Here is a 222,555-nt window from a genome sequence, read left to right as displayed (position 1 = left end):
AGCCGCTCGCTCCCGCGCCGGCTGCGCGCCACCGCCTCCACCGCCAGCCGGGTCGACCGTACGAAGACCTGCTCCGCGACCGGCAGCGCGGCGGGTCCGCCGTACCGCTCGGTCTCGGGGACGTACTCCACCTCCTCGACCCGGCCGTCCCGCCCCTTCGCCAGGTCGCCCAGCGCCGCGCGCAGTTCGAGCGCCGGCCCCTCGTCGAGGCCCCGCACCCGGATCCGCAGGTGCGGGCCGCCCTCGCTGTAGCGGATGAAGAACCAGGCGGCGCCCGGCCGTCCGGCCACGAGACCGTCCAGCAGCGGGGCCACCTCCTCGACGAGGAACGCGTCGGTGTCCTCGGGACTGGTGGACAGGAAGCAGTGCAGGCCGAGCCACCCGGGCGCGGCTGCGGCAGGTCCTTCGGACAAAGCGGTTCCTCCGTTTACGGGAAGGGGTGCGGGTGGAGCGTGAGGTCCTCGTGGCGCAGCGGGGCGGCGACGCGCCCCAGCCGGTGCGGCACCTCCAGCAGGCGGGGCAGCCCCCTGGTCCGGCGGTTGACGTGCCCGAAGGTCATGGGCAGCGATCCGGGGACCACCGCCTTGACGCAGTGCAGTCCGAGACGGTCCCGGGCCCCGGCCTCGTCCTGGCCGACGACGACCACCTCCAGGCCGATGCCCGCCAGCCTGCGCACCGTCCGGTCGAGCAGCGCCCCGATGTCCTCCACCGGCGCGGGCGCGCCGGGCCACACCTCCCGCCAGTCGGTTCCGGCCCGCGCCGCTTCTTCGTCGGCGCACAGGAAGTCCAGCCGCGGGCGGGCCTCCGGGAGGCTGTACAGGGAGGTGTGGTCGTCCAGGCTCGTGACCAGTTCGGGATCGTCCAGCATGGGCCGCAGGCGCCGCGGATCGTACTGCTCCGGCTCGGCCAGCACCCGCTGCGGGGCGTTGAACACGTTGGTCACCACCTCCACGACGGCGGAGCGGACGGCGGCGCGCGGATCGTGGTGCGCACCCGCGGCCACGAACACCTGGGGTGCGCCGGAGCGTTCGTCCCGGTGGCGGGCGACGGCGATGACGGCGGGGACGCCGAGGTCGTTGGTGGCGTCCAGCAGGGTGAGCCGGTAGCCGGCCAGTGCGGTCCGGTCCGCGAGGTGCACCACCTGCGCGTCGTCGGAGGGCAGTGCGACACGGCGCAGGGGAGTGGCCGCGTACCAGGCCATCAGGAAGGCGTCCCGCTCGGCGATCTCGAACAGCCCGTAGAGCGCGGCCTCTTCGGGGCTGTTGCCCAGCCCGCAGCCGCTCGAACACTCGTAGACCACGCGCGGTCGCCCCGGGCTCGGATCCCAGTAGGCGACGTGCTCGGGGACGGCGGCCGGACGGTCGTGGGTGAGCGACCAGCCGTGCACCCAGTCGAGTTCGAGCTGCGGGGTATAGGGGACGGTGGAGGAGGCCGGGTGGCCGTGGTGGGCCGGGTCGGGCAGGCCCAGGCGCACCGGGTCCACGGCGCGCTCCGGCCCCAACTCGGCGTAGGGGGCCCGTAGTACGGTCCGCCGGCCGGTCGGGCTCATCCCGGCGAGGCGCTCCAGCCCCTCGAAGAGGGCCACGCGCTGGCTGCCGTCGTAGTCGGCGGCCCGGCCGTAGCCCCCGTCGCGCAGAGCCCGTCCGTAGGACACGTACGCGCTCGTCAGGCTGAACACCGAGTCCTCGGTGCGGACCAGCTGGTGGACGGGGCCGAAGCGGTCGTCGTACAGCTCCGCCCGCAATCCGGCCGTGTCCGTACGGGGGTTGGGGGCGCGCAGGACGGCGGGGTCCTCGACCGGCTGCGCGGCGGGTTCGGCCGGCCGGGCCGCCTCGGCGCTGTCCGGGGGCAGCGGCCGGCACACCGGGCAGCCGCCGACGGGCCGGAAGGCGTGCGTGGACCAGGTGGCGCGGCCGCTGTGCACGAGGTGCACGCTCGCCCCGGCGCCGGGGGCTGCGGCGGGCTGTGCGAGGAGGCCGGCGGCCAGTGCTGCCACCGCGTCCGCCAGGGCGGGGGAGGGCCGGCCGGCGAGCCGCAGTCCGGGGCTGTCCATCGGGACCCGGCCGCCGATCGCGGACAGCCGGCGGTACTCGGTACAGGACAGGCAGCCGACCGCGCCGGGCCGCAGGACGGGCCCCACGACGGTCAGCGCACCGTCCGAGCGGACCGGCACGAGTGCGCCGGGGTCGCTCAGTCCGTGCCGGGACCAGGCGGCGGCGAGGTCGAGGCTCCAGTCGTCGAGGACGAGGACGGCAGCGGCGCCGTCCGGGTTGTCGGCGCCCTCCGGCACGGTGGTGGCGTCCCGTACGGGAAGGCCGCGTGCGGCAAGGGCCTGTGCCAGTGGGGTCATCGTGTGCCTCCGTCGCCGTGTCCGGTCCGCAGGACGGCGAAGCCGCACCCGCGCAGGGCGGCCCACACCGCCCGGTCCGCGCCCGCCGCGGCCGGGCCCGGTTCCCACGGCCGGGTGTGCAGCCCGGAGGTGTTCCGGAGTGCGGTCTGCAGGGCCGGCTCGCGTGCGGCGACCGCGGCGAGCCACCCGGCCGTCCATCCCTCGTCCTCCCAGGGCGCCCGTGCCCTCCCGGCGGTGGCCAGCGGGGCCACCGCCCCGTCGGGCAGGAGGAGTTGCCGTCGCCCCGGCTCCTTCCCGGCCGACTGTGCCTCGGCCCGTACGCGGACCACCGCGGCCATCGCGGCGAAGGCCGCCGCGTCCGCCGCGGTCGCCTCCACCGCTCGGCCGAGCTCCTGAACCGGGGCTCCTGGTACGGGACTTCCCTGCACCAGGGCGTGGAACGCGGGGACGCCGGGGGCGATCGGGGCCACCGCCAGCTCGGCGCGGATGCCGAGCCGCCCGGTCAGTACGGACCACCAGTGGCGGGCCTGGGGGTGCTCCGCCCAGCCGGTGTCCGCCGCCGGGCCGACGGCGGCACGGGCCGCGGCCCGGCGCAGGGCGCGCCCGAGCGCGTGCCCGGGGTCGGCACCCACCACGATCCCGGTCCCGTTCGGCGCGAGCCGCAGCTCCGCGGCCCGGCAGAGGGCCTCCAGGCGGGCCAGGTCGGCCCGGGCGGCGCCGGCGAGCAGGGTCCCGCCCGGCACCGTACAGCGGACCAGCGGCACCGGGAGCTGCGGCAGGGATCCGGGATCCGGGGCGTCCAGTACGCCGGTCCGCTCGTCGCCGAGGTCGGCGACCCCGGCCAGCGCCTCGGCCAGGGTGGCCGGCGGCGCGGGGGCGGGGGGAAGGCCGGGGCCGAGCCAGGTGTGGTAGCCGGCCCGCAGCGGCCGTGCGTCGGCCACCAACGCCGCGGGCCGACCGCCCTCGCCCGCGGCGGCTGGATCGGGCAGCCCACCGAGGGCGCACACCAGCCGCTGTACGGCGGAGCCGGCCAGCAGCGAGCCCAGCGTATCCGCGCCGGTGCCCGGACCGGCCACTGCCGCTCCGGCCGACGGCCGGAGCCGCTCGCCGAGTGCCGCCGCGTCCGCGCGGGCCCGCTCGGGGGTGCCGACGGGGGTGACGAAGCCGCCGTCCTCGCGCATCACGGCGGCCACCGCCCGTATGCGTCCCGACGGGTCGGTACCGCTCAGGAGGACCCCTCCGGCGGGCCCGCCGTCGGAGGCCGGGGTGGAGGCCGGGGTGGAGGCCGGGGTGGAGGCCGGGGAGAAGGCCGTCACCCCGGCGTGCGCCAGGGCCCGTACGGCCGCCCGTGCCAGGGCACCTCCGGGCTCAGCCGCCGACACCTCCACCCGTACGGACGACAGCGCGCGGGAGACCTCGGCGGGCCGGGCCGCGATCGTGCGCAGCCAGCGGGCGGCCCCCTCGTCCGGGAGCACGGCGTTCTCCACCAGCAGGTCGTGCGCGTGGAGTTGGCCGATCAGCGTGCACAGCGCGGCGCGCAAGGGCGATCCGGCCGGCGCGCGGGAGGCCAGGGAGTCGGCGCCGTCCGTCAGCAGGGCCTCCTCCACCAGCCGCCACAGCTTCGGCAGGGCCGGACTGCCCTCCAGGCTGACGCTCGCGTTCCAGCCCCGCAGGTGCACGCCCGCCGTGAGCGGGGTGGCAGCGACGTCCGGCCGCAGCCGCCAGTGCCGCAGCCCGTCCAGGGCGTCGGGCGCCGGGGCCGTCATGACGTGCCTCCCACGCGGCCGCGGTAGGTCTCCACGACGAGCTCCACCGCCGGCCCGGGCCGCCCCGGAAGACCGCCCGGCGCCGGCAGCGCCTCCTCCAGCACCAGCCCGTCCGGATGGCGGTCCAGCCACTTGTGCAGGCAGCGCAGGTGCAGGGCGTTGCCGAGGTCCACGAACTGCGGTTTGGGCAGGGCGAGCCGGCGCATGAACTCCTCGCCCGCGCTCTCTCCTCCCGCGACGCCCACCGGATGCAGGAAGAGCCGGTCGGGGACACCGAGCAGGGCGCGCCAGCGTGCCGTCGTCGCCACCGGCACCTCGGCGTCGGCGGCCAGTTCGGCGCGCAGCGCCTCGACCGTGCCCGCGGCCAGCTGCCAGCGGCGGCGCCGCAGGACGACATGACGGTGGCGGAGCCGGGGGGTGCGGACGAGGGTGCCGCCGGGGACCTCGGTGACGTACCGGGGGACCAGGGCGGTGAAGTCCGCGACGCCGTGCGGCTGGTCGGCCAGGAGCGGGGCGATGCGGGGTGCGAGCATGTGCGGCGCCAGCAGTCCGGGGTAGAACACGTCCAGCAGCTCGCCGGTGGCCGCGAGCCGGACCCGGATCTGGTCGGTCTCCTCGTCGTGCACGAGCTCCACGGCGGACTCCGTCATCGAGGCGCCGTCGCCATCCGCGCCGAACTCGTCCGCAACCAGCAGCGGATGCAGATTGGCGTTGAACCCGCCGACCGGACGGATCTGTACGGGCCGGGCGCCCGCGCCGCCCGCCCTGCGGATCTCCCGCGTGACGGCCCGCGCCGCCTCCGGGTCGAGGGAGTCGAGGAACCGGCTGAGGAACCGGCCCCAGCCGCCGTACACGTGGTTGAGGCAGAGCAGCCCGTCACGGGCGTCGCGCTGGAGGAAGTACGCGTACGACAGCGGGCGTTCGGTCGCCCATGCGGGCAGCCGCTCGCCGAGCCCCCGGACCGCCTCCGGACGGAGGAGGACATCGGCGTCGGGCCCGTCTCCCGGAGCCACCAACTCGGCCCGCAGAGGGGCAAGTTCCTCGCCCGACCAGGTGATCGCCTCCTGCCAGGCCCGCGAGGCCTCCGTGCCGAACTCCCAGACGCGGTGGCACGTACCGCCGGGGCCGTAGCGTGCCACGAAGCGGTCGCGGACGATCCGGCGGACCGCGTGGCCGAGGTCGAACACCTCGGCCACGGCGGACAGTTCGCGCAGCGCCTCCTGGTCGGCGGCGTCGAGGTGGCCGTCCAGCGGAAGCGGCCGGCGGGCCACCACGTCCTCGGCCAGGACGGTGAGCGCGGCCGTGTCCTGCACGGCGGGCGCGCCCGCCGCGGCCAGCAGGTCCTGCCAGCGCGTACGCAGTACGGCCGCCAGTGCGACCCGCTCGCGGGGGTCGGAGGCGCCGAATTTGCCGGTGAGTTCGGCGATCTCCTCGATCCGGTCGGCGAGCGCGGCGTCCTCGGGCAGGGCGCCGGTTCCGCGCAGCCACCGGACCAGGCCGGCTTCCGGGTCGGGGTCCTGCGGGCCGACGGGTGGGACGGGTACGAGCAGTCCTGCGTCGGCGAGTTGGGCCAGATAGGTCAGGGCGGGGGAGCGGTCCTGCGGGGGAGCGAGCGCGGCGGCCAGTTCGTCGAGCGGGGCGGGGGTCGCGCAGAGTTCGGCGACGCGCAGCAAAGGGGCGGTGGCGGCGACGGTCACCTCGTCCTCGTCGGCGAGCAGGAACCGCCCGCCGGCGAAGGCGGTGCGCGACCGCACGAAGGTGGCCCGGCCGTCGGCGAGCCGCGCGGTGCTCGTCATCCGGTGGGGGAGCCGGGAGCGGCGGCGCGGGTCGGCGAGCAGGGCCGAGCAGAGCCCCTCCACCAGGGTCCGGTTGGTCTTCACGGTCACGCCGGTGAAGGCCGCGGCGACATCGCCCGCGCCCTCGCCCCAGGTGCTGTCCGCCGCCGTCGCGTGCGCGGCGGGCGGCGTCAGGGCTCCCCACCCGACGCCGGTGAACCAGGACAGCGGGCTGGTGCGCGTACTGGCCCGCAGCGCCTGCCGCAGGACTCCGGGCTCCTCCTTGCGCGCCTTGCGGTCGGCGGCCCCGGTCCCGGCCCGCTCGACCGCACGCAGCAGATCGGGGCTGGTGTAGGAGGCCGCCAGCGCGAAGCCGGGCTCGCGGCACAGCGCCGACAGGGCCGTGCGTTCTGCCGCCAGTGCGCCGGCCGTGCCCGCGGCGAGCTCGGCGAGCGCGGCGGACCTGCGCTCCCGCAGGTCCAGCCAGGAGCCGAGCTCCGGCACGCGGACGGGGAGGTCGCCGAGCCGGGCGAGGAGCGCGGGACGTGGTGCGCGCCCGTTGTGCAGGGCGCGGCGCAGCGGCAGCACCACCTCGCGGTGGAAGGCCGGGTCGTGGCCGGCCGCGCTCTCGTACAGGGCGTCGCCGAGGGCGGGCAGCAGGTCCGTCAGGGCGGCTTCCAGCTCGGTGATCCGGTCCAGTCCCCTGCGGAAGGCGGCGGCGGGTGCGGTCTCGGCGGGCAGGGTCAGCAGGGTCGAGCGCACGAGTGCGTAGGGGGCCGTTCGCACGGCGTGGAGGTACGAGGTCACAGCGATCCCGTCGAACTGGGCCGGGCCGGTGGGCGAAAAGTGGGTGCCGCTCCGGCACGCTGTGCGTGCACGTGCCGGAGCGGATGGAGCAATCCGGCGTCAGACCGCCTGCGGGAGGTGCCGCGGGATCACGCTGCAACCGCTACAGGCGTTGCAGGAGGAGGACGTCGGGTAGCCGAACTCGGCGTTGTTGAGTCCGGCCGTGTCGCGCATTGCGGTGACGGTGAGGTCTCCGAGATCCAGGTCCTGGATGTCGAAGCCGAGGCCAATGTCCGTAAATGCCATGTCATCTCCCTGGGTTGTGGGAAAGCGTGCGGCATATCGCCGTTGTTAAGGACTTACGCACGCACCGTATCTCCACATGTATGGAGTAGCGGTAGAGGATCTCTGGATCTGTCGCAAAACAACTTCCTTCTGCTTCAGGCCAGTTGGCGATTTCCGGGTGGATATGACACGCGGCTCCGGACCCTGCCCGCGGATCGCTTTCGGCTGGCGGATAAGGTTCCCTGCCGTTGCGAACAACCGTTTGGACAGGGGGACTGGATGAGCGCGGAACTGCGCGAGGCCGCGGACGAGTTGGCCGATTTGCTGTGGAAGGAGCACACCGTCTACCGGGACCGGTCGGGAGGCGTCGTCATCCGGGGTGAGCACGTCCAGCGCTGGATCAGCCTGTCCACCGGCGCGGGCCGGGACGAGGTCCTGCTGCGCGCCGGCCGGATACTCGACGGCGGGACGACCGCACCGGCCCGTTCGGAGGCGGTCGCCAGCCTGTCTGCCGGCAGGACCGAGCTCGCCGCGGTCTGCCGCCGTCTGCTGGCCGAAACGGCCCCCGGCCCCGGCCCCCGCCCCGCCACCACGCGGCGGCCGCGCACCCGGCGCACCCGCCACACGAGCCTGCGCTCCTGGCTGGTCGTCGCCTGCGTGGCGGCGGTCATCGGGCTCTACCTGGCGCGGATGTCGTAGGGGGCGCGGGGTTCCGGATCCCCCCTAGGGTGGGGGTGTGGTGAGGAACGAGGCTGCGGCCGTGAGCGGTGACCGGGTGCTGTACGGGTGCATGGGGCTGGGCGGGAGCTGGGCGCCCGGGCCGTACGGGCCCGCCGACATCGATGCCGCCGAGGCGGCGGTCGCCGCCGCGCTGGACAGCGGGATCACGGCCTTCGACCACGCCGACATCTACCGGCACGGGAAGGCCGAGGCCGTGTTCGGCGAGGTGCTCGCCCGGAGTCCGGGGCTGCGCGAGCGCATCACCCTCCAGACCAAGTGCGGGATCCGGCCGGCCGGCGAGGACGGTCCCGGCATGTACGACCTGCGCGGGGCGAGCATCGAACGGCGGGTGGAGGAGAGCCTGAAGCGGCTGCGGACCGACGTGCTCGACGTCCTGCTCCTGCACCGGCCCGACCCGCTCGCGGACCCGGACGACACCGCGTCGGCGCTGATGTCGCTGCACCGGCAGGGCCTGGTGCGGCACTTCGGCGTGTCCAACATGGGCGCCGCGCAGATCGCCCACCTCCAGTCCCGCCTCGACGTACCGCTGGTGGCGAACCAGCTGGAGATGAGCCTGCACAGCCGGGACTGGGTGGAGGCCGGGGTCCTGCTCAACACCCCCGCCTCCGCGGCGAACGGATTCCCGTTCGGGACGCTGGAGCACTGCCGTGACCACGGCATCCGGCTCCAGGCGTGGGGAGCGCTGGCGCGCGGCCGCTTCACCGGCGCCGAGCAGACACCCGCCGAACGGGCCACCGCCGCCCTGCTCGCCGATCTCGCCCGCCGCAAGGGCACCACCGCGGAGTCCGTCCTCCTGTGGTGGCTGCGCCGCCATCCGGCCGGGATCGCCCCGGTCATCGGCACGGCCCGCCCCGACCGCATCCGCGCCTGCCGGGACGCGGCGACCCGCGAACCCGACCTCACCCACGAGGAGTGGTACGAACTCTGGGTCACGGCCAGGGGAGTTCCGCTCCCCTGAACCGCGGCCCGCGGGGCCGCGCGCCGGCTCAGGCCGTGGCCCCGCCCGCGCCGGGCCGGACCCGCGGCGGACGCTGCGTCCCGGCGGCCCGGTAGGCCCTTCCGCGCGCGGGCGCAACCCGGGCGGGTCAAGATGGAGGGAGAGCCTGTCCGTCGCAGGGTCGTGGAGATCGCCATGAGCACACACAAGGTGGGGCCCGACACAACCGTTCTCGCCGACTGCCTGGAGGTGCCCGGGATCGGCTTCATCCCGGTGAACGCCTTCGTGCTGCACGCGGAACAGCCCGTCGTCGTCGACACCGGCCTCGGGCTGCCCGACCGGGACTTCCTGAACACCCTCGGTTCCGTCCTCGACCCCGAAGACGTGCGGTGGATCTGGCTGACCCACCCCGACCGCGACCACACGGGCGGCCTGTTCGAGCTGCTCGCGGCCGCACCCGAGGCCCGGCTCGTCACCACCTTCATGGGCGCCGGGATCATGTCGTGCGAGCGTCCGGTGCCCCTGGACCGCGTGTACTTCCTCAACCCCGGTCAGAGCCTGGACGTCGGCGACCGTACGCTGCACGCCTTCCGGCCTCCGCTCTTCGACAACCCCGCCACCGTCGCCCTCTACGACGACCGCTCCCACACCTGCTTCAGCTCCGACTGCTTCGGCGGCCCCCTGCCCACCGCCGAGGCCGCCACCGGCACCGACGTCGCCGGCGTACCGGCCGGGGACCTGCGCGCCGCCCAGCGGCTCTGGGCGAGCGTGGACAGCCCCTGGGTCCAGATGGTCGATCCGGACCGGTTCCTCACCTCCATCGAGCCGCTGCGCTCGATGGACCCGGAGACCATCCTCTGCACGCACCTGCCGCCGGCGACCGGTCTGACCACGCAGTTCCTCGACACCATCTCCGCCCTCCCGGGCATAGACCCCTTCGTCGGACCGGATCAGGCGGCGCTGGCGCAGTTGCTCGCCGGCTTCGAGCCTGGAGGAGCCGCGTAGCCTTCGAATTGAAGGAGACGGGTCGGTTACGCCCCACTGAACATCTGGTACGGTGCCCGCGCTTGGTGTTCATCCATCAATCCGTCTCCCCCTCGGGCGCCCCACGCCCCAGGGCGCTGCGAGGTGTCTCGTACGTGTACAGCACTCCGTTCTCCCCCGCCGAGGCCAGATCCGCCCGAGCCCGCATGGGCTTGACCGCGGACCAGGTGGCCCACGCCATGGCGGCCTGCGGAACCCCCGTCCACCCCGGTCTGGTCACGGCCTGGGAGGCCGGCTCCCACGTCCCCTCCGACCAACAGCTCTTCTCGCTCGCCAACGTCCTGTGGTGCGACGCCGCGACCCTGATGGGGGTCGAGCCGCGGACGCTCGCCGAACACCGCCTCGCCCGCCAGCTCACGGTGGAGCGGCTGGCGTACCGCATAGGCATGGACCCCGGCGAGTACCACGCGGCCGAGCTGGCGCAGCGCTGGCACGGCGACTCCCGCCAGACCAGGGCGCTGGTGGAGGCCCTCGGGCTGTCCTTGCGCAAGCTCATCGGAATCATGGGCCGGGTCGACGAACTGGCGGAACTCCTGCGCGCGGCCATCGACGGGCGCTGGAAGGCGTACGTCGAGCCCGTGGCGGAGATCGTCGTGGTGGACGCGACGAGCGTGGGCGACGCCCTGCAGACGATGCACGCGGAGTTCGCCGAGTTCGCGGAGCGCTACATGGGACACCTCGTCGCCCTCAACAACGACGCCCGGCTGAAGGAGGTCGCGGCCGAGCGCGCCGCCTACCTGCGCCGACTCGTCGACCACTTCTGGGAATTGATCGGCGAGGCGGGCGAGGCCTCGCCGTTCCCCGTCGGCGGCCACTGAACCGCCGCCCGCCACACCGCCGACACACGGGCACGACGACCGGGCCGGGAAGGGCATCGGCACCCCTTCCCGGCCCGCGCCGGCGCCCGGGCCCGCGGCCGCCGGTCGCAACGCCCGCCGCCGCGCCCGGTGTCAGTGAGCGGCGGCTCCCGCGTGCGGACCCGTCATTCCGTCGTCCTCGATGTCGTCCCAGTCGATCTCCATCGTGGAGCGGCTCGTGAACACGTTGAAGAGCAGGTTCAGCACGATCGCCGTCAGGGCTCCCAGCGTGATCCCGCTGTCGAGTACGGCCCGCATGTCGTCCGGCATCCGGTCGAAGAACGGCCCGACCGTGCTCGGCAGCAGCGCCGCGCCCAGACTGACCGCCAGGATCAGGGTGTTGCGCTCGTCGCGCAGATCGGCCTTGCCCAGGATCTGGATGCCGACCGCGGCGACGATGCCGAACATGGAGATCGCCGCGCCGCCCAGCACCGGATGCGGGATCGAGGCGACCAGGCTGCCGGCCTTCGGCAGCAGCCCCAGCAGGACCATGAACACGCCCGCCGCGACGACCACGTAGCGGCTCATCACCCTGGACATGCGCACGAGACCGATGTTCTCGGCGAACGCCACGTACGGGAACGAGTTGAGGACGCCGCCGAGGACCGTCGCCACGCCGTCGGCGCGCAGCGCGCGGGCCACGGTGTCGGCGTCCACCCGCTTCTCGGTGATCTCGCCGATCGCGTACACGTCCCCTGTGGTCTCCACCATGGTGATGAGGATGACGACGAGCATGGCGACGATCGGCAGCAGTTCGAAGCGCGGCATGCCGAAGTGGAACGGCGTGGTGACGCCGAACCAGTCGGTCTCGCCCACCGTCTCGAAGTGGGCGTCGCCGAACAGCCAGGCGACCGCCGTGCCGACGACGAGCCCGAGCAGGACGGCCAGGCTGCTCAGGAACGGCTTGCCGACGCGGGCGATGGCCAGGATGAAGAGCAGGGTGCCGCCCGCGTACGCGAGGTTCTTCGGGTCCCCGTACGCGGGCGTGCCGATGAGGTGGGCGCCGCCGGCCGCGTCCTGGAGCGCCACGGGGATGAGGGTGATGCCGATGATCGTGAGGATGGTGCCGATGACCACCGGCGGGAAGTACTTCACGAGCTTGCTGAAGAGCGGCGCGAAGACGAACGTGGCTATGCCCGCCGTGATCACCGCACCGTAGACCACGAGCAGGCCGGCGGTACCGCCGCCCGCGCCCAGGCCGATGGCGATCATGGGGGAGACCGCGGTGAACGTGACTCCCTGGACCAGCGGGAGCCGGGCGCCGATCTTCCAGACGCCGAGCGCCTGGATGATCGACGCCACGCCGCAGGTCAGGAGGTCCGCGTTGATGAGGTGGACGAGCTCTTGGGAGGAGAGGCCCAGCGCGTTGCCGAGCAGGACGGGCACGATGACCGCCGCCGCGTAGAACGCGAGCACGTGCTGGAAGCCGTAGAGGGCGAGCCTCGGGAGCGGGAGCACCTCGTCGACGGGGTGCGTCTGCTGCCGGGAGGACTGTCGGGAGATTCTTGCCATCTCTGCCTTGCCTTCGCGAGGTAGGTGAATGAGAGGACCGCCGCCCTCAAGCCCTGGATGGCAGGGCGAGGGCAGGCCGGCTCGTACGGAACCGACGTCGGGCGGTGTTGCCGACAGCACGTCGCTCTGCACTGAACGATTGCGTCCCGGATTGGCGGGACTTCCTTCGATCGAAGCGGCAGATCCCTGACGGAGCATGGGATCCGAAGGGGGCTCGACCGGAAGGCGCTCACCATAGCCAAAGGTGGTGTTTCCTCGCGAGTAACCCCCCGGCTACCCGGTGCTCCGGCCGCGTGCGTCCTTTCGGATGGGCTCGGCCCGCCCGGTGCGTGCATGCCGTCAAAACCGGTGAAACCGGTCTATTTCTTTGGATGGTGAAGCTCCCCGTCGTTCGCGGGGCCCTCGGCGCCCTGCTCCTGTGCGTTGCCGCCGCGCACCCTGCGCACTCCACCGAGTCCGACCCGTGGACCGAGCCGCCGTCCCCGTACGAGCGGATCATCCCGGCGCCCGCCTCGACCGCGCCCGGCGGCCCCGGCTACACCCTCGGTCCGCGCACGGTCATCCGTACGACGGCCGGCTCCGCCGAGGTCCGCGCCATCGGCGAACAGCTGGCCGCCCGCTGGCGCCGGGCCGCCCGCCTGCCACTGCCGGTGCGGGCGACCGACGCCGGAGCCGGCACCGACGGCATCCGGCTGCGGCTGGACCCGTACGGCGGCGGCTTCGGCGAGGAGGGCTACCGGCTCCAGTCCGACGAGGACGGCGTCCTCGTCACCGCCCACCGGCCCGCCGGCCTCTTCCGCGGCACCCAGACCCTCCGTCAGCTCCTGTCCGGGGGCGCGGCGCCGTGGACGGTGGCCGGCGGCACGGTCACCGACACGCCCCGCTTCGCCCACCGGGCCGCGGCCGTCGACATCGTCGCCCGCCCCTTCACCGCCGCCCGGCTCAAGCGGTACGTGGACCGGCTGGCCCTGTACAAGATCAACGTGCTGCGCCTGCGCCTCGCCGACGGACTCTGGACCGAGGCCGAGTACCGCGACCTCGTCCGCTACGCGGGCGGACGCTACATCGCGGTCCTCGCGGACCGGCACGCCGCGCCGGCGCCGGCGCCGCCACACGCTTGGGGCACCTGGGCGCTCCCGCGGATCGTCGCGATCGCCGAACTCGGCTGGTCACCGGCCGGGAGTCAGGACTCCGTGTCCTCAAGCCCTTCCAGGCTGTCCATGAACGAGCTGACGGAGAACACCGCACGACCGGGGCCCGCCGGACCGTAGCCGGGCGGGGACTTCAGCCCGAACTCCTCCAGCGTCGCCCGGTAGGCCTCCAGCAGACGGATGTGGTACTCGAGCGGCGCGCCCAGCGGGTTGGCCTTGCCCAGCGGGGTCGTCGGCTCCGGACACCAGGTGGTGAAGCGCGGCACGACCCCGTTCGACATGAAGAACCGCAGGCCCTCGGTGGTGGATTCGATCGCCTCACCGACCTTCGTGAACCCGAACGGCTCCGCCATCTCGATGCCCGCCACGAAGTTGGGGATCACGTTGCGCGGGCCGAAGACCTCGGCGGAGTCCAGGATCCGGCGGTGCCACTCGTCGCGCCCGACGTAGCGTTCCTTGCCCGGGCAGTGCAGCTGGAACAGCCGGCGGTCCCACACCTCGAAGTTGGGGTGGTAGATCCGGATGCCGTAGTCGTGGAAGCGCTGCACGGCGTCGCGCGGCAGCGCCTGCGCGACGACCTTGCCGGTCCAGCGGCCGGGGAAGCGCTCCTCGATGGCCTTCGCGTAGTGGCCGTAGAAATCGGCCTCGTCACGGCCGCCGACCTGTGAGGTGATCGATCCGCCCGTGAGGGTGTAGGCCCGGGAGGTGCCCGCGGTGTCGTACCGGTCGATGATCTCCAGGGCCTCCAGCACCTCCTCGACCGGCTTCACCCCGGTGTACGGGCGGCCGGCCGCCTTGTGCTGGCGCCAGTTGTGGTTGATGTCGCAGAACTGGCACTCCTCCTTGGCGCCGAAGTACTGGCACACCCGGAAGACCGTCAGGTAGATGAGGTAGCCCCACTGGATGGTCGGGGCGACCTCCATCACCGACTTGCCGTTGGAGAGCGTGTGCCGGTAGTACTCCGGCATCGGCGGCAGGCCGACGTCGGCGATCCGCGCGCCGTCCAGGTACAGGCCGAGCGAGCCGTCCTCGCCGCCCCGCACGACGTAGGGGGAGTCCGGGTTGACCCGTACGGACACGACCGTGCGGCGCAGCCCGTACGGGCCGCCGGTCAGCACGATCTCCTCGGGAGGCCGGTTGAGCGCGGCCGCGCCGAGCTCGGGCAGGGTGCGGTGGTCGAAGGAGAAGATGAAGTACGACTTGGGCTTCACGTCTCCGGAGGCCCCGTCGGCGGTGCCGCTGAGCGCGGATTCGTCGAAGGCCATGCCCCCGCGCAGGAGGTCCTCCTTGATCACGGCCTCCCGGGGCACGTGCGGGAAGCGCTCCATCAGGCCCTCGATCAGCGCGGTACGCCTCTGGTCGTCCACGTGTTGCTCCCATCCCGACTCGTCGAGCGGCTCACCGAACTCCGCGATCACAGCGGCTACATGGAGATCATCTCACCCGCGCCGGGGCCCCCGAGGACCAGGCCGCCCACCGGGCCGCGAGCCCCGCCGGGCCGCGGCCCCGGTGGGTCAGGCCGCCGCGGCCGGCTCCGCCTCGCGCGCGGCCCGGCGGCGCAGCGCGTCCTCGTCGGTCTCCGCGTCGTAGGAGATCAGCTTCGGCAGCAGCGCGGCCAGGACGGCCACCGAGGCCACGCAGGCCAGACCGCCGCTCCAGAACGCCGACCGGGTCCCCGTCCAGCCGGCCATCGTGCCCGCCCGGACCTGGCCCAGCTGCGGGCCCACGCTGTACGAGAGCACCTCGATGCCCGCGAGGCGCCCGCGCAGCTGCTCGGGGATGGTCTGGTTCCAGATCGTGCTGCGGCCCAGGCCGCTCAGCATGTCGCCGGCGCCCGCCACCGCGAGGCACAGCAGCACCAGCCAGATGTTCGACAGCCAGCCCGCGCCCGCGATGGCCAAACCCCACGCGGAGGCGCCGCACACCACCAGCAGCCCGTGCCGGCGTACGCGCGAGGTCCAGCCGCTCGTCAGCCCCAGCAGCATCGATCCGACCGCGCCCGCGGCGTACATCAGGCCGAGGGCCCACACGGCGTCGAGCTCGTCCGCGAGGAACGGGAAGATCGTGTTCGGGTAGGCGAAGAACATGGCCGCGAGGTCGACGGCGTAGGTGCCGAGCAGCACCGGACGGCTCCAGGCGAAGCGCGCCCCCTCCGCGATGCCGCGCAGCGACGGACGCTCGGCGTCCTTCGCGGGCGGGGCCGGCGCCAGGCGCAGGCACAGCAGCACCGATACGAGGAACCCCGCGACGGTGACGCAGTACGCGGCCGCGTAGCCGGCGAAGGCGACGACGAGGCCCGCCAGGGCCGGACCGGCGATCGCGCCGAACTGGTAGCGCAGCCCGTTGAGCGCGGCGGCGGCCGTCAGCTGCTCGTGCGGGACGATCCGCGCCAGCAGTGAGTCCATGGCCGGCCGCTGGAGGCCGGCCAGCGCCGCCACCCCGGCCGCCACCACGTACAGCGGCCACAGCAGCGGGCTCGGCAGCAGGGCGTTCACCAGCAGCACCAGGGCCAGGACCCCGAGCCCGGCCTCGGTCAGCAGGATCAGGCGCCGCCGGTCCACGGCGTCGGCGAGGGCGCCCCCGTACAGCCCGCAGACCACGAGCGGAACCAGCTCCACCGCACCCATCGCGCCGACCGCAAGCGGCGAGCCCGTCAGGTGCTTGATCTGCAGCGGCAGCGCGATCATCGCCATGAACGAACCGAAGAAGGTGACCGTTCCCTGGAAGAACAGCAGCCGGAAGTCGCGGCTGGATCGCCAGGGGGCGAGATCGGGCAGGACGGCGGACAGGCGGGAGGTACTCACGACGGGCCATCGTCCGTGCTCGGCCCCGCTCCGGGCAACGCATTTTCCCGCCGCACGGTGCGCGCAGGGGCTCCGGACCCGCCCGAGCCTGCGCGTACGGGCGAATACGCGCTCCGGGGCGTGCCATCGCCGGCCGGCCGTGGCAGCCATGGGTCATGCCGCCGGTGTCAGCGTTCCTCCGTACGGCCGCCTCCTACGCCTGGCGCCTGCTGGTCGTCGGCGCCGCCGTGTACGCGGTCTTCGCGGTGCTCGGCCGCTTCCACGAGATCGCGGTGGCGCTCTTCCTCGGCCTGGTCGTCACCGCCATGCTCGCGCGCCCCACCCGGATCCTGGCGCGCGTCGTCCCCAGGTCCCTGGCGGTCGCCGTCTCCCTGGTCGGCAGCGCGCTGCTGGTGCTGGGCGTCCTGGCGTTCGTCGGCGAGGCGGTGGCGGGGGAGAGCACGACCCTCGTACGGGAGTTCCGCGCGGGGCTGGACAGCATCGAGCAGTGGCTGGAGAAGCCGCCCTTCCGGATGAACCCGCGGGCGCTGGCCGACGTCCAGTCCCACATCGGCGCCTTCCTTTCGAGCCACCGCTCGACCCTGCTCAGTACGGCGCTCAGCGGGGCCGGGCACCTGGTGCAGGTGCTCGCCGTGCTCGTGCTCGCGGTCTTCTCCTCCGTCTTCTTCCTGCACGGCGGCGAACGCCAGTGGGCGTGGTTCTGCGCGCAGCTGCCCGAGGGGGCGCGCGACCGCGTGGCGGTCGCCGGGCGCGCGGCGTGGCGCACCTTCACCGGCTACACCCACGGCATCGTGATCGTCGCGGCGACGAACGCCGTGCTGGTGGGCCTGGCGCTCTACTTCCTCGGTGTCCCGCTGGCCGTGCCGCTCGCGCTGCTGGAGTTCTTCGCGGCCTTCGTGCCCCTCGTCGGATCGCCGGTGGCGCTCGCGGTCGCCGCGGTGGTGGCCCTCGCCGCGAAGGGGCCGCTGATCGCGGGGGTGGTGGTGGCGCTGATCGTGGTCATCGGCCAGATCGAGGGCCACCTGCTGCACCCGCTGGTGATGAGCCGGGCCGTCCGGCTGCACCCGCTGGTGGTCGCGATCTCGGTGGTGGCCGGAGCGATCGCCGCCGGGGTGGTCGGCGCCGTGGTCGCGGTCCCGCTGGTCTCGGTGACCTGGTCGGTGCGCCAGGCGCTGCGCGCCGCCCGCCACGGGGTCTCGTCCTGACCGGTGCCCGGGTCGTGCACAATCGCCGGATGAGCGATGAAGACCCGTATCTCTGGCTGGAAGACATCACCGGCGAGGCCGCCCTCGGCTGGGTCCGCGAGCGCAACGCCGAGACCGTGGCCGCGCTGGCCGGGGCCCCCGGGTTCAAGGTGCTGGAGACCGGGATCCGCGAGGTCCTGGACGACGACGGCCGGATCCCGTATGTCGTCCGCCGGGGCCGCCACCTCTACGACTTCTGGCAGGACGCCGACCACGTCCGCGGGCTGTGGCGGCGCACCACCCTGGAGGAGTACCGCAAGGACCGGCCCGCCTGGGAGCCGGTCCTGGACCTGGACGCGCTGGCCGGGGCCGAAGGCGAGAAGTGGGCCTGGGCGGGCAGCCGCGTCCTGGGCCCGGAATACCACCGGGCCCTCGTGCTGCTGTCGAGGGACGGGGCGGACGCCTGCGTGGTGCGCGAGTTCGACCTGGAGACCCGGGAGTTCGTCGCCGGCGGGTTCGAGGTCGAGGAGGCCAAGACCACGATCGGGTGGATCGACCGCGACCACGTCTGGGTCGGGACGGATTTCGGCCCCGGCTCGATGTCCGGGTCCGGCTACCCGCTCCAGGTACGCCGCTGGCGGCGCGGCACGCCCCTGGCCGAGGCGGAACTCGTCTACGAGGGCCGGTCCTCCGACATGTCGGCCTCCGGATGGCACGATGACACCCCCGGCTTCGAACGGGACTTCGTCCACCGGCAGATCGACTTCTGGAACCACGAGCTGTTCCTCCTCCCTGACGACGGCACCGCCGGTTCTCCGCTGAAGGTCGACGTACCGGACGACGCCGACGCCTCCGTCCACCGGGAATGGCTGCTCGTCGCCCCGAAGTCGCCGTGGCTGGGCCACGAGGCGGGCAGTCTGCTCGCCTTCGACTTCGACGCCTTCCGGGCGGGGGAGCGGGAGGCGGCGGTGCTGTTCACGCCGGACGAGCGCACCGCGCTCGCCGGCTGGAGCTGGACCCGCCACCACCTGATCCTCACCACCCATGCCGACGTCTCCTCCCGGATGGAGATCCTCACCCCGGGACCGGGCACCGGCGGCTGGCACCGCGCACCGCTGGCCGACGTGCCGCCGCTGTCCACCGCGTCCGTCACCTGCACCGACCCGGACGTGAGCGACGAGTACTTCGTGGACGTCTCCGGCTACCTCCAGCCGTCCACCCTCTACCGGGGCACGGCGGGCGGGGGCCCCGGCGAGAGCGTCAAGCAGGGCCGTGCGCTCTTCGACACCGCCGGTCTCTCCGTACGCCAGTACTTCGCGGTCTCGGCGGACGGCACGCGGGTCCCGTACTTCGTGGTCGGCCCCGAGGACCGGCCGGGGCCCGGGCCGACCCTGCTGTACGGGTACGGCGGCTTCGAGATCTCGATGGTCCCGTACTACAGCGCGGTCACCGGGCGGGCCTGGCTCGCGCGCGGCGGCACGTACGTCGTCGCGGGCATCCGCGGCGGGCACGAGTACGGGCCGGACTGGCACAAGGCGGCCCTCGGGGCGGACCGGGTCCGGGCGTTCGAGGACTTCGCCGCGGTCGCCCGCGACCTCACCGCCCGCGGCATCGCGACCCCCGCCCAGCTGGGCATCGAGGGCGGCAGCAACGGCGGCCTGCTCATGGGCGCGATGCTCACCCGCTATCCGGAGCTCTTCGGGGCCGTCGTCGCGCACGTGCCGCTGATGGACATGCTCCGCTTCCACCGGCTGCTCGCGGGCGCCAGCTGGACCGCCGAGTACGGAGACCCCGACAACCCGGCCGACCGCCCGCACCTGGAGGAGATCTCCCCCTACCACCGGGTCCGGGCCGAGGGGGACCCGTACCCTCCGACGCTCCTGCTGACCTCGACCCGGGACGACCGGGTCCACCCCGGCCATGCCCGCAAGATGGCCGCCCGGCTGCGCGAGCACGGCCATCCGGTGCTCTTCCACGAGCACATCGGCGGCGGCCACGCGGGCGCCACCGACCACGCCCAGACCGCCTTCAACGAGGCCCTGGTCCACACCTTCCTGTGGGAGCGGCTGACCCCGCGGCGGTGAACCCCGGTCCCCGCCGCGGCACCGGCCACGGCGGGGACCGCACGGCACGCCGCGACTACGCCCGGCGGAGCGCCTCGACCCGGGTCTCGATCGCGGTGATCAGGGCCTCGACCCGGGCCAGGAAGATCTGCTCCTCCGTGACCTCCGCCAAGCGGGCACTCAGACGGGTGATGTGGGGGAACCCCTCCGGGTCGACCATGCGGTACTCGCGGTTCCAGGAGGCCTCGTCCGCCTCCCGGACGTCCGGCGGGAACAGCAGGTAGGCGGCGCGCTGGCCGACGAAGGCGAGCAGCGAGTCGCCGACCATGCGGTAGTGCACGGCGGCCTCCGCCCCGTCGAGCCCCGCCTCCGTCACCGCGCCCAGGATGAGCTCGACGACCCGGAACTCGTTGGGCCTGCGGGTGGTGCGGCTGGCCATGGTCGAGCCGACCACCGGGTACTTCAGCGCGACGTCGAGGGAGCCCGCCGCGAGGGCGCGCAGCCGGTCCTTCCAGCCGAGGCCCTCGGGGATGCTGTCGAGCACCTCCCCGAGCGTGCGGTCGGCGACCGACAGCAGCAGCTCGTCCTTGTCACGGAAGTGCCGGTAGATCGCCGTGGGGTCGGCGCCCAGCTCCTCGCCGAGCCGGCGGACGGTGAAGGCGTCCTCGCTGCCGCGGGCCGCGATGCGCAGGCTCGCTTCGATGATCGCGTCGGGCGTGAGCTGGCTGCCCGCGCGCTTGGACCGGGCGGGAGTGGCGGATGGCTTCGGCATGGTGCGGCCAGTGTAGCGAGGGGCGACACGATGTGCGCAACACCGTTGACAACACCGTTGCGCTCCCGTTCACTCCTCCTCAACAACACGCCGGGCGGCACCGCCCGCCGAGCCGGAGGACGCGTCGATGCGGAAGAACACCAGTCAGCGGGCCGACACCGTTTTCGTGGGAGGGAAGGTCTTCACCGCCACCGGCCCGGCCCCCGTCGACGCGGCGGTCGCCATCGGGGGCGGCCGGATCCTCGCCGTCGACACCGAGGACGCGGTGCGCGCACTCGCCGACGCCGGCACCGAGGTGGTCGACCTCGCCGGCGGCCTCCTCCTCCCCGGCTTCCAGGACGCCCACGTCCACCCCGTGGTCGCCGGGGTCCAGATGCTCGGCTGCGACCTCAGCGAGCAGCACTCCCTCGACGGCTACCTGGCCGTGGTGGCCGAGTACGCCCGCCGGCACCCCGGGGACTCCTGGATCCGCGGGGGCGGCTGGTCGATGGACGTCTTCCCCGGCGGCACGCCCACCCGGGCCATGCTCGACCGGGTGGTCCCGGACCGGCCCGTCATGCTCGGCAACCGCGACGGCCACGGCGCCTGGGCCAACACCCTGGCCTTCCGCGTCGCCGGCGTCGACCGGGACACCCCCGACCCGGCGGACGGCCGTATCGAACGGGAACCCGACGGAACCCCCGCCGGCACCCTCCAGGAGGGCGCCGTGGAACTGGTGGCACGGCACGTGCCCCTCGCGACCCCTGACGAGGCGTACGCCGGGCTGCTCGCCGCCCAGGAGCACCTGCTCTCCCTCGGGGTGACCGCCTGGCAGGACGCCATGATCGGCGCCTTCCCCGGCAACCCCGACAACCTCGGCGTCTACGTGCGCGCCGCCCGCGAGGACGTCCTGCGCGTACGCGTCGTCGGGGCCCTGTGGTGGGACCGCGAACGCGGCCTGGAGCAGATACCCGAGCTGGAGGAACGCCGCCGCACCGGCAGGGTGGGCCGCTTCAACGCCACCAGCGTCAAGATCATGCAGGACGGCATCGCGGAGAACTTCACGGCCGGCCTCCTGGAGCCCTACCTCGACGGCTGCGGCTGCGCCACCGCGAACTCCGGGCTCAGCTTCGTCGATCCCGGACTGCTCACCGAAGCGGTGACCCGGCTCGACCGCTCCGGCTTCCAGATCCACTTCCACGCGCTGGGGGACCGTGCCGTACGGGAGGCGCTCGACGCCCTCGCCGCGGCCCGCGCGGCCAACGGCGCCAACGACAACCGCCACCACCTCGCCCACCTCCAGATCGTCCACCCCGACGACATCGGGCGCTTCGCGAGCCTGGGGGCGGCAGCCAACATCCAGGCCCTGTGGGCCGCCCACGAGCCGCAGATGGACGAGCTGACGATCCCCTTCCTGGGACCGGAACGAGCCGCCCTGCAGTACCCGTTCGGTGACCTGAGGCGGGCCGGAGCCCGGCTCGTCGCCGGCAGCGACTGGATGGTGAGCAGCCCCAACCCGCTCTGGGGCGTCCACGTCGCCGTCAACCGCGTCGTCCCCGACGAGGTGCCCGGTGAGGTGCCGGGCAAGCCCTTCTTCCCCGAGCAGGCCCTGACCCTGGCCGAGGCGCTCACCGCCTACACGGCGGGCAGCGCCTGGGCCAACCACCTCGACGACGTCACCGGCACCGTCGAGCCCGGCAAGTACGCGGACCTCGTCGTCCTCGACCGCGACCCCTTCGCGCACCCCGCCGAGGAGATCGCCCGGACCCGCGTGACCCGCACCTACATCGACGGCGAACCCGTCTACACCGCCGCGGGCTGAACGGCGGGGTCACCGACCGGGCCGCCACCGGCCGTCACCCCGCACCCACACCCGAACGCGCTCACCGCATCCCCGCACCACATCCCCGCACCCCCTCGCCCCGCTCACCTCAGGGAGCCAGCCGATGTCATCAGCCCGACCGGGATCCCCCCACCGCCGCAGCAGGACCAGGAACGCAGCGGCCGCCGGGCTCGCCGCGGCCGCGGCGCTCGTCACGAGCGCGTGCAGCGGCACCGCGCACCCGGCCAAGGACCAGACCGCCTCCTACCGGCTCACCGACCGGACCCCCGCCCCTGCCGGAAACCTGGACTCCTTCACCTGGTCCGTCTACGCGGAGCCGACCACCATCGACTACGCCTACTCGTTCGACTTCCCGCCGAACCAGATCCTCTCCAACGTCTGCGAGAGCCTGCTGCGGTGGAACCCCGATCTGACGACCTCGCCCAACCTCGCGGCCTCGTACACCAACCCCACGCCCACCACCTGGGTGTATCAGATCCGCCCCGGCGTCCGGTTCCACGACGGGACGGCGCTCACCGCGGACGACGTCGTCGCCTCGCTGCGCCGCAACCTCGACCCCGCGACGGCAAGCGTCTGGGCCAACCAGTACAAGAACGTGCGGTCCGTCGACCGGACCGGACCGATGGAAGTCACCGTCACCCTGGCCAAACCGGACTCCACCTTCAACAAGTACCTCGCCGCCGGCCCCGGCACCGTGGAATCCGCCGCCACCCTCGCCAAGGCCGGTAAGGACTACGGCAATCCGCAGACCGGGGTGAACTGCACCGGCCCGTTCTCCTTCGCGTCGTGGACCTCGGGCCAGTCGCTCACGCTCAAGCGGTTCGACGACTACTGGAACCCCGAACTGAAGGCCAAGTCGGGCCAGGTGCGGTTCGTCTTCCTCGCCGACGCCACGACCCGCGTCAACGCCTTCCAGAGCGGCGAGGTCGACGGCGGCTGGATGGTCCCGCCGAACGCCTACGCCCAACTGGGCGCGACCCAGGCCGGAACGCTGTACTTCGGCCGCAACACCACCGTCGCCGACGAGGTGGTGGGCAACCTCAAGGGCCCCCTCGGCGACGCCCGCGTCCGCCGGGCCCTGCTCATGGCCATCGACCGCAAGGGCATCGTCAAGGCCGGCGCCGGCGGGGTCGGCGAGGTCGCCGACTCGCTCGTCACCGACAACCTCTGGGCCGACGCGCCCGCGGCGACCCGCGAAGCGCTCCTGAAGGACCTGCCGAAGTACCCGTACGACCCGGCCAAGGCCAAGGCCCTCGCCGCCGAGGCCGGGGTCGACGGCCAGAAGATCGTGATCGCGACCAGCCCGCTCGACTCCCAGACGACCATCATCACGCAGGCCGTCGCCCAGGCCGCCACCGCCATCGGCCTCAAGCCGCAGATCGACTCCGTCTCCCCCGAGAAGTACACGACCCTCTTCACCGACCCGGCGGCACGCGAGGGCGTCGACCTGTTCCTGACCTTCTGGTACACCTCCATCACCGACCCGCTGGACATGTACGGCTCCCTGCAGACCGGCGCGTTCAGCAATTACGGCAACTGGTCCGACCCCGCCTTCGACCAGGCCGTCGACCGGGCCGTCGCGGCCCACGACCCCGACGGGCACGCCACGGCCAACGCCGAGGCCCAGCGGATCGCCCTGACCGAACTGCCCTGGCTGCCGCTGTACACCCAGCCAGTCAGCGTCTTCCTGGGCAAGCGGATCACCGGCGTCCAGCCGTCCATCGCCTACCTCTACCACCCGTGGGCCGCCGAGATCGGAGCGAAGGGATGACGCCGGCGGTGGCCCGTGCCGGACGGGTGGCCCGCCGCCTGGCCGGCATGGCGGCGACCCTGCTCACGACCTCCTTCCTCGTCTTCTCCTCGCTGTTCCTCGCACCCGGCGACCCCGCCGCCTTCCTCGTCAAGGGGCGCAGCCCCAGCCCGCGGGAACTCGCCGAGATGCGCCGCCAGTACGGCTTCGACGAGCCGTTCCTCGTCCGGTACTGGCACTGGCTCGAAGGCGTCCTGCACGGCGACCTCGGCCGCTCCCACCTCTTCCACCAGGACGTCTCCTCCGTCATCTGGTCGCGGCTGCCCTCGTCCCTGCTGCTGATCGGCGTATCCGCCCTGATGATCGCGGTGTTCGGGATCGGCGCCGGGATGCTCGGCGCGCTGCGCCGCGGAACCCGAACCGACCGCTCCCTGATGCTCCTGGTGACGGTGGGCGCCGCCGCACCCGCCTTCGTCGCCGCGCTCCTGCTCCGGTCGGTGTTCGGGGTGCGGCTCGGCTGGTTCCCGACCATCGGGAACGGCACCGGCCTCCTGGACCGGCTGCACCACGTGGTGCTGCCCGCCGCCGCCCTCTCCGTCACCTTCGTCGCGCTGGTCACCCGCGTGACCCGCTCCGCGATGCTCGACGAACTGCGCCGCGAGCACGTCGAGGTGGCCCTGAGCCGGGGAACGCCCCGGCGCACCGTCATCCGCCGCCACGTCCTGCGCAACGCGCTCGGGCCGATCGTGACGGTCTCCGCGCTCCTCGTCTCGGGAATGCTGGTCAGCACGGCGATCGTCGAGACCGCCTTCGGAATGTCCGGGGTGGGATCCCTGCTCGTCCAGTCGGTGGACCAGCTCGACTTCCAGGTCGTCCAGGCGATCGTCCTGCTCGTCGTGGCCGCGTTCGTCGTGGTCAACGCCCTCGTCGACCTCGTCCATCCACTGATCGATCCGCGCACCACGGCGGCGGGGAGCGCACGATGACCGCACCCGCCACCACCCCGGCGGGCCCCGTCCGCCGTCCCTTCACCCGGCTCCGGCGCCTCGGCGGCGGCCGGCTCCAGCGGGCCTGCCTGCTGCTCCTCGTCCTGTTCGTCCTCGTCGCACTCCTCGCCCCCTGGCTCACGCCGCAGGACCCCACCTTCGGGCACCTCGGCGACACCCTCCTGGGCCCCGGCGCCGCACACTGGCTGGGCACCGACCAGGGCGGCCACGACACCTTCTCCGCCCTGATCGCAGGCACCCGCACCAGCCTCGCCGGACCGCTCGCCGTCGTCCTGTCCTCCACCCTCATCGGCATCGCCGTCGGCCTGTTCACCGCCTGGCGGGGCGGCCGGCTCGATGCCCTGACCGGCCGGATCCTCGACGTCCTCTTCGCCTTCCCCGCGCTGCTGCTCGCGATCCTCGCCGTGGCCCTGTTCGGCAAGGGGATGACCGCCCCCGTCCTCGCCATGGCGATCGCCTACATGCCGTACACGGCACGCCTGGTGCGCGCCCTGGCCGTCCAGGAGAAGGCCCGCCCCTACGTGGCCGCCTACCGGGTGCAGGGCCACTCCGCCCTCTTCGTCACCGTCCGCAGGATCCTGCCCAACATCGCCCCCACGCTGCTCGCCCAGTCGACGGTGAACTTCGGATACGCGCTGCTCGACCTCGCCGCCCTCTCGTTCCTGGGGCTGGGCGTGCAGCCGCCGACCCCCGACTGGGGCGCCATGATCAACCAGGGGCAGGCCGCCGTGCTCCAGGGCCGCCCGCTGTCCGCCGTCGTGCCGGCCGTCGCCGTCGTCCTGGTCGTCGTCGCCTTCAACGTCGTCGGGGAAGACCTCGGCGACCGGCTCGCGGGAAGGGACCCCCGATGACACTGCTCGCCTACGAAGGCCTCACCGTCACCCTGCCCCACACGGCCCGCCCGATCCTCGACGGCATCGGCCTGACCGTCACGGCCGGGGAGACCGTCGCCCTGGTCGGGGAATCCGGATCCGGCAAGTCCGTCACCGCACGCGCCGCCCTCGGCCTCTTCCCGGCGGACGCCGAGGTCTCCGGCCGGGTCCGCGTGGACGGGACCGACGTGGTCGGAGCCGACCCCGCGGGACTGCGGGAGGTCCGGACGGCCAAGGCGGCGATGATCTACCAGGACCCCCGGGCCGCCATCAACCCCGTACGCCGCGTGGGGGACTTCCTCACCGAACCGCTGCGCCTGGTCCACGGCTGGTCCAGGGACCGGGCGAACGCCAGGGCGGTCGAGCTGCTCGGCGCGGCAGGCCTGCCCGATCCCGTCCGGCACATGAACCAGTACCCGCACGAGCTCTCCGGCGGCATGCTCCAGCGCGTCGTGATCGCCGCGGCCCTCACCGCCGAACCCCGCCTGCTGCTGTGCGACGAGCCGACCACCGCCCTCGACGTCAGCACCCAGGCGGAGATCCTGGCCGTCCTCGGCCGATTGCGGCGCGAACGCGGCCTCGGACTGCTCCTGATCACCCACGACATCGAGCTGGCGGCCGCCGTCGGCGACCGGATCCACGTGATGTACGCGGGCCGGATCGTCGAGACCGCACCCGTCGCCGAGCTGTTCGCCCACCCCCGGCACCCCTACACGGCCGGGCTGCTCGGTTCGTCCCCGCCGCTGGAGGGCCCCGTCGGACGGCTGACCCCGATCCCCGGCGCGCCGATGGGCCTCCTGGAAACGGCGCCGGGCTGCGCCTTCGCGCCCCGCTGCCGGTTCGCCGAGCCCGGCCGCTGCGACCAGTCCCCGCCACCGCTGCTCCGGCACGGACCGGCCGAGGTCGCCTGCCACCGGGCCGCCGAACTCGACGGCCGCATCGGGGCCGCCGCTTCCCCTGACCCCGCTTCCGTCCGGCCCGTGAAGGAGGGCAGGTGACCACCGACCTCCTGCGCGTGACCGGCCTGCGCAAGACCTACCGTACGGGCGGGACGCAGGTCGTCGCCGTCGACGACCTGTCCTTCACGCTGCCGGCGGGCGGCGCCCTCGGCATCGTCGGGGAATCCGGTTCCGGGAAGACCACCACGGCCCGCATGCTGATCGGGCTCGAACGCCCGGACGCCGGGGAGATCCTCGTACGGGGCCAGGCGCCGGCCGCCGGACCCGTACGCGGCCGAGCGGCCCGGCTGGCCCGGGCCAAGGCCGTCCAGATCGTCTTTCAGGACCCCTACCTCTCCCTGGACGCCCGCATCGGCATCGGCGCGACCATCGACGGCGTGCTGCGCCTGCACGGATGCCACGACCGCGCGGTGCGGGCCGACCGGGTCAGGGAACTGCTGGCCCAGGTCGGCCTCGGGGACCGCGAGGCCGCCGCGCTGCCCCGCCACCTCTCCGGCGGCCAGCGCCAACGCGCCGCGATCGCCCGGGCGCTGGCCGTCCGGCCCGACGTCCTCGTGCTCGACGAGGCGGTGTCCGCGCTGGACGTGTCCGTCCAGGCGCAGGTGCTCAACCTGCTGTCCGACATCCGGCGCGACACCGGGATCGGGTTGGTCTTCGTCAGCCACGACCTGGCGGTCGTGCGCTACGTCTGCGACGAGGCACTGGTCATGTACCGCGGGCGCACCATGGAGCACCGTCCCGTCGCCGAACTCCTCGCCGATCCGCGGCATCCCTACACCCGGCTGCTGCTCGCGTCCGTGCCGCGCCCGGGATGGGACCCGGACTCGATTGGACGGCGGCGGCGCGCGCTCGACCCGCTCACCTCGGGAGGAGGTTCCGCGATCCGCCCGAGTGGCTCATAATCAACCCCTTGTGTGGCGCGAAATGACCAGCGCGCCACGCGCAGCACCACACGGGGGATTCATGCAGAGCACACCATTGTCCACGGAGCTGTCCGCGCTCATGTCCGCCGTCCGGCGGAGCCGGATCGTCACCGTCACCGGACAGGGTGCCGAGGACCGGAGCCGGCTCGCCACCGCCGTGGCGTGCCGGCTGCGGTCCAACTTCGTCGCCGGCACCGCCCTGGTGACGCTGGAGCACAAGACGGGCGAAGCGGAGCTGACTGCGGCCCTCTGCGGCCTCTCGCCGGGCGGCACGGTCCCGCCCGCCCCGGAGCGGCCGGAGCTGCCCTGGATCACCGGCCAGGACCTGCTGCTCGTCATCGACGGCGGCCAGCACCTCACCGACCGGGCGGTGCGCAGCCTGCGCGACCTCCTCGCCCTCGAACCGGGCCTCCAGCTCCTGACCAGCAACAGCCGGGCCCTCGGGTTCGACGGCGAGCAGCTGTTCCCGCTCCCGCGCTGAGACCCCTGCTTCGCGCTCACAGCCGCAGCGAGGCCGCCACGGGCAGGTGGTCGCTGGCGGTGGCCGGCAGGGTCCACGCCGAGACCGGGGTGAGGCCGCGGACCAGGATCTGGTCGATGCGGGCGAAGGGGAGGCGTGCGGGCCAGCTGAAGCCGAAGCCCGCGCCCGCCGCTTCGTGGGCGGAGCGGAAGCCGTCCACCACCGGGGCGAGGGCCCGGTCGTCGGTGGTTCCGTTGAAGTCGCCGACCAGCAGGGTGCGGCCGGGCGGGGCCGTGTCGAGCGCGGTGGCCAGCCGGCCGACGGCTTCGTTCCGGTTGGCGGTGGTGAACCCTGACGGGCGTACCCGTACGGAGGGGAGGTGGGCCACGTAGACGGTGAGGGGGCCCTCGGGGGTCTCGGCGGTGGCGCGCAGCGCGACCCTCCACGAGGTCACCTGCACCCGGGCCGGGTCGCGCAGCGGGAACGTGCTCCACAGGCCGACTGTGCCTTCGACCACGTGGTACGGGTGGGTCTCGGCCAGCGTCTGCTCGTACTGGCGCACCGCGGGCTGGACGAGTTCCTCCAGGGCGATCAGCCCGGCGCCCGACGCGGCCAGGGCGCGGGCCGTGCCGACCGGGTCGGGATTCGCGTCGTCCACGTTGTGCGTGACGACGGTGAGGTCGGCCGTGCCGCCGGTGCCGCCGGTGCCGCCCGTGCCGCGGTCGAGGAGCGCGGGGGCGTACAGCGCGGTCCAGGTGAGCGCCGGGAGCAGGACGGCGATCAGGACGGGGCGCGACCGGCTCACGAGGCCGGCCAGGGCCGCCGGCAGGACCACCGCGCCGGTCCACGGCAGGAAGGTCTCGACCAGGCTGCCGAGGTTGCCGATGCGGTTGGGGATCCAGCGGTGCAGCAGCATCACGAGGACGGTGAGCACGCAGAGCGCGGCGACCGCCTGGCGGCCCCGCCTCCGGCCGGTACTGCGTTCGGCGCCCTGCGGGGGCGCCCCGGCACACACCCGCCCCCGGCGTCCGGAGGCGGGGCACGGGGCGCGGCGGCCGTCAGGGGTGGGGCCGGCCGGAGGGTTCGTCACGGTGCGACCACTTCACGGCGCGGGTCGGCTGCACCCGGCCCGCCGCGCGAGGCGGGCTCGGCACCCGCCCGCGGGCGCCCCTTGACGATCACGGTCATGACCTTCAGGACGCGCACCAAACCCTTCCAGTTCTCGCCCCCTGGGTTGAATCCAGCCTCGCCGGCGTTTGAGGCGCGGGGTTCGGGGCGGAGCCCCGAAGCCTTGCGCCGCACCGGCACGGCCGGCCCCGACCGGGTGAAAACCGGCCCTGCCGACACCCGGGCCCCGGCCCGCACGCGCACCGCCCCTAGGATGGCGCGGGCCGTCGATCCACACCACCACGAGCCCCCGGAAAGGGAGTTGAGGCATGAGGAAGCAGCATTTAAGGGTCCTGGTCGCGGTCGGGGTCCTGGCGCTGGGGTCGGCCGGCACGGGAACCGCCCAGGCGAGCTCCGCGTCCTCCCCGGGCTGCCCGGCGCAGATCTTCGCCACGAACAACACGGCGGTCATCACCGACCCGGCGGACCCGCGGCTGAAGACCCGCCTGACGCGTTTCGACCACGAGGTGCGCGACATCATCCGCACCCACGGCGCGAAGCCCGGTTCCTCGACCCTGCTGGACGGGGTCTTCTGGTCCGGCGAGCTGAAGCAGACCACCTACGAGCGCTCGCGCGAGTTCGACGTCAACCGGGTCGGCCCCGAGGGCCTGCGCCACATCGCCGACGTCGTCCGCAAGCAGTACCACCAGGAATCGGTGCTCACCTTCCGCTGCCTGCCGCGCAACTCGCCGGACACCGACGCCGTGGAGATCCAGGCCCGGGGCGTCAGCCCGACCCGCCTCCACGACGCCCTCGTCGCCGACCCCGAGGCCCGGGAACGCCTGGGCGGCGGCTCGGTCACCCTCGACGGCCGGCTCGTCCTCATCGCCCCGCTGGCCGACCTCCCCCTCGCCCGGAAGCTCACGGCGGCCCTCGGTGTCGACTGGAACACCGCCGAAGTGCGCTACGGGGACGAGGAGTTCGTGGGCTAGCGGTTCGCGCGGCGGCGGCGCAGCAGGACACCGACGGCCGCGCCGGCCAGGGCCGTCGCCGCCACGCCCGCCGTCGTCCACCAGACTGCGGGCCCCGGCCCGGGCTCCGCGGGGTCCGCGGAGGCTGCGGAGGAGGCTCCGGAGGTGGGTGCCGGTGCCTGGGTGGGCGCCTGGGACGGCGAGGACGACGGTGTGGCGGGTCGGGGATCCGGGGTGCCGGTGGCCGGCGCAGGGTCCACGACCGGTACGCCGACTTCGCGTTCGCCGTGCCCGAGCGAGGGGAAGCCCACGTCCACGGCGACCTTCCAGGTGCCGGGCGGCAGGGCCTCGGCCGTGGTCCAGCCGGCCGGTGCGGCGGCGGGGTCCCGCACCAGCCGCCAGGGCCCCAGCGTGCGGGCGCCGTCGCCGCTGACCGCGTTCACGGTGGCGGCGACCGCCTCTTCGACGGCGTCCCCGTCGTTCTCCCAGGTGACGTCGGCGGTGACGTGGCCCGCCCGCTGCCCGGTCACCACCACCTTCACGGTGTCGCCGTGGGCGTGCGCCGCGGCGGGGGACAGCAGGATCAGGCCGACTGCGGCCGACAGGGCCTGGACAGCGATTCGTATGCGCATCGTGGCGGTGCTCCGGGTGGGATGAGGGACCGGCGGACGGCCGTGTGACGCGGCCGTCCGCCGGAGGGGACTTCAGGGGCTGGACGAGGTCAGCCGGCCTTCTGAACGGTCCAGACCTGCGCCGGGCTGCCGTCCGCGCGCTGGAGGTCGAGCAGCCAGTTCCCGTAGTAGGGGCGGCTGCTGACGGTCAGGGCGAAGCCGCCGCTCGGGTCGGTGACCGTCACCGCGCTGCCGCGGGAAGTCAGCTTCCAGGCCTGTGCGCCGGCGCCGCCGCAGGGCTGCTGGGCGACCCACATGCCGGCGGCCGGGGCGCCGCCGGGCTGCAGGCACTTGCCGGAGACGGCGGAGCGGATGCGGACCAGCCCGTTGCCCGCGTCGTCGAAGAACCACTGCTGCTGGGCGTACCCGTTGGACCGGGCACCGACGAGCACGGTGCCGTCGGCGCTGCGCCCGCCCCAGACCTCGGCGGCCATGCCGGTGCTGCCGTTGCCGAGGAGGTAGCGGGTGCCGGGGGTGGTGGTCGCTCCGCCGCCCGTGCCCTTCGTACGGAAGGTGGCGGCCTTGCCGGGGCCGCTGTCCCGGCCGGCACCGTCACGGACGGAGACGGCGACCGTGTACGAGGTGTCGGGCCGGAGGTTGTAGACGCGCAGCACCGGGGACTGGACCCAGGCCAGGTGCTTGCCGTTCAGCAGGACCTGGTACCAGGCGGCGCCCTCGACCTTGGGCCAGCTCACGACGACGGAGTCCGACTGGATCTGACCTGCCGTCACGGCCGGTCCGCCGGTCGGCTTCTTGGTCGGCGTGGGCGTCGGCTTCTTGGTCGGCGTCGGACTCGGGTTCGGGTTCGGACCGGGGTCGGTGCCGCCCCCGCCCTTGTTCCGCATCAGGAACTGGTTGTCGGCGATGTTCCAGTGCGTGGCCAGGTAGCTGCCGGCCTTGGGGCTGGTGTTGAAGTAGTCGTCGTGGTTGCAGTCCAGGATGTTCTCGGACGCCTGGTTGGTGCAGACGTTGCGCATCTGCGGGTAGTACGGGGTGTCCGAGTAGCACATGACGTCCCACTCGTCGGTGCAGTGCGCGCCACGGCTGGTGTTCGGGGCGCTGTTGTTGACCGCGCCCAGGTTGTGGCCCAGTTCGTGCGCCGCCGTGTGACCGCCCCAGCAGCCGGAGTCCGTACGGCCGTAGGAGGGGCCGAAGTTGCTGAGGTTGGTCTGGCCGGGACGCTCGTCGCCGTTGAAGGTGCCGATGCCGCAGTAGACCTGGGTGTCCGCGAAGATCATGTACTTGCGGTCGCGGCGGTCGAGGCCCTTGCCGGCGAGCGCGGAGTTGGTCGCGCTGAACTCGGCCAGCGCGGAGTCCGGGAGCTCGATGTTGAGCACGGTCGGGGTGCAGTCGGCGGCCGTCACGTAGCGGATGTGGCGGACCCCGCCGGTCTCCTGGGCGCTCGTCGCGTAGATAAGGTCGGCATCGGCGGCCCACTTGCGGAACGAGGCCACGTACTCGGAGTAGCGGTCGCGGCCGGGCCCGTGGACGTACACGACCTGGACGCGGTTGCCGGTGCTGCCGTCGCCGTCGCACTGGACGGTCTGGCCCGCGGGGCCGGCGGCGACGGCCTGGCCGGCGGCCGAGGGCGCGGGTGCGGGGGCCTTGTCGGCGGTGCGGCCGGCGTCGGCGGCGGGCGCGTCCTGAGGACGCCCGCCGCCCTCGGCGGTCGCCGGGTCGTCGGCGGCGGCGCGGGCCGGATCGGCTGCCGGGGCCGACGCCTTGACGGCCGGTTCGATGTCCTTCGTGATGTCGACGCCCTTGGGCGGGGCGTCGGGGCCGTGGGTGCACTGTCCCGCGCCGGTGCGGTAGACGCCGGCGCACCGGTCGCCCTTCGGGGCGGGGGCCAGGCCGTCGTAGACCATGCCGCGCGCGCTCTCGTTGGCGGGCGCGCTCGCGAGGGGTTCGGGCTCCTGGTCCCGGGCGGGCGCGGCGGCCGGTGCGGCGGCCTCCGCGCCGGCTTCTACGGACACGGCCTGCGCGCCGTCGCCCAGGCCGGAGTAGGCGATGCCGGCGGCGATCACCGCCGCCGTGGCCATGGCGGCGGTGACGAGTATCAACCGCCGCGGTTTGCGGCGGTGTTCACGCCGTCTGCGTCGTCCTGTCATGGGCACCTCAAGTCGATGTCGGATGAGTGGGTGCGCGGAAGCCTGCCAGACGAATGCGGCGAAGAATTCGGACAAAGGGGAGCGCGGTTCGAGAAATCGTTCCGTTACCTGTCCGCCAAATCTGACGAACTCTCAACCATCAATAAAACAAGGCCAGTTACGCGCGTCACTCTTCATTGGTCCAGGCCTGGCGGAGGTAGTCGTTATCAAATCGAGATAAGGGTGGTATCTCTGTTGACGGGAATTCAGTCAGGGATTCATCTAATTACTACCTGTCGAATTCCCTCCGTCACGACCCGTGAGGGAGGCGCCGCCGGGCCCGGCCCGATAGGGTGCCGGCTCCGCCCGAACAGGAAGGGACCGCACGCCGTGACCGCCCCGTGGGACACCATCAGCGCCCTGGCCGACCGCTTCGACGCCGCCGACGCCGAGCAGGGACTCCATCCCGAGGAGAGCCACCTGCTCCAAGTGCTCAAGATCGGAGAGGAGTTCGGCGAGGCGGCCCAGGCCGTCATCGGGGCCAAGGGCACCAACCCCCGCAAGGGCCGCTCCCATTCCTGGGAGGACGTCCACGACGAGGTGTGCGACGTCATCATCACCGGCATGGTCGCCCTCGCCCGGATGCGTCCGGACGCGGCGGCCTACTTCGCCGGCCAGCTCCACCTGAAGGCGGGCAAGTTCCTGCCCCCACCGGCGGAGACCGGCAGCTGACCACCGCGCCCGTGCCTGACGCGGGCGGTCGCGGGGCTCAGGCGGAGAAGCCGGTGACCTTCTGCGGCGTCACCCGGACGATGAGCCGGAGCACCTCGTCCGACTCGGTCGGCGGGTCCTGGCCGAGGTACTTGTGCGAGAGCCGGCGCGGCAGCGACTTCTCCGGGTCCTCGACCAGTTCGACCGTGCCGCGGATGTCTATGGACCGGTACGGGTTCTCGGCGTCGTAGAGAGTGAGGCTGACCCGTGGGTCCCGGGTGAGGTTGCGCGCCTTCTGGCGCCCAGCCGTGGTGGAGAACAGCACCGTGTCTCCGTCCCGCGCGATCCAGACCACCGAGGTCTGTGGCGCGCCGTCCCGGTTCAGCGTCGCGACGACGGCGAAGTTCCTCCCGTCCAGCAGCTTGCGCGTCTCCTCGTCGAACGTCGCTGACACAGCTTCACCCTTCCGTCGGGCATGCATGAGTTGATCACTCGTGCAGAACGGATGCGAGGGCCGATTCCTTCCCGCCGCGACCGTACGCGCTCATCCGCCGTGTTCACCGCACGCCCTGCACATCCCCGCGCCGCACGCGCCTCCTTGTGTGACTGGAGCACGGGGACAAGAACGCGACGCCGTCCCGGCTCCGGGGCTCAGGCCTCGGCGGACCGTACCGGACGGCGGAGCAGGTAGAGGGCCGCCGATGTGACCAGCGCCGCCATGCAGGCGATGAACACCAGCCCCGCGCCCTCCAGTCCGAGCGGGCCCACCAGCACGCCCACCCCGATCACCGGCACCGAGATGCCCGCGTACGCCACCACGAACAGCGTCGAGATCACCGCAGCCCGCCGGTCCGCGGGGGAGGCCGCGGCCACCGCGGACAGCGCCCCGCGGAACGCCAGCCCCTGCCCGCCCCCGCCGACCAGCGCGCTCAGCACCACCAGTGGCAGCAGCTCCCACACCAGCGCCCCCGCGAGCAGTGCCAGCCCGGCGAACAGTCCGGCGCAGCCCAGCGGCAGCGAGCGCCCCACCCCGACCCGGCCCACCGCCAGCTGCCCGGCGGTCGAGGCGAAGAACGCCAGCGCGACGACCAGCCCGCTCACCGCGCGGTTGTGCACGTCCAGGGACTCCGCGAGGAACGCCGGGCTGACCGACGTGAACACCCCGAACAGCGCGAACCCCACGAACGAGGCGGTCGCCGCCGCCCCGAAGACCGGCCGCACCTGCGGCGGCAGCCCGGGCCGCTGAGGCCGTACGGTGCTCAGCGGCCGCCGCTCCCGCACCGTCTCCGGAAGCCGCACCAAGGCGGCGGCCGAGCCGGCCACCAGCGCGAGGTGGACGGCGAACGGCAGGTACAGCGGCCATGCGGCGTACTGCGCGAGGGTTCCGGCGAGCAGCGGACCGCAGCCCAGCCCGCCCATGTTCGCGGCCGTCGCCACGAACGTGGCCCGGGAAGCGCCGCCGCGCGGGGCCAGCTCCATCACGTACGCGGTGGCGGCCCCGGTGAACAGGCCGGCGGACAGCCCCGACAGCAGCCGCCCCGCGTACAGCCAGCCCAGCCCGGTGGCGCACAGGAAGCAGACGGCGCTCGCCGCCGCGAAACCCAGGCCCGCCAGCAGCACCGGCCGCCTGCCCACGGCGTCCGAGGCGTTGCCGGCCAGCAGCAGCACGCCGATGACCCCGAAGGCGTACACGGCGTACACCACGGTCACCATCAGCTCGTCGAAGCCGAACTTCTCCTGGTAGAGGCCGTAGAGGGGGGTCGGCAGCGTGGTGCCGGCCATGCACACGGCGAACACCGCCCCGCTGAGCAAACACTGGCGCCACCCCGGGCGATCACCGTCCATGCCGCCGACCGTATCCCCGCACAGCACCCCGGACCCGGCCCGACGTGCGCGGCGCGCCGCCGCCCCCGCCTGCGCGGGGGAGGAGTGCCTCCGCGAAACTGGCCCACGCGGGCGGCAGACCGTACGACCGCACCGCGATACCGGCAGGGGGCGCAATGGGTTTCTGGATGACGTTGTCGCGGCACGACGCGGCCGCGGTCGAGGAGCTGCTGCGTCATCCCGACGGAGCCCGGGCGGGCCGGAGCCGGCTGTGGGAGGCGTGGAACGAGGGGCTCGGCATCGCCGGAGACGAGGGCGGGCGCGCCCCCGGCGGGCCGCCCCGGCTGGAGTTCGTCGAGGAGAACGACGACATCCGCCGCAACTGGGACGGTCTGCACGTGCTGCTGACCGGCTGCCGGGAACACGACCAGGACGAACACCCCACGCCCTGCGGCCCGGCACCCGCTCGGGACGTGGTGATGGGCGGCCTGCCCCTCGTCGAGGAGGGCGCGCGCCTCGACAACCCCCGGCTGCTGATGCCCGCCGAGGTGCGCGCCGCCCACGACTTCCTGAGCACGGTGGACGTCCACGCCCTGATCCGGGAGCGCGCCGGGCTGGTCGAGGAGGCGGGCGTGTACTCCTTCCGCATGAGCGTCGGACAGCCCGACGGGAGCGTCAAGGTCATGAGCATGATCGAAGACGGTTCCCTCGCCGAGAGCCTGGAAGGCGTGCGGGGCTTCTACGCGCGCGCCGCGGCGGCCGGGAACGCCGTCGTCAAGGAGATCTCCTGACACCGGCGCCGCTGACGGCCGCTCAGCCTTCGAGCACGCCCGGGTCGATGCGCGCGAGCCGTTCCGGGTCGGTGAGGATGTCGAGCGCGGTGATCCTGCCGTCCCGGATGGTGAACGCCATGACCGAGACCAGCCGGCCCTCGGCCGACAGGGCGGCCACGCCGGGGGTGCCGTTGACCAGGACCGGCCGGCCGGCCTCCGCGAACCGGGCGAAGGCGATCGCCTGGGAGGCGACGTCGGCCGCGCCGCGCCGCAGGACGCCGGGAAGCAGCGTGCCGCCGTCGGAGCGCGCCACGATCTCCGGGTCGAGGAGGGCGACCAGGGCGTCGAAGTCCCCGCCGCGGGCGGCGGCCAGGAAAGCCTCGACGACCGTACGCATCAGGGCCGGATCGGCGTCGGGAGCGGGCGCCGCGCCCTGGACCCGGCGCCGGGCACGGCTGGCGAGCTGCCGGGTCGTGGCCGCCGTACGGCCGAGGACGGATGCGATCTCGTCGAAGGACACCGAGAACATGTCGTGCAGGACGAACGCGAGGCGCTCCGCGGGGGAGAGGGTCTCCAGGACCACCATCAGGGCGATGCCGACGGAGTCGGCGAGGAGGATCTCCTGCTCGGGATCGAGGCCGTCCGCCCTGCTGACGATCGGGTCGGGGAGGCGGACCTGCCCGTCCCGGTCGTGCAGGGGATCCTCGCGCCGCGTGGTGCGCGAGCGCAGCATGTCCAGGCAGACCCGGCCCACCACCGTGGTAAGCCAGCCGCCCAGGTTCCGCACCTCGTCCGCGTCCGAGCGGCCGAGCTTGAACCAGGCCTCCTGGACGGCGTCCTCCGCCTCGCTGAGCGATCCCAGCATCCGGTAGGCCACCGCCCGCAGATGGGGGCGGTGTTCCTCGAAGCGCCGCGCCAGAAGGTCCTTCTCGCTCACCTGTTACGCCCCCGTGTCCCGCTTCCCCGTCAGTACCGTTTCGGACCCTAACCGACGGGGGCAACGGTCGCGGCCCCGTTGCCCATGGTGATGATCGGTTACTGATAGTGTCCGTGCGTGCGCGAAGAAGACCGAACCGTTCCGCGTGTCTTGATCGTCGATGACCATCCCCTGTTCCGGGAGGGGTTGAAGGCCGCCCTGGAGAGCACCGAGGGCGCCGTCGTGGTGGCCGAGGCCGAGACGGGCGGCGAGGTCGCGGACGCCGTGGACCGGCACAGCCCGGACGTGGTCGTGATGGACCTCTCCCTTCCCGACGTCTCCGGCATCGAGGCCACCCGCCGCCTCGCCCTCTCCCACCCCGGCCTCCCGGTCCTCATGCTCACCATGTCCGACGACGACGGCAGCCTCCTCGCCGCGCTCCAGGCCGGCGCCCGCGGCTACGTCGTCAAGGGCGCCGGCTGCGACGAGGTCCTGCACGCACTGCGCACGGTCGCCGCGGGCGGCGCCGTCATCGGCTCGGACATCGCCGCCCGCCTCTCCGCCCTCCTCTCCGGCGGCCACCGGCGCGACGCCGAGCAGCTCTTCCCCTCCCTGACCTCCCGCGAGGTCGAGGTGCTGGAGCTGATCGCCCGCGGCCACGACAACCGGCGCATCGCCCGCGAACTCGTGCTGTCCGAGAAGACGGTCCGCAACCACATCACGCACGTCTTCGAGAAGCTCCAGGTCACCTCCCGCGCCGAAGCCGTGGCCAGAGCCCGGGACGTGGGCCTCGGTGCCCTGGACGACGAGGGCTGACCCGTCGCCCACACCGCGCAGGGGACACCAGCGAGCGCCGCCCCCCGCTCCGGGCCCGAGATGCTGCCCGCCTACGCCGTCTGCGTCCTCACCATGCTCTCCGGCATCACCTGGGCCGTGCTCACCCTCACCCACCTCGGCCATCCGGCCCTGCGCACCGTCAGCGTGCACATCGCCGCCAACACCGTCCTGCTCGGCCTCGGGATCGCCCTGGCCGGCATGGTCTTCGCCGCCCGCCGCACCGCGCGCGCCCTGGGCGGGCTCCTGCTCTGCTCCGGCTGCGCCCTGGCCCTGTCCCAGGTGGTGCCGCTGATCGCCGTCATGTCCGGAGCGGGCCCGCACGTCTTCACCGCGGCGATCGTCCTGGCGATGGTCGCCTACACCCTCATCGGCGTCATCATCTATCCCATGCCGTTGTGGCTGCCCACCGGCCGCTTCCCCCGCGGCTGGGGCCTGCCCTACGCGGTGGGCGCCGCCGTCATCAGCGCGGCCCAGCAGTTCCACACCTTCACGAACCCGGGCTACACCTACTACGGGCTCCCCACCCCCCTCGCGAGCGGCGGCTGGGCCCGCGTGGACGCCCTGCTGACCCCGTGGATGGACACGCCCGCCGCCACGTACGGGGTCCCGTTGACGCTCATCGGCATCGGCGTGCTCATCATGGCGGTCCGCTGGCCCCGCTCCCCGAACTCCGAGCGCCCCTACGCGATCCTGACCGTGCCCTACGGCGTCTGGATCGCCGTGCTCTGCATCTACACGTTCACCGACGCCTCCGAGGGCCTCAAGGTCATCTCCCTCTACCTCGCCGCCGCGGCCTGGCCCGCGACCGTCGGATACGTCCACGTCCGCGAACGCACCTGGGCCCTGGACCGCGCGGGACGCCGCATCCTGACCGCCTTCGTGCTCACCTTCGTCCTCTTCATGGCCTACGCGGGCGGCGCCTTCGCCCTCTCCTGGTTCGCGCCCGGCTCCCTCACCCCCGAGGCCGCCCTGATGGCCTGCTTCACGCTGCTCATCGGCGCCCTGCTGCGGCCCACCGCGCGCCGGGCCGCCCGTATGGTCGACCGCTACTACTACGGCGAACGCGCCCAGCCCTACCAGGCCGTGCGTGAACTCGCCGACCGGCTCAGCCACGCACTCGACCCCGGCGACATGCCCCGGCTGCTCTGCGACACGGTCGTGCACACCCTCAGGCTGCCGGGCGCCCGCCTCGTGCTGCGCACCCGGCACGGCGACCGCGAACTGGCCCGCCTGGGCACGCCCGGCAGCTCCGACGAGGCCTTCCCCCTGGTGTACCGCGACAACGACATCGGCCACCTGCACGTCCCCCCGCGCGAGGGCGAACTCGCCCTCGACCAGCAGGACCGCGAGGCCGTACGGATCCTCGCCGACCACAGCGCGCCGGCCATCGCCTCCCTCCAGCTCTACGAGGACCTCCAGACGAGCCGCGAACAGATCGTCCTGGCCCGCGAGGAGGAACGGCGCCGGCTGCGCCACGACCTGCACGACGGCCTCGGCCCGGCCCTGTCCGGCCTGCGCCTCCAGGTCGACGCGGCCCGAGCGGCCATGGCGCCCGGAAGCAGGGCCACCGCCTCGCTCGCCACCGTCTCCGAGGGGATCGGGCACGCCATCGACGAACTGCGCCACATCACCGGCGGCCTGGCGCCCCCCGCCCTCGACGGCGCCGACCTGCCCCGCGCACTGCGCCAGCTCGCCGAACACCTGGGTCGCACCGTGCACATCGGCGTCAGCCTCGAACCCGAACCGTTCCCCGGCCTCCCCGCGGCGGTGGAGGTCGCCCTCTACCGGATCACCGCGGAGGCCCTGAACAACGTGGTCCGCCACGCGCAGGCCGACCACGCCCACACCCTGGTGGTCCTGACGCCCGAGGCCGTGACCCTGGAGGTCCGCGACAACAGCGCCGGGATCCCCGAGGACGCCCGCGCCCGGGACACGGGCGTTCGTACGTTGATGGTCCGAGCCCGAACGGGCTCGGGAAACCCGCAAGGAAGAGGAACCCATCATGTACGCAAAGATCGCTCGCATCGCACCGGTGGCCGCCCTGGCCATCGCCGGACTGCTCGTGGCGGGCCCGGCCGCGACCGCGGCCCCGCAACAGGACACCGCCGCAGTGTCGGTGCAGCAGCACCGGCCCGCCGGCAAGCACGGCCCGTACTCCAGCGAGAGCTCCTGCAAGAGCGCGGGAAAGAAGGGCCAGTCGCAGGGACACGGGCGGCACTACTCCTGCACGTACGAACAGCACAAGTGGTGGCTCTACACCTCCTGACCGGAGACGGGCCGCTCCACCGCCGGGTTCGGGACCCACGTCCCGGACCCGGCTCTCCTCTGTCCGGATCCGGGCGATCGGCCGTTGCCCGAACCGGGTACCGGTCGTTTGGGTGACCGACGGGGCAGTCGGGGCGATCACCGGGACGCGAGGCGAGTGGTGGGATGCGGGTTGCACGCAGGACGGTTCTCCAGGCCGCATCGGCCGGCGCGATGACGGCATGGCTCGGCCACCCCGCGGCGGCGGCCGCCTCCCCCCGGCCCGGCGCCGCGGAGCCGGCATCCGGCCACCCGGTCAGGCTCCGCTTCACCCGGGCCACCAACGGCGCGGCCACCGTCACCGCCGACGGCAGCCGCATCGTCGCCGAGGTGCAGAACATCCTCTGGTCGCTGCCCCCGGACGGCTCGCCCGCCACCCCGCTCACCCCGCCCGACCTGGAGCCGGGCCGCCCGGTGTTCTCCCCGGACGGCAGCCTGGTCGCGATGAGCGCCTACCGGGGCGGGGCCTTCCACATCTGGCTGATGCGCGCCGACGGCACCGGGCTGCGCCGGCTCACCGACGGCCCCTTCGACCACCGCGCGCCCGCCTGGTCTCCCGACGGCCGCACCCTCGCCTTCTGTTCCGAACGCGGCGGCGATCCCGTGGCGGGCAGCCCGTACCGGATCTGGACCGTCGGCGTCACCGACGGCCGCCTCCGCCGCCTGACGGGCCTGCCGGGGCAGGCCGGTCCGGGTCAGGAGGCCGCCTGGGAGGACTTCGACCCGGTCTGGTCGGCCGACGGCTCCCGCGTGCTGTTCGTCCGCGGCACGCCCACGGGGGAGACCCTGACCGCCCGCACCCTCGCCTCCGTGGCCGCCGACGCGACAGGGCCCGTACGGACCGAACACACCGCCACCGACGGCAGCCTGCACTCCCCGGCGCTCTCCCCGGCCGGCCGCACCGCCTGGCTCTCCGCCGCCCCCGGCGCCCGCAAGGCCGAGATCTACAGCCTGTACGCCGACGGCCGCCCCGTCGCCCTCGCGGGGGACCTCGCGCCGGCGCCCCCGCGCTGGATCGACGACGAGCGCCTGCTGCTCACCCTCGACGGCCGCTTCCGGGTGATCCGCCCCCACCGGGACCCCGTCGGGTACGAGATCCCCCTCGACGCCACCCTCGAACTGCCCCGCCCCGCCCGCCGCGTCAAGGAGTACGCACTGGAGGCCGAGCGGAGCCGCCCCGTGCTCGGCCTGCACCTGCCCAGCCTGTCGCCCGACGGCCGCACCGTGGCCTTCGCCGCGCTGGGCGCCCTGTGGACCGTGCCCGTCACCGGAGGAGCGCCCCGCAAGGTCCTCCAGGCCCCCGACACCGTCTACGTCCAGGGGCCGGTGTGGACCCCGGACGGCCGGGCCCTGGTGTACACCGACGACCGCGACGGGCTCAACACCGTACGCCGCCGCGAACTCACCGGCGGCGCCGAGAGCGTGCTCTCCCCGAGCGGCCGCGTCTACGGGTCCCTCTCCCCGGACGGCACCCGGCTCGCCGCCCTCGACCTGGCCGGACGGCTCCACGTCCGCGACCTCGCCACCGGAGCGGACACCCCGCTGGTCGAGGCGCTGGGCGGCGGAGGTCTGCCCAGCCCGCCCAGCTGGTCGCCCGACGGCCGCCACCTCGCCCTCTGCGACCGCAACCGGCTCAGCCGGCGCTTCCGCGAGGGCCACAACCTCATCCGGATCGTCGACACCACCACCGGCTCCTCCCGGCTCCACGCCCTCGCCCCGCACGCCTCGCTCTCCGACCGCTACGCCTCCGGCCCCGTCTGGTCGCCCGACGGCCGCTTCCTGGCCTGCGTCGGCGAATCGGCCCTCTGGCTGCTGCCCGTCACCCCCGACGGCACCCCCGCGGGCCCCGCCCGCCTCCTCACCGAGGAGCCCGCCGACCACCCCTCCTGGTCCGGCGACTCGCGCACCCTGCTCTACCAGTCCTGCGCCCGGCTGCGGCTGCTCGCCCTCGACGCCGACGGAACGCCCGCGGGACCGCCCCGTACCGTTCCGCTCACGCTGACCTACCGCCGCCCCGCCCCCGTCGACACCGTCGTGCACGCCGGACTCCTCTGGGACGCCACCGGCTCCCCGCCCCGCGCCGACGTCGACGTCCTCATCCGCGGCGGCAGGATCACCGCCGTCGAGCCCCACCGGCCGGGCCGCCGCGCCGCGCGCACCGTGGACGCCTCCGCCGGGACGGTCCTGCCGGGCCTGTGGGACGCGCACGTCCACCCGTACCCGTACACCTACGGGGCCCGGCAGGGCGCGCTGCACCTGGCCTACGGCGTCACCACCGCCGTCTCCCTCGGCGGCTCCGCCTACGAACAGGCCCGGCTGCGCGAGGACATCCGGGCCGGCCTGCTCGCCGCACCCCGGCTGCTGGCGGGCGGCGAACTCCTCGACGGATCCCGGGTCGCCTACAGCATGGGACGCGCCCACCGCACCCGCGCCGGATTCGCCCGCTCACTGGCCCGGGCCGCCGCACTGGACTGGGACTTCGTCAAGACGTACGTCCGTGCACCGTACGCGTACATGGAGGACGCGGCCCGCTTCGCCCACGAACGGCTCGGAGTGCTGGCCGGATCCCACCTGTGCGCCCCCGGCATCCAGGCGGGCCAGGACCTGACCACCCATCTGGTGGCCACCGAGCGCGCCGAGTACGGTCACGGAGCGACCCCGGCCGGACACACCTACCAGGACACCGTCGAGGTGTACACGCACGGCGGTTTCGACCTCATCGCCACGCCCTTCGGCGCCCTGCCGCTGATCGGAGCCGATCCGGCGCTCGCCGAAGACGCCCGGGTCACCGCTCTGATGCCGCCCTGGGACGTGGCGGCCGTACGGGCCGCGGCCGCCCGGCCGCCGAGCGCCGAGCAGAGCGCGGCCCTGGAACGGGAGGTCGCCACCTACCGGGCCGTCCTCGCGGGCGGCGGCCGGGTGGCGCTCGGCACCGACGCGCCGCTCACCCCCGTCGGCCTGCACCTCCACCTGTCCCTGCGCGCCCTGCACCAGTACGGGTTCACCGCCGCCGAGGCGCTGACCACCGCCACCCGCACCCCTGCCCGCGTGTTCGGCGTCGCGGAGCACCTCGGCACGGTCGAGCCGGGCCGGATCGCTGACCTCACCCTCGTCGACGGGGATCCCTTCGCCGACTTCGCCGACCTGGTCCGCGTACGGGCCACCGTGCGCGGCGGCACCCTCCGGGAACGCGCCGCCCTGGAAGGAACCTTCGCCCATGCGGCCGCACCGGCGGCCGCGGCGCCCGACTGGCGGGCCGTGCTCCGCCAGATGCTGCGGGACGGCTGCTGCACCGGCACCGACCACCGGGGCGGCCCGGCCTGAACGGTGACGGTGACGGCGTACGGCTACCCCTGCGGCCGGCTGCGCGCCAGGCGGAACCCGACGTCGTCCACGCGGAAGGTGGGGTGGCTGCGCCGCCGCGCCGAGGCCCGGCAGCTCCAGTGCTCGTCGAACCAGCCGCCGCCGCGCAGCACCCGGTAACCGCCGTACACCTCGGCGTCGTAGACGTCCCAGCACCAGTCCCACACGTTGCCGAGCATGTCGTGTAGGCCCCACGGGTTGGGCAGCTTGGCGCCCACTTCGTGGACCGACTCCTGTGCGTTGTCGCGGTACCAGGCGATCTCGTCGAGCGGCCCGTAGTGCGGGCCGCTCGTACCGGCTCGGCAGGCATGCTCCCACTCGGCCTCGGTCGGCAGCCGGTACCCGTCGGCGGACCCGTCCCACTCCACGGCAGGCTCGTCGCCGTCGCCGTCGCCGTCGATGCGGTAGGCGGCCGTCAACCCCTCGCGCAGGGAAAGGGCGTTGCAGAACCGGACCGCGTCCCACCACGAGACGCCCTCGACCGGCAGCCGGTCCCCCTGGGCGGTACTCGGCCGCAAGCCGGTGACCCGCGCGTACAGTTCCTGCGTGACGGGGACCGCCGCGAGGTCGTAGGGGGCGAGCGCGACCTTCCAACTGCGCTGCGTCCGCCGGTCGGACAGCGTCACCCGTCCGGCCGGTACGGAAACCATCCTCATCGGGTCTCCACCGGGTACGGGGTCACGGGCAGGAGCTGCGGGCGCTTGGCGGTGCGGCCGTCGCCGGAGGAGCGGCCGCGGAGCCTGCGGCCGAGCCAGGGGCCGAGGAACGCGGCCGCCCAGCGCAGTTCGGCGCCGGCGGCCCGCACGCCCGACGGGGCCGGCGGCAGCGGGGGCAGCGGCCGGGTCCAGGCGTCGCTGCTGCCGGGCAGCCCCAGGGCGTGGGCGAGGGCGGCGGCGATCCGCTCGTGCCCCAGGGGACTGGCGTGCAGCCGGTCCGGGCTCCACAGCCGCGGATCGGTGGAGACGGCCGGCCGGCCGGTCTCGGCGACGGTGACCCCGTGCCGGTCGGCCGCGGCGCGGATGTGGTCGTTGAGATCGGACACGCGGGCACTGAGGGGCCGGGCCAGGGGCGCGATCTCGCCCACGTCGGGGAAGGTCACGGTCACCACGTGGCTCCCGGCCGCCGTGAGCGCGGCGAACATCTCCTCCAGCCGCCCGGCCGTCTCCGCGGCGTCGAACCGGGGCCGGAGCAGGTCGTTGACCCCGGCGACCACGGTGGCCAGGTCGGGGCGCAGGGCCAGCGCGGGCTCCAGCTGCTCGTCGAGGACCTGGGCGCTCACGCGGCCCCGTACCGCCAGATTCGCGTACAGCAGGCCGGGGTTGGCGGCCGCGAGGTGTTCGGCGAGCCGGTCGGCGAAGCCGCGCAGGCCCACGAGGTCGTCGCCGTCGCCCATTCCCTCCGTCTGGCTGTCGCCCAGGGCGACGTAGCGCAGGTATTCACCGTTCGACATGAGTGCTCTGCCTCTCTCTGAGGATCGCCGCGCTCCGCAGGCACCAGTCCCGGTGGCCCTGCTCGAAGGCCAGGCCGCGCAGACCCGTCAGGTAGCCCCCGATCCCTTCGCCCCGGAGCAGGTACTCCTCCTCGTCGGTCTCGCCGCGCATGTTCCGCAGCACCTTGCCGAGGAGTTCGATCTTTGCGTCGGCCGCGGCCGCCCGTTCTTCGAGCTGCTGGATCACGGGGCCGATGCCGATGCGGTCGGCCGTCTGGACTTTGACGAGGAGGTCGTCGCGGATGAACGTGGGTTTCGAGGGGGCCGCGGCGAACCGTTCCAGCTCGGCCCGGCCGGCCGCGGTGACCTGGAAGAGCCGCTTGTTGGGGCGGGTCTCCTGCACCACTTGCCGTCCCGCCACCAGGCCCTCCTTCTCCAGCTTGGCCAGCTCGGCGTACAGCTGCTGGGGCAGGGCGTGCCAGAAGTTGGCGACGCCGAGGTCGAACGACTTCGCCAACTCGTAGCCGCTGTACTCGCCGTCGAGCAGCGCAGCCAGCACGGCGTGTCTCAAGGCCATCGCAGCGGCCCCCTTCCCGTTCCTCGTCCGCGACTGCATCATACTCATGAAACTGACTAGTCATATTCTTGAGTATCAGGAGGGGTCATGGAGACTGCCGAACGCTTCCGCACCGCCGTGGAGAAGCGCGAACTCGGAGCACTGGAGGACCTGTTCACCGAGGACGTCCGCCTCTACAGCCCGGTGAAGTTCACGCCCTTCGAAGGCAAGCCGGCGGTGCTGGGACTCTTCGGCGTCCTGCTCCGCACGTTCGAGGACCTCCGCTACCTCGGCCGGCTCGAAGGCACGGCCGAGACCAGCGCGGACGGGACGGACGCGCCGTCGGTGATCCTGCCGTTCCGGGCCACGGTGAACGGGAAGCAGATCCACGGGATCGACCTGCTGCAGTTCGACGAGACCGGCCGCGTCAAGGAGTTCACCGTGATGGTCCGCCCCCAGTCCGCCGTGCACGCCCTGGGAGAGGCGGTCCTCGCCGGCCTGATCGCCGACGGCCTCGCCTGACGGGGATGTCAGTGGTCCGTGCCAGGATCACAGGCATGAACCTTCCTGTCCCTCTCCCGACGGATCCCGGCACGTCGGAGGCGTATGCGGACTGGGCGCGGGCGCACGAGCCGGGTGCGGAGAGCGCCGCGCTCGGCCTGCTCGCCGAAGCGCGCGACCGCATCTCCCGGGCGTACCCGAAGGCGGGCCGCGCCCTGGACGCGCTGGCGGGCCTCGCCCGCCCGCTGCCGCCGGCCCATCTGCCCTGGTACTGGGACACGGTGGCCCACCGGCTCCTCTCCTGGGACCTGCGGACGGCAGGCCGGGCGTACACCCTGGCCCGCACGGCCGAGCGGGAGCACGCGCTGCCCGTGGACCGGGCCTGGCGGCGGGGGAACGTACTGCTCCTCGCCGGCGCCGGGGCGCTGCCCGTCAAGGAGCTGAGCGGGCACCAGGCATGGCTCGCCGCCGAGCTGGAGCCCGCCGACGCGCACGAGGAGTACGTACGCGTCCTCACCGCGTGGGCGGGCTCGCCCGGGGAACTGCCCGCCGACCTGGCCCGCGGGTCCGCGCCTCGGCGCGCGCCGCCGGCCTCGGCCCGGCCGAGGAGGCCCGGGTGCTGGCCGGGGCGACCGCCGCGGCGCGCGGGAAGGCCGTACCGGACACCCTGCTCGACGCGGTCGCCGCGCTGCTGGCCGACCACCCGCAGGACGACGAGGTCAACGCCCGCCTGGTCGAGGTGTTCCCGGAGACGCGCAACGACGCCGCGGCCTGGCTGCGGCTCCTGCTGCGCTCCGGCGCGGCCGACGCGGTGGCGGCCGGGCGGATCACCCCGGAGGGCGGGATCGCCGCCTGGCTCGGGCGGTACACCCGCGCCTACTCCCACCGCCGGGTGCCCTACGGCGGGGTGATGCGCCAGCCGATGCCGCCGGAACTCTTCGACCTCGTCGCCCGGTTCGCCCCCCGGCTGCGCGCGGCGGGCACGCCGCTGCGCCTGCACGAGGACCGCTGGCGCTACCCGGGGCTGGACGCCGACCTCCTCGACCTCTGCCTGGCCGAAGGCCTGACCGTGACCGACCCGGGCGAGGCGGTACGGCTGAGCTTCCGGGGCGCGCAGTCACGGCGCGACCTCAAGGCCCTCGCGGCGGACCCGGTGTTCGGGCGGCGCCTGGAGGGCACCGTGCACGCCGGACTGCGCGGCGGCGGCACGGCGATCACCCGGCTCCCGGAGAACCCGGGCATCGCCGCCGAGGTGCACACCCGCATCGAGAGCCTCCTCGGCGCCCTGGCGGGCGGCGGGCTGGCCGCGGCGGACGAGGCCGTGGACGCCCTGCGCACCCTGCTGGACCTGCCCACGGCCACCGCCCTGGACGGCATCGACGAGGCACTGGCCGGCCTGGACCCGACCGGCTCCCTGACCCGGACCCTGCGGGCCGGGCTCCCGGAGGAACTGGGCTGGCCGGCCCTGGAGCGGGCCCTGGCGGACTTCGCCCCCGACGAGGTCGCGGGGGTGACCTGCACCTGGCCCGTCCTGACCCTGTACGGGCGGACCAAGGCCGTCGCCGTCGACCCGGGCGGCGTGCGCGCCGCGTACGCCTTCCGGCTGCCCGAGGACACCACCCACCACGTCGTCCACTTCGCGGGCGGACAGTTCCTGGTGAGCTGGACGACCGAGCCAGGGGACTCCTTCGGACGCCACGCCTTCTGGTCCGCCGACCCCGACGAGGTCTTCGAACCGCAGCAGAGGTTCGGCCTGCGTCCGTACGCCGGGAGCATCCAGGGCGGGCTCGGGTACCAGTTCGAGACGCCCGACGGCAGCGGCCGCCACGACGGGGACCGGGTGCTGCGCCCCGGCGACCGGGACGGCATCTTCCACCACGACTTCCAGATGAGCGACGGCGCCCGCATCTGGAGCTCCGAGGTCTTCGCATCGGGTGACCCCTGGGCACGCGTCGACCCCGTGACGGGGCGGCGCGGCACCGACGGCACCCTGCCCGACTTCCACCGGCTGGCCGAAGTCCCGCCCGGGATGGCCGTCTTCGGCGACCAGTCGACCCTGGCGGCCCTGCCCGCGGGCGCGCCCGCCTCACCCCTCGGCCAGGTCGGCGACCTCGTCGGCTGCCGGGTCCTCTACCGCACGCCGTACGCGGGCCCCTCGCCGACCGAGTTCCTGCTGGAGGGCATCGACGGCCGCCGCGCCCGCTACCGCAGCGAGCGCTGGGGCCGCCGCCCCTGGGGCATCGTCCGCATGCCGCAGGGCGGCGAGGAGGCCGTCCTCGCGGGAGAGGCGGCCATCCGCTGCCACGCCGCCGAGGACGGCTCGCTCCTGTGGGAGGCGCACGGCTTCCCCGGCGCCGACCGGGAGCGGGCCAGGCGGCGGTCCGGCCACGGCGTCGGCCCCGTGCCGCCGCCCGCGTACTGGCACTTCCTCAGTGCGCGCTGTGAGGCCTCCTCCAAGGCGCTGCGCGCGGTGGGGGAGGACACCGTCCGCGCGCTCCTCGACGCGGCCGGGCGGGCCGGCACGGCAGAGCAGGACGTCCGGGACGAAGTCGCCCGCCTGCTGCCCGAGGTGACCGAGCCGCGCGTGGCCGACGGGGTCGTACGGGCCGCGCTGCTCGCCGCCGATGTCCGGCGGCGCCGCGAGGAGCTCTCCCGGCGCGTGGGCATCATGCGTTCGGGACCGGTGGTGCGGATCGGCGCACCCGTCCCGGACTCCGTCCTGGCGCCCGCGCTGGGCGGGCTGCTGCCCGAGGTCCGCCCGTACGGGGCGTACGTGCCGGGCCCCCACCCCGCGACGCTGACGGCGATCGCGGCGGACGGCCGGTTCCTGCGGGGCGAGATCGACGACGAGACCAGGCGGCTGGCCCTGCCCGCGGCCCCCGCGCCGTGGGCCGCGCTGCTCGGCGGGATCGACGCGGTGGCCTGGCGGGCATCCGTCGGTAGCACCGCCGAGGAGGAACGAGCGGCGCTGGCAGCCCTGCTGGAGACCTGGAGCGCCCAGCCCTTCGCCGAACGGGGAGGCCGTTGGCGCACGGCGCCGGAGACCGGACGGGGCGCCCCGGCCCGGTCGGTGCGTCCCGCCGGCGACCCCGCCGCCGACGCCGACCCCGCGAGCTTCGTCATCGTCCGCGACGACGCCGTACGGCTGCCCCGGCTGCTGGAACTGCTGGAGCGGCACGGACCGCTCCCGCTGTCCGACGAGGCCGTGAACCGCTTCTCGGCGCGGACGGGCGTCCGGCGTCCGATCGCCGCCCTGGTGCTCGGCGGGCTGCCCCGGCGCCAGGACCACGACGAGCACCTCAAGGCCCTGCGCGCAGCCCCGTACAAGGCGAACAAGACCATGGCCCGGGAGTACGGCGACCTCTGCCACCGCCTCGGCGAGGCCGGGCGCCGCTCGGTGCTCGCCGCGGGCGTGCCCGAGGACCCGGCGGAGCTGTGGGAGCAGGGCGGCATGACCGCGGCGGCCGAACGGATGGCCGCTGCATGGGCGCGCCTCCTCGGCACCACGGACCACGTCGACGAGGAACTGGCCGCCGAGCTGGAGGCGGACCTGGGCCTGGGCGACGCCTGGGCCCGCGCCCTGGCCGGCGGACCGGCAGCGGCGGCGCGCCTCGTCCCGGCCGCCGGCAACGTCCTGGTCGGCGTCAGGAACGGCGGCCTCGCGGTCCACGGCGTCGAGCCCGACGGCAGCGCCGGCCGCCAGGTGTTCGTGCAGCATCCCGTGCACGCGGCCCCGGCGTCGATCGTGGCCTGGGCGCTGACGGAGCGTCCGGTCGGCGACCCGGCGGCGGCCGGCGCGGCCGCCCTCCACGCCGCCCTGCGGGCCCGGCTGGACGACCCGGGGACGCTGATCCCGCTCGGCTGGCACTACGAACTGGGCCGCGCCGTCCCCGATGACCCCGCCTTCACCCCGTACCAGGGCACGGTGCTGCCCTGCCCGGAACCGCTCTACCGCGAGGAAACCGTGCCGTCCACGGCCTACGACGACGGCCTGTTCGTGGTCTCCGTGCCCGGCCGCGACGTGTTCCTGAGGCCCGCCGCCCTCGCGGACCCCGACAGGGTGGACCGGGCCGAGCACCTGTGCGGGACCCTGGGCCTGCCCGGGCTGCTGGCGGCCGTCCGCCGGATCGCGGCGGTCCGCGGCGACGGTCCGGCCCGGATGCTCGCCCGCGCGGCCGGCACACCGGTTCCGCCGGGAGGGTACGAACTCAACCCGGCCCTCAGCGTCCCGGGTCTGGTGGCCGAGGTGGGCGAAGCCCTCGCGGTCGGCCCGGACGCGGCCGCCCTCTACCTGCAACTCCTCTCCCTGGCCCGCCCCACCGACCGCAACGTCCGCCGCTGGAACGGCTGGACGCCCGCCCGGCACAAGGCGGCCCAGGCGGAGCTGGTGGCGGCGGGCGCGGTGGAGACCGGCCGCCGGGCCAGGGCGGGGCGCACGGCCTTCGTCCCCGGCCCGTGGACGGAGCTCAAGGCCCCCCACCTCCCGCTCGAATCCGCCAAGCTCGCCACGCACCTGGCCGACGCGGCCGGAGCCTCGGAGCTCCGCGGGCCGTTCACCCGCCTCCTGCCCCCGGTCCCCGCCCACGAGCTCTTCGCCCGGGCCTGGACCGACACGCGGAGGCGGTGAGCCGCTCACGCACGCGGCCGGACCTCGACGTTCTCCAGGATGCCGATCGCGTCCGGGACGAGCACGGCCGCCGAGTAGTAGGCGGTGACGAGGTAGGAGATGATCGCCCGCTCGTCGATGCCCATGAACCGGACGTTGAGCCCCGGCTCCAACTCGTCCGGCAGACCCGTCTGGTACAGGCCGATCACGCCCTCGTTGTCCTCGCCCGTGCGCACCGCGAAGATCGAGGAGGTGTGCTGCTCGGTGATGGGGATCTTGCCGCAGGGCAGGATCGGGATCCCGCGCCAGGCGGGGACGGGGTGCCCGTCGACGTCCACGGTGGCGAGGGCGAGCCCGAGCTTGTTGCACTGCTTGCCGAAGGCGGCGATGGCCTTGGGGTGCGCGAAGATGTACTGGGTGCCGCGCCGCATGCTGATCAGGTCGTCGAAGTCGTCCGGGGTCGGCGGCCCGCAGTGGGTCTGGATGCGCTGGTCGTAGTCGGTGTTGTGGAGCAGCCCGAACTCCGGGTTGTTGACGAGCTCGTACTCCTGCCGCTCCCTCAGTTCCTGCACGGTGAGCCGCAATTGCTGCTCGGTCTGGTTCATCGGGTGGTTGTAGAGGTCGGCGACCCGGCTGTGCACGCGCAGCACGGTCTGGGCGACGCTCAGTTCGTACTCGCGCGGCTTGAGTTCGTAGTCGGCGAAGGCGCCCGGGAGGCGGGCCTCGCCGACGTGGCCGGCGCTGAGCTCGATGGCCTTCTCGCCGTGCCTGTTGGTCTTGAAGCCGTTGGAGGCGCCGTCCACGCCGGCCACGTGGGCGCGCAGGTGCTCGAACCGGTCCGCGACCGCCTTGTACGCGGCGTGGGGGAGGCTCAGCACCGTGACGGCGGTCGCGGCGCGGGCGCTGTAGTCCCACGTGGCGCCGTTCGACCCGGCGAGGGTGTGCCCGCCGAAGGTGTCCCCGTCGCCGAGCCGCCCGAGGACGTTCTCGTCGCCGTACTTGCCGGCCGCGACCTTCTCGACCTTGCCGTGCGCGATGAGGAAGACGTGATCGGCCTTCTTGCCCGCGTGCACGATCACCTGCCCGGGTTCGTACTCCTTCTGTACGAACTTCTCGGCGAGCGCACCCAGCGCGTGCGGGTCGTCGAACCCCCGCAGCAGGGGCAGTTCCGTGAGCTCGGCGGGGATGACCTGGACCTTGGAGCCGCTCTTGACGAAGCTCACGCGGCCGTCGCCGACGACGTACGACAGGCGGCGGTTGACGCGGTAGACGCCGCCGGGGGTGTGCGTCCACGGCAGCTTGCGAAGCAGCCAGCGGGAGCTGATGCCCTGCATCTGGGGTTCGGACTTGGTGGTGGTCGCCAGATTCCGCGCGGCCGCCGTGCTGAGGCTGTGCTGCGCTTGATCGCGTTCCGCCGCTTCGGTCGCGGCACCCGCTTCGGTCCCGATCGACATGGACTACCTCACTTTCGGAAAGCGGGCCACGAGCGGACCCTTCCTCACTCTCCGTGTCTAGGCCTAACGCAGCGTGGTCCCATTAGGCCGAAGGCGCTCCTGCGGTTGGACCGGATGGCCTAATCCCGCCCTCTCGGGTCGGCGTGTCGGTCGCGCAGCCCGGCACTAGGCGCCGATGCGCACCAGTGCGAGCGTGATGTTGTCGGGGCCGCCGGCCGCGATGGCCGCCTTCCACAGCTCGAAGGCCGCCCTGCCGTCGTCGTGGAGGCGCAGCAGCTCGTCGATGGCGTCGTCGGGCAGCGGGTCCGTCAGCCCGTCACTGCACACCAGGTAGCGGTCGCCCGTGGCCAGCGGGAAGGTCGCCACATGGGGGTGGACGGAGCTCAGCCCGCGGGTGCCGCCGAGGGTCTGCGTGACGAGCGAGGTGGTGCGCCGGGGCGGCACCGGCGGCGGGCTGTCGTCCACGCTCACCTGGCGGAGCCCGTCCCGGCCCGCGTCGAACACCTTGCTGTCGCCGATGTTGAAGGCCAACAGGGAGTCCTCCAGGACGACCGCGCCGGCGACCGTCGTCCCCATGCCGGTGAGCTCCGGGCGGCCGTCTGCCGCCGAATGCACCACACGGTTGCACAGGTCCAGGGCCTCGCCGAGGGCCTCCGCGTCATCCAGCGAAGGACCGGCCGCGGCGAGCTGGCGGACGACCAGCGCACTGGCCACCTCCCCGGCCGGCTGCCCGCCCAGCCCGTCGGCGACCGCCACGACCAGCGGTTTGCCGAGCCGGAACACCAGGGTCTGCGGGTTCTCGGTCACGGTCCCGCACAGGGTCCACGGTCCGACGACGAGGCTGTCCTCGTTCTGCTCGCGGACCAGTCCGACGTGGCTCAGGGCGGTCACGGCTATGTACGCCACCCCACCATTGTCGCGCCGCGGGCTCGGCATGCGACCCGCCGCCCGCCGGAGCACGCTGGGATGGGAACCGCCCCTCCCGACCGAGGGCGGCCCGACCGGCAGCCGGGCAGGAAGGGATGGGCAGCGATGTTCGCGAGGCTGAGCACCTACCAGGGGTCACCCGTTCCACCGGAGGGAGACCTGAGCCGCAATTCGGCGGAGATCGTCAAGCAGGTACAGGGGGTGCCCGGGTTCCTCGGCGTCTACTACTTCGTCGACCGCGCCACCGGCCGGGCCAAATCGCTGACCTTGTGGGACGACGAACAGTCCATGCTGGCGAGCGAGGAGCAGACCGCCCGGATCCGGGAGGAGGTCGCACAGCGGGAGGGGCAGCGCATCGTCTCGGTGGAACGCTTCGAGGTGGGGTTCAGCCACCTGGAGCCGTGATCCGGCGACCTCGTGATCCGCCGACCGGACGGGTCCGCGCGCCCGCACACCTAGGGGTTGTCCCGGATTTCCGCGCCCGGGCCGCTCGCCTACCGTGGCGAGCGATACCGAACTCGCTTGGCGCGGAGGCCCGATGAAGGCAGTGGTGCAGGACCGGTACGGCTCGCCGGACGTTCTGGAGATCCGGGAGGTCGACCGGCCGGTGCCCGCCGACGGCGAGGTGCTCGTACGGGTCCACGCCGCCTCGGTCAACGCCCGCGACTGGCACCTCATGCGCGGGGACCCGTACGTGGCACGCCTGGTGCTCGGCCTCGGCAGACCGAAGGAGAGGATCCGCGGCACGGACTTCGCGGGCCGCGTGGAGGCGGTGGGCCGGCTGGTGACGCGCTTCCGCCCCGGCGACGAGGTGTTCGGCGAGGCGGACGGCGCCTTCGCCGAGTACGTGTGCGCTCCGGAGGGGTCCGTGGAGCCGAAGCCGGCCGCCCTGACCTTCGAACAGGCGGCCGCGGTGCCGCTGGCCGGCAACACCGCCCTCATGGGCCTGCGCGACCTGGCGCACGTGGAGGCCGGGCAGCGCGTCCTGGTCAACGGCGCGTCAGGGGGCGTCGGCACCTTCGCCGTGCAGATCGCCAAGGCGCTCGGCGCCGAGGTGACCGGCGTGTGCAGCACGAGGAACGCGGACCTGGTCCGGGAGCTCGGCGCGGACCGGGTCGTCGACTACACCGGCGAGGACTTCGCGCGCAACGGGCACCGGTACGACGTCGTCTTCGACCTCGTCGGGAACCGCTCGCTGGCCGACTGCCGACGCGCCCTGACCCCCGCGGGAACGCTCGTGCTGTCCGGCGGCGGAACCTCCGGCGGCGGCAGCCTCTTCGGACCGATGGGCCTCATCATCCGGGGCCCGCTCCTGGCGCCCTTCGTCAGCCAGCGGCTGCTGGTCCTCACGGCGACACCGAAGCGGGAGAACCTGGCGACCCTGCGGGAGTTCGCCGAGACGGGGCAGGTCACCCCCGTCATCGACCGGACCTACCCGCTGGACGAAGCGCCCGAGGCCATCCGGTACGTCGAGGTGGAACACGCCCGCGCGAAGGTCGTCATCACCGTGTGACGCGGGCGGCTGCGACCCGGCGCGGCGGGCGGCCACCCTGGGCGCCGAGGCCGCGGGGCAGGCTGCTCCACAGGCCGATGCCGACGCCGATGCCGGGCCCGGCTACGGCTCGCGCCCGGCCAACAGCGCGTCGAGGAGCCCCGGGAAGGCCTCCTCGAACTCCTCGCGGCGCAGCGCGTTCATGCGCGAGGTGCCGACGTAGTACTGGCGGATGAGCCCGGCCTCGCGCAGCACGTGGAAGTGGTGGGTGGCGGTGGACTTGCTGACCGGCAGCTCGATCGTGCCGCAGCTGAGGTCCTCGCCGGCGGCGTAGAGCTCGCCGGCGATCCGCCGGCGCACGGGGTCCACCAAGGCTTCGAGCACCTGCTGGAGGCCGATCGTCCGCATGTCCGGGTGGGGCGGAACCCGGTCCCGGCGGTCCCGCCCGTCCCGTCCGTCCCGTCCCTCTCGCCGTGCTGCCGTCGTCGCCATTGATCCTCGACCTCCCGCTCCCATCGTACGGCGTCCATCAAAGTACGAGCAGTGTCAAAGTTTGACAGCTGACGTACTTTCGGATTGAGTGGCCGCGGCGGCGCGTGCTGCGCGTCGCCGTCACCGGATCGGAAGGGCGGGGCGCGATGGTGAGGACAGTGCGGTTCCATGAACTCGGCGGACCGGACGTACTGCGGCTGGACGAGGTGGAGGTCGGCGCACCGGGCCCCGACGAGCTGCTGATACGGGTGGACGCGATCGGCGTCAACCGCGCCGAGGCCCTCTTCCGCAGCGGCAACTACATCGAGCCGGTCAAGGAGTTCCCCTCCCGGCTCGGCGCCGAGGCCGCCGGTGTCGTCGAGGCCGTCGGCGCGCGGGTGACGGGATTCGAGGCCGGCCAGGAGGTCAGCGTCGTCCCCGGGTTCTCGATGAACGACTACGGCGTCTACGCCGAGCGCGCGATCGTCCCCGCCTCCGCTGTGCTGCGCCGTCCCGACGGCCTCGATGCGGTCGCCGGCGCGGCGGTCTGGATGCCGTACCTGACGGCCTACGGGGCCCTGGTGGAGGTCGGCGGAATGGGCGCCGGGGACACGGTGGTGCTGACCGCCGCCTCCAGCAGCGTGGGCCTGGCCGCCATTCAGGTCGCCCACCGCGTCGGAGCCGTGCCCATCGCCACCACCCGTACCCGCGCCAAGAGGGAGGCACTGCTCGACGCGGGGGCCGCCGAGGTGATCGTCACCGACGAGGGGCCCGTCGCGCCGCGCGTGCTCGCCCTGACGGGAGGGCGGGGCGCCGAATTCGTCTTCGACGCCGTCGCCGGCCCCGGCGTGGTCGACCTGGCCCGGGCGGTCGCCCCGGGCGGCACGCTCCTGGTGTACGGGGCGCTGAGCGGCGAGGTCACCCCCTACCCGGGGTTCGAACTCGGCATGCCCGCACTGAACATGCGCACCTACACCGCCCTGGAGACGACCACCGATCCGCGGCGGCTGCGCCGCGCGGAGGCGTTCGTCTCCTCCGGCCTGCGCACCGGCGCCTTCCGGCCCGTCGTGGACCGTGTCTTCGGCCTGGAGGAGATCGTCGAAGCGCACCGCTACATGGAGGCCGGCGCCCAAGTGGGCAAGATCGTCGTCGCCGTGGAGCACTGAGGCCCGCCGCCGTGGAACGCGCGGCCCGTGCGCCTCATATGCGGACGCCATCCCACTTCCCTCGCCTAGGCTGCCCCGAGACCGTGCGGCTGAAGGGGAAGTGGCGATGGGTGCGTACGTCCAGCTCGGTGCGGTGAAGACCTGGTACGGGGAGGAGGGCAGGGGCGAGCCGCTGGTGCTGATGCACGGCGGCCTGGTGGACGCCCGGTTCTTCGCGCCCAACATCGGGCCGCTGGCCGAGCACTTCCACGTCTACACCCCGGAGCGCCGCGGACACGGACACACCCCGGACGTGGCCGGGCCGATCACCTACCAGCTGATGGCGGACGACACGATCGCCTTCCTGGAGACCGTCGTCGGGGAACCGGCCGACCTGGTCGGGCACAGCGACGGGGCGGTCACCGCGATGCTGGTCGCGATGCGGCGGCCCGACCTGGTGAAGCGGCTCGTCATGATCAGCGGCGGCTTCAACAAGTCCGGTTCCGCCGAGCCGGAGGGGGCGGAGTGGGACGTGGAGGCGATCGCCCGGTTCCTCGGCCCGGCCTACGGCGAGGTCTCGCCGGACGGCGAGGAGCACTTCAAGGTCGTCGCCACGAAGATCGGCGAGATGGCGGCGAAGGAACCGGTGCTGGAGGCGGAGCAGCTGGCCGCCGTCACCGCCCGCACCCTGGCGGTGTTCGCCGACGACGACCTGATGAGCCTGGCACACGCGGTCGCGACCTTCGAGGCCCTGCCCCACGCCGAGCTGGCCGTCGTCCCCGGCACCTCCCACTTCCTCACCCAGGAGAAGCCGGACCTGGTCAACCACATCGTCCTGGACTTCCTCACCCGGGAACCGGTCCCCACGATCGCAGCCATCCGCCGCGCGTGATCGGTGCGGCCCGAAAAGGGCCGTCCACGGGGAATGGCCCGACCGACAGCGGGTAGGCGCAGAGCCCCGGAGGGGGTGCCACGGCCCCGGAGGGGGTGCCACCATGAATGCATCCACACCCTTGCTCTCCGCTGCGGGAGGCACACTGCTGGCCCCGTCCGCCCAGGTCACGGGCCTGCAGCGGCGCCTCGGAGCGGAGTGGCTGCGCTCCACCGACGAGACGGACCTCGATCCGGAGACCGTCCTCGCCCTCGCCGGCATGATCAACGTGCTGGCCGATCAGTTCGACGTCGACTGCGTCGCCTTCGTGCCCCAGAGCGAGGAGATCTGACCCCTCAGCCGGCGACGGTGTCGCCGTGACGGTGGGCCACCCTCCACTCGCCGTCCTCGCGTCGGTACACCTGGGTGGCCCGCAACGTGTACGTCCGCGGCTGTCCGTCGACGGAGGCGGACGTGTGCTCGAGGCCGGCCGTGTAGGCCATGTCGCCCGAGACGTCGTACGCCTGCAGTTCGAACGTGAACGACGTGCAGTCGGAGAAGCTCCTCCCGAGATCGGCGAAGAGCCGGTCGAGCTCCTCCTGGCCGTGGGCGTTGCGCCACGCCCCGAGCACGCTCACCGGCTCGTTGCGCGACCAGAGCGCCCGGCGGGGAGCGGCGTCGCCGTTGTGCAGCGCACGTTCCGCCTCGAACAGGGTGGTCCTGACCCACGCCAGGAAATCCTCACGGTCGCTCATGCCTTCAGCATGCACCGCGGCGGTCCGGGACGAGCCGATGTCCGCAGGCCGGGTCACCCCGTGTCAAGCCCCGACTTTCCGGGCCGTGACCCTCGCTCGGGCCGTGGGGCGCAATGGAGTCGTGAACGACAGCGCGGGGAGGCGAGCAGTCCCCTTGATCCACGGAAGGACCCTCATGACGATCACCCGGACCCGCCGGTTCCTCCTCCTCGTCACCGCGACCGCCTTCGCGGCCGTCGGCGGCTCCCTGTCCTCTTCCGTGTCCGCCGCCCCCAGCCCCCGGCCGCCGGGTGTCGGAGCCCGCGCCGACTCCGATGGTCCGCGGGTTCCCGGGCACGGTCCCGTCCTCGGATGTCCGGAGGGCGAGCCGGCCACTCCGCGGCCCCCGGAGGCGCCGCGGCCCCCCGCTATTCGATCATGACCGACGGGAGGTCGGCGGCCTCGGCGGCGGTGTAGGAGGAGGCGAAGGTGAACGCGCGCGGGGACGGCCCGTGCTCCCGCAGGTCCGCGAGCCGCTCCAGGGCCTCGTCGATGGTGGGCAGGTGGCCGACCGGAACCCACCAGAGCACCAAGTGCGCCTCGACGTGCAGTTCGAACCATTCGCGGCGCCGCCGCATCGCCTCCAGGTGCCCACTGCGGTAGGCGAAGTCCCACAGCGCTTCCCGGGTCTCCCACACCGAGAGGGTGACGATGACGCCCTCGCCCGCCGGCCGCAGGCCGGTGGCGTCGACCGCCCCCTCCTCGACGAGCCGCCACACGAAGCCGGGCGCGGCATCGGCGGCGGCGTTGACCGGATTGAGCAGCTCGACGAACGGCGCGATGCGCGGGTCGTCGAGCGGGTGGCGGAGCGTGGCGACGTTGAGCTGGGCGAGGTGCACGGCGGCATGCGTGGTTGCGGTCATGGCCTTATCCCAGCACGCCCCGCGTTTCTATGTCAATCATCATTGTTTTTAGAAGTCTCCACCACCACGCAGCACTCTCCCGGCCGGGCGTCCATGCGCGCGCGGACGGGACCGTCCACACCGAGCAGCCCCTCCAGGAGCGCGAGATTCATGCCGCAGACGAGCGGCGGGAAGCGTTCGGCGACGGCATGGAAGGGGCAGTTGCGCATACGGACGACGGGTGCTGCCGCCCCGGTCGTACCCATTGCGTCCTCGCCGGCCTCGACGCCTTCCAGGTGCGGTTCGTAGCCGCGGGCGGCCAGCATCTCCATGGCCTCTTCGAGCCCGCCGCACGGTTCCGCCGAGCCGCGCAGGGCCTCACCCCGGCGGCGCGCGGCCGCGCAGAGCCCTGCGTCCAGTCCGGCCTGCTCGGCGGCCTCCGCGAGCAGCTCGGCGGCGGTGCGGTAGTCGCGGGCGGGCAGCGACACGGACCGCTCCGCCCGCGACCGCGTGTACACCTTGGCGGGACGGCCCGCCCCCGGCCCCGAGCGTCCCGTCAGGCGGCGGCTGCCGCTCTCCAGCAGCCCGGCCTCGGTCAGTTTGTCCAGATGGTGCGCGGCGAGCGTGCGCGCCACCCCGGCCGCCTCGGCGGCCTCGTTGCGGCCGACCTCACGGCCCTGGGCCGCCACGTACTCGTACAGGCGGCGCCGGACCGGATCCTGCAATGCCGCGATCGCTTCGATGTCCTCCACATGGCCAGTCTAGGAACAACGCAGGTTGGAGATAGAAGGGGCGGGACCCGTCACCGGATCCGCGGGACGTCCTTGACGAACACGATGCCGTCGCTGCCCGCCAGGTGGGCCGGGTCGAACGGCGCGTAGCCGAACCAGGGGGACACGCGCGGTGCGGGCCGCGTGTCGCCGAGGGCGGTGGCCAGGCGCGGGGCGTCGATGAGGCTGTGGTCCTCCGGGAGCGCGTACAGGAGCCCCTCCAGGGTGTCCGGGGGCGGGGTGTCCACTCCCTGGTGCCGGATCGTGCCGAGGGCCGTGGCCACGAAGGCGTACTCCTCGCCGAGCTCGGCGGCGACCAGTGCACCGGCGCTCCACCACTCCAGCCGTTTTCCGTCCATCCGCATCGAGCTCTTCTCCCGCTGGAGATGGCCGTTGTGGGCGTGGACGAGTGCCGGGCCCCGAGCGGCCACGGCGAGGAGGTTGCGGGCCATCATCCCGTCCCGCACGCCCACGAGTCGGGCCAGGCGGCCCGGGGAGCCGTCGGCCATCCAGTGGTGGTAGCGCAGCAGGCCGGAGGCGGTGCGCCCGTACAGGCGGGCGCGGTCCAAGGCGTCCCAGGAGGTCGCCGTGACCAGGTGGGGCGTCTGTTCGTCGAGCAGCGCCGCCAGATCGTCGGCGAGCAGGCGCAGCCGGCCGGCGTCGGCCGACTGCCCCACGGACCGGGCCGGGTCCCTCATCGCGGCGGGATCGGTCCACCGGTCGTCGGCGCCGAGCAGGCGGTCGAGCGTCTGCGCCGTGCAGGGGAGCAGGTCCGCGTCCACCCGCTCGGCGAGGTAGTCGTGGAGGGCGGTGAGGGCCTGCCGGGGGCTCGCGGCTCCGGTGATCTCCAGCGGGCCGTCGAAACCGGCGAAGCGGAGCCGCTCGGACGGGGGCCGGCCTTCGTTGTGGGCGCGCATCCAGCGCACGAGCTCGCGGTTGGCCGCGGAGGCGCCCCACCCGTGGCTGAATCCGCGCTCCATGACCTCGTCGAGCGTGCCCTTGCCCCCGGTGACGTAGTCGTCCACCAGGAGGCCCGTCATGCAGTCGCTCTCGATCGCGATCGTCCCGTAGCCCTCCTGCTCGACGAGCTGCCGGAAGAGCTCGTTGCGCAGGTCGAGCAGCTCGTCCTCGCCGTGGGTGGGCTCGCCCAGGGCGAGCAGTCGCAGGCGGGCCGGGAGCAGCCGCATGACGGCGGCGGCTTCGACGGCGTGGGCGGTGTCCGTGATGTCGGTTGCCATGCCTTCAACGCTATCGTTGAACCTTCGGTTGAAACTTTTTCGCGATCCGGGCAGGAACATGGGGCGCAACCTTCAAGACGGTGTTCAGCTCAGGCCGGTCGACCTGGCACGCGGGCACGGCCTGTCCACGCAGGCCGTCAGGAACTACGAGGAGGCCGGCATCCTCCCGGCCGCCGGTCGCACGGCCCACGGCTACCGCACCTACACCCCGCTGCACGCACGGGCCCTGAACGCTTTCCTCGCCCTGGTGCCGGGCCACGGCCACCGGACGGCGACGTCGATCATGCGGGCCGTGAACCGGGGCGCGGCCGACGAGGCGTTCCGCCTCATCGACGAGAGCCACGCCCAGCTGCTCGACGACCGGCGGACGCTCCGGGCGGTGGAGGGCGCCCTGCGCGACCTGAGCGCCACCACGGCGTCCGGACCCGTCGGCGGCGCGGTGCCCGAAAGCGATGCGGCGCTCCCCGGGCCCGGCGGCACCTTCATCGGGCCGCTGGCCGGGCAGCTCGGGATCCGGCCCGCGACGCTGCGGAAATGGGAGCGCGCCGGGCTGGTGCGCCCGCGCCGCGACCCGCTGACCGGGTACCGCGTCTACGACGAGGCCGACGTACGGGACGCCCGGCTGGCCCACCAGCTCAGGCGGGGCGGCTACCTCCTGGAGCAGATCGCCCCGCTGATCGACCAGGTGCGGGCGGCCGGCGGGCTGGAGCCGCTGGAGGCCACACTGAGCGGCTGGCACGGGCGGCTGTCCGCCCGCGGGCGGGCGATGCTGACCGGGGCCGCCGAACTTGCGGCGTACCTCCGCGAGCGCGACCGAGCCGTCGGCGGCGCGAGGCCGTGATCGCGGGGTGTGACATGCCGCCTTCGGTGTAATGGCGGCATCGGGCTGCCGGTCCGCTGCACGCTGTGGCCGGGGAAGCCACGGCGTACGACCGCGCGGACCCCGGAGCGTCTGTCGGGAGAGCGCGGACGCCTGACCGAAGGGCGCGGATGACCGACCTCGCCGGCGCGCGGGCCTCACGGGCCGGGCGGGTCCGGGACATCGCGCGGACCGAAGGCCCCGCAGCGGCCCGCATCGTGGTCACCGTCGCCGTCGCCTGGCAGGTCGCGCTGTGGCTGGGAGCCGACCAGCCGCCGGTCTACGCGGCTGTCGTCCCGCTGGTGGCCCTGCGCGGCGATCCGATGACCGCGCTGGGCACATCGCTGCAGCGGGCCCTGGGCGTCGTGGCGGGCGTGGTGATCGGGATCGCCGTCCTGAACGTGTTCCGCCCCTCGACCGCCACGCTGGCGCTCGTCGTCGCCCTGGGCCTGGTCGTCGGGATGGTCCTGCGGGCCGGCGGCGCGCTGAACATCCAGGTCGCGGCGTCGTCGCTGCTGGTCTTCGCCAGCACCTCACCCGACGCATACGCGCTGCACCGCGTATGGGAGACCGCGGCGGGAGCGGCCGTGACGATCCTGCTCGCCCCGCTGCTGTGGCCGCCCGACCCCCGCCACCTCCTGGCGGCCGTCGCCGACGACTGCCGTGCGCGTCTGACCCGGACCCTCACCGGCACCGCGGCCGCCCTGGGCGCCGGCCCGGCCGCCGCCCGCGACAACCTCACCCTCGTGAACGCCCACGTGGAAGCGGTGCACGCGGGCGCCGCGCGGGCCCGCGAAGCCGAGCGTGCCATGCGGTTCAACCCGCTGCGCCGCCGGCACCGGGACGCCGTACGGGTCCAGGCCGAGCGCATCGCCGCCGCCGACCGGCTCACCGCACACGTGGCGTCCCTGGCGAGGGAAGTCGCGTTGTTCGCCGGCCGGGAGGACCTCGCCCCGGACCTCGCCAGGGCGGGGCAGCGACTGCCCGAACTGGCCGCACTCACCGCACGGGCCATCGAGGACACCCTGACGGGCAAGGATCCCCGGCCCGCCGTGGCCGCTGCCCGGGACTACCTGAACGCCTACGCCCGCGCGGACTCCCGCCCGCTCGCCGTGGCCCTGCGCCGGCCCTTCCACCAGGTCCTCAACGACCTCGACCAGCCGACGTAATCAGGCCGCCTTCCGCCCCAGCAGGGCCAGCAGCCGCTGCTGAGGCGTGTCCTGGGCGGAGGAGCTCAGCGCGGGCGCGTACATTCCGGTCGCCGCGAACCGCTCCGCCAAGGGGGCGACGGCCGCCAGGCACGCCTCGACGGCCTCACCGTCAAGGGTCGTTTCGAATCCCGCGGTCTGCGCGAGGTCCCAGGCGTGTACGAGCGGTTCGATGACGGCCGTGCCCAGCACCCACTCCGCCGTGACCTCGCCGTGGTGCGAGGCGACGCGGCGGTCCGGATCGGTGGCGCCCATCACCTCCAGCACGGACCGGTGGGCGGCGGTCCAGGCGGTGACCGGCGGCTGCCCGGCGACCGCCTCGGCCGGATCCCGGAGCGGCTCGCGCGGTCCCCGGCCGCAGAGCAGAGCGGTGATCTGCCGCTGGGCGTCGATGACGTGTCCCAGGACGTGCAGGCCCGTCCACCCCGGGCAGGGCGAGGGGCTGCTCCAGCCGTGTGCCGGCATCCGGTCCACGACGTCGTCGACGCCGGCGAGTACGCGCCGGTAGCGGGCGAAGGCCTGATGGGTCTGGTTCATGCCGTGTCCTCCTGGGGGCTCGCCGACAAGAGCGGCCGCAAGGCGTTCCACGCGGCCCGTGCCAGCGGTGTGGCCACGGCCGAGGTGCGGGGGCCTCCCGAACCGCCCACCAGCCGGGTGCGGGTGTACTCCTGGGCCGGTCCGATCCATACGGCGATCACGACGCCCAGCTCGGGCGCGCCGTCCCAGCCGCGGTCCTCCAGCCATCGGCCGACGGCTCCGAAGAACTCCCGGCTACAGGCCGCGATCCTCGGGGCATCGCGAGGCGTGCCCCAGTCCGGCGGAGCCACGAGGAAGGCGGCCAGCTCCGGGTGCGCTTCCACCCAGGCGAGGTGGCGACGCACGGCCCCCTCGATGCCGTCCTGAAGACCGGCCTCGGGGGTCAGTACGGCCAGCAGCCCGGCCTGGTGTTCCTCCAAGCCGTGCAGATAGACCGCCTCGGCGAGGTCCTGTTTGGTGCGGAAGTGGTGGAAGAAGCTGCCGTTGCTGACCCCCGCCCGTTCTCGGACCTGCTCCACCGTCGTGCGACGCACTCCGTTTTCGAGGAAGCAGCCGAGGGCCGAGGTCAGGATGCGCTGGTAGGTATCGGATCCCGACATGGCGCCAGAGTAGTGCTCTAGAGCAGCACTCCAACACAGAGATCGAGACAGGGCGCAAGTTGGCGGGAAAGCACCTGTCGTGACGGTGCGTCAACTACGGCGACGGATCCGGCCGGAGTCCGAACTGCGAGGGCAGCCACAACCGTTGGGCCGGGTCGCGGAGCGGGATCTCCTTCCGGAGGACCTCGGCGAGGTATCCGCTCGTGTCCCGCAGCCCGCGCGGGACGCCGCGGCCGCGTCCGACGATGCGCGTCGCACGCGCGAGGGAGTTCAGGGCGCGCGTCGACCCCATGGCAGGCGCCGACTCGACGAGGGCCGACAGCCACGCGTCCGCCTCGCGCCAGGCACCGGCCCGGGCGTGGACGGCCGCCAACTCCGCGGAGAAGAGCGAGCGGTAGGCGGGAGCGTCGCCCGCCTCCGTCGCCTCGCGCAGGCAGGACACCGCCCCCTCCAGATCCCCCAGGTCGGCCAGCGCCAGCCCCTGGTGGCCCACCAGTTCCGACTGGTCGAACCACCAGGTCCAGGCGGGGTCGCGCGCCGTGGCGGACCCGTCCCCGAGCAGCTCCCGGGCCCTGCTCATCGCCCGCGCTGCCGCCCGCTTCCGCCGGAGCTGGGCATGGGCGCGCGCCTCCCGTACGTGGAAGATCGCCGCCACCCGGTCCGGGAGATCCCTCCCGGCCAGCACGGCGGACGAGATGCGCAGCGCCTCGCCGGGCCGCCCCAGGTGCGCCTGCTGCATGCTCAGCACGGAGAGGACCAGCCACTCGATGGACCGCTGCTCCGGGGGAAGCCCGCGGGCCAGGGCCAGTGCCTGCCGGTTGAGTGCGTACGAGGCGCCGTGCAGCTCGGCGTCGAAGAGGATCCAGGCGGCGACCTCGAAGAGCTCCGCGAGCGCCTCCCGCGGCGCCGCCCCCGCCCCCGCAGGCGTCCGCAGCAGCCGCCGGGCGGCGCCCACCGCCCGCAGCGCCTCCGGAGCCGCACGGCGCGCGCCGGCCGTGCCGTCCACCCGGATGAGCTCCGCCACCATCGCGGCGACGTCCGGCGCGGGCCCGGCCCCGGTCCCGTCACCGGAGCGGTGGAACGGTAAGACGATCTCACTCATGACGTGATCATCTCGCGGGGCGCGCGCCCCTCCAAGAGAGTTCGGCGCTCCGCCGGCCGCGCCCGCGTGTCCCGGCGCGCCGTGCCGGGTTTCCGGTGGCCGGTGGTTCTAACCTCGGCGCATGGCTGAGATGTTCGATCACGCACCGAAGGTATGGACCGCGGCGCGCCTGCGCGAGGCCCTCGCGGACGTGCCCGACGAGACCCCGATCCACATCGGTGTCGCGGACGGCCCCGGGGACTTCGAGGGATACGGCGAATACGTCCTCGTGGACGCGGAGCCGGTGGAGATGGACGGCAACGAGGACCCGGCGGCGCCGGAGGTGCAGTTCACGCTGTTCGCCGACGCCCGGGCCGGCGCCTACCACCTCGACGTCGACTGACGACGCGCCCCCGCGCAACGTGGCAGGCTGGCCGTATGTGTGGTCGCTACGCATCCACCCGCAGCCCCGAGGACCTGTCCGGCCTGTTCCGGACGGCGCCCCCGGAGCCCGCGGACGCGCTGCCCCCGAGCTGGAACGTCGCCCCGACCGACGCGGTGTGGGCGGTACTGGAACGCGCGGACCGCGAGAGCGGGCTCCTGGAGCGTCGGCTGAGACCGCTGCGCTGGGGGCTGGTGCCGTCCTGGTCGAAGAGCCCGTCCGGCGGCGCGAAGATGATCAACGCGCGGGTGGAGACGGTGCACGAGAAACCCGCCTTCCGGCGCGCCTTCGCCAAACGCCGGTGCCTGCTCCCCGCCGACGGCTTCTACGAGTGGCAGTCCGTCCCCGCCACCGCCGGCGCCAAGGCGTACAAGCAGCCGTACTTCATCCGCCCCGAGGACGGCTCGGTGATGGCGATGGCCGGCCTGTACGAGTTCTGGCGCGACCCCGCGGTCGGCGCCGACGACGATCCGGCGGCCTGGTGGGCCACCTGCACGATCATCACCACCGAGGCCACCGACACCGCCGGCCGCATCCACCCCCGCATGCCCCTGGCCCTCGCCCCCGCCGACTACGAAGCCTGGCTCGACCCGGCCCACGAGGACCCGCACGAACTGCGCGCCCTCCTCGCGGCCCCCGCCGGAGGCCGCCTGGACGTCCGCGCCGTGTCCACCGCGGTCAACAACGTCCGCAACAACGGCCCCGAACTCCTGGCCGACGCCTAGGCCGTCTCTTCCGGATCTTGCTCCCCCAGCTACCGCTGGGAGGTGCCCCCAGACCCGCGCCGCCCGGCACCGACCTCGCCGCGTTGGAGAGGCACCCAAGTACGTCCAGTAATCGGGAGCCTCTCCGCCTTGCGATGCACGCCACCGGACGACGCGGGCTTAACCGGCAAGATCCGAAAGAGACGGCCCAGGCCCCGCGGCCGGGTAACGGCCGGGCGATGGTGTGCGGCATGATCGGGGGATGTCTGATCGCATCATTGCCGCCTGTGACGGAGCGGCCAAGGGGAATCCGGGGCCGGCCGCGTGGGCCTGGGTCATCGCTGACGGCGAGGGGCGCCCCGAGCGCTGGGAGGCCGGCCCGCTGGGGCGGGCCACCAACAACGTCGGGGAGCTGACCGCCCTCCAGCGGCTCCTGGAGGCGGTCGCCCCGGGTACCCCCGTCGAGGTGCGGATGGACTCCCAGTACGCGATGAAGGCCGTGACGCAGTGGCTGCCCGGCTGGAAGCGCAACGGGTGGAAGACGGCCTCGGGCCAGCCCGTCGCCAACCGGGAGCTCGTCGAGCGGATCGACGAGCTCCTCACCGAACGCGACGTCACGTTCCGGTACGTGCCGGCCCACCGCGAGGACGGCGACCACCTGAACGCGATCGCCGACCAGGCCGCCAGCGACGCCGCACTCACCCAGCAGGCCGCGGGCACGGCGCACGGCGACGAGGAGATGCCGCGCCCGGCCCCCGCCCGCAGCGCGCCCTCGCGGCAGAAGGCCGGCGCCGCGCGGAGCAAGGCGTCCGGCGGCGGCTCCCGGGCCATCAAGGCGAAGTTCCCCGGAACCTGCCCGTGCGGGAAGCCGTACGCGGCCGGTGACCCGATTACCAAGAACGGCAGCCGCTGGGGCCACGTGGAGTGCGCCGCCGCCGTACCCGCGGCCCCGCCCGCGTAGGCGACCGCCGCGGCCGCTGCCGCGCGCGGCCCGTCAGCCGGCGGGGAGCGTGGCCGTCGGCGTGTTCCAGCCGGAGATCCGCAGCCGCGGCGCGGCCCCGTGCAGGTCTCCGGTGCGGTAGGTGGCCGTCAGCGTCGCCTGCTCGCCCGGCCACAGGGTGATCTGGTTGTCGCTCCACCGGACGGGCAGGACGGGCATGTCCTGCGCCCCCACCAGGTGGACGTCGGTGAGCAGGGCCGGGGTGCTCCCGGTGCCCGTATTGCGTACCGTCACCGTCGTCGTGGACGTCCCGGGTGCTCCCGGGCCGTCCGCCGCCCCCGTCGTCGTGGTCGAGGCCGTCGCGGCGACGGTCGCCCGCCCCATCGAATCGAGCCCCTTGAGGTCGGCGTAGGCGGTGGTCGGCGTGTGGTACCAGTCGGTGCGCGCGTAATCGAGCACGTCGGGCTTGGTGGAGAGCCAGTAGACGTTGCGGCTCACCTCCCGCCCGGTGGCGTCGGTGAGCAGCAGCCGCACCAGGTGGGTGGTGGACAGGCCCGCGACCGACGCGGGCGCCGGGAGGGTGAGCGCGGTGGCGCTCGCGCCGCCGCCCGCCACGCTCAGGCCGGTCGCGGTGCGGTCGTACTTCTGCGTGCCGTCCGTGGTGAAGAGCGTGACCCGCACCGTCAGCCCCGAGGCCGCGGACGTCCGGTTGTTGACGACGCTCACCGTCCGGTCGTCGTACCCGTACTGGACGTGCAGCGGCTCGTTCGCCTTCTTCGCGCCGAAGTAGGCCCCGCCCTGGTCGAGGTACCGGTCCAGCAGCTGCCAGTGGAGCGAGGTCCAGCCGCTGTTGAACATCCAGTAGATGACGCCGGTCGACGGCGCGGACGCGTCCTTGGCGTGGCGCGCGTACGCCTCGAACTGTGCGCGCACGTTCTCGTACTGGGCGAGCTGCGCCTTGCGTACGTAGTCCTCGAGGCCGGTCGGGGGCCCGTACCGGCCCGCCAGCGCCGCGTCGTACAGCCTGAGCGTGGCGAAGGTGGCCGAAGGGGAGCGGTGGTACTGAGCGGCGGAGGGCTCCTTCCACAGGGTCTCCAGCTCGGCCGGGGACAGCATGCGGCGCAGCGTGTCGAGGGTCGGGACGTCCGGGCCCGCGCTGGTCTCGGAGTTGAAGCCGGTGGCGCCGCCCTCCCGCTTGTCGTGCCAGTAGCCGGGCGGGACCCAGTCGTACGGGCCGGTCATCCTCATGCCCGAACTCCCGCTGATCGGGGCGGAGTCGTCGGAGGCCGCGGGGACCACCGGGACCGTCCAGTCGGCGTCCTCGAGTGCCTCGACGTAGCCCTGCTCGATCTCCTCGTTCGGTGCGAAGTCGCTGCCGATCAGGAAGGAGATCACGCTGGGGTGGTGGCGCAGCCGGGCCGCTTCGGCGGCCATCGACGCCTTCGCGACCGGGAAGTCGGAGGCGTCCCAACCCTCCCCGGCCTCGCTGCCGTTGACCTCGCCTTCCCATTTGTCGCAGCACTCCCAGCCGGGGAGCGTCAGGATCCCGTAGCGGTCGGCGAGGTCGAAGAACTCGTCGGGCTCGATGTGCCCTTCCAGGCGCAGGGTGTTCAGGCCCAGGTCCAGGGCGTACTTCAGCCGGTCCTCCACATAGGTGCTGTCCCAGCGCAGGAACGCGTCGGGGGACCAGCCGCCGCCCTTGACCAGCAGCGGGCGGCCGTTGATCCGGTACTGGCGGGCGCCGTCGGCGTTGAGCGGGGCCTGGACGTCGCGGATGCCGAAGGTCGCGTGGGCGGTGTCGGAGGGCGTGCCGTCCACCGTCGCGGTCAGATCGAGCGCGTACAGCGGCTGCTCGCCCATGGCGGCCGGCCACCACACGCGGGGTGAGGCCAGCCGGAGGGCGGGATGGTCGGCGGGGGAGAAGACCACCGTCTTCGTCTCGTGCGGGGCCAGGGTGACGCTCCGGCTGACGGCGGCCGGGCCCGCGGTGCCGGCGAGCGTCGTCGTGACGGTGGCAGCGGAGTCGTTGCGGACCCGGGCCTTCACGGTCAGGTCGGCCGAGTCCATCGCCGGCATGGCCAGGCCGGTCACCACGTGCGCGTCGCGCAGGGCGACCGGCCCGCCGCGGCGCACCGTGACGTCCCGGACGATGCCCATGTTCTCGTCGGGTGGCGGCTGGATCCAGTCGAGCCAGCCCATGGTGAGGTGCGCGCGCGGATCGTTCGGCCGGATCCGGAAGGCGACCGTATTGGTACCCGCCTTGACGAGGCCGGTGAGGTCGAACTCGTGCCGGGTGTACGCGCCGGCGACCGCGCCGGCGCCCGCGACCTGGCGGCCGTTGACGAAGACGTCGGCGGCGGAGATGACCCCGCTGAAGTCCAGGTACGTACGGGCGGTCGTGTCCCCGAGGACGAAGTCCGACCGGAACCACCAGGGGACGGTGAAGTCCGCGGCCGGGATCAGCTTCTGCCGGGTGGAGTAGAAGGGATCCGGATGGACGCCCGCGGCGAGCAGCGCCGCGAGGACGGTGGAACGGGAGCCCGCCGGATACCAGCCGGCCGCGGCATAGCCGGGGGCGGTCACGGTGGCGGCCGGGTCGGTGACCTTCGCCGTCGACTGGATCGCGTAGCCGGACAGGGCCGTCACACTGCCCGGCCCGTCGGCGATGGCGGTCACCGCCGCCCGCGGCCCGTGGGCCGTCCGCGGGGCGGGAGCCGCGGGGGACGCGGCGGCGGCGAGGGAGAGGACCAGGCCGAGGAGGGCCAGGGCGGCGGTCCTGCGGTGGACGAGGGCGAGCCGGTGGAACACGCGGGCCTCCGCGGGTACGGGTCCGGGCCTCCGCGCGGGTGCGGAATCGGTCGTACGGGGACGAACCCGGTCGGAACGCAGCCGAGTCTCCCATGGCGGGGCCCGTACGCGACGGAGACTCCCTGGTGACACGGCCGCCGGCCACGCCGGCACACCCCCTCGGAGCGAGGCGCGCGGCCGCCGCTACCAGGTCCGCTCGTACTCGACCTGTGCGAGGGGGTTGCCGTCGCCGAAGTCGTGGGTGCGCGCGGCGCCGCACTCGGCGAAGCCGGACTTGGCGTAGAAGCTCCGGGACCGGGGGGTGTCGCGCAGCGTCCACAGGTGCGCCCCGGTGAATCCCCCGGTGCGCAGGCGGTGCAGCGTCCCGCTCATCAGCGCGGCCGCGACTCCGCTGCCCCAGCAGTCCGGGTGCGCGTAGAAGCTGTGGATCTCGGCGAGCCCCGGCCGGGCCGGGGACGGGCCGTAGAAGGTCAGTGCCGCGGGGCGGCCGTCGCGTACGGCGAGCAGGATCGTCTCCGGGCCGTCCGTGATCCGCGCGTGCCATCGGGTGCGCCGGTCCCGGACGCCCCGCGCCGCGAACTCCGGTGCGAAGAAGGGGGCGTAGGCCGCTTCCCAGGCCGCCGCGTGGATCTCACCGAGCGCGTCCCCGTCCCCCGGTTCGGCACGACGAATTTCGATCATCCGAGCACCCTACCGGGCCGGGAGACCGAGTCCATGGGCGGAAGCCACTGGCAGCCACCCGCTTCGGATGGCAGGCTCGTGTCCTCGTTTACGGCATCCGGTGGGGGGAATCGTGATGGAGCCGGGCACAGGCATGGGCCTGCGCGGACGCAGCGGCATCCTGTCCCTGGTCGACGCGTCCCTGAAGGAGTCACCCGCGGCCGAGAGGCCCCTGACGATGCTGCTCGGCCCGCCCGGCAGCGGCGCCAGCGAGGCGCACAGCGCACTCATGGAGCACTTCGGCCCCGACTACCCCTTCGCCTTCGTCAACTTCGCGGGAGCCCAGTCACTCCTGCCCCGCTACGCCCTCGGCCTGCTCGCGCGCCAGCTCGAACGCAAGCTGCCCCGCTACGGCCGCTCCCACTTCCCGCTGCTCAGCCTCGGCCTCCTCGCCTCCGACCAGGAGCTGAGGATGCGCAGCCTCGCCGAGGGCCGTCGCGCGGTGCAGCGGCAGCTCGACCGGTTCCAGGAGGAGAACGAGGCCCGGCACGGCGACTACCTGGCCGCCTTCTTCGAAGTCGGCATGGGTGCGGTCGGCATGCCGGAAGGCGCCTCCACCGCCGCCCTCGCCCTCTTCCAGGACGCCCTGCGCCGCGGCCGCCGCACCGTGCCCAACCTGCTCGGCGGCAGGTTCGGGAGCCGGCTCACCTCCGGGGCGCACTGGTACGGACGCCACCCCATGATCCGCAGCGGCGATCCCATGGAGGCGCTCGTCGAGCTCAACCTGTGGCGCCACGAGGGCGACGAGAACGAGCAGGAGCGGCTCGACCTCGTCCTCTTCTCGGCGTTCCTGGAAGACCTCAGGCGCAACACCGCCCGCAACTTCATGCCCCGCTCGTACCTGCTGCTCCTCGACAACTCCCACACCGAGTACGGCCGCCGCTTCCTGGACCTGCTGCTGCGCGTACGGCACGACAACACGGTCGTGGCCGGACTCGACAGCGACCCGCTCACCATCGTCGCCAGCTCCAACCGCTGGCTGCCCCGCTGGGGCGCCGCCACCGGCGACTCCTGGCCCTGGCAGCTGCGCGGCCCCGACCGGGCCTCCCTCTCCGACTGGAACACCCACCGGCCGACCCGCGACAGCGAGGACACCTGGTGGTACCCGTTACGCCTGCGCGACCTCAACCTGGACGAGGTGCGCATCCGCATAGAGCTCCAGCTCGGCGGCCACAGCGACCTGGCGCCGCTGACCCGCCTCACCCCCTTCGTGCACCGGCTGACCGGCGGACTGCCGCGCGCCGTCCACCAAGTGCTCGACGTACTGAGGCAGTCCGGGCCGCCACCGGACTCGGGCCCGCAGCAGGACCGCTGGCTGCGCTCCCTCCCGGACCGGCCGCTGCGCGACGGCGAGAGCAGCGCGACCCTCGCCGACACCGCCCTCGGCCACCTCCTGCGCGACTTCGACGAGAGCGAGCGCGCCGCCCTCGCCGAATGCGCCGCCGCCAGGGACTTCTCCGTCGGCACCCGCCTCCTCAGCCCCGGCGACGCACTGTTCGGGGAGATCCGCTCCCGCTGGCTGCTGTCCGGCCCGCTCACCGTCGTCCCCGTACTCCACCCGTGGCTGCGCCGGCTGCTGCTGTGGCGGCTGGCCCGGCGCCCCGACGCGTGGGACGCCGCGCACGAGCTCCTCGCCGAGTACTACCGGGGCGAGGGCAAACAGGTGCAGGAGATGTACCACCTGCTCGCCCTGGGGCGGACCGACGAGGTCACCGCGCACCTGACGTGGCGCTTCGGCGCCGTCCCGGCGCTGCAGTGGATCGCCGAGTTCGACGCGATCACCGCGGCCCCCAACCGCCTGCCGGCGGATGGTGGCCCGCTGGAACTCCTCGCCGGGCTCGGCCCGCGCAGACCCGACGCCGTGATGGGCGTCGAGGCCGTGATCCACACGCTGGTGACCACCCGCTGGGTGTGGAGCGATCCGCTCGCCGACCCCGCCATGCGACTCAACGACATGATCGCCGACGGCTTCACCCGGCTGTCACAACTGCGGAGGAACGACATCGTGGCCCTGTTCAACGAAGCCGAACGCTACCGCCACTGGCGCGATCCCCAGACCGCCGGAGGGGAGGGCTGAGCCCGTGGTCAGAGTCGAATGGCCGCTGCACGTCGTGCGCCGCGTCGCCCTCGCGACCGTGGCCGCCGTCGTGCTGGCGGCGGCCGCCTGGTTCGGAGTCGACTGGATCCAGGAGCGGCAGTCCCGATGTGCCGACGGAGTGGTCGAACAGGGCTCCCCCGACGAGTGCGTCGGCGTCACCGACGGCGCCTACTCCTTCGCCCCGCACCTCGACGCGGTCACGAAGAAGATCCACGAGGAGAACGAACGCGTCTTGGCCAACGCGGACAAGGAGCCCTACGTCAGCGTCGCGTACCTGACCTCCTTCACCCTGACCGCCGAGGACAGCAACTCGGCCGAGGGCATCCGGCACGAACTCCAGGGCGCCTACCTGGCCCAGTACCGGCACAATCGCGGCGACCTGTCCGCCACGCCCAAGATCCGGCTGCTGATCGCCAACGCGGGCAGCCAATCGGCACACTGGCAGCACACCGTCGACGAGCTGATCGCCCGCAAGGGCTCCCCGGACCGGCTGGTCGCGGTGGCCGGCCTCGGCCCCAGTACGGACGAGAACCTCGCCGCCATAAGGCGACTCTCCGAGAACGGCCTGGCCATGGTCGGCGCCACCATGACGGCCACGAACATCCAGGGCATCAACGGCTTCGTACGGGTCGCCCCCACGAACGTCGACGAGGCGTACGCGGCCGCCGGCTACCTCAAACGGCGGGGCGTCGGCACCGCGGTCGTCATCCAGGACGTGGCCAAGGGCAACCTGTACGCCTCCACCCTCGGCACGGCCTTCACCGAGGCCTTCCAGGAGGGCGAGAAGCACAAGCTGGTCGCGGAACGCATGACCTACGACTCCTCCGTCAGCAGTGCCTGGCAGAACGAACTGCGCTACATGCCCGGCCAGTTGTGTCTCCAGCGCCCGCAGATCGTCTACTTCGCGGGACGCGGCCGGCACCTCACCCACTTCCTGGACGCCCTGTCCAACCGCAGTTGTCCGGAGCAGAAGTTCACCGTCTTCGCCGGGGACGACACGACCAACCTGACCGCCGAACAGCTGGCCCACGCCGCCGAAACGGGTGTCGAGGTCCTCTACACCGGCCTCTCGCACCCGGACATGTACCGCGCGTCGCCGCAGGCGGTCTCCGCCCCGTCGGCGCGCAACTTCCAGCAGGGCGGGCTGCTCGACCAGTGGTTCCCGCACGACCCGCGCGACGACGGCGGGGCCCTGATGGGCCACGACGCCGTCCTGACCGCGGCCCACGGCATCCAGATGGCCGCCCGCTGGCAGGGGCAGGTCGTCGGCGACGCCGTGGCCCGGATGTTCCACCAGATGGACGGCAGTCAGCAGGTCGCCGGAGCCAGCGGCTTCATCTCCTTCCAGAACAACGGCAATCCCCGCAACAAGGCGGTTCCCATCCTCCGGCTCAACGTGAAGGGGATGGCCGAGTTCGTCGAGGTGTCGGCGGCGGAGGGCAAGCCGCCGGAGGCGCAGTAGCGGAAGCCGGCCGCCCTCGCCCCACGCGCCGGCGGCCGGCCCCGGCCAGGGAATGAATGGCCCGGCCACGCATCCGACCGGCAGAGTGCAGGCATGAACGACCCGCTCTCCGACGTCCCCGACCCCACCGGGGCCCGGGCGACGGACTGGACCACTCCGCCCGTCAGCACCCCCATCACCGCGGCCCTCCTGCGCGGCGCCCTCGACCTGGAGCGCACCGCGCACGGGCTGCTGCCGCACCGGCTGCCCGCCCGGGCGCGCGCCCAGTGCTCCGACGGGCAGCTGGCGATGGCGGAAGCCCAGCCCTCCGGCGTACGGCTGGCCTTCCGCACCCGTGCCACCACCGTCGAACTGGACGCCCTGCGCACCAAGATGGCCTACCGGGGCGCACCCGACCGCCCCGACGGCGTGTACGACCTGCTCCTCGACGGCCGGCCGGCCGGGCAGGGCAGCGTCACCGGCGGCAACGTCCTGATGGTGGACATGGCCACCGGCTCCGCGGAAACCCGCCCCGGCCCGGTCGGCACCGTCCGGTTCTCCGGCCTCCCCGACCGCGTCAAGGACGTCGAGATCTGGCTGCCGTACAACGAGATCACCCACCTGGTGGCCCTGCGCACCGACGCCCCCGTCGAACCCCTGCCGGACGGGGGCCGCAAGCGGTGGCTGCACCACGGCAGTTCGATCAGCCACGGCTCCAACGCCGCCGGCCCCAGCACCACCTGGCCCGCGCTGGCCGCAACGGCCGGCGGCGTGGAACTGACCAACCTGGGTCTGGGCGGCAGCGCCCTGCTCGACCCCTTCACCGCCCGCGCCCTGCGCGACAGGCCCGCGGACCTGATCAGCGTCAAGATCGGCATCAACCTCGTCAACACCGACCTGATGCGCCTGCGCGCCTTCGGCCCCGCGGTGCACGGCTTCCTCGACACCATCCGCGAGGGCCACCCGAGCACTCCGCTCCTGGTCGTCTCCCCGATCCTGTGCCCCATCCACGAGGACACCCCCGGCCCCAGCGCCCCCGACTTCGAGGGCCTCGGCGAGGGAAGGATCCGGTTCCGCGCCGCGGGCGACCCCGCGGAACGGGCCGCCGGAAAACTGACCCTGGGCGTCATCCGGGACGAGCTGGCCCGCATCGTCGGGCAGCGGGCCGCCGAGGACCCGAACCTGCACCACCTCGACGGCCGGGAGCTCTACGGCGAGGCGGACTTCGCCGCCCTGCCGCTGCCCGACGAGCTCCACCCGGACGCCGCCACGCACCGCCTCATGGGCGAACGCTTCGCCGCCCTGGCCTTCGGCCCCGGCGGCCCGTTCGCCGCCGGCACCGCCTGAAGCCACCCGTCGGGCCGCTCAGGAGACCGCGTACCACTGGCTGGCCCAGCCGGTGTTGATGGTGCTGGTGGACTGCTCGGCGAGGTTCACGGTGGCCGGCAGCGAGGTCTGCCCGGTCAGCAGGGTGCTGTAGCGCAGTTGCGGCGGCGCCAGACCGGCGTTCACCGAGATCCCGGCCCCCGTGGCCTTAAGGGTGAGGCCGTTGGTGGCCCAATTGCCGTTGAGCAGGAGGGCGATGAAGTACGTTCCGGGGGCGGCGGTGAACGGCTTGCCGAGCGGCAGCGGTTTGGCGATGGCGTCGGTCATCAGCTGCGGCGAGATGTCCGCGGTGGCCCCGACCAGGGTGCCGCGGGCGTCGTACACACCGAGGTAGCAGTTGGCGAGCTGGGCGTTCGGGTCGATGCCGGCCAGGCCCAGCCAGATGTTCGACCAGGTGATCTGTTCGCGCAGGACGATCCGTACGAGGGTGACCCGCCCGCCGACCCCGGCGGCGGACTGGGCGGTGACATGGCCCGCGTCGTTGGGGTCGCCGGTCCACGCCAGCAGGTTCTGGTCCTGCGGCCGGGGCCCCTCGAAACCGGATCCACCACCCTGCGCCGGCGCGGCCGGGGCGGCGGAACTCGCCGCCCCCCGCGGGCTGCCGCCCGGTGCGGAGCAGCCGGCCAGGACGAACAGCACCGCGAGCGCGGCTACGAGGCCGGTCGCGGCGGTGGTGGTGCGGGTGCGCATGGTCCCCCCATGAGGTGCGGATGTGCCGACGGGCCATGGTCACATGATCCGCGGCGCGCTCCGACACCGAGGGGAGGCAGCCGCCCCGGCGGCCGCCACCCCGGCACGGTCAGGCGCCGACGCAGGCCGCGAGGTGTTCGCCGGTGAGGGTGGTCCGGGCGGCGACGAGGTCGGCGGGGGTGCCCTCGAAGACGAGCCGGCCGCCGTCGTGGCCGGCGCCCGGGCCGAGGTCGATGATCCAGTCGGCGTGGGCCATCACCGCCGGGTGGTGCTCGATGACGATGACCGACTTGCCGGAGTCGACGAGCCGGTCGAGCAGGCCCAGCAGCTGCTCCACATCGGCGAGGTGGAGGCCGGTGGTCGGCTCGTCGAGGACGTAGACGCCGCCCTTGTCGGCCATGTGGGTGGCCAGCTTGAGCCGCTGCCGCTCGCCGCCGGACAGGGTGGTGAGCGGCTGGCCGAGGGTGAGGTAACCCAGCCCGACGTCGGAGAGGCGGTCGAGGATGCGGTGCGCGGCCGGGGTGCGGGCCTCGCCGGCGCCGAAGAACTCCTCGGCCTCGGTCACCGACATCGCGAGCACCTCGCTGATGTCCCGGCCGCCGAGGTGGTACTCCAGCACCGACGCCTGGTACCGCTTGCCCTCGCAGTCCTCGCAGGTGGTGGCGACCCCGGCCATCATCGCCAGGTCGGTGTAGATCACTCCGGCGCCGTTGCAAGTGGGGCAGGCGCCCTCGGAGTTGGCGCTGAACAGCGCCGGCTTCACCCCGTTGGCCTTGGCGAACGCCTTGCGGATCGGGTCGAGCAGCCCGGTGTACGTCGCCGGGTTGCTCCGCCTGGAGCCGCGGATCGGGCTCTGGTCGACCGACACCACGCCCTCGTCGGCCGGGATCGAGCCGTGGACGAGCGAGCTCTTTCCGGATCCGGCGACGCCGGTGACGACGGTCAGCACCCCGAGCGGGATGTCGACGTCGACGTCGCGCAGGTTGTGCGTGTTCGCGCCGCGGATCTCCAGCGTGCCGGTGGCGCTCCGCACCTTCTCCCGGAGCGAGGCCCGGTCGCCGAGGTGGCGTCCGGTGATGGTGTCGCCGGTCCGCAGCCCCTCGACGGTGCCCTCGAAGCACACGGTGCCGCCGGCCGCGCCTGCGCCGGGGCCGAGGTCGACCACGTGGTCGGCGATCGCGATCGTCTGCGGCTTGTGCTCCACGACCAGCACCGTGTTGCCCTTGTCGCGCAGCCGCAGCAGCAGTTCGTTCATCCGCTGGATGTCGTGGGGGTGCAGGCCCGTCGTGGGTTCGTCGAAGACGTACGTGGTGTCGGTGAGCGCGGAGCCGAGGTGGCGGATCATCTTGACGCGCTGGGCCTCACCGCCCGACAGCGTGCCGGCGGGCCGTTCCAGCGACAGGTAGCCCAGCCCGATCTCCACGAACGAGTCGAGGGTGTGCCGCAGCGTGGCGAGCAGGGGCGCCACCGACGGCTCGTCCAGGCCGCGGACCCACTCGGACAGGTCGCTGATCTGCATCGCGCAGGCGTCCGCGATGCTCATGCCGTTGATCTTCGAGGAGCGGGCGCCCTCGTTGAGGCGGGTGCCCCCGCACGCGGGGCAGGTGGTGAAGGTGACGGCCCGGTCCACGAACTCCCGGATGTGCGGCTGCATGCCCTCCCGGTCCTTGGCGAGCATCGACTTCTGGATCCGCGGCACCAGTCCCTCGTAGGTCATGTTGATGCCCGCGATCTTCATGCGTGTCGGCTCGCGGTGGAGGAAGTCCTGCAGCTCCTTCTTGGTGAACCTGCGGATCGGCTTGTCCGGGTCGAAGAGGCCCGACTCGCTGTACAGGCGGTGGTTCCAGCCGCCCGCCTTGTAGCCGGGGATGGTCATCGCGCCCTCGTTGAGCGACTTGGAGTCGTCGTAGAGCTGGGCGGGATCCAGGTCGGTGACCGCGCCGCGGCCCTCGCAGCGCGGACACATGCCGCCGGTGATGCTGAAGCTGCGACGTTCCTTCACGGTCTGTCCGCCGCGCTCGACGGTGACGGCCCCCGCGCCGCTGATCGAGGCGACGTTGAAGGAGTACGCCTTGGGCGAGCCGATGTGCGGTTTCCCGAGCCGGCTGAAGAGGATGCGCAGCATCGCGTTGGCGTCGGTGGCGGTGCCGACCGTGGAGCGGGGGTCGGCGCCCATCCGCTGCTGGTCGACGATGATCGCCGTCGTGAGCCCTTCGAGTACGTCGACCTCGGGCCGCGCCAGCGTCGGCATGAAGCCCTGGACGAACGCGCTGTAGGTCTCGTTGATCAGCCGCTGCGACTCCGCGGCGATCGTGTCGAACACCAGGGAGCTCTTGCCCGAGCCGGAGACGCCGGTGAACACCGTCAGGCGGCGCTTCGGGATCTCGATGCTGACGTCCTTGAGGTTGTTCACGCGGGCTCCGTGCACGCGGATCAGGGCGTGGCTGTCGGCTTCGTGCGGGGCGGGCGACTGGGTGTCCGTCCGGGTGGCCCTGGCCATCGTGTCTCCCTCTTGTCGCGCGGGGCCGCCCTCGCGGTCGCCGCCTTCGTCGCCTGGCTCGATCTAACCAGCTTTGGGCCGAACGGGCGCGCGTATCCGCGGCCCCGCACGAGCGCCGGGTCCGGATCCGCCGTCCGGCCGCAGGGCATCATGGCCGGGTGAACGTGTCACCGACCGCGGGCGGCGGAGCCGGCGCCCCCGGGTTCCTCGACGTCGCGCCCACGCCGCGGACCGCCGTCGTATGGCTCCCGCCGGCCGGGCTGTGGCCCCCCATCCAGAGCATCCGCGCCGAGCACGACCCCCAGATTCGCCGCTGGCCCCCGCACGTGAACCTGCTCTTCGGCTTCGTACCGGAGACCGACTTCACGGCGGCGGTCCCGCTGCTGGCCGCCGCGGCCGCCGGGATCGAGCCCTTCGCCGTGCGCCTGAGCGGCGTGCACAGCTTCCGGCACCGCGCGTACTCCACCGTGTGGCTGGACCCCGCCGCGGCCGGTCCCGGGCCGTGGACGGCGCTCCAGGCCGCCCTGGCGGAGCCGTTCCCCGGCTGTCGCGGCCGGTTCCCGCGCTTCACACCGCACCTGTCACTGGGGCGGACCCGCGATCCGAAGGGTCTGGCCGCGGAGTGCGCCGCGCGCCTGGGCAGCCTCTCGGCGCAGGTGCACGAGGTCGTCCTGCTCTCGCGCCGCGGTGACGAGCCCATGGAACCCCGCGTCACGATCGCCCTGGGCACGGGCGAAGTGGTTCGTCCTCTAAGGTGACCCCGCGGACGGCCCGTGCGCGAGGGGCGCCAAAGGCCATGGGGGCGGGGGTAGTTGGTGGAGTCTTTGCGGCACGGTGACCCGTCGGAGATCGGCGGGTACCGCCTGTTGGGGCGGCTCGGCGAGGGCGGAATGGGCGAGGTGTTCCTCGCCCGGACCCCTTCGGGCCGGCCCCTCGCCCTGAAGACCGTGCACCGGGACCTGAGTCTGGAGCCCGACTTCGCCGAACGGTTCGCCCGGGAGATACGCACCAACGACCGGGTGCGCAGCGCGTGGACGGTCTCGGTGGTGGACTTCAGCCCGCCGGGGGCGCTGCCGCAGTGGCTGGCGACGGAGTACATCGCCGCGCCCTCACTGGGCGACTGGGTGCGCCGCGACGGGCCGCTGCCTGCGCCGGCCGTGCGGTGCCTGGCCCGGGAGCTCTCGGCCGCGCTGGTCGCCGTACGGGCGGCAGGGGTGGTCCACCGCGACATCAAGCCGGCGAACGTACTGCTCGCTCCGGAGCGGCCCTTCCTCATCGACTTCGGCATCGCCCGCGCCGCGCGGGACCCGCGCCGTACCCGGACGGGCACGGTCATCGGCACGCCCGGCTACCTCGCACCGGAGCAGGCGACCGGCACCGTGGCCGGGGCCCCGGCAGACGTGTTCTCCCTGGCCGCGGTCCTCGTGTACGCGGCCACCGGGCGCAGCCCCTTCCTGGCGCACGGCGAGGAGCTGGAACTGCCGGCCCTCCTGTACCGGATCGTCCACGACGAGCCGCTCCTCGACGGCGTGCCGGAACCACTCCTTCCGCTCGTACGGGAGTGCCTTGCCAAGGACCCGGACCGGCGCCCGACCGCCGAGGAGGCGCTGGCGCGGCTCGGCGCCGCGGAGGAGGGGGAGTGGGCCGGGGCGGTGCCGCCGGAGCTGGTGGCGGACGCCGCCCGCCGCGAGGCGGAGCTCCGGGGACTCCTGGCCGCACCTCAGGTGCCTGCCCATCCGCCCACGCAGACCGGCGCTTCGCCCGTTCAGCGGCCGCCGGCCCCGCCCGCTCCCGCGGCGCCGCCGCTCCCGACTCCCGTGACCCCGCTGTCCCCCGCCGTTCCCTCCGGGCCCCGGAGCCGGTGGGCGGCGCGTGGGCCCCTGCTGACGGGCGCGGTCGGGGGCGCCGTCGTCCTCGCCGTGGCCGTCACGCTCGCCATCCGCCTCCCCTTGGGCGGCGACGGCCGGGCCGCCCCGTCCACCCCGACCCCGACGTCCTCCGCCCAGTCACCGTCCGCGGCCGCGCTCCCGGACCCGTGGGTCGGGACGTGGACCGGTGTCGGGCCCGGGACGCCGGACGCGGACGGCATCTCCCGGGCCAGGACCGGTGAGTTCGCCGTCACCGTCACCCTGCACGCCGGGGCCGTGGGGGAGCTCGTGGGCCGGCAGGCCAGCGACCTCAAGGAGGTTGCCACCGGACGCAACCTGGGGTGTACGGAAGCCCTCGAACTGCAGCAGGTCAGCCGCAACCGGGTGGTCTTCAAGGCCGTGACCGCCCACCCGACCGACCGCGAGGCCGTGCTCGACTGCCCCCAGGGCAACCTCTACGTGCTCATCATGGAGGAACCGGACCGGCTGACGCTGGAGTCGGAAGGAGCCCAGTCGGCCGGCGCTCCGGCAGCCCTGACCCGCAGCCGCTGAGGGCCACCCGGAAACCCGCCGGGAGACGTGCGTACGCCCGCCTACGGTCCGACCTCTCCCCCGTGGAAGCCGGAACCGTGGCGGCGCACGCGGCCGAACCCGCACCGGCCTCGCGGTGGCGAAGGCGGTGGCGACTCGGCGACACAACCAGGATCTTGCTCCAGTTACGCCGCCGATGTCAACAATAGTTAGCACCGTAGGGTTTGAGGTAGCGTCAGGAGGAGAAGCCCGTTCGCGGGCCGGCCGACTCCGTACCGACCGTCCGGATCTTGGTCCTGTTTGCCCTTGCCCGACCAAACCCGGGCTGGGAGAGTCTTCCCTGAGAGAATGACCAAGAGGGGGAGTTGACGCCACCCTGCCCGCATCCAGCGGCAGCGGCGGGCCACGGCGGGGAAGGTATCGATGAGCGGGGCAGCCGGGGATGAGTACGGGCAGCGGATCGCGGCACGGCTGAACTTCCTGTTCGACCGGATCTACCGCAGGGGCGGCAGTCCGCAGACCACCGAAGAGGTCAGCGCGGCCACCGGCGTGCCCCTCGACCACCTGGCCCGGCTCCGGTCCGGCGAGCCGGCCGAGGACGTCCCGGCCGATGCCGAGCTCTTCCGCGCCCGCCTGGAGCACCTCTTCGAGACGCGCACCACTGCCTCCGGCGACCCCTTCAAGAGGGACGACGTGGCCAAGGCGTGCGACAAGAGCCGCGTGTGGCTCTACAACGTGACCTCGGGGAAGAGCAAGCCGAGCTGGGAGTCGACCGTGCAGCTCGCCGCCGTGTTCGGCGTCGAGACCTCCTACTTCGCGGACACCCCGCTCCAGGCGCTCGCCAGGCACTTCGGTGTCGAGGCCGGCGCCGAGTTCTTCCTCGCGCCCGACGACTCCGACCTCGTACGGGACACGATGACCCACGTCGAGCTGCTGGCGATGCTGCGCGAGGCCGGGGGCATTCCGGCCCTGCTGGGCCGGATGGCCGGCCCGCTGCCGGGGACGCGGGACGGGGACGCGGCGCGCGGCTGAGGCGGATGCCTCCGCAGTGGCGGGCCAGGGGCCCGGCCGGTCAGTCCATGTGGCGGTCGGCCGAGCCGGCCCACCACTCGCCGAGCGCGAGCAGGTTGTCCGTGCCCGTCGCCTCGTAGAGCCGGTTCAGCAGGGTGGTGACCGTACGCTCGCTGATCTCCAGCCGGCGGGCGACCTCGGCGCGCCCCTTGCCGGAGCGCAGCATCCGGTACAACGCGCGCGTCTGCGGCGTGGTCACCGCCGCGCCGGCCGGCTCGGGACCCCTGCCGCCCTTCCACGGTTCGGACCGGGCCCAGAGCTGCTCGTACACGGCCACCATGATCGAGACCACCACCGGGTGGGTGATGCAGTAGGCCGAAGTCGTCGTCCCCTCCGGGTCCTTGGGGTCGCACACGACGACTGCCCGGCAGTCGACGATGATCATGCGGACGAAGTCAGGGACACGGGTGCGCACCTGCGCGCCCGCGGCCGACATGGCGCTCACCCACTTGCTCTCCGCTTCGCGCTGACGAGCGGAGCTGGGGTAGATCGTACGGAACTGCTTGCCCTGCCGGACGAGTTCCAGCTCGCGGGTCAGGGACTTCTCCAGGCTCCACGCGGGCCGGTCCTTGGGGTGCGCCGACCAGACGCTGGACTCGGTCCCCGAGATGAGGGTGGTCAGCATCCGGTTGGCATCGTCGATCGAGGCCAGTCGTTCGATGCCCTCCAGCGGGGCCAGTCCCGGCCTCCTCGGCAGCGCGGCGAACAGGTCCGGCACCCACGACAGGCGCTCCAAGTGCCGTCGCATGGCGTCGAGTTCCCGGATGGCGGCGTTGCGTTCCGCCTGCTGGACATCGGTGGGCTCGAACCGGCCGGGAACGTACAGGCTGGGGGTCACCAGCTCCAGCGCCAGCAGTTCCTCCAGCGCCGGACGGTCCTCCGCAGTGACCCGGGCCCCGTTCGTGACCCTCAGGTACACGTCCCGGGCCGCGGGGGACAGGGCGAGCGGGGGCAGGTCATTTTCTCCTGCTTCGTACAAGACCGACCCCCCTGACAGCTTCCAGTTGAGGAAGTGCGCCGATGGGAAGCCCTGATCTCCTTGATCTTCCCACGGGGGACCGTACAGGCTGCCAGGTGTGACCCTCCAGGCGCGGACCGGCCTCTTCCCGGCGCAAAACAGCCGCTGAGCTGCGAGGCTGTCCACCGGCCGGCCCTCCCTCCGCCGCGCCGGGCGCCCGCCGGGAGGCAGCGCGAGTCCGGTACCGACGAGAGAATCGAGAAGATCATGCGCAGCACCCGCAGGCCGTCACGAGCCGGCGTCGCCGCGACCGCCCTCGCCGGCGGGGTCCTCCTCTCCCTGGCCGTCCTCGGCGGCACGGCGGCCGCGGACACGCGGTGGGACACGGCTCCGGCGGACACGCGCTGGGACTCGGCCCCGGCGGACACGCGTGGGGACGCGACTGCGGCCACCCCTGCGCCGCTCGACACCCGCTGGGACTAATCTCAGTCCGTGGGTGGCCGGAAGCGAGCGCCCACAGCACCACAAGCAGCGCGGAGTACATCCGCAGGATGTCGGAGGGACGAGTCGTGGGGGGCAGTATTCGGGCGTCGCTCGGCCTCGCAGCACAGACGCTTCGGGAACAGCGCACACTGCGCAGGGAACGCAGGGACTTCCGCACCAGGCTCGGACTCCCCGCCCACCCGACCCAGCACGAAGTGGTCGACGCGGTCGGCCGCAGCCGGGGCCTGCCCATCCGCATCCTGTACCTGCCGCTGCGCCGCCCCCTCACCGGCGGACTCCTGCACACCCCCGAGGAGTTGATCCTCCTCGTCGACCGGGATTCGCCCAAGACGCTGCAGGCCGTCGTCATCGGCCACGAACTCGCACACATCTACCTCGGCCACGACCCGGAGGAGCACGGGCACGACCTCATGAACGACGAGATCCTCGCGCTCCTCGCGCCCGCACTGAACCCGGCGGTGAGCCGGATGATGCTGGGCCGGACGTACTTCGACGTTCCCGGCCCCGGCACCACGCACAGGCACCCCCGTGCCCATGCCCCGTCCGAAACCGAAACCGAAGCCGACGGCGCCGCCGCCGGTACGCACGCCCACGGCGCCCCGTCCGCGGAGCGCCAGGCCGAGATCCTGGGGCGGCTGATGGTCTCCATGATCGTCAACGCCGACGAGCCCGCCCACTCGGCCGAGGTCAATTCCGCACTCCGCCACAGGGGGACCGGTGTCTGAGGACGCGGCCGACATCGTCTACCTCATCGTCGTCGCCATCGCCGGCTGCACGACGACGGCCAAGATCATCGCCTGGCGCCGGGAGCGCTCCGGAGCGCTGCGGCTGATCGCCACCTGCTCGGCCGTGGGCGTGGGCGCCTTCCTCTTCGCCACACCCGTCGTGTACCGGGCCGTGGCCGCCGCCACCGGCTCCCCGAACCTCGCCGAGCTGCTCGTCTTCTTCTGCATCCTGGGCTTCTTCGCCCACACCCACGTCATGGCGATGCAGTGGCAGCCCGAGCGGATGCCCCCGTTCGCCGGGGTCAGCGCCCTCACCGTGCGCCTGTCGGTCTACGGCCTGCTCGCGCTGGTGATGTCGGCCGGGTTCCTGCTGTCCGCCACCGGGGACACCCCCCACCCCATGGACTTCAACATCGCGTACGGCCGGGACCCGGGGGCGCTCGTCATGCTCGCCGCCTTCCAGTCCGGCCTCGCCTACGCCTCACTGGCCACCGCAATCCGCTTCCGCCGCAGCGCCCTGCTCTCCGCACAGCGGGACCCGCGGCTGAGCCGCGCCCTGCACCACATCAGCATCGCCACCTGGTTCATCGCCGGGTACGTCGTCTGCGTCGCCCCCGCCACGCTCGCGGGCGCGCTCGGCTCCCACGCCCTCGACCCGCTGCACAGCCTCGGCCCCGTCTCGGGCACCATCGGGGCGTTCGTCATCAACTACGGGTTCTCGGGCGCGGCCGTCGCCGCCTGGCGGGCGGACCGGCGCGACTACATCGCCCTCGCACCGCTGTGGGAGCTGACGCGCCGCGCCGATCCGCGGATGGCGCTCGCCGAGCCCAACCGGCTCACCGCACTGGGCTTCTTCGACGTACGGGACTGGCACCTGCTGACCCGTATCGCCGACATCCTCACCGTCGTACAGAGCCTCGGCCCGTACTTCGACGCGGCGCCGGCCGACAGGATCCGGAAGGCGGCGGGCGCCGAGCGCTGGACGGAGCCGGAGGAACGGGCCGCGGCCGCGGCTGCGACCCTCCTCGACGCCATCGCCCGCAGGAACGCCGGCGTCGATCCGCCCGCCGCGCCCGCCCCGCTGCCCGGCGGCGGCCTGAGCGCCGCCGAGGAACGCGCCCACCTGGTCAAGGTCGCGGGCCGCCTCAAACACCCGGCCGTACGGGCCGCCGCGGGCGTGCCCGTAGGGGGTTAGGGGGCGACGGGGAGCCGGCGCTTGTGCTCGGTGAGGCGGTAGCGGCGCACGATCGTGTCGAAGGCCCGCCCGTCCACCGGCTTGCCCTCCAGGAAGTCGTCGATGTCGTCGTACGTGACCCCGAGCGCGTCCTCGTCGGCCTTGCCCGGGTCGAGGGTCTCCAGGTCGGCCGTCGGGGTCTTCCACACCAGCTCGGCGGGCGCGCCCAGCGCGTCCGCGACGGCGCGCACCCGGCGCTTGGTCAGGCCGGTCAGCGGGACCAGGTCGGCGGCGCCGTCGCCGAACTTGGTGAAGAAGCCGGAGACCGCCTCCGCGGCGTGGTCGGTGCCGACGACCAGGCCGTCGTGCGCGCCGGCGACCGCGTACTGGGCGATCATGCGCTGGCGGGCCTTGATGTTGCCGTGGACGAAGTCCTCGTGGTGGGCGTCGCGGAAGCTCACGCCGGCGGCCCGCGAGGCCTCGAGCGCGGCGTCGCTCGCGGGCTTGACGTCCACGGTCAGCACGTGGTCGGCCCGGATGAAGGCGAGCGCGAGCTGGGCGTCGTGCTCGTCGGCCTGGACCCCGTAGGGCAGCCGCATCGCGTAGAACCGCGCCTCGTGCCCGGCGGCCCGCGCCCGCTCGACGGCGAGCTGGCACAGCCGGCCGGTGGTGGTGGAGTCGACGCCGCCGCTGATGCCGAGCACGAGGGAGCGCAGACCGGTCGAGGTCAGCCGCTCGGCGAGGAAGGCCACCCGGCGCTCGATCTCCCGCTCGGCCTCGAAGGTCTCGGCGACCTCGAGTTCCCGGGCGATCTCCTGCTGCAGGGCGATGGACGCCGACTCGCTCACGTCTGCTCCTTGGTTCCGATTCACGATGTGCTGTGCCGCCCACCCTACCCAGAGCCTGCGGCGCGGCTCCGCGGCGGAGGCCCGGCGTGGACGGGCGCTGCTACTGACCGGCACGGTACGGACGGCTCAGGTCGGCGGCGGTGCTGCGCAGCAGGGTGAGGAAGGCGCCGACGGCGGGGGAGTGGCCCAGGCCCCGGGGCGTGCCCGCGTAGACCTTCCGGCAGGGGAGGTCCGCCCGGTCGACGCGGACGAGGGCGACGTCGGCCCGGACCGCGCCGGCCGCGAGCGCCGGCAGCACGGTGATGCCGAGGCCCGCGGCGACGAACCCCTGCTTGGCCGTCCAGTCGTTGACCCGGAAGGCCACCCGCGGCCGGAACCCGTCGGCCAGCGCGGGCGCCAACAGCGTCCGCTCCGGCCGGACATCGCCCTCGATCCACTCCTCGTCGGCCAGTTCCGCCAGCCGCACCCCGGCCCGCCCGGCGAACCGGTGCGCCCGCGGCAAGGCCACGTACATGGGCTCGTCCAGCAGGTGGTGCAGATCCGGACCGGGCAGCGCAACCCCGTCCGGAGTGCTCAGCACCGCCAGGTCGAGGCCGCCCTCCGCGAGCAGGGCGACGTGCTTGGCGGTGGGCCCCTCGGTGTGGACGACGGTGACGCCCGGATACCGCTCCCCGAACGCGGCCATCGCGCGCGGGACCAGCGTCACGTCGGCCGCGGCGAAGGCCCCGATCCGCAGCATGCCCCCGCCCAGGGAGCGCAGCGCGTCCAGCTCGGCACGGGCCGCGCGGAGCCGCCCCCGCATGCCCTCGGCGTGCGGCAGCAGCACCCGCCCGGCCTCCGTCAACCGCACCCCGCGCGGCAGCCGGTCGAACAGCGCGGCCCCCCATTCCTCCTCCAGGGCCTGGATCTGCCGGGACACGGCGGACTGCGTGTACCCCAGCCCCTGAGCGGCGGCGGTGAAGGACCCCTCGCGCGCGACGCGCAGGAAGACCTCGTACAACCCATGCGGTTCCGGCATGGTTCCCATGCTAGACATTCGCTTGTCGCATCAATGTGCCGGCCCTACGGTCGACCGCATGGACAAGATCGCATTCCTCGGCCTCGGCAGCATGGGCGCACCGATGGCCCACCGCCTGCTCGCCGCCGGACACCCGCTGACCGTCTGGAACCGTACGCAGCACAAGGCCGACTCCCTCGTCGCCGCCGGCGCCCGCCTCGCCGCCGGTCCCGCGGACGCCGTCCGCGATGCCGATGTCGTCATCACGATGCTCGCCGACCCGGCCGCCGCCCACGCCGTGGCCGAATCGGTCCTCCCGGCGCTGCGCCCGGGCACCCACTGGATCGACACCTCGACCGTGGGCCCCGACACGATCGGCGACCTGGCCGCCCGCCTCCCCGACGGGGTGACCCTCACCGACGCCCCGGTGATGGGCAGCGTGGACCGCGCCGCCGCCGGAGAACTGTGGATCCTGGCGGGCGGCCCCCTCCCCGCCCCGGTCCGTACGGTCCTCGGCCACCTCGGCGACATCACCGAATGCGGCGCCCCCGGCTCCGGCGCCGCCCTCAAACTGGTCCTCATCAACGCGGTGATCGGCGGGGTGGCCGTGGTCTCCGAGACCCTCAGACTCGGCCAGGCCCTCGGCCTGCCCGCGGACCTGGTCCGTACCGAACTGTCCAGGGGCCCCCTGGCGGGCGCGGTGGCCCGTACCTTCGCCGAGGCCTCCCACTTCCCGCTCGCCCTGGCGGCCAAGGACGTCGCCCTGGCCACCGCCCACACGGCCCTCCCACTCCTCGAGACCGTCCACGAGCTCCTCACCGCGGACCCCCGCCTGGCCGCCCGGGACCTCTCGCACCTCAGGCCCTGACCCTCCCAGGAAGTCCCTGCCCGCTCCCCGCACTTAAAGTGATGTGGATCAACTCATCGGTTGATCGGGGGATCGGGGGAGGCCGATGAACAGCGCGACCGAGGTGTTCCAGCCGTTGCAGGGGGACGATCCGTCCACCGTGGGGGGCTACCGCCTCGTGGCCCGGCTCGGCGCGGGCGGCATGGGCCGGGTCTACCTCTCGCACACGCAGGGCGGCCGCCCGGTGGCCATCAAGGTGGTACGGCCGGAACTGGCCGAAGACCCGGTGTTCAGGCGGCGGTTCCGCCGCGAAGTGGAGGCGGCCCGGCGGGTCCGGGGCGCGTACACCGCCGAGTTGATCGACGCCGAGGCGGAGGGCGTGCCGCCGTGGCTGGCCACCCTCTACGTGCCCGGCCCCTCGCTGACGGAGGCCGTCAACCGCCGCGGACCGCTGCCGGTGCCCGCCGTGCTGTGGCTGATGGCCGGGGTGGCCGAGGCCCTGCAGGCCATCCACGGTGCGGGCATCGTGCACCGCGACCTGAAGCCGTCGAACGTACTCCTGGCCGCCGACGGACCCCGTGTCATCGACTTCGGCATCTCGCTGGCCTCGGGCACCACCGCGCCCACCGCCACGGGCAGCGCCATCGGCACGCCCCAGTTCATGGCCCCCGAGCAGGCGCTGGCGGGCGAGACCACGGCCGCCACGGACGTCTTCGCGCTGGGCCAGACCGCGGCGTTCGCGGCACTGGGCGAGCCGCTGTACGGGGACGGCCCCTCGATGACCGTGCTGTTCCGGATCGTGCACTCCGACCCCGACCTGTCCCGGCTGCCGGAACCCCTGCGCCCGCTGATCGCCCGGTGCCTGGCCGCGGATCCGGAAGAACGGGCCACCCCGGCCGAGATCGTGACGTGGTGCCGGCAGCGGCTGGGCAAGGACGCCGACGCCGGCGGCGGCCCGGCCGTCTGGCGGGAGGTGACGGGCCCGGAGGTGGTCATCCCGGCTCCGGTCCCGCATCCGACCGCGGTGCACACGACGCCGACGCCGACGCCGATGGCGGTGCCGGCGCCGATGGACTGGCGCCCGCCGCAGCCTGAGGAGCCGGTCGGGCCGGAGGAACGCCGGGCACGCAAGCGGCGCATCGCGCTGGTTACGGCAGCGGCGGTGACGGCGGGGGCCGTGCTGCTGACGGGTCTGGTCTGGATCGGCAAGGGAGCGGCGAACAGGCTGCGCGAACTGGACGCGTCCCCGGCCCACCCCACCGGCTCGGCCGCGACGGCCCAGGGCAAACCCCTGGGGTCGGGGCCGGCCGGGGCGGAGAACGGCGGCAGGACGCCGGGAGCCTCCGGACCCGCGCCGAAAACACCCCAACCGTCCAAGCAGCCCAAGGCCTTCCCCTACCCCATGGTGCGCCTGGACGAGAAGAACTCGATCGGCATCAAGGAACCGGTCAATCGCACGGACCGTTCGGGGGACATCCGCCTGAACTGCAAGGTCCTCGGCTGCCAGCTGGAGAGCGACGAGAGCGCGATCACCCTGCTGTACGCCGATCCGGGCACCGGCTCCCTCGACACCTGCCGCCTCCTGACGGGTGAAGGCGCGGGCCACAAGCTCCCGTTGGCCGCGACGGCGGCCGGCAGCGAGATCTGCGTCAGGCATCCGTCGGGGGACATCGCCCTGCTCGTCATCCGCATCAAGTCGACCGTGCAGCTGGAGGGCGTGCCCGACTGGATCACCGCGGACATGACCGTCTGGCGGGAGTCCTGAGGAGCGGGCAGCCGGCTCAGGGCGACTCCTGGAGGTAGGCGGCGATCAGGGCGAGGTCGTTGGCGATGGCCACGACACCCGCGGGGTCCGCGGTCGGTGTGGCCGCGCCGGTGACGCCCGCGTAGAAGGTGTCGAAGCGGCCGCCGCCCTTGTCGAGGTAGCCGGCGATGGTGATGGCGCCGACGGACAGGGCGTCGTTGAGGAGGTCGCCTCCGACGGCCGCGCCGGTCTTGGCGAAGACCTTTCCGCGCGCCGGGCAGCTGCGGCAGTTCTCGGCCAGCAGACCGTCGACGCCGAGGATGGGCAGGGCCTCCCTGAACCGCTGCGCCTCGGGGGTGCGCTGCCAGTACGCCAGCATCTGCACCAGCGCCTGGGGTGTGGTGCGGTCGGCCGGGTTGCCGCCGCGGCCGTCCATGAGTTCCACCTGCCCGCGGTCGACGCCGGCCCGTTCCAGGAAGGCGGAGAGCACCGGGAAGCCGTCGGCGCACTGGTGGCTGCCGGTGCTGACGGCCAGCTGACAGATGGCCAGGTTGGCGCCCAGGTTGTGGCTGACCTTCAGGATCAGCTTCGCGTACTGCTCGTACGGAGGTGAGGTGTACGCGGCCACCCGCGGCCTGCCGTCGTAGTCGCGCGGCAGCCGGGCGACCGGGTTGGCGGAGGTGGCATCGGCGGTGACCGTCACCCCGGCGCGGCCGAGCGCCTCGATCAGCGCGGTCCGGCCGAACGCGGCAGGGTCCGTGACGGGCGAGGTCCGCAGCAGCGGCTTCGCGTCCGCGGCGATCGTCCCGGTGAGCCGGATCCGGGTCCCGCCGCCGGTGGCGGTGACCGTGATGTCCGTCGGCTTCCCGGCCGCGACGGTCTTGACCGTGGAGGTGACCTCGTACGGGGCGACCTTCGGCCGCCAGTCCAGGCGGGCGTCCGCGCCCGCCCGGTCGCCGGGCGTGGTCAGCAGGTCGATGAGGTTGTCGTTGACGATCAGAGGGGTGGGGACGGGGTCGAGTTCGGGGTCGGGGGCGAAGAGCCGGCCGTCGACGATCACGTCGCCTTCGACGCGGGTGATGCCGGAGTCGCGGACCTGGCGGGCGAGCCCGTCGATCCCGGCGAGGGGGTTCTCCAGGGTGAGGGTCGCGCCGGGGAAGTCGTCGGCGTAGGTGTGGTCGAGGTCGGTGTACGCGACCGTGCCGTCGGGGCGGGTACGGCCGCCCAGGGTGAGGTCGCCCTGGGCGACGAGATCGAGGTCCCCGGTGAGCGTGGACCCTCGGCGCTCCCCGACGGCGTAGACGGGTGTCACGGAGCGGTGGTCCGCGCCGAGGGTCTGCCAGGCGCCGGAGATGGCGAAGAGCTTCGCGGTGGAGCCCGGGATGAAGAACTGCCCGGGGAACAGGCTGTGCCGCACCTGTCCGCCGGCCGGTCCGGTCTGCAGGAGCCCCCACTGGGCATGGCGGTACTCCGGCTTCCGCATGATCTGCGTGATGCGCGGGTCGAGCCGGCCCGGATCCCCGACGCCGGTCGGCCACGGCGCCGGGGAGGGAGAGGGCGAGGGTGAAGGTGAGGGGGCCGCGCGGGCTCCGGTACCCGTGGCGAGTACGGCCAACAGCACGGCGGCGCAGCCGGCGGCGACCCGGCGCCGCAGCGTCGTGAAGCGGATCGGACGTTCCACAGCGCGCTCCGTTCGCCGCGGCTGTTCCTCCCGGGTCCCCGATACCTGTGAACAGGGTGGCACGGCACGCTGCGGCGCGCATGTCACCTCCGTACGCCCCCGGCCTAGAGCCGGTCGGCAGGGACGGCGATGGCGTCCGCGCGGAGCACCGCCGGCCGGGAGGCCACGGTGACCACGAGGGAGGCCACGGCGGCGGCGGCGATCGCCGTGCCGGGAGTGAGGTACTGGGCGGCGGCTCCGGCGAGCGCGGCTCCGAGTCCTTGCCAGGTCATCCGGCCGGCGGACTCGACGCCCTGGACCTGACCCCGCACCGGATCGGGTGTCAGGTCGAGCAGCTGCTCCTGCAAGGGCAGGGTGGCGGCGAACCCGGCACTGGCGATGAACACCGCGACGGCCGAGACCAGTACGGGCGGGTGCATCGCGAACAGCAGGAACGGGGCGGCGAGCAGCAGCCGAAGGGCGAAGGAGTGGCGGCGGCGTTGGCCAGCGGTCAGAAACCGGCCGACGGTCAGGTCCCCGAGCAGCATGCCGGCCGATCCGGCGGCCAGGAGGGTGCCGGCGTGGCCCGGGTCGTAGGAGATGAACAGGGCCTCGCAGCCGACGATCAGGCCGTTGGGGACCCACAGGTTCAGCAGCAGCGCCCGCCGGCCGGGGTGGGAGAACAGCGCGAGGTTCGTCGTCCAGGTCTGGCGCAGTCCGGGGCGGCGGGTGAGCCGGATCGAGCGTTCCCGGACGGTGGCCGCGACCGCGGCCAGCCCCAGTCCGGTGAGGACCGCCGCGACGAGGAAGACCCCTTGGGGGGTCAGGTACCGCTGCAGCAGGGCGCCGGTGGCGTAGCCGAGGATCGCCATGCCGCCCGAGGTGATGTTCATCAGCGAACGCGCCAGCGCGTACGTGGCCGCCGGTACGACCTCGGCGAGCAGTCCCATCCGCGTGCCGGTCCCCAGTGACTGGAAGAACCCCAGCACCAGCAGCAGCCCGAAGCGGGCCGCCAACGGCAGCCCCGGTAGGGCCTGCGCGGCGATACCGGCCAGCGCGACGCACTGCAGGGTGACGAGCGTCCGGCGTGGGCGCTCGCCGTCGGCGACCGACATCAGGGTCAGGGCGCCGAGCACCGTCGCGAACGTGGCGCCGTACATGCTCACGGCCGTCAGGAAGGGCGAGCGGGTCTGCTCGTTGACCAGGCTGCCGAGCGCGAAGCCCGACAGGGTCGTCGCGGCGACCGTCAACGTGAGGCCGGCGTACAGGCCGGCGAACTCGCGGTTGCGGAGCAGTGCGCGGTAGCCGGTGGGGGCGGGTGATGTGGTGGGTGCGTAGTCGTCGGAAGGCATGAAAAAAGCCTCCGGACGCTGGAAGTGTGCGCGCCGAAGGCCAACACCCGCATTCTAGCAGGCCCGGTGGGTCACAGAGGGACGGAACGTCGGTGCGGGGGAAGGGCGTCGTGGAGGAGCCGGCCGGCCAAGGCGCCGCCGAAGACGACCACGCCGACGCCGACCAGCCAGGACTGGATCACGAGGACCGTGCCGAACGGTCCGTAGGTGACGGCGCCGGATGCGATCAACGGCGAGAACACGAGCCGGGAGAAGAGCCTGAGGCCGAGCAGCCCGACCATGGTGGCCACCGCGCCGGGCAGCAGCGCGCTCCAGGCGACCCGGCCGGCGAGCAGCATCCGCTGGGACCACCAGAAGAACAGGGTGCCGCTCGCCACGGTGACCAGCCCGCGGGCGGGGGAGTCGCGCCACACCGGGGTGAGGGCGGACAGGAAGAGGAGCCCGATGAGCACGGCCAGCCACACGACGTGCCGCCACCTGGCCCACCAGCGGGCCGGGGGAAGATCCCAGATCTTCTCGTAGCCGGCCTGCACCACCGTGCCGAACGACACCCCGAAGACGGTGAGCACGGCGAGGCCGAACGCCGTCGTGGTGCGCCAGGCTTCACCGGGCAGGGCGAACAGTCGCTCGATCTCTGCTCTGGCGGCCGCCGAGACGCCGAGCCCGTCCCCCAGCCACTGCGCGAACCCGCGCCCGCTCGCCGGGTACGCCGCGGACACGACGATCAGCAGGGGTACCAGGGTGAGGAAGCCGAGCGCCGCGAATCCCAGCGAACGCTGCCACAGCGCGAGGGCGCTGACCTGCCCCCACCGCCGGCCGGCCCGGATCCGCCGCACGGCACGGCGCGCCCGCCCGAACGGAGACAGGGGGCTCGTGGCACCGGCCATGCTCTTCACGGTAGGACCGCGCCGCGGGAGAGGCCACTGTCCCGGAGGCGCACGGTCGGCGTACGACGTCACCGTCGGTAGCCGACCGTGCGCCCGGCGGAAAGCCGCGCCCGGTGCGGGGCTGTCAGCGATTGTCGTGGAGCTCCTGGTGCATCTGCGGCTGGTCGTCCTCGTTGTGGGTCAGCGCGAACCTCTGGACCTCGTTGTACCCCTTGGAGGCGATGCCCAGGATCTCCTTGTAGGGGTTGACGCCCACGGCCTTCTTGGCGGCGCCGCCCAGCAGACCGCCGGCCGCTCCGCTGACCACGCCGTGACCGGCCGACAGGGGCTCGGCGGCCGCGCCGAGGACGCTCTTGGGCAGGCCCGCCATGTCGGCGTACGTGTCGCCGAGGGCGTGGCGGACCATCGCGATGAAGGCGTCGTGGGCGCCCGGCGGGTAGAACTTCTTGTAGAAGTCGACGGCCTGCTTGGTCATGAAGACGCCGTCGTCGGTCTTCTTCCACTCCTTGTCCCGCTCCTGGTTCCACAGCGCCTCGACCTGGTCGGGGTCCTTGGGGAGGAGCCATTTGTCCGGGGTGCCGAGGTGGTGGTTGACGTAGTGCCAGGCGCACATGAACCCGTGCGCGTCGTCTTTGGACACGTCGACGCCCAGGCGTGCCATTGCCTGGAGGATCTGGGTGGAGAAGACGCAGGCGGCTCCGGTCGTGTACTTCTGCGAGACGGGCTCACCCCACTTGGCGTAGTCCCACTCGCCGCTCTTCTTGTGCAGCTGGCGTACGGAGGCGTGGACGAGGCGCACCTTGGTGACGTTCGCGGCGAGCGTGCCGTCGCGCATGGCGTTCTTGTTGCCCATGTCGAGGAAGAGGCGGGAGGACTGCGACAGGCGGCGGCCGGGCCCTTCGACGCCGCCGAGCCGTCCGGTCGAGCGGAGGGTGAAGGCTCCGGTCGGCGAGAGGTAGGTGCCGATGAGGCCGACGGTGCCCTGGAGCATGGACACCTCGCCGTGGTGGTGGGCGAAGAAGCCCTCGGCGGCCTTGACGTCAGCCTCCGACCAGTCCGGCGGTGCGGCTGCTGCCTCCTTGAGGAACTCGGCCAGCCGCGGCGGGAGTTGCGACAGGTCCTGGCCCGGCTTGAGGGTGCCGATCGTACGGAACAGGGCGTTGACGCCGTCGATCTCCTTGTTGTCGATCAAGCCGGACACGAGCTCGTCGGCCCTCGGGTCACCGACCTTGTTCGCCGCTTCCAGTTCCGCGGCGATCGTCGCTGTCGTCAGTCCCATGGAGGCTCCCATCAGGTTCGCGGGGGGTTCGCCACGGCAGGTGTGGGGTGCGCCGGGCAGGGAAAGCCTGGGGCAGCCCCCGCCGCGGCGGGAACCACCCGCGCCCAAGGGATCGTTTCCGCCTCACCTGAACAGCCGCCTGCCTGCTCAGGGTGCGGCTTGCTCAGGGTGCGGCTTGCTCAGGGCGTGGCTTGCTCAGGGCGTGGCGGCGCGGCCGAAGTCCCATGCTTCGATGTCGCGGTAGCGGATCGGGCCCGGCCCGCGGCCGAAGTTGCTGCCGACCAGGTGCAGGCGCTCGGCCCGCCAGCGGCGACCGGCGAAGGAGGTCAGACCGGTGGCGGCCTCCACCACGGAGGACTGGTCCTGCCGCCCGGACCGTGCCAGCGTCAGATGGGGACGCAGCGGCCGGCCCTCGAAGGGGACTCCGCACTCCTTGACCAGGGCGCGCACGTCGTCGGCGAGCCGGTGCAGACCGTCGAGGTCCCCGTCGATGCCGCTCCACAGCACCCGCTCGTCGAAGTGCCCGCCGCCGCGCAGCGCCAGTTCCACGGGCCGGCGCGTCGCCGCGAGGTCCGCGAGGGGCGCCTGCAGCAGCGGAACGGTCGCCACCGGGAGTTCTCCGAGGAACGCCAGGGTGATGTGCCAGTCCTCGATGCGGTTCCACCGCATGCGCGGGTACGCCTCGTAGGCGGGGTGCAGCTCCCGCGCCAGCTCGTCCTTCGCGTCGTCGGGCGGGGCGAGGGCGATGAACACCCGAACGGTCCTGGCCTGTATCTCTTCCTTCACAGGGACTTCCTACCGTGCTCGGGCGGTCCAGTCACTTTCCGTCCGGGCCGGGGATACCGGACCACGAGGAGCGCTTCGACGTCCCCGGCGGGCGCCTCGTACAGGTGCGGGACGTCGGCGGCCCAGGTGGCGTGCTCGCCGGGCCCGACGCTCAGGGCGGGGGAGTGGAGCGGGCCAACGCGTGCCGTACCGGCCAGGACGACGATGTGCTCCGTCGTCCCGGGCGTGTGTGCGGCGGACTCCTGCGCCGACCCCGCGCGGATGCGCACCCGGTAGGTTTCCGTGACCACCGAGGCGTCCTCGAACCGCTCGGTGAGGACCGCGTCGACCGCCGCTCCCGAGATCTCGGCCGGCAGTCCGGTGGTGTGCAGTGCCGTACTGAGCGGCACCTCCAGCGCGGTCGTCAGCGCGTAGAGCGTTTCCAGCGTGGGATTGCGGCGCCCGCTCTCCAGCTCGGAGAGGGTCCCCTTCCCGATCCGGGACCGGCGTGCCAGCTCCGACAGGGAAACGCCGCGCTCCGTCCGCAACGCCCTCACGCGGGCGCCCACTTGAGCGGCCAGATGTGCGGTTGCGGTACTTTCCATCGCTTCTCGGCCTTCGCTCGTTGATCCACGTCCCGGTTGCCCCTATCGTTCCATACACAGAACGTTCTGTATGCGGAACGTCAGTCGTGGTGTTGCCCGAAGGAGTCACATGTCGGAGCCCGAGAACCTCGCCTCGTCCCTGCCCGCCCGTAGCGTGCAGGTGGCCGGCGTCCTCGCCGAGGCCGGCGTCCCCGGCCAGGTGCGCGTGCTAGCCCGATCCGCCCGCACGGCCGCGGAGGCCGCGTCCGCCCTGGGGTGCGACGTCGGCGCCATCGCGAACAGCCTGGTGTTCGTCTCGGGGGACGAGGCCGTACTCGTCCTCACCAGCGGCGGGCACAAGGTCGACACCGCCGCGCTCGCCGCCCGGTGGGGGCGCCCCGAACTGCGGCGGGCCACCCCCGAGCAGGTCCGACAGGCCACCGGGCAGGTGATCGGAGGCGTCGCCCCCGTCGGACACCCCCGGCCGCTGCCCACCGTCGTCGACGAGGCGCTCACCGGCCACCCCCGCGTCTGGGCCGCCGCCGGCACCCCTCACACGGTGTTCCCGACCACCGCGGACGAACTCCTGCGCCTCACGGGCGGCCGTCTGCTCCCCGTGGGGCCGTAGGAGCCCCTGTCAGCGCGGCGAGCGGTGGGTTGGGGTGAGGGTGTCGTTGGTCAGCGCTTGATCTCGTGGTTGAAGGCGGCGCGCGCCCACAGGTAGCCGGCCAGGGCCAGGCCCGCGCACCAGGCGAGGGCGATCCAGCCGTCGTTGCCGATGGGGGTGCCGAGGAGCAGGCCGCGCAGGGTCTCGTTGATCGGGGTGAAGGGCTGGTACTCGGCGAACCACCGCAGCGCGGTCGGCATGGACTCCGGGGTGACGACCGCGCTGCCGAGGAAGGGCAGGAAGGTCAGCGGCATCGGGGCGTTCGACGCGGCCTCGACGGTCTTGGCGCCCAGGCCCATCGCGGCGGTCACCCAGCTCAGGCCGAAGGCCAGGAACAGGAGCAGGCCGAGGGCGGCGATCCATTCGACCGGCGAGGCGTCGGGGCGGAAGCCCACCGCGAAGGAGGCGCCGATGATCAGGACGAGGATGGCCGCGGCCTGGACGACGCTGCCGAACACGTGGCCGGTGAGGATGGATCCGCGTGAGATCGACATCGTACGGAAGCGCTTGACGATGCCTTCCGTCATGTCGGTGCAGACGGAGATGGCGGTCGTGATGGCGCCGGAGGTCACGGCCATCAGGATGATGCCGGGCACCACGTAGTTGGTGTAGTCGCCGCGGTCGGCGCCCGCCCCGATGCCGGTGCCGAGCGCGCCGCCGAAGACGTACACGAAGAGCAGCAGCATGACGATCGGCATCATGACGATCGTGACCGTCATCGACGGGTAGCGCAGCATGTGCTTGAGGTTGCGGCGCAGCATGGTCATCGAGTCGCGCAGCGCGTACGAGCGGCTCGGCTTGGCGGGCTTGGACGGGGTGAGGGTGGCGGTGCTCATCGGTTCGACTCCTTCTGGGTCGTCGCGGAGGGGGCGGGGGCGTTCTGCCGGCCGGTGAGGGTGAGGAAGACGTCGTCGAGGTCGGGGGTGTGCACGGTGAGCGACTCGGCCCGCACCTCGGTGCTGTCGAGGACGTCGAGGATGGCGCGGAAATTGGTGAGGGAGCCGTCGCTGGGGATCTGCAGGGTGAGTGACTCGTCGTCGCGGGTGGCGATGCCGAAGACCGCGGCCGCCGCGGCCAGTTGGACCTCGTCGGCGAACTGGAGACGGACGTGGCCGCCGGGGATCCTGCGCTTCAGCTCGTCGGCGGTGCCCTCGGCGACCAGCTTGCCGTGGTCCAGCACGGCGATGCGGTCGGCGAGTTGGTCCGCCTCTTCCAGGTACTGGGTGGTGAGGAAGATGGTCACGCCCTGATCGACCAGGTCCCGGATGAGTTCCCACATGACGCGGCGGCTGCGCGGGTCGAGGCCGGTGGTCGGCTCGTCGAGGAAGATGATCCGCGGCCGGCCGACCAGGGTCATCGCCAGGTCGAGCTTGCGGCGCATGCCGCCGGAGAAGGTGGCGACGTTCTTGCCGGCCGCCTCGGTCAGCTCGAACCGCTCCAGGAGCTCGGCGGCGCGGCGACGGCCCTCCCGCTTGCCCAGGTGGTGCAGGTCGGCCATGAGGAGCAGGTTCTCCTCGGCGGTGAGCAGTCCGTCGACGGCGGAGAACTGCCCGGTGACGCCGATCTGGTCACGCACCGCGTCGGCGGCGGTGGCCACGTCGTGGCCGGCGATGTGTGCCTCGCCCCCGTCGGCCGTGATCAGCGTGGAGAGGATCTCCACGGTGGTGGTCTTGCCGGCGCCGTTGGGGCCGAGCAGGGCGAAGATCGTGCCCGCGGGGATCCGCAGGTCGATCCCGTCGAGCACCACCTTGTCGCCGTACGACTTGCGCAGGCCGCTCGCGGAGATCGCGGTTGCTCGCGTGGTGGTGGACACCTGGGTCGCGGTGTTCATCGTGGGCGGGCCCTTCTCTTCGGGGAGTCCGGGGGAGGCGGCTAGGCCGGGTGCGGCCATGGCGGCAGAGTGGCGCGGATTTGGCGCTATGCACTTGTTCAGCGCGGCGCCGCTGTCGCCATGATGGCACATGAATGGCGCCACGAGAAAGGGTGTGGCGCCACTTCTTGCTGTCCGTGAACTGGTGCCCCGGTTGGCCTGCGCGGATCGGGTGCGCGCAATGGCGCCGACCTACCGGCTGGGATCGGTAGAGCGGCGCCATTGTGGCGTCAATGTGGAGGTGGCTCGTTCAGACCGAGCGTGCGCTCCCGCCGGAGTGCGGTGCGAACAGCCCGTGACGGTCGAGGTTTTCGCCTACTACGGTCCGCTTCCGGGTCGGGCCGGTCTCCGGGATGGCAGTGGCGCCGTTCGCGGCGGTGGGAACGCGGCATGTGCAAGCCGCTCGCCGGCCTCAGGGTTTTCGTCACATGCCGCGCGCGGAGGGCGGGCGGGGCGTCTCGAAGGTGCCTACGCAGCGCCCGATTTCGGGCCGGCGGCCGGCTCGGCCGTGCAGTCGTCCGCGGCGGGCCATCGTGGAAGGTGGGGGCCGCGCGGGTCCTCTCGGGGGCGGTGTGCGGCGGCTCAGGCGCGGCGGATCACGATGTCGCCGGCGCTGGTCCGGCCCCGCACCTCGACCGTCTCCTCGGACGGCCGGGGCCCGTCCGCCGCCCCGAGCTGATTGCGTACGCGCCCCGCGGTGGACCGTACGTCCAGCCACGCCGCGGTCCCCTCGGCGATCCCGATCTCAAGGCCCCCGGCCGAGGTTTCCAGGGTGATCCGCCCGCGTACCACCTCGGCGAGCCGAATGGCGCCGCTCGCGGACTTGGCCGTGACCGAGGAGTGCGCGTGCAGCACGCTGATGGGCCCGTTGGACGACCTCACGTCCAGCTCTCCGCGGATCTCCCCGAGCGCGGTCTCGCCGTTCAGGTTCTTGATGGTGGCGGCGCCGTCGGCCCGGCCGACCCGTACCCGCCCCGACCCGTGGATCTCGACCTCGCCCGTCGCGCGGTCCACGAGGACGTCGCCGTGCGTCGTCTTCAGCCTGACGGTCACGGCCTCTTCCACCCGGATGTCGCCGGTGGCCGTGGTCAGGCGGCAGTTCCCGAACCGTCCCTCGCCGATGAAGTCGCCGAGGCCCGTGCGGCCGGTCAGGTCCGAGCCGTCGGGCAGCTCGACGGTCACGTCGACCGAGCCGATCTTGCCGAACGGCGAGCGCTTCTTGGGGCCCTTGACCACGAGCTCCCCGCCCGTGCAGGTCACCTTGGTGTCCTCGGCGGCCTGCACGTCCTGCTTGTTGCCGGGGTCGCTCGGCGTCACCACGACCACGGTTTCGGTGCGCTTGCCCGCGATGATCCGGGTCTGGGCGAAGTCGAATTCAAGGGTGGCGGAGACGTGCTCGGGGGTGTCGAAAGTAGGCATGGCAGAGCCGTCCTTTGGGTGTTGTGTGTCGGCTGGCGTGAGTGGTGCGGGGCGGGTTACCGCACCCAGCCCGTGAATCCCTGCCCGGCCGATGGCGTCCGGCCCGTGAACCCCTGTCCCGCCCCCGTACCGCCGTCCGCCGTCGGTTCCAGGGCGGCGGCGACGGCCCGGACCAGCCAGGCGTTGACCGAGAGCCCCTCGCGGCTCGCGGCCTCCTCGACCCGGACCTTGAGCTGGGCGGGCGGGCGGAAGTTGATGCGCGAGGTGGCGCCGTCCTCGAAGTCCACCGGGGTCGGCGGTGCGGGCGGTGCGGGCGCCGGCGGCGGCGCCGGGACGCCTGCCGCCCCGAAGGGGTCCGAGGCCGGCGGTGCCGTGACCACGAACTCGGGATCGAGCCCGCGCAGCCGTACGTCGACCGAGCCCGGCGCCAGGTCGCGGGTGACCTCCTCCATGGCGTCGGACAGGGCGTTCAGCAGGGTGAGCCGGGCGGCCGACTCGAGCTGAGCGGTGAGCCGATCGGCCAGGGCGCGGGCTTCGTCGCCACCGGCTGCGGCGGCGACGCCGAGTTCGTGCCGGAGGTTGTCAACGTAGGGGGTGAGGTCCATAGCAGAATCTTGGCACCATCGTGGCGCCACAGCAAGTGTCATGGCGCCAAGACGGTGGCCCTCGGGCGGACCGCACGGCCGTCTCCAAGCCGCACCTGGGCCGGCGCACGGGCCTGGTCGCCGCGGCCTCGCCGCAGGTGCACCGTCACGGTGCCGACGCCCGAAAGGATCCCGCCGCGTTAAAGAAGCGTCAGGATTCGCTCCGACACGTGCACGAGTGATCAGCCTGCGTACGCTGGCTCAGCCGTCGATGCCGATGGCTGATTCTTTGCCGTACGACAGGAGCACCCCCACGATGGCCACCCCTGCCCGCTCCTCGCGCCTGCGCGCGTGGATGCTGGAAGGCCTGACCGCCCAGACGAGTTCGCCCGCCGCCAAGGAGGCGGCGGCCCAGCCCCACGGCAGGCCGTGGTGGCGGGTCATGTGCCTGACGGGTCTCGACTACTTCTCCACCCTCGGCTACCAGCCCGGCATCGCGGCGCTCGCGGCCGGTCTGCTGTCGCCGCTGGCGACCATCGTGCTCGTGCTGCTCACCCTGTTCGGCGCCCTGCCCGTCTACCGGCGGGTGGCCGAGGAGAGCCCGCACGGCGAAGGCTCCATCGCCATGCTGGAGCGGCTGCTCACCTTCTGGAAGGGGAAGCTGTTCGTCCTGACCCTGCTCGGGTTCGCGGCGACCGACTTCCTCATCACCATCACCCTCTCGGCCGCCGACGCGACCGCGCACCTGGTCGAGAACCCGCACCTCACCAGCACCCTCAACGGCCACCAGGTGCTCATCACCCTGATCATGATCGCCCTGCTCGGTGCGGTCTTCCTCAAGGGGTTCAGCGAGGCCATCGGCGTGGCTGTCGTCCTGGTGGCCACCTACCTCGGGCTGAACGTCGTGGTCGTGGCGGTGGGCCTGTGGAAGGTCATCGGCGAGCCGCACGTCATCACGGACTGGTCGCAGGCCCTCACCACCGAGCACGGCAACCCGTTCATGATGATCGCCATCGCCCTCGTCGTGTTCCCGAAGCTCGCGCTGGGCCTCTCCGGTTTCGAGACCGGCGTGGCGGTCATGCCGCACGTCCAGGGCGAGGCCGGGGACGGCGAGGACAAGCCCGCCGGCCGGATCCGCGGCGCCAAGAAGCTGCTGACGACCGCGGCCATCATCATGAGCGCCTTCCTGATCTGCTCGAGCTTCATCACCACCCTGCTCATCCCCGCCGACGATTTCAAGCCAGGCGGCGAGGCCAACGGGCGCGCCCTGGCCTACCTCGCACACGAGTACCTCGGCTCGGCCTTCGGCACCGTCTACGACGTCTCCACGATCCTCATCCTGTGGTTCGCCGGCTCCTCCGCCATGGCGGGTCTGCTCAACCTGATGCCCCGCTACCTGCCCCGCTACGGCATGGCCCCGCACTGGGCCCGGGCCCTGCGGCCGATGGTGATCGTCTTCACCCTGATCGCCTTCCTCGTGACGTGGATCTTCAACGCCGACGTGGACGCGCAGGGCGGCGCGTACGCCACCGGTGTCCTGGTCCTGATCACGTCGGCGGCGGTCGCCGTGACCATCGCCGCCCGCCGGGCAGGAGAGCGCGGCTGGACGATCGGCTTCGGCGTCATCTCGGCCGTCTTCATCTACACCACGGCCGTCAACGTCGTGGAGCGGCCGGACGGCGTCAAGATCGGCGCCTGCTTCATCGCCGGCATCATGGCGCTCTCCCTCCTCTCCCGCCTCGCCCGGGTCTTCGAACTGCGCGTCACGCACGTGGAGTTCGACGACATGGCGCAGCGGTTCATCCGCGACACCGCCAACCGCACGATCCGTTTCATCGCCAACGAACCCGACAACCGGGACGCCGACGAATACCGGCTGAAGAAGCAGCAGATCCGCGCCGACAACGACATCCCGTCCGAGGACGACGTGATGTTCGTCGAGGTCACCGTCCTGGACGCGTCGGAGTTCGAATCCGGCATGCGCGTACGCGGCGAGGTCCTGCACGGCCGCTACCGCGTCCTGACCCTGGAGAGCTCCAGCATCCCCAACGCGCTGGCCGCCTTCCTCCTCCACGTCAGGGACGAGACCGGCCAGCGCCCCCACATCTACTTCGAGTGGACCGAGGGCAACCCCATGGCCAACTTCCTCCGCTTCTTCCTCTTCGGCCAGGGCGAGGTCGCTCCGGTCACCCGCGAGGTCATCCGGGAGGCCGAACCGGACCGCGCCCGCCGCCCCCACGTCCACGCGGGCTGACCCCTCCGCATCAGGACGCCCATACGGGGAAGGTGCCGTGTGGGTACGGGGGGCCGAGGGCGGTGATGGTGATGGCGAGGCCGGTGTGGGCCGGGGTGCTGAGTTTCGGGCTGGTCAGCCTGCCGGTGGGCATCTACGCGGCCACCGACAGTCACACCATCCGTTTCCATCAGCTGCAGCGCGGCACGGCCGACCGCATCCGCAACAAACGCGTCAACGAGCGGACCGGCCGCGAGGTGGACCTGTCGGACATCGTGAAGGGCTTCGACACCGGCGAGGAATACGTCCTGGTGGAGCCCGCGGAACTCGACGAGATCGCCCCGGGCCGCTCCCGGACGATCGAGATAGCGGGCTTCGTCGACCTGGACGAGGTGGATCCGATCTTCTTCGACAAGACGTACTACCTCGCGCCCAGGGGCAAGGGCTTCGACAAGGTGTACAGCCTCCTCGAACAGGCTCTGGACCAGGCCGGAAAGGCCGGCATCGCCACGTTCGTGATGCGGCAGCACGAGTACCTCGTCGCCGTGAAGGCCGAGAACGGCCTGCTCACCTGCCACACCCTGCACTGGGCGGACGAGATCCGTGACCCGCGCGGGGAGATCGACTCCCTGCCGGGCAGGACGAAGGCGTCGGCGAACGAGCTGAAGATGGCCCGGCAGCTGATCGAGGCGCTGACCATGAAGTGGGACCCCGGGCGGTTCCACGACACCTTCCAGGAGAAGGTCGCCGCCCTCATCGAGGCCAAGAAGGCCGGCGAGAGCGTCGAGAAGGCCGAGCCGCCCGCTAAGGCCACCGGCGCCGTCGACCTCATGGACGCCCTGCGCGCCAGCGTGGAGCGGGCCCGCAGCCCCAAGGACACGAGGGAGAAGGCCGGCACGTCGGCCGGGCGGCCGGGGAAACCCGCCGCGAAGAAGCGCGCCGGCACGTCCAAGGGCGCGCCGCTGCGGTCGCTGACCAAGGCCGAGCTGTACCGGAAGGCAACGGCGGCCGGGGTTCCGGGCCGTTCCTCCATGACCCACGACGAACTTGCCGACGCGCTCGCCTCCGGCCGGCGCAGGTGAACGGAGGTGGTGGCGATGGACGCGAAAGGGAACGCCGCTCCGGTCGCGGCCGCGGGTCCGGAGGCCGGTCAGGGGTACGACGCGCGTCCCTATCTGCCGTCGCGCGGCGGTCTGCCCGCCCTGCGGCGGGCGGCGGCCGACTGCGAGGGGTGCCCGCTGTTCCGGGACGCCACCGGGACGGTCTTCGGCAAGGGCCCGGCCCACGCCCGGCTGATGCTCGTCGGCGAGCAGCCCGGCGACCAGGAGGACGTGCAGGGTGAGCCGTTCGTGGGCCCTGCGGGACGGCTGCTGCGCAAGGCCCTCGACGAGGCCGGGCTCGGCGACGAGGACCCGTACCTGACCAATGCGGTCAAGCACTTCAAGTTCGCGGTGGCCCCGCGCGGCAAGCGGCGCATCCACAAGGCCCCGAGCCTGCGGGAGATGACGGCCTGCCGCCCCTGGCTCATGGAGGAACTGCGGCTGGTCGCCCCCGAGGTGCTGGTGGTCCTGGGGGGTACGGCGGGCAAGGCGCTGCTGGGCTCCTCGTTCCGCGTGGGCGAGCGGCGCGGCGTACTGCTGCCCATGCCGACGCTCGACGGCAACGGCGACGGCGACGGGGCGGGCGCGGCGCCGGGGCTGCTGCTGGCGACGGTGCATCCGTCGGCGGTCCTGCGGGCCGACGACCGGGAGGCCGCGTTCTCGGGTCTGGTCGCGGACCTGTCCGTGGCCGCCACCGCACTGGAGTGACGAGCGGTGCCCGGGCGTGGCCGTGCGGCGGCCCGAGGGGCGCGGCTGTGAGGATGGGGCCATGGCCGACACCTTCGTTTCGCGCACCGTGGACGTGACGACCGGCGACCGGGAGACCGTCCACGACCTCACCGCCACCTGTGCTTCCTTCCTCGGAGAAGTGGCACACGGCCGGAGCGGACTGCTCAACGTCTTCACGCCGCACGCGACCGCCGGACTCGCCGTCATCGAGACGGGATCGGGCAGCGACGACGACCTCCTGACCGCACTGGCGTCCCTCCTGCCCGCCGATGACCGCTGGCGGCACCGGCACGGCTCCGCCGGCCACGGGCGCGACCACGTACTGCCCGCGATCGTCCCGCCCCACCTGACGCTCCCCGTCATCGACGGGACGCTGGAGCTGGGAACCTGGCAGTCCGTCACCTTGGTGGACACCAACCGCGACAACCCCCGCCGCCAGGTCCGGCTGTCCTTCCTCGGCTGCTGACCGGTCCGCCGCGGGGGCGGTGCCGATCTGTTACGCACCGTGCACCGAGCGTGTCGAGATCATCCCTCCGGCTTCCCGAATGCGGTTCCCCGGGCCGGGTAGGCGCCCCACATGTCCGGACACCACATTGACAGCACCCTGTCCCTGCTGGTCCACGGCTATGCCTGGGCCCCGGATCTGCGCCGGGCCCATGACGGCGCACCCGTGGTGCACACCCGCCTGATGGGGCGGCCCGCGGTACTGCTGCACGGCCCCGAGGCCGTCGCCTTCTTCTACGACGAGGGGCACGTCCAGCGGCAGGACGCCCTTCCGGCCCCCGTCCTCGACACCATCTTCGGCAGAGGAGCGGTGCACACCCTGGACCGGGCACACCACCGGGAGCGCAAGCAGATGCTGGTGTCGCTGCTCATGTCCCCGGAGGGCATCGGCGGCCTGACCGGCCGGGTCGAGAGCGGCTGGCGCGAGGCACTGACCGCCTGGGAGGGCCGCAGGGTGGTGCTCTTCGACGAGGTGGCCGCCCTGCTCGCGCGGGAGGTCTGCGACTGGGCGGGCATGCCGGTCGCGGACCACACGGCCCGTGAGATCGCCGAGGACTGCGTGGCCATGGTGGACGGCTTCGCCACCGCCGGACCCCGGCACGTACGGGCCCGCCGCGCCCGGCACCGACAGGAGCAGGCCCTCATGGCCGCCGTCACCCGGCTGCGCGAGGAACAGCCGCATCTGGTCCCCGGGACGGTGCTGGAGACGGTCGCCCTGCACCGCGAGCCGGACGGCACCCTGCTCGATCCGCACACCGCGGCCGTCGAACTGCTGAACATCATCCGCCCGACCGTCGCCATCACCTGGTTCGTCACCTTCGCCGCCCACGCGCTCCACCGGCACCCGTCCCAGCGCGACCAGCTGCGCGCCGGCGGCCCCGCCGACGCGCGCGCCTTCGCCCACGAAGTGCGCCGCTTCTACCCCTTCGTACCGTTCATCGGAGGCCTGGCGGCCCGCGACCTCACCTACGCCGGTGAGCGGATCCCGGCCGGGACGCTCCTCCTCCTCGACGTGTACGGCCTCCACCACGACCCCGAGCTGTGGGAGCGCCCGTACGACTTCGCCCCCGGCCGCTTCCTCGGCCGCGAACCCGGGCACGGCGAACTGATCGCCCAGGGCGGCGGCGACGCGCGCACCGGCCACCGTTGCCCGGGCGAGGACATCACCCTCTCCCTGCTCACCGTCCTCTCGTCGGCCCTCGCCCGCATGGACCTGGCCGTGCCGGAGCAGCAGGACCTGTCCATCCCGCTGAGCCGGATCCCCACCCGGCCCCGCAGCGGGTTCGTCATCGACGCGGGCGCGACGGCCGCCGTCTCGTACGCCTGAGGCCCGGCCGGCGCTCGCCTCCCTCAGGGCAGGTGTTCTCCCGGCCGCCGGTTCCGGCGGCGGCGCACGACGGCCGCCCCGGTGAGGGCCGCCGCGGCGAGGAAGCCGGCCGACACGCCCCACGCCGTGTGGGTACCCGCCTGGCGGTGCTCCGCCGTGACGGTGTGGGCGGACGGGGCGCTGGGCGCCACGCGCGGCGGCGGGGCCAGCGATCCGACCGGGTCCACGTGCCCCGCCGCGGCGAATCCCCAGTCCAGCAGGGACGAGGCTTCCTCGTACACCGCGTTCGCGCTGCCCCGCTGAGGGTTCATCACCGTCACCAGCAGGGTGCGGCCGCCCCGGCGGGCGGCCGCGATCAGCGTGTAGCCGGCCCGGGAGGTGTAGCCGTTCTTGACCCCGATGATCCCGGGATACCGGCCCACCCCGTCCTCACCGGTCACCAGCCGGTTGGTGTTCTCGATGCCGAACGTCCAGGTGGGGGTGCCGTCGCTGCGGGTGCCGCCGGGGAAGCGGGCGTCGGCCGTCGCCGCGTACTCGGCGAAGGCCGGGTCCGCGAGCCCGGTACGCCCGAAGACGGCGAGGTCGTAGGCCGAGGAGGCCTGGCCCTCCGCGTCGTAGCCGTCCGGAGAGACGACGGTGGTGTCCCGTGCGCCCAGGACCCGCGCCTTGGCCTGCATCTGCGCCGCCGTGGCCTCCCAGCCGCCGTTCATCTCGGCCAGTACGTGCACGGCGTCGTTGCCCGAGCTGAGGAAGACGCCCCGCCACAGGTCCTCCACCCGGTAGGTGTGATCCGCGGAAACACCCACCGTGCTGCTCCCGTCCGCTACGTCGTCCAGTTCGGCATCGGTGACCGTGTGCAGGCCTCCGCGGGGAAGGCTGGGCAGCGTGGTGAGGGCGAAGAGCGTCTTCAGGGTGCTGGCGGGCGGCAGGCGGCGGTGCGCGTCATGGGCCGCGAGGACCTCACCCGTACGGACGTCGGCCACCAGCCAGGACAGGGCGGACACGTCGTCCGGCAGCTCGGGCGCTCCCGGCCGCGCCCGCACGTGGGTCCCGGACCCGTGCAGCAGCGCCGCGTCGGCGGAGGAGGCGGGTCGTGGCGGCTGCGGCTCGGTGCGCGGAGTGCCCGCGGCCGTCGGTGCGAGGAGGACCGACACGCCGATGGCGAGGGCCGCCGCGCCGGAGCCGGTTCTGCGCCCGGAGGATCTGATGCTCATTCAGCCAGCGTAGGAAGGGATCGGGCGGCGCGCAGGGGTGAGTAAGCCGACCGGCGGTAGGCCGCCGTCACCGTGCCTTCGTGACCGCCGGGAGGAACTCCCCGGCGAGGGTGCGCCGCCACCACGTCCGGCTGCGCAGGAGCTCGTGCCGGCCGGTGAACGCGTAGCGGTAGAGGAGGGCGCGGATGCAGGCGGGCGGGGCCGTGGGGAAGGGGTTGCCGCGCAGGAGCCTGAGGGTGGCCGGGTCGTTGTCCAGGAGCTTTCCGATGAACGCCCCGAACCAGGGTGCGGCGTAGGAGGGCGAGATGGCGGCGAACCACATCAGCCAGTCCAGGCGCAGGTGGTACGGGGCGACCTGCGGCGGGAGACGGCCCACGTCGCCGGGTTTGGCCTTGAAGCGGTACTCCTTCCACACCGTGTCGTCGGTGAGCTCCCGCTCGGCGGTGCCTTCGATCACCACTTCGTGGCGGACCCGGCCGACGCTGCCGAAGGCTCCGTACGTGTTGACCAGGTGGAGCGGGTCGAAGGAGGCGTTCATGACCTGGTGCCGGGAGAGCAGGTTGCGGGCCGGCCGGTAGCTGAGGACGACCACGAGGGCGGTGACCGCCAGCACGATGCCCTGGTACCAGGCGGGCGGGGCGGCCAGGGCCGGAGCCGGGGGCAGCGGCAGCACTTCGGCGGCCCGCCCTCCGTCGATCGCGGTGAGCGCGAGCAGCATGGCGAGCCAGTTGAGCCAGGCGAAGTTGCCGGATGCCACGAGCCACAGCTGCGTGACGACCATGAGGCCGGCGGCCACGCTCGCGACGGGCTGCGGAGCGAACAGCGCCAGGGGAGCGCCGAGCTGGGCGACGTGGTTCGCGGCCGTCTCGACCCGGTGCAGGGGTCTGGGCAGGCGGTGGAAGAGCCAGCTGAGGGGGTTCGGCATCGGCTGGGTCTCGTGGTGGTAGTACAGGCAGGTCAGGTTGCGCCAGCACGGGTCGCCGCGCAGTTTGATCAGCCCGGCGCCGAACTCCAGGCGGAACAGCAGCCAGCGCAGCAGCCACAGCACCAGGACCGGGGGCGCCGTCCGGTCGTTGCCCAGGAAGACGGCCAGGAACCCGGCTTCCAGGAGCAGCGATTCCCACATGAAGGCGTACCAGGTCTGGCCGACGTTGACGATCGACAGGTACAGCACCCACAGCAGTGCCCACAGCAGCATCGAAGCCCACAACGGCACGCGGTCGCCCGCGCCCGCCACCAGAGCCGCGGACAGCGCGGTGCCCGTCCACGCGACGACCGCGAAGAACCGGTCGGAGTAGTGGAAGTGGAAGACGCTCGGCGACCGGCGGAAGGGTACGGCCGCCAGGAAGCGCGGCACCGGAAGCAGCCCCCGCTCGCCGATGAGCGCCCGGAACTGGTTGGCGGAGCTCAGGAAGGCGACGAGGTACAGGGCTGCCAGACCGCGCTGGAACACCAGCCTGCCCAGCCAGTACGTGTCATCGGTGAACCACTCCACAGCAGCCCTCCTGTGGCGGCCCCTGCCCACGGATCGCGCCGGTCATTCCGAGGCGTCGGCGCGCACCCGGGGCGGGCACGCCCGGTTACGGAGCGGAGCGGCCGCCGGCGAGCGGCCACTCGCGGTTGAGGGCGCCCAGCGCAATGCGGCGTTCGATGACCGGCGTGCCGAACAGGGACAGCTGGAGGTGGAGCTGCCCGCTCAGGTCGAAGCCGCCGTACAGGGCCCAGGAACCGGACACCGAGGCCTTGCCGTCCGTGGACGCGGCCGCCTTGGCGTCGGCCTCGCCGCGCAGGTACGGGGCGAAGTCGGCACTGACGCCGACGGCGCCGTACAGGCCCACGGAGGCTTCGGCGCCGAGCGCCCCCTTGACCCGCCCGGCGGCGGTGACGCTCGCCTTGACCGGCGTGCTCTGCACGGTCGACGCGCTGACCGGGGTCCAGCCCTTGCCCGAGGCGTAGCTGCCGCCGACACGGAAGTCCCCCTTGACGTCCTGCTGCACGTCGAGGGTCACGCGGCCGTCGGCCTCCACCTGGACGTAGCAGGTCAGGCCCAGGTTGACGACGACGGGCACCGGGCCCACCTGGATGACGGGGGAGCTGGACAGCTTGGCGAACGGGATCCGCTTGGGTGCGCCGGTGCTCGCCGCGGCGCGGCCCTTGAGTTCCCACTGCGAGGACCAGTCACCGCTCATGCCGAGGAAGGCGGAGACCGGTGCGAGGCCGCCGCCCGAGCTGCCGTCGTAGGCGAACTCCACCTTGGGGGCGAGCTGCACGAAGCCGGACACCGAGGCGCCGGCCGACGCGGGCGCGCCCTCGGCGGTGTCCACCGCGGCGTTCACATCGAGCCGCAGGTTGCCGAGGGGCAGCTCGGCCCCCTTGGGGCCGAACCGCACGCCCTGGCCCTTGGCCCAGGAGAACGTGACGCCCTTCATCAGGGGCTCGACGGTGACCGACGCCGGGTCGACCGGGACCTTGCCGTCGGCCTTGTCGTCCTTGAGGACGGACGCCAGCGTCGTGGGCGCGGTCTTCACTTCGACGCCGCGGTCGCTCTTCCCGACGACCTCGGTGACCTTCGCGAGGAGGCCGTCGGGGGCGCCGGGCGCCGGCGCGCTGGCGATGACGTCGTCCACGGCGACGTCGGGCTGCGAGGGGGAGTGGCTCGGCGATCCGGTGTGCTCCTGCGGGGGCGCGGATATGACGGCGCGTCCGCTGGCCTTGTCGTACGAGGCGACCTTCAGCGAGGACTTCTCGGGCCGGTCCTTGCCGGTACGGGCGCGGGCCACGGCCGTCGGCGTGGCGGACCCCTGCGGCGCGGCGGCCACGTCGAGCTGCTGCGCGCCGGCGGTCGTCGACGCGGACACGGCCGGGTCCTTCGGGTCATCGGCGGTTCCGGTGTGCGCCGTCGAGGAGCAGCCGGTGGCGGCGAGGGCCAGGGCGGTGAGGCCGGGGAGCAGGAGGCGTCTGGCGAGCGTGCGCACGGAGGTGTGACCTTCGGGTTGGGGGGAGGAGGTATTACCCGTGGGTAACGTCGAAGAAGATCATGCCATGGGTGCGCGAGGACAGTCACTTCGGGATCTGGCCAACTTGCGCCCGGAATGGGGAGGTTGAAGCTTCACCCAGAGTCGGGCGCCGGTGCCCGGCGGTGGACCGCGCCGAGCCCTCCCAGGGGCTCCATGGTGAGCGCGGTGCGGCGGGCGGCCGCAGGGCCGGGGAAGGATAGCTCCCGCTTGGGTGCGGCGAGCCGGGCGGCGAAGTCCTGGGCGGTCGCGACCCCGTAGGCGCGCGGGTAGCGGTTCGCCGACTCGTCCAGCGGCAGTCGGGGTTGGTGTACGTGACCTTGCGCCCCCTGTCGCGGGCGCGGCCACATGGTCCGGAAGGAGGGCATCACCGGGTGCGCGGCCCAGGATCCGGTCCGGGCGACGATCGCCTCGCCCGTCTGGGCGGACGTCATCCGGGCTTCCGGCCGGAGGGCCGAGAGGGCCCCGGTCCACCCGGGCAGGTCCCGGGCGGGCAGGAGATGGACGGTGCCTCGCGACGCGAAGGTCTTGACCAGCGGGCCGGTTCCGCAGGCCGGGCACAGCCCGCCCCGGTCAGCACATCGCGCAGCGGGTCGCGCGTCGAGGCACAGCGATGGAGGGTTCCGCGGCGGAAGCCACCTGCGCGTGCGCGCCGAGCATCCGCCTCCATCCGGCGGGCCCCAGCGGCGCTCCAGGACACCGGCTTCGTCTGCATGGGGCCACGCGCTATGGCCCGCCGCCCTGCGCCGGGGCGCTGGCGTACGGGCCGACGCCGGGCGGCGCAGTGCGCTGTGGTCCCGGGGCCGGGGGCCGGCGGTGTCGAGGCCGATCCGTTGTCACGGGTCCGAGCCCCGATCCACGCCGAAGGCTTCCGGCGGCCGTTCGGGTCACTCGTCCCGCGGGCTCACCCAGTGCCTGCCCTTGCCGCTCGGCTTTTCCGGCTGCTGCGGGCGGTCGAGGCGGCTCGCCTCGTCCGTGTCGGCGGCTGCCGTCTTCCGGTCGTCCTTGCGGTCGGCGTGCGGCTTGCGGTGCCGGGCCTGTTCCCCGTCGTCGTGGAGGGGCATTCCTCCCGCGCCGCCCTGGTCGTCCATGGCCGTCTCCTCGCTCGCGTGTCGAGCCCCCGAGCCCCCTCGTGGCGGCTGCCCGGCTGCCGGTCGTCGAAACCCCGGCGGCCCCGGCCGGCGGCTGGGGTGACCGTCCGTGACGGCTTCCCGCGCGGCCGCGAGCCACCGCTCTCCCGTCCCATCGCCCGCGCAGCCGATCCGCGAGATGATTTCCGTGAGCACCCGACCGGTCGGCGGAGGTGGTTCGCGATGAACGCATCGGCACCCCTGGCTCTGGGCGACCGTCTGCTGATCCCCGCCGATCACCTCACGGGCCTGCTCCGGCGCCTCGCGGCGCAGTGGCTGCAGGCGACGGACGCCGGCGAGACCGACCTGGATCCCCGCACCGTGGAGGCCTTGGCCGGTGCGCTGAGCGAGGTCGCCGACCAGATCGACGTCGAGTGCATCGGGTTCATGCCGCTCCGCAGGGACGGCCGGTCGGGGAACCGGGGAGGCGACTCGGCGCCGCATTAGTCCCGAGGGGCCGGCGGCGGGGGAGATTCGGCCGGACGGGAGCGGGCAGGCGCGGGAGTGAGAACGCCCTCCGCGAAACGGGGTTCGCCATGACCACGTACACACGCATGCGGGCGGGTGGGCACGAGGCGAGGCCGCCGACCCACCCGCTCCCGTCGGAGCCGGGCCAGGTGCCTCCCACGCACCCCGCCCCGGGCGACCCTCACACGCCGAGGCCGGTCCCGAGACCCGTCCCCGGACCGGAGCCGGTGCCCGAACCGCCGTCGCCGCCACCCCCGGAGGCTTCGGCACGACCCCGAGGTGAACCACATGGACCGGACCACCGAACCGCAACCCGAAGGCCCCGGCCCGACGCCGGGGAGGCCGGATCCCGTCCCCCGCGACCCGGTGCCAGCCCGCCCCGGCCCCAAGCCGCATGACCCCCGGCCGGTGCCCGACCAGCCCTCGCCCGTCGAGCGGCCCAAGGTGCCGGAACCTCCCGACTGATCAGCCCCGAAATTCCCGAATTGCGGTGTTGCTGCCGCCGAAGCAAGGTGGACAACACCCCTCATTGGAAGGAACCACCCCTCATGAGCAAGGCAAAGGCAAAGGCCAAGCAGGTCAAGGGCAAGATCAAGGAAAGCGCCGGCAGCGCCATGGACGACCAGCGCATGGAGGCTGAGGGCAGCGCCGAGCGGATGAGCGGAAAGACCGAGGAGATGGTCTCGAAGGCCTCGGACAAGACCAAGAAGGCCACCGGCAAGTCCTGACCCGCGGCTGGCTACGCACGTATGGAGTGCCCCGCCGGGCAGTGGCCCGGCGGGGCACTCACGGGTCGGGGCCGGGTTTGAACCCATCGCCGTCGAGCAGGCGCGGTGCAAGCCGAAACCGAGAGCAGGAGGACGGGCATGGCCGCGGACAAGCGAGAGAACGGGGAGAACCGGCAGAACGGGAAGGACCAGGACGTCGTCGCCCTGATCCTCAAGGACCACCGCACGATGGAGGACCTCTTCCGCCGGATGCGCAGTGTGGAGGCGGACCGGGCGCGCGCCCTCGCGAGCTTCTCCGCCCTCCTCGTCGCGCACGGCGAGGCGGAGGAAGCCGAGGTGTACGGCGCCCTCAAGAGGTTCAAGGACGTCGACAACGCGGAGGTCGAGCACGGGGCCAAGGAGCACGCCGAGGGCAACGAGGCGCTCCTGGCGCTGCTGGAAGTGTCCGAGGTGGGCTCCGACGAGTGGGACGAGCGCCTGGAGGCCCTGGTCAAGGCGGTCTCGCACCACCTCGACGAGGAGGAACGGACGATCCTGAACGGCGCCAGGGAGAACGTGCCCGACGAGCGGAGGGCCGAGCTCGGGGCCGCGTTCCTCCAGGAACGGGAGCGGCAGCTCGCCGCCGACTGCGGGAGCGTCGAGAACGTGCGCGCACTCGTACGGGGATGAGGGGCTCACCCGTACGGGAACGGCGGCTCACCCGCTGGGCGCGACCACGGTGAACAGCGCCCCCTCGGGATCGGCGAGCACCACCCACCGGCTCACACTGGACGTCTGCACGGGTGAGGCCGTCCTGCCGCCCAGCCGGGTCGCGGCCTCGATCGCGCTCTCCAGGTCCGGCACCCGGAAGTGGACGTGCCAGCGCGGGCGGACCTCCGGGTCCGGGGCCGCTTCGAGCGCGCCGCCGCTGATCCGGGCGACGGTGTCGTGTCCCTGGCGCAGGACGACGTGGTCGTGCTCGTAGGAGACGGTGCAGCCGCCGGGGCGCTCGCTGCCCCAGTCGAGGACCTCACCGTAGAAGATGGCCGCGGCGAACGCGTCGCGGGTCCGCAGCTCCAGCCAAGCCGGGCCGCTCCCGCGGCCCACCGACCAGTCGGGCACGACCTCGCTCTGCCAGAAGCCGAAGACGGCTCCGGCGGGGTCCGCCGCCAGGGCGGCCCGCCCCGTACCGAACGCCAGCGGGCCGACACCCATGGTGGCGCCGCGCTCACGGATCCGGGCGGCGGTCGCGTCGACGTCCTCGACGGCGAAGTACGGCGTCCACACCGCCGGCACGCCGGGACCCCTGGAGAGCGCGCCGAGACCCGCGACGGGGGCGCCGTCGCGGAAGGCGACCACCATGCCGTCGCCCAGCGGAGTGGGGCGGAAGTCCCAGCCGAGCACGGCACCGTAGAACCGCTGTGCGGAGTCCAGGTCCCTGGCCATCAGGCTGACCCAGCACGGGGCTCCGAAGATCTCGTGGCTCGACGTCGACACAGCTGCCAGCCTCATCTGCGCTCACGGGGACGGAACACTTCCACCGTAGACCGGAGGACGGCGCAGGGCCGTGAGGCTCGGCCCGCAGCGAGTCCGCGGGCCCATCACCGGAGGTTGCTCCCGTCCCCGTCCCCGTTCCCGTCGGCGGCGGATTCCCGTCTGTTCCTCTGAAGATCGACGGGATTCCGGATGGCCTCCGTTCTGCGGGGCAGCCGCACAGTGTCGTTACCCGCCGCGGCCCGGCCCCGCCGGGCCCCATTCGATCACGGAGGTACGCGGTGACCAGTACGGTCCCTGACCTGGGCACACTGCCCGACGGCCTGCTCGCGCTGCCGGGTGTGTATCAGCCGCAGGCCGACACCCGCTTCCTCGCCGAGGCCCTCGCCCACGAGGACGTCGGCCTGCGGACGGACGTGCTGGACATCGGCACGGGCACCGGCGCACTGGCCCTGCACGCCGCGGGCAGGGGAGCCCGGGTCACGGCGGTCGACGTCGCCTGGGCCGCCGTGGCCACGGCGCGCCTGAACGCACGGCGTCTGCGACTGCCCGTGCGCGTCCTGCACGGGGACTTCGCCGCCCGGACCGCCGCGCGCCGCTTCGACCTGGTCGTCGCGAACCCGCCGTACGTCCCGGCCTCGGCGCCCCGGCCGCCCTCGCACGGGCCCGAGCGGGCCTGGGACGCGGGGCCCGACGGGCGCAGCGTCATCGACCGGATCTGCGCGCAGGCCCGGACCCTGCTGAGTCCCGGCGGAGTCCTGCTGATGGTGCACTCGGGCATGTGCGGGCCCGAGGAGACCGTGGACCGGCTGGCCGGAGCGGGGCTCGCCGCGGACGTCACGGCGCGGACCCACGTGCCCTGGGGCCCGGTCCTGCGCTCGCGCCGGGCCTGGCTGGAGCGGCAGGGCCTGGCAGCCCGGGCCGAGGAATGGGAAGAGCTGGTGATCATCCGTGCCCAGTGCAGCTGACAGCGCCCCGACCCGGACTTCCACCCCCACTTCCGCCCCCACCTCCACCCGGGCGGGAGCCCGCCGGATGTCCGTGGACCCGAGGGGCCCGGCCCTCATCGAGGGCCCCGTCGAGATCGTCCTCGACGACGGCACGGTCGCCCGGTCCGACCGCTTCGTCGTCGCGGTGTGCACCTGCCGCCGCAGCCGTAGCTACCCGTGGTGCGACACCAGCCACCGCCGGCGCGAGCGCGCCGTCCCGCCGCCCGAGGACAGGAACCCGTGATGACCCATCCCGGCCCGACCGCCGTGGCGCCGGCCTCCGGCCGCCCCCGGCTGGTCGAGGGGCGCGGTGAACTCTCCCGCGCCGTGACGCGAGCCCTGACGTCCGGCGGCCCGCCCGTCTGCAGCACGGGGGCCGTGCTGAAGGCGGACCCGTGGGGCGAGGACCTCCAGCTCGCCCTGTACCTGCTGTACGAACTCCACTACCGCGGTTTCGACGGCGTGGACGACGCACGGGAATGGGACCCCGACCTGCTGCGGCTGCGCCAGTCGCTGGAAACCCGCTTCCTGCACGCCCTGCGCACCGAGCTGGCCGACGCACCCCGGGCCGTCGAGGAGGCCTTCGCCCCGCTCCTCGTCGAACCCGTGGACCTCTCCGGCAGCCTCAGCCACCGCCTCGAAACCGAAGGCCGGCACTGGCAGTTGCGCGAGTACGCGGCCCTGCGCTCCCTCTACCACCTCAAGGAGGCGGACCCACACGCCTGGGTCATCCCCCGGCTCAGCGGACGGGCCAAGGCCGCCATGGTCGCCATCGAGTACGACGAGTTCGGCGCCGGCCGCGCCGAACGCATCCACGCACGGCTCTTCGCGGACCTCATGGCCGACCTGGAGCTGGATGCCACGTACGGCCGCTACCTCGACCGGGCGCCGGCGCCCCTGCTCGCGACCGTGAACCTGATGTCCCTCTTCGGGCTCCACCGTGCCCTGCGCGGCGCCCTCGTCGGCCACTTCGCGTGCGTCGAGGTCACCTCCTCGCCCGGGTCCAGGCGTCTGGCCAAGGCGCTGCGGCGCTGCGGGGCGGGGCCCGCCGCCGAGCACTTCTACCTCGAACACGTCGAAGCCGACGCCGTCCACGAGCAGGTCGTCCGCCACGAGGTCATCGGCGGCCTGCTCGCCGACGAACCCGACCTGGAGGCGGACATCGCGTTCGGGTGCGCGGCCACCCTCCTGCTGGAGGACCGGCTCGCGGACCACATCCGCGAGGCCTGGGACCAGGGGCGCAGCGCGTTGCGTTCGCCCCTGCCGGAGGCGGGCGCGCGGGCGAGCCGACTCTTGTGACTCGTGAGTACTGCACACCCCGGTGGTGACAGTGGTGACTGTCGGCACGCCCGCCCGGCGTGACACGGTCGGGTCTGCCGCCGACCGAGGGAGCAGGTGTGAACAAGGGGTACGCCGCCTTCTGCGACGCCGACCGCTGGTTCTACGACGCGCCGTACCGGCGGGCCGGTGAGAGCTACGAGGCCGCCCTCGCCCCCGTCCCGTCCGGGTGGCGCTCGCACCGCAGCGGCGACTGGCTCGCACTGCGCCCCGCCGGCGCCCGACTGCCCGCCCAGGGCTGGAAGATCCACGTCTCGGCCACGCTCGACAACGCCGAGTCGCTGCTGACGACGGTGTACGAGTACTGCACCGCCCGAAGCATCGCCTTCAAGTTCATACCGAGCCGATACCTGCTGCACCTGCGCAATGCCAAGTACGCCGACCGCGCGGCGAGCGGCAAGTTCATCACCGTCTACCCGGCCGACGAGCAGCAGTGCCGGCGGATCGCGGAGGACCTCGACGACGCGCTGGCGGGCGCGCCCGGACCGTACATCCTCAGCGATCTGCGCTGGGGCGCCGGGCCGGTCCACCTGCGCTACGGCAGCTTCACCCTGCGGCACTGCTACAACGAGCACGGCGAACTGGTCCCGGCCATCGAGGCCCCCGACGGGCGGCTCGTCCCGGACCAACGCGGACCGGTCTTCCAGCCCCCCGAGTGGCTCGAACTCCCCGACTTCCTCGAACCGCACCTCGCGGCGCGCTCCGCGATCACCCTGTCCGGTGTCCCCTTCACGGTGGAGCGGGCGCTGCACTTCTCCAACGGGGGCGGCGTCTACCTCGGCACGGACAGCCGCACCGGCGAGCCCGTGGTCCTCAAGGAGGCCCGGCCGTACGCCGGTCTCGCCGCCGACGGCGCCGACGCCGTGACCCGGCTGCACCGCGAACAGGCCGCCCTGGAACGGCTGGCGGGCCTGGACTGCGTCCCCGCCGTGCGCGGCACCTTCACGGTCGGCGACCACCACTTCCTGGTGCTGCAACACCTCGCCGGCAAACCGCTCAACACCTACTTCGCGCGCCGTCACCCGCTGATCGAGGCGGAACCCGACCCGGCGGAGCTCGCCTCCTACACCGCATGGGCGCTGAAGATCCATCAGCGGGTCACGGAGGCCGTGGACGCCGTGCACGCCCGCGGCGTGGTCTTCAACGACCTCCACCTCTTCAACATCATGGTCGCGGAAGACGAGGCGGGCGAACCCTCCGTCGCACTCCTGGACTTCGAAGCCGCCGCGCACGTCGACGAGGGGCTGCGGCAGACGGTGGCCAACCCCGCCTTCGTCGCCCCTGCCGAGCGGCGCGGGTTCTCCGTCGACCGCTACGCCCTGGCCTGCCTTCGGCTCGCCCTCTTCCTCCCGCTGACCAGCCTGCTCGTCCTGGACCGGGCCAAGGCCGCCCACCTGGCCGCCGTCGCCGCCGAACAGTTCCCCGTACCGCGCCGGTTCCTCGACGAGGCCGTCGAGGAGATCCTGTCCGGCGCCCCGCAGGGCGCACCGGCCGGGCCCTACCTGCCCGTCGAGCCACGGGAATGGCCGGCGGCCCGTACGTCGACGGCCGCGGCGCTGCGCGCGAGCGCCACCCCGGACCGCGAGGACCGCCTCGTCCCCGGCGACATCGCCCAGTTCGCGACCGCCGGGGGAGGCATCGGCTTCGGCTACGGGATCGCCGGAGTGCTCCACGCCCTCGCCGAGACCGGCGCGGACCCCTGGCCCGAGGCCGAGGAATGGCTGCTCGACCGGACCGGGGAACCGGGCTCCGGCACTCCACTCGGCTTCTACGACGGCCTGGCCGGCACGGCCTGGACGCTGCACCGGCTCGGACACCACGACCGGGCCCTCGCCCTCGCCGACCTGCTGCTGCGCCAGCCCTGGCAGAGCGCGGGCCCCGACCTGCACAGCGGACTCGCCGGCATCGGCCTGGCCCTGGACGCGCTCGGCACCGCGAGCGGCGAGAGCGGGCTGCACGCCGCGGCCCTGCGCTGCGCCGAACTCCTCGCCCGGCCGGAGCACCGGCCCACCCGGGCGGGACTGCTGTACGGCAACTCCGGCCCCGCCCTGCTCTTCGTGCGGCTGTACGAGCGCACCGGCGACAAGGAACTGCTGCTCCAGGCGGCCCAGGCCCTCCACCGCGACCTCGACCGCTGCGTCACCAGCGCCTACGGCACCCTCCAGGTGAACGAGGGCTGGCGCACGATGCCGTACCTCGGCGAGGGCAGTGTGGGCATCGGCATGGTGCTCGACGACTGGCTGGAGCACGGTCCCGACGACCGCTTCGAACAGGCCCGGCTGGAGATCGTACGGGCGGCGCAGGCGACCTTCTACGCCCAGCCCGGGCTGATGCGCGGCGCCGCCGGGATGATCCTCCACCTGGCCCGGACCACCACACCGGGCCCGGGCACCGGGCCCGACGCCATCGCCCGCCAGATCGACGCACTGGCCCGGCACGCCGTGCCGTACCAGGGCCATCTGGCCTTCCCCGGCGAGCAGATGATGCGGCTGTCCATGGACCTCGCCACGGGCACCGCCGGCGCTCTCCTCGCCCTCGGCAGCGCTGCGCCCGGAGGGCGCGCACACCTGCCGTTCCTCCCGCCGCTGCGCGAACGCGCGGCGGCCCCAGAGCCGGTCCCGTCCGGGGCCGTGACCCATCGCACCAATCGACAGAAGAGGAATCCGACATGACGCTTCTCGACCTGCAGTCGATGGAGACCCCGAAGGAAGAGGTCACCGAGGCCGCGCTGACGGGCGGCGGTGGCGGTGGCGGCAGCCGGGCCAGCCTGCTGCTCTGCGGCGACAGCAGCCTGAGCCTCACCACCTGTCACTGATCAGGGTCACCTCGGGCCCGGGCGGTTCGCCGCCCGGGCCCGCACCACATCACTGGAGGCACCCGCCGATGAGCCCCCCTGACGGAGCGGCGGCCGGGGCGGCGGCCGACATCGCGCGGGACCCCGCCGCGGCACGCGGCGCCGACCGGGCGCTCGTGGAGGCGGCCCGGCACAGTGGCGGGCGCACCGCCGCCGTCCTGGGATGCGCGGTGACCGCCGCCGCGGCGGCACTGGCCGAACCCGCCGTCCTCGGCCACACCCTCGACCTGCTGCTCCGCCGCGATCCGTCGGGCCCGGCCTGGACCCTGCTGTGCGCCGCGGTCATCGCCGCCGAAGTGGCACTGGACGCCGCCGCCGCACGGCTCACCGGCTCCGTGGACGGCCGCACCACCGCCCGACTGCGCAGGCTCGGCCTCGCCCGGCTGCTGCGCACGGCCCCGCACCACGCCGCCCGCCACGCACCGGGTGAAACCGCCGCGCGGCTGACCGCGCACGCCACCGAGGCCGGGAAGGTGCCGGCCGCCGTCGCGCACGCCCTCGCCGCACTGCTGCCGCCGCTCGGCGCGGTGGTCGCACTCCTCCTCATCGACCCGTGGACGGCACTCGCCTTCCTCGCGGGCGTCCCGCTGCTGGTCCTGCTGCTCCGCGCGTTCGCCCGCTCCACGCTGACCAGCGTCTCCCGCTACCAGCAGGTGCAGCTCGCGACCGCCGGCCGCCTCGTCGAGGCACTGGCCGGGGCGCGCACCATCGCCGCCGCCGGCACCGCGGACCGCGAACGCGCCCGGATCCTCGCGCAGTTGCCCGAGCTCGGCACCGAGGGCAGGCGCATGTGGCAGGTCTACGGCGGCACGACCGCCCGGTCCGCGGCCCTCATGCCGATGCTCCTGTACGCGGTCCTCGCCGTCGGCGGCATCCGCCTGTCGGCCGGGGCCATCGGGGTCGGCGAACTCCTCGCCGCCCTGCGCTACGCGGGCCTCGCGGCGGGCGTCGGCGCCGTGACCGGCGGCCTGGCCGCCGTGCTCCGGGGCCGGGCGGCGGCCCGGCGCACCGCCGCGCTCCTGGCGCTGCCCGTACTCGACCACGGCCGGGCGGAGCTGCCCGAAGGGGGCCCCGGCACCCTGGAACTGCGCGGCGTCCGCGTCGTGCGCGGCGGTTCGGCGGTCCTCGACGGCATCAGCCTGGTGATCCCCGGCGGCACCACGGCGGCCGTCGTGGGCCGGTCCGGCGCCGGCAAGTCGCTGTTCGCCGCCGTGGCGGGCCGGCTCACCGACCCGGACGCGGGCCAGGTGCTGCTGGACGGGACACCCCTGCGGCAGCTGACCGCCGAAGCGCTGCGCCGCGAGGTCGGGCACGCCTTCGACCGGCCGGTGCTGCTCGGGGACACCGTCGGCGACGCGATCGCGTTCGGCGCCGGTCCGGACCCCGGCCCGCAAGCCGTCCGCGCGGCCGCCCGTGCCGCGGGCGCCGACCGGTTCGTACGGTACCTGCCCCACGGCTACGGCACGCGCCTGGCCGAGGCCCCGATGTCCGGCGGCGAGGTCCAACGCCTCGGGCTGGCCCGGGCGTTCTGCCGGGCCGGCCGGCTCCTCGTACTGGACGACGCCACCTCCAGCCTCGACACCGTCACGGCCCGCGAGGTGGAGCGGGCGCTCGCCCACGAGGTCCGGCCCGGCACCCGGATCGTGGTCGCGCACCGCCTCTCCGCCGCCGTCCGCGCCGACCTCGTCGTATGGCTTGAAGAAGGGCGGGTACGGGCGACCGGCACGCACGACGAGCTGTGGCGGCACCACCCCGGCTACCGGGCGGTGTTCGCCGCCGACGCGACCACGGGAGCCGAAGGGAAAGAGGAGGCCGCCAGGTGAGCGGGGGCGGGACCCGGCCCCGGGTGGCCCCCGAGGCCCTGCGGTTCCTGCGCGGCCACACGGGAGCCCTGGGACGGCTGGCGGCCTGGTCGCTCCTCGAGTCCGCGCACACGTTCCTCGGCGGCTACGGCGTGGCCCGCGCCCTCGACGACGGCTTCCTCGCCGGCCGCACCGCCACCGGCCTCGCCTGGCTGGCCGCGGCCGGAGCCGGGGCACTGCTCGGCGCCTTCGCGCTGCGCGGCGTGTTCGCCGGGCTCGCGGACCTCGTGGAGCCGCTGCGGGACGGCCTGGTGCGGCGCGCGGTGCGCCAGGCACTGGACCGCGCCGTCGCCGATCCGGCACGGGCCCCCGACACGGGTGCGGTGTCCCGGCTGACCCAGCAGACGGAGATGGCCCGGGACTCCTTCGCGGGGCTGGTCCTCACGACACGCTCGTTCGTGTTCACCGCCGTGGGCGCAGCCGCGGGCATGGCGGCCCTGGCTCCGGTCCTGCTGCTGATCGTGCTGCCCCCGCTGCTGCTCGGCGTGGCCGGCTTCCTGGCCACGCTCCGCCCCATGGCATCCGTACAACGCCGGTCCCTGGACACCGACGAGGCCCTGTCGGACCGGGCGGGGGCGCTCGCGGAGGGTCTGCGCGACATCACCGCCTGCGGCGGACAGGCGGCCGCGGAGGCCAGGGTGGAGCCCCTGATCGCCACCCAGGAGCGGCTGGCACGCGTGCTCGCGCGCTGGGCGGCCCTGCGCACCCTGGCCCTGGGGACGGCGGGCCGGCTGCCGGTGGTCGCCCTGCTCGCCGCGACGCCCTGGCTGCTCGGGCACGGGATCACCGCCGGCACGCTGGCCGGCGGCCTCACCTATGTGGTCCAGGCGTTGCTGCCCGCCCTCAACTCCCTCATGTCGGCCCTGGGTTCCGCCGGCACGCGGCTGCTGGTGGTCCTGGAACGCTTCTGCGAGCCGGCCCCGGCCCCGCCGCCCCCACAGGACTGCCGCCCGCCGGCGCCGCGCGGCCGGGGGACCGGCGCCGCGGCCGAGCTCGGGGGCGTCACCTTCGCCTACGGTCCGGGCGCGGCTCCCGTACTCGACTCCCTGGACCTGGTGGTACGGCCGGGGGAGCACCTCGCCGTGGTCGGGCCGAGCGGCATCGGCAAGTCCACGCTCACCGCACTGCTCGCCGGGATGCTGGCACCCGGGGCGGGCACGGTCCTCGTCGCGGGCGCGGCCGCCCGCCGCGGACCGGGCGCCCGGGGACCGGACCCGCGGCGGACCCTGCTGCCGCAGCAGGCCTACGTGTTCACCGGGACGGTGCGGGAGAACCTGACCCACCTGTCCCCGGACGAAGGCGCCGCCGCGCCCGGGGACGACCGGGTGCGGCGCGCCGTCGAGGCCCTCGGGCTGGCGGGCCTGGTGGAGCGGCTGGGCGGACTGGACGCCGAGGTGTCCCCCCGGCTGCTGTCCCGGGGCGAGAGCCAGCACCTCGCGCTCGCCGCCGCCTACCTCTCGCCGGCGCCGCTGCTGCTGCTCGACGAGGCCACCTGCCACCTGGACCCCCGTACGGAGGAGCGCGCCGAGCGGGCCCTCGCGGAGCGTCCCGGGACCCTGGTCGTGGTGGCCCACCGCGTCTCGTCCGCAGCCCGCGCCGACCGGGTCCTCGTCCTCGACGGGACCCGGGCCGTGTCCGGCACCCATGCGGAACTCCCGGCCAGGTCACCCCTGTACCGCGACCTGGTCGGGGAGTGGAACGGCACCCCGGACGGATGACGACCGGCCGCAGCCGCTCCTGCCGCTGCGGCCGCCGTGGCGGACGGATCAGACCCAGCCCGCCCGCCGGGATATCCGTATCGCGTCGATGAGGTTGCGCGCGCCGGTCTTGCGGGTCGCCGCGGCCATGTAGTTGCGTACCGTCCCGCTCGCCAGGTGCAGCGTCCGGGCGATCTCGGCGATGGAATCGCCCTCCGCCGCCCGGGCCAGCACGCTCAGTTCCCGCGGGCTCAGGGGCACGGGGTCGGCCTCCATGAAGGCGGAGGCCAGCGAGGCGTCGATGAACCGTTCGCCCGCCGCGACCTTCCGGACGGCCCGTACGAGCCGGCCCGGCGAGCCGTCCTTGTCCACATAGCCGCGGGCCTCGGCCCGGAAGGCCCGGTGCAGCGAACCGGGCGCGCCGGTCGACGCGAGGACCAGGACCGGGGACGGGGGCGCCAGGACCTGGCGGTCCGCGCCCCCGTCTTCCGCGAGAACGGCCGTCGTCCCCGGGCAATCGAGGTCGACGACCGTCACGTCTGGTCGTAAGGACTCGGAGCGGCGTGCGGCGGCCCTCCAGCCGGCCGACGTGACCTCGAAGGGCCCTTCCGATCTCAGCAGGGCGGCCAGTGCCGACCTGACCAGGCTGACGCTGTGCAGGACGAGGACCTTCGTCATCGTGTGCTCCCCTCGGTGGACGAACCAGCGGCACCACGCGGGTGCCCCCGTACAGGGGTGATGGAACGTCACTTCGGGGGGCGCGCAGGGGCGTACGCGCAACTTGGCCGACCTTCGCCCTCGGTCCGCGCTCAGACCTCGCCGCGCCAGGCGCCCGTCTCGACCCCGCGCGACTCGATGAACAGCTTGAACCGCTTGAGGTCACCCACCACCTGGCGCTTGACGAAACCGAGCTTGTCGGCCGCCGACTCGGCCAGACCGTCGGGCACCCAGTTCATGCGCACGACGATCCTGGTGGTCGTCGCGTCGATCGGCTGGAACGTGACGAGCCCGGCCTGGTGGGCCTCCCCGTCGATCGTCATCCACGCGACGCGCCGGTCCGGAAGCTGCTCGGTGATCTGCGCGTCGAACTCGCGCTGCACGCCGTTCACGTTCGTCACCCAGTGGGTGAGCGTGTCCGTACGCTGCTCGATGCGTTCGACCCCCTCCATGAAGAGGGGGAACTCCTCGAACTGGGTCCACTGGTTGTAGGCCGTGCTCACGGGGACGTTGACCTCGACATACTCCTCGACGTGCGACATGCGCACCCCTTTCGTGTCGTCGGCGGCCCTACACCCGAAGGCGCGGGTCGTCCGGCAGGACGTCTCCAGGCGCGGGTGCCCGCCCCCGCGGAGCCCATGCGCCGAGCACCGGCCCGGGCCCCCGTGTCAGCTCCGCCCCGCGGGGCAGGCGCGTGACAGCCCGTGCCTCCGTGGCTCCCTGCCGCCTACAACCGCCGAGGAGATATGAACAGCGCACTTCTCCTGCCGACCGCCCTGGGGGGCTCGATCCTGCTCGCCGGCGCGGCCGGCTGGGCCGTCGACCTGCTGTTGCGCCGAGCCGACGCACAGCACCCCGAAACACCCCTGTGGAACCTGCTGCGCCGCTGCCGCCACCCTCTGCAGATCGTGCTGCTCGCCGCGCTGCTCAGGGGCGCCTACCGGCACACCGGATGGCCGCCGCTCCAGGACAACGCGGCCGTCGTGGGCCGGATCCTCTCGCTCACGCTGATCGGTGTGGGCGCCTGGCTGGTCGTGGCAGTGGCCTCCGCCGTCGTCGAGACGGGGTACGCCCGCTACGCCACCGGCACCCGCGACCCGGCCCGGGTGCGCCGGGTCCGCACCCAAGTGACCCTGATCATGCGGGTCGTGACGGTCCTCGTGGGCATCCTCGCGGCCGCCGCGATGCTCCTCACCTTCCCCGGCTTCCGCGCGCTCGGCACCTCCGTGCTCGCCTCCGCCGGCATCATCGGAATCGTCGCCGGCGTCGCGGCCCAGTCCACCCTCGGCAACCTCGTCGCCGGCTTCCAGATCGCCTTCGGCGACATGGTGCGCATCGGCGACACGGTCGTCGTCGACGGCGAATGGGGGGTGGTCGAGGACATCACCCTCACCTTCCTCGCCGTACGCACCTGGGACGAACGCCGGCTCACCATGCCCGTCTCGTACTTCACCACCCGCCCCTTCGAGAACTGGTCCCGCGGCGGCGTCCAGATGACCGGAACCGTCTTCCTCCACTGCGACCACGGCGCGCCCGTCGACCTCATGCGCAAGAAGGTCCGGGACATCCTGAACGACTGCCGGGAGTGGGACGGCCGCGGCTGGGACCTCGCCGTCACGGAGACGACGCCGTCCACCATCGTGGTCCGGGCCATCGTCACGGCCAAGGACGCCGACGACCTGTGGACCGTGCGCTGCGCCGTACGGGAACAGCTGGTCGCCTGGCTCGCGGAACACCACCCGGACGCCTTGCCGCGCATCCTCGTGGACCCGGCGCGTACGGCCCGTGTACGGGAGGCGACGCAGGGCACACGCGGAGGATGACCGTACCCAAGACAGGCGTCCTCGTCCTCGACTGCGCCGAACCCGAGCCCCTGGCCCGGTTCTACGCCGAGCTGCTCGGCGCCACCACGGGTCCGGCGGCCGGAGACGGGGACCTGCTCCTCGTCACCGGCCGCACCGGCGTGGTGCTCGGGATCCGCCGCGATCCGCATCACGCGCCGCCGAGCTGGCCCCTGCCGCAGGACTCCGAGCAGGCCCATCTGCGGATCCTGGTGGCCGCGGACTCCCTCGACGAAGCCGAGCGCGAGGCCGTCGCCCTCGGGGCGCGTCCGGTCGCGGCGGAGGAGGACGGCACCCGGTTGGACAACCGCACGACCCTGCGCCGGTACACCGACCCGGCGGGGCACCCGTTCCTCCTCGCCGCCGTCCGGGACGAGGCCGGGCAGCGGAGCTAGGGGCGGGCCAGTACGTCCTCGACCCGGTGTGCGTAGACGACCCGGCCGCACGGCGAGCCGGCGTCCGTGCAGGTGGCCGTCGTGTCCGCGCGGTGTTCCGTCAGCGACCAGAGGTACTGGGTGCCGCCGCCCGGAACGCTCTGGCCGTGCTCGAAGTACATGTCCTCGGGGCCGACGGCGTTGGTGATGTTGGCCCCGTAGTCCACGAGGCGGCCCCCGGTGACGGTGGCCCGCCGCAGGCTGCCGCTGTGGTCCGTCCAGCTGCGGTTGAAGTAGTAGACCCCGTTGTAGCGCGCCGCGCCCTGGGTGAGGTCGCGCGGCAGGTAGTAGGCGCCCGTCGCCCGGACCACGCCGTTCGTCGCCTTCAGCAGCCCCGTGCCGTCGTCGACGGGCAGCGCCCCGACCCGCCCCTTCTCCAGGTGGGCGTCATCGGAATCGCAGTACTCGCCCATGATCAGCGAGGGGGCGGCGGTGTCGCTGCGGTCGACGGATATGTAGGAGGCCTTGGGCGCGCCCGTCGGTACGCAGGTGACCGCGGACGAGGAGTTGCCCTGGGCGGCGACGAACTTGTAGGAGGCTACCTGGGGCATCACGTACCGGTAGGTGTGGCTGTAGTAGACGCCGCTCTGCCGGCCGATCCTGGTCGCGTCCCGGACGTTGCTCTTCAGCCCGTCGAGCGTGGTGTCGTCCACCGAGGCGTCCTGGTCGTGGTTGAGGTCCAGGATCGCGCGCATGTCGAAGACGCGCAGGCCGTTCATCGTGTCCGCGACGTAGAGGTAGTACTTGTACCAGGCCAGACCGCCGGCGTGGATGTCGATCGCCTTGTAGGAGACGTTGCCGTACGAGTTGTAGTACGGCTCCACCAGCAGCACGTGCCGGTACCGGCGGCCTTCGGGATCGCCCGGGACCTCCGTCTGCGGGTCCAGGAACGACAGCCGCACGCCCTTGTCCTGGCAGGTGTCGGGATCCGTGCCGCACAGCGAGGTGTTCGCCTTGTCGTACCAGGACGCGACCAAGGGCTTGCGGCTGCCCCAGAGTTCGTCGGCCTGGGCGTCCGAGACTCCGGTGAGCCCCTGGGGTATCCATTCCTGGGTGTCGGAGTCACCGCCGTCCCAGCAGAGCTTCTTCGCCGGGGGGAGCACGCCGCCGTTGTCGCCGGTGCCGAAGGGGTCCGTGGTGCACGAAGCGCCGGTCTTCGCGATCCGGTTGCCCTGGTCGAGCAGGTCCTGGACGCCCTGTGTGGGCAGGGCCGCCTTCAGGTCGGCCACGGCACCGCTCAGGTCCGGGCCGGACTTGAGGTCGAAGGCGGAGGCGGTGGCCGGATCGCCGGGGGTCGCCGCCCGCGCGGGTGCGGCGAGGAGGGGCAGTGCGAGGACGGCCGCCGCGAACGCGGCGACCCAGCCGGCGTGCCGGGAGAGCAGGAGTGGGGACGACGTCGTCATTCTCTGACCTTTACTCAGATGGAAGGAGGAATTCCGAGATCATTCCAACCCACCTGACGCACCGTCCAGGGAGCTGCCCGAAATGCCATCCACCATCCGGGAAAGGCGATTTGAGCCCTGCGCTCAGTCGAGCCGGTAGTCGAACCAGATGCGATGGGTGCCGTCGGCCTCGACGGCCATCCCCCCGGCGCCCGAGATCCCCGCCAGCTCGCCGGTTCCGCTGGAGGGCACGATGGTGAAGAACTCCGCGGTGCGGTCGCCGCCGGTCGTCGTCGCCGAGTGCACGAAGTTGAAGGCCCCCTGCCGTCCCCGCAGCGAACCTTCGAACGACTCCATCGCCACATACGTGCCGACGCCGGTCGTCTGGTCGAACGCCGCGGTGAACAGGGTCGCCGAGCGGCCCGCGACCTCCCCCTCGAATTGCTTCTCCATCGTCGAGACACCGACCGGCAGCCCGGTGGACACGGGCGGCTCGGGTGTGAGCTCGGTCGGAACGAACGCTGTGACGGTGAAAGTTGCCGTGGCTCTCATGTGCCAGACCGTACCAACGGGGTCTGACAATGGGTCATGCCCGCGCGCGGTACGCGTCGAGGTCCTGCAGGACTGCGGCCAGTTGGGGCTCGTGCGTACCGGGGTGCGCGGCGGCCAGGGGACGCAGCACGGCCACCGCCTCCTCGGCCGCCTCGAGCGCGTCGCGCCATCTCCCCGCGTCCGCGTGATGGCGGCCGATGCCGGCGAGGAGGAGGGCGAGGAGCGGTTCGTGGCCGAGCGGCGGCGCCCCGCGCATGCGCCGGTGGTACGCCACCGGCTGCGCCGCCGCCTCCAAGGCCTCCGGCCACCGCCCCAGTTGCCCCAGGCACAGGGCGAGGTTCGTGGACGCCTTGGCCAGGGCCGGCTCGTGGGCGGTGGGATCCGCCTCGGCCGGTGCCCGCAGTACGGCGACGGCCTGCTGCGCGTACGGTTCGGCTTCCGCCCACCGCCCCCCGAAGGTCAGGAGCAGGGCCAGGTCGTGCAACGCGCGACCGTGCCTCTGTCCGTACGCGGCGGGTTCTCGGACGGCCAGGCGTCGGGTGAGGACCACGGCTTCCTGCATGACCGCAACCGCCTCGTCCCTCCGGTCCAGCCCCGTCAGCGTGACGGCGAGGTTGTTCAGTGAGTCCGCCAGTCTCGACTCGAAGGCGGCGGGCTGGGCCTCGCACAGTCGGCGGTGGATGCGCACGCCCTCCGACGCGACCCCCAGGGCCTCGGGCGCCCGGCCGGTGCGGGCCCGCCACAGGGCCAGGTTGGACAGCGAAACGGCGAGGCGGGCTTCGTGGGCCCCGGGATCCGCCGCCGCGAGTCGCCGGCGCAGGGCCACCGCCTCCTCACCCACGACGGCGGCCTCCTCCAGGCGTTCCAGGGCGGCCAGGTCCCCGGCCAGACCGGACAGGCCGTTGGCGAGGCCCGGCCGGTAGGCGGTGGGGTTCGCGTCGACGAGGCCTCGGTACAGGGCCACCGCCTCCTCCGACGCGGCCCGGGCTTCCTCCCTGCGCCCCACGGCCGCCAGGGAGTTGCCCAGGTTGACCAGCGAGTCGGCGAGATCGGGCAGGTTGGCGGCGGGGTTCTCGGCGGCGAGCCTGCGCCGGGTCGCCACGGCCCGCTCGGTCGCGGCCAGGGACTCGGCGGTGCGCCCGGTGTCCAGGAGCACATTGCCGTGGTTGTGGAGGAACTGCGCGTCCTCTTCGTCGCTGTAGGGGCCGGTCGCACCCCGCCGCCGGCGGACGGCCGACGCCTCCTCGTAGGCCTTGAGGCTCTCGGCCCGTCGCCCCGTGCCGTTCAGCCAGGTGCCGAGGTTGGTCAGCGTGGCGGCGAGCAGGCTCTCGGGGGACGCGGTCGAGTCCTCCGATCCGTCGGAGCCGTCCGTCTCCACCAGCCGGCGCAGGATGGCCACCGCCTCCTCGGTCGCGGCCACGGCCTCTTGTGCGCGACCCGTCATCCCCAGGCCGGCGCCGAGGAAGTACAGGGCGATGGCGAGCTCGCGCGCATGGGGTACGGGGCGCGAGGCGGCCAGCCGCCGGTGGATCGCCACGGAGTACCCGACCTCCTCCGCGGCTTCCGCGAACAGCCCCGCGTTGATCAGGCGCATGCCGAGGCGCAAGGAGACGGCGGCGTGCACCGCCGGGTCGTCGCTGAGGGAGAACCAGTGCTCGGCGAGCCGGGCGGTGAAGGCGGCGATGCCCGGGTCGAGGTCGACGTGGCGCTCGGGGAAGGGGAAGCGGGCCTCCACGGCCTCCAGCAGTGCGCCGTCGATGTCCTCGAGAGCGGCGAGGGCGGTCAGGGCGGCGCTGCCGGCCTCCACCGCGAGCCCGGGGTCCTCCCGCAGGAGCGGATAGAGGTGGCGGGGGCCCAGATGCGGCCAGCGGTGGGCCGCACTGGCCAGGAAGGTGACCGCCCGGGCCGTCCAGGGGGGAGCGGGCCGGGTGCCGTCCCCCCTGGACAGCAACGCCGTCGCGGTGGCGCCCGCCCAGCCCTGGGCCGGGTAGTCGGCCTCGTGGCCCGGGAGCGTCAGGGCGAGGAAGTCCTCGGCGAGGCGGTCCGGGTAGAGCGGCTCCAGCACCGTGGGCCGGCCGGGATCGGCCGGCGGGTAGCAGAGGCCGTGATCGGCCAGGACGCGCTCGGGAGGCGGGTGGCGGTGGTGCCGGGGGTGCGGGTCCAGGGAACCGATCACCGCGGTACCCCGGGCGGGCTCCAGCGCGCCGGTGAGCACGGCACTGAACACCGTCCGGTTCATCACGTGCGGCGGCGTGCGGTAGGTGCGTCCGGCCGGGTCGAGGTCGTGGGTGGAGTCGCCGTAGAGGCGGGCCCAGTGCAAGTGTTCCCGGTCCAGGAGGTACGTGGTCAGCCCGGCCATGTCGGGTGGCGGCCGGCGGCCCGCGGCATGGGCGTCGACGGCGACCAGGGCGGCGATGTGGACCGCCAGGACGAGGCCGAAATCCGGGTGGTCCAGCGGCCCCGGCGGTACGACGGTGGCCGTGGCGGGCAGGTCGTAGCGGGCGGCGAAGCCGGCGCGGGCGGCCCGGAACATCCGCGCGCGCGGCCCGTGTGCCTCGGGCGGCAGCGGCTGGAGGAGCTGGGCGGAGGTGCCCGCCTGGTGGTTGGCGAGCGCGGCGCGCACGGCGGGCCAGGTGTCGGCGGTCCGGGCCAGCAGCAGGACGCGCGTGCGCACGCCGGGGAGGTGGAGCACGGCATTGCTGAGCAGCCAGGTCAGGTGGGTCAGCGGCCAGCGGTCGGCGTAGTCGACGACGAGGAGCAGACCGCGGGCACCGTTCAGCCGCAGGTCCTGGCTGCCGGGCGGGGGCAGCACGGATCCGGGGCCGTGGGTCGCGGTCACGGTCTTCCAGCCGGCGGCCTGCGACCGGGCGGCGAACTCGGCGACCAGGCGGGTCTTGCCCTGCCCGCCCGGGCCGTGCAGCCAGCGGGCGCCGAGCCTCGGCCCCTGGTCCCGCCACCGGTCCAGCTCACCGAGCTCGTCCTCGCGGCCGGTGAACTCCACCACCGCGAACCGGGCGTTGAGCATCCTGCTGGGCATCTCCCGCAGCCACTGCGGGTCGGTCGGGGGCGGTGGCCGCCAGTTCTCGAGTACGTAGAGCGGGGTGCCGTCCCCGAAGACGTGGATGTCGGCGCCGACCACCCCGTAGGCGAACCCGCCTTCCGCCCTTACGACCTGGCGGGATCCCGCCGCCGCATCGTCGCCGGTGCCGGCCGCGCTCATCCGACCTGCGCCGTGGCGGCGGTGGACGGTGCCGTCATCGCTTCCTCACACACCAGTCCTCCTCGACCGGGAACGCGGATCGTGCTCACGTCAATGATCGCGTCGGACGAGCCGGTTGGGTATGGCCCCGCCGGCCACGGGTGCGGCGACCATCGGTGATCGATCGGCAGCGGAATGTGACCAGGAGGCGGTCGCGTGCGGACCGGCAGACGATGGATCTGTGGAGAACATCCCGGTCGACGACCTGATCAGCGGCGCCGCCCAGGCTGCCGGCGGATGGCTGGGCGCGCTGCCGGTCGCGCTGGTGGCGACCAGCGCCGACGGGACGATCGTGCGCTGGAACCAGGTCGCCCAGGAACTGCTGGGATACGCCCCTCCGCAGATCGTGGGGCGCCACATCGCGGACCTGCTCCATCCGGGATCCGACCGCAGCCTGGGCCGCTCCCTCTGGGAGGCCGCGGCCACGGGGCGCGGCGTGATGGGCACGGTGACCGCCTGGCACCGCGACGGCCACCCGCTGGAGGTGGAGATCTGGGCCTCTCCCGTCTCCGACCGCGGGCACGGCGCGGCCACGGTGCTGGTCTTCGCCGCGGACGCCCACGCGGCACGGCGCATCCGCGGCTCTTCGGCGGTCTGGGACGGCCTGTTCGCCCGCTCCCCGGTCGGCATCGCCGTCCTCGACACCCAGCTGCGGTTCCTGCAGGTCAATGCGGCTCTCGAAGCCATGAACGGCCTGCCGGAGTCCGCGCACGTGGGGCGCCGCCTGGCCCAGATCCTCCCGGAGGTGAACGCCCACGAGATGGAGGAGGCCATGGTGCAGGTGCTGGAGACCGGGCAGCCGCTGCTGGACCGCCGGCGCGTCGGGCGGACGCCGGCCGAACCGGACCACGACCGGGTGTGGTCCTGCTCCTACGTCCGGGTCGAGGATCCCGCCCGGATGCCGATCGGGGTCATCGCCTCGCTCGTCGACATCACCGAGCAGCAGCGCGACCACGTGGAAGCCGAAGCGGGCCGGCGCAGGCTCGCCATGCTCAGTGAGGCCAGCATCCGCGTCGGCTCCAGTCTCGAGCTGGAGCGCACCGCACAGGAACTCGCCCATCTCGCCGTGCCGCGCCTGGCCGATGCCGTCACCGTGGACGTCCTGGACGCGCTGGCGCGCGGGGACGAGCCCGGAACGGGGCTGGCAGGCGGGGTCGCCCTGCGCCGCCTCGGCAAGGCCCCGCTGTCCGGATCCAGGGTGACCGACATCCTCGCTCCCCTCGGAGGGACCCTCGTCTTCCCCGCGGCCGCCCCCTACACCCAGGCCCTCGCCGCCCGGCAGTCCTTCCTGATCGCCCGACTCGACGAGCAGGCCATCGCCCCCGCCGCCCGCCACTCGGCCAAACCCGCGCAACTGCTCGCGGTGGGCGTGCACTCGTTCATCATGGCGCCCCTGGTGGCCCGGGAGACGGTGCTCGGCGTCGCCACCTTCTACCGCACCCGCCCGATCGGCCCCTTCGGATCCGAAGACGTCACCCTCGCCGGTGAACTGACGGCCCGCGCCGCGCTCAGCATCGACAACGCGCGGCTCTACCACCGTGAGCACGAGACCGCCGTCATCCTCCAGCGCAGCATGCTCCCCCAGCACATCACCCCGCCCGCGGGCATCGCGGTCAGCCACCGCTACCTCCCCGCGAGCGACGTCAACGAGGTCGGCGGTGACTGGTACGACGTCCTGCCCCTGGCCGGCGGCAAGGCGGGCCTGCTCATCGGCGACGTCATGGGGCACGGCATCGCCGCGGCCGCGGTCATGGGCCGGCTGTCCGCCTCCGTACGGGCCCTGGCGCGCCTGGACCTGTCGCCCGTACGGCTGTTGCACCAGCTGGAGGCGGCCCTCGGCGATCTGGCCGAGCCGATGCTGGCCACGTTCCTCTACATCGTGTGCGACCCGGCCACCGGGCACTGCACCGTCACCCGGGCCGGACACCCGCCGCCCGCACTCGTGCTCCCCGACGGCACGGTCCAGCTCCTGGACACCCCGCCCGGCGCCCCCCTGGGCGTCGGGGGCGTCGCCTTCACCCCCACCGAGTTCGACCTGCCGGCCGGGAGCCTCCTCGTGCTCTACACCGACGGACTGATCGAAGCCCGCGGACGCGACCTCGACGAACGGCTCGCCGAACTGACGCAACTGCTCGCGGATCCCGGGCGGCAGCTGGACCACGTGTGCGACTCGCTGATCACCCACCTCGTTCCGGCGGCGGCCGATGACGACGTCGCGCTGCTGGTCGCCCGCGTCGGCGGCTAGGGCGGGTACCGCGCGGCGGACGCCCGGTTGGTGTGAACCCACGGACCGGCCGGGGCGGGAGCCGGAAATCTCATGGTTTCCCCCAGTAGGTCCACAGAAGTCAGCCCCGATACGTTCAGCACGTCCTGGAAGTGTTGAGCGGGGGGTTGTCGTGGGCGCTGTGGCTTCCGTGCTGGTGGCGTCGGTCCTGTGGGGAACCGTGGGACCGGCGCAGATCTGGGCCGACACCGGGGTGCACCCGGCGTCGCTGGGCGCGGCCCGGATGCTGCTGGGCGGGCTCGTGCTCACTGTGCTGACGGTGCGTCCGAAGGGGCTGCGCACGCTGTGGCGGCCCGGCGCACGGCGGTGGGTCGCGCTGTGCGTGCTGGTCACGGCCGCTTTCCAGGTCTGCTTCCTGGAGGCGGTCGAGCGCTGCGGGGCGGCTCTGGCGACCGCGGTCGCCTTCGGGACCGTGCCCGTCGTCAGCGGTCTGTGCGCGCGACTGCTCTCCGGGGAGCGGCCCACTGCGCGCTGGCTGTGGGGGACGGCCTGCGCGGTCGCCGGGATCGGACTGCTCCTGCTGCCCGGCAGTGGGGCCCGCGCGGATGCGCTGGGTGTGCTCGGCGGTGTGGTGGCGGGGGCGAGCTTCGGCGTCTACATCGCCGCCACCAAGGAACTGGGCGCGCGGGGTGCGGATCTGGGCGCCGCGGCTCCGGTCAGCGTGCTGTGCGCGGGGCTGCTGGTCTCTCCGTTCCTGCTGGTGGCTCCCGAAGGGCTGGCCGCCCCGCGCGCGGTCGCGCTGATCGGCTGGCTGGGGCTGGGCACGACCGCGCTGGGCTATCTGCTCTTCACCCGCGGAGTCGGGCGGCTCAGCGCCGCCACCACGGGGACGCTGAGCCTGACGGAACCGCTGGTCGCCACCGTGCTCGGAGTGGCGCTGCTCGGCGAGCGGCCGGGGCCGCTCGCCGCGGCCGGCGCCGCGCTGCTGCTGGGCGGGCTCGCCCTGGTGTCCGTGCCGCGGCGCCGCCGGGCCGAGCCCGAGCCGGACCCGGCGCCCGTCACCGGCTGAGCGGACCGGTCAGCGGTCCTGGTACGAGGTCATGTTCTCGCGCACCCTGGACGAGAAGAACATCGGGCCGACGGCGTCGGCCCAGGCCATCCCCTCCAGGGTCAGACCCAGCGTGCCGTCCTTCTCCCGGAGCCAGTTCTTCTCCAGCAGGGTGCCGAGCTGGGGTGCGAAGTCGTCCTCGAACCGCGTGGCGAACCGCTGCTCGTAGTCGGCGACCCGCAGGCCGGTCGACTCCAGCAGGTGCTGCAGTACGTACATCCGGCGCCGTTCGCCCTCGTCCATCCGGAACGCCCACTGCGCGCGCTCGAACTGCTCGGTCGGGGTGGCGATGTAGTCGTCGATGATGCGCCGCACCTCGGGGACCGCGACCGCGTAGTCGGTGGTGTAGTGCAGGTCGGTGGTGAACGAGCGGGCGCCGACGCCGAGACCGACCATTCCGGCCTGCTGGTTGTACTCGCTGATGCTGCTGCCGTCGGTGTCCTCCACGGCGGCGGTGCCCAGGCGCCTGAAGACCCGCATCGAGGTCTGCTCGTAGCCCGCCGAGAGCAGGTAGTCGCGGCCGTAGCGGTACAGCCGCAGCCGCTGGTCGTTCCAGTCCTGGAGGGTCTTGGCGTGGCGGGTGCTGAGCCCGGTCAGCGGGCGCACGTACAGCGGGTAGAGGTAGACCTCTTCCGGCTGCCAGGCCAGCGCGGCGTCCAGGGAGACCTTGAAGGTGCGCTCGGTCTGGCCGTCGATGCCGTAGATGAGGTCGATGTTGAGGACGGGGAAGTTCGCGTCCTTGAGCCGGGCGAGGGAGGCCTCGACCTCCTCGCGCTTCTGCGGGCGCACGGCGGCGCGCGCCTCCTCGTCGATGAAGCTCTGCACCCCGATGCTCAGCCGCGTCGCGCCGCGCTCCGCGAGGACGGCGATCCGGTCGGCGGTGGCCGTGGCCGGCGAGGTCTCCACCGACCAGGAGGCCGCCTTCAGGTCGGCGCCCATGACGCCCTCGCAGATGTCGCAGAGCCGCTCCAGCTCGGCCGCCGTCAGGTAGGTGGGCGTGCCCCCGCCGAACGCCGCGAGGGGGAACCGTATCGGCTCGCCCTTGGCCTCCAACGCCCGTCTGGTGACGCGTGCCTGGCGCTCCAGGGTGTCGAGGAAGGCGCTGGTGACGTCCTCGGGAGCGCCGGTGCGGGTGAACAGGTTGCAGAAGCCGCACCGCATCTCGCAGAAGGGTATGTGCACGTAGAGCGAGAGCGCGTCGAGGCGTTCCTTGGACCACAGGTCGCTCAGGAGCGGGCCGTCCTCCAGCAGGCGGTAGGCCTTCTGGTGGGGGTAGGCGTACACGTACTGCTCGTACGGAGTCTCCGGCTCGCCTGCGGGAACGGGGCTGGGGACGGAGGGCATGGGGAGGTTAACTGTCGTCGCCATGGCTGGATGTGACTCACTCTCAGAAACAGAAGATAGCTGTTCGTGACGAGTCGTCACTGTAGGGTGGCGTCGAGTTCATTTCTGTAGTGCGATTCGCACAAATTGGGTTTGCGTATATAGATCTTCATATGTACTTGTTTGGAAGTGGGTCGGTTCTGTCCTGAACTGAGGTTCCGTATCCGTCATGAAGAGACTTCTCATAGCCGCGGGCGGGGGCGGCGACGCCATCACCGCGGCCGTGGTGCACACCGCCCTGCACGGAGCGGAGGCCCCTGCCCTCGTCCTGACCTACGCGTGGGAGCGGCTGGTCGTCGACCCCGTCCCCGGACCGCGCCGCGCCAGCGACTTCACGGGCACGGAAACGGCCGCCCCGGACCTCGCACTGGTCACCGCGGCGACCGCGCCCGTCCCCCCGGCCGGCTCACTGGTCCCGCGCCTGGCGGCCGACTTGCGTCCGAGGCTCGGGCTGCTCGACCCGTACGGGGGCGCGCTCGGCCTCGCGCGGCAGATCGGCGCGGCCGCCCGCTGGTGCCGGGCCGAGCGCATCGACATCGTCGACGTGGGCGGCGACATCGTGGCCCGCGGCGACGAGCCCACCCTGCGCAGCCCCCTCGGAGATGCCCTGGCCCTCGCGGGCTGCGCGGCGACGGGGATCGACACCACCGTGTACGTCGCCGGGCCCGGCCTCGACAACGAGGTGCCCCTGCCGGAACTCCTCCCCAGGCTCGGCGAGCCCGCGTTCGCCCTCACGGCGGCGCACACCGGGGGAGTGCTGGGCGTCTTCGACTGGCACCCCTCGGAGGCGAGCGCACTGCTCGTCGCGGCTGCCCGGGGGGTGCGCGGCGTCTGCGGCACCCGGGACGCCCCCCGCCCCGTCCTCCTGGACGACTCGGCGCGCCAGGTCCACCGCCTCACGCTGGAGCGGGCGCTCGAACTCAACCCCCTCGCCCGCGCACTCGCCGGCTCCGCGAGCCTGGACGACGCGGAGGCGGCCTCCCGCGCGGTGTGCGGCTTCTCGGAGATCGAGCGGGAACGCCACCGCGCGGCGCACCCCGAGGCGGCGCCCGCACCGCGGACGGGCCGGGAGGCCGGGAGCGTCCGCGCCCGGTTCGCCGCCTGGGAGCGCGGCACGCTGGCCGGCGGCATCGCGTACGTCACCAGCCGCAAGATCGCCGAGGAGCTCGACCTGACCGTCGCGGAGGCCCGGTACTTGTTCGCCCTGCTGCGAACGGAGGCTCCCGGGCGGCAGGCGCCGCCGCTGTGGCGGCTGAACGGCGCGCGCCCTGACGCGGCTCGGATCGCTCAGGGAGTGGACAGGGCGGGTGCGTCGAACGGGTCGTAGTGGATGCGTTCGGGCAGGGTGCCGTTGAGGGTGAGCGTTTCCCTGGCGGAGACGACCATCGGGGCGGGGCCGCTGAGATAGACGTCGTGGTGGTACCACGGCCCGTACTCGGCCAGCACCTCCGGCAGGGAGCCGCGGATCCCGGGCACGTACTCGTCGGAGACCGCGCCCCTGATCGTCAGCCAGTGGTGTCGCTGGGCCATGCGGAGCATGTCGTCGACTCCGTACAGTTCGGCGGCGGTCCGGGCGCCGAGGAACAGGTCGACCTGGTGGTGGCCGCCGCGACGGGCGACCTCCTCGACGAGCGCGCGGATCGGGGCGAGACCGGTGCCGCCGGCCACGCAGAGCAGCTCGCCGTATTCGGCGGCGTCCAGGACCATGTCCCCCATCGGGGGGCCGAGCTGGACCACGTCGCCCACGGTCGCCCGCTGCACCAGTGCGGTGCTGACCGAGCCGCCGGGGACCGCCCGCACGTGGAAGGTGAGGGTGCCGTCCTCGCGGGGTGCGTTGGCGGGGGAGTAGTAGCGCCACCGCTTGGGCCACCAGGGGGTCTCGATGCTCAGGTACTGGCCTGCGGTGTACTCGTAGGAGGTGTGCGGCCGTACGGTGATCTCCGCGATGCCGTTGCCGCGGGAGACGCGGTGGACGACCGTGGCGGGCCGGACGGCGGGCCGTAGCGCCTCATCCTCCTCCGCCGCATCGATCATGACCTGGGCGACCGCCCCGTAGGCCTTGGTCCAGGCTGCGGCGATGTCCGTGGTCCACGCGGAGCCGGCGTAGCGGGCGAGGGAGGCGAGGAGGCACTCGCCGACGGCCGGGAAGTGAGCGGCCAGGGCGCCGAATTTGCGGTGGTCGCGTCCGAGGTGTCCACAGAAGCGGACGAGGCCCTCCGGGTCGTCGACCAGGTCCACGATGCGCAGCAGCGCGCGCAGCAGGCGGCCGCGCTGCGCGTCCATCCCCGGAGGGAACATCGGACGGACCTCGGGGTGGCGGGTGAAGAGGATGGCGTAGAAGTAGACCGTCATCTCCGCGGCCAGCGGCTCGACCACCGAGACCGAGGCGCGTATGAGGTCTATTTCGCGGGCCGACAGCGGTCCTTGGGGGGCTTCCGGCTCCGCGGGGTGCGGGACCGGGCCGGGCGCGGGTGCGTAGTTCGCACGGTTGAGCCGGAATCTCAAGGCAGCGCTCCTCTGCCCGCTGTGCGGGACGACTCACCGGATGACCGTGGGGCGGTGTCGGGCATCGAAACGGACTGGGCGATTCCGGACGCTACATGACCGCGGAGGTGACTCAGAAGTAGCTAAGGGATATGGCCGGAAGGACCCATTCCGGTCAGGTTGATATGTCTATTTGGCAATGCTTTGCGGACCGGGATCGGTGGGGCGCCGGAGGGGAGACCCCGGCCGGCGCCGCCACCTGTCGCTACTCCGAGCCCGCCCCCGTGCGCGCCGCGGCCCGCGCCGGCGGGGTCGGCTGCGGGGAGCCCTCCAGGGCCAGTGCGGTGAGGACGACCAGCGAGTCCGTCCAGCCGAGGGGCGCGACCGACGAAGGCCGTCCGGCCCCGTTCACGGTTTCGGGGAGCTCGCCCAGCCCGTTCCGCTTCGACAGCACCCAGTCCAGCACCCCTCCCGCCCGCGTCCGTTCGCCCGTACCCGACCAGGCGAGGGCGAAGAAGGAGGTGCTGGCCGTCCAGGCGTACGATCCCCAGCTGAAATCGGGGTCGTTGCCGGGCGAGACGCCGCCGTTGGGCAGCAGCAGCGCCCGGTAGGTGGAGTCCAGCGCTTCGCCGAGGTCGGGCGGGGCGGCGTTGAAGGGGGGCGCCATGAACGCCACCGCACTGTCCCGGCCGTGCTTGCCGTCGATGGTCCGCCCGTAGCCCAGCGGGGCGAAGGCGGCGGCGATACCGGCGGACAGCCGCCGGCCCGCGTCCCCCCAGCGCTCCGCGTCCCCGCCCCTGCCCAGCCGGGCGGCCAGGTCGGCCGACGCGTTGAGCCCGGCCAGCAGGGGAGCGGCGGTACCGATGTTCGTGGACGCGGTGCCCAGCTCCCAGTAGTCCGGAGAGGCGGGCGGAAGCCCGTTCGGGCCCAGGGACCGGGCCGCGTAGTCGGCCGCGTTCCGCACCATCGGGTAGAGCGCGCGCAGGCGTTCGTCGCGCCCCTCCGGGGGCGCGGCCCGGTACCACTGCCAGGTGGCCCACGGCACCCAGCCGTTGCCGTCCAGCTGCCACTTGCGCCCGTCGGGCGGCCCGCTGCCGTCCAGCAGGGTACGGGCCTCCCAGGTTCCGTCGTCCCGCTGGGTGCGCGCGTCGTAGTCCAGGATCCGGTACGCCTCCTCGTCGTGCCCGGTGGCGGCGAAGGCGACGGCGGCGAAGGCGCCGTCCCTGGGCCAGGAGTACTCCCACGGCGGCGCCCACGCCGCCGCGAACGCGCCGTTGGGCTTCAGCAGCGCCCGCATCGACAGCAGGGCGCGCTGCGCCGCGGCCCGCCGGGCGGCGGTCGTCCCCGGCACCCGGCCCGTGGCCAGCCAGGCGCGGCTCTCGTCGATCTGGGCGAGGGCGCCCGGGTCGTCCGCCTCGACCACGGCGGACCGGGAGGCCCCGTCGGGCAGGTACCGCCACCGGCCGGACGGCAGGCGCAGCACGTTGCTGCCGTCGACGTAGGAGGCGCCGACGGCGAAGGAGGGAAGTACGGCCTCGGTGGCCACCCGGTTGGTCAGCAGTCCCGAGGTGCGGGCGGCGAGTGCCGAGGTGGGTACGTAGCAGGGCTCCGTCTCCCCGCAGCGCTCGTTCCCGGTGGGATTGACGTGGAAGGCCAGCCGGGAGGTGTCGGCGTGCCAGCCGCCCCAGTAGGCCCTGTCGTAGTTCCAGCTGGTCAGCGAGCCGGGCACCGACTGCCGGGTGCCGTACCAGGCGATGGGCTTGTTCTCCGCCGTGGTCGCCTGGAGGAACAGGTAGTACGTGGCGCCCGCGGTGACGTCGGCGCCGACCGGGAACTCGACCCAGCCGGCGCCCGCCCCGCCCAGCGAGGCCAGGTTCAGGGTCCTGGAGGCGACCGCCGACCCGGCGTCGGCGCGGACCCGGCGGATCTGGGCGGTCACGGTCCCCGTGGCGGCGCCGCTGCCCAAGTAGACGCTGACGCGGGAGATCCGCGTGCCGGCCACCGTGAAGGCCTGGGCCGCCGCGTTGTTGGTGGACTTCACACTGAACAGGGCGCTCTCGCGGCGGGTCTGCCCGTCGTAGGGCACGGCCGCCGCGGTGTTCGGGAGCACGGCGGGAGCGCCCGCCAGTGCCAGGGAGAGCAGGGCGGGCAGCAGGGCCCTCGCCATTGCCATCGAATAAAGGCCCTTCCGTTGCTCGACGGGCGCGCGGGCGGAGGTGCCGGGGCGCCGAAAGCTGGACCCACCTTGCACGGACCGGGCCCTGCGGACGGGGGAGTCGGGACGTGTCGCACCGGATGGGGCCGTAACGACATCCGATCGTGTGAAAGAAACAAAGTTGGGCCGACCAGGGCGCAGCGGGTCCCTGTCGGCCACCGGTGTCGGATGTGTGTCCTAGCCTCGGCGGGACGGGCTCCCACGCTCACCCGAAGGGCAGGCACGATGGCGTCGATGCCGCAGAAGATCACCACCTTCCTGATGTTCGAGGGCCGGGCGGAGGAGGCCATGACCTTCTACATGTCGCTCTTCGACGACTCCGAGGTCATCGACATGACCCGCTACGGCGCCGACGGACCCGGCGAAGCGGGCACGGTGCAGACGGCGACGTTCTCGCTCGCCGGGCAGCGGTTCATGTGCATCGACAGCTACGTCAAGCACGGCTTCGGCTTCACCCCGGCGGTCTCGCTCTTCGTGCAGTGCGACACCGAGGCCGAGCTCGACCGGCTCTTCGGCGCCCTCTCCGAACAGGGCGGGGTGCTGATGCCGCTGGGGTCGTACGGCTTCAGCGCCAGGTTCGGCTGGGTGAACGACCGCTTCGGCGTCTCCTGGCAGCTGAACCTGCCCGAGTGACCCCCGCCCCCCGGGGAGGGGAAGGCTGAGCCCGCCTTCAGCTTCGCCCGGCTCCCGGCCGGAGCCGGGCCATTCTGTGGCGATGCGTCTGCTTTTGGTGGAAGACAACGCCCGATTCGCGGACCTGCTGCGGCAGGGACTGGCCGAGGAGGGGTTCGAGACCGAGTGGGCCTCCGACGGGAGGGCCGGCCTGCGCCGGGCCATCGACGGCGGCTACGACGTGATCGTGCTCGACGTGATGCTGCCCGGGATGCACGGCTACGAGCTCTGCACCCGGCTCCGGGCCTCGGGCGACGTCACGCCGGTCCTGATGCTCACCGCCAAGGACGGCGAGTACGACATCGCCGAAGGGCTGGAGACCGGCGCGGACGACTACCTCGTCAAGCCGTTCTCGTTCGTCGTGCTGGTCGCACGGCTGAAGGCGCTGGCCCGGCGGGGCGGGCGGCAGCGGCCGACCGGGTGGCAGGTCGGCGAGCTGCGCGTGGACCCCGTGGCCATGCGGGTCTGGCGCGGGCAGGACGAAGTCGACCTCACCGCGAAGGAGTTCGCCGTCCTGGCCTGCCTCGCCGAACGCGCCGAGCAGGTGGTGGCCAAGCCCGAGATCATCGAGCGGGTGTGGGACGGCCAGTCCGACCGCCCCCTCAACGTCGTCGAGGTCTACATCAGCGCCCTGCGCCGCAAGATCGACGCCCCCTTCGGCCGGGCGAGCATCCTCACCGTCCGCGGCCGCGGCTACCGGCTCAGTACGGGCAGGGAACCCGGCCGCTGGCACCCCTCCACCCGCCTTCCCTGAAGCCTGCTTCAGGTACGAAGGGGCCCCGGAGCAAACGGGGCAGAATGGGGCGATGCCTGTGCGTCTGCTCGAAGAGTCCCTCCGCCCGGCCGACCAGGCGCCGCTCACGTGCCGGTGATACGCCCGCCCCGGATCGCCGGCCTGCTCCGCCCGCGCACGCTGCGGGCGCGCGCGACCGCAGCGGTTGCCGCCGCCCTGGCCCTAGCCCTGGTCACCGCCGCCGCGGTGTTCCTCGCCACCATGCGGACCGACCTGACGCGGACCGCCCACGAGGAGGCCCGCAAGCAGGCGGTGTCCGTCGTCGTCCTGGAGGCCGACCCCGGATCCGCCCCTGACGCGTCGCGCGGAAGCACACCGGTGGAGAGCACCCCCGCCGCCGTCGACACGGGGGACCCCGCCTCGGCGGCCCGCCTGGCCGACCATCCGGGATCCCGGCGAGCGCCCGTCGACGACAGCGCCGGTGAGGCGGAGGTGTCCGCGCACGACGGCTACCGGGTCACCGCGCGCGTCGACCTCGGCCCGGTCGGCCAGACCCTGCGGACCATGACCCTGTGGGCCGTTCCGCTCACCCTCGCCCTGGTGCTGATCGGGGCCTGGCTGACCTGGACCGCGGTCGGACGGGTCCTGGTGCCGGTCGAGGCCCTGCGCCGGGAGGTCTCCGAGATCACCGCCACCGACCTGCACCGGCGGCTGGCGGTCCCGAAGGGGCGCGACGAGATCGGCCGCCTCGCCGTCGAGCTGAATTCCACCCTCGAACGGTTCGACCGGGCCGTGGGCCGGCTCCGCACCTTCACCGGCGACGCCTCGCACGAGCTGCGCAGCCCGCTGACGACCCTGCGCACCCGGCTGGAATTCGCCCTGGCCCGGCCGGCGCGGACCGACTGGCCCCGGACCGCCGCACGGGCCCTGGAGGACACCGAGCAGATCCAGGAGCTCGTCGAGGACCTGTTGCTCCTCGCCCGCCTCGACGCCCACCGGCCGGGCCGCGAGGCGGAGGTCGACCTGGCCGCGCTGGCCCGTGCGCATGCGTGCACCGGGGTCCGGAGCCCGGTCGGGACCCCCGTCACCGTGAGCGTCGACGCCCCCGGCCGTGCGGCGGTCCTCGGTACTGCCTCCCACCTGAACCGGCTCATCACCAACCTGGTCGGCAACGCCTGCCGGCACGCGCGCGGAACCGTCCGCGTCTCGGTCGCCCCGCACGCGGGCCGCGTCACGCTGGAAGTCGCCGACGACGGGCCGGGGATCGCCGCCGCGGACCGGGAACGCGTCTTCGAGCGGTTCACCCGGCTCGACGCGGCCCGCAGCCGCGACGCCGGAGGCGCCGGCCTGGGGCTTGCGATCGCACGCGCCATCGCCGCGGCCCACCGGGGCACCCTCACCGCCGAAGAGCCCTCTGCTCCGGCCGGCGGGGCGCGTTTCGTCCTCAGCCTGCCTGCCGTGGACGAAACGCCTGCGCCCCGGTCGGCTTGAGCGGACGTCCTACGGCACGAGATCGGCGTAGAGGATGATGTTGTTGGTGCGGTGCCCGTCCTTGATGTCGCCGCCGCAGGTCAGCAGCCGGAGTTCGGGACGCCGGGCGGTGTCGCCGTAGACCTTCCCGGTCGGGAAGTCCTTCTTGCCGACGTTCTCGATTTCGCGGACCTTGAACTTCGCGGTGCGGCCGTCCTCGCGCGGCACCTCGACGATGTCGCCCAGCTTGATCTTCTTGACGTCCTTCATCAGGGCAGGGCCGTTCGCGGTGTCGAAGTGCGCGACGAGGACGGATGCCCCGCTCTCACCCGGAGTGACCCCCTCGGACCACCAACCGGGGGTATTGGCATCCGTGTTCGGGTCCGGGACGCCGAGCTCACCGGAGGGATCAACCTTCAGGTCGACCATCTTTCCGGCGTCCACGCCCGCCGCGGCGATGCGCATGCCGGTCGGACGGGACTTCGGCAGCGGCTGGGCGGTGTCCGGGGCCGGGGCGGCGGCGGTGTTGCCGACCTTCGGGGGTGCGGGCGGCTCGGCCTCGCCGCTGCATCCGGCGAGGAGGCTCACGGCCAGGGCGGCCACGGCCGTGCAGGAGGCGACGCGGGTGCGCCGGAGAGGGTTGTTGTTCATCGTGTGCTCCAGGGGTACGCGAAACAGCCGCCGGGCGCGCAGAGCGCCCGGCGGCCGGTGAAGAGGCAGGGATCAGCAGCCGGTGCGGCTGCGACGCACCAGGGTGAAGCCGAGACCGGCGGCAGCGACGGCCGCAGCACCGGCACCGCCCGCGATCAGGCCGGCGTTGTCGTCCGACTGCACGCCCTCGGCCCCGGCCTTGACGCCGCCCTTCGGCGTGACCGGCTTCTTGTCCTGGCCCTTGTCCTGGCCCTTGGGCTGGCTGCCCTTCGGCTGGTCACCCTTGGGCTGGTCGCCCTTCGGGTTGTCGCCCTTCGGGTTGTCGCCCTTCGGCTGGTCCTTGACGGCGGTGACCTTGCCGCTGCGGGACAGGGTGAAGGTGTAGGCGTCGTGCTTGCCCGTGGGGTTCTTGGAGGTCAGCTTGACCAGCGCGCCGGTCAGGTTCCGGCGGATCTCCGCCTCGTAACCCTTCACCTCCTTGCTGTACTTGCCGACGAGCTTGTAGACATCCGCGGCGTAGCCGTCGGCCAGCTGCTGCTCGCCCACCGACTCCCGCTCCGTCTTTTCCTCGACCGGGTCGATCGGCGGCGGGGTGAACGGCGGAGTCGCCAGGGCAGCCGGTGCCGGGAGGTCGTTTCCGTTGGCGAAGGCACTGGAGGCCGGGAGGGACATGACGGCCGCGGCGCCCGCCACGATGGCAGCGGCGCGGAGATTGACACGCATGAGTTTCTGAAAGCCCTTCATGTAGTTCATTTCAAATTCTCGCTCGGCACTGGAAAGGTGCCGGCGGAGCGGGTATGCGGTCGAGAGGAGAACAATCCCGCAACCCCTCGGAACTTATAACGAGGCGGGCGAACACCCTGCCGATCCTGAGGCGTGCTTCAGACTCGATTCAAGGCTGTGAACCTCTCGGGACCAACGTCCTGAATTTCACCTCAGGTATCCCACCACCTTTTGGGTACGGGAATCTAAGCTCGGCCTTCCAATTGCGGGAACCGATGCGACCTGTTGTATAGAGGTCGGAGTGAGGAAGTTGCTTCATGGCAAATGAATCGAATTCGTGGAGGAGTCGGGCAGGCCGCCGTACTCCGACCGCCGCCGAGGCGATCGTCGCCTTCTCCCGCGGTGTGCGCGCGGCAGCCGAGTCGTGCGTACCTCCCCATCCCCATCCGTACCTGCAGCCGCCCACGCCCCCCTCCGGCCGCACTCCGTCCGGCTCCGCACCCGCGGTCGTCGCCGGGCTCGGCTGGGCGACCATGCGCGCCACCGACCGCCCGTGACCGCGCCGACCTCGCGCGGTGACCGAGGGAGTTCTGGATTCTGATGGCTTACGCGTACGACCGAGAGCTGGCCCCCTGGGTTCCGGTGCTGCCCGCGGTCGACCTCAGCGACCCCGACGCGGCACAAGGGCACGTCCGGGGCGTGCAGTTCCAGCGCCCGCTGTACGCGGTCCCCGACGGCCTGCGGATCCGGGACGTCAACGTCCCCGGTCCCGCCGCATCACCGCCGGTCGTGGTCCGCCTGTACGAACCGGACCACCGTGCCGACGCCCGTCCCCTGCCGGCGATCCTCTACTTCCACGCAGGCGGGTTCGTCACCGGGGACCTCGAGACCGGACACGACGAGTGCGTGTGGACCGCGGCGACCCTCGGCGCCGTGGTCGTCAACGTCGACTACCGGCTCGCTCCCCAACACCCCTACCCCCACGCCGTGATGGACGCCCACGCGGTGCTCAACTGGGTCGTCGGCCAGGAACGCGCCCTCGGCATCGACCCGGAGCGGATCGCCGTCGTCGGAGAGGACGCCGGAGCCGGCATCGCCGCCGCGCTCTCCATGCTGACCCGCGACCGGGCCAGCACGCGGCCCTTCTTCCAACTGCTCAGCACCCCGATGCTCGACGACCGGCTCGACACGGAATCCGCCCGGGCGTACGTCGACACTCCCGTCCTGGACCGGATCCAGGCGGCGTACAGCTGGTTCCACTACCTCGGCGCGGGCGCCGGGGGCCCGGAGGTGTCGCCGTTCGCGGCCCCGGCCCGCGCCGGCGACCTGCGCGGGCTCCCGACGACGTACGTGGCCGTGTGCGAGTTCGACCCGGTCCGCGACGAAGGCGTCCGCTACGCCCAACGGCTCGTCCAGGCGGGCGTCACCACCGAACTGCACCACTACCCCGGCACTTTCCACGGCTGCACCTCCATCCCCGGCACCGAGGTGACGCTGCGGATGCGGGAGGACCGCGTCTACGCCCTGCGCCGGGCCCTGTTCCCGTCGCCGCCCCCCGACCCGCGGCTGCTGCCGTACGACCTGGCCACCCAGGGAGGACCACCGTGAACGGCAACCCCCTCACCGGCCGGCACGCGGTCGTACTGACCTCCGTGACCAAGACCTACGGGGCCGGCTCGCGTACGGTCACCGCACTTGACGGGGTCACCCTCGCCTTCCGCAGGGCGGCCCTCACCGCGGTCATGGGGCCGCCGGGGGCGGGCAAGTCCACCCTGCTGCGGTGCGCGGCGGGCCTCGAACACCCCGATTCCGGTTCGATCCGCCACGGCACCACGGAGCTGGCCCACCTCGCGCCGCGCCCGCTGAGCGCACTGAGCCGCGCGCGCATCGGGTTCGTCTTCCAGCGGGACAACCTGGTGCCCGTCCTCACCGCCGGGCAGAACGTGGCAGTGCGGCTGCTGCTGGCCCGCCGCAGCCCGTTGGACGGGGAGGTTTCCCGCGCCCTGGCCCAAGTGGGACTCGTCGACCGTGCCCGGCACCGCCCGGCGGAGCTGTCGAGCGCACAGCGGCGGCGGGTGGCCCTGGCCTGCGCCCTGGTCACCCGTCCCGACGTCCTCTTCTGCGACGAGCCGACCGGCTCCCTGGACTCCGCGGCGGAGCGCGGCGTCCTCGCCCTCCTGCGCAGTCTCGTGGACCACTGCGGACAGACCGTCGTCATGTCCACCGGCGACCCGGTCGTCGCCTCCCACGCCGACCGCGTGGTCTTCCTCGACGACGGCCGGTTCACCGGTCAGCTCGGCGGCCGCCCGACCGCCCGGCACATCGACCGGGAGACGGACCGTCAGCGCAGCGCGATGAAGCGGGCGACGCCGGGCACGCCGTGCTCGTCCAGCAGGAACAGCATGTAGTAGCCGGGCGGGGCGTCCGCCGCGGTCGGCGGTGCCTGCAGGTGCAGCACGTTCCCCTTCCGGTGGGTGATCCGCAGTTCCAGCTGGCGCTGGCTGGTGTTGACGGCGTGGGTCGCGGTCGTCGGCGCCACCAGGACCGCCCTCTTCACCAGCTCCGGCGTGGAGGTGGTGACGCTGAACCGGGAGCCGTGGAACACCGGGCCGGCGGGCACCTTGTCCAGGCGCGGCCGCGGCGTGCCCTGGTGGAGGTAGGCCGGTTCGAAGATCTCGATGCTGCCGTTCATGTCGTCGTCGATCCGCGGGTCGTTGGCGAGCTGCTGGAGTTCGTCGCCGGTGACCACGACCCGGCCGTCGGGGAGCAGCACCGCGTTGGCGTGGTAGCCGCGCGGCAGCCGCTGCACCGGCCCGAGCCGCCAGGTGCCCGAGGCGTCGCGGGTTTCGGTCTGCCGGTACTTGAGGTCCGCGCTCGGGTTGTAGGGGCCGTTGCCGTAGTCCCGGATCGAGAAGGCGCCGTTGACGGTGAGCAGGCCCCCGTCGGGCAGCAGGAGCGTGGTGTCCTGGGTGCGGCCGAACGCGCGGGGCTGCTGCTTCTCCCAGAGGCCGTTCGCGAGCCGGTAGGTGTCGGGGTCGTCCCGGTCACCGCCGAGGACGAGGACGGAATCGGGGCCGCGGAAGCCCGGCGCGGACAGGGCGACGGCGGAGCCGTAGCCGCGGTGGGTGCCGTCGGGCCGGGCGGGCAGGTCCGTCCGGGTCTCGGCGACGGGGTCGAAGGCCCACTGCCTGGGGGCGTCGCGGCCGAGCCCGTACACCTTGCCGTCGCGCAGCGTGAACAGGTGGGGGTAGTCGCTGTCCGCGCCGAACGGGGCGTCCACGCGGAGGCTGTCCGTGGGCAGGCCGCGGGGGACGGTGGAGCGGTCGAGCGGCACGGGGTGGTTCAGGGCGGGGAAGCGCTCGATGAGGGAGGTCGAGGTGCCCCAGCCCTGTTCCGAGTGCCCGGACATGATCAGCAGCCGGCCGCTGGGAGCGGTGACGACCGAGGGGTACCAGCGGCCGACCGCCATGTCCTTGTTGACCGCCCAGGTCTCCGTCCACGGGTCGAACACCAAGGACAGCCGGGCGCCGGCGCCGCCGCCGTACCCCAGGTTGCCGCCGAACACGCCGAGCATTCCGTTGGGCAGGAAGGCGTGGCCGGAGCAGAAGAACGGCGCCGGCCGGTCCTGCCCGGTGCCGTCCGGAACCGCCACGACGGGCGGCGTGACCTTCGTGAACGCTCCGGCCCCGGTCCCCTTCGCCGGGTCCCACAGGAAGGCCCGTCCGGCGTTCGCCCTGCCGGTGGTACCGGTGGGGGCGGGTTCCTCCGTCGGATCGGTCTCCATCCGCTCGAACGAGAACAGGAGCACCTTCCCCGTCGGCAGCATCGCGATGTGGGCCGCGAAGTCGGGGGAGGGGAAGTACTCGGCGAACTGCCCGTACGCCTTGGGGTGGAAGTGCGCGTTCGCCCGCTCCTGCGAAGCCGTCAGCTCCCTCAGGCTCTCGGTCCGGGCCAGCTGCGAGTAGCCGCCCAGCCGCTCCAGACCCTCACGGAGCCGGGCGTGCTCACGGGCGTGCCCGGCACCCAGCACGGCCTCCTCCTCCGGGCGGGCCGAGCCGTCGTGGGCCGCCGCCGGCAGGACACCGGCCGCGAGGACGGCCGCCGCCAGCGCAGAGAGCACCGCACCCCTGATGGACTGCTGCATGTGTGACATCGGACGGAGCTCCTCGGCAGGACACGGTCGACCGCGGGCGGGGACCTCCCGCCCGTCGGCCCACATCTACGGCCCCCGGCACCGCCCCGCACCCGGGCCGCTCGTGCACCGGTGCGGCCACCGCCCCGAGGAATCGCGTCCCGCGGGCGCTCGCGGCTCCTCCTTCCGGCCGCACCCGTCCGCCTGACGCGGCGAAAGCCACACCGTGCCGACCGCCCCCCACCACCCGTTCAGGCCGGCCGGCTCCCGGCCGGCGCGCCCCGGCTCGCTCGCCCCGACGCGGAGGCCCTTCAACTTCCGCGATTCCGGCGCCCGTTGACGGCCGCACGCATACGATCACGCCATGAGACCAGTGATTGCCCCGCTGCCGGGCGGCGCGCCCGCGCAGCTCGGAGGTCACCGGATCCTGGGCGTGCTCGGGTCGGGAGGCATGGGGACCGTCTACCTGGCCCGCCGCAGGGGCCGCCCGGTCGCCCTCAAGACCATCCGGCCCGAACTGTTCCGTGACACGGACCTGCGCGAGCGGTTCACCCGTGAAGCCGCGGCAGCGGCGGCGGTGCGCAGCCCCTTCGTCGCCACCGTGCTCGGCTCCTCCACCGAGGGCCAAGTGCCCTGGCTCGCCGCCGAATTCGTGCCCGGAACGACCCTCGCCGACGCGGTGCTGCGCCACGGGCCGCTGCCCGAGCCGGCCGCGTGCGTCCTCGCCGCCGCGCTCGGCCGCGCCCTGACGGCCCTGGCCGCGGCCGGCGTCGTCCACCGCGACCTCAAGCCCTCGAACGTCATCCTCGGCGCCGACCGCCCCCGCCTGGTCGACTTCGGCATCGCCCGCGTGAGCGGCGACGCCACCCTGACGGCGACCGGGCAGCGACCCGGAACCCCCGGCTACATGTCGCCCGAGCAGGTGGTGAAGGAGCCCCTCGGGCCGCCGAGCGACGTCTTCTGCCTCGGCTCGCTGCTCGTGTTCGCGCTGACCGGCCGGCACGCCTTCTTCGACGGCGACCCCGTCCGCGCGGACTTCCGTACCGCGTACGAGGAGCCCGACCTGGCCGGCCTACCGGCAGGCCCGGCGCCCGTGATCCGCGCCTGTCTGGAGAAACGGCCGGCCGACCGGCCCACCGCCGCGGAGGTCGCGCAGGCACTCGACCCGCGGCACACGGCCCTGCGCCCCGCCGACCGCTGGCTCCCGCCCGAGGTGGTCGCCGACGCCGCCGAGATCCGGCGCGCCGCCACGGCCCTGGGCGCCGGCCCGCCGCTGCCGGCCCGGCGCAGGCTGCTCGCGGGCACCGGCGCGGCCGTGCTCCTCGCCGCGACCGGAGCCACCGCCCTCCTGCGCTCCCAGGGCGGCGACGGCTCCGGCCGGACGCCCGCTCCCCGCTGGAGCGGCCCGCCCGGCACCGTGCCACAGCCGCTGTGGTCCTACGACGGCGCCGCGGCCCGGCCGGCCTTCGGGCCGGTCGACGCCGACGGGTGGGCGTGCTTCGCGGACGGCTCCGGCGAGATCGCCCTCCACGATCCGGTCTCGGGCAAACGACGCGCGCACGGCCCCGCGGTGAACGACCTCCTGGGCGGCCGCCGGCCGGTCGCCCTGGGACCGGACGGCGCGGTCCTGTTCCTGGACGCCGGCACCGGCACGGTGCGCCACCGTACGTCCGGCGGGGCGACCGCGCTGCTCGCCGCCGACGAGGACCAGGCCTACGTCCTCGACGACGCGGGCCGCGTGGCGGCGCTGAAGCGGGCGGACCACGCGGTGCGCTGGCGCGTGCCGGCTCCGGTGCCGGGCCCGACGCTCCTCGGGGCCGCAGGACACGGGCTGCTGGTCCTGGCCTCCGCCACCGGCGGGGTGGCGGCCCTTTCCGCCTCCGACGGCAGCACCGTATGGCGGCGCCCCGCCGGGACCGACGGCCGGCGTGCGGCGCTGTCCGCGCGCGCCGTGGTGGTGGGCGGCGGCGACCGGACCCTGACCTGTCTGGCCAGGGCCGACGGCGCACAGCTGTGGACCCTGCCCGCCGACGACAGCGCCGGCTTCGGCACGCCCGCGCCGGCCGGCGACACGGTCTACGTGGCGGACGGCCGCCAGCTCCGGAGCATCGACGCGCAGACCGGCACCCCCGCCTGGACCGTGCTCGCCGGCGAGGAACTGGCCCAGGACCAGGCCCCGTTGGTGGCAGGCTCCGGGGTCTTCGTGCCGTTGCGGAAGCCCGAGCTCGGCATCCTCGTGGTGCACACCGGGCGCGCGGCCGAACAGTACGTGTTCGCACCGGCCCCGGCGGGGGACGTCGCCGCAGGCCTCCCCTGGCGGGGAGCGGTCGCCGCGGGCGCCGTCATCTGGCAACGCGGCGGCGCGGTCCGCGCCCTGCCCGGCATGTGACCGGCCCGACCGGGGCCACGAGGGGGATGGGGGACGCATGGCGGACGGACGTCTGGGGGAGGGGCTGCTGCCCGAAGACCCGCGGTCGACGGGGCCGTACCGGCTGTTGGCGCGCTGGCCCGGCCCCCGGCCGGTCCCGCCGCTCAACGGCATGTACCTCGGCCGCGACCGGGACCACGGGCACGCGGTGGTCTGCCTGCTGCCCCCGGCCGCGTACCCGGCGGCCGAGGAGCTGCGCCGCGGCCCCGTCCCGGGGGTACCGGCCGTGCTGGAGCTGCGGACCGGGACCGAACCCTCGTGGGTGGCGCTCGCCCCTGCTTCCGCCGTCTCCCTCGCCGACGTGGGGCAGCAGCGGCCCGGCGCGCGGTCCGGGGTCCTGCCCCTGGAGCAGACGGTGTGGCTCGCCGGGGCGGTCGCCGACACCCTGGCGGCTCTGCACGCCCGGGGCATCGGCTACGGCGCCGTGGGACCCGAAGGGGTCTGGCTCACCACCGGCCGCCCGCTGCTGATGGCCCTGCACGCCTGCCGCCCGCTGCCCGCGCCCGGCCGCGAACCGGGACCGGACGCCGAAGCGGGACCGGACGCCGAGGCGGAAGCCGCCGCCCGGGCCCGCGACGCAGGGCCCGGGCAGCCGGAACCGCAGAGCCGCGTGGCGACCGTGCCCGCCGCCTTCATGGCCCCGGAAGTGGCCGCCGGCCGGCCTTCCTCCGCGGCCGGCGACGTCTACGGCCTGGCGGTGCTGCTGATCCACGCGGCCACCGGACGACTGCCCTTCGGCGACGGCCCGCCGCCCGTCCTGGCGTACCGCGCCGTACACGACCGGCCCGAACTGCCGTCCCTCCCCGGCGATCTGGCGGAGATCACGGCCGCGGCACTGGCCCCGGCGCCGGCCGACCGCCCCACCGCCGCGGAACTGCGGCAGGCGCTGGCGCCGGGCGAGCTAGATGCGGAGCGGCCCCCGGACCCGCTGCCCGGCAGGATCGTCGCAGCCCTGGCCGTACGCGCCCAGGCGATCGCCGACCTGGAGCCGGACGGCCCCTCGCCCGCCGCGTCCCCGACAGCGGTGGCGACCACCCCGTCCGCCGGCGATCCCGCTCTGGGAGCCGGCGGCGAAAGCGCCCACCGGCCGGACCCGACGGATACCGACACCGCCCCGGCACCCGCACACCCCACCCGCCGCCTGGTCCTCTCCCGCCTGCTCACGGCCGGTGCCGGAGCGGCGCTCGGCGCGAGCGCAGCCCTCGCCTGGTCCACCCGCACCCCCGAACCCGCCCGCCCGGAACCCTCGGCCGGCGGCGTCCCCAGGGTTCCCGGCACGCCCCCGGCAGCCCTGTGGCGCCTCGACGACCCGACGGCCCGCATCCAGCTCCTCCCGGTGAGCAGCGCCGACCGGTTCCTGATGGTGCGCGGCGACAGCCTGTACGGGCACGACCTGCGCACCGGCAAGGAGGTGTGGCAGCTGCCCGACACCGGCAGTCTCAACCTTCCCGTCCAGGCACCGGGCGACCGCCTCCTCGCGAGCTCGCGCGAGGGACTGTCCCTCGTCTCGCTGCGCGACGGCCGGACCCAGTGGCTGCAGCGGTACGAGAACCTCTCGAAGGTGCTCGCCGTCGAAGGCGCCACCGCATGGCTCCTCGTCGGGGACGGCACCCCCACCGGCGGCCACCTGATCGCGGCCTTCGACCTGGACCACCGCAAGGAGCTGTGGCGCACCCCGCTCCCGGACGGCTTCGGCTTCTCCCTGTCCGTCGCCGTCGGCCCCGAGACCGTCGTCGTGGAGGTGCAGGTCCCCCAGCAGCGGTTCCGCGACGTCCAGGCCGTCCGCACCCTGGCGATCGCGGGATTCGACCGGAGCGGCGGACGCATGCTCTGGAACCGCTCGTTCCCCGACGTGCACGGCGGCCCCGCATCCGCGGTGGATCCGGCGGGCGGCGGGCGGCTGTTCCTCCTCTCCCGCGGCCGCGCGTACGCCTACGACCTGAAGAGCGGCGACCGGCTGTGGGAGTCGCAGGCCATCGTCGCCGGCACCAACGCCCCGCCCCTGCTCACCGGCGGCACGCTGTACCTGACCGACGACGGCAGGGGCCCCATCGTCGCCGTCGCACCGGACACCGGCCGGACGCTGTGGGACCAGGAACTCGACGAGAACCTGGAGTGGTTCATGCTCGGGCGCATGGTGGCGAGCGCCTCGGGGCGCACCCTGTACCTCTCGACCCTGCACCAGATCACCGCGACCAGCCTGCCGTCGGGCAAGCGCCTGTGGCAGGCCGGGCTGGCCGGGGTGGAGGCACGCGAGCCGTTCCAACTCGCCACGGCCCCCGGCACCCTGCTCATCGCCCGGCCCTCGGCCGTCGTCGCCCTCCCGGCCGACTGACCCGTACCCGAAGGAGTCCACCGGTCATGTCCACGCTCCTGCCCCTCCTGCCCGACGACCCCGAACGGCTCGGTGAGTACGCGCTCCTCGGCCGGCTGGGCGGCGGAGGCATGGGGACCGTCTTCCTGGCCCGCACCGACGGCGGCCGCCTGGCCGCCGTCAAGACCGTACGGGCCGACCTGCGGGACCGGCCCGGTTACCGGGAGCGCCTGACCCTGGAGGCCGAGGCCGCGCGGGCCCTGGGGGCGCAGCACACCGCCGCGTTCCTCGGCGCGGACCCGGACACGGCCCGGCCGTGGCTGGCCACGGCGTACCTCATCGGCCCCTCGCTGACCGAGGCGGTGGCGGCCGCCGGCCCGCTGCCCGAACCGGCCGTCCGCGGGCTCGGCTCCGCCCTCGCCGCCGCGCTCGCCGCCCTGCACCGCGCCGGACTGGTCCACCGCGACCTCAAGCCCTCCAACGTACTGATCACCGCGCAGGGCCCCCGGCTCATCGACTTCGGGCTCGCCCAGGCCCCGGGCAGCCCCCGGCTCACCGCGGCCGGGGCCGTCGCCGGCACCCCGGCGTACATGTCCCCCGAGCAGGCGCGCGGCGGACCGCCCGGCCCGGAGGGCGACGTGTTCGCCCTCGCCGCCGTGCTGGTGTTCGCCTCGTCCGGCCACGGCCCGTACGACGCCCGCGGCCGGCAGAGCACCCTGCAACTGCTGCGGGACGGCGCCGCCCCCGACCTGACCGGCGTACCGGACGGGCTGCGCGAGCCGCTCACGGCCTGCCTGGCGCCCGAGCCGGGCGACCGCCCGTCCCCCGACCGGCTGCTGGAGCAGTGGGGGCCGTTCGACCCCGGGGAGTTCGCCGACCTGCTGCCGCAGGCGCTCCTGGCCGACCTGTCCCGCCGGATCGGGGAGCTCGCCACGATCGCCCCCGCCCCGCTGCGCGCCCCCGCACCGCGCCGGGCCCTCTCCCGCCGCGCCGTGATCGCGGGGTCCGCGGCCGCCGCGCTCACCGTCGCGGGAGGCGTCTCGGCGCTCTGGCTCACCGGCACCCTTCCGGGCTCGGGCCCGGCCTCAACCTCAGGTCCAGGTTCAGGTTCAGGTCCGCGCCGGACCCGGCCACCCGGCACCCCTCCGGCTCCGCTGTGGTCGGTCGCCGCGCCGTTCACCTCCGCCCCGGCCGTGGCGACCGACGAGGTCCTGATCCACGTCGACGACGTCATGCGCGGGATCTCGACCGCCGACGGCCGGATCCTGTGGGAGGCCCAGACCGCGAAGGCCGACGCGGCCGTGGCCGGCGACCGCCTGACCGGCCTCGTCTTCGACGCGGACGGCAACGCGGCCGCGGGATACATGGATCCGCGCACCGGCCGGCTCGCCGCCGACGCGGCCGGTCCGGCCGTCCTGGGCGACCTCGGCTACACCAGCGCGCTCCTGGCCGCCGATGCCGAATGCCTCTACCTGAAGGCGTACGACAGGTCCGATGACCAGAAGGACCGGCCCTGGCTGCTCTCCTACGACCTCGGCGCCCGGAAGGTGCGCTGGCGCCGGCCCATCGAGGGCGCGGTGCCGGATTCGAACGGTTCGCTGATGATGTCCGCGATCGTCTCCGGCGGCCGGCTGATCTGCTCGGACCCCGCCCGGATCTTCGCCGCCGACGTGCGCGACGGCCGCATCCTGTGGGCCTGCCGTGTCCGCACCGACGAGCAGGCGGCGTCACCGACGCAGTCGGGAGGCATCAACCCGCCGGTGGCCTCGGACCGCCACGCCTTCGACTTCGAGGAGAGGATCACGGCGGTGGACCTGGAGACGGGCACCGTCGCCTGGACGCTGGAGCCGGAGGGCGAGAAGCTGCTGAGCGCGCCCGTCTGCGTGAAGGGCACCGTGTACGTCGCGGACGGATCGCTCCAGGCCTTCGAGGAGTCCACCGGGAAGAAGCTGTGGACCCACGACCCGGGCGCGTACGTCTCCATGCTGGCGCCTCCCGCCCCCTTCCGCGGAGAGCTCTACGCGGCGGTCGGCGGGGGCGGTCAGGCGGTCGTCGCGGTGGACGTCGAAAGCCGCAAGACCGCGTGGACCCTCTCCGCGGGGGCCGTGAACATGCCGGACGGCCCGACCATGATCGTCCAGCACGGCAGCCGGCTCTACCCCCAGACCACCGACCGCCTCGCGGCCGTACCGCTCGACTGACCGCAGGCCCCCGGGGGCGCGGGCGCCGGCGTCAGTGGCGCGACCAGCCGCTCGTGATGCGGTCCCACAGCGAACGGGTCGCGCCGAAGCCGCTCTCGTGCGCCCAGACGTGCGTGCACGAAGGGCACTGGAGGTGCAGCAGGCTGCCGGTGTTCGACAGCATGTAGCGCCAGTGGTCGGAGCACGTACGGCGCTGCCCGCACGGCTCGCAGCCACGGCTGTCGTCGCACTTCGGGCAGGCCACCCAGGCGCGGCGCCCGACGTCGGCCTGCGGATCAAGCGGCAGCACGGCCGCCCCCGCGCCGCGGCAGCACCCCGGCCTCGACGAGCTCCTCGTACAGGCGCTGCTGCTCCGCGTCGAGCCCGGAGTACAGCAGGTCGTACGCCGCCTCCTCGCCGCGCAACACCTCGATCGGGTCCCAGTCGGGGCCGATGGCCTCCAGGACGTGGACCCGTCGGAGCGCTTCCTGAGCGGTGAGGTCGACGGTGAAGCCGACCAGGCCGGACTCGTCCGGTTCGGGGGTGTGGGTGGGGGGATCGAAAGCCATAAAAGGCAAATTAGGTAGCCCTTCCTTCCCTGGGCAAGGGAAGGTGGGAGACGTCACAGATCAGCCGCCCGCCGGCACGGCCGGTCTGTCAAGCCCCGAGATCCAGTCGCATGACGCGGTTCCCCCGCCGGGGCCCAATGGAGTCACGAGCCATCCGATTCCCCCCTCGTCAGGAGAGGCCCATGACTTCCTCGTTCCTCGCGGCTGCCGTTTCCGTCGGAGCCGTACGCATAGCCCCGCGAGCCTGCGTCCTCTTCACGCCGACCGCCCCCCTCTCCCTCGCGACCGGCTCCCGCAGGCCCGACCCGCTCGGCGCGCCCACCGGCCAGGCAGCGATTCCGCGGCGTGCCGACGGCACCCTCCCCAGAGCGAGCGAGTGGTTCCGCACGGCCCGGAAACGGATGCGCGAGGCGGGGCACCCCGCTGCGTGAGCGCGCCGGACACCCCCTAGGGTCCGGGCTCCCCGCCACCGGGCAGTGCCTGCTCCGCCCAGATGACCTTGCCGTCGGGGGTGTAGCGGGTGCCCCAGTGCTCGCTCAGCTGCGCCACCAGGAACAGCCCGCGCCCGCCCTCGTCCATGGTGGCCGCGTACCGCAGGTGCGGAGCGGTGCTGCTGCCGTCCCACACCTCGCAGGTCAGCGCGTGGTCGCGCAGCAGCCGGACCCGGACCGGCCCGCTGCCGTGCCGCAGGGCGTTGGTGACCAGTTCGCTGAGGAGGAGCTCCGTGGTGAAGGCGAGCTCCTCCAGCCCCCACTCGTCGAGCTTCGCCGCGGCGAGGTTGCGCACGACGCCGACCCCGCTCGGCTGGAACGGCACGTCCCACTGCGCGACCCGGTCGGGGCCGAGGGTCCGGGTGCGGGCGATGAGCAGCGCCACGTCGTCGGTCGGCCGCGTCGGCAGCATGGCGTCGAGGACGGCCAGGCAGCTCTCGTGCGGGTCGCGGCCGGGTTGGCTCAGCGCCGCGCGCAGCAGCTCCAGCCCCTCGCCGATGTCCCGGGTCCGCTGCTCCACGAGCCCGTCCGTGTACATGACGAGCTGGGTGCCCTCCGCCAGGTGCAGCTCGACCGTCTCGAAGGGCATGCCGCCCAGCCCGAGCGGGGGACCGGCGGGCAGGTCGACGAAGTCCGTGGTGCCGTCCGGGGCGACCACCAGCGGCGGCAGGTGCCCGGCCCGCGACAGGGCGCAGTTCTGCGACACCGGGTCGTAGACGGCGTACAGGCAGGTCGCGCCGAGCACGCCGCCGTCCGTGTCGGTGCCGTCGTCGTGGTCGATGCGCTGCACGAGGTCGTCGAGGCGGGCGAGGATCTCGTCGGGGGGCAGGTCGAGGGAGGTGAAATTGTGCACCGCCGTACGCAGCCGCCCCATGGTGGCCGCGGCGTGCAGGCCGTGTCCGACGACGTCCCCGACGACCAGGGCGACCCGGCCCCCGGGCAGCGGGATCACGTCGAACCAGTCCCCGCCCACCCCGGACTGCGCGGGCAGGTAGGAGTGCGCCGCGTCCACGGCGCTCTGCTCGGGCAGGGCGCGCGGCAGCAGGCTCCGCTGGAGGGTGACGGCCAGGGCGTGTTCGCGGGTGTAGCGGCGGGCGTTGTCCATGGCGACGGCGGCGCGCGCGACGAGTTCCTCTGCCAGTGACAGGTCGTCCTCGTCGAAGGGCTCGGGCTTGCCGGCGCGCCAGAAGTTGACCACGCCGAGGACCACGCCCCTGGCCTTGAGCGGGGCCGCGATGAGCGAGTGGATCCCGAAATCGACGATGTCCGTGGCCCGCCGGGCGTCCTGGGCCTGCCAGTGCGGGGCGTCGGCCAGGTCGGGTACGAGCTCCGCCTCGCCGGTGCCGTAGCCGCGCCCCTGCGGGGTGGAGGGCTTGAAGTCGATCCGCCGGCCGAGGGGGTACAGCGGGTGGTCGGGGCGGATGCCGCTGACCGCGGTGCGCAGCATGTCGGAACCCGGACCGGGCTCGTCCCCGTCGAGCACCGGGTTGGCCAGGTCGACCGTGACGAAGTCCGCGAACCCCGGTACGGCGACGTCGGCGAGCTCCTGGGCCGTCCGCGTCACGTCGAGGGTGGTGCCGATGTCGCCGCTGGCGTCGTACAGCAGCTTGAGGCGCTTGCGGGCCGCCTCGGCGCGGCCGGTGAGGATCTGCATGTCGGTGGAGTCGCGGATGGTGACGGCGGCGCCCTCCGCCCGCCCCCGGGGGTGGGTGGGCCGCTGGTTGACCACGAGCAAGCGGTCCCCGGTCTCCAGCACCTCGTCGGTGGCGACCCGGCCGGACAGCAGCAGGTCGGCCATCCGGCTGTCCAGGCCCGGTACGTCCCCGATGTGGCGGCCCTCGGCCTCCTCGGGCAGTCCGAGCAGCCGCTTGGCCTCGTCGTTCGCCAGGACCAGCCGCCCCTCGCCGTCGGTGATCAGCACCCCTTCGCGCACGGAGTGGAGCACCGCGTCGTGGTGCTCGTACATCCGGGTCATCTCCTGCGTGCCGAGCCCGTGGGTCTGCCGCCGCAGGCGGCGGCTGATCAGGGCGGTGCCGGCGGTGGACAGGGCCAGGCCCGTGGCGATGGCCAGGAGGATGACCGGGAACTGGCGGTCGAGTACGCCGGTGACGTGCTCCACGGTCAGCCCCGCGGACACCAGCGCGACGACCCGGCCGTCCGGCGCCGTGACCGGCACCACCGCCTGGATCTCCTGGCCGAGCGGGCCCTGGACGCTCTCGGTGTGGATCCGGCCGGCGAGCGAGGGCTCGATGGTGCCGACGAAGCGTTTGCCGATGCGGTCGGGCTGGGGGTGGCTGTAGCGGATCCCGTGGGTGTCCATCACCACGATGAAGTCCACCCCGGCGGCCTTGCGGGTGGCCTCCGCGAGGGGTTGCAGGATGGCGGACGGGTTGGCCGTCCGCAGCGATTCCTGCAGGTCGGGGGAGTGGGCGAAGGTCTCCGCGACGGCGATCGACCGGTTGCGCGCCTCCCGCTCCACGTCGTGGCGCGACTGCAGGAGCAGGGCGAGGAGGGCACCGGTGGCGAGCAACACCACGATCGCCACCTGAAGGACGAACACCTGTCCGGCGACGCTCTTGAATCCCTTGATCAGGGGTGACCGCACCGAACTGCCCGGTACGGGTGGCGAGGAAGGGTCACGTCCCCAGTTGTAGCACTTCCGGCGGTCCCAGGCGCCCGACGGGCCCACCGGGAGTTTCGCCGGTCACCTGACGTGACGGTTCTTTCCTCCTACCGGCCCTGTGCGGAGACCTGCGCGCCGGCCGCCGTCGGCGTGCCGGCCGGTGCGGGGGCGCCGCCCGGAGTCGTGGCGGACGGGGTCGGCGAGGCCTCGGGCTCGCAGGTGACCTCGTCACGCGGGGTGTAGTGGGTCGCGTACTCCTCGCGCTTGACCTCCCGGCCGTCCTTGACGAAGACCCGGCCGACGGTCACGTCGAAGCCCTCCAGGGGCGTCTGGACCTCGCACGTCGGACCGGTGCCCGTGCGCTTGGCGGGCGGGGTGACGTGGGTGCGCGGGCCCTTGGTCGCGCGGATCTCGTCGTACTTCTTCGTGCCGAGGAGGGTGATCGTCAGCGAGGTGTCCGTGGATTCGGCCCGGATGTAGATCGGGTGGCCGGAGTCGTTGAGCCAGCGCAGGTCGAGGGTGCCCCAGGCGACCGTGGCCTCCCGGCCCTCCGGGTAGCGCTCGATGTAGAACGAGTGCGCCCCGTGCTCGACGGGCTTGAGGCCGGCGAAGAACACGGCGTTGTACATGGTGGTGGCGACCGCGGAGACGCCGCCGCCGGGGGACTTCACGTACTGGCCGTCGTTGATCATGATGCCGTCGACGAAGCCGTTCTCCTTGGTGCGCTCGCCGACCGTGCGGTTGAAGCTCCACTCCTGCCCCGGCATGACCACGGAGCCGTTGATCAGCTCCACGGCCCGGCCGATGTTGGTGCTCCGGTACGGGGCGGCCGGGAACTGCACGGTGAAGGAGGAGACCTTCTCCTTGATGCCGAGGCGCCGCGCCTCGGCGTCGGTGAGGTCCGGCTGGACGGCCGTGGTGGGCACCTCGGCGCTCCGTTCGGCGCCCGTTCGGGTGAGCAGGGGCATCACGGCCCGGCCGAGGGCCTCCCGGGTGACCTGCCGGCCGGCGCGGCCGGGCTCCTTGAGCACCACGCGGCCGGACGCGTCCGGGTGGAGCACGGCGTCGCTGGGCTGCTCGGTGGCCTTCTCGATGGGGCCGGCCACGGCGGGGTCGGCGAGCAGGCCGCCGGAGTCGAGGGCGGGGACGAGGCGGCCGTCGGCGTCCGGCTTCACCTTGAGGTGCTCGCCGAGGACGACGGGGCTGACGGGGATGCGCGTGCCCGCCACGGTGAGGGTGACCGGCCCGGACACCGCCGGCTCGGCGAAGGCGCGCAGGACCCGCCCGGTCTCCTCCGCCCCCACGCGGGGCTCGGTGCGCCGGACGGGCAGCTCGACCGGGCCGCCGTCCGGGTGCGGGGCCAGGTAGGCGTTGCGGAGCGTGTCGAGGGACCGGTCGGGGACGAGGGTGACGCCGGTCTGCGCGGCGATCACCTTCGGCTTGCCGGCGTCGAAGGTGATGGACCCGTCGCGGACCTGCCGGCGGGTGCTCGCGCCGAGCCGGTCGACCCCGGCGCGGGCGGCCTCGTCGTCGATCCGGATCACGGGCTCGGCGTCGGGGTCGCCGGAGGCGAAGAGCCGGCCGATGACGCTGCCCGGGCCGTGGCCCGTACGGGCGGCGCGGTCGGCGGTCGCCGCGGCGTCGAGGGAGAGGCCGAGGGAGGCGGGGGAGACCTGCTCGACGCGGTCGCCGATGACGGCCGCGATGGGGGCGGCCGCGCGGGGGCCGAGTTCCCGGGTCAGTACGTTCTCCGCCTCCGCGCGGCTCATGCCGCCGATGTCCACGCCGCGCACCCGGGTGCCGGAGGCGATGTCGTCGCCGACCGCGAGTCCGGCGGCGTAGAGGCCGCCCAGTCCGAGGACCACGGCGCCCCCCGCCGCCGGCAACGCGATCCGCCAGTTTCCCGTCCAGCTGCCTACAGGTCGCACGTCTCTCCTTGTGGCGCCGACCGGTCACCGAGCGGCGCGAGGCCGCGGCAGGGGCGCGTAGATGACAGTTCCGGTCATCCATGATGACCCTGCAAATACGCCATTCGGGTGAGAAGGTAACGGTTCTCACAAACCGGGCAAACGGCGGGCTCCGAGCACCTGGACCGCCGTGACCATGCGGTCCCAGAACCGGTCGGCGTCCAGGGCCACGGCCGCCCGGGCGTTGACCGGGCGGCCCGTCACGCCGTGCAGGTCCACGACGGTGGCGCCGCGCGTGTACCGGCCCCGCGTCTCCACGACGACGTTCGCGTCGACGCAGCGCACGAGCCCGGGGTCGATGACCCGGGCCACCGCGACCGGGTCGTGCAGCGGCGGGCTCGGGAACCCCCACAGCGTCCGGTACGTGGACGCGAAGAAGGTCAGCAGCTCGGCGCAGGTGCGGCCGAGGGGAGTGCCCAGCCCCTCGAAGCGGGCGACGACCTCGGGCGTGGCCAGCGCCTGGTGGGTGACGTTGAGGCCGCACATGGTGACGGGCACCCCACGACTGAAGACGATCTCCGCGGCCTCCGGGTCGGTGAGGATGTTGAACTCGGCGGCGGGAGTGCGGTTGCCGCCCTCCGTCGAGCCCCCCATCAGCACGATCTCGCGGATGCGCGCGACGTCCTGCGGATAGCGGGTGAGCAGCAGGGCGATGTTGGTGAGCGGCGCGGTCGGCACCAGGGTGACCGGCTCGGGATGCTCGGCCAGGAGGCGGTGGATCAGGTCCACCGCGTGCTCCTGGACCACGTCCACGGTGGGTTCGGGGAACATGGGCCCGTCGAGGCCGGAGGCACCGTGCACGTCGTCGGCGACGTCGAGCGGCTGGACCAGCGGCCGGTCGCAGCCGGCGGCGACCGGCACGTCGGTGATCCCGGCGACCGTGCAGACGCGTCGCGCGTTCAGCGTGGTCTTCTCCAGCGTCTGGTTGCCCGCGACCGTGGTGATCGCCAGCAGATCGACCGCCGGGTCGCCGGCGGCCAGCATGATCGCGAGGGCGTCGTCGTGCCCGGGATCGCAGTCGAGGATGATCGGGACGGGCACGTCGTCACTCCAGGCGGCGGTCGGTGTGGCGGGGCGGTGCGCGGAGCACCAGTGTGCCGCCGCACCGGCCCCGTGACCACGGGGCACCCGGGCGGCCCACGGCCGGCTAGGGCCCCTCGTCGTAGGTTCCCGCCTCGATCTCGAGGGCCAGTTCCTGGAGGACCTGGATCGCCGAGACGTCCGTGCGCCCGCTGTCGTGCGCGATCGCGAGGCTGGTGAACGCCAGGCTGAATCCGGAGACCATCGTGTGCAGGGCCGGGCCGAGGGCTTCGGCGACCAGCCCGGCCACCTGCTGCGGAGACGCGTCGGCGGGCACGCTGATCGACGGCAGCATCTCGTTCAGGAGGGTCGTCGCCACTCCGGCCGCTGCCGCCGGGCCCTCGCCGTTGCCCGCTCCGCCCTCGGCGCCGTCCTGACCGGTTTCGATGGCCCGGCGGATCTCCTGGGCCTCCGTGAGGATGCCGATCACTCGCTTGAGTACCTCTGCGCGTTCCATCCTGCGGAGCGTAGCCGCGTACGCGGGCGCCGGCCGTCAGGGCGTTCGCGCGGGCCCGGCTCCCACGGCCGCGGCGGAACCGGCCGGTGCGTGCAGGGCGGCGTGCAGGGCTCCCAACCGGACCAGGCTGGCGCGCCGTTGTACGAGCGACAGCCCGGCGACCCCCGCCCCCAGCACGAGCCAGCCCGCGGGCCCAACGGCCATCACCGCGCCGGTCAGCAGCAGCGGCCCGGCGGCCTTCTGCACGGACTGGGACATGCCCGCCACGCCCAGGTACGACGCCTTCGCCGCCGGGGGCGCGAGCGAGACGGCCAGCTCCCAGGAGCTCACCGAGCGGATCAGCTCCGCCGCGGTGACCAGCGCCGACGCCGCGAGCAGCGCGAGGGACGCGGTCCACACCCCGCCCCCCGTGCTGGCGGCCAGGACCGCGCAGCAGACGAGCATCGTCAGCCCGTACGCCACGACCGCCGTCGCGGCCTGGCGCGGCTCCCGCACCCTCGCCGAGACGCGCAACTGGAGTACGACGACGAGCACGGTGTTGATCACGAGGACGGCCGGTACCAGCGCATGCGGCGCCTCGGTGTGTTCCACCAGCCACAACGGGAGGCCGACATTGAGGATCGAGTCGTCCAGGCTCATCGGGATGTCCAGGAGGACGAACCGGAGGTAGCCGCGGTCCCGCCACGGGCTCGGCGCGTCCGCCCCGCCCGCCGCCGGGCGTCCCTCCTGCGTGCCACCGGCCCGCGCCGCGACGTGGCCGTACCCCTGCGGCTCCCGGGTGCGCCACACCAGCGCCGCGGCCGCCAGGAAGGACGCCGCGTTGGCCAGGATCAGGGCGTGGTAGGCGCCCCGGCTGTCCAGGGCGAGGCCGGCTGCGGCGATCCCCGCGCCGAGCGCGTAGCCGGCGTTCGCCGTGCTGCGCGAAAGGGCCTGGTAGGTGGCCCGCTGGTCACCCGCCGCCCGGGTGGCGAAGAGCATCTCCAGGGTCTTCGCCGCCCGGTCGCCCAGGTACGTCACCGCGACCACCGGCAGCAGCACGCGGAAATCGGTGGCCACGAGCAGGACGCAGAGGGTGCCGAGCCGCAGGAGGTGACAGCCGATCAGCAGCGAGCGGACGGTGAAGCGGCACGCCAACTGGCCCGCCAGCGGCGAGCCGACGATGCCCGCCACCGCGGCCGCGCCCAGCAGCAGGCCCAGTTGCCGGGCGTCGAGTCCGACGACGAAGGTGAAGAAGAGCACCGAGGAGGCGGCCCACACTCCCGTACCGGTCCGGTCCAGCAACTGGGCGAGCAGCATGATCCGCGCGTCCCGGCCTCCCGGCGGCCACCGCAGCTGTGCCACCAGCCCGGATCCGGCCGGCCGCCCCTCCCCGCTCCCCGTACCCCGCCGCCACATCCCGAGCCTCCCCGATCCCCGCCCCAGATATCTCGATGTCGAGATACCTGGGGCAGCTTGCCCGAAGGAAATCTTGACGTCAAGATAATTCGGTACGCGGCAGTGTGCGCCGCAGTGTGCGCCGCAAATGTGCGCCGCCCGCCGGGCCCGTCCAGACTGGGAGGGTGAGGCGTACGCGTACGGTCTTGCTCTGCATCGCCGGCCTGATGGGTGCAACCCTTCCGGCCGGAACCGCTGCGGTGCCGGCGGTCGCCGCGCCCGCGCCGGGCGCCTGCGTCAGCTCACCCGGCCCCGCCCAAGGCGATGCGCACGAGGTCCTCACCATCGCCCAGCGCTCCCAGCGGGAGTTCGGCCTGAACTCGGTGATCCTGCGGGTCTCCTCCGGAGACCGGGAGGTGCTCACCACCGCCCTCGGGGAATCGATGACGGGAGTCCCGGCCGAGCCCTCGATGCACTTCCGCACGGGGTCCGTCGGCATCGTCTACATGGGTACCGTGCTGCTCCAGCTCGTCGAACAGGGCAAGGCCTCGCTCGACGACCCGGTGTCCCGCTGGCTTCCGGACGTGCCGCGTGGCTCGGAGATCACCCTGCGGATGCTCGGCGACTCCACGTCCGGCCTCCACGACTACGTCACGGACCCCGCCTTCCTCGCCGAGCTGAAGGCCGCACCGTTCCGCCAGTGGACACCGGACGAGGTCACCGAATTCGCCACGAAACAACCGCTCTTGTACGAGCCGGGGACCAACTGGAGCTACTCGCACGCCAACTTCCAGCTCCTCGGCGCCGCGCTGGAGAAGATCAGCGGACTCCCCCTGGACCGGCTCCTCAAGGAGCGCGTGATGGATCCGCTCGGGCTGAGCCAGACCGGCAACCGGTTCACCCCGCAGATCCCGGAGCCCGTCCTGCACGCCTTCACCTCCGAGCGCGGCACCTACGAGGAGTCCACCTTCTGGAACCCCTCCTGGACCACCAGGCCCGGAGCGGTCCTCGTGCAGAACATCTGCGATCTGGACCGGTCGGCGCGCGCCATCGGAACCGGGGAGCTGGTGTCCGCCAAGTCCTTCCGGACCCAGCTCGATCCGGGCACCATCGGCCTGGGCCACGCAACGTCCACCTGCCCGGCCGCCGTCTGTCAGCTGACCAATACCGCGGCACACCACTTCGGCCTCGGTGTCATCGTCGTCAACGGCTGGATCCTGACGAACCCGTCGTTCTCGGGCTACGCGGCCATCGCGGCCTACCTGCCGGCGCAGAAGCTCTCGGTCTCGGTCACGGTGACGAAGGGCCCCAAGAGCCCCGAGGGCAACTCGGCCCAGACCATCGCCGAACGCATCGCCGCCGTGCTGGCCCCCGAACACCCGCTCAAGATGAGATGACGCCGGAACGCGGAACGCCTAGACGGGCAGGCCGAGGATCTCCAGGATCGCCCGGGCGTACTCGGCGGTCGCCGAGCCGGGGGCGGTGGCCTGTTCGCGGCGGTAGCCGTCGGTGCCGGTGCGGATGAACGCGGCGCACTGCCCGTACAGCCCGGCCTCGTGGGTGCCGCCGTCATCCCTCATGCACAGCAGCTCCAGCAGGGTCCGCAGCAGCTCCTCCCGGGTCGCGCGCCGCGGCGGGCGCGCGGACCACGCGGCCATCAGCACGGCGCACACCGCCGGAGCGGGCGGCTTCAGGTTCTCCACGAAGAAGGCATGGCCCTCCAGCGCGCGGAACGCGGCGGGATGCCCCTCCGCGGCGTCCCGGACCATGGCCTCCAGATGCCCTGCTGACCGGCCGCAGCCGCACTCGACCGACTCCCAGTCGTGCCGTGCGATCTCCGCCTCGACGGAATCCGGAACCAGCGGACTGCGCGGCACCGCGGACTGGCGCCGCAGAGCACGCTGCGGCTTCTCGCTCCCCCTCATGGGGCACAGTATGAGCCCACGAAGGCCCGCTCAGGGAGAGGGGTCGCACCTCCTGGTCAGCCCGTCCGCGGCACGTCCTCCGGGCGGCCGGTCAGCACCAGGTTGCCGTCCGGGGTGCGCCGCGCGAGAGCGCCGGTGCGGAAGTAGCCGTCGGCGGTGAAGGAGCGGGAGTCGTCCTCGGGCGCCCGGTAGTAGCCGCGCGCGGTGTACGGGCCGCGGGCGAGGAGTTCGCCGGGCTGCCCGTCGGGCACGTCCTCGCCGTCGCCGTCCACGATGCGGATCTCGTCGTCGGGCGAGAGCGGGCGGCCCTGCGTGGTGAGTACGGTCTCCTCCGGATCGGCGGGCCGGGTGAGGGTGAGCAGCCCCTCGGCCATGCCGAAGACCTGTTGCAGGCGGCAGCCCCATTCGGAGCCCACCCGTTCGGCGGTCGCCCGGGGCAGGGGCGCGCCGCCGATCTGCACCAGACGCAGGCTGCTCACGTCGGCCCGGACCGCGGGAAGGGCGTCGAGCCAGAGCCGGGCTGCGGCGGGTACCACCGAGGTGATGGTGACCCGCTCCCGTTCGATGGCCTCGAGGCATCCGGCGGGTTCCGTGTCCTCGGCCAGGACGACGGTGCCGCCGACGGACAGGGTGCCGAGGATGCCGGGGCAGCCGAGGGTGAAGTTGTCCTCGGCGGGCAGCGCGGCGAGGTACACGTCGTCCTCGGTGAGCGACACCAGCTCGGCGGCGGCCCGCGTCTGGTAGGCGTAGTCGTTGTGGGTGCGCGGAACGAGCCTGGGCGCGGTGCCGGCGCCGGCGGAAAGCAGGAAGAACGCCACCTGGCCGGCGCTCAGCGCGAGCGCGGGTGCGGGCGGGGCGTCGACGGAGCCCAGCGGGAAGTAGTGGCAGCCGGCCGGATCGGTCGTGTAGCCGCCGCCGTACGGGGACGGGGCGCCCCCCGTTTCGAGGGTGAACACCCGCCGCAGGAAAGGCCCTCCGGCCGCGATGTCCGCGGCCATCGCCGTGTGGTCGAAGCCCTGGTGGGTGGAGGGGCCGACGTAGCCGACGGCCTGGGTGACCTGTACGAGGTGCGACACCTCGGCCGCGCGGTGCGAGAGCGGGCACAACACGGGCACCGCACCCGCCCGCATCAGCGCGAACACGGTGATGACGAACTCGGGTACGTTCGGCAGCTGCACGACGACCCGCTGCCCGGGCCGGAGTGCGAGCAGCCGGAACCCGGCGGCCATACGGTCCACGCGCCGGTTCAGGTTCGCGTAGGTGAGGCGGGTGCCGCCGTGCACGAGCGCGGTCCGGGGCCCGTACTGCAGGGCCCAGTCGCGAAGCAGGCTGTCCAGCGTGTAGCCGCGCCAGTGCCCGGCCATCCAGTAGCGGTCGACGAACTCCTCGGGCCAGGGCGTGCAGCCGCCGAGCATGGATGTCATTCGCTTCCCTCTGTGCCAGTCGAGGCCGGTCCACCCCGCCGTCTTGATCTTGGCAATCCAATCCGGCGCCACTCCCGTGGGCAATGTGCTTTCCCGACCATGGGCGCGGAATTCCATCGGCTGAAAGACCAAGGGGGCCATGCTGACCAGCAGGAACACCCGGGCGGATGCGCCGCCTCTCGGCGCTGTGGGCCGGCCTTACGCCCCGTTGCGCAGCCGGGTCGAGGCGAGGGCGCGGCGGCGCTCCTCCTCGGTCAGCCCGCCCCACACTCCGTACGGCTCCTGCACGCGCAACGCGTGCCGCAGGCACTGGGCGCGCACCGGGCACCAGGAGCAGATGCGTTTGGCCGCCTCGTCACGGACGGCGCGTTCCTCGCCGCGTTCGCCCTCGGGGTGGAAGAACCACTCGGATCCCGTGCCCCGGCAGGCGGCTCCGGCCTGCCAGGCCCATTCGTGTTCCGCTCGGCCCGGCAGGCGCGAGACGTCCGTCATCACTGAGCTCCTCCTCGGGTGGAAGCGTGGTGGTTACACCGCGCCTGCACGGTCAGAGGCGACTCAAACGTATGGTTTCGGCCACGGGCCGAACGGCTGTTGTGTTCAGGCGATCCCGACGGTGTACGCGGCGCGGTAGCCGGCGCCGTCGCGCGCGGGGGTCAGCGTCATGGCGGCGCCGGTGGACCGGTATCGGCTGTCCCGGCCGTTGGGGTGCCGGGGCGCGCGGCGGCGTGCGTAGGGCTGCCGTGCGTACACCTGGAGCAGGAGGTCCTCGGGGAAGAAGAACTGGGAGGTCGTCTCGGTGCGGGAGTCGGGGTGGACCTTGAAGTGGATGTGCGGCGCCAGCCCCGCGTACCACCCGGGCACGATCGTCCGGAACGTGCACCGGCCGGCGGCGTCGGTGACCTGAGTGCCGCGCAGGAACGTGGCCTTGCCGGTGGAGTAGGCGCCGGACGCGTCGGCGTGCCACACGTCGACGCCGGCCGCCTTGAGGGGCCGGCAGCCCGCCGACACCCGGACCACCGTCAGGTCCAGCCGGAACGGCACCCCGTCCCGGTCCTCGGTGATGTCCGACCGGACGCGGTCGAGGTCCAGGTAGTACGGGCCCGCGCCCGCCTCGGGGGTGAGCACGCAAACCGGGCTGCTGCCACCGCCCGTCGGCTGCCCTGCCGCCCCCAGGGTCCCGGTGGCCGGACCGGAACAGGCCGCGGCCAGCGCGGCGGCTCCGGCCGATCCGGCGGCCAGCAGGACAGCCCGGCGGCTGGTCCGGAAGGTGTCGTTCTCGGCCATGCGAACCCCTCACGCGCGCCCCTGGCCGCCGTCACGCGCGGACGGCCGCACACTGCCCCCACTGTGCCGGACGCCGGAGTTCCGCTTCGTCACTGACACGCCTCTGTCCGGCTGACGGGCTGCAACGGCATGGCCGAAACCTGACGGTTGCCCGGCATGCGAGGGCGGAGCGAGGGGAGCAAGATGGACGTATCCGGCCCGCCAAGCCAGAGGAAGTCGTGGTCCTGATGCCCGACAGAGACACAGCGCTCAGCAGTCGGCGGCAGCTGGTCCGGGCGGCAGCGGCCATCTCGGTGGCCGCCGCCTGCATGCTGTTTCCGGCCGGCGGATTCGCACGGGCCGCCGCGATGCAGGCCCACGCCACCGCGACGGTGGCGGCTGCGGCGCAGACCCCGTACGACCGGATCGCCGCCCAGACGCTCGATGCCATCGTGAAGGGCGACTTCGCCGCCGCCACGGCCCACTTCGACGCGACGATGCGAAAGGCGCTGACCCCGGACACCCTCGCGAAGTCCTGGGACGCCTACCAGGACGAATTCGGACGCTACCAGTCCCACGGGGAGCCCGAGGACGTCCCCTTCGGTGAGCTCACCGTCGTCAACACACCGCTGACCATGGAACACCGGCCCGGAGAGTTCCGCCTCGCCTTCCACAAGGACGGCACCATCGCCGGCCTGTGGTTCCTCGAGCCCGGAGTGCCGATCTCATAAGCCGGGCACTCGGGGCGGACGACCGTGGACCTACGTCCTTGGTGCCGGTCGCCCCCGGGCTCCGGACCGATTCGCCGGGCCGCGGCGACGGTTAGCGTCGCACCATGCGAATAGGATTACTTGGCACCGGCAACGTCGCCCGAGCACTGGCCCACGGCTGGAGCGCCGCAGGACACGACGTGCTCCTCGGTTCACGACGGCCGCAGGACCGCACCGGCCTCGGTCTCCCCGTGGCGGACCTGAGCGAGACGGCCGCCCACGCGGAGGTACTGGTCAACGCCACCCCCGGTAACGTGTCCGTGGACCTCCTGCACTCCATCGGGGCGCCGGCGCTGGCCGGCACCCTGCTGATCGACGTGGGGGTCGGACTCTCCGATGACTTCTCCGAGCTCTCACACCCCAACAGCAGCCTGGGCGAACAGATCCAGGAAGCCTTCCCCCTGACGCCCGTCGTCAAGACGCTGTGCACCATGGACTCCACCGCGATGACCGACCCGGCCGGCCTCGACGGCCCGAGCACCGTCTTCCTCTCCGGCGACGACGCCGAAGCCAAACGGACCGCCGGCCGTCTCCTCACCGACCTCGGCTGGCCCGAGTCGTCCCAGCTGGACATCGGCGGCATCACCACCGCGCGCGGCCAGGAACACTTCGCCTTCCTCTTCATGGGCATCGCGGGCGGCCTGGGAACCCACACGTTCAACATCCGTGTGATCACCCGCCCTTCGGCCTAGCGGCCGGGGCCGGGCCCGGGACACCGGCGTGAAGTCCTAGTCGGTTCCCGGGCGGATACGGCCGGCTGAAGCCCGCCTGCAGGGAGTGGAGGGTGACGGTGCCCCCGCCGAGCATCTCGGCCTTCTGCCGGAGCAGGTCTGCGACCACCGGGCCCGGTCGCCCGTACACGTCGATGGATCTCATGCGGATGAGCGGGCCGAACGCGCGGAACTTCGGTCCGCCGAGCTCCATGTGGAGCTCCATCGACGCCGCGTCGGGGTGCACGGCCACCGTGGTCATCGTGGACTCGGACTCGTCGATGTCCGAGCGGTCGACGTAGTAGAGAGGTTCCGTCATGCTGCCCGAACCTAGCGATGGGCGCCCGTTCGGTGCGACGGCGCGCCGGTGCCGGCACCACACGTTCGCGGGCGGAACTCGAGTCAGGGAGACACTCACACATGGCATCCGAGCACGACACGACCTCCGAGCCCGTACGGGTCCGCCGTCGGGGCGCGGTGACGACGATCAGCCTGAACCGGCCGCACGTCCGCAACGCGGTGGACCGGGACACCGCCGCGGCGTTGGCCGATGCGTTCCGCGCCTTCGACGCCGACCCCGGCGCGGCCGTGGCCGTCCTCCACGGCGAAGGAGGAACCTTCTGCGCCGGCGCCGACCTGAAGGCCTTCAGCGAGGGCAACGGCAACCGGGTCGCCGCGGACGGCGACGGCCCCATGGGCGTCTCCCGCATGCGGCTCTCCAAGCCGGTCATCGCCGCCATCAGCGGACACGCGGTCGCCGGCGGTCTGGAACTGGCGCTCTGGGCGGACCTGCGCGTGGCCGACGAGAGCGCGGTGTTCGGGGTGTTCTGCCGCCGCTGGGGCGTACCGCTGATCGACGGCGGAACTGTACGGCTGCCCCGCCTCATCGGTACGAGCAGGGCGATGGACATGATCCTCACCGGCCGGGCGGTGGATGCCGCCGAGGCCCTCCACATCGGTCTCGCCAACCGCGTGGTCCCCGCCGGCGAGGCGCTGGCGCGCGCCGAGGAACTCGCGGCGCAGCTGGCGGAGTTGCCGCAGACCTGCATGCGCCACGACCGCATGTCGGTACTCGAACAGGAAGGCCGCGACGAGAACACCGCCCTCGCCGTCGAGTTCGGACACGGCACCGTCTCCCTCGACGCCGGAGCGGTGACCGGGGCCGCCCGGTTCGCTGCCGGGGCAGGACGCCACGGGGCCGGCTGACCCGCCTGCCCGCCTCCGTGCGCCGTACCCACCCACGCGGTACGGCGCACGGCCGGCCTCCCAACGGTCAGCGGTCAGCTCTGTCCGTTCCCGGGCTCGCTCCACAGGCGGAGTTTCTCCGGGTTGCGGACCGCCCAGATGCGGGCGATGCGGTTGCCGGTGAGGCTGAACGCCGCCACGGTCACGGTGGTCCCGCCGTGTTGGGCGACCAGGCCCGGCCGGCCGTTGACCGTCCGTTCCAGGAGCCTCAGCCCCGGCGCCCTGCTCGCGATGTGGATCAGGTACTCGGCGATGCGCTCGCTTCCCTCGACCGGGCGCAGGACGGTGCCCACCAGGCCGCCGCCGTCGGCGATCATCGTGGCGCCGGGGTCGAGGAGGCCGACGAGGGCCTCGATGTCCCTGGCCTCCCACGCCGCCTTGAAATGCCGCACCAGGCCGGCCTGCCCGGCCGTCGGAGCCGCCGGTGCCTGCGCGGCGCGGACGCGCCGGCGCGCCGAGGAGGCCAGCTGGCGGCAGGCCGCGGGCGTACGGCCGACGATCGCGGAGATCTCGGGGAAGGGGTAGCGGAAGACGTCGTGGAGGATGAACGCCACGCGTTCGGCCGGAGTCATCGACTCCAGGACGACGAGGAAGGCCATGTTCACCGACTCGTCCAGAGTGACCCGGTCGGCGGGGTCGGCCGGACCGGCCCCGTCGCCGCCGGTCCGGCCGCTGAACCACTCCGTGGAGTCGGGCAGCGGCTCCGGTATCCACTCGCCGACGTACCGCTCGCGTCGGGCCCGCGCGGAGCCGAGCATGTCCAGGCAGACGCGGCCGGCCACCGTCGTCAGCCAGGCTCCGGGCGATTCGACCTCCTCCTGCCGTTGCCGCGGCATCGCGTACCAGCGGGCGTACGTCTCCTGCACGGCGTCCTCGGCCTCGGCCACCGAACCGAGCAGCCGGTAGGCCAGGTTGATCAGCTGGCGGCGCTCGCCGACGACCGCGCTCAGGTCGGGCTCGGACCGGTCGTGCCCCGCCTCGGATGTGGTGCTCATGCTTGCGTCGGCTCCCTGTTCCCTCGTTCGTTTGGGCTCCCGGCACTTCGACGAAACACCGCACCGAACTGTGAGGTCGCCGCTTCGCCTCACATTTCGGTGGCCCATGTCGTCGGACCGTCGAGACACTACAGATCCACCGCCGCGAGGCAGGAAGAGGGACCGCATGGCGACCACAGGGACGACGACGGCAGTGCGGGGCGGCAGTTCCACCTTCGTGAGGGTCGCGATCGCCCTCCAGACCCTGGCCCTCTTCTTCCAGGCGGCCACCGCCGGACTGCTGCTGTCCTCCTCCTACGGCGAGGCGCTGCACGGCGTCGGAGCGCGCGTGATGTACGGCGCGTCGATGGTGTACGTGCTCGCCGCGATCCTCGCGTGGCGGCCCGGCGGCGGCTCGCCCCGGCCCATCCTCTACGCGACCGGCTTCCTCGTACTCGCCTCGGTGCAGGTCGTGCTGGGCATCGCGCACGAGCCGTCGCTCCACGTGCCCCTGGGGGTCCTGATGTTCGGCCTGAGCGTGCTGGCGCTGGGCGGGGCGCTGACCGGGGGTTCGCCCGGCCCCCGCACCCGTGCTGCCCGCTGAGCGGCGCCCCCACGGGGCCCGACGGGGTGCGGGTTACGGTGCGTCGGATTCGTTCCGGACCAGGTCCGCCTCGGGGCGGGGCGCGGAGCCGTTCCGGGGCAGCAGGAGAGGGGTGGTCAGGATGAGGAGGCCCGCGACGGCGACCGCGGTGCGGGGGCCGGTGACGCCGGCCAGAACGCCCCACAGCCCGGTCATGGCCGCGACCGTCGCCTTGCTGGTGACCGACCACGCCGACAGGGTGCGGGCGATGCGGTCCTTGGCGGTCCGTTCGAGCCGGTAGGTGGCGAACACCGGGTTGAACACGCCCATGCAGGCGATCAGTCCGAACTCGACGACCACGACGAGCACGAGCCCGGCCACACCGGGCCGGATGAAGGCCAGCCCGATCGACCAGCACGCGCGCAGCGCCCCGGCGGTGAGCATGACCCGGTGCCGGCCGTAGCGCGAGACGAGCCGGCGGGACAGCCGCGAGCCGATGATGCCGCCGACACAGGGCAGGCCGAACGCGAGGCCGTACTGCCAGGGCGCGAAGCCGAGGTCGCCGAGCATGAGGACGGCGAGCAGCGGCGAGGACGCCAGGATCAGCCCGTTGACCAGGACCGTGTTGAAGAACAAGGGACGCAGCGTCGGGTGGGACAGGATGTACCGCCACCCTTCGAGCAGGTCGCCGGGCCGGAGCCGCGCCCCCTGCGCACCGGTGCGCACGGGGCGCGGCTCGCTGCCGCCGATCGCGCGGAGCCCCACGGCCGAGAGCAGGTAGCTCACCGCGTCGGCCACGACGGTCATCACCGGGCCGAACAGCCCGATCGCCGCCGTACCGGCCGGCGGTCCGAGCACGGTGGCCGTCCACGTGGTGGACTCGAAGCGCCCGTTCGCGACGAGCAGGTCCTCCGGCCGTACGAATGCCTTCAGGTAGGCACCACTGGCCGCGTTGAACGCGATCCCGGCCGCACCGACGACGACGGAGACGACCAGGAGCTGGACGAAGCCGAGCACGCCCAGCGCGTAGGCGGCGGGGACGCTCGTCAGCGCCGCGAACCGGGTCAGGTCCATCGCGATCATCACCGGCCGCTTGCGGCGGAACTCCACCCACGGCCCGAGGGGCACCGCGACCACGGCCCCCACCGCCAGCCCCGCCGCGGCCAGCAGCGACACCTGGGCCGGCCCGGCGTGCAGCACGAGGATCGCGATCAGGGCGAACGCGTCGAAGGCGAGCCACGTGCCGAAGGTGCTGACCGCGAACGCCGCCCACAGCCACCCGAACCCCCGGCCCAACGGCGTCCTGTCGACGCTGTCGACGATAGGAGAGGCGGTCACTCGGCGCGTGCCGTGGCGGCCCGGCGCCATTCGGACCGTGCGAGCAGCGAGAAGACCGCGGTGGCACACAGCAGGACCGCGACGACCACCCACTCCAGCGCGCCGCTGTGCTGGTCGGGATCCACCTCGAAAATACCTTCGATCCAGTCGGGCCAGGCGAGGGTGAGGACGAAGAGGATCCCGCTGACGGCTGCCAGGAACGCCTCGATCCATCCTCGAAGCCTTACGTTCTTCATCTCCAGCACCTTCCACGAGGCCTCGACCGGCAGCCGGCATCGCTATTTCACGATAGGCACCGGGCGGGGTGCCCCGCCTGTCCAAGGTTCAATATTCGCCCCGTGCGGTGCGGGGAATCCGCAAGGCTAGAGGTCGATCGAGCGGTACTCGTCCAGCACGGCGAAGCCGGTGCTGCCGTACAGCCCCATCGCGACCTCGTTGCCGCCGAAGACGTTGAACATCATCGCCTCGTCGCCGCCCTGCCGGGTGGCCCACTCGCCCACGGCCATCGCGGCCCGGCCGTAGCCCTTGCCGCGGTGCTCCTCGTACACCTCCAGTGAGAAGCCGAAGGTCACGCCCGGCAGGAAGCCGTGGTTGACCCAGCCGGTGCCGATCACCCGGCCGTCGGCCTCCATCGCGTAGAAGGCGTGGCCCGGGGTCAGATAGCCCAGGGGGAGGTGGCGGGCGAAGTCCTGGTCGGACTTCTGCTTGGCCTGTTCCGGGGTCAGAGCGCCGGCCCGGACGATGTCCGCGATGTACGCGGCCTCCTCGCCGGCGTACCAGCCCGGGTACTCCTCCTCGGTGAGCCGGCGGACCGTCAGGCCCGGTGGCAGTTCGGGCCGTTCGGCCACGGCACGCATCCGGTTCTGTCCCCGTACGGGATAGTCGGCGAACGCTCCCGCTCCGCCCGTGAGCCGGACCTCCACCCGCTGCGCACCGTGCTCGGCGCACCACCGCTCGGCCCACGCACGCCCCTGCGGCACCGTCAGGTCGTGGATGCGGCCCACGGTCGCCCCGTTGTCCTGCGTGACCCCGACCGCGATCCACCCGGCGCCGTCCGTGGCCACCGTCCACTCGTCGATCCCCTTCACCGCCCGTTCCAGCAGGGCCCGGGCCAGTGGTTCCGAGCATCCCGCGGCCCGGTACCCGGCCAGCACCCGCTCCTCGAACCCGCCCCGCCACTCGTCCCGGTCGCCGACGACCTGTATCCCGTCCATCCGGCCACCCTAGTCATGGGGAAGAGGCAATCTCCGGCTTCGGGGAGGGGAGCAGGCCAAAACCTCGTACGCTGCTGCGGGAGCGGGACAGGTCGCGGAAGGGGGACCCACGTGTCCTTGCAAAAGGGTGCCAACGTACCGGTGGCGAGCACCAGCGTCCGGGTGGAGCTGGGTTGGCGAGGGGGGCCGGGAGCCCCCGATGTGGACGTGTCGGCCCTGTTGCTGGCGGCGGCGGGCAAGGTGCGGTCGGACGACGACTTCGTCTTCTACAACCAGCCCGCCCATCCCAGCGGCGCCGTGCGTCACGAGGGCAGGCGCCAGGACGGCACGGGCGTGCTGGAGACGATCGCGGTGGCGCTGTCCGCGGTGGAGCAGGACATCGGGAGGGTGGTGCTCGCGGCCTCCACGGACGCCACGTTCGGCCAGGTCGCCGGTCTGTTCGTGCGCGTCCTGGACGCGCAGAGCGGCGCCGAGGTGGCGCGGTTCGATGCCACGGACGCCACATCGGAGACGGCGTTCCTCCTGGGGGAGCTGTACCGCCGCAACGGCGCGTGGAAGTTCCGGGCGGTGGGCCAGGGCTACGCCTCCGGCCTGGCAGGGCTCGCCACCGATTTCGGCATCACCGTCGACGAGCCCGCTTCGCCTCCGCCGGTTCAGCAGGCAGCGCTGCCGCAGCCCCCGCAGCCCCCTGCGCAGCCGGTGCGGCTGTCGAAGATCACGCTGACCAAATCGGCGCCCGCGGTGTCGCTGACCAAGCAGGGCGCCACATCCGGAGGCATGCGGGTCAACCTCTCGTGGAGCGCCGCCAGGCCCCCGCGTGGCTGGATGAACAAGGGGAAGGACGCCGTCCGGCTGGAGGACGTGGACCTCGACCTCTCCTGCCTGTGGGAGCTGCAGAACGGCGCGATGGGGATCGTCCACCCCATCAACAACCAGTTCGGCTCGTTCGACCAGCCCCCGTACGTCCGCCTGGACCAGGACGACCGGACCGGCGGGAGCGAGGACGGCGAGAACCTCCTGATCAACCTTGACCACACGGCCGAGATCAAGCGGCTCCTGGTCTTCGTGGCGATCTACTCCGGGGCGTCCAGCTTCGCGGGTCTGCACGGCGTCGCGACGCTGTATCCGCCCGGCGGCCCGCCGATCGAGGTGCGCCTGGACGAGTGCACCGTCCCTTCGCCGGTCGCCGCGATCGCGATGATCGAGAACGTGGGCGGGGAACTGATCGTCCGGCGGGAGGCGAAGTACATCGTGCTGCCGCCCGGCATCCTCAAGCAGCAGGCCGTGGACCTCGAGTACGGGTGGGGAATGACCTGGCACGTGGCCAGCAAGGACTGACCGCGCACGGGGAGCGCCCAACGGCCGCGTCCCGCTCCGGAGTGAAGGCCGGACCGCCCGACGGGCGCTCCGGCCTTCAGGCGCGTACGCCGTACGGTCAGAAGATGCGCTGGCCCGGCGTGAGGACGCCGTCGGGGTCGTAGCGGTGCCGTGCGCTCCTGAACTCGTTCCAGAAGGCGCCGAAGTGACGCTCCCAGTCCTCCGGGGTGAGCGGCACCGAGCCGATCGGGTACCAGCGGCCGCCCGCCTCGACCGTGGTGTCGTACTGGACGCGGTTCGCGGCGACCATCTCCTCGGCTGAATCCGCCCCGGGCGAAGCGGTCTTGAGGAGGGAGAAGAGGTAGGCGAGTTCCTCCTCGGGCATCGCCGGGAGCGGGGTCGTGCACTTGGCGGTGAGGACGGGGTACAGCAGGATGACCGCGCTCGCTCCGAGCGCGGCGGCCTTGAGGTTCGCGAGGGTGTCCGTGACGACGGCGTTCACCGAGGAGGCGGGGAGCAGGCTGTCGTACCAGGGGTGCGGCCGCTGCCACTCACCGATGGATTCGAACATCTCCACCAGCGGGGCGATCCGGTTGAGGAAGTCGAAGTAGGGCAGGTCCTGCGCCTCGATCGCGGTGCGGTCCAGGCCGCCGGTGAGCCGGGCGTCGTCGGCGGCCGTCGCGTCGTAGGCGGCGGCTTCGATCACGTAGGTCCAGCCCTCGGGGGACGGCGACTGGACCTGGCCGGCGAGGTAGTCGAAGCGGCCGTCCTCGATCAGCCGGGCCTGTAGCGCGGTGAGTTCGGCAACGCCGGGGCAGGTCAGCGTGTAGAGGCGTACGGAGCGGGGCGCGGGGACCAGCGGAAGGGTGGCGCGGGTGATGACCGCGCACTGCCCGAGGCCGCCGAGGACGGCCCGGAACAGGTCGGGGCGCAGGGTGGGTGAGCAGGTCGTGATCTCGCCCTCCCCGGTGACGACCTGGAGTTCGAGCACCTGGGAGACCTGCGTCCCGTAGTGGCCGATCTGCCCGCCCAGGCCGCCGGCCGACAGCGTGCCGCCCACGGACAGCTCCAGGTAGTCGGTGAACGCGGGCGGGGTCAGGCCCAGGGGCAGCGAGGCCCGCACCAGGCTGCTCCACAGTGTTCCGGCCCCGACCGTGGCGGTGTCGTCGTGGATCTCGACGGAGTTCAGGGTGCCGAGGTCGATGACGAGCCCGGAGGGCACCTGCGCCTGCCCGTTGGTGGAGTGCCCCTGCCCCCGCCCGGCCACCTTCAGCCCGCGCTCGCGGCAGTAGCGGACCATCGTGGCGACGTCCTCGGCCGAGCCGGGCTTCAGGACCGCGGCGGGCCGCCGGTGGACGAGGCCGCCGAAGTCGCGGGACGCCGCTTCGAGGGAGGTCCGGTCGAAGCACAGTTGCCCGTCGAGCGGCGGAACCGCCTCGAAGCCGGTGCCGGCGTGGCCGGCGGCCGCCGGGTCCGGCTGCGCGGAAGGGTGTTGGGGAGGTGTCACTCGTGCTCCAGTCGGCTCGGGTACGAGAACGCCCCCGACCCGCACTGCACTCGAAGTCGGTGGCGCTGATCGGCGGTGCGTCCGGCCCGCAGCGCGCACATTCGCTCCGGGTGACGAACACACTTCCTCCACAGTGTGGCCGTCATGCCGTCAGAAGGTGTACGAAATCCGCGAGTTGGGGTCGGATCCGCTAGCCGGCCAGCGCGGCGTCGATCATCCGGCGGGCCAGCACGGTGAGTTCCGCCGGGTCCGGCGCGGGCCGGGTGTGGGCCATCGCGCCGGCGAGGCGGTCGAAGAGCACGCCGTCGGTCCAGGAGACCAGCAGCTCGGCGGCCTCCTCGGGCCGGGCGGCGCCCAGCGCCGCGAGGAGGGCGGCCGCAGCGGCGCGGGCCGCCAGGCCCGACCGGTGGAGGGCCGCCTGCAACTCCGGCCGGCGCGCGGCTTCGAGGCTGAGCTCGTAGCGGGCGAGCTGACGCCCGCGGCCCGTGGTCAGCCAGTGGTGCAGCACCGCCCCGAGCGAGGCCGCCGCCTCCTCCCGCGAGACCGGCGGCCTCGACTCGACGTCGTTCAGGTCCAGTTCGGCGATCCGCGCGCAGCACGCGCCGATCAGCGCCGTACGCGTACGGAAGTAGTACGAGGTGCTCCCGGCGGGCAGCCCGGCAGCGGTGTCGATCGCGCGGTGGGTGAGCCCCCGCAGGCCGGCCACGGCCAGGGTGGCGATCGCGGTGTCCGCGATGAGGGTACGGCGGTCAGGGCTGGACATGCCCTCACTCTACAGTTGTAGAGTGAGGGTCCTGCGGCGGTGGAGGATGCCCGAACCGAACGGAGAGGTGTTCATGCCGAAACGTCACGCGGTCGTGGTCGGGGCCGGAATCGGCGGCCTCACCGCCGCCATCGCGCTGCACCGCCGGGGCTGGCACGTCACCGTCTGCGAACGCGCCCCCGAGCCGCCCGCCACCGGCGCCGGCATCGGACTCGCCCCCAACGCCCTGCGCGCACTCGACAGCATCGGCGTCGACGCCGCACTCGCCGCCGGCAGCGCCGTACCCGAATCGATGGGCGTGCGCCGCGCCGACGGCCGGTGGCTCACCCGGGCCGGCACCGCCGACATGGCGGCCCGCTACGGCATGCCCCCGATAGCCGTCCCGCGCCCCGCCCTCGCGGCCGCCCTGGCCGCAGCCCTGCCACCGGCCGCCCTCCGCTACGGCACCGCCGTGACCGCCGTCGACGGCGCGCGAGGCCGCCCCACCGTCCGTACGGCAGCCGGCCCGGACCTTTCCGCCGACCTGGTCGTCGCCGCCGACGGCATCCACAGCCCGCTGCGCCGCGCGTACTTCCCCGCCCACCCCGGCCTGCACTACATCGGCGAGACCGCCTGGCGGACCATCGTGGACGCCCCGAACCTGCGGATACCGGCCATGAGCGAGTCCTGGGGGCGGGGCGAGCGGTTCGGCGTGACCCCGCTCTCCGACGGCCGGTTCTACCTCTATGCCACGGCGGTCGTGCCGGCCGGCACCCCGTCTGCCGACGCCCGCGCCGAACTCCGCCGGCGCTTCGGCTCGTGGCACGACCCCATCCCGGCCCTCCTGGAGCGAGTCGGCCGCCTCGACCCCGCCGCCGTCCTGCGCAACGACCTCTACGACCTGGCCGCCCCGCTCCCGCGCCTGCACCACGGGCGGATCGCCTGGCTCGGCGACGCCGCCCACGCCATGGCCCCCAACCTCGGCCAGGGCGGCTGCCAGGCCATCGAGGACGCGGTGGTCCTCGCGCACCTGCTGCCGGCCGGAGAGGACACGCAGGGCACGGACACCGCAGACACTGCGGACCCGGTCCCGGCCGCCCTCGCCGCGTACACGGCCGCCCGCCGCGACCGCACCGACGCCGTGCGCGTCCGTGCCCGCCGGGTCGGCCGCCTCGGCGCCCTCCGCAACCCGCTCGCGGCCGCGGCCCGCGACCTCGCGGTCCGTGCCACTCCCGACCGCCTGGCCCTGCGCGGCATGGACGACCTCTTCAACGGCTTCCCCCTCCCCGGATAGCGGGAACCCGCCGCGGTCTCAGTACACGAGCTTGTAGGTCACGTCCTTGGCGACCGGGGCCGGTGCGGTGTCCGTGTAGAGGAGCCGGATCATCGTGAAGCGCTGGACGCCGGGGTGCTCGGGCCAGTTCTCCGGACTGCTGAGGGTCACCTTCACCGGGTAGGCGCGGAAACGGCCGGCCGCGCAGTACGGGCGGCAGTCGTTCACCATGTCGGTGCCGGTGGCCGTCGCGGTCCTCGGCCCCCACGTGTCCCAGCTGAGCTTGACGAGGCGGTTGTTACCGTCCCCGCAGGCCAGGAGGTATTCCTCGGGGCGCGTCTGGGCCTGGGAGAAACAGTCGACGACCACGACGGGATCCACCGGGTCCCCGGGACCCGGAGTCCGGGCCGCTGCCGTTCCACCGGCGTGCGCGGAGGCCGGGAGCACGGCGGCCGTCAAAGCCGCCGCCGCGCACAACAGGGTGGCCGTCCGCACCCCGCGCCGGGTTGCGTCTGAGGGCCGACCGGCTGCAGAAACGTTCACGAAAGACCTTCCTCGCGACTCCGCCCGCCGCCCGCGCTGCGGACACACCCAGCTTCCCCCATCCGTGTGGACCCCGCACCCCCTGGACGGTCCGACGCCGGCCCGACGGGTCAGGACACGGGCCCCGTCCCGTCCCGCAGCCGCTCGGCGAACGCCCGCGCGGCGGCCAGGTCCGCCGCGTTCGGCCGCTGCCGGTGGATGCCGCCGAGGAGCTTGAAGGGCGCCCACGTGTCGAACGCCCGGCACGAGAAGCTCCCCTCCACCTCGAAGCCCTTGCCTTCGAGGAGCCTGACCAGGGGGCGGGTGAACGGCGCCGGCGGAATCTCGGGGAGCCCGCTGGTGGCGAACACGAACGCCCGGCCCCGCCCGGTGGGAAGTTCCCTGACGAAGTCGGTCAGGCGGGGGTGGAGCCTGCTGTAGAACACGCCCGAGCCGAACCCCACGAGGCCGGCGCCCGCCAGCTCCGCCGGGTCGGCCTCCTCGGGGGAGACGACCTTCGCGCCCAGTACCAGGGCCATGGTGTCGGCTACACGGCGCGTATTGCCGTGTGACACGGAGGCGCACACGATGACGGTCTTCATCCTGACGATCCCTTCTCTCGCTTCCGTAGCGAGGACCGGGCAGCGCCGCGGAATGTGACACCCCGCGAGCTGGCCGATCGTGTGCCCGCCGTGGTTGGCTTCGGTGAACGGGAGGGATGACCATGGCGGTGGGGATACCGGGGGCGCGCGAGCGCCTCACCCGGGCGGCGGAGGAGCTCCGCGCGTGCCTGCGCTCGTTGGCCGGGCAGCTCACGCCGGGTCAGGTACCGGAGTTCCCCCTGCCCGACGAGCCGTTCGGTGACCACGGCAGGGTGCCCGCGCTGTGGCACTACTCCTTCACCGCACGCGTACGGGCCCGCGACGTGCGGCCCCCGCGTGAGGCGTACCCCACCGATCTCGCCGCCCGCGCGGCCGCTCTGCTCACCGCCGGGGGCTGGGGGACGCCCGCACCGCGGGCCGGTGCGCACGGGGGCGCGATCGTCACCGGCGCCCGCGACGGCACGGAGATCACCGTGTCCGTCGTCCACGGCAACGGCGAGGTGCTGTACGCGGGCAGGACCGCGGAGTTCGCCCTGTACGAGCCGGTGCCGCACGTACGCCCCGAGCCGGTGGTCACCGAGGAGACGCTGACCCCGGGCCAGGAGCTCTGCTACGAGTGCGACGGCCTGGGCTGGTGCCCGGCCTGCGGGGGCCGCGGCTGGGTCATGGGCGGACACGGGGGCTGGGGCGCCGGCACCCTCCCCCGCGACCCCGACCGCCTGGGCCGGTGTCCGTTGTGCTTCACCCGGCGCTTCTGCCCGATCTGCCGTGGGGCGGGGCAGCTGCCCTCGAACCCTTAGGCCACGCCCGTACCCGCCGCAGCCCGTACGGCACGGGCCCCGGGAACCAGAAGGTTCCCGGGGCCTGTTGTCGCAGTCACCGGCAGCCGCTCACGAGCCGCCGCTCGCCAACGGCCGGGCTGCGCCGGTCGGTCCGCAGGGGTCAGCGGTCGATCCAGTAGTGCGTGATGGTGCCGCTGCCGCAGGTGGCGTACTGGTTGCGCGCGTCGGTCTCCCAACCGCTGTAGTAGTGCTTGCCGTCCGTACACTTCACGCCCACCCGCCAGGCCGAGCCCGCGGAACACCAGCCCCGCGCCGTCTTGCTGCTGATCTTCGTGGTGGAACAGGCGAGGGCGCCGCTCTCGGCGGCCTGGGCGGTTCCGGCGAGACCGAGTCCGGCGAGTGCGCCGGACAGGGCTACGGCACCGACTGCTGTGGCGATGCGCATGCGCATGTGTGGATGCCCCTTCCAGGGATCATCGTTCGAGGACGCCGCCATCCTGGCCATCGCCGCCGGGCCGCGTCTTGAACAAATTCGCGGCGCTCCCGCAGGCGGCTCACTTTCGGCCACCGCCCGACGGCGGGGTCCGGTCCGGGAGGAGGACGCTGGTCATCCGGCCCTCGACGCGGTCATCGGCGGGCGGCCCCGCGGCTGTCCCGGCAGGCGCGGCGAGCAGCTGGGTCGCCGTGCGGCCCGTCATCCTGCGCACCTCGCGGGCCAGGTGCGACTGGTCGGAGAACCCGCAGGCCAAGGCCGCCTGAGACACCGCCTGGCCACTGCCGAGCAGCCTCAGCGCGCGATGCAGCCGCATGATGCGGGCGATGGTCTTCGGGGGCATTCCGATCTGCTGCCGGAACCGGCTCTCGAACTGCCGCCAGCTCCACCCGGATTGCTCGGCCAGGTGCCGTATGGGTACGGCGCCACCGGTACGGGACAGCTCCCCCCAGGCCCACACCACCCGCGCCGAGCACGGTGGGCCCGCCGCCGACCACTGGGCCAGGGTGGCGTCGAGCAGCTCGAACCGCCTGCGCCAGCTCGGCAGGGCGGCGAGCGCCCCGGCGAGGTCGTCGACGCGGCGGCCCACGAGCTCGGCCGGATCGAGGATGCGGTCGGCCCACTCGTGCATCTCCACCCCGAGCAGGTTGTAGGCGGCCCACGGCGCGAGCAGGACCTCCATGCCGTGGAGGATGCCGCTGTGCTCGCCGATGGTGGCGCGCGAACGCACCGCGGAGACCAGCGAGGTGAAGGGCACCGCTGCCGGTTCCCCGGCTCGGGCCGCCGTCGTGCCGTCGGGCCGGCCGACGTCGGTGAGGCGCAGCTGGCCCTGGAAGCCGAGGACCAACGTCACCACGCCGTCCGGGAGTTCCAGGCGCCGTCTGGGCCGGTCCAACGCCATCCGGTACCCGCGGTAGCCCAGGACCCCCGCACGTAATCGCCGGTCGGGCCGGGCGCTGACCAGGCTCCATTCCGCCCCGTACGTCGACACGCTGAACCACGCCCTCCCCGCAGCGGCACTGACCCCGCCATCGTCGACGCCGGGCGGGGCTCCTGTCTGCCCGGAATCCGGCCGTCGCGCACCGCTCCCCGGTTCGCCGGTTCCGCGTGGTGCATCCGGCCAGGGGCCCGCCTCTCCGGGCGGGGCCGGGCATGACACGCCCCCGGGCGCTGCAATCCGCCGGTACGGGGAGGGGCTCGTCCTAGGCTCCCGGCATGGGTACCGAGAAGGCGACCGTGGCCGACCTGATCTTCGACCGGCTGGACACGAACGGCGACGGGGTGCTCGCCGCGGACGACTACCGGGCGAGTGCGGAGCGCGTGCTCCAGTCGTACGGCATGGGGCCGAGCTCGCCCAAGGGACGCGCCCTGATCGAGGCGAACCTCGCGCTGTGGCAGCACCAGGCGGAACTCGTCGACCGCGACCACGACGGACGGATCACGCGGGAGGAGTACCGGGAGTGGATGAGCTCCCTCCCCGCCTCCGACTCCGGAACGCCGTCCGGTTCCCCGGAGGTGATGGCGGTGCTGCACGCGCAGTTCAACGTGGCCGACCGGGACGGGGACGGGCTGATGGACCGTCACGAGTTCGCGGTGTGGCGGGGGCTCAAGGGCGTGCCGGTTCCGGCAGCGGAAGCCTCCTTCGACCTGATCGACGCGGACGGGGACGGTGCGATCAGCTGGGCCGACTTCACCGGGGCGGCGCACCGGCACGGCCTGGAGGCGCTGCTGTTCCGGCCGAGCTAGATCCGGCGTCCGCCAGACCCCCCGTCCCCCGCGGGCAGGTCATTGACCTGCCCGTTCGTTCGATACGATCTTGAACTCGGGCGGATCGAAGGGGACATGCCAATGCACGGGTCGGGACAGGAAGCGGCGAGGGGACAAGCGGCGGGCGCGCTGCGCCCGTTGACGCCGGGGGACCCGCGGGAGATCTCCGGATACCGGCTGCTCGCGCGGATCGGCGAGGGCGGCATGGGCTCCGTCTACCTCTCTCGCACCCGGGGCAACCAGCCGGTCGCGCTGAAGATGATCCGCCGCGAGTACGCCGGCGACGCCGGCTTCCGCAGCCGCTTCGAGCAGGAGGTCCGGTCGGCGCAGCAGGTGCGCGGCTACCACCTCGTACCGGTACTGGACCACGACACGCAGGGCGGGCAGCCGTGGCTGGCCACCGCCTACGTTCCGGGCCTGCCGCTGGACGAGGCCCTGGACACCCACGGGCCGCTGCCGCGGGCCGCCGCCCTGCAACTGGTGGCGTGCGTGGCGCGGGCCCTGGAATCCGTACACGCGGCGGGGGTCGTCCACCGCGACCTCAAGCCGGGCAACATCATGCTGGCGGCGGACGGGCCGTGGGTGATCGACTTCGGGATCGCGCGCGCCGCCGAGTCCACCCGCCTCACCAGTACCGGCGGGTTCGTCGGGACCCCCCAGTTCATGTCACCCGAGCAGGGCGTCGGCGCGGAGGTCACCCCCGCCTCCGACGTGTTCTCGCTGGGCCTGATCGCCGCCGTGGCCGCGACCGGGCGCCACCCGTACGGAGAGGGCGGCGCCCTGACCGTGGCGACGCAGATCGCCAACACCGCCGTACGCCCGCCCGACCTGTCGGGATACCCGGAGTGGCTGCGGTCGCTGCTCGAGGCCGCCCTCGCGGCGGAGCCCTCCGCACGGCCCACGCCGACCCGGCTGGCGGAGCTGTGCGAGCAGGCCGCGGGACGCTCCACGACCGACCTCGCGGGCTGGCTGCCCGAGCCCTGGGCCGGAGCCGTCGCCCTGCGGCGGGCCGAGCTCGACCGCCTTGCGGCGGCGGAGCCCGCGCCCGCGCACGCCCCCACGTACGTCCCGACCCAGGCGGGCGGCCCGTCGGTGCACGCCGCGCCCACCCAGGCCCCGCCCGTCCCGCCGGCCGCCCCTCCGACGGCGCCCGCCGCGCCCCCGGCCGCGAACCGGACGCGGCTGTTCGCCGCCGTGGCCGCCGCGCTGCTGGTGGTCGGCGGCGGCATCGGCTGGGCCGTCTCAGGCGGTGACGACGACAAGGGCGCCCACGCCGCCGACCCGGCGGCGAGCGCCCACCCGCAGCAGACGCCCGACCAGAAGCAGCCCTCGGGGACGCCGTCGGAGCAGAAGACCGTCCAACCCGCTGCCTACGAGCCGGTCTTCAAGGACAAGCCCCTGGTCATCGGCCCCCCGGTCACCGGTTCGATCATCACCGTGGACCTGGACACCCCCAAGGTGTCGCCGAACGGCGATGTCAGCGACAAGAAGGCCGAGTTCACGTACATCCTCCAGTACATGACCTTCCGCCACGCCATGGCGAAGTCGCCGGCGACCACCCCCGAGGCCTGCCGGCAGGCGGTGGACACTGCGCCGCTCCCGCACGAACTGTCCAACTCGGCGCTCATCAAGGGCGAGGCCATCGTCAAGGGCGACGTCCTGTGCTCGGTGACCTCTGACGGCAACCTCGCGATGCTCCAGATCACCGACGTCAAGGAGACGGGCCTGCCGTACGACCCGCCGGGCTACGCCGGCAACCTCACCCTCTGGAAGCAGCCCGGCCGGCGCTGACGGCCTCTGCACATGCGGCCCCCCGAGCGCTGACGAATCGGCGATTCCGGGGTGGCCGCGTCGCGCCGTCGGCAGGATGGTCGCATGGACCGTGAGGATGTGGGACCGGGCGGGGCGTGGCCGGTGGTGGTACGGGTACCGGTGGAGCCGGTGGAAGCCGTGGTGGAGGCCGACGCCGTCGACGCCGTGGCGCGCGCGGGTGATGTGGTGGTGCGGGGCCCGCTGTTCGGCGTGGCCGCACGGCACCCGGGGGACGGACCGCGGTGGCGGGTGGTGATCGCGGTGACGGACGGCTGCCCGCAGCAGGCGCGCGACGGGCTGAACTCGCTCCTGTGGTTCCGCGCGAAGGACGAGGCCCACGACCGGGCGGAGCGCCGCGAACTGCTGGCGGCGGTCGCCCGGCTGGAAAGCGAACGGGTCGACGAACTCGTCGTGGCCGGGACCAGGTACAGGGTCGTGCGCGCCGAGGAGTACGCGGGCTCGGGCGCGGACGGCATCGAACCACCGCGCCCGACCGACCCGGAACCGGCCGTCCCCGACTGGGACCGCGGCTCCAGGGAACCGGAGGTCGACGGCGGGCTGCTCCTGGACCCCGACACGCCCCTCGCCCCGTCCCAGGCCCTGGAACGGCTGGCCCTGCGCGGGCTGTGCTACGCGGGGGAACGCTTCCCCGAAGCGGTGCGCGACGACTCTCGGCGGGCCCTGGACACCCACCCGGACGTCCTGCTGCTGCCCCCGACCTTCACGGTCGTGGAACAGTCCGGCGCCCGCGGCTGGAAACCGGTCAGCGGCCCGCACGCCACCGCGCACGCCGCCCGCAAGTCCCTCGACTTCGCCCTGACGTGGATGTGGCCGCGGATGCACGGCCACATCCCCATCGACGCCGACCCGCGCACCGACGCCCGCAACCCGGCACCGGACGGCCCACGGCCCGCGGAACTGGCCGCATACGCCGAAGCCGCCGACGCGCTGCGGGCCGGGCTCGTCAACCGGCTGGAATTCCAGGGCGCCGTGTACCGGGTCGCCCGTACCCGCCGCCTGCTGCGCTGGAGCCCCGACGGGCCGGAGGGCCCGCGCCCGTCGGACGTCAACACCCAGGACCCCACACGGATGCACCCGCCACTCGACGAGGACGGCCGCGTGCTCCCCGAAGACTGATCCGGACCAACCCCGGGCCTGGCGGGGCGCAGCCACCCGGCACGAAGATGTACGGGACCAGGAGCCGCTACGGGGGCGGTGGGAGCGGGGGAAGCGGCATGGAGACCAACGGAGTCGGCACGACCACCGAGGAACTGTTCGCGGCGGCGCTGGACGAGGTCAGGGCCGACCAGGCCGGCCCGGACGACGTGGCGATACCGTGCCTGGTCGCCCTGCACAACCGTCCGACCAGGGACGTCTTCGACCGGGCGACGCGCCTGCTGACCTGCGAGGACCCTCTGGAACGGGAGCTGGGAGCACGGGTCCTGCGCGAGTTGGGCCCGTACGACTCCGAAGGCCGTCGGCCGTTCACGGAGGAGACCGTCGATGCCGTCACGACCGAGATGGCCGACGAGCCCGACCCGTGGGTCCTCAGGTGGATGATCTCCACGCTCGGCTACCACCAGGCCCGCCGGACCCTGGGCACCGTACTCGGCCACCAGGCCCACCCGGCGCAGCCGGTGCGTTTCGCGGTCGCCGCCGCTCTGCCCCTGCTGGCCGATCCCGAGCAGACGGAGCCGCAGGTCCTGGAGGCCATCCTGCGCCTTGCCGAAGACGAGGACGCCGCCGTGCGCTGGTACGCCCTGTACGCGCTGTTCAACGAGACCGCCGGGGTCACCGACGGCCGCCGGACGCTCTGGGCCGCGCACCTGACCAGCCGGGCCGACACCCGGCGCCGCGAGGAACTGTCCCATCTCGCCACGACCCTCGACGACGGCGCCGATCCCGCCCTGCGCGAGCTCCTGGGCCGGGCGACCGGGGAATAGCAGCCCGGAGCCGACCGCGCGTGCTCCCTCCTTCGGCCGTCATCCGACCGGATGCGCAGGGGATGCCCGCCGGCGCGCGACGGGCCAGGCTGCGGTCACGGGCGAGCCGTCACCGCCCCTCACCGCACAGACGAGGACCGAGCCATGTCCCACCTCCGGCGCATCGGCGTCATCACCGGGGCGGCGCTGCTGCTCACGGCCACGGCCACGGCCTGCTCGGCCGGCAAGACCACCGTGGGCAGCCTCAGCTTCCGCGCGCAGGACTCCCCGGTCGAGGTCACGTACTCGAACACGCCCGTCCAGGGCTGCCACCGGATCGGCCTCCCGCGCGGCGCGGCACACGTGGAGAACCACACCCTGGTCGACGTCATCCTGTACCGGACACCCGGCTGCCAGAAGACGGACGAGGCCGACGGCATCTACATCCCGACCGCCACCTCGAACGTCACCGCCCCCGGCAGCCTGCCGTGGCGCAGCTTCTCCGTCGTCCACTGACGCGGTACGAGTGCGCCGGGGCTTCTCCCGGTACCCGCGAGGGGAGTGGTCGCCGTGGAGCACACCACGTGCTGCGTGGTGGGAGGCGGGCCGGCCGGAATGGTGCTGGCCCTGCTGCTGGCCCGCGCCGGTGTCGAGGTGACGGTGCTGGAGAAGCACGGTGACTTCCTGCGCGACTTCCGCGGCGACACCGTCCACCCCTCCACCCTGTCGCTGCTGGACGACATCGGCCTCGCCGAACGGTTCGCCCGGCTGCCCCAGCGCCGGGTGACCACGGTGCAGCTGCCCATCGGGGCCGACCGGTCCCTGATCACGGTCGGGAACATCGGGGCGCTGCACGGGAAGTACAACTACATCGCGATGGTGCCCCAGTGGGACCTGCTCGACCTCCTCGCCGACGAAGCGGGCCGGGAGCCGTCCTTCCGGCTGCGCATGGACACCGAGGCGACCTCGTTCCTCGTCGAGCGGGGACGGGTCACGGGCGTGCGCTACCGCACCGCGGACGGCAGGACCGGCGAGCTCAGGGCCACCCTGACCGTGGCCTGCGACGGCCGCGGCTCACTGGCCAGGGCGCTGCCCGAACTCGGCCTGGAACGCTTCCCGTGCCCCATGGACGCCTGGTGGTTCCGCCTGCCGCGCCACGAGGACGATCCCAGCGGACTCGTGGGCGGCCTGGGCGACAGGTTCTTCACGGCCCTCATCGACCGCGGCGACTACTGGCAGTGCGCCGCACTCATCCCGAAGGGAACCGATGCCGAGCGCCGAGCCGAGGGCCTGGAGCGCTTCATGGACCGTTTCGCGGCCGCCGCCCCCTGGCTGGCCGACCGGAGCGGGGCCGTCACCTCCTGGGACGAGGTGAAGCTCCTCGACGTACGGCTCGACCGCCTGCGCCGCTGGCACCGTCCGGGGCTGCTGTGCCTGGGCGACGCCGCCCACGCGATGTCACCGGTCTTCGGCATCGGCATCAACCTGGCCGTACAGGACGCGGTGGCCGCGGCCCGGTACCTCGTGCGTCCGTTGCGCGAGGGCACGGTGGGGCTCCGCGACGTGCGCCGGGTGCAACACCGCCGCTGGCCCACCACCGCGGTCACCCCAGGCCTCCAGCGCCTCGCCCACACCCAGGTCATCGAGCCGCTGCTGGCCGGACGCACCGCGTTCGGTGATCCGCAACGGGCCGAGCGGCTGACGGGACTCGTCACCGAATCACGGTGGCTGAACCGGATCCCGGCCTACTTCATCGCGTACGGAGCCCTGCGCGAGCGCCCTCCGAGGGAGTCCGTCCCCTCACATGCCGGCGCTGACGTTCGGTGACGGGTAGGGTCGGAAAGTAGTCGTCCGTCACAGGCCCAGGGAGACGGCCAGGCGGGTCATCTCGGCCGTGGTGTGGACGTTCAGCTTGGCCCGGATGCGGCGGAGGTAGGCGTCGACGGTGTGCTTGGAGAGTCCCATGGTGCGGGCCGTCTGCAGGTAGGTGCGGCCTGCGGCGATGTGTCGCAGCGCCTCCTGCTCGCGCGGGGCCAGCGTGGCTGCGGCGGTGGGGACGTGCGGCACGGTGAGGGTGAGGCTCATGGGATTTCCTCCGCCGGATCGGCTCGGTCATCACTGCTCACGACCTCGGAAGCAGATGGGCTGAATGCCCGTTTTGTCTCTTACTAAGAGCCTGGCCGAGTGACTTCGCGATCCTGTCCGCCGACTGTCACAGGCGTGTGACAAGCGGCGGCGGTGGAGGGCCCTCCAGGGGGCTCTCAAAATGCCGCCTCCAGGCGGTTCCCGCATGATGAGTGCTGTGTATGACACGGGCAGGGGATCGATCGCTCTGTCGATCGTGGTTCCCATCTTCAACGAGGAGGAGGTCCTGCCTGTTCTGGCGGCGCGGCTGCGGCCGGTCCTCGACGGCTGCGGCGAACCGTACGAGGTCCTCGCCGTCGACGACGGTTCGACCGACGGGACCCCCCTCCTGCTGGAGGATCTGCGCAGCGCCTGGCCCCAGCTGCGCATCGTGACCCTCCGGCGCAACAGCGGCCACCAGGCCGCCCTCACCGCCGGACTGCACCGCGCCCTGGGCGCCTACGTGATCAGCATGGACGCGGATCTCCAGGACCCCCCGGAAGTCATTCCCGGCATGCTGGCCCTGGCCCGGGCCGACGGGCTGGACATCGTCTACGCCGTGCGCACCGACCGCTCCGCCGACACCGGATTCAAGCGCCGCACCGCCGCCGCCTACTACTGGCTCATGCGCCGGCTGGCCGGCTCCTTCGTCCCCGCCCAGGCCGGCGACTTCCGCCTCCTGTCCCGCCCCGTCGTGGAGACCCTCAAGACGCTCCCCGACCAGCGGCAGATCTACCGCCTGCTGATCCCCTGGCTCGGCTTCCCCGGAGGACAGATCACCTACCAGCGCGGCGAACGGGCGGCCGGCACCACCAAATACCCCCTGCACAAGATGATCCTGCTGGCGTGGGACAGCGTCACCAGCTTCTCGGCCGTCCCGCTGCGCCTGGCCACCGCGATCGGCGCCTTCAGCCTCGTCGTCTGCCTCGCGTTCCTCACCTGCGCGCTCGCCGTCTACGCCCTGGGAAGCCCCCTGCCCGGCTGGACCTCCTTGATCATCGCCGTGCTGTTCTTCGGTGCCGTCCAGCTGTTCTGCCTCGGCATGCTCGGCGAGTACGTGGCTCGCATCTACTCCGCCGTCCAGGCCCGGCCCACCTACTGCGTGGCCAGCGACACGGAAGAGGAACGGCCGTAGGGCCTACGGGCTACACCAGCACCCCGGCGAAGAACATGGACCCCAGCAGGGCGTACTGGACCGTGCAGCACGCCAACAGGGCCCCCTGAACCCACCGGGGCATGCGCCTGACCAGCAACAGCCCGACGAACATCTGCGCGTGATTGCGGTACCACGACATTTCGGCGCCGGCGAAGAACGGTGTCCAGAAGATCGCCACCGTGAGGACCAGGGCGGCCCACTCCTCGACATCGAGCCGGCGGTTCCGGATGAGTCGAAACGCGGCCGTGACCAGGACGAGCAGCATGAAGGCGAGGTTCAGCCAGAGCTCGGTCCTGTGCGCGGAGAGGCTGTGCTCCAGGAGCAGCGGAAGGTCGCCCTTGGGCCGGTACCAGTCGCTGAAGGGGAAATAGTAGGAATTCCTCATCTCGTCGAGGGGCTGGCGCACATCACCTTGGTGAAAACTGGACCTCTGGATGAGCTCGTACGCGTCCCAGCGTCCCGTGGCCTGCCACATGACCCACTTGGCCCAGAGCACCCCGCAGCCGGCGAGGGCCGCCGACACCCCGGCCTTCGCGAATCGAACCGGTCTCGTGTCCCTTTGCCACGCGAAGAACGCGCTCAATGCCAGCATCGCGACGGCGACGGCGCCGACGGGATAACAGGAGGCCGCCACGAAACCGCCGGCGGAAGCGATGACCCAGGAGCCGCGCTTCACTCCGACGATGCAGACGAGCAGCGCCAGCGTCCCGGTGGCGATCGGGAACATGCCGTGGAAATAGATACCGCCCGGGAACACCGAACCGATGGCGAGGGTGAGGCCGGTGGCCCATGTGAGCCGGGCGCCGAGCAGCCACCACAACACCGCGAACATGCCGAGGAGGGAGGCTTCGGCGACGGCGACGGCGGAGATCTCATAGGAAAGCCCGGTGGCGGAAAGAGCCCGGATCGACATGGGATATCCGGGAAACCAGGCGGCATTTCCGCAGGTGGCATCGGGAAAGTTCGCGTATCGCTCCCGGCACCGGAACAGTTCGTAGCCGGTCTTGGCGATGGACAGATAATTTCCCGAATCCCACCGATGGCGGCTGCCTGTGGACCAGAAGGAAACCCTGGACCCGTCACCGGCAATGGACGCGTTCGCGACCAGCCAGGTGACGACGTTCGCGATCACCCACGCAACGACCGGTGGCAACAGACGGTGACGCCCATCGCGGACCTGCCGCTCACCCACAGCGCCCGCAGGCCCGGCCTCGCCGCGCATCCGGGAGCGCACGGACATGGGGAATTCGATCATCTCCACCTCCGCGACGCCTCGTCGGTGATCTGCCGCGCTTCCGATCAGTCTGGCGAAGCCCCCGCGGAGCTGCATCCGGACGCGCCCGAGGAGAGCCGTCGGGGTGAAGAGCGGCGCCACGCACGTCGCCTCCGGCCTGCCGCTGTGACTTCATGATGGTCTGACGGCCCTGTGGAATCCCACAGGGCCGTGCGTCGTGTTCCCGCTCCCGGTGCGATCCGCGGCTTCGCCCGCCCCGGTCCTACGGAGTGCCCCGTGCGACGTCCCGTCAGCCGCTTCCGCAAGCGCACCGTCCTCGCGGTCATGACGCTCTGCGGCGCGCTCGCCGTGCCCGGTTCCGCACACGCGGACACCGTCTCCCCGAGCACCGCGCCGCCGCTGCGCTTCATCAGCTACAACATCTGCGGCAACGTGTGTGCCGCGCCCCCGTTCGACAACCAGCGGCGCGTGGACTCCGTCGTCGCGCAGGCCGCTGCCACCTCGTGGAACGCCGACCAGATCTTCCTCCAGGAGGTCTGCCGTCCCCAGTACGACTCCATCGCGGACCGGCTGCGGGCGCGCGGCTTCCGCGGGCTGTTCAGCAGGACCGTCCTGGGCCGGCCCGGGATCTGCGGCAATGCCGACTACGGCAATGCCGTCTTCGTCCGCGGGCAGATCACGCAGACCCTGGACCTCGACCTGACGGTCGGCGGGGAGAAGGAACCGATCCGCGTCCCGTGCGTCGAGAGCACCTTGCAATACCGCCGCACCTGGTCCTGTTCCGTTCACCTGTACTGGGACAACGGCACCCTGGCCGTCCCCGAGGCCGACCGGCTCGCCGCACGCGCCCGGACCTGGGAGGACGCGGGCACCCCCGTCGTCCTCGGCGGCGACTTCAACCACTCTCCGCGCAGTGCCACCCTCTCCCGCTTCTACGACTCCGGCATCAACGACGGCGCCTTCGGCCGCTTCATCGAATCCGACGAGACCGACGCACAGTTCTTCGATCCGGCGGCCTGCACGCCCGGCATCACCCTCAGGTGCCGCTCGGGGCAGGCCACGGTGGGCGGGAAGAAGCTCGACTACGTCTTCCTCGGGGCCCGGGACTTCCGTACGCCGAAGGCCGACCTGCCCCCGGTGGACATGGCGGTCTCCGACCACCGGATGCTGCGGGCCGCCGCGGACTGGTCCGACTGCGGTCCTCTCGACCCCGCCCGCGGCGCGGCCTTCCGCCGCGATGCCTCGGGCGCGGTGTTCCGCCAGGCCGGACAAGCCAACGGGACCCTCGCCGCACCCTGCAGGGTCGGCACGGGCTGGAGCCGCCTGCGCCAGGTGGTCCGCCTGCCGGGGACGACGCAGCTGGCCGCCCTCGACACGGACGGCAGCCTGTGGCGCTACACCCAGGACGACGAGGGCCGGTACCCCGACACCCAGAGGGTCCGCGCAGCCACCGGCTGGCAGCGCTACGACACCCTGGTCGCGCCGGGCGACATCACCGGCGACGGGCCGCACGACCTCATCACCAGGGACACCTCCGGCGTGCTCTGGCTGCACCCCGGAAGCGGCGACGGCACCTTTGCCGCACCGGTGCGCATCGGCAGCGGCTGGGGCGTCTACGATGCCCTGCTCTCGCCCGGGGACTTCTCCGGCGACGGCCGGCCGGACCTGCTGGCACGCGACGGCGCGGGCGACCTCTACCTCCACCGCGGTACCGGAGCCGGCGGATTCGCCCCCAGGACCCGGATCGGCACGGGCTGGGGGACCTACACGGCGCTGGCGCCACCGGGAGACGTGAACGGGGACGGCAGGGCGGACCTGCTCGGCCGGGACCGCTCGGGGAACCTCTACCTGTACCGGGGCACCGGCGCCGGGGGCTACCAGCCCCGGGTCCGCATCGGGACCGGCTATCCGGCGGGCGAGCTGCTGTTCTGAACGGCACCGGTAGCGGCCGCGCCGTCAGCCGACGGCGATCACCAGCGGGCCGCCCGTCCAGTCGACCCGGCTCGTCCACCCCGGCGGCAGCCGCAGCGACCGAGACGGCGACACCGGGCCCGGGAACCGACGCCGCCACAGCAGCCGTCCGTCCTGAGCGACCGTCACCACCGGGCCGATCAGCGGCTCTCCGGACCGCAGCAGCAGCGGGCGTCCCGCGATGCCCGTGAGCCGGTTCGGCGTCACCCACACCAGCGGGGCCCGTACGAGCAGCAGCGGTCCGGGATCCGGCCACGGGGCCCCCGACAGGCGGGCCAGCACCGGGCCCGCCGCGGCAGCCCCCTCCGCGGCCGCGGTGGCGGCGCGCTCGACGCCCCTGAGGGCGTTGCCGACCGCGAAGACACCCGGGGTCGCCGTACGGAAGGACGCGTCCACGGAGGGTCCGCGCGTGCCCGGGTCCAGGGTGATGCCGCCGCGGCGGGCCAGCTCGTGGTCGGGGATCCAGTCGCCGGTGAAGACCACCGTGTCGCAGGCGAGCACGCCCGACCGGCCGTCCTCGTGGCGCACGGCCACGCCCGACAGGCGGCCCCGGCCGCGCAGTTCCTCCACCGTGGTGGCCGTGAGGAGCGCAACCCCCGGCACGGCGGTGCCGCGGGGGCGTTCGGTGACCACCGCCACCACCTCCGCGCCCGCCCGGCGCAGCGTGCGTACCGCGTGACGGGCCACCGGCTCGGCGCCCACCACGACGGCCCGCCGCCCGACGGGTTGCCCGTACAGGTGGACCGACTGCTGCAGCTCCCCGGTCGTCAGCACTCCCGCCGGACGGGAGCCCGGCACCAGCCGGGCGCTGCGGGGGCGTTCGCGGGCGCCGGTGGCGAGGACGACGGCCCGGGCGGTGATCCGCTCCAGGCCCGCCGGGCTCGTGGTCTCCAGGGACAGCGGGCCGGCCCAGCCGGTGGCGGTGACTCCGGTCCGCACCGCGGCCCCCGCACGGACCGCCGCCTCCACCGACCGCCGTGCGTAGGCGGGCCCCCGCAGCCAGGGACGGGCCGGCCGTCCGAACCCGCCGTGGTGGCAGTGCCGTGGCACGCCGCCGGCGTCCTGCTCGCGTTCCAGGACCTCGACCCGCCCCGCGCCCGCGGCCGCCAGCCGGGCGGCGAGGGCCAGGCCGGCCGGTCCGCCGCCGACGACGAGGACGTCGACCGTACGGTTCACCGGCGCCCCTCCTCGAAGAGCGCGCGGACGGCGGCGCCGCAGTGGAAGCCCTGGCAGCGGCCGGCCCCCGCGCGCGTGCGCCGCCGCAGACCGGCCGGCGAACCGGGCGGGACCGTTCCCGCGAGCGCGTCGCGGATCTCCCCGCGGGTCACCCGCTCGCAGTGGCAGACGATCCTGCCGTACTCCGGGTCCGCCGCGATCAGCTCCGCGTTGCGGTACGGCCGCGGGAACGCCTCGCCCAGGTTCGGCATCCGCACCGGCTCCAGCTCCCGCGCGCCCGTCACCGGCAGACCGCCGTCGGCGAGCAGCTCCACCACATGGGCGGCGATCGCCATCGAGGCGGTCAGGCCCGTCGAGCGGATCCCGCCCACGGTGACGTAGCGCTGCGCGGGGTGGGCCCGGATCGCGTAGTCCTCGGACCCGGTGGCCGCCCGCAGTCCCGCGTACACGGCGGTGACCTCCTCCTCCAGGAGCGCCGGCAGGATCCGCCGGCCCTTGTCCCGCAGCAGCGCGAGCCCTTCGGCGGTCGAGCCGGTGGCCGTCTTGTCGTCCAGGTCCTCGGCGGTCGGTCCGAGGAGCACGTTGCCGTACACCGTCGGCGACACCAGAACCCCCTTCCCGAGCGCGCCCGGCACCGGCAGCAGGATGTGCCGTACCAGGCCGCGGGCCGGGTCGTCGAAGACGATCAGCTGGCCCCGTCGGGGCGTCACGGTGAAGTCCGCATGGCCGAGGAGCCGGTCGATCTCGTCGGCGTACAGGCCCGCAGCGTTGACCAGGTGACGGGTGCGCAACGGCCCCCGGCTGGTCGCCAGGAGGTGCGGATCGCCCGAAGTCACCCCCTCGACACGGCAGTTGAGGTGGAGGTCGATGCCGGCGCGGACGGCCTGCGTCGCGTACGCCAGCGTGGTCGTCCAGGCGCAGATGATCGACTCGCCCGGTACGTCGAGCGCCCCCAGCGCCCCCGGCCCCAGTTCCGGTTCGCGGGCCCGCACCTCCTGCGCCGAAATGATGCGGGCCGAGCGGTAGTCGTTGCGTACGGCCTTGTCGGCGAGGCCCGGCAGTGCGGCGTGCTGTTCCTCGTCCCAGGCGATCAGGAGGGCCCCGAGCGGCTCCACCGGAATGCCGCTCTCGGCGGCGTACGCGGCGAGCCGGCGCTGTCCCTCCCGGACGAGCCGGGACTCCAGGGAGCCCGGCACGGCGTCGAAACCGGTGTGCAGGATGGCGGTGTTGGCCTTGGAGCTGCCGTCGCCGACATCGTCGGAGGCATCGACCAGCGCGATCCGCAGGGGCAGGCGGGCCAGTTCGCGGGCGATCGCCGAACCCACCACGCCGGAGCCGACGACCGTCACGTCGTACGTCCCGCCGGGCAGGGAGCCGCCGGTGGTGACGGTCATGCGGGGCCGTCGAGCAGGGCCGACACGGCCGTTCGGAACCGCGCGCGGCGCTCCGCGGCCTGCCCGGCGTCCGCCCTCGGCTCGTAGACGGCGGAGGGCTTCCACTGCGGGACGGCCTCCCGGACGGTGAGCGAGGGATCCAGCCCGAGCCGGGCGACCGCGCCGACGCCGAGCGCGGTGGCGTCCGGCAGCGCCGACACCTCGACGGGGATCCCGAGCAGATCGGCCTGGGCCTGCATGAGCAGCGCGGACCGGGTCAGACCGCCGTCGACGCGCAGGGTGGTGAGCGGGGCGCCCAGGTCGGCGGCGACCGCGTCCGCGAGCTCCGCCACCTGCGCGGCGATGCCGTCGCACAGCGCGCGCACCAGGTGCCCGGCCGTGGTGGCCAGGCCCAGACCGGTGACCGAGCCCCGCAGATCGCCCCGCCACCACGGGGCGGCGAGCCCGGCGAGCGCGGGGACGAAGGTGACGCCGCCGGAGTCCTGGACGCTCCCGCCGACGGTGTCGATGTCCTCGGCGCCGGAGATCACGCCGAGATCGGTCAGCCAGCGCACGGCGGAGGCGGCGGTGTACACCTGCCCGTCCAGGCAATAACTGGTCCGCCCGGCCAGCCGCCATGCCACACAGCCGGCCAGCCCGGAGGCGCTGCGCCGGGGGAGCGGACCGGTCTGCGCGAGCAGGAACGCGCCCGTCCCGTACGTGCACTTGGCGGTGCCGGGCTCGGTGACGCGCTGGGCGAGCAGCGCCGCCTGCTGGTCGACGAGCAGCCCGGTCAGCGGCAGTTGCGGCCCGAAGGCGGAGGTGGTGCCGATACGGGTGTCCGCGTCGACGATCTCCGGGAGCCGCTCGCCCGCGAGGCCGAAGGCGTCCAGTGCGGCCCGTGACCAGCCGACGGTGTCGAGGTCCAGCAGCTGGGTGCGGCCGGCGGTCGCCGCGTCGGTCACGAACGCCCCGGTGAGGCGGTGCACGAGCCACACGTCGCTGGTCGTGACCACACCGTCCGGGGTCAGGTGGCGGCGTATCCAGGCCATCTTGGGCGCGGCGAAATAGGGATCGAGCGGCAGGCCGGTGGCCTCCCGCAACAACGGTGCGTGCGGAGCCAGTTCGGCGCACAGCGCCTCCGCGCGCCGGTCCTGCCAGACGATCGCGTCGGTCAGCGGCTCACCGCTCGCCGGGTCCCAGGCGAGGACGGTCTCGCCCTGGTTGGCCAGGCCCACGGCGGCGACCGGCTCACCGGCCGCCTTGAGCGCGGCCCGTCCGGCGTCGAATACCGAGTTCAGCAGCTCGTAGGGGTCGACCTCCACCCGGCCGTCCGGCAGGTGGCGGGGCCGTACGGGCGCGGAGCCGGAGCCGATGACCCCGCGTACCGGGCAGATCACGAGGGCCTTGGTTCCCGACGTTCCCTGGTCAACAGCGAGCACCGGGCCCGTCATCACCACTCCGTCCCTGGTGTCGGCGTGCTTGATCGTCGGTCGGAAGCCTCCATCAGCGGGGAGTGCGCGTCAAGATCTTCCCGCTCCACCCCCGGATCGTTGACGCAAAGTCATCTCCCGTGCGTGGCTGGTTACTTTCGTTCGAACGGGAATCCGGATACGCATCCCCGGCCTCGCCCTATAGTGATCGCCGATCAACGGGAAGGACGCCGACCGCGGGTCAACGGCGGGGATCCGCAGCCCGGTTCACACTCGGCTCGCGCATCCCCGGTACGGCACGGCTGCAGTGCGGCAGTCGAACGCCGGACGGACCCACCCTCCACGCGATCCGAGGACTCATGACCACGACCACCGCAAGACACGCCCGTCCGGGCGGCCCGTCGACCGGGGCGAGGTGATGGCGGGCAGCGACTTCCGGCCCGTCTACCATCCCGCCGGCCACGACGACGAGCTCCGTGTCGCCGTCCAGGACCTGCGCACCGGCCGCTGGTTGTCCATGGCGCACCTGCTCGAACGGACGGACGCCTGGGGGCTGTGGACCCAGCGCACCCAGGTCCTCGCCGCCGTCGCCGCCGGATCCGACGTGGTCCAGGCATGGCGGACCGAGGAACCGCACAGCGTCGCCGCGACCGTGATGCACACCCGCGTCACCGTCGAACGGGCCGTCCGCGCCCACCGTGCCGGACATGCCCGCACCCACGAGTTGTGGGAGGAGGCCTGGGAGGCCTGCCGGCACGCCGCCGGCATCAGCCCCGCCGACCCCGTGCCCTGGGTCTGCCTGCTCGCCCTCGCCCTCCTCGACGAAGACCGGCAGATGGACGGGCACCGGCTCCCGCCGCCCGGCCTGATGCTGCCCCCCGGCCCCTGGGGCATCCTCGCCGAGGCGGACAAACGGGACCCGCACAACCGCGAGGCGTACCACCGGATGCTCCAGTTCGTGTACGCGGGCACGCCCGGACCGCTCGCCGCGGCCGCCAACTTCGCCCACTGGGCCGCCGGTTCCGCCACCCCCGGATCCGCCGTCCACCTCCTGCCGCTCTACGTGCGCGTCGAACGCTACCGCCGTGAACACGGCCAGGAGCGGGCCCTCGACCTTCACTGGGTCGCCGAGGACGCCATCCGCGACGCCGGCCACGCCCTGGACGCCTGGTTCCGCGGCGCCGAGCCGCGGCACGCCTCCCCGCTCGACCTGAACCACCTCGCCCACGCCCTGTGGGGGGCCCTCCGCTTCGACGAGGCGGCCCGGGTCTTCGACGCGATCGGCCGCTACTGGACCACCCTGCCGTGGGCCCACCGGACCCGAGACCCGGCCGACCGGGCACTGGCCGAGGAGGTGTTCCTCCGGGCCAGGTCCCGCAGCCTGGCGGCCCGGTCCTGACCCCCGATCCACCGTCCCCCCCGCTCCACATCCACCCCCGGAGGTACCGCCATGTCCCGAACCGAGTGGGCATCCCGCCAAGGCCGCAAGGCCCCACGCCCGCACGACGAGGAGGAACGGCTCAGAGAACTCGGCTACCAGCCCGTCCTCGCCCGCCGGATGGGCGGTTTCGGCAACTTCGCCATCAGCTTCTCGGTCATATCCGTCCTCTCCGGGTGCATGACCCTGTACGGCTTCGGCCTGGGGACGGGCGGCCCGGCCGTGATGCTGTGGGGCTGGCTCGGCGTCGGCCTGTTCGTGCTCTGCGTGGGCCTCGCCCTGGCCGAGGTCACCAGCGCCTATCCCACCTCGGGAGCGCTGTACTACATGGCCGACCGGCTCGGCGGACGCCGCTGGGGCTGGTACACCGGCTGGCTGAACCTGCTCGGTCTGCTCGGCGCCATCGCCGGAATCGACTACGGCGCCGCCCAGTTCACCGGCGCCTTCCTCAACCTCCAGTTCGACTTCGAGCCCACCCCCGGGTCGACGTTCCTGATCTTCCTGGGCATCCTGCTGCTGCACGCCGGGCTCAACCTCTTCGGCGTCCGCCTCGTCAGTGTGCTCAACTCCGTCAGCGTCTGGTGGCACCTGGGCGGTGTCGCCCTCATCGTCGGCGTCCTGGCCCTCGTCCCCGACCACCACCAGTCGCCCTCGTTCGTCTTCACCGAGTTCGTCAACGACACCGGCTGGGCGAACCCGTTCTACGTGGCTGCCGTCGGCCTGCTGCTCGCCCAGTACACCTTCTCCGGGTACGACGCCTCCGCGCACCTCTCGGAGGAGACCTCGAACGCCTCCGTCTCCGCCGCCAAGGGCATCGTCCGGGCCATCTGGGTCTCCTGGATCGCCGGATTCGCCCTCCTCGCGGGGCTCACCTTCGCCATCCAGGACTACGCGACCGTCCAGGGCACCCCCACCAACGTCCCGCCCGCGCAGATCTTCCTCGACGCCCTGGGCACCGGCGGCGCCACCGCCCTGCTCCTCGTCGTCATCGTCGCGCAGCTCTTCTGCGGCAATGCCGAGGTGGCCGCCGCGAGCCGGATGGTCTTCGCGTTCAGCCGGGACAACGCACTCCCCGGCTCCGCCCTGTGGCGCAAGGTCAGCGGCCGCACCCAGACCCCGGTCCCGGCCGTCTGGTTCGCGGTCGTCGTCGCGGGCGTGCTCGCGCTGCCGTCGCTCTACTCCACCACCGCCTACGCGGCCGTGACCGCGATCAACGTCATCGGCATCACCCCGGCCTACGCCATCCCGATCTACCTGCGGCTCCGCGCCGGCAAGCGGTTCGTGCCCGGCCCGTGGAGCCTGGGCCGCTGGAGCAAGCCGATCGGCTGGACCGCCGTCGTCTGGGTCGCGGTCGTCACGGTCCTGTTCTGCCTGCCGCAGAAGTCCCCGGTCACCATCGACTCGATGAACTACGCGGTGATCGCCCTGGCGGTGGTGCTGGTCCTCGCCGGCGTGTGGTGGTCCGTCGCCCGGCGTTCCTACGGGACCCCGTCGGCCTACGGGAACGCCCGCGAGCAGGCGGAGATCGCCGAGGGCATCGTCTGACCGCACGGCTTCCGGGAGGCCCGGCCTGATGACATCTCCCGCCACCCGGGCGGACAATCGTCGTATCCGACGGCGGGGGGCGCTGATGGGCCGGGCATTGCGGTGGGGCGTAGGGGTACTTCTGGCGGGGCTGGCGGTCTGGTACGCCTCGTACTACACGACGGTCCTGGTCTGGGAGCTCCGGAAGATCTTCGCGTGGCTGGCCGCCCCGCTGCTGGCCGCGGGCACCGCCGGGGCCTTGGGGCTCGTGGCGAAGCTGCTCCGCCGCAAGCGGCGCGGCGCGGCCGCCGGCACGGGCGGGGGAGGCGCGGCGGTGGCCCTCGGCTGGCTGGGCGGCCTCCTCGGGTTGGGCATCGCGGTCTGGTGGCTGGTGTACGGCGCGTACCTCCAGGACCGGGAGTACATGCAGGACGTACGGATCGTGTCCGAGGCGGTCCCCGAGCTGGCGCCCCGCGCGCCGTACCTGGTCGGAAAGGCGCAGGCCGCCCCGCACCTGGGCGATGTGACCGGGGAGATCTCCGATGTCACGTACCTGCCGGACGGGGACCGGTTCGCGACCCTGGTGGAGCGGCGCGGCTGGCTGTCCGGGTACGAGGTCGGACTCGTCCAGGAGATTCCGCTCGGCGGCAACAGCCGCAACCAGGAACGCTGTTCGTTCGACGTGGACCAGGCCGACGCACGCATCGGCGGCTGGTTCTCCCACAACCTCGGCCGGAAGATCTCGGACCGGAAGCGCTGGGTGCGCTTCGAGGCGTCCGACGCCTACGTGACCTGCTCGGGCGACACCCCGACCGTGGTCGTCCCCCTCAAGCGCCAGACCGGCTTCCTGGTGGTGACCGAACGCCCGGCCGGAGTCGCTCTCTACAACGGGCGGACCGGAGAGCTCACGATCACCACCGACACGGCCGCGGTGCCCGGCCCGTCGTATCCGCTGAGCCTCGCGTCCCGGCAGCGTGAGGGGACGGCCGCGGTCGGCAGCTTCACCGACTGGTGGTTCGAGCGCAGCGGCTGGGACGCCTCCGAGGACGGCGCCAACGAGGGCAACGAGTCGGAGTTCACCCTGCGGTACCGCAGCGAGGCCGGCGGCAGTGCGTACGTCACCCCCCTCACCCCGCAGGGGGAGGCCAGTTCGGTCGTGGCCGTGTCGACCGTGCCGACCCGCCACCAGGGCGGCGGCCTCGCCCCGATGACCGTCCACCGGCTCACTCCGACGTGGCCGTCGCCGCGGGCGCTCGTCGAGTTGGTCAAGGCCGAGTACCGGGACGTCTGCTGCTACAACGAGGACAGGGTGTTCGAGGTCGTCCCCACGGGCGGCAGCACGTGGACCGCCACGGTCGGCAGCGAGCAGAACATCCGCTACCGCGTGGAGGGCCGCGGCCAGGTGGGCGGCCGCGAGGCCACCTGCCTGAAGGCCGCCGACGGGACGCTCATCCGGTGCGCGTACGCGGCACCCGGGTCCCCGGAGGAAGCGGAACTCACGCGCAGGGAGCAGGAAAAGCAGAAACCGAAGGACGACGGCGCCGCACCCCCCGGGCAGGTCGACCTCGGCGCCTACACCCCCGAGCAGCTCGCCGAACTGCAACAGCGCCTCTCCGAGGAAGTCGTCCGCCGCCTGAAGAACGGCGCCGGCTGACGGCATCGGCCCCGGCGACGCGAGGGCAAGCCGTCGTCATGGTGCCGTGCGGCGCCGGCCGGCCACGGACAGGCCGGCCAGGGTGGTGGCCATCAAGGCCGCCGGCACCGCGAAGGCGGCGGTGACGGCCTCGGGGGAGCCGTCGGTGAGCAGGATCGAGGTGACCTCCGCGCCCACCGCGGTGCCGAGGTTCCGCAGCAGGACGTTGACGCCCGCGCTGGAGCCGCTGTCGGAGGCCGGTACGGACTGCACGGCCAGCGCGCCCATGGCCGCGTAGCCGAGGCCCAGGCCGGCACCCCGTACGACGTTCATGGCGGCCAGCGCGGCGAGGCTGCCGTGGGCGAGCGTCGCCGCGAGGTACGCGACGGCGATCAGAGCGCAGCCGAGGGCCAGGGCCCGGCGGGTTCCGTGGCGTTTGATCGTACGGCCGGCCAGTGCCCCGGCCGCCATCAGCGCGAGCCCGGTGGGGAGTTGGACCAGGCCTGCGACGGTCGCCGTTGAGCCGAGGCCGAAGCCGGTCTCCGGCGGGGCCTGGACCAGCAGCGGGATCACGATCCCGGCCGCCATGAACGCGTAGCCGCAGGCCAGCGCCGACCCACCCGCCGCCAGCAGCGCCGGGGAGCGCTGGGCCCGCAGGTCGATGACGGGACGGGGGGAGCGCAGCTCGTACGCCGCCCAGCCGGCCGCGCCGAGCAGCCCGGCGGCGGTGAGCGCCAGGGTGCGCGGCGAGCCCCAGCCCCAGTGCCCGCCCCGGGAGGAGGCGAGCAGGAGTGCGGAGAGCCACAGGGCGAGCCCGAGCGATCCCACGACGTCCAGCCGGCGCCACGCCCCCGCCGGGTCGCCCGGTGCGGAGCCAGGGCCCGGCGCGGGGTCGGCGGGGACGAAGCGGAAGGTGCCGGCCAGCGCCGCGAGGCACAGCGCCAGCGGGAGGAGGGAGAGCGAACGTGTCCCGAGCAGCGCCGTCATCGGGCCGCCGAGGACCCAGCCGGCCGAGGCGCCGAGGCCGATAGCGGTCGACAGGACGCTGATCCGCGCAGCCACCTGCTCGGCGGTGCTGAGGGTGCGCACCAGGGCGAACGCCAGCGGCAGCGCGGCGGCCCCCACGCCGGCCAGCACCCGGCCCGCCACGAAGAGCGCCAGTCCGTCGGCCGCGGCGGCGAGACCCAGGCCGAGGGCGCCGGCCCCGAGCGCGGCGGTCAGCACCCGGCGGTGGCCCCAGAGGTCGCCCATCCGCCCCGCGACGGGGGTGGTGACGGCGGCGGACAGGGTGAAGCCGGTCAGTCCCCAGGTGACGGCGGTCCCCGAGGCCCGCAGGCCGGCGGCCAGCTCGGGCAGGGCGGGCATGATCAGGGATATCGACAGGGCGTACGCCGTCACGGCGGTCAGCAGGACGACGGTCAGCGCCCGCCCCACAGGCCCGGGACGAGGGGCGGCGGTATGCGCGGTGGGGCTGCTGGGGGCGCCGGTCACCGGGCCTCCCGGTGCGGAGCGCCGACGGCCCAGAGCTGCTGCGCGCCGGAGATGTTCTTGAGCACCCGGGGCGGCCCCGCGGGCCGGAAGCCGAACGCCCCGGCGCCTGCCGCCCGTACCCGCTCCGACACCAGCACCTGGCCGGGCTCGGCGCCGGCGCAGCAGCGGGACGCCAGGTTGACCGCGTGCCCCAGCAGCGCGAGCGCGGACATCGGGCCGAGCCCGAGCCGCCCGTGGTGTACGTCGCCGAGGGCGATGCCGCAGCGGAGCCCGACCTGCCAGATCCGCGGGTCGGGTGCGCTGCTGGACGCCACCCAGCCGTCGGCGAGGCCGGTGAACTCCGCCCGCAGCTCGGCCGCGGCGGTGAGCGCCGGCCCGGCGAGGTCGCGGTCGGCCCGGTCCCCGGCCGCGCCCGGAGCGCCGAGCGAGCTGCCGAACACGGCGATCAGGCCGTCGCCGAGGAACTTGTGGACGACACCGTGGTTGCGCTGTACGGCGAGGACGGCGCTCGTGAGGAACTCCTGGATGTTGCGCAGCAGTTCAGTGCTGTCGTACTGCAGGGCGTCCGCGATCCGGGAGTAGCCGGAGATGTCCCAGAAGACGACGGCCGCCTTCGTCGTGCGCAGGTCCAGGGCGGAGCGGTCGGAGGCCAGCGCCGCGGCGAGGGAAGGATCGAGGAAGCTGCCCGCGTCGCCGCCGTGCCCTTCGGGGCCGGCGGTGGCGGCGCTCACGGGGCGGACACCAGGAGACGGGGCAGGTCGGCGAGGCTCGCGACGGTCTCGACGCCCGGATCGCCCCGCCGGCCGGTGCGGTCCAGCAGCACCGCACGGATGCCCGCGGCGCGGGCGCCGGCGATGTCGGTGCCGGGCGAGTCGCCCACCATGACGCTCTGCCGGGCGGTCCGGCCGAGGGCGGAGAGGACGGCTCCGAACGCCGCGGGGCTGGGCTTGGCCGCGCCCAGCTCCTCACTGATGAAGACGTGGTCGACGTACGGGGCCAGGCCCAGCGCGTCGATCTTGGTGCGCTGTCCGTCGGACGGCCCGTTGGTGAAGAGGGAGAGCTCCGCCCCGGCGGCGCGCAGCGAGCCGAGAGCGGGCAGCGCGTCGTCGAACAGCTCGATGTCGGTGTTGGCGCTCGCCACGTACACGGAGTTGGCCCGGGCTGCGGCCGCGCAGGCCCTGGCGGGGTCCGCCCCCGCGTCCGTCGCCGGGATCTCGAACCGGAGCCGGCGGTACTCCTCGCGGGCCAGCTCACCGGAGGTGAACCGGGCGAACAGCACGGGGTCCAGTTCGTCGAACCGTGCCCAGTAGGCCGGGCCGGCCGGCACGCCGTGCTCCCTCAGCAGGAGATCGATCTTCCGCTTCGCGCGCAGTCGGGCCGCCCCGTAGTCGCACAGCGTGTCGTCCAGGTCGAAGATCACCGAAAGCATCCGCTCAGCCCTCCCAAGCCACTCGGAAACCGATGGACGCCGAACCGGCGATGTACCACCTGCCGCGCCGGGCGGCGCAGGCGAGCAGGGCGGCGGACTTGTTCCACGCCCCACCCTTGACGACCTTCTCGTAGGTCTCGGCGGCCGCCGGCGCATCCCGGTCCCGGCGGTCCGGGGTGAACCAGTCGGAGCTCCACTCCTCCGCGTTGCCCGCCATGTCGGTGAAGCCGAGGTCATTGGCGGGGTAGGAGCCGACGGGCGTGGTGCTGCCGACGTGCTCACCGAAGTTGGCGGCGGCGCCGGTCGGCTCGGCCTCACCCCACGGGTACGTACGGCCGGCGGACCCGGCGGTGGCGCAGTGCTCCCACTCGTCCTCGGAGAGGAGCCGCCCGCCCAGGGCCCCGGCGGCGAGGCGGGCACCCAGCCACGGCACGCCGACGACGGGGTGGTCCTCCAGGCCCGGCCGCACCTGATAGCGCCCCGCCGCAGGGTCGTACCGCAGCGGGAGGGCCGGGTTCTTCGCGTTGATGTAGAGCGACATGCCGTCGCCCTCGTCGGGGACCTCCAGCTCGTTGAGCAGGTCCGCATAGTGGTGATTGGTCATCAGGGTGCGCATGACGAACAGCGGGGGCCGGTCCGCCCCTCCGGGCGCGGGGACGGTCACCGCGACGGCCGTCGCGCGCAGGGCGCGCCGGAGTTCAGCAGGCATACCCGTACTCCTCGAAGAAGGGCCGCAGGCCCGCGGTCAGACGGTCCTGCTGCGCGTCGGTGAGCCGGCTGCGCCATGAGTTGAGCACCGCGTCGCGGGACCGGTAGCTGGAGTACCGCCCGCCCCGGCTGGACCGCTGCGAGTCGGCTATGAACTCCAGCTGATCGGAGGTGGGTTCGAGGTCCAGGAAGTTCATCAGCCGGCCGAGTGCGTCCTCGGGGTGCCCCACCAGATCCTCCAGGCGTACGGTGATGTGCTCGAAGGCGGCCAGCGACTGCCGCGCGAGCTCCCAGCGGATGCCGATGCTGCGCAGGCAGAGCTCGAAGGGGTCGAGCCCGGCGCCGGGCGAATGGCCGAGCTGCTCCTCCAGGTAGCGCGTGACGGTCACGCTGTACTTCCACAGTTCGTCCGCCTCCGGCACGTTGAGCACGGAGGCGGCGACGGCTCGCGGGTCGCGCACCAGGTGGATGACCCGCAGCCCGGGCAGGTACGCGCCGAGCCAGGGGAGCTTCTCGTAGAGCAGGGTCTCCTTGAAGCCGCGCCGACAGCCCTCGGGGGAGGAGACGAGCCATTTGCGCAGTTCCTGGAGGAACAGCACGATCTTCGGGTGCGCGTACAACTCCGGGTGCAGGACGGCCTGGTCGTAGTCGGCCGCGGACCAGGGTCTGAGGTCGTTGTCGCGGAAGAACTCGGTGTGCATCGAGAACGGCTCGTTGGCACAGGCGACGGCCGGGTTCCGCTGGATCAGCTCTCCGAGGAAGTTCGTGCCGGATCGGTGGTGGCCAATGATCAGAAATGGCGCACTGCGTTGCATCGGTCGGTAGGTCCCTGGATGAAGTCGTGATGGGCGGGCCCGGGCCGGTGCGGAGGTCCGGGCGGGTCGCCCCCGTCGGACGCGGCTCCCGAGGGGCTGGCCTGCGTCCGCCAATGATCATCTCGCGGGATTGTGAACGGGCTGTCTCGGCAGTGCCAACGGACTGCGAAGCCAGGTGGGTTGCGGCCGGGGCGGCGGCGATCTGGTGGACCACCGGCCGCGCGGACCGCACCCCCAGGGGCCCGGCCGACCGTTAGCGGCCGGCGCCTTCGGTGTCGAAGGTGTAGAACTTCCGGTGGTCGAGCAGGTCGGCCGGGGTCACGTTGTTCCACGGCGACAAGGTGGCGTGCAGGTCGACCACGTTCGCCGTCCGGGTGGCGGGCAGGTACGTGGACTTCGGGTTACGGACCTGCCATTCGGCCCAGAGCATGTCGATGAACGCGTGGTGCATCCAGAACACCGGGTCGTTCGGAGACGCCGCGGTGGCCATGTGGCCGCCGATCCACACGTGGACGCGGTTGTGGAGGCCGGTGCCGCGCCAGCCCTCCAGGTGGTTGCGGAAACCGCCGGAGGTGCTGTTCCAGGGGGCCGCGTCGTACTCGGGCATGGAGAGGACGGCGTTCACCTCGGCCTTCGTCGGCAGCTCGGCCACGCCCGTGCCGAGGGTGCGCCGCAGGTACTGGCGCTGGTCCACGCCCACGGTGATGGCCCACTTGCCCGCCGCGTAGGCGAACGGCCCGTCGAGGACCTGCCCGTCCCGGGCCCGGCTGGTGCCGCCCATGAAGTCCGCGGCCCAGAGGGAGGAGCCGGGGGTCCGGTCGACGGTCCAGTCCCAGTACGGGATCGAGACCTTCGGGTCGACCCTCTGCAGCGCCGCCTCGAAGTCCAGCAGGAAACGGCGGTGCCAGGGGAGGAAGGAGGGGGAGCGGTGGCCCATCCGGTCGCCGGAGTCGGAATCGCTCAGGAGGAAGTAGTTGTGGGCGTTGACGTAGCGGTCGTAGACGCCGGTCCGCTTGAGTTCGAGCAGCGCGTTGGTGAAGGCCCGCTTCTCGTCGGCGGTGAGCGTGGCCTGGTTCTTGCGGACGGTCACAGCTTGACTTCCTTGGCTACGAACGGGACGAGGGCGGCGCCCTGGAGGTCGCGGACGGCGGCGCGGGCGGCCGAGATGGGGTCCTTGAACGTCTCGTAGTGGTTGACGACGGTGACCCAGGTGCCGTCGGCATTCGGCATGAGGTGCAGTTCGTTGCCGTCGATCTTGATGGTGGGCATCCCGACGCCGTGGTGGCCTCCGGTGCCGAGGGTGATCTGGATGCGGCGGCCCTCGAAGACCTCGTCGATGCCGCCGGTGGGTATGGAAAGGGGCGAGGCCGAAGCACCGGCGGCCGGGCCGGTGGCCGAGTTGGACTTGCAGGCGGTCAGCCCAAGTGCGATGGATGCGCCGGAGGTTATGCCCAAAGCCTGCCGGCGGGTGATCTTCTTCATGGCTTGAATTGGTATCAGAAGGGCCTGATCGGCTGATCAGTGCCCCGTGCATCCAACCGGCGTGGGCGGCGTCGCGTCCGTCGGCGGCACGGCCGACGGGCAGGTCCGGCGAGGGCCGGCCTGCCCGTCAGTGGACCGCGAGGACGATCAGGTGTGGATGCGGTTGTTGGTGCCGTCGTGGCTGTCGGCGTGCTCGTCGTCAAACCAGTAGTCGCCGGCGGCGAGGTAGCGGAAGGAATGGGCGCTGTGCGCGGGCAGCGAGACGCTGACGGCGCGCGTGCCGTCGCCGCGGGGCTCCAGGGGATGGACGGCGGGGTTCCAGTGGTTGAAGTCCCCGACCACGCTGACCGGCCCGTCGGGGCTGTTCTCGGGGAGGATGAAGGTGACCTGGGTACGGCCCTTGACCTGCTTGCGTTCGAGCACCGAAGACTCCAACCGCGAAGAGACGGGGAATGAACCCGTGCAGTCTTGCGGGTGCGCAGGCTGAGGGCTGCGCCACGCGGCCGTCGCCCGGAGCCGAGATCACCCGCCCGGTCCCGCAGCCGCCCGGCCGGCGCGGTTCACCACCGCGAGAGGCGGGCGGACACGCTTCGTATGCGCCTGCTGCTATCGCGTAGTTCTTGACGGATACCGGGCCGGTGCCGACGATTCTGGTAAGAGGCGGCAGACAACACCGCCGGCCGTTTCGGGGAACGGCTCTCCAGCTCAGCTCAGCTCAGCTCACCGGAACCCGCCATGACGTCTCCCCTTCCTCTCGCCCCGTCGCTGCCCGGGCAGGCCGTGTCCTGGGCGGTGGGCACGCTGATGGCGAGGACCCCCGCCCCGGCCCGCGTGGCCGAGCAGATCCTGTCTGCCGCGGCCGCCCAGGCCCACCTGCCCGTCGCCGGGATGGCGGCCGCGATGGCCGCCGGAGCGCACGGCACACCGCTGCCCGCCCGCGCCGAACGGGCCCTGAGTCAGGCCATCCAGGCGGCCCGGTCCCACGGCGGCGCCCCTTTGACGCCGGAACCGCACCTGATGCCGAACCTCGAGGACGCCGAGCAGGCGCTCAGCCGGTTCTTCGACGCCCGGATGCGCCTGGCCGCGGCCCCCGCCGACGAGGGCGCGCGCCGGGCCCTGGAGGACTCCCTGTTCACCCTGTGCGTACTCATGGCGCAACCCTCCCCGCACGTGGCGGTACACGAAGCGATCCAGTACACGCAGGGCTGAACACGCAGGGCTGACAGGAGCCGCTCGTCTGGCCGCGTAAAGGTGCGTGGACCTCCGGGCGCGCACAGCATGTCGGTGACACGACAGCGTCAACGTCAGGAAGGGAAGCGTGGTGCGCCATGCCCAGAGGTTCCAGTGCGAAGCGTGAGCGGCAGTACGAGCACATCAAGGAGTCCGGCGAGAAGCGCGGCATGTCCGAGGGCCGGGCGAAGGAGATGGCCTCCCGCACGGTGAACAAGGAACGCGCCCGGGCGGGGGAGAGCAAGACGGCCAGCCGCAGCTCCACCCAGGGCAAGTCGGCCTCGCAGCGGGGCGGTGAGAAGTCCGGGGGCGGAGGCGGTTCCTCGGAGCGCACCAAGGACGAGCTGTACCAGGAGGCGAAGAAGCGCAACATCGAGGGCCGCTCGACGATGACGAAGCAGCAGCTCAAGAACGCCCTGGGTCGCTGAACCCGCTCGGGCCGGCCCGCTGCGCAGGCGGCGGGCCCCCGCCCGGGCGCGTCGCCCGTGCGGGTTCAAGAGCCGGGGCACGGCTGGGCAAGGAACGCGGCGCGCAGCAGACGCCGGAGCGCCCGGCGCATGCCCCACATCGTCAGTCGCGCCCCCCACAACGCCAGCCGCACGAGCATCCGGCGGGCGACGGACCGGGGGGCCCAGCGAGCGAGGGCACGACGCCTGCTCCTCTTGCGGATGCGTCGCCTCAGGGCATGCATCGCGAATGCCTCCTGTCGGCTTGGATGGCGTGTTATGCGTCTTTCGGGGTAGATGCCAGGTTGATACAACTACGCCCATGCCCCGAGCGGCGTGGAGGTGAGAAGAATGGGCGCAGGCAAGAAGGTCAAGAACGTGGCGAAGACGACCAAGGGCAAGATGAAGGAGACGACGGGCAAGGCAGTGGGGAACGAGAGCCTGGAGGCCAAGGGGCGGGGCGAGCAGGCGCTGGGCGATGCCAAGCAGACCGTTCAGAAGGCGAAGGACACGCTCAAGCACTGATGCCGAGCGAGGTGAGCAGGGGGTGAGGGCCGGTGGGAGACGCTCCTGCCGGCCCTCATGTACGGCTGCCGTTGCCCGCGGGCGTCACGAGCCGCCGCGTCGGCGCCGGCGAGGCGGGGAGGTCTCGTACTCGTCCTCGTCCTCCTCTTCCTCCTCGCCTTCCTCTTGTTCCTCCTCCGGCTCTTCCTCGTCTTCGTCCGCGTATTCCTCGTCCCCTTCCTCTGCCTCCCCCTGGTCCTCGTCCTCGTCCGCGTACTCGTCCTCGTCCTCGTCGGCGTATTCGCCTTCGCCGTCTTCTTCGCCCTCCGCTTGCTCTTCCTCGAGGGCTTCTTCATGGGTCCGGACGACTTCGCCGTCCCGGATCTCGCCGCGCCAGCCTTCGGGCTCTTCCGTGGCGAGCATGGCGTAGCGCAGGAAGTTCTTGAGGTCCAGGCGCAGGCGGCGGCCCTGGGCCCGCCACAGGTTGCCGGTCTTCTCGAACAGTCCGGAGGGGTGGTACTCGACCACGATGACGATACGGGTCAGTGACGGGGCGAGCTCGTGGAAGCTGACGCAGCCGCGGGTGGTGCCCTTGGAACCTTGAGAGTTCCAGACGATGCGCTCGTCCGGTACCTGTTCCTGGACGGTCGCCTTCCAGCTGCGGGTGGAAGGCCCGACCTTGACCTTCCAGTCGCTGGTGGTGTCGTCGTCCTGGGAGACGTCGCGGACGCCCTTGGCGAACCCGCTGAAGTCCTCGTACTGCGTCCAGTGGTCGTAGACCGTGCGCAGCGGCAGGCCGACGTCGATCGCCTCGACGATGTTGACGACCTTGCCGCCACCGCTCTTGCGGCCGCGGCCCTTTCCGAACGCCTGGGAGACGGTGTCGGACACCTTGTCCTTGAGGTTTCCGAGGGTCTGGCCGGCGATCGCCTTCAGGGGGGAGTCGCCCTGTACGAGGCGGCCGCCGATGCCGCCGATGTCGGAGAGGCTGCCGCCGTTGTCGGCGACGTCGTAGAGCTGGTCGGTGAGGTCGGAGATCTTGTCGGTGGCCTTGTCGGCCAGGTTGTCGGCCTGGGCGGCGAGGTATCCGGTCAGTTCCTTCAGCAGCTGGTCCATCCCGGAGGCGGACTCCTGGGAACGGGAGCGTTGTGAGGTTGCCATGGCCTACCTCCGCGTGGACGGCTTGCGGGCCGCGGTCTTCTTGGCGGCCGTCTTGCGCGCCGGGCTGCGGCCGGTGGTCTTCCTGGCGGCGGTCTTCTTGGCGGCGCTCCCGCGCGCCGGGCCCTGGCTCGACGCCCTCTTGCGCGGCGCGGTGCTCGTCTTCTTCGCCGCTGTCTTCCTGGCGGGTGCCGTCCTGGAGGTGGCGCTCTTGCGGGCGGGCGCGGCTTTGGCCGCGGGCTTCCCGCCGGCGGCCTTCCGCGCCGCCGTCTTCCTCGCGGGCGCGGCCTTCTCGGCCGGTGCTGCCCTCTTTGCCGTCGCCGTCGCCGTTGCCTTCTTCGCGGGGGCTGACTTCTTGGCAGGCGCGGCCCTCTTGGCCGGTGCGGTCTTCTTGGCCTGCGCAGCCTTCTTGGCCGGTGCGGCCCTCTTGGCGGGCGCTGTCTTCCTGGCGGCTGCTGTCTTCTTGGCCGCGGCCGGACGCCGCCCCACCGTGCGGGCGGAGGAGGTGGTGCTCTTACGGGGTCGCGTGCGGGCCGTTGTGCGGGTTCGGCGCGGCGGCGCGGGAGGCTCTTCCTCCGGCTCTTCTTCCTCTTCCTCGGGTTCCTCCTCCTCTTCCTCCTCGGCCTCTTCCTCCGGTTCCTCCTCGCCCTCTTCCTCTTCCTCTTCTTCCTCTTCCTCTTCGTCCGCCTCGCCCTCGGGCTCGGCGTAGCCCTCTTCGTCCTCGTCCTCTTCGCCGTAGTCCTCGGCTTCCTCTTCCTCTTCCTCGTCCTCCTGGTCCTGACTGCGGCCCGTGCCGCCGCGGTTGAGTTCGAGGGTGCGCTCGTGGAGTGACCCGGCGAGGTCGGCGAGCTTGCGGTTGGCCGCGGCGGTCAGCGCCTGCCGGCCGGCGTCGAGCGCTTCCCCGCGCAGCTGCTCGCCGAGGTCGGCGAACTGCGGCAGTTCCTTGAGCCGGGAAGCGCCTTCCTTGAGCAGTTGTCCGGGTTCCAGCCCGAAACGGCGGCCGGCGAGATAGGTCGCCATGGTGAACGCCAGACGGCCCTTCTTGGCCCGGCCCAGTATGTAGCCCCCAGCCACAGCGGCTGCGAGCGCGATCTTGGTCGTGTCCTCCATGATCATCCCCTACCAGGGCACGTACGGACTTTCGATGCCGCCCGCAGGTCCAGCGGGGAGGCTTCACGAAAGCCTCTACCCGCGACGCAAGACTTATGTGCATATTTGGTGACATTCTAGTTTCTGTGAGGCCGTCTCCCCAAGGGAGTGGTATATGGCCGCAGCGGAACCTGGGCGCCCCCGGCGAACCTCTTCGCGCACCACCGGCGAGGGCGGACAGCACGACAGACGACCGGCGAGACCTGCTGCGTCCGGGCGGCGCCCAGGGGCGTCCGGCGCCGCGGCGGCGATGCGTGCCGCCGCCGGACAGCTGGCCGAACTCCTGGGCCGGCACCCCGATTCCGTCTCCTCGCTCAAGCCCACCGAGGACGGCTGGGAGGCGCAGGTGGAGGTGGTGGAACTGGAACGCATCCCGGACACGACCAGCGTGATGGCCAGCTACCGGGTCGCGCTGGACGAGGAAGGCGAGCTGATCTCCTACGAACGCACCCGCCGCTACACCCGCGGCATGATCGACCGGCCGACCTGAGAGCAGGCCCGCCGGCGGAAGGAGGCGCCATGACCATGGTGCCGCAGGGCGGCAGCCCCATCGCCCGAGGGCAAGGAGGTGGCACGAGCAGCCTCTACGACGTCCTGGAGCTCATCCTCGACCGCGGTCTGGTCATCGACGTCTTCGTCCGCGTCTCCCTGGTGGGCATCGAACTCATCAAGATCGACGCCAGGATCGTGGTCGCCAGCGTCGACACCTACCTCCGCTTCGCCGAGGCCTGCAACCGCCTCGACCTCGAAGCGGGCCGCAAGGCCCCCGCACAGCTGCCCGACGTCATGAGCAACATGCTCGAAGGCGGGGCCCGCGGAAAGAGCAAGGGGGCACTGAGCGGAGCCGTGGAGGCCGTCACCGACTCCCTGACCGGCAAATCCTCCAAGGGCAGGGAAAGGGAAGAGGAAGAAGAAGAGCAGGAGGAGGGGGCGCCCAGGCGGCGCCCCGCCCGGCGCCCCGCACGGCGGGAGAAGGAGTAACCGATGCCGCTCTACGTGTACTCGATCACCGCGAAGGACCACCCCCTGCGCCTGGAGGGCGTCAGCGGCGTCGGCTCCGACCCCGCCCCGCTGCGGACGGTCACCGCAGGGGCGCTGTGCGCGGTGGTGAGCGAGGTCTCCGAGGAGATCCGGCCCAAGCGCCGGGACCTCAACGCCCACCAGGAGGTCCAGGAGCTCCTCATGGCCGACGGGGTGATCCTGCCCCTGCAGTTCGGCTACACGGCCCCCGACGACCTCGCCGTCCGCCAGGCCCTCGAGTCCGACGCGGCCGGCTACCTCGCCACGCTCGAGCGGCTGGAGGGCTGCGCCGAGTACCACGTGCGGGCCTCGCAGGCCGATGAGGCGCCGCTGTTGCAGCAGATCCTCGAGGACGTGCCCGAGGCCAGGGACCTCAACGACCGGATCCGCGGCGGAGACCGGGATCCGGGCCTGCCCCTCGCCCTGGGCGAAATGGTCGCCCGCGAGGTGCAGGCACGGCAGGAGACCCTGGCGGCCGGCCTGACCGAGGCGCTCGTGCCCTTCTCCCGCGAGCACCTCAACCACCCCCCGGCGGGGGCCGACTTCCTCAACCTCTCCCTCCTCGTGCCCAACGAGCACGAGGACGGCCTGCGCACCGCCCAGGCCAACCTGGCGGGCGAGATCGGCAGCGGCATCGACCTGCGGTTCTCCGGCCCCCTGCCGCCCTACAGCTTCGTCCGGTAACCACACCGGCCACCCCGACCGACCGGAGAGGAGGCGGACCATGGGACTGCTGACCCAACTGCTGACGCTGCCCCTCGCACCGGTCCGCGCCGTCACCTGGGTCGCCCAACGCGTCGTGGACAAGGCCGAGGAGGAGTACTACGACCCCGCCCTGGTCTGGCGCCGCCTGGCCGAACTGGAGCAGCAACTCCTGCGCGGGGAGATCGACGAGGAGACCTTCGAGCAGGAGGAGGACGAGCTGATCGACCGGCTGGCGGAGATCGCCGAGTTCCGCCGCCGGCTCCCCTGAGCACACGGCAGGAGCGCCACCGTGACCGAATCCCTGCCCGGCCGACCCGGAGCCTTCGCCTCCCGCGCGCCCATGCCGTACGGGCAGACTTCCTCGTCCAGCCTCGCCGACATCCTCGAGCGGGTCCTGGACAAGGGCATCGTCATCGCCGGCGACATCCGCATCAACCTCCTCGACATCGAACTTTTGACCATCAAACTCCGCATCCTGGTCGCCTCCGTGGACAAGGCCAAGGAGATGGGCATCGACTGGTGGGAGCACGACCCCTCCCTGTCCACCCGGCACACCGGCAGCCCGCTGGAACAGGAGAACCGCCGCCTGCGCGCCGAACTCGAAGACCTCCGCGGCAGGCTCGGACGAGCGGAGCCCGACGAGGAGGCCGCCCCGCGCGAAGAGCCCGGCGGCCGGCCGGGTGACCGGCGACGGGGGAGCGGGCCGTGAACAGCCCCGACCGCCTCACCTACGTCTACGCCGTCACCCGGCCCACCGACGCCCTGGGCGAGGCCCTCGCCGGCCTGCGGGGCATCGGCGAGGCACCCGTCCGCCTCCTGACCCCGGGCGGCGCGGCGCCCGCCGGCGTGTCCTTCCCGCTCGCCTTCGTCGTCGGCGACGTTCTCGAGCGCGAGTTCAACGAGACCGCCCTCAAGGACCACTTCGAAGACCTCCGGTGGCTCGAGTACGTCGCCCGCACGCACCACGACGTCGTCCAGGCCGTAGCCGCCCACGCCTCCGTGCTGCCCCTGCGCATGGCCACCGTCTACCAGGACGACCACCGGGCCCGGCAAGCCCTCGGCGACCAGCACGCCACCTTCAGCCGGCGCCTGGACCAGCTCCGCGACCACACCGAATACGGCGTCAAGATCTATCTCGACCCGGCGACGGCCGGCTCCCGGCCCCCGGACGCTCCCGCCGCGCCCCCGGCCCCCACCAGCCCGGGCAAGGCCTACCTCCAGGCCCGCAGGGCCCAGCACGACGCCCGCGAAGCCGTCCACCACCAAGCGCGGCAGGCCGCCGAGATCATCGAAGCGGTCGCGGCCCGTCACGCCACCCTCCGCGTGCGCCACGCACCCCAGCGCGGTGCCCTCACCGGCCCGCAGGAGAACGTGCTCAATGACGCCTACCTGGTCCCCGACGAGCAAGCGGGCGAGTTCCGGGCCGCGATCGCCGACGCCGCCCGCGGCTTCCCCGACCTGCGCATCGAGGTGACGGGCCCCTGGGCCCCGTACTCCTTCGCCACGCCACCGGCCGACCCGCCTGGCCCTGCCGACGCCCACGAGCCGCCACCATGACCCTCACGGAACGCGGAGCACCCCTTCCCGACCGTCAGGTGGCCCTCGTCGACCTCCTCGACCGGCTCCTCAGCGGCGGTGTGGTCATCACCGGTGACATCGTGCTGTCCATCGCCGACATCGACCTCGTCCGCATCTCGTTGCGCGCCCTCATCGTCTCCGTCAGCTCCGAGACCCCCGGCCGGGCGCAGGACGGGAGCCGCAGTGAACCCTGAGCACTCCTCGCCCCCGCCCCCGCGCTCCGGGAGCCTGCACGACGTGGGCGACAGCCTGTCGAACGCCTTCCGCCTCATCCAGGCGCCCCCGTCCGCCCACGACCGACCGCCCCGCCCCGCCCACCACCTCCACACCGACCCCGAGACCGTCGGAGAAGACCTCCTCAAGCTGGTTCTCACCGTCGTCGAGCTCCTGCGCCAGCTCATCGAACGCCAAGCCCTGCGCCGCGTGGACTCGGGCGACCTCACCGACGCACAGGAAGAGGAGCTCGGAGCGACCCTGCTCGCGCTCCACGACAGCCTCGCCGACCTGTGCGCCCAGCACGGCTACTCACTGGAAGACCTCAACCTCGACCTCGGGCCACTCGGGCCGCTGCTGCCCCGGGACTGACGTTTCAGTCCCTGGCCCGGGCGACGAGACGGTAGAGGCCGAGGAGGATGAGGGAGCCGACGATGGCGGCGACCCAGGTGGAGATCTCGAAGAAGCCGTCGATGGAATCGACTCCGAAAATGACCTTGCCGAGCCATCCGCCCAGAAGGCCGCCGGCAATTCCGATGAGTGGGGTGACGATGCATCCGCCGGGGTCCTTGCCCGGCATCAGGAGCTTCGCGATGATTCCGGCGAGCAGTCCCATCAGAATCCATCCGATGATGCCCATGACGCGCCTCGTTTCCTATGCGTGCCGGCGGTCAGTGGGCCGACAGCAGGTCAAGCTCGGACTGGTAGAGCACGGCAGGGTCGAATCCCATACCGGTGAAGTGGCCGCCGAGCTCCATGGAAAGGACGCCATGGAGCCGGGACCAGAACGAGACGGCCAGGTGGAGGGCCTCGGGGTTCTCCACGTGCGCCTCGAACGGCGTCGCGGGGGCGTTCAGGGGCAGCGCGGCGCACGCTTCGAGGAGGAGCCCCATGATCTCCGACGCGATCACAGCGACATCGGCGGGGCGGCGGTAGCCGGGAACGGGCGTGCCGTAGACGAGGAAGTACCGCTGCGGATCGTCGAGGGCCCACTCGCGCAGTGCGCGGGCGAAGGCGGAGAGGTCGCCGTCGCCCTGCGCCGCGACCGCCCGGAACGTGCCGACCAGGCTGTGATAGGCGTCCCCGACGAGTTCGGTGACCAATTCGTCGCGGCTCGTGAAATACCGGTAAAGCGCGGCTCCGCTCAGACCCATGTGCTTGGCGATCGCATTGAGGGACACCGCTGACGCCCCTGCAACGGCGATCTGCTCCCACGCCCTTTGCTTGATCTCCGCGCGCACCTGCCGGCGATATCGTTCGCGGGGGCTTGTCGTAGCTTCACCCATGACAGCCTCCTCCTCGCGAGTAATACCCTATCGCTCGCAAGGGGCAGCCGTAATTCCAAGGGGTCAGAGCCCGAATCCGTCCTTGCCCTTCTCCTTCGCGCTCCGGCCCTTGCCGCGGGCCTCCAGCGCGGCGCCCTTGGCCGCAGTGGTCTCCTTTCCCAGGGCGTGCGCCGCCTTCCTCACGGCCTTCCCGATCACTTGCTCCGCCTTGGCCTTCATCTTCTCGCCGGCACTCATGTCCGCACCTCCCCGTACGTATGTCTCCTACCCGAGGCCGGGAGGGTCAGTCGCTCAGCGCCGCATCGTGGCTGCCGGCGCCTTGCGGAACAGCGCCTCGGCCTCCAGCCAGCGCGGTGGCCGGCTCCGGATGGTCGGGGCCCCCGGTCCGCACCAGCACCGCCCACGCGCGGTGGTGGATCGGACGGCGGTGGGGCGTGCTCGCCCCCGTCGAGGGCCGCACGCAACAGCCCCCGCATCCGGTACACGGTCGCGGCGCGGAGCCGGTCGGCGCCCACGGGCCCGGGTACCTCAGTGGCGGGTGAGGACGGTTTCGTTGTTGCGGCTGAGCGCTCCGGGGACGGGCCTGATGAGGCCGAGCGTGGTCGGATGGTCGCTGTGGGCCGTTGCGGGGGCCTGCGCCAGCCCCTGCGCGTGCGCCTGCGCCGGTGCGAGCAGTGCCGTCACCGCTCCGGAGGCCAACGCCAGGGCCGTGATCGCTGCCGCGATCCAACGCCGCCTCGCGTCGGTCGTGGGGTGCTCGTCATAGTCGGACACGACCGTTCTCCTTTCCTTCCTTCCCCCGGTCACATCCGGGGGTGGCTTTCAGAGAACGGCGGAGCGCTCAGCGGATCCAGTCACGTCATCTCGTGGTTTGACAGGGCGGACCGCATGCGGTGGGGCATACCGTCGACGCGCTTCCGGCGCCGTCAGCCCGGATGTCCGTCGTCGTCAAGACACGTCTTTCCGCGACGTGACCGGGTGCGGTCCACCCGGGCCTACTGAAGAGGTGTCCGCTTCGATCGCGGCGCACAGCGCGAGGCCGGTTCCACTGCCCTCGCCTCCACGACTGCAGGGCCGAACGCCGCCCTGCCCGCACTGCGAAGGAACGTTCCCATGGCTGGCAAACTCGGCAACCCGGCAGATGCGCACCACCGACGGGGCTGGAAGGTCGGGACGACGGCAGGGCTGCTCCTGACCGCCCTGGCCTCCGGTCCCGTACTCGCGACCGCTGCCTCCGCGGCCGTCGCCGCCCCCTCCTCCTCGGCGACCGTGGTCGCCGACGGCGGTTCCGACAGCTCTCCGCGCACGTCCGTGCCCAAATCGAAGGGCAGCTTGCCCTACTACATCCCCCACACGATCGCGACGCCGAAGTATCCCGCCCCTCCGGTGTGCGAGAAGAAGCCCTTCCTCCCCAATTGCGGACCCCAGTGGTAGTCGGCGTCGCGGCCGGGGCCGGTGCTGCGCGGCGGCCCCGAGGACGCACAGGACGCTGACCACGTGGTGCACCCGCGCGCGTGCGGTGACCGCGACCAGCAGGGCGGCGAGCGGCAGGTCAGCTCCAGCCTGAGCAGCCGCGGCGGGTGTGCGCGGTTCGGTACGTCCTGGTCGCGTCACGGAACCGCAACAGCCTGGCGCCGCGGGGAACTCGAGTGGGGCGCGATGGTGTGGTCGGCGACGAGTGCCGGTTCGGGACCGGTCGTAAGCCTCGGGAGCGATCATGCAGTACACGACGGGTGTCCGCCGGACCGCGGCGGCGCTGGTGACGGCGGTGGCGGTCACCGCCCTGATGGCGGGTTGCACACCGGCCGGCGACGACGGCGCGGTGGGCAAGCCCTCGACGCCTCCCGTGGGCTCGGAGCCGGCGAAGCCGACGCCCACCGGCCCCGGTTCCCCCTCCGGCGGCGGCACGGGCGGCGGCACGGGCGGCGGGACGAAGGCCTGCACGATCGACCAGATCAAGATGTCCGACGCGCACCAGGCCGAGGTCCGCCCCCCGGGTACGGGCACAGGAGCGGCCATCGTGTCCGTCGCCAACACCTCGACGAAGCCCTGCACCCTCCACGGATTCCCGACGGTCGCCGGCGCGGGCAACGGCTCGCCCGGAAAGAACCTCCCGCTCGCCGTCACCCACAGCGGCTCGGCCTCCACGGTGACCCTGGCCCCCGGCGCCCGCGCCTGGACGAAGCTCACCTTCGTCAACGTCCAGGGCGAGGCCGACGGCTACTGCGCATCCGGTGCGACGCCGGCCAGCTTCCCCACGCTCGTCATCGGCGTGCCCGGCGCCGGCTCGCACCAGATCGCCATGGACGACGGCGTCTTCGCCGAATGCGACAACAAGGCGACCGTCACCGCGTTCTCGGCGACCAAGCCCTCCTGACGGGCGCGGGGCCGGGAGCTACTTCCCGGCCTTGGTCGGCACCAGGTCGAAGTGGTCCTGCTGGTACTGGAAGAGCAGGCAGTCCTCTCCCTTCTCGCAACCGCTCAGGTGCGGCTTGCCGGCGGGAAGGCTGTAGTAGGAGCCGGCGGGGTATTGGACGCGCTTTCCGTCGATCTCCGCGTAAAAGGTGCCCTTGAGCACGACCGTGGGAAGGTCCTGCTTGTGGAAATGCTCCGGGTTGTCCTTCCCCGCGGGGAAGGACACGAACGCCTCGTAATTTCCGCTCCCGGCGAGATCTCCCCGCACGTTCGCGTACTTCACACCGCCGGAATCCGGGAGTTCCTTCCACGTACGGGTGGGCGCGGGGAAGGAAAGGAACTCGGACCGGGCCTGATTCACCGGGCTCGCCGCCGCGGCGGTCTCCTTGCCGTCCTGCGCCCCCGCGCCGGACGAGCAGGACGCCAGCAAGGCGGCCGAAGTCATGACAGCCACAACCACGGATGTTTTTCTCGCCTTGCCGTGCATGATGTCTCCTCGTGTTCTGTGGTTCGTTACGCCCCCATCGTTGCCTTTTCGCGGACTGCCGACAATGACGAATTTGCTGCACATTCAGACATCGGACTGCGGCAGATAATCGGTGTGGAGGATCCGAAAGCGATCGGGCTTCGCCGGATCCCGGTCGACGACTTGCACCGGCGTCCGAGCCCACTGCCACACGCTGATGCCCGGCATGCGGGAGAACCGGATCCGACCGCGTGTGCCCTCGA

General features: G+C 73.1%; 210 protein-coding genes (2 of these 210 running past the window's edge). 105 read left to right on the top strand and 105 right to left on the bottom strand.

Features of this window, described 5'->3' with window-relative positions:
* From ACFTXQ_RS08805 to ACFTXQ_RS08785, 5 genes are all read right to left on the bottom strand, one after another.
* Positions 1–413, bottom strand: partial view of a thiopeptide-type bacteriocin biosynthesis protein gene (locus ACFTXQ_RS08805; protein WP_382637248.1) — the 5' portion only. The gene continues 1,249 nt to the left of window position 1, outside the view; the window shows 413 of its 1,662 coding nt (coding positions 1–413); it begins with the start codon at positions 411–413; the stop codon falls past the left edge of the window.
* A 14-nt stretch (positions 414–427) separates the two neighbouring features.
* Positions 428–2,350, bottom strand: coding sequence for a TOMM precursor leader peptide-binding protein (locus ACFTXQ_RS08800; protein ID WP_382637245.1), 1,923 nt, complete (start codon positions 2,348–2,350; stop codon positions 428–430).
* A complete protein-coding gene (locus ACFTXQ_RS08795; RefSeq protein ID WP_382637244.1) occupies positions 2,347–4,116 on the bottom strand; it encodes a hypothetical protein in 1,770 nt (589 codons plus the stop codon). The genes ACFTXQ_RS08800 and ACFTXQ_RS08795 overlap by 4 nt, the downstream gene beginning before the upstream one ends.
* Positions 4,113–6,677 (bottom strand): lantibiotic dehydratase, encoded by a 2,565-nt coding sequence (locus ACFTXQ_RS08790; protein WP_382637241.1) that lies wholly within the window; start codon positions 6,675–6,677, stop codon positions 4,113–4,115. Before ACFTXQ_RS08790 ends, ACFTXQ_RS08795 begins: the two co-directional genes overlap by 4 nt.
* A 120-nt stretch (positions 6,678–6,797) precedes the next feature.
* Entirely contained in the window at positions 6,798–6,983 is a 186-nt protein-coding gene (locus ACFTXQ_RS08785; RefSeq protein WP_382637238.1) for a thiazolylpeptide-type bacteriocin, read from the bottom strand.
* Positions 6,984–7,241: 258 nt separating this feature from the next.
* Here ACFTXQ_RS08785 and ACFTXQ_RS08780 point away from each other — a divergent pair, with 258 nt between their 5' ends.
* From ACFTXQ_RS08780 to ACFTXQ_RS08765, 4 genes are all read left to right on the top strand, one after another.
* Complete coding sequence (locus ACFTXQ_RS08780; protein ID WP_382637237.1) at positions 7,242–7,661, top strand: hypothetical protein; 420 nt, start codon at positions 7,242–7,244, stop codon at positions 7,659–7,661.
* Positions 7,662–7,698: 37 nt separating this feature from the next.
* Complete coding sequence (locus tag ACFTXQ_RS08775) at positions 7,699–8,661, top strand: aldo/keto reductase family oxidoreductase (RefSeq protein WP_382637234.1); 963 nt, start codon at positions 7,699–7,701, stop codon at positions 8,659–8,661.
* Between the two features lie 174 nt (positions 8,662–8,835).
* Positions 8,836–9,645: an MBL fold metallo-hydrolase gene (locus ACFTXQ_RS08770; protein ID WP_382637232.1), complete on the top strand. Its 810-nt coding sequence runs from the start codon at positions 8,836–8,838 to the stop codon at positions 9,643–9,645.
* A 134-nt stretch (positions 9,646–9,779) separates the two neighbouring features.
* Positions 9,780–10,502 (top strand): transcriptional regulator, encoded by a 723-nt coding sequence (locus ACFTXQ_RS08765; protein WP_382637229.1) that lies wholly within the window; start codon positions 9,780–9,782, stop codon positions 10,500–10,502.
* Between the two features lie 132 nt (positions 10,503–10,634).
* Here ACFTXQ_RS08765 and ACFTXQ_RS08760 read toward each other — a convergent pair whose 3' ends face one another.
* Entirely contained in the window at positions 10,635–12,053 is a 1,419-nt protein-coding gene (locus tag ACFTXQ_RS08760) for a nucleobase:cation symporter-2 family protein (protein WP_382637226.1), read from the bottom strand.
* 371 nt (positions 12,054–12,424) lie between these two features.
* Here ACFTXQ_RS08760 and ACFTXQ_RS08755 point away from each other — a divergent pair, with 371 nt between their 5' ends.
* Positions 12,425–13,324, top strand: coding sequence for a glycoside hydrolase family 20 zincin-like fold domain-containing protein (locus ACFTXQ_RS08755; RefSeq protein ID WP_382637224.1), 900 nt, complete (start codon positions 12,425–12,427; stop codon positions 13,322–13,324).
* Here the strand turns inward: ACFTXQ_RS08755 and ACFTXQ_RS08750 are convergent.
* Both ACFTXQ_RS08750 and ACFTXQ_RS08745 read right to left on the bottom strand, forming a co-directional pair.
* Positions 13,237–14,532, bottom strand: a complete 1,296-nt coding sequence (locus ACFTXQ_RS08750; protein ID WP_382637407.1) for a radical SAM protein — start codon at positions 14,530–14,532, stop codon at positions 13,237–13,239. The genes ACFTXQ_RS08755 and ACFTXQ_RS08750 overlap by 88 nt on opposite strands.
* A gap of 186 nt (positions 14,533–14,718) precedes the next feature.
* Positions 14,719–16,008 carry an MFS transporter gene (locus ACFTXQ_RS08745; RefSeq protein ID WP_382637222.1) on the bottom strand — a complete coding sequence of 430 codons (1,290 nt, stop codon included), beginning with the start codon at positions 16,006–16,008 and terminating at the stop codon, positions 14,719–14,721.
* A 155-nt stretch (positions 16,009–16,163) separates the two neighbouring features.
* Between ACFTXQ_RS08745 and ACFTXQ_RS08740 the strand changes: the two genes are divergently transcribed.
* A complete protein-coding gene (locus ACFTXQ_RS08740; protein WP_382637219.1) occupies positions 16,164–17,213 on the top strand; it encodes an AI-2E family transporter in 1,050 nt (349 codons plus the stop codon).
* A 29-nt stretch (positions 17,214–17,242) separates the two neighbouring features.
* Positions 17,243–19,276, top strand: a complete 2,034-nt coding sequence (locus tag ACFTXQ_RS08735; RefSeq protein WP_382637216.1) for a prolyl oligopeptidase family protein — start codon at positions 17,243–17,245, stop codon at positions 19,274–19,276.
* Between the two features lie 55 nt (positions 19,277–19,331).
* On the opposite strand, the gene ACFTXQ_RS08730 is transcribed toward ACFTXQ_RS08735, so the two are convergent.
* The gene (locus tag ACFTXQ_RS08730) at positions 19,332–20,027 is read right to left on the bottom strand and encodes a TetR/AcrR family transcriptional regulator (RefSeq protein ID WP_382637213.1); all 696 of its coding nucleotides are present in this window, start codon (positions 20,025–20,027) and stop codon (positions 19,332–19,334) included.
* A 127-nt stretch (positions 20,028–20,154) separates the two neighbouring features.
* Here ACFTXQ_RS08730 and ACFTXQ_RS08725 point away from each other — a divergent pair, with 127 nt between their 5' ends.
* From ACFTXQ_RS08725 to ACFTXQ_RS08695, 7 genes are all read left to right on the top strand, one after another.
* Entirely contained in the window at positions 20,155–21,828 is a 1,674-nt protein-coding gene (locus ACFTXQ_RS08725) for an amidohydrolase (protein WP_382637210.1), read from the top strand.
* A 124-nt stretch (positions 21,829–21,952) separates the two neighbouring features.
* Positions 21,953–23,620 carry an ABC transporter substrate-binding protein gene (locus ACFTXQ_RS08720; RefSeq protein ID WP_382637209.1) on the top strand — a complete coding sequence of 556 codons (1,668 nt, stop codon included), beginning with the start codon at positions 21,953–21,955 and terminating at the stop codon, positions 23,618–23,620.
* 8 nt (positions 23,621–23,628) lie between these two features.
* Positions 23,629–24,585, top strand: coding sequence for an ABC transporter permease (locus ACFTXQ_RS08715; protein WP_382637207.1), 957 nt, complete (start codon positions 23,629–23,631; stop codon positions 24,583–24,585).
* Positions 24,582–25,457: an ABC transporter permease gene (locus ACFTXQ_RS08710; protein ID WP_382637204.1), complete on the top strand. Its 876-nt coding sequence runs from the start codon at positions 24,582–24,584 to the stop codon at positions 25,455–25,457. Before ACFTXQ_RS08715 ends, ACFTXQ_RS08710 begins: the two co-directional genes overlap by 4 nt.
* Complete coding sequence (locus ACFTXQ_RS08705) at positions 25,454–26,476, top strand: ABC transporter ATP-binding protein (protein WP_382637202.1); 1,023 nt, start codon at positions 25,454–25,456, stop codon at positions 26,474–26,476. Before ACFTXQ_RS08710 ends, ACFTXQ_RS08705 begins: the two co-directional genes overlap by 4 nt.
* A complete protein-coding gene (locus tag ACFTXQ_RS08700) occupies positions 26,473–27,339 on the top strand; it encodes an ATP-binding cassette domain-containing protein (protein ID WP_382637199.1) in 867 nt (288 codons plus the stop codon). The genes ACFTXQ_RS08705 and ACFTXQ_RS08700 overlap by 4 nt, the downstream gene beginning before the upstream one ends.
* Positions 27,340–27,400: 61 nt before the next feature.
* Positions 27,401–27,841 carry a hypothetical protein gene (locus tag ACFTXQ_RS08695; protein WP_382637196.1) on the top strand — a complete coding sequence of 147 codons (441 nt, stop codon included), beginning with the start codon at positions 27,401–27,403 and terminating at the stop codon, positions 27,839–27,841.
* Positions 27,842–27,857: 16 nt separating this feature from the next.
* Here the strand turns inward: ACFTXQ_RS08695 and ACFTXQ_RS08690 are convergent, their stop codons facing one another.
* Complete coding sequence (locus tag ACFTXQ_RS08690; protein WP_382637193.1) at positions 27,858–28,910, bottom strand: endonuclease/exonuclease/phosphatase family protein; 1,053 nt, start codon at positions 28,908–28,910, stop codon at positions 27,858–27,860.
* Between the two features lie 346 nt (positions 28,911–29,256).
* Between ACFTXQ_RS08690 and ACFTXQ_RS08685 the strand changes: the two genes are divergently transcribed.
* On the top strand, positions 29,257–29,919 hold the full coding sequence (locus ACFTXQ_RS08685; RefSeq protein WP_382637190.1) for a hypothetical protein: 663 nt from the start codon (positions 29,257–29,259) through the stop codon (positions 29,917–29,919).
* Here ACFTXQ_RS08685 and ACFTXQ_RS08680 read toward each other — a convergent pair.
* On the bottom strand, positions 29,916–30,530 hold the full coding sequence (locus ACFTXQ_RS08680; RefSeq protein WP_382637187.1) for a hypothetical protein: 615 nt from the start codon (positions 30,528–30,530) through the stop codon (positions 29,916–29,918). The genes ACFTXQ_RS08685 and ACFTXQ_RS08680 overlap by 4 nt on opposite strands.
* 89 nt (positions 30,531–30,619) lie before the next feature.
* On the bottom strand, positions 30,620–32,629 hold the full coding sequence (locus tag ACFTXQ_RS08675; RefSeq protein WP_382637184.1) for an RICIN domain-containing protein: 2,010 nt from the start codon (positions 32,627–32,629) through the stop codon (positions 30,620–30,622).
* A gap of 417 nt (positions 32,630–33,046) precedes the next feature.
* On the opposite strand from ACFTXQ_RS08675, the gene ACFTXQ_RS08670 reads away from it, so the two are divergent.
* Entirely contained in the window at positions 33,047–33,388 is a 342-nt protein-coding gene (locus tag ACFTXQ_RS08670; protein ID WP_382637181.1) for a MazG-like family protein, read from the top strand.
* Positions 33,389–33,425: 37 nt separating this feature from the next.
* On the opposite strand, the gene ACFTXQ_RS08665 is transcribed toward ACFTXQ_RS08670, so the two are convergent.
* Positions 33,426–33,821, bottom strand: coding sequence for a PPOX class F420-dependent oxidoreductase (locus ACFTXQ_RS08665; RefSeq protein WP_382637178.1), 396 nt, complete (start codon positions 33,819–33,821; stop codon positions 33,426–33,428).
* A 197-nt stretch (positions 33,822–34,018) separates the two neighbouring features.
* Positions 34,019–35,212 carry an MFS transporter gene (locus ACFTXQ_RS08660; RefSeq protein ID WP_382637175.1) on the bottom strand — a complete coding sequence of 398 codons (1,194 nt, stop codon included), beginning with the start codon at positions 35,210–35,212 and terminating at the stop codon, positions 34,019–34,021.
* 167 nt (positions 35,213–35,379) lie between these two features.
* On the opposite strand from ACFTXQ_RS08660, the gene ACFTXQ_RS08655 reads away from it, so the two are divergent.
* Entirely contained in the window at positions 35,380–35,982 is a 603-nt protein-coding gene (locus ACFTXQ_RS08655; protein WP_382637173.1) for a DUF1877 family protein, read from the top strand.
* A 22-nt stretch (positions 35,983–36,004) separates the two neighbouring features.
* On the opposite strand, the gene ACFTXQ_RS08650 is transcribed toward ACFTXQ_RS08655, so the two are convergent.
* Positions 36,005–36,901, bottom strand: coding sequence for a sigma-70 family RNA polymerase sigma factor (locus ACFTXQ_RS08650; RefSeq protein WP_382637170.1), 897 nt, complete (start codon positions 36,899–36,901; stop codon positions 36,005–36,007).
* Between the two features lie 150 nt (positions 36,902–37,051).
* Between ACFTXQ_RS08650 and ACFTXQ_RS08645 the strand changes: the two genes are divergently transcribed.
* The 3 genes from ACFTXQ_RS08645 to ACFTXQ_RS08635 all read left to right on the top strand — a co-directional run bounded on the left by ACFTXQ_RS08645 (position 37,052) and on the right by ACFTXQ_RS08635 (position 43,345).
* Positions 37,052–37,696, top strand: a complete 645-nt coding sequence (locus ACFTXQ_RS08645) for a response regulator (RefSeq protein WP_382637168.1) — start codon at positions 37,052–37,054, stop codon at positions 37,694–37,696.
* A 60-nt stretch (positions 37,697–37,756) separates the two neighbouring features.
* A complete protein-coding gene (locus ACFTXQ_RS08640) occupies positions 37,757–40,099 on the top strand; it encodes a sensor histidine kinase (RefSeq protein WP_382637166.1) in 2,343 nt (780 codons plus the stop codon).
* 96 nt (positions 40,100–40,195) lie between these two features.
* Positions 40,196–43,345: an amidohydrolase family protein gene (locus ACFTXQ_RS08635; RefSeq protein ID WP_382637163.1), complete on the top strand. Its 3,150-nt coding sequence runs from the start codon at positions 40,196–40,198 to the stop codon at positions 43,343–43,345.
* A gap of 23 nt (positions 43,346–43,368) precedes the next feature.
* Here ACFTXQ_RS08635 and ACFTXQ_RS08630 read toward each other — a convergent pair whose 3' ends face one another.
* From ACFTXQ_RS08630 to ACFTXQ_RS08620, 3 genes are read right to left on the bottom strand one after another with little or no spacing between them, the layout of a single operon-like run.
* Positions 43,369–44,034 carry a formylglycine-generating enzyme family protein gene (locus ACFTXQ_RS08630; protein ID WP_382637404.1) on the bottom strand — a complete coding sequence of 222 codons (666 nt, stop codon included), beginning with the start codon at positions 44,032–44,034 and terminating at the stop codon, positions 43,369–43,371.
* Between the two features lie 2 nt (positions 44,035–44,036).
* A complete protein-coding gene (locus ACFTXQ_RS08625) occupies positions 44,037–44,834 on the bottom strand; it encodes an SGNH/GDSL hydrolase family protein (protein ID WP_382637160.1) in 798 nt (265 codons plus the stop codon).
* On the bottom strand, positions 44,821–45,390 hold the full coding sequence (locus ACFTXQ_RS08620; protein ID WP_382637157.1) for a PadR family transcriptional regulator: 570 nt from the start codon (positions 45,388–45,390) through the stop codon (positions 44,821–44,823). Before ACFTXQ_RS08620 ends, ACFTXQ_RS08625 begins: the two co-directional genes overlap by 14 nt.
* Positions 45,391–45,477: 87 nt before the next feature.
* On the opposite strand from ACFTXQ_RS08620, the gene ACFTXQ_RS08615 reads away from it, so the two are divergent.
* Together ACFTXQ_RS08615 and ACFTXQ_RS08610 are read left to right on the top strand one after the other, a co-directional pair.
* Positions 45,478–45,891 carry a nuclear transport factor 2 family protein gene (locus ACFTXQ_RS08615; protein WP_382637155.1) on the top strand — a complete coding sequence of 138 codons (414 nt, stop codon included), beginning with the start codon at positions 45,478–45,480 and terminating at the stop codon, positions 45,889–45,891.
* Between the two features lie 499 nt (positions 45,892–46,390).
* Positions 46,391–50,497, top strand: coding sequence for a hypothetical protein (locus tag ACFTXQ_RS08610; protein ID WP_382637152.1), 4,107 nt, complete (start codon positions 46,391–46,393; stop codon positions 50,495–50,497).
* A 5-nt stretch (positions 50,498–50,502) separates the two neighbouring features.
* Here the strand turns inward: ACFTXQ_RS08610 and ACFTXQ_RS08605 are convergent, their stop codons facing one another.
* A complete protein-coding gene (locus tag ACFTXQ_RS08605) occupies positions 50,503–51,930 on the bottom strand; it encodes a family 2B encapsulin nanocompartment shell protein (RefSeq protein WP_382637149.1) in 1,428 nt (475 codons plus the stop codon).
* Between the two features lie 165 nt (positions 51,931–52,095).
* Positions 52,096–52,836, bottom strand: a complete 741-nt coding sequence (locus ACFTXQ_RS08600; RefSeq protein WP_382637145.1) for a PP2C family protein-serine/threonine phosphatase — start codon at positions 52,834–52,836, stop codon at positions 52,096–52,098.
* A gap of 126 nt (positions 52,837–52,962) precedes the next feature.
* Here ACFTXQ_RS08600 and ACFTXQ_RS08595 point away from each other — a divergent pair, with 126 nt between their 5' ends.
* On the top strand, positions 52,963–53,262 hold the full coding sequence (locus ACFTXQ_RS08595; protein ID WP_382637143.1) for a hypothetical protein: 300 nt from the start codon (positions 52,963–52,965) through the stop codon (positions 53,260–53,262).
* A 133-nt stretch (positions 53,263–53,395) separates the two neighbouring features.
* Entirely contained in the window at positions 53,396–54,370 is a 975-nt protein-coding gene (locus tag ACFTXQ_RS08590) for an NAD(P)-dependent alcohol dehydrogenase (RefSeq protein WP_382637141.1), read from the top strand.
* A gap of 102 nt (positions 54,371–54,472) precedes the next feature.
* On the opposite strand, the gene ACFTXQ_RS08585 is transcribed toward ACFTXQ_RS08590, so the two are convergent.
* Positions 54,473–54,841 (bottom strand): ArsR/SmtB family transcription factor, encoded by a 369-nt coding sequence (locus ACFTXQ_RS08585; RefSeq protein ID WP_382637139.1) that lies wholly within the window; start codon positions 54,839–54,841, stop codon positions 54,473–54,475.
* A 146-nt stretch (positions 54,842–54,987) separates the two neighbouring features.
* Here ACFTXQ_RS08585 and ACFTXQ_RS08580 point away from each other — a divergent pair, with 146 nt between their 5' ends.
* From ACFTXQ_RS08580 to ACFTXQ_RS08570, 3 genes are all read left to right on the top strand, one after another.
* Complete coding sequence (locus ACFTXQ_RS08580; protein WP_382637137.1) at positions 54,988–55,986, top strand: zinc-dependent alcohol dehydrogenase family protein; 999 nt, start codon at positions 54,988–54,990, stop codon at positions 55,984–55,986.
* 106 nt (positions 55,987–56,092) lie between these two features.
* The gene (locus tag ACFTXQ_RS08575) at positions 56,093–56,857 is read left to right on the top strand and encodes an alpha/beta fold hydrolase (RefSeq protein WP_382637135.1); all 765 of its coding nucleotides are present in this window, start codon (positions 56,093–56,095) and stop codon (positions 56,855–56,857) included.
* A 103-nt stretch (positions 56,858–56,960) separates the two neighbouring features.
* A complete protein-coding gene (locus ACFTXQ_RS08570) occupies positions 56,961–57,188 on the top strand; it encodes a DUF6213 family protein (RefSeq protein WP_382637133.1) in 228 nt (75 codons plus the stop codon).
* Between the two features lie 4 nt (positions 57,189–57,192).
* Here the strand turns inward: ACFTXQ_RS08570 and ACFTXQ_RS08565 are convergent, their stop codons facing one another.
* From ACFTXQ_RS08565 to ACFTXQ_RS08550, 4 genes are all read right to left on the bottom strand, one after another.
* Positions 57,193–57,591, bottom strand: a complete 399-nt coding sequence (locus ACFTXQ_RS08565; RefSeq protein ID WP_382637131.1) for a YybH family protein — start codon at positions 57,589–57,591, stop codon at positions 57,193–57,195.
* Positions 57,592–57,998: 407 nt separating this feature from the next.
* On the bottom strand, positions 57,999–58,493 hold the full coding sequence (locus ACFTXQ_RS08560; RefSeq protein WP_382637129.1) for a DUF3291 domain-containing protein: 495 nt from the start codon (positions 58,491–58,493) through the stop codon (positions 57,999–58,001).
* A gap of 32 nt (positions 58,494–58,525) precedes the next feature.
* On the bottom strand, positions 58,526–59,224 hold the full coding sequence (locus ACFTXQ_RS08555) for a helix-turn-helix transcriptional regulator (protein WP_382637128.1): 699 nt from the start codon (positions 59,222–59,224) through the stop codon (positions 58,526–58,528).
* Positions 59,225–59,274: 50 nt separating this feature from the next.
* Positions 59,275–60,480, bottom strand: coding sequence for an erythromycin esterase family protein (locus ACFTXQ_RS08550; RefSeq protein ID WP_382637126.1), 1,206 nt, complete (start codon positions 60,478–60,480; stop codon positions 59,275–59,277).
* A 58-nt stretch (positions 60,481–60,538) separates the two neighbouring features.
* Between ACFTXQ_RS08550 and ACFTXQ_RS08545 the strand changes: the two genes are divergently transcribed.
* Both ACFTXQ_RS08545 and ACFTXQ_RS08540 read left to right on the top strand, forming a co-directional pair.
* Positions 60,539–61,321: a TioE family transcriptional regulator gene (locus tag ACFTXQ_RS08545; RefSeq protein ID WP_382637124.1), complete on the top strand. Its 783-nt coding sequence runs from the start codon at positions 60,539–60,541 to the stop codon at positions 61,319–61,321.
* A 149-nt stretch (positions 61,322–61,470) separates the two neighbouring features.
* Positions 61,471–62,508, top strand: a complete 1,038-nt coding sequence (locus tag ACFTXQ_RS08540; protein ID WP_382637122.1) for an aromatic acid exporter family protein — start codon at positions 61,471–61,473, stop codon at positions 62,506–62,508.
* On the opposite strand, the gene ACFTXQ_RS08535 is transcribed toward ACFTXQ_RS08540, so the two are convergent.
* From ACFTXQ_RS08535 to ACFTXQ_RS08525, 3 genes are all read right to left on the bottom strand, one after another.
* On the bottom strand, positions 62,509–63,084 hold the full coding sequence (locus tag ACFTXQ_RS08535) for a TIGR03086 family metal-binding protein (RefSeq protein ID WP_382637120.1): 576 nt from the start codon (positions 63,082–63,084) through the stop codon (positions 62,509–62,511).
* Positions 63,081–63,683 carry a TetR/AcrR family transcriptional regulator gene (locus ACFTXQ_RS08530; protein ID WP_382637118.1) on the bottom strand — a complete coding sequence of 201 codons (603 nt, stop codon included), beginning with the start codon at positions 63,681–63,683 and terminating at the stop codon, positions 63,081–63,083. The genes ACFTXQ_RS08535 and ACFTXQ_RS08530 overlap by 4 nt, the downstream gene beginning before the upstream one ends.
* A gap of 94 nt (positions 63,684–63,777) precedes the next feature.
* The gene (locus tag ACFTXQ_RS08525) at positions 63,778–64,785 is read right to left on the bottom strand and encodes a DNA-binding protein (protein ID WP_382637117.1); all 1,008 of its coding nucleotides are present in this window, start codon (positions 64,783–64,785) and stop codon (positions 63,778–63,780) included.
* A gap of 121 nt (positions 64,786–64,906) precedes the next feature.
* Here ACFTXQ_RS08525 and ACFTXQ_RS08520 point away from each other — a divergent pair, with 121 nt between their 5' ends.
* From ACFTXQ_RS08520 to ACFTXQ_RS08510, 3 genes are all read left to right on the top strand, one after another.
* The gene (locus ACFTXQ_RS08520) at positions 64,907–65,167 is read left to right on the top strand and encodes a DUF6225 family protein (protein WP_382637115.1); all 261 of its coding nucleotides are present in this window, start codon (positions 64,907–64,909) and stop codon (positions 65,165–65,167) included.
* 35 nt (positions 65,168–65,202) lie between these two features.
* The gene (locus ACFTXQ_RS08515) at positions 65,203–65,931 is read left to right on the top strand and encodes an SOS response-associated peptidase (RefSeq protein ID WP_382637113.1); all 729 of its coding nucleotides are present in this window, start codon (positions 65,203–65,205) and stop codon (positions 65,929–65,931) included.
* A 241-nt stretch (positions 65,932–66,172) separates the two neighbouring features.
* Positions 66,173–66,871, top strand: coding sequence for a ribonuclease H (locus tag ACFTXQ_RS08510; RefSeq protein ID WP_382637111.1), 699 nt, complete (start codon positions 66,173–66,175; stop codon positions 66,869–66,871).
* A gap of 33 nt (positions 66,872–66,904) precedes the next feature.
* Here ACFTXQ_RS08510 and ACFTXQ_RS08505 read toward each other — a convergent pair whose 3' ends face one another.
* Together ACFTXQ_RS08505 and ACFTXQ_RS08500 are read right to left on the bottom strand one after the other, a co-directional pair.
* Positions 66,905–69,658: an exo-beta-D-glucosaminidase gene (locus ACFTXQ_RS08505; RefSeq protein ID WP_382637110.1), complete on the bottom strand. Its 2,754-nt coding sequence runs from the start codon at positions 69,656–69,658 to the stop codon at positions 66,905–66,907.
* 183 nt (positions 69,659–69,841) lie between these two features.
* A complete protein-coding gene (locus ACFTXQ_RS08500; RefSeq protein ID WP_382637108.1) occupies positions 69,842–70,339 on the bottom strand; it encodes a GNAT family N-acetyltransferase in 498 nt (165 codons plus the stop codon).
* Between the two features lie 115 nt (positions 70,340–70,454).
* Between ACFTXQ_RS08500 and ACFTXQ_RS08495 the strand changes: the two genes are divergently transcribed.
* The 3 genes from ACFTXQ_RS08495 (at position 70,455) to ACFTXQ_RS08485 (ending at position 75,264) form a co-directional block, all read left to right on the top strand.
* A complete protein-coding gene (locus ACFTXQ_RS08495) occupies positions 70,455–72,455 on the top strand; it encodes a hypothetical protein (RefSeq protein WP_382637106.1) in 2,001 nt (666 codons plus the stop codon).
* A gap of 4 nt (positions 72,456–72,459) precedes the next feature.
* Positions 72,460–73,938: a branched-chain amino acid ABC transporter substrate-binding protein gene (locus ACFTXQ_RS08490; protein ID WP_382637104.1), complete on the top strand. Its 1,479-nt coding sequence runs from the start codon at positions 72,460–72,462 to the stop codon at positions 73,936–73,938.
* A gap of 93 nt (positions 73,939–74,031) precedes the next feature.
* Entirely contained in the window at positions 74,032–75,264 is a 1,233-nt protein-coding gene (locus ACFTXQ_RS08485) for a GDSL-type esterase/lipase family protein (protein WP_382637103.1), read from the top strand.
* An 18-nt stretch (positions 75,265–75,282) separates the two neighbouring features.
* On the opposite strand, the gene ACFTXQ_RS08480 is transcribed toward ACFTXQ_RS08485, so the two are convergent.
* Positions 75,283–75,993, bottom strand: coding sequence for a hypothetical protein (locus ACFTXQ_RS08480; RefSeq protein WP_382637101.1), 711 nt, complete (start codon positions 75,991–75,993; stop codon positions 75,283–75,285).
* A gap of 109 nt (positions 75,994–76,102) precedes the next feature.
* A complete protein-coding gene (locus ACFTXQ_RS08475; RefSeq protein WP_382637100.1) occupies positions 76,103–78,493 on the bottom strand; it encodes an ATP-binding cassette domain-containing protein in 2,391 nt (796 codons plus the stop codon).
* Positions 78,494–78,651: 158 nt separating this feature from the next.
* Between ACFTXQ_RS08475 and ACFTXQ_RS08470 the strand changes: the two genes are divergently transcribed.
* The 3 genes from ACFTXQ_RS08470 (at position 78,652) to ACFTXQ_RS08460 (ending at position 81,924) form a co-directional block, all read left to right on the top strand.
* Positions 78,652–79,251 carry a 2'-5' RNA ligase family protein gene (locus tag ACFTXQ_RS08470; protein ID WP_382637099.1) on the top strand — a complete coding sequence of 200 codons (600 nt, stop codon included), beginning with the start codon at positions 78,652–78,654 and terminating at the stop codon, positions 79,249–79,251.
* 66 nt (positions 79,252–79,317) lie between these two features.
* Positions 79,318–80,913 carry a serine/threonine-protein kinase gene (locus ACFTXQ_RS08465; protein ID WP_382637098.1) on the top strand — a complete coding sequence of 532 codons (1,596 nt, stop codon included), beginning with the start codon at positions 79,318–79,320 and terminating at the stop codon, positions 80,911–80,913.
* A 402-nt stretch (positions 80,914–81,315) separates the two neighbouring features.
* Positions 81,316–81,924 (top strand): helix-turn-helix domain-containing protein, encoded by a 609-nt coding sequence (locus tag ACFTXQ_RS08460; protein ID WP_382637097.1) that lies wholly within the window; start codon positions 81,316–81,318, stop codon positions 81,922–81,924.
* 40 nt (positions 81,925–81,964) lie between these two features.
* Here the strand turns inward: ACFTXQ_RS08460 and ACFTXQ_RS08455 are convergent, their stop codons facing one another.
* Entirely contained in the window at positions 81,965–82,942 is a 978-nt protein-coding gene (locus ACFTXQ_RS08455; RefSeq protein WP_382637096.1) for a hypothetical protein, read from the bottom strand.
* 246 nt (positions 82,943–83,188) lie between these two features.
* On the opposite strand from ACFTXQ_RS08455, the gene ACFTXQ_RS08450 reads away from it, so the two are divergent.
* The 3 genes from ACFTXQ_RS08450 (at position 83,189) to ACFTXQ_RS08440 (ending at position 85,345) form a co-directional block, all read left to right on the top strand.
* Positions 83,189–83,404 carry a hypothetical protein gene (locus ACFTXQ_RS08450; protein ID WP_382637094.1) on the top strand — a complete coding sequence of 72 codons (216 nt, stop codon included), beginning with the start codon at positions 83,189–83,191 and terminating at the stop codon, positions 83,402–83,404.
* Positions 83,405–83,490: 86 nt separating this feature from the next.
* Positions 83,491–84,150, top strand: coding sequence for a hypothetical protein (locus ACFTXQ_RS08445; RefSeq protein ID WP_382637093.1), 660 nt, complete (start codon positions 83,491–83,493; stop codon positions 84,148–84,150).
* Positions 84,143–85,345: a DUF6545 domain-containing protein gene (locus ACFTXQ_RS08440; protein WP_382637091.1), complete on the top strand. Its 1,203-nt coding sequence runs from the start codon at positions 84,143–84,145 to the stop codon at positions 85,343–85,345. Before ACFTXQ_RS08445 ends, ACFTXQ_RS08440 begins: the two co-directional genes overlap by 8 nt.
* Here the strand turns inward: ACFTXQ_RS08440 and nadE are convergent.
* On the bottom strand, positions 85,342–86,172 hold the full coding sequence (gene nadE / locus ACFTXQ_RS08435; protein ID WP_382637089.1) for an ammonia-dependent NAD(+) synthetase: 831 nt from the start codon (positions 86,170–86,172) through the stop codon (positions 85,342–85,344). The two genes, ACFTXQ_RS08440 and nadE, sit on opposite strands and share 4 nt — an antisense overlap.
* A gap of 100 nt (positions 86,173–86,272) precedes the next feature.
* A complete protein-coding gene (locus tag ACFTXQ_RS08430) occupies positions 86,273–87,190 on the bottom strand; it encodes a LysR family transcriptional regulator (protein WP_382637087.1) in 918 nt (305 codons plus the stop codon).
* Between the two features lie 58 nt (positions 87,191–87,248).
* On the opposite strand from ACFTXQ_RS08430, the gene ACFTXQ_RS08425 reads away from it, so the two are divergent.
* Entirely contained in the window at positions 87,249–88,037 is a 789-nt protein-coding gene (locus ACFTXQ_RS08425; protein ID WP_382637085.1) for an NAD(P)-dependent oxidoreductase, read from the top strand.
* A gap of 85 nt (positions 88,038–88,122) precedes the next feature.
* Entirely contained in the window at positions 88,123–89,781 is a 1,659-nt protein-coding gene (locus tag ACFTXQ_RS08420) for a protein kinase (protein WP_382637084.1), read from the top strand.
* Positions 89,782–89,797: 16 nt separating this feature from the next.
* Here the strand turns inward: ACFTXQ_RS08420 and dacB are convergent, their stop codons facing one another.
* The 6 genes from dacB to ACFTXQ_RS08390 all read right to left on the bottom strand — a co-directional run bounded on the left by dacB (position 89,798) and on the right by ACFTXQ_RS08390 (position 96,308).
* Positions 89,798–91,441: a D-alanyl-D-alanine carboxypeptidase/D-alanyl-D-alanine-endopeptidase gene (gene dacB, locus ACFTXQ_RS08415; protein WP_382637082.1), complete on the bottom strand. Its 1,644-nt coding sequence runs from the start codon at positions 91,439–91,441 to the stop codon at positions 89,798–89,800.
* 104 nt (positions 91,442–91,545) lie between these two features.
* Positions 91,546–92,772: a hypothetical protein gene (locus ACFTXQ_RS08410; RefSeq protein WP_382637081.1), complete on the bottom strand. Its 1,227-nt coding sequence runs from the start codon at positions 92,770–92,772 to the stop codon at positions 91,546–91,548.
* A gap of 71 nt (positions 92,773–92,843) precedes the next feature.
* Positions 92,844–93,659: a YhjD/YihY/BrkB family envelope integrity protein gene (locus tag ACFTXQ_RS08405; RefSeq protein ID WP_382637079.1), complete on the bottom strand. Its 816-nt coding sequence runs from the start codon at positions 93,657–93,659 to the stop codon at positions 92,844–92,846.
* Positions 93,660–93,783: 124 nt separating this feature from the next.
* The gene (locus ACFTXQ_RS08400; RefSeq protein WP_382637078.1) at positions 93,784–94,938 is read right to left on the bottom strand and encodes an oxygenase MpaB family protein; all 1,155 of its coding nucleotides are present in this window, start codon (positions 94,936–94,938) and stop codon (positions 93,784–93,786) included.
* 195 nt (positions 94,939–95,133) lie between these two features.
* On the bottom strand, positions 95,134–95,724 hold the full coding sequence (thpR, locus tag ACFTXQ_RS08395; protein WP_382637076.1) for an RNA 2',3'-cyclic phosphodiesterase: 591 nt from the start codon (positions 95,722–95,724) through the stop codon (positions 95,134–95,136).
* Positions 95,721–96,308, bottom strand: a complete 588-nt coding sequence (locus ACFTXQ_RS08390) for a helix-turn-helix domain-containing protein (protein WP_382637074.1) — start codon at positions 96,306–96,308, stop codon at positions 95,721–95,723. Before ACFTXQ_RS08390 ends, thpR begins: the two co-directional genes overlap by 4 nt.
* 109 nt (positions 96,309–96,417) lie before the next feature.
* Here ACFTXQ_RS08390 and ACFTXQ_RS08385 point away from each other — a divergent pair, with 109 nt between their 5' ends.
* Positions 96,418–96,915, top strand: a complete 498-nt coding sequence (locus tag ACFTXQ_RS08385) for a YbaK/EbsC family protein (RefSeq protein WP_382637073.1) — start codon at positions 96,418–96,420, stop codon at positions 96,913–96,915.
* A gap of 50 nt (positions 96,916–96,965) precedes the next feature.
* On the opposite strand, the gene ACFTXQ_RS08380 is transcribed toward ACFTXQ_RS08385, so the two are convergent.
* From ACFTXQ_RS08380 to ACFTXQ_RS08365, 4 genes are all read right to left on the bottom strand, one after another.
* Positions 96,966–97,790 (bottom strand): ABC transporter permease, encoded by an 825-nt coding sequence (locus tag ACFTXQ_RS08380; protein ID WP_382637071.1) that lies wholly within the window; start codon positions 97,788–97,790, stop codon positions 96,966–96,968.
* Complete coding sequence (locus tag ACFTXQ_RS08375; protein ID WP_382637401.1) at positions 97,787–98,785, bottom strand: ATP-binding cassette domain-containing protein; 999 nt, start codon at positions 98,783–98,785, stop codon at positions 97,787–97,789. Before ACFTXQ_RS08375 ends, ACFTXQ_RS08380 begins: the two co-directional genes overlap by 4 nt.
* A 621-nt stretch (positions 98,786–99,406) precedes the next feature.
* Entirely contained in the window at positions 99,407–100,243 is an 837-nt protein-coding gene (locus tag ACFTXQ_RS08370; RefSeq protein ID WP_382637070.1) for a DUF4097 domain-containing protein, read from the bottom strand.
* A gap of 56 nt (positions 100,244–100,299) precedes the next feature.
* On the bottom strand, positions 100,300–100,848 hold the full coding sequence (locus ACFTXQ_RS08365) for a hypothetical protein (RefSeq protein WP_382637069.1): 549 nt from the start codon (positions 100,846–100,848) through the stop codon (positions 100,300–100,302).
* A gap of 295 nt (positions 100,849–101,143) precedes the next feature.
* Between ACFTXQ_RS08365 and ACFTXQ_RS08360 the strand changes: the two genes are divergently transcribed.
* The 5 genes from ACFTXQ_RS08360 to ACFTXQ_RS08340 all read left to right on the top strand — a co-directional run bounded on the left by ACFTXQ_RS08360 (position 101,144) and on the right by ACFTXQ_RS08340 (position 106,720).
* A complete protein-coding gene (locus tag ACFTXQ_RS08360) occupies positions 101,144–103,081 on the top strand; it encodes an APC family permease (RefSeq protein ID WP_382637067.1) in 1,938 nt (645 codons plus the stop codon).
* Between the two features lie 71 nt (positions 103,082–103,152).
* The gene (locus tag ACFTXQ_RS08355; protein WP_382637065.1) at positions 103,153–104,142 is read left to right on the top strand and encodes a Ku protein; all 990 of its coding nucleotides are present in this window, start codon (positions 103,153–103,155) and stop codon (positions 104,140–104,142) included.
* 15 nt (positions 104,143–104,157) lie between these two features.
* Positions 104,158–104,868, top strand: coding sequence for a UdgX family uracil-DNA binding protein (locus ACFTXQ_RS08350; RefSeq protein WP_382637063.1), 711 nt, complete (start codon positions 104,158–104,160; stop codon positions 104,866–104,868).
* Between the two features lie 61 nt (positions 104,869–104,929).
* On the top strand, positions 104,930–105,355 hold the full coding sequence (locus ACFTXQ_RS08345; RefSeq protein ID WP_382637062.1) for a secondary thiamine-phosphate synthase enzyme YjbQ: 426 nt from the start codon (positions 104,930–104,932) through the stop codon (positions 105,353–105,355).
* 111 nt (positions 105,356–105,466) lie between these two features.
* Entirely contained in the window at positions 105,467–106,720 is a 1,254-nt protein-coding gene (locus tag ACFTXQ_RS08340; protein WP_382637060.1) for a cytochrome P450, read from the top strand.
* Positions 106,721–106,743: 23 nt separating this feature from the next.
* Here ACFTXQ_RS08340 and ACFTXQ_RS08335 read toward each other — a convergent pair whose 3' ends face one another.
* From ACFTXQ_RS08335 to ACFTXQ_RS08315, 5 genes are all read right to left on the bottom strand, one after another.
* Positions 106,744–107,934, bottom strand: coding sequence for a D-alanyl-D-alanine carboxypeptidase family protein (locus ACFTXQ_RS08335; protein WP_382637058.1), 1,191 nt, complete (start codon positions 107,932–107,934; stop codon positions 106,744–106,746).
* Positions 107,935–108,001: 67 nt separating this feature from the next.
* Complete coding sequence (locus tag ACFTXQ_RS08330) at positions 108,002–109,429, bottom strand: lipase maturation factor family protein (protein WP_382637057.1); 1,428 nt, start codon at positions 109,427–109,429, stop codon at positions 108,002–108,004.
* Between the two features lie 85 nt (positions 109,430–109,514).
* Complete coding sequence (locus ACFTXQ_RS08325) at positions 109,515–110,909, bottom strand: hypothetical protein (RefSeq protein ID WP_382637055.1); 1,395 nt, start codon at positions 110,907–110,909, stop codon at positions 109,515–109,517.
* Between the two features lie 134 nt (positions 110,910–111,043).
* Positions 111,044–111,382, bottom strand: a complete 339-nt coding sequence (locus ACFTXQ_RS08320; RefSeq protein ID WP_382637053.1) for a hypothetical protein — start codon at positions 111,380–111,382, stop codon at positions 111,044–111,046.
* 453 nt (positions 111,383–111,835) lie between these two features.
* On the bottom strand, positions 111,836–112,039 hold the full coding sequence (locus ACFTXQ_RS08315; protein WP_382637051.1) for a hypothetical protein: 204 nt from the start codon (positions 112,037–112,039) through the stop codon (positions 111,836–111,838).
* Positions 112,040–112,261: 222 nt separating this feature from the next.
* On the opposite strand from ACFTXQ_RS08315, the gene ACFTXQ_RS08310 reads away from it, so the two are divergent.
* The 3 genes from ACFTXQ_RS08310 (at position 112,262) to ACFTXQ_RS08300 (ending at position 113,943) form a co-directional block, all read left to right on the top strand.
* A complete protein-coding gene (locus ACFTXQ_RS08310) occupies positions 112,262–112,525 on the top strand; it encodes a DUF6213 family protein (protein WP_382637049.1) in 264 nt (87 codons plus the stop codon).
* A 569-nt stretch (positions 112,526–113,094) separates the two neighbouring features.
* Complete coding sequence (locus ACFTXQ_RS08305; RefSeq protein WP_382637047.1) at positions 113,095–113,274, top strand: CsbD family protein; 180 nt, start codon at positions 113,095–113,097, stop codon at positions 113,272–113,274.
* A 138-nt stretch (positions 113,275–113,412) separates the two neighbouring features.
* Positions 113,413–113,943, top strand: coding sequence for a hemerythrin domain-containing protein (locus tag ACFTXQ_RS08300; protein ID WP_382637045.1), 531 nt, complete (start codon positions 113,413–113,415; stop codon positions 113,941–113,943).
* Positions 113,944–113,970: 27 nt separating this feature from the next.
* Here the strand turns inward: ACFTXQ_RS08300 and ACFTXQ_RS08295 are convergent, their stop codons facing one another.
* On the bottom strand, positions 113,971–114,699 hold the full coding sequence (locus ACFTXQ_RS08295; RefSeq protein ID WP_382637398.1) for a VOC family protein: 729 nt from the start codon (positions 114,697–114,699) through the stop codon (positions 113,971–113,973).
* Positions 114,700–115,028: 329 nt separating this feature from the next.
* Here ACFTXQ_RS08295 and ACFTXQ_RS08290 point away from each other — a divergent pair, with 329 nt between their 5' ends.
* From ACFTXQ_RS08290 to ACFTXQ_RS08260, 7 genes are all read left to right on the top strand, one after another.
* Positions 115,029–115,715 (top strand): HemK2/MTQ2 family protein methyltransferase, encoded by a 687-nt coding sequence (locus ACFTXQ_RS08290; protein ID WP_382637044.1) that lies wholly within the window; start codon positions 115,029–115,031, stop codon positions 115,713–115,715.
* Positions 115,699–115,980: a CDGSH iron-sulfur domain-containing protein gene (locus ACFTXQ_RS08285; RefSeq protein WP_382637042.1), complete on the top strand. Its 282-nt coding sequence runs from the start codon at positions 115,699–115,701 to the stop codon at positions 115,978–115,980. The genes ACFTXQ_RS08290 and ACFTXQ_RS08285 overlap by 17 nt, the downstream gene beginning before the upstream one ends.
* The gene (locus tag ACFTXQ_RS08280) at positions 115,980–117,035 is read left to right on the top strand and encodes an iron-containing redox enzyme family protein (protein WP_382637041.1); all 1,056 of its coding nucleotides are present in this window, start codon (positions 115,980–115,982) and stop codon (positions 117,033–117,035) included. Before ACFTXQ_RS08285 ends, ACFTXQ_RS08280 begins: the two co-directional genes overlap by 1 nt.
* Before the next feature lie 98 nt (positions 117,036–117,133).
* Positions 117,134–119,746 carry a class III lanthionine synthetase LanKC gene (lanKC, locus tag ACFTXQ_RS08275; RefSeq protein ID WP_382637040.1) on the top strand — a complete coding sequence of 871 codons (2,613 nt, stop codon included), beginning with the start codon at positions 117,134–117,136 and terminating at the stop codon, positions 119,744–119,746.
* Positions 119,743–119,889: a SapB/AmfS family lanthipeptide gene (locus tag ACFTXQ_RS08270; protein ID WP_382637039.1), complete on the top strand. Its 147-nt coding sequence runs from the start codon at positions 119,743–119,745 to the stop codon at positions 119,887–119,889. The genes lanKC and ACFTXQ_RS08270 overlap by 4 nt, the downstream gene beginning before the upstream one ends.
* A 68-nt stretch (positions 119,890–119,957) precedes the next feature.
* Positions 119,958–121,751, top strand: coding sequence for an ATP-binding cassette domain-containing protein (locus tag ACFTXQ_RS08265; protein ID WP_382637037.1), 1,794 nt, complete (start codon positions 119,958–119,960; stop codon positions 121,749–121,751).
* Positions 121,748–123,508, top strand: coding sequence for an ATP-binding cassette domain-containing protein (locus ACFTXQ_RS08260; RefSeq protein WP_382637035.1), 1,761 nt, complete (start codon positions 121,748–121,750; stop codon positions 123,506–123,508). The genes ACFTXQ_RS08265 and ACFTXQ_RS08260 overlap by 4 nt, the downstream gene beginning before the upstream one ends.
* Positions 123,509–123,556: 48 nt before the next feature.
* Here the strand turns inward: ACFTXQ_RS08260 and ACFTXQ_RS08255 are convergent, their stop codons facing one another.
* Together ACFTXQ_RS08255 and ACFTXQ_RS08250 are read right to left on the bottom strand one after the other, a co-directional pair.
* Entirely contained in the window at positions 123,557–124,165 is a 609-nt protein-coding gene (locus ACFTXQ_RS08255) for a response regulator transcription factor (RefSeq protein ID WP_382637034.1), read from the bottom strand.
* A 131-nt stretch (positions 124,166–124,296) separates the two neighbouring features.
* Positions 124,297–124,746, bottom strand: coding sequence for an SRPBCC family protein (locus ACFTXQ_RS08250; RefSeq protein ID WP_382637032.1), 450 nt, complete (start codon positions 124,744–124,746; stop codon positions 124,297–124,299).
* Between the two features lie 204 nt (positions 124,747–124,950).
* Here ACFTXQ_RS08250 and ACFTXQ_RS08245 point away from each other — a divergent pair, with 204 nt between their 5' ends.
* On the top strand, positions 124,951–126,027 hold the full coding sequence (locus ACFTXQ_RS08245; protein WP_382637030.1) for a mechanosensitive ion channel family protein: 1,077 nt from the start codon (positions 124,951–124,953) through the stop codon (positions 126,025–126,027).
* Positions 126,024–126,440 (top strand): VOC family protein, encoded by a 417-nt coding sequence (locus tag ACFTXQ_RS08240; protein ID WP_382637028.1) that lies wholly within the window; start codon positions 126,024–126,026, stop codon positions 126,438–126,440. The genes ACFTXQ_RS08245 and ACFTXQ_RS08240 overlap by 4 nt, the downstream gene beginning before the upstream one ends.
* Here the strand turns inward: ACFTXQ_RS08240 and ACFTXQ_RS08235 are convergent.
* The 3 genes from ACFTXQ_RS08235 to ACFTXQ_RS08225 form a co-directional block, all read right to left on the bottom strand.
* Positions 126,437–127,882 carry a hypothetical protein gene (locus ACFTXQ_RS08235; protein WP_382637026.1) on the bottom strand — a complete coding sequence of 482 codons (1,446 nt, stop codon included), beginning with the start codon at positions 127,880–127,882 and terminating at the stop codon, positions 126,437–126,439. The genes ACFTXQ_RS08240 and ACFTXQ_RS08235 overlap by 4 nt on opposite strands.
* A gap of 123 nt (positions 127,883–128,005) precedes the next feature.
* Positions 128,006–128,413, bottom strand: a complete 408-nt coding sequence (locus ACFTXQ_RS08230; protein WP_382637024.1) for a DUF3224 domain-containing protein — start codon at positions 128,411–128,413, stop codon at positions 128,006–128,008.
* 34 nt (positions 128,414–128,447) lie between these two features.
* The gene (locus ACFTXQ_RS08225; RefSeq protein ID WP_382637023.1) at positions 128,448–131,633 is read right to left on the bottom strand and encodes a tetratricopeptide repeat protein; all 3,186 of its coding nucleotides are present in this window, start codon (positions 131,631–131,633) and stop codon (positions 128,448–128,450) included.
* A gap of 220 nt (positions 131,634–131,853) precedes the next feature.
* Between ACFTXQ_RS08225 and ACFTXQ_RS08220 the strand changes: the two genes are divergently transcribed.
* Complete coding sequence (locus ACFTXQ_RS08220) at positions 131,854–133,917, top strand: SpoIIE family protein phosphatase (RefSeq protein WP_382637021.1); 2,064 nt, start codon at positions 131,854–131,856, stop codon at positions 133,915–133,917.
* A gap of 151 nt (positions 133,918–134,068) precedes the next feature.
* Positions 134,069–134,965 carry a DMT family transporter gene (locus tag ACFTXQ_RS08215; RefSeq protein ID WP_382637019.1) on the top strand — a complete coding sequence of 299 codons (897 nt, stop codon included), beginning with the start codon at positions 134,069–134,071 and terminating at the stop codon, positions 134,963–134,965.
* 9 nt (positions 134,966–134,974) lie between these two features.
* On the opposite strand, the gene ACFTXQ_RS08210 is transcribed toward ACFTXQ_RS08215, so the two are convergent.
* Positions 134,975–136,372, bottom strand: a complete 1,398-nt coding sequence (locus ACFTXQ_RS08210; RefSeq protein WP_382637018.1) for an STM4012 family radical SAM protein — start codon at positions 136,370–136,372, stop codon at positions 134,975–134,977.
* A 184-nt stretch (positions 136,373–136,556) separates the two neighbouring features.
* Here ACFTXQ_RS08210 and ACFTXQ_RS08205 point away from each other — a divergent pair, with 184 nt between their 5' ends.
* Entirely contained in the window at positions 136,557–137,714 is a 1,158-nt protein-coding gene (locus tag ACFTXQ_RS08205; protein ID WP_382637017.1) for a DUF1152 domain-containing protein, read from the top strand.
* Here the strand turns inward: ACFTXQ_RS08205 and ACFTXQ_RS08200 are convergent.
* A complete protein-coding gene (locus ACFTXQ_RS08200; protein WP_382637015.1) occupies positions 137,675–138,892 on the bottom strand; it encodes a globin domain-containing protein in 1,218 nt (405 codons plus the stop codon). The genes ACFTXQ_RS08205 and ACFTXQ_RS08200 overlap by 40 nt on opposite strands.
* Before the next feature lie 244 nt (positions 138,893–139,136).
* Positions 139,137–141,044, bottom strand: coding sequence for a hypothetical protein (locus ACFTXQ_RS08195; RefSeq protein WP_382637013.1), 1,908 nt, complete (start codon positions 141,042–141,044; stop codon positions 139,137–139,139).
* A 276-nt stretch (positions 141,045–141,320) separates the two neighbouring features.
* On the opposite strand from ACFTXQ_RS08195, the gene ACFTXQ_RS08190 reads away from it, so the two are divergent.
* From ACFTXQ_RS08190 to ACFTXQ_RS08180, 3 genes are all read left to right on the top strand, one after another.
* Complete coding sequence (locus ACFTXQ_RS08190; RefSeq protein ID WP_382637011.1) at positions 141,321–141,719, top strand: VOC family protein; 399 nt, start codon at positions 141,321–141,323, stop codon at positions 141,717–141,719.
* A gap of 82 nt (positions 141,720–141,801) precedes the next feature.
* The gene (locus ACFTXQ_RS08185) at positions 141,802–142,512 is read left to right on the top strand and encodes a response regulator transcription factor (protein ID WP_382637010.1); all 711 of its coding nucleotides are present in this window, start codon (positions 141,802–141,804) and stop codon (positions 142,510–142,512) included.
* A 108-nt stretch (positions 142,513–142,620) separates the two neighbouring features.
* A complete protein-coding gene (locus ACFTXQ_RS08180; protein ID WP_382637008.1) occupies positions 142,621–143,982 on the top strand; it encodes a sensor histidine kinase in 1,362 nt (453 codons plus the stop codon).
* 9 nt (positions 143,983–143,991) lie between these two features.
* Here the strand turns inward: ACFTXQ_RS08180 and ACFTXQ_RS08175 are convergent, their stop codons facing one another.
* Positions 143,992–144,612: a sortase domain-bontaining protein gene (locus tag ACFTXQ_RS08175; protein WP_382637006.1), complete on the bottom strand. Its 621-nt coding sequence runs from the start codon at positions 144,610–144,612 to the stop codon at positions 143,992–143,994.
* 72 nt (positions 144,613–144,684) lie between these two features.
* On the bottom strand, positions 144,685–145,335 hold the full coding sequence (locus ACFTXQ_RS08170) for a hypothetical protein (RefSeq protein WP_382637004.1): 651 nt from the start codon (positions 145,333–145,335) through the stop codon (positions 144,685–144,687).
* A 600-nt stretch (positions 145,336–145,935) separates the two neighbouring features.
* Here ACFTXQ_RS08170 and ACFTXQ_RS08165 point away from each other — a divergent pair.
* Together ACFTXQ_RS08165 and ACFTXQ_RS08160 are read left to right on the top strand one after the other, a co-directional pair.
* Positions 145,936–146,943, top strand: coding sequence for an alpha/beta hydrolase (locus ACFTXQ_RS08165; protein ID WP_382637002.1), 1,008 nt, complete (start codon positions 145,936–145,938; stop codon positions 146,941–146,943).
* Complete coding sequence (locus tag ACFTXQ_RS08160; protein ID WP_382637000.1) at positions 146,940–147,743, top strand: ABC transporter ATP-binding protein; 804 nt, start codon at positions 146,940–146,942, stop codon at positions 147,741–147,743. The genes ACFTXQ_RS08165 and ACFTXQ_RS08160 overlap by 4 nt, the downstream gene beginning before the upstream one ends.
* Here ACFTXQ_RS08160 and ACFTXQ_RS08155 read toward each other — a convergent pair.
* Positions 147,677–149,488 carry a galactose oxidase-like domain-containing protein gene (locus tag ACFTXQ_RS08155; protein ID WP_382636999.1) on the bottom strand — a complete coding sequence of 604 codons (1,812 nt, stop codon included), beginning with the start codon at positions 149,486–149,488 and terminating at the stop codon, positions 147,677–147,679. The two genes, ACFTXQ_RS08160 and ACFTXQ_RS08155, sit on opposite strands and share 67 nt — an antisense overlap.
* 343 nt (positions 149,489–149,831) lie before the next feature.
* Between ACFTXQ_RS08155 and ACFTXQ_RS08150 the strand changes: the two genes are divergently transcribed.
* From ACFTXQ_RS08150 to ACFTXQ_RS08140, 3 genes are read left to right on the top strand one after another with little or no spacing between them, the layout of a single operon-like run.
* Positions 149,832–151,856, top strand: coding sequence for a PQQ-binding-like beta-propeller repeat protein (locus ACFTXQ_RS08150; RefSeq protein WP_382636997.1), 2,025 nt, complete (start codon positions 149,832–149,834; stop codon positions 151,854–151,856).
* Positions 151,857–151,893: 37 nt separating this feature from the next.
* Positions 151,894–154,230: a PQQ-binding-like beta-propeller repeat protein gene (locus tag ACFTXQ_RS08145; protein ID WP_382636996.1), complete on the top strand. Its 2,337-nt coding sequence runs from the start codon at positions 151,894–151,896 to the stop codon at positions 154,228–154,230.
* 26 nt (positions 154,231–154,256) lie between these two features.
* Positions 154,257–156,410, top strand: a complete 2,154-nt coding sequence (locus tag ACFTXQ_RS08140) for a PQQ-binding-like beta-propeller repeat protein (RefSeq protein ID WP_382636994.1) — start codon at positions 154,257–154,259, stop codon at positions 156,408–156,410.
* A 31-nt stretch (positions 156,411–156,441) separates the two neighbouring features.
* Here the strand turns inward: ACFTXQ_RS08140 and ACFTXQ_RS08135 are convergent, their stop codons facing one another.
* The gene (locus tag ACFTXQ_RS08135; RefSeq protein WP_382636992.1) at positions 156,442–156,699 is read right to left on the bottom strand and encodes a hypothetical protein; all 258 of its coding nucleotides are present in this window, start codon (positions 156,697–156,699) and stop codon (positions 156,442–156,444) included.
* Positions 156,686–156,958, bottom strand: coding sequence for a DUF6400 family protein (locus ACFTXQ_RS08130; protein WP_382636990.1), 273 nt, complete (start codon positions 156,956–156,958; stop codon positions 156,686–156,688). Before ACFTXQ_RS08130 ends, ACFTXQ_RS08135 begins: the two co-directional genes overlap by 14 nt.
* Before the next feature lie 182 nt (positions 156,959–157,140).
* On the opposite strand from ACFTXQ_RS08130, the gene ACFTXQ_RS08125 reads away from it, so the two are divergent.
* The gene (locus ACFTXQ_RS08125) at positions 157,141–157,389 is read left to right on the top strand and encodes a hypothetical protein (protein WP_382636988.1); all 249 of its coding nucleotides are present in this window, start codon (positions 157,141–157,143) and stop codon (positions 157,387–157,389) included.
* 16 nt (positions 157,390–157,405) lie between these two features.
* On the opposite strand, the gene ACFTXQ_RS08120 is transcribed toward ACFTXQ_RS08125, so the two are convergent.
* From ACFTXQ_RS08120 to ACFTXQ_RS08100, 5 genes are all read right to left on the bottom strand, one after another.
* Entirely contained in the window at positions 157,406–160,054 is a 2,649-nt protein-coding gene (locus ACFTXQ_RS08120; protein ID WP_382636987.1) for a SpoIIE family protein phosphatase, read from the bottom strand.
* A gap of 125 nt (positions 160,055–160,179) precedes the next feature.
* Complete coding sequence (locus ACFTXQ_RS08115) at positions 160,180–162,000, bottom strand: VanW family protein (protein ID WP_382636985.1); 1,821 nt, start codon at positions 161,998–162,000, stop codon at positions 160,180–160,182.
* 126 nt (positions 162,001–162,126) lie between these two features.
* Positions 162,127–163,080, bottom strand: a complete 954-nt coding sequence (locus ACFTXQ_RS08110) for a nucleoside hydrolase (RefSeq protein ID WP_382636984.1) — start codon at positions 163,078–163,080, stop codon at positions 162,127–162,129.
* A 106-nt stretch (positions 163,081–163,186) separates the two neighbouring features.
* A complete protein-coding gene (locus ACFTXQ_RS08105) occupies positions 163,187–163,576 on the bottom strand; it encodes a hypothetical protein (RefSeq protein WP_382636982.1) in 390 nt (129 codons plus the stop codon).
* 36 nt (positions 163,577–163,612) lie between these two features.
* Positions 163,613–164,917: an MFS transporter gene (locus ACFTXQ_RS08100; protein ID WP_382636980.1), complete on the bottom strand. Its 1,305-nt coding sequence runs from the start codon at positions 164,915–164,917 to the stop codon at positions 163,613–163,615.
* 260 nt (positions 164,918–165,177) lie between these two features.
* Here ACFTXQ_RS08100 and ACFTXQ_RS08095 point away from each other — a divergent pair, with 260 nt between their 5' ends.
* Positions 165,178–166,347 carry a serine hydrolase domain-containing protein gene (locus ACFTXQ_RS08095; RefSeq protein WP_382636979.1) on the top strand — a complete coding sequence of 390 codons (1,170 nt, stop codon included), beginning with the start codon at positions 165,178–165,180 and terminating at the stop codon, positions 166,345–166,347.
* An 18-nt stretch (positions 166,348–166,365) separates the two neighbouring features.
* Here the strand turns inward: ACFTXQ_RS08095 and ACFTXQ_RS08090 are convergent, their stop codons facing one another.
* The 4 genes from ACFTXQ_RS08090 to ACFTXQ_RS08075 form a co-directional block, all read right to left on the bottom strand.
* Positions 166,366–166,875, bottom strand: a complete 510-nt coding sequence (locus tag ACFTXQ_RS08090) for a hypothetical protein (RefSeq protein WP_382636978.1) — start codon at positions 166,873–166,875, stop codon at positions 166,366–166,368.
* A gap of 56 nt (positions 166,876–166,931) precedes the next feature.
* Positions 166,932–168,299, bottom strand: a complete 1,368-nt coding sequence (locus tag ACFTXQ_RS08085) for a (2,3-dihydroxybenzoyl)adenylate synthase (protein ID WP_382636976.1) — start codon at positions 168,297–168,299, stop codon at positions 166,932–166,934.
* 198 nt (positions 168,300–168,497) lie between these two features.
* Positions 168,498–168,791: a WhiB family transcriptional regulator gene (locus ACFTXQ_RS08080; protein ID WP_382636974.1), complete on the bottom strand. Its 294-nt coding sequence runs from the start codon at positions 168,789–168,791 to the stop codon at positions 168,498–168,500.
* A gap of 105 nt (positions 168,792–168,896) precedes the next feature.
* A complete protein-coding gene (locus tag ACFTXQ_RS08075; RefSeq protein WP_382636972.1) occupies positions 168,897–169,583 on the bottom strand; it encodes an intradiol ring-cleavage dioxygenase in 687 nt (228 codons plus the stop codon).
* A 227-nt stretch (positions 169,584–169,810) separates the two neighbouring features.
* Here ACFTXQ_RS08075 and ACFTXQ_RS08070 point away from each other — a divergent pair, with 227 nt between their 5' ends.
* Positions 169,811–170,293 carry a DUF3887 domain-containing protein gene (locus tag ACFTXQ_RS08070; RefSeq protein WP_382636970.1) on the top strand — a complete coding sequence of 161 codons (483 nt, stop codon included), beginning with the start codon at positions 169,811–169,813 and terminating at the stop codon, positions 170,291–170,293.
* Between the two features lie 104 nt (positions 170,294–170,397).
* Positions 170,398–171,024, top strand: a complete 627-nt coding sequence (locus ACFTXQ_RS08065) for an NADPH-dependent F420 reductase (RefSeq protein WP_382636968.1) — start codon at positions 170,398–170,400, stop codon at positions 171,022–171,024.
* Here the strand turns inward: ACFTXQ_RS08065 and ACFTXQ_RS08060 are convergent.
* The gene (locus tag ACFTXQ_RS08060; protein WP_382636967.1) at positions 171,005–171,361 is read right to left on the bottom strand and encodes a hypothetical protein; all 357 of its coding nucleotides are present in this window, start codon (positions 171,359–171,361) and stop codon (positions 171,005–171,007) included. The genes ACFTXQ_RS08065 and ACFTXQ_RS08060 overlap by 20 nt on opposite strands.
* A gap of 101 nt (positions 171,362–171,462) precedes the next feature.
* Here ACFTXQ_RS08060 and ACFTXQ_RS08055 point away from each other — a divergent pair, with 101 nt between their 5' ends.
* Positions 171,463–172,248 carry a crotonase/enoyl-CoA hydratase family protein gene (locus ACFTXQ_RS08055; RefSeq protein WP_382636965.1) on the top strand — a complete coding sequence of 262 codons (786 nt, stop codon included), beginning with the start codon at positions 171,463–171,465 and terminating at the stop codon, positions 172,246–172,248.
* Positions 172,249–172,322: 74 nt separating this feature from the next.
* On the opposite strand, the gene sigJ is transcribed toward ACFTXQ_RS08055, so the two are convergent.
* Positions 172,323–173,282, bottom strand: a complete 960-nt coding sequence (sigJ, locus tag ACFTXQ_RS08050) for an RNA polymerase sigma factor SigJ (protein WP_382636963.1) — start codon at positions 173,280–173,282, stop codon at positions 172,323–172,325.
* Positions 173,283–173,448: 166 nt separating this feature from the next.
* Here sigJ and ACFTXQ_RS08045 point away from each other — a divergent pair, with 166 nt between their 5' ends.
* Positions 173,449–173,865, top strand: a complete 417-nt coding sequence (locus ACFTXQ_RS08045) for a hypothetical protein (protein ID WP_382636961.1) — start codon at positions 173,449–173,451, stop codon at positions 173,863–173,865.
* A gap of 33 nt (positions 173,866–173,898) precedes the next feature.
* Here ACFTXQ_RS08045 and ACFTXQ_RS08040 read toward each other — a convergent pair whose 3' ends face one another.
* From ACFTXQ_RS08040 to ACFTXQ_RS08030, 3 genes are all read right to left on the bottom strand, one after another.
* Positions 173,899–175,182 (bottom strand): MFS transporter, encoded by a 1,284-nt coding sequence (locus ACFTXQ_RS08040; protein ID WP_382636960.1) that lies wholly within the window; start codon positions 175,180–175,182, stop codon positions 173,899–173,901.
* Positions 175,179–175,418 carry an ABC transporter permease gene (locus ACFTXQ_RS08035; RefSeq protein WP_382636958.1) on the bottom strand — a complete coding sequence of 80 codons (240 nt, stop codon included), beginning with the start codon at positions 175,416–175,418 and terminating at the stop codon, positions 175,179–175,181. The genes ACFTXQ_RS08040 and ACFTXQ_RS08035 overlap by 4 nt, the downstream gene beginning before the upstream one ends.
* Positions 175,419–175,544: 126 nt before the next feature.
* Positions 175,545–176,396, bottom strand: coding sequence for a GNAT family N-acetyltransferase (locus ACFTXQ_RS08030; protein WP_382636956.1), 852 nt, complete (start codon positions 176,394–176,396; stop codon positions 175,545–175,547).
* A 111-nt stretch (positions 176,397–176,507) separates the two neighbouring features.
* Between ACFTXQ_RS08030 and ACFTXQ_RS08025 the strand changes: the two genes are divergently transcribed.
* Positions 176,508–177,734, top strand: coding sequence for a TerD family protein (locus ACFTXQ_RS08025; protein WP_382636954.1), 1,227 nt, complete (start codon positions 176,508–176,510; stop codon positions 177,732–177,734).
* Between the two features lie 97 nt (positions 177,735–177,831).
* On the opposite strand, the gene ACFTXQ_RS08020 is transcribed toward ACFTXQ_RS08025, so the two are convergent.
* Positions 177,832–179,220, bottom strand: coding sequence for an FAD-binding protein (locus tag ACFTXQ_RS08020; protein WP_382636953.1), 1,389 nt, complete (start codon positions 179,218–179,220; stop codon positions 177,832–177,834).
* A 190-nt stretch (positions 179,221–179,410) separates the two neighbouring features.
* Positions 179,411–179,983: a TetR/AcrR family transcriptional regulator gene (locus ACFTXQ_RS08015; RefSeq protein ID WP_382636951.1), complete on the bottom strand. Its 573-nt coding sequence runs from the start codon at positions 179,981–179,983 to the stop codon at positions 179,411–179,413.
* A gap of 73 nt (positions 179,984–180,056) precedes the next feature.
* Between ACFTXQ_RS08015 and ACFTXQ_RS08010 the strand changes: the two genes are divergently transcribed.
* The gene (locus tag ACFTXQ_RS08010; RefSeq protein WP_382636950.1) at positions 180,057–181,256 is read left to right on the top strand and encodes an FAD-dependent oxidoreductase; all 1,200 of its coding nucleotides are present in this window, start codon (positions 180,057–180,059) and stop codon (positions 181,254–181,256) included.
* A gap of 18 nt (positions 181,257–181,274) precedes the next feature.
* Here the strand turns inward: ACFTXQ_RS08010 and ACFTXQ_RS08005 are convergent, their stop codons facing one another.
* Together ACFTXQ_RS08005 and ACFTXQ_RS08000 are read right to left on the bottom strand one after the other, a co-directional pair.
* The gene (locus tag ACFTXQ_RS08005; protein ID WP_382636948.1) at positions 181,275–181,604 is read right to left on the bottom strand and encodes a hypothetical protein; all 330 of its coding nucleotides are present in this window, start codon (positions 181,602–181,604) and stop codon (positions 181,275–181,277) included.
* A gap of 284 nt (positions 181,605–181,888) precedes the next feature.
* A complete protein-coding gene (locus ACFTXQ_RS08000; protein WP_382636947.1) occupies positions 181,889–182,359 on the bottom strand; it encodes a flavodoxin family protein in 471 nt (156 codons plus the stop codon).
* Positions 182,360–182,475: 116 nt separating this feature from the next.
* Here ACFTXQ_RS08000 and ACFTXQ_RS07995 point away from each other — a divergent pair, with 116 nt between their 5' ends.
* Positions 182,476–183,159, top strand: a complete 684-nt coding sequence (locus ACFTXQ_RS07995; protein ID WP_382636945.1) for a hypothetical protein — start codon at positions 182,476–182,478, stop codon at positions 183,157–183,159.
* Positions 183,160–183,301: 142 nt separating this feature from the next.
* Here the strand turns inward: ACFTXQ_RS07995 and ACFTXQ_RS07990 are convergent, their stop codons facing one another.
* Entirely contained in the window at positions 183,302–183,592 is a 291-nt protein-coding gene (locus ACFTXQ_RS07990; RefSeq protein ID WP_382636943.1) for a hypothetical protein, read from the bottom strand.
* 103 nt (positions 183,593–183,695) lie between these two features.
* Positions 183,696–184,625 carry a helix-turn-helix transcriptional regulator gene (locus tag ACFTXQ_RS07985; RefSeq protein ID WP_382636942.1) on the bottom strand — a complete coding sequence of 310 codons (930 nt, stop codon included), beginning with the start codon at positions 184,623–184,625 and terminating at the stop codon, positions 183,696–183,698.
* 224 nt (positions 184,626–184,849) lie between these two features.
* On the opposite strand from ACFTXQ_RS07985, the gene ACFTXQ_RS07980 reads away from it, so the two are divergent.
* From ACFTXQ_RS07980 to ACFTXQ_RS07955, 6 genes are all read left to right on the top strand, one after another.
* Positions 184,850–185,380 (top strand): EF-hand domain-containing protein, encoded by a 531-nt coding sequence (locus ACFTXQ_RS07980; protein WP_382636940.1) that lies wholly within the window; start codon positions 184,850–184,852, stop codon positions 185,378–185,380.
* Positions 185,381–185,482: 102 nt separating this feature from the next.
* A complete protein-coding gene (locus ACFTXQ_RS07975; protein ID WP_382636938.1) occupies positions 185,483–187,192 on the top strand; it encodes a serine/threonine-protein kinase in 1,710 nt (569 codons plus the stop codon).
* Between the two features lie 84 nt (positions 187,193–187,276).
* Positions 187,277–188,350, top strand: coding sequence for a DUF5954 family protein (locus ACFTXQ_RS07970; RefSeq protein WP_382636936.1), 1,074 nt, complete (start codon positions 187,277–187,279; stop codon positions 188,348–188,350).
* 98 nt (positions 188,351–188,448) lie between these two features.
* A complete protein-coding gene (locus tag ACFTXQ_RS07965) occupies positions 188,449–189,156 on the top strand; it encodes a HEAT repeat domain-containing protein (protein ID WP_382636934.1) in 708 nt (235 codons plus the stop codon).
* A gap of 144 nt (positions 189,157–189,300) precedes the next feature.
* On the top strand, positions 189,301–189,651 hold the full coding sequence (locus ACFTXQ_RS07960; protein ID WP_382636933.1) for a hypothetical protein: 351 nt from the start codon (positions 189,301–189,303) through the stop codon (positions 189,649–189,651).
* 54 nt (positions 189,652–189,705) lie between these two features.
* Positions 189,706–190,962, top strand: coding sequence for an FAD-dependent oxidoreductase (locus ACFTXQ_RS07955; protein WP_382636931.1), 1,257 nt, complete (start codon positions 189,706–189,708; stop codon positions 190,960–190,962).
* Between the two features lie 27 nt (positions 190,963–190,989).
* Here the strand turns inward: ACFTXQ_RS07955 and ACFTXQ_RS07950 are convergent, their stop codons facing one another.
* Positions 190,990–191,220, bottom strand: a complete 231-nt coding sequence (locus ACFTXQ_RS07950) for a response regulator transcription factor (RefSeq protein WP_382636930.1) — start codon at positions 191,218–191,220, stop codon at positions 190,990–190,992.
* Positions 191,221–191,428: 208 nt separating this feature from the next.
* Here ACFTXQ_RS07950 and ACFTXQ_RS07945 point away from each other — a divergent pair, with 208 nt between their 5' ends.
* A complete protein-coding gene (locus ACFTXQ_RS07945; RefSeq protein WP_382637395.1) occupies positions 191,429–192,394 on the top strand; it encodes a glycosyltransferase family 2 protein in 966 nt (321 codons plus the stop codon).
* Between the two features lie 10 nt (positions 192,395–192,404).
* Here the strand turns inward: ACFTXQ_RS07945 and ACFTXQ_RS07940 are convergent, their stop codons facing one another.
* Positions 192,405–193,676, bottom strand: coding sequence for a hypothetical protein (locus ACFTXQ_RS07940; protein ID WP_382636928.1), 1,272 nt, complete (start codon positions 193,674–193,676; stop codon positions 192,405–192,407).
* Positions 193,677–193,925: 249 nt separating this feature from the next.
* On the opposite strand from ACFTXQ_RS07940, the gene ACFTXQ_RS07935 reads away from it, so the two are divergent.
* Positions 193,926–195,581 (top strand): FG-GAP-like repeat-containing protein, encoded by a 1,656-nt coding sequence (locus tag ACFTXQ_RS07935; RefSeq protein ID WP_382636926.1) that lies wholly within the window; start codon positions 193,926–193,928, stop codon positions 195,579–195,581.
* A 24-nt stretch (positions 195,582–195,605) separates the two neighbouring features.
* Here ACFTXQ_RS07935 and ACFTXQ_RS07930 read toward each other — a convergent pair whose 3' ends face one another.
* Genes ACFTXQ_RS07930 through ACFTXQ_RS07920 form a run of 3 tightly spaced genes read right to left on the bottom strand, consistent with a single transcriptional unit; the run spans position 195,606 to position 199,623 of the window.
* Entirely contained in the window at positions 195,606–196,796 is a 1,191-nt protein-coding gene (locus ACFTXQ_RS07930; protein ID WP_382636924.1) for an NAD(P)/FAD-dependent oxidoreductase, read from the bottom strand.
* Positions 196,793–198,190, bottom strand: coding sequence for an FAD-dependent oxidoreductase (locus ACFTXQ_RS07925; protein ID WP_382636923.1), 1,398 nt, complete (start codon positions 198,188–198,190; stop codon positions 196,793–196,795). Before ACFTXQ_RS07925 ends, ACFTXQ_RS07930 begins: the two co-directional genes overlap by 4 nt.
* On the bottom strand, positions 198,187–199,623 hold the full coding sequence (locus ACFTXQ_RS07920; RefSeq protein ID WP_382636921.1) for an FGGY family carbohydrate kinase: 1,437 nt from the start codon (positions 199,621–199,623) through the stop codon (positions 198,187–198,189). Before ACFTXQ_RS07920 ends, ACFTXQ_RS07925 begins: the two co-directional genes overlap by 4 nt.
* Before the next feature lie 397 nt (positions 199,624–200,020).
* Between ACFTXQ_RS07920 and ACFTXQ_RS07915 the strand changes: the two genes are divergently transcribed.
* Genes ACFTXQ_RS07915 through ACFTXQ_RS07905 form a run of 3 tightly spaced genes read left to right on the top strand, consistent with a single transcriptional unit; the run spans position 200,021 to position 204,218 of the window.
* The gene (locus ACFTXQ_RS07915; RefSeq protein WP_382636919.1) at positions 200,021–201,001 is read left to right on the top strand and encodes a hypothetical protein; all 981 of its coding nucleotides are present in this window, start codon (positions 200,021–200,023) and stop codon (positions 200,999–201,001) included.
* Between the two features lie 51 nt (positions 201,002–201,052).
* Entirely contained in the window at positions 201,053–202,585 is a 1,533-nt protein-coding gene (locus ACFTXQ_RS07910; RefSeq protein WP_382636917.1) for an amino acid permease, read from the top strand.
* A gap of 28 nt (positions 202,586–202,613) precedes the next feature.
* Entirely contained in the window at positions 202,614–204,218 is a 1,605-nt protein-coding gene (locus ACFTXQ_RS07905) for a hypothetical protein (protein ID WP_382636916.1), read from the top strand.
* Between the two features lie 36 nt (positions 204,219–204,254).
* Here the strand turns inward: ACFTXQ_RS07905 and ACFTXQ_RS07900 are convergent, their stop codons facing one another.
* The 8 genes from ACFTXQ_RS07900 to ACFTXQ_RS07865 form a co-directional block, all read right to left on the bottom strand.
* Positions 204,255–205,688 carry an MFS transporter gene (locus ACFTXQ_RS07900; protein ID WP_382636915.1) on the bottom strand — a complete coding sequence of 478 codons (1,434 nt, stop codon included), beginning with the start codon at positions 205,686–205,688 and terminating at the stop codon, positions 204,255–204,257.
* Complete coding sequence (locus tag ACFTXQ_RS07895) at positions 205,685–206,419, bottom strand: adenylate/guanylate cyclase domain-containing protein (protein ID WP_382636913.1); 735 nt, start codon at positions 206,417–206,419, stop codon at positions 205,685–205,687. The genes ACFTXQ_RS07900 and ACFTXQ_RS07895 overlap by 4 nt, the downstream gene beginning before the upstream one ends.
* Positions 206,416–207,117, bottom strand: coding sequence for an HAD family hydrolase (locus ACFTXQ_RS07890; RefSeq protein ID WP_382636912.1), 702 nt, complete (start codon positions 207,115–207,117; stop codon positions 206,416–206,418). Before ACFTXQ_RS07890 ends, ACFTXQ_RS07895 begins: the two co-directional genes overlap by 4 nt.
* A gap of 4 nt (positions 207,118–207,121) precedes the next feature.
* Entirely contained in the window at positions 207,122–207,826 is a 705-nt protein-coding gene (locus tag ACFTXQ_RS07885; protein WP_382636910.1) for an SUMF1/EgtB/PvdO family nonheme iron enzyme, read from the bottom strand.
* The gene (locus ACFTXQ_RS07880) at positions 207,816–208,640 is read right to left on the bottom strand and encodes a sulfotransferase family protein (protein ID WP_382636908.1); all 825 of its coding nucleotides are present in this window, start codon (positions 208,638–208,640) and stop codon (positions 207,816–207,818) included. The genes ACFTXQ_RS07885 and ACFTXQ_RS07880 overlap by 11 nt, the downstream gene beginning before the upstream one ends.
* 253 nt (positions 208,641–208,893) lie before the next feature.
* Positions 208,894–209,730 carry a tyrosinase family protein gene (locus tag ACFTXQ_RS07875; RefSeq protein WP_382636907.1) on the bottom strand — a complete coding sequence of 279 codons (837 nt, stop codon included), beginning with the start codon at positions 209,728–209,730 and terminating at the stop codon, positions 208,894–208,896.
* The gene (locus ACFTXQ_RS07870) at positions 209,727–210,122 is read right to left on the bottom strand and encodes a tyrosinase family oxidase copper chaperone (RefSeq protein ID WP_382636905.1); all 396 of its coding nucleotides are present in this window, start codon (positions 210,120–210,122) and stop codon (positions 209,727–209,729) included. Before ACFTXQ_RS07870 ends, ACFTXQ_RS07875 begins: the two co-directional genes overlap by 4 nt.
* Positions 210,123–210,269: 147 nt before the next feature.
* Positions 210,270–210,545 (bottom strand): isoamylase early set domain-containing protein, encoded by a 276-nt coding sequence (locus ACFTXQ_RS07865; protein WP_382636903.1) that lies wholly within the window; start codon positions 210,543–210,545, stop codon positions 210,270–210,272.
* Between the two features lie 312 nt (positions 210,546–210,857).
* On the opposite strand from ACFTXQ_RS07865, the gene ACFTXQ_RS07860 reads away from it, so the two are divergent.
* The 3 genes from ACFTXQ_RS07860 to ACFTXQ_RS07850 all read left to right on the top strand — a co-directional run bounded on the left by ACFTXQ_RS07860 (position 210,858) and on the right by ACFTXQ_RS07850 (position 212,323).
* Positions 210,858–211,331 (top strand): DUF5133 domain-containing protein, encoded by a 474-nt coding sequence (locus tag ACFTXQ_RS07860; protein WP_382636902.1) that lies wholly within the window; start codon positions 210,858–210,860, stop codon positions 211,329–211,331.
* A 119-nt stretch (positions 211,332–211,450) separates the two neighbouring features.
* A complete protein-coding gene (locus tag ACFTXQ_RS07855; RefSeq protein WP_382636900.1) occupies positions 211,451–211,780 on the top strand; it encodes a plasmid stabilization protein in 330 nt (109 codons plus the stop codon).
* A gap of 369 nt (positions 211,781–212,149) precedes the next feature.
* Entirely contained in the window at positions 212,150–212,323 is a 174-nt protein-coding gene (locus ACFTXQ_RS07850; protein WP_382636899.1) for a CsbD family protein, read from the top strand.
* Between the two features lie 84 nt (positions 212,324–212,407).
* Here the strand turns inward: ACFTXQ_RS07850 and ACFTXQ_RS07845 are convergent, their stop codons facing one another.
* The gene (locus tag ACFTXQ_RS07845) at positions 212,408–213,463 is read right to left on the bottom strand and encodes an SRPBCC family protein (RefSeq protein ID WP_382636897.1); all 1,056 of its coding nucleotides are present in this window, start codon (positions 213,461–213,463) and stop codon (positions 212,408–212,410) included.
* A 3-nt stretch (positions 213,464–213,466) separates the two neighbouring features.
* Positions 213,467–214,570, bottom strand: coding sequence for a histone protein (locus ACFTXQ_RS07840; protein ID WP_382636896.1), 1,104 nt, complete (start codon positions 214,568–214,570; stop codon positions 213,467–213,469).
* A gap of 154 nt (positions 214,571–214,724) precedes the next feature.
* Here ACFTXQ_RS07840 and ACFTXQ_RS07835 point away from each other — a divergent pair, with 154 nt between their 5' ends.
* From ACFTXQ_RS07835 to ACFTXQ_RS07800, 8 genes are read left to right on the top strand one after another with little or no spacing between them, the layout of a single operon-like run.
* Positions 214,725–215,099, top strand: coding sequence for a gas vesicle protein (locus tag ACFTXQ_RS07835; protein ID WP_382636894.1), 375 nt, complete (start codon positions 214,725–214,727; stop codon positions 215,097–215,099).
* Between the two features lie 29 nt (positions 215,100–215,128).
* Positions 215,129–215,590, top strand: coding sequence for a gas vesicle structural protein GvpA (locus tag ACFTXQ_RS07830; protein WP_382636893.1), 462 nt, complete (start codon positions 215,129–215,131; stop codon positions 215,588–215,590).
* A gap of 3 nt (positions 215,591–215,593) precedes the next feature.
* Positions 215,594–216,313, top strand: coding sequence for a GvpL/GvpF family gas vesicle protein (locus ACFTXQ_RS07825; RefSeq protein ID WP_382636892.1), 720 nt, complete (start codon positions 215,594–215,596; stop codon positions 216,311–216,313).
* A 40-nt stretch (positions 216,314–216,353) separates the two neighbouring features.
* Positions 216,354–216,602, top strand: coding sequence for a gas vesicle protein GvpG (locus ACFTXQ_RS07820; RefSeq protein WP_382636890.1), 249 nt, complete (start codon positions 216,354–216,356; stop codon positions 216,600–216,602).
* Positions 216,603–216,623: 21 nt separating this feature from the next.
* Positions 216,624–217,043 (top strand): gas vesicle protein GvpJ, encoded by a 420-nt coding sequence (gene gvpJ / locus ACFTXQ_RS07815; protein WP_382636888.1) that lies wholly within the window; start codon positions 216,624–216,626, stop codon positions 217,041–217,043.
* Positions 217,040–217,891, top strand: a complete 852-nt coding sequence (locus ACFTXQ_RS07810; protein ID WP_382636887.1) for a GvpL/GvpF family gas vesicle protein — start codon at positions 217,040–217,042, stop codon at positions 217,889–217,891. Before gvpJ ends, ACFTXQ_RS07810 begins: the two co-directional genes overlap by 4 nt.
* Positions 217,888–218,106 carry a gas vesicle protein gene (locus tag ACFTXQ_RS07805; protein ID WP_382636885.1) on the top strand — a complete coding sequence of 73 codons (219 nt, stop codon included), beginning with the start codon at positions 217,888–217,890 and terminating at the stop codon, positions 218,104–218,106. Before ACFTXQ_RS07810 ends, ACFTXQ_RS07805 begins: the two co-directional genes overlap by 4 nt.
* Entirely contained in the window at positions 218,096–218,497 is a 402-nt protein-coding gene (locus ACFTXQ_RS07800) for a gas vesicle protein K (RefSeq protein ID WP_382636883.1), read from the top strand. Before ACFTXQ_RS07805 ends, ACFTXQ_RS07800 begins: the two co-directional genes overlap by 11 nt.
* 4 nt (positions 218,498–218,501) lie before the next feature.
* On the opposite strand, the gene ACFTXQ_RS07795 is transcribed toward ACFTXQ_RS07800, so the two are convergent.
* The 4 genes from ACFTXQ_RS07795 to ACFTXQ_RS07780 form a co-directional block, all read right to left on the bottom strand.
* Entirely contained in the window at positions 218,502–218,765 is a 264-nt protein-coding gene (locus ACFTXQ_RS07795; RefSeq protein ID WP_382636882.1) for a GlsB/YeaQ/YmgE family stress response membrane protein, read from the bottom strand.
* Positions 218,766–218,796: 31 nt separating this feature from the next.
* Entirely contained in the window at positions 218,797–219,411 is a 615-nt protein-coding gene (locus ACFTXQ_RS07790) for a TetR/AcrR family transcriptional regulator (protein WP_382636880.1), read from the bottom strand.
* A gap of 63 nt (positions 219,412–219,474) precedes the next feature.
* On the bottom strand, positions 219,475–219,648 hold the full coding sequence (locus ACFTXQ_RS07785; RefSeq protein ID WP_382636879.1) for a hypothetical protein: 174 nt from the start codon (positions 219,646–219,648) through the stop codon (positions 219,475–219,477).
* Positions 219,649–219,939: 291 nt separating this feature from the next.
* Entirely contained in the window at positions 219,940–220,185 is a 246-nt protein-coding gene (locus ACFTXQ_RS07780; RefSeq protein ID WP_382636877.1) for a hypothetical protein, read from the bottom strand.
* 339 nt (positions 220,186–220,524) lie between these two features.
* On the opposite strand from ACFTXQ_RS07780, the gene ACFTXQ_RS07775 reads away from it, so the two are divergent.
* Both ACFTXQ_RS07775 and ACFTXQ_RS07770 read left to right on the top strand, forming a co-directional pair.
* Entirely contained in the window at positions 220,525–220,845 is a 321-nt protein-coding gene (locus ACFTXQ_RS07775) for a hypothetical protein (protein ID WP_382636875.1), read from the top strand.
* A gap of 283 nt (positions 220,846–221,128) precedes the next feature.
* Positions 221,129–221,788: a DUF4232 domain-containing protein gene (locus tag ACFTXQ_RS07770; RefSeq protein ID WP_382636874.1), complete on the top strand. Its 660-nt coding sequence runs from the start codon at positions 221,129–221,131 to the stop codon at positions 221,786–221,788.
* Between the two features lie 18 nt (positions 221,789–221,806).
* Here the strand turns inward: ACFTXQ_RS07770 and ACFTXQ_RS07765 are convergent, their stop codons facing one another.
* Together ACFTXQ_RS07765 and ACFTXQ_RS07760 are read right to left on the bottom strand one after the other, a co-directional pair.
* Positions 221,807–222,313 carry a cupin domain-containing protein gene (locus tag ACFTXQ_RS07765; RefSeq protein WP_382636873.1) on the bottom strand — a complete coding sequence of 169 codons (507 nt, stop codon included), beginning with the start codon at positions 222,311–222,313 and terminating at the stop codon, positions 221,807–221,809.
* 84 nt (positions 222,314–222,397) lie between these two features.
* A protein-coding gene (locus ACFTXQ_RS07760; protein WP_382636872.1) for an ABC transporter substrate-binding protein crosses the window boundary here: on the bottom strand, positions 222,398–222,555 show its final stretch. It continues 979 nt past the right edge of the window; only the last 158 of its 1,137 coding nucleotides appear in the window; its start codon lies off the right edge, out of view — the gene reads right to left on this strand; the stop codon is at positions 222,398–222,400.

Source organism: Streptomyces sp. NPDC057010, from assembly GCF_042673805.1.
Taxonomy (GTDB): domain Bacteria; phylum Actinomycetota; class Actinomycetes; order Streptomycetales; family Streptomycetaceae; genus Streptomyces.
Note: the sequence above shows the minus strand (reverse complement) of the source record. Positions and strands in the feature narration are given on the sequence as shown.

Bases quoted from the DNA above. Each gene is read 5' to 3' on its own strand.
- ACFTXQ_RS08615 (WP_382637155.1), top strand. From the start codon at position 45,478: ATGGAGACTGCCGAACGCTTCCGCACCGCCGTGGAGAAGCGCGAACTC.
- ACFTXQ_RS07975 (WP_382636938.1), top strand. From the start codon at position 185,483: ATGCACGGGTCGGGACAGGAAGCGGCGAGGGGACAAGCGGCGGGCGCG.
- ACFTXQ_RS08750 (WP_382637407.1), bottom strand. From the start codon at position 14,532: ATGGAGCGCTTCCCGCACGTGCCCCGGGAGGCCGTGATCAAGGAGGAC.
- ACFTXQ_RS07885 (WP_382636910.1), bottom strand. From the start codon at position 207,826: ATGCCTGCTGAACTCCGGCGCGCCCTGCGCGCGACGGCCGTCGCGGTG.
- ACFTXQ_RS08195 (WP_382637013.1), bottom strand. From the start codon at position 141,044: ATGGCAATGGCGAGGGCCCTGCTGCCCGCCCTGCTCTCCCTGGCACTG.
- ACFTXQ_RS08760 (WP_382637226.1), bottom strand. From the start codon at position 12,053: ATGGCAAGAATCTCCCGACAGTCCTCCCGGCAGCAGACGCACCCCGTC.
- ACFTXQ_RS08685 (WP_382637190.1), top strand. From the start codon at position 29,257: ATGAGGAAGCAGCATTTAAGGGTCCTGGTCGCGGTCGGGGTCCTGGCG.
- ACFTXQ_RS08705 (WP_382637202.1), top strand. From the start codon at position 25,454: ATGACACTGCTCGCCTACGAAGGCCTCACCGTCACCCTGCCCCACACG.
- ACFTXQ_RS08735 (WP_382637216.1), top strand. From the start codon at position 17,243: ATGAGCGATGAAGACCCGTATCTCTGGCTGGAAGACATCACCGGCGAG.
- ACFTXQ_RS08085 (WP_382636976.1), bottom strand. From the start codon at position 168,299: ATGACATCCATGCTCGGCGGCTGCACGCCCTGGCCCGAGGAGTTCGTC.
- ACFTXQ_RS08060 (WP_382636967.1), bottom strand. From the start codon at position 171,361: ATGACGGAACCTCTCTACTACGTCGACCGCTCGGACATCGACGAGTCC.
- ACFTXQ_RS08475 (WP_382637100.1), bottom strand. From the start codon at position 78,493: ATGGCCAGGGCCACCCGGACGGACACCCAGTCGCCCGCCCCGCACGAA.
- ACFTXQ_RS08780 (WP_382637237.1), top strand. From the start codon at position 7,242: ATGAGCGCGGAACTGCGCGAGGCCGCGGACGAGTTGGCCGATTTGCTG.
- ACFTXQ_RS08240 (WP_382637028.1), top strand. From the start codon at position 126,024: ATGACCGTACCCAAGACAGGCGTCCTCGTCCTCGACTGCGCCGAACCC.
- ACFTXQ_RS08800 (WP_382637245.1), bottom strand. From the start codon at position 2,350: ATGACCCCACTGGCACAGGCCCTTGCCGCACGCGGCCTTCCCGTACGG.
- ACFTXQ_RS08500 (WP_382637108.1), bottom strand. From the start codon at position 70,339: ATGATCGAAATTCGTCGTGCCGAACCGGGGGACGGGGACGCGCTCGGT.
- ACFTXQ_RS08740 (WP_382637219.1), top strand. From the start codon at position 16,164: ATGCCGCCGGTGTCAGCGTTCCTCCGTACGGCCGCCTCCTACGCCTGG.
- ACFTXQ_RS08795 (WP_382637244.1), bottom strand. From the start codon at position 4,116: ATGACGGCCCCGGCGCCCGACGCCCTGGACGGGCTGCGGCACTGGCGG.
- ACFTXQ_RS08425 (WP_382637085.1), top strand. From the start codon at position 87,249: ATGGACAAGATCGCATTCCTCGGCCTCGGCAGCATGGGCGCACCGATG.
- ACFTXQ_RS07790 (WP_382636880.1), bottom strand. From the start codon at position 219,411: ATGGGTGAAGCTACGACAAGCCCCCGCGAACGATATCGCCGGCAGGTG.
- ACFTXQ_RS07825 (WP_382636892.1), top strand. From the start codon at position 215,594: ATGCCGCTCTACGTGTACTCGATCACCGCGAAGGACCACCCCCTGCGC.
- ACFTXQ_RS07775 (WP_382636875.1), top strand. From the start codon at position 220,525: ATGGCTGGCAAACTCGGCAACCCGGCAGATGCGCACCACCGACGGGGC.
- ACFTXQ_RS07925 (WP_382636923.1), bottom strand. From the start codon at position 198,190: ATGACCGTCACCACCGGCGGCTCCCTGCCCGGCGGGACGTACGACGTG.
- ACFTXQ_RS07995 (WP_382636945.1), top strand. From the start codon at position 182,476: ATGACCATGGCGGTGGGGATACCGGGGGCGCGCGAGCGCCTCACCCGG.
- ACFTXQ_RS08170 (WP_382637004.1), bottom strand. From the start codon at position 145,335: ATGCGTGTCAATCTCCGCGCCGCTGCCATCGTGGCGGGCGCCGCGGCC.
- ACFTXQ_RS07880 (WP_382636908.1), bottom strand. From the start codon at position 208,640: ATGCAACGCAGTGCGCCATTTCTGATCATTGGCCACCACCGATCCGGC.
- ACFTXQ_RS08430 (WP_382637087.1), bottom strand. From the start codon at position 87,190: ATGCCGGAACCGCATGGGTTGTACGAGGTCTTCCTGCGCGTCGCGCGC.
- ACFTXQ_RS08450 (WP_382637094.1), top strand. From the start codon at position 83,189: ATGCGCAGCACCCGCAGGCCGTCACGAGCCGGCGTCGCCGCGACCGCC.
- ACFTXQ_RS08400 (WP_382637078.1), bottom strand. From the start codon at position 94,938: ATGGGACTGACGACAGCGACGATCGCCGCGGAACTGGAAGCGGCGAAC.
- ACFTXQ_RS08655 (WP_382637173.1), top strand. From the start codon at position 35,380: ATGACGTTGTCGCGGCACGACGCGGCCGCGGTCGAGGAGCTGCTGCGT.
- ACFTXQ_RS08460 (WP_382637097.1), top strand. From the start codon at position 81,316: ATGAGCGGGGCAGCCGGGGATGAGTACGGGCAGCGGATCGCGGCACGG.
- ACFTXQ_RS08145 (WP_382636996.1), top strand. From the start codon at position 151,894: ATGGCGGACGGACGTCTGGGGGAGGGGCTGCTGCCCGAAGACCCGCGG.
- ACFTXQ_RS08335 (WP_382637058.1), bottom strand. From the start codon at position 107,934: ATGAGCATCAGATCCTCCGGGCGCAGAACCGGCTCCGGCGCGGCGGCC.
- ACFTXQ_RS08340 (WP_382637060.1), top strand. From the start codon at position 105,467: ATGTCCGGACACCACATTGACAGCACCCTGTCCCTGCTGGTCCACGGC.
- ACFTXQ_RS07820 (WP_382636890.1), top strand. From the start codon at position 216,354: ATGGGACTGCTGACCCAACTGCTGACGCTGCCCCTCGCACCGGTCCGC.
- ACFTXQ_RS08725 (WP_382637210.1), top strand. From the start codon at position 20,155: ATGCGGAAGAACACCAGTCAGCGGGCCGACACCGTTTTCGTGGGAGGG.
- ACFTXQ_RS08485 (WP_382637103.1), top strand. From the start codon at position 74,032: ATGAACGACCCGCTCTCCGACGTCCCCGACCCCACCGGGGCCCGGGCG.
- ACFTXQ_RS08045 (WP_382636961.1), top strand. From the start codon at position 173,449: ATGGCGACCACAGGGACGACGACGGCAGTGCGGGGCGGCAGTTCCACC.
- ACFTXQ_RS08730 (WP_382637213.1), bottom strand. From the start codon at position 20,027: ATGCCGAAGCCATCCGCCACTCCCGCCCGGTCCAAGCGCGCGGGCAGC.
- ACFTXQ_RS07960 (WP_382636933.1), top strand. From the start codon at position 189,301: ATGTCCCACCTCCGGCGCATCGGCGTCATCACCGGGGCGGCGCTGCTG.
- ACFTXQ_RS07910 (WP_382636917.1), top strand. From the start codon at position 201,053: ATGTCCCGAACCGAGTGGGCATCCCGCCAAGGCCGCAAGGCCCCACGC.
- ACFTXQ_RS08140 (WP_382636994.1), top strand. From the start codon at position 154,257: ATGTCCACGCTCCTGCCCCTCCTGCCCGACGACCCCGAACGGCTCGGT.
- ACFTXQ_RS08570 (WP_382637133.1), top strand. From the start codon at position 56,961: ATGAATGCATCCACACCCTTGCTCTCCGCTGCGGGAGGCACACTGCTG.
- ACFTXQ_RS07770 (WP_382636874.1), top strand. From the start codon at position 221,129: ATGCAGTACACGACGGGTGTCCGCCGGACCGCGGCGGCGCTGGTGACG.
- ACFTXQ_RS08080 (WP_382636974.1), bottom strand. From the start codon at position 168,791: ATGACGGACGTCTCGCGCCTGCCGGGCCGAGCGGAACACGAATGGGCC.
- ACFTXQ_RS08405 (WP_382637079.1), bottom strand. From the start codon at position 93,659: ATGGCCGGTGCCACGAGCCCCCTGTCTCCGTTCGGGCGGGCGCGCCGT.
- ACFTXQ_RS08295 (WP_382637398.1), bottom strand. From the start codon at position 114,699: ATGGCCAGGGACCTGGACTCCGCACAGCGGTTCTACGGTGCCGTGCTC.
- ACFTXQ_RS08095 (WP_382636979.1), top strand. From the start codon at position 165,178: ATGGGTGCAACCCTTCCGGCCGGAACCGCTGCGGTGCCGGCGGTCGCC.
- ACFTXQ_RS08635 (WP_382637163.1), top strand. From the start codon at position 40,196: ATGACGGCATGGCTCGGCCACCCCGCGGCGGCGGCCGCCTCCCCCCGG.
- sigJ (WP_382636963.1), bottom strand. From the start codon at position 173,282: ATGAGCACCACATCCGAGGCGGGGCACGACCGGTCCGAGCCCGACCTG.
- ACFTXQ_RS07765 (WP_382636873.1), bottom strand. From the start codon at position 222,313: ATGCACGGCAAGGCGAGAAAAACATCCGTGGTTGTGGCTGTCATGACT.
- ACFTXQ_RS08055 (WP_382636965.1), top strand. From the start codon at position 171,463: ATGGCATCCGAGCACGACACGACCTCCGAGCCCGTACGGGTCCGCCGT.
- ACFTXQ_RS08105 (WP_382636982.1), bottom strand. From the start codon at position 163,576: ATGGAACGCGCAGAGGTACTCAAGCGAGTGATCGGCATCCTCACGGAG.
- ACFTXQ_RS07950 (WP_382636930.1), bottom strand. From the start codon at position 191,220: ATGAGCCTCACCCTCACCGTGCCGCACGTCCCCACCGCCGCAGCCACG.
- ACFTXQ_RS08560 (WP_382637129.1), bottom strand. From the start codon at position 58,493: ATGACCGCAACCACGCATGCCGCCGTGCACCTCGCCCAGCTCAACGTC.
- ACFTXQ_RS08090 (WP_382636978.1), bottom strand. From the start codon at position 166,875: ATGAGGGGGAGCGAGAAGCCGCAGCGTGCTCTGCGGCGCCAGTCCGCG.
- ACFTXQ_RS07845 (WP_382636897.1), bottom strand. From the start codon at position 213,463: ATGGCAACCTCACAACGCTCCCGTTCCCAGGAGTCCGCCTCCGGGATG.
- ACFTXQ_RS08075 (WP_382636972.1), bottom strand. From the start codon at position 169,583: ATGGCCGAGAACGACACCTTCCGGACCAGCCGCCGGGCTGTCCTGCTG.
- ACFTXQ_RS08175 (WP_382637006.1), bottom strand. From the start codon at position 144,612: ATGAACAACAACCCTCTCCGGCGCACCCGCGTCGCCTCCTGCACGGCC.
- ACFTXQ_RS08125 (WP_382636988.1), top strand. From the start codon at position 157,141: ATGACTTCCTCGTTCCTCGCGGCTGCCGTTTCCGTCGGAGCCGTACGC.
- ACFTXQ_RS08015 (WP_382636951.1), bottom strand. From the start codon at position 179,983: ATGTCCAGCCCTGACCGCCGTACCCTCATCGCGGACACCGCGATCGCC.
- ACFTXQ_RS08680 (WP_382637187.1), bottom strand. From the start codon at position 30,530: ATGCGCATACGAATCGCTGTCCAGGCCCTGTCGGCCGCAGTCGGCCTG.
- ACFTXQ_RS07920 (WP_382636921.1), bottom strand. From the start codon at position 199,623: ATGACGGGCCCGGTGCTCGCTGTTGACCAGGGAACGTCGGGAACCAAG.
- ACFTXQ_RS08550 (WP_382637126.1), bottom strand. From the start codon at position 60,480: ATGGCAACCGACATCACGGACACCGCCCACGCCGTCGAAGCCGCCGCC.
- ACFTXQ_RS08785 (WP_382637238.1), bottom strand. From the start codon at position 6,983: ATGGCATTTACGGACATTGGCCTCGGCTTCGACATCCAGGACCTGGAT.
- ACFTXQ_RS07840 (WP_382636896.1), bottom strand. From the start codon at position 214,570: ATGGAGGACACGACCAAGATCGCGCTCGCAGCCGCTGTGGCTGGGGGC.
- ACFTXQ_RS08515 (WP_382637113.1), top strand. From the start codon at position 65,203: ATGTGTGGTCGCTACGCATCCACCCGCAGCCCCGAGGACCTGTCCGGC.
- ACFTXQ_RS08150 (WP_382636997.1), top strand. From the start codon at position 149,832: ATGAGACCAGTGATTGCCCCGCTGCCGGGCGGCGCGCCCGCGCAGCTC.
- ACFTXQ_RS08190 (WP_382637011.1), top strand. From the start codon at position 141,321: ATGCCGCAGAAGATCACCACCTTCCTGATGTTCGAGGGCCGGGCGGAG.
- ACFTXQ_RS08250 (WP_382637032.1), bottom strand. From the start codon at position 124,746: ATGTCGCACGTCGAGGAGTATGTCGAGGTCAACGTCCCCGTGAGCACG.
- ACFTXQ_RS08320 (WP_382637053.1), bottom strand. From the start codon at position 111,382: ATGACGTCCGCCCAGACGGGCGAGGCGATCGTCGCCCGGACCGGATCC.
- ACFTXQ_RS07870 (WP_382636905.1), bottom strand. From the start codon at position 210,122: ATGAAGAAGATCACCCGCCGGCAGGCTTTGGGCATAACCTCCGGCGCA.
- ACFTXQ_RS08310 (WP_382637049.1), top strand. From the start codon at position 112,262: ATGAACGCATCGGCACCCCTGGCTCTGGGCGACCGTCTGCTGATCCCC.
- ACFTXQ_RS08270 (WP_382637039.1), top strand. From the start codon at position 119,743: ATGACGCTTCTCGACCTGCAGTCGATGGAGACCCCGAAGGAAGAGGTC.
- ACFTXQ_RS08720 (WP_382637209.1), top strand. From the start codon at position 21,953: ATGTCATCAGCCCGACCGGGATCCCCCCACCGCCGCAGCAGGACCAGG.
- ACFTXQ_RS08350 (WP_382637063.1), top strand. From the start codon at position 104,158: ATGGACGCGAAAGGGAACGCCGCTCCGGTCGCGGCCGCGGGTCCGGAG.
- ACFTXQ_RS08225 (WP_382637023.1), bottom strand. From the start codon at position 131,633: ATGAGCGCGGCCGGCACCGGCGACGATGCGGCGGCGGGATCCCGCCAG.
- ACFTXQ_RS07855 (WP_382636900.1), top strand. From the start codon at position 211,451: ATGCCCAGAGGTTCCAGTGCGAAGCGTGAGCGGCAGTACGAGCACATC.
- ACFTXQ_RS08580 (WP_382637137.1), top strand. From the start codon at position 54,988: ATGGTGAGGACAGTGCGGTTCCATGAACTCGGCGGACCGGACGTACTG.
- ACFTXQ_RS08545 (WP_382637124.1), top strand. From the start codon at position 60,539: ATGGGGCGCAACCTTCAAGACGGTGTTCAGCTCAGGCCGGTCGACCTG.
- ACFTXQ_RS08255 (WP_382637034.1), bottom strand. From the start codon at position 124,165: ATGACGAAGGTCCTCGTCCTGCACAGCGTCAGCCTGGTCAGGTCGGCA.
- ACFTXQ_RS08205 (WP_382637017.1), top strand. From the start codon at position 136,557: ATGAAGAGACTTCTCATAGCCGCGGGCGGGGGCGGCGACGCCATCACC.
- ACFTXQ_RS08605 (WP_382637149.1), bottom strand. From the start codon at position 51,930: ATGTCGATCGGGACCGAAGCGGGTGCCGCGACCGAAGCGGCGGAACGC.
- ACFTXQ_RS08035 (WP_382636958.1), bottom strand. From the start codon at position 175,418: ATGAAGAACGTAAGGCTTCGAGGATGGATCGAGGCGTTCCTGGCAGCC.
- ACFTXQ_RS07860 (WP_382636902.1), top strand. From the start codon at position 210,858: ATGACGTCTCCCCTTCCTCTCGCCCCGTCGCTGCCCGGGCAGGCCGTG.
- ACFTXQ_RS08585 (WP_382637139.1), bottom strand. From the start codon at position 54,841: ATGGCGACGACGGCAGCACGGCGAGAGGGACGGGACGGACGGGACGGG.
- ACFTXQ_RS07830 (WP_382636893.1), top strand. From the start codon at position 215,129: ATGACCATGGTGCCGCAGGGCGGCAGCCCCATCGCCCGAGGGCAAGGA.
- ACFTXQ_RS07785 (WP_382636879.1), bottom strand. From the start codon at position 219,648: ATGAGTGCCGGCGAGAAGATGAAGGCCAAGGCGGAGCAAGTGATCGGG.
- ACFTXQ_RS08535 (WP_382637120.1), bottom strand. From the start codon at position 63,084: ATGAACCAGACCCATCAGGCCTTCGCCCGCTACCGGCGCGTACTCGCC.
- ACFTXQ_RS08630 (WP_382637404.1), bottom strand. From the start codon at position 44,034: ATGGTTTCCGTACCGGCCGGACGGGTGACGCTGTCCGACCGGCGGACG.
- ACFTXQ_RS08755 (WP_382637224.1), top strand. From the start codon at position 12,425: ATGGTGAAGCTCCCCGTCGTTCGCGGGGCCCTCGGCGCCCTGCTCCTG.
- ACFTXQ_RS07795 (WP_382636882.1), bottom strand. From the start codon at position 218,765: ATGGGCATCATCGGATGGATTCTGATGGGACTGCTCGCCGGAATCATC.
- ACFTXQ_RS08315 (WP_382637051.1), bottom strand. From the start codon at position 112,039: ATGGACGACCAGGGCGGCGCGGGAGGAATGCCCCTCCACGACGACGGG.
- ACFTXQ_RS08495 (WP_382637106.1), top strand. From the start codon at position 70,455: ATGGAGCCGGGCACAGGCATGGGCCTGCGCGGACGCAGCGGCATCCTG.
- ACFTXQ_RS08520 (WP_382637115.1), top strand. From the start codon at position 64,907: ATGGCTGAGATGTTCGATCACGCACCGAAGGTATGGACCGCGGCGCGC.
- ACFTXQ_RS07850 (WP_382636899.1), top strand. From the start codon at position 212,150: ATGGGCGCAGGCAAGAAGGTCAAGAACGTGGCGAAGACGACCAAGGGC.
- ACFTXQ_RS07890 (WP_382636912.1), bottom strand. From the start codon at position 207,117: ATGCTTTCGGTGATCTTCGACCTGGACGACACGCTGTGCGACTACGGG.
- ACFTXQ_RS07970 (WP_382636936.1), top strand. From the start codon at position 187,277: ATGGACCGTGAGGATGTGGGACCGGGCGGGGCGTGGCCGGTGGTGGTA.
- ACFTXQ_RS08365 (WP_382637069.1), bottom strand. From the start codon at position 100,848: ATGGACCTCACCCCCTACGTTGACAACCTCCGGCACGAACTCGGCGTC.
- ACFTXQ_RS08420 (WP_382637084.1), top strand. From the start codon at position 88,123: ATGAACAGCGCGACCGAGGTGTTCCAGCCGTTGCAGGGGGACGATCCG.
- ACFTXQ_RS08245 (WP_382637030.1), top strand. From the start codon at position 124,951: ATGAACAGCGCACTTCTCCTGCCGACCGCCCTGGGGGGCTCGATCCTG.
- ACFTXQ_RS08165 (WP_382637002.1), top strand. From the start codon at position 145,936: ATGGCTTACGCGTACGACCGAGAGCTGGCCCCCTGGGTTCCGGTGCTG.
- ACFTXQ_RS08185 (WP_382637010.1), top strand. From the start codon at position 141,802: ATGCGTCTGCTTTTGGTGGAAGACAACGCCCGATTCGCGGACCTGCTG.
- ACFTXQ_RS08210 (WP_382637018.1), bottom strand. From the start codon at position 136,372: ATGGCGACGACAGTTAACCTCCCCATGCCCTCCGTCCCCAGCCCCGTT.
- ACFTXQ_RS08380 (WP_382637071.1), bottom strand. From the start codon at position 97,790: ATGAGCACCGCCACCCTCACCCCGTCCAAGCCCGCCAAGCCGAGCCGC.
- ACFTXQ_RS08280 (WP_382637041.1), top strand. From the start codon at position 115,980: ATGACCCATCCCGGCCCGACCGCCGTGGCGCCGGCCTCCGGCCGCCCC.
- ACFTXQ_RS08565 (WP_382637131.1), bottom strand. From the start codon at position 57,591: ATGAGCGACCGTGAGGATTTCCTGGCGTGGGTCAGGACCACCCTGTTC.
- ACFTXQ_RS08390 (WP_382637074.1), bottom strand. From the start codon at position 96,308: ATGGAAAGTACCGCAACCGCACATCTGGCCGCTCAAGTGGGCGCCCGC.
- ACFTXQ_RS08660 (WP_382637175.1), bottom strand. From the start codon at position 35,212: ATGGACGGTGATCGCCCGGGGTGGCGCCAGTGTTTGCTCAGCGGGGCG.
- ACFTXQ_RS07905 (WP_382636916.1), top strand. From the start codon at position 202,614: ATGACATCTCCCGCCACCCGGGCGGACAATCGTCGTATCCGACGGCGG.
- ACFTXQ_RS08540 (WP_382637122.1), top strand. From the start codon at position 61,471: ATGACCGACCTCGCCGGCGCGCGGGCCTCACGGGCCGGGCGGGTCCGG.
- ACFTXQ_RS08010 (WP_382636950.1), top strand. From the start codon at position 180,057: ATGCCGAAACGTCACGCGGTCGTGGTCGGGGCCGGAATCGGCGGCCTC.
- ACFTXQ_RS08345 (WP_382637062.1), top strand. From the start codon at position 104,930: ATGGCCGACACCTTCGTTTCGCGCACCGTGGACGTGACGACCGGCGAC.
- ACFTXQ_RS08155 (WP_382636999.1), bottom strand. From the start codon at position 149,488: ATGTCACACATGCAGCAGTCCATCAGGGGTGCGGTGCTCTCTGCGCTG.
- ACFTXQ_RS07945 (WP_382637395.1), top strand. From the start codon at position 191,429: ATGAGTGCTGTGTATGACACGGGCAGGGGATCGATCGCTCTGTCGATC.
- ACFTXQ_RS08625 (WP_382637160.1), bottom strand. From the start codon at position 44,834: ATGTCGAACGGTGAATACCTGCGCTACGTCGCCCTGGGCGACAGCCAG.
- ACFTXQ_RS08595 (WP_382637143.1), top strand. From the start codon at position 52,963: ATGTTCGCGAGGCTGAGCACCTACCAGGGGTCACCCGTTCCACCGGAG.
- ACFTXQ_RS08235 (WP_382637026.1), bottom strand. From the start codon at position 127,882: ATGACGACGTCGTCCCCACTCCTGCTCTCCCGGCACGCCGGCTGGGTC.
- ACFTXQ_RS07990 (WP_382636943.1), bottom strand. From the start codon at position 183,592: ATGCGCATGCGCATCGCCACAGCAGTCGGTGCCGTAGCCCTGTCCGGC.
- ACFTXQ_RS08375 (WP_382637401.1), bottom strand. From the start codon at position 98,785: ATGAACACCGCGACCCAGGTGTCCACCACCACGCGAGCAACCGCGATC.
- ACFTXQ_RS08575 (WP_382637135.1), top strand. From the start codon at position 56,093: ATGGGTGCGTACGTCCAGCTCGGTGCGGTGAAGACCTGGTACGGGGAG.
- ACFTXQ_RS07915 (WP_382636919.1), top strand. From the start codon at position 200,021: ATGGCGGGCAGCGACTTCCGGCCCGTCTACCATCCCGCCGGCCACGAC.
- ACFTXQ_RS08230 (WP_382637024.1), bottom strand. From the start codon at position 128,413: ATGAGAGCCACGGCAACTTTCACCGTCACAGCGTTCGTTCCGACCGAG.
- ACFTXQ_RS08640 (WP_382637166.1), top strand. From the start codon at position 37,757: ATGCTGCCCGCCTACGCCGTCTGCGTCCTCACCATGCTCTCCGGCATC.
- ACFTXQ_RS08620 (WP_382637157.1), bottom strand. From the start codon at position 45,390: ATGGCCTTGAGACACGCCGTGCTGGCTGCGCTGCTCGACGGCGAGTAC.
- ACFTXQ_RS08000 (WP_382636947.1), bottom strand. From the start codon at position 182,359: ATGAAGACCGTCATCGTGTGCGCCTCCGTGTCACACGGCAATACGCGC.
- ACFTXQ_RS08770 (WP_382637232.1), top strand. From the start codon at position 8,836: ATGAGCACACACAAGGTGGGGCCCGACACAACCGTTCTCGCCGACTGC.
- ACFTXQ_RS07805 (WP_382636885.1), top strand. From the start codon at position 217,888: ATGACCCTCACGGAACGCGGAGCACCCCTTCCCGACCGTCAGGTGGCC.
- ACFTXQ_RS08355 (WP_382637065.1), top strand. From the start codon at position 103,153: ATGGCGAGGCCGGTGTGGGCCGGGGTGCTGAGTTTCGGGCTGGTCAGC.
- ACFTXQ_RS08525 (WP_382637117.1), bottom strand. From the start codon at position 64,785: ATGAGTGAGATCGTCTTACCGTTCCACCGCTCCGGTGACGGGACCGGG.
- ACFTXQ_RS08370 (WP_382637070.1), bottom strand. From the start codon at position 100,243: ATGCCTACTTTCGACACCCCCGAGCACGTCTCCGCCACCCTTGAATTC.
- ACFTXQ_RS07835 (WP_382636894.1), top strand. From the start codon at position 214,725: ATGGCCGCAGCGGAACCTGGGCGCCCCCGGCGAACCTCTTCGCGCACC.
- ACFTXQ_RS07980 (WP_382636940.1), top strand. From the start codon at position 184,850: ATGGGTACCGAGAAGGCGACCGTGGCCGACCTGATCTTCGACCGGCTG.
- ACFTXQ_RS08265 (WP_382637037.1), top strand. From the start codon at position 119,958: ATGAGCCCCCCTGACGGAGCGGCGGCCGGGGCGGCGGCCGACATCGCG.
- ACFTXQ_RS08410 (WP_382637081.1), bottom strand. From the start codon at position 92,772: ATGCCTTCCGACGACTACGCACCCACCACATCACCCGCCCCCACCGGC.
- ACFTXQ_RS08530 (WP_382637118.1), bottom strand. From the start codon at position 63,683: ATGTCGGGATCCGATACCTACCAGCGCATCCTGACCTCGGCCCTCGGC.
- ACFTXQ_RS08590 (WP_382637141.1), top strand. From the start codon at position 53,396: ATGAAGGCAGTGGTGCAGGACCGGTACGGCTCGCCGGACGTTCTGGAG.
- ACFTXQ_RS08710 (WP_382637204.1), top strand. From the start codon at position 24,582: ATGACCGCACCCGCCACCACCCCGGCGGGCCCCGTCCGCCGTCCCTTC.
- ACFTXQ_RS08065 (WP_382636968.1), top strand. From the start codon at position 170,398: ATGCGAATAGGATTACTTGGCACCGGCAACGTCGCCCGAGCACTGGCC.
- ACFTXQ_RS08385 (WP_382637073.1), top strand. From the start codon at position 96,418: ATGTCGGAGCCCGAGAACCTCGCCTCGTCCCTGCCCGCCCGTAGCGTG.
- ACFTXQ_RS08510 (WP_382637111.1), top strand. From the start codon at position 66,173: ATGTCTGATCGCATCATTGCCGCCTGTGACGGAGCGGCCAAGGGGAAT.
- ACFTXQ_RS08030 (WP_382636956.1), bottom strand. From the start codon at position 176,396: ATGGACGGGATACAGGTCGTCGGCGACCGGGACGAGTGGCGGGGCGGG.
- ACFTXQ_RS08070 (WP_382636970.1), top strand. From the start codon at position 169,811: ATGCCCGACAGAGACACAGCGCTCAGCAGTCGGCGGCAGCTGGTCCGG.
- ACFTXQ_RS08695 (WP_382637196.1), top strand. From the start codon at position 27,401: ATGCAGAGCACACCATTGTCCACGGAGCTGTCCGCGCTCATGTCCGCC.
- ACFTXQ_RS08305 (WP_382637047.1), top strand. From the start codon at position 113,095: ATGAGCAAGGCAAAGGCAAAGGCCAAGCAGGTCAAGGGCAAGATCAAG.
- ACFTXQ_RS08480 (WP_382637101.1), bottom strand. From the start codon at position 75,993: ATGCGCACCCGCACCACCACCGCCGCGACCGGCCTCGTAGCCGCGCTC.
- ACFTXQ_RS08130 (WP_382636990.1), bottom strand. From the start codon at position 156,958: ATGGCTTTCGATCCCCCCACCCACACCCCCGAACCGGACGAGTCCGGC.
- ACFTXQ_RS08360 (WP_382637067.1), top strand. From the start codon at position 101,144: ATGGCCACCCCTGCCCGCTCCTCGCGCCTGCGCGCGTGGATGCTGGAA.
- ACFTXQ_RS07965 (WP_382636934.1), top strand. From the start codon at position 188,449: ATGGAGACCAACGGAGTCGGCACGACCACCGAGGAACTGTTCGCGGCG.
- ACFTXQ_RS08300 (WP_382637045.1), top strand. From the start codon at position 113,413: ATGGCCGCGGACAAGCGAGAGAACGGGGAGAACCGGCAGAACGGGAAG.